The 226,953-nt window shown below is 51.7% G+C and carries 233 protein-coding genes, 2 tRNA genes, 2 pseudogenes and 1 riboswitch (1 of these 238 only partly in view); of the genes and pseudogenes, 105 read left to right on the top strand and 132 right to left on the bottom strand.

The features are described from left to right. The 8 genes from ACP15Y_RS13050 to ACP15Y_RS13015 form a co-directional block, all read right to left on the bottom strand. A partial coding sequence (locus ACP15Y_RS13050; RefSeq protein ID WP_424983529.1) for a methyl-accepting chemotaxis protein occupies positions 1-2,021 on the bottom strand: 2,021 nt, incomplete at its 3' end. Positions 2,022-2,361: 340 nt separating this feature from the next. Continuing rightward, positions 2,362-4,893 (bottom strand): methyl-accepting chemotaxis protein, encoded by a 2,532-nt coding sequence (locus ACP15Y_RS13045; RefSeq protein ID WP_424983528.1) that lies wholly within the window; start codon positions 4,891-4,893, stop codon positions 2,362-2,364. Between the two features lie 235 nt (positions 4,894-5,128). Continuing rightward, positions 5,129-5,548, bottom strand: a complete 420-nt coding sequence (locus ACP15Y_RS13040; protein WP_424983527.1) for a F0F1 ATP synthase subunit epsilon — start codon at positions 5,546-5,548, stop codon at positions 5,129-5,131. A gap of 15 nt (positions 5,549-5,563) precedes the next feature. Beyond that, positions 5,564-6,994, bottom strand: a complete 1,431-nt coding sequence (gene atpD / locus ACP15Y_RS13035) for a F0F1 ATP synthase subunit beta (RefSeq protein WP_424983526.1) — start codon at positions 6,992-6,994, stop codon at positions 5,564-5,566. An 18-nt stretch (positions 6,995-7,012) separates the two neighbouring features. After that, the gene (locus ACP15Y_RS13030; RefSeq protein ID WP_424983525.1) at positions 7,013-7,894 is read right to left on the bottom strand and encodes a F0F1 ATP synthase subunit gamma; all 882 of its coding nucleotides are present in this window, start codon (positions 7,892-7,894) and stop codon (positions 7,013-7,015) included. Positions 7,895-7,925: 31 nt separating this feature from the next. After that, positions 7,926-9,458, bottom strand: a complete 1,533-nt coding sequence (gene atpA, locus ACP15Y_RS13025; protein WP_424983524.1) for a F0F1 ATP synthase subunit alpha — start codon at positions 9,456-9,458, stop codon at positions 7,926-7,928. Beyond that, positions 9,458-10,018: a F0F1 ATP synthase subunit delta gene (locus ACP15Y_RS13020; RefSeq protein ID WP_424983523.1), complete on the bottom strand. Its 561-nt coding sequence runs from the start codon at positions 10,016-10,018 to the stop codon at positions 9,458-9,460. Before ACP15Y_RS13020 ends, atpA begins: the two co-directional genes overlap by 1 nt. A gap of 272 nt (positions 10,019-10,290) precedes the next feature. Continuing rightward, positions 10,291-12,471 (bottom strand): primosomal protein N', encoded by a 2,181-nt coding sequence (locus tag ACP15Y_RS13015; RefSeq protein WP_424983522.1) that lies wholly within the window; start codon positions 12,469-12,471, stop codon positions 10,291-10,293. Positions 12,472-12,596: 125 nt separating this feature from the next. On the opposite strand from ACP15Y_RS13015, the gene ACP15Y_RS13010 reads away from it, so the two are divergent. From ACP15Y_RS13010 to ACP15Y_RS13000, 3 genes are all read left to right on the top strand, one after another. Then, positions 12,597-13,526 (top strand): tyrosine recombinase XerC, encoded by a 930-nt coding sequence (locus ACP15Y_RS13010; RefSeq protein WP_424983520.1) that lies wholly within the window; start codon positions 12,597-12,599, stop codon positions 13,524-13,526. 124 nt (positions 13,527-13,650) lie between these two features. Beyond that, a complete protein-coding gene (locus ACP15Y_RS13005) occupies positions 13,651-14,616 on the top strand; it encodes a DMT family transporter (protein ID WP_424983519.1) in 966 nt (321 codons plus the stop codon). 45 nt (positions 14,617-14,661) lie between these two features. Further along, positions 14,662-15,669 (top strand): TraB/GumN family protein, encoded by a 1,008-nt coding sequence (locus tag ACP15Y_RS13000; protein WP_424983518.1) that lies wholly within the window; start codon positions 14,662-14,664, stop codon positions 15,667-15,669. Between the two features lie 421 nt (positions 15,670-16,090). Here ACP15Y_RS13000 and lpdA read toward each other — a convergent pair whose 3' ends face one another. From lpdA to ACP15Y_RS12910, 18 genes are all read right to left on the bottom strand, one after another. Next, positions 16,091-17,497: a dihydrolipoyl dehydrogenase gene (lpdA, locus tag ACP15Y_RS12995; protein WP_424983517.1), complete on the bottom strand. Its 1,407-nt coding sequence runs from the start codon at positions 17,495-17,497 to the stop codon at positions 16,091-16,093. A 57-nt stretch (positions 17,498-17,554) separates the two neighbouring features. Then, positions 17,555-18,187, bottom strand: coding sequence for a LysE family translocator (locus ACP15Y_RS12990; RefSeq protein WP_424983516.1), 633 nt, complete (start codon positions 18,185-18,187; stop codon positions 17,555-17,557). After that, entirely contained in the window at positions 18,187-18,594 is a 408-nt protein-coding gene (locus ACP15Y_RS12985) for an MAPEG family protein (RefSeq protein ID WP_424983515.1), read from the bottom strand. Before ACP15Y_RS12985 ends, ACP15Y_RS12990 begins: the two co-directional genes overlap by 1 nt. A 31-nt stretch (positions 18,595-18,625) precedes the next feature. Beyond that, the gene (gene odhB, locus ACP15Y_RS12980; protein ID WP_424983514.1) at positions 18,626-20,149 is read right to left on the bottom strand and encodes a 2-oxoglutarate dehydrogenase complex dihydrolipoyllysine-residue succinyltransferase; all 1,524 of its coding nucleotides are present in this window, start codon (positions 20,147-20,149) and stop codon (positions 18,626-18,628) included. Between the two features lie 22 nt (positions 20,150-20,171). Continuing rightward, the gene (locus ACP15Y_RS12975; RefSeq protein WP_424983513.1) at positions 20,172-23,153 is read right to left on the bottom strand and encodes a 2-oxoglutarate dehydrogenase E1 component; all 2,982 of its coding nucleotides are present in this window, start codon (positions 23,151-23,153) and stop codon (positions 20,172-20,174) included. A 137-nt stretch (positions 23,154-23,290) separates the two neighbouring features. Beyond that, positions 23,291-24,202, bottom strand: a complete 912-nt coding sequence (gene sucD, locus ACP15Y_RS12970; RefSeq protein ID WP_424983512.1) for a succinate--CoA ligase subunit alpha — start codon at positions 24,200-24,202, stop codon at positions 23,291-23,293. Between the two features lie 3 nt (positions 24,203-24,205). Next, entirely contained in the window at positions 24,206-25,402 is a 1,197-nt protein-coding gene (sucC, locus tag ACP15Y_RS12965; protein WP_424983511.1) for an ADP-forming succinate--CoA ligase subunit beta, read from the bottom strand. A gap of 42 nt (positions 25,403-25,444) precedes the next feature. Continuing rightward, complete coding sequence (gene mdh, locus ACP15Y_RS12960; RefSeq protein WP_424983510.1) at positions 25,445-26,407, bottom strand: malate dehydrogenase; 963 nt, start codon at positions 26,405-26,407, stop codon at positions 25,445-25,447. 121 nt (positions 26,408-26,528) lie between these two features. After that, the gene (zapE, locus tag ACP15Y_RS12955; RefSeq protein WP_424983509.1) at positions 26,529-27,683 is read right to left on the bottom strand and encodes a cell division protein ZapE; all 1,155 of its coding nucleotides are present in this window, start codon (positions 27,681-27,683) and stop codon (positions 26,529-26,531) included. A gap of 28 nt (positions 27,684-27,711) precedes the next feature. Continuing rightward, a complete protein-coding gene (locus ACP15Y_RS12950) occupies positions 27,712-28,329 on the bottom strand; it encodes an AprI/Inh family metalloprotease inhibitor (protein WP_424983508.1) in 618 nt (205 codons plus the stop codon). A gap of 150 nt (positions 28,330-28,479) precedes the next feature. Continuing rightward, positions 28,480-28,737: a hypothetical protein gene (locus ACP15Y_RS12945; RefSeq protein ID WP_424983507.1), complete on the bottom strand. Its 258-nt coding sequence runs from the start codon at positions 28,735-28,737 to the stop codon at positions 28,480-28,482. Positions 28,738-28,790: 53 nt separating this feature from the next. Continuing rightward, entirely contained in the window at positions 28,791-29,567 is a 777-nt protein-coding gene (locus ACP15Y_RS12940) for a succinate dehydrogenase iron-sulfur subunit (protein ID WP_424983506.1), read from the bottom strand. A gap of 13 nt (positions 29,568-29,580) precedes the next feature. Further along, a complete protein-coding gene (locus tag ACP15Y_RS12935; protein WP_424983547.1) occupies positions 29,581-30,087 on the bottom strand; it encodes a DUF3052 domain-containing protein in 507 nt (168 codons plus the stop codon). Further along, positions 30,023-30,484, bottom strand: coding sequence for an AprI/Inh family metalloprotease inhibitor (locus ACP15Y_RS12930; RefSeq protein ID WP_424983505.1), 462 nt, complete (start codon positions 30,482-30,484; stop codon positions 30,023-30,025). The genes ACP15Y_RS12935 and ACP15Y_RS12930 overlap by 65 nt, the downstream gene beginning before the upstream one ends. Position 30,485: 1 nt before the next feature. Next, the gene (gene sdhA / locus ACP15Y_RS12925) at positions 30,486-32,291 is read right to left on the bottom strand and encodes a succinate dehydrogenase flavoprotein subunit (protein WP_424983504.1); all 1,806 of its coding nucleotides are present in this window, start codon (positions 32,289-32,291) and stop codon (positions 30,486-30,488) included. Positions 32,292-32,297: 6 nt separating this feature from the next. After that, positions 32,298-32,678 carry a succinate dehydrogenase, hydrophobic membrane anchor protein gene (sdhD, locus tag ACP15Y_RS12920; RefSeq protein ID WP_424983503.1) on the bottom strand — a complete coding sequence of 127 codons (381 nt, stop codon included), beginning with the start codon at positions 32,676-32,678 and terminating at the stop codon, positions 32,298-32,300. An 18-nt stretch (positions 32,679-32,696) separates the two neighbouring features. Further along, positions 32,697-33,071, bottom strand: a complete 375-nt coding sequence (sdhC, locus tag ACP15Y_RS12915) for a succinate dehydrogenase, cytochrome b556 subunit (protein ID WP_424983502.1) — start codon at positions 33,069-33,071, stop codon at positions 32,697-32,699. A gap of 174 nt (positions 33,072-33,245) precedes the next feature. After that, positions 33,246-33,455: a DUF1737 domain-containing protein gene (locus ACP15Y_RS12910; RefSeq protein ID WP_133573356.1), complete on the bottom strand. Its 210-nt coding sequence runs from the start codon at positions 33,453-33,455 to the stop codon at positions 33,246-33,248. A gap of 148 nt (positions 33,456-33,603) precedes the next feature. Between ACP15Y_RS12910 and ACP15Y_RS12905 the strand changes: the two genes are divergently transcribed. Next, positions 33,604-34,248: a carbonic anhydrase gene (locus ACP15Y_RS12905; RefSeq protein WP_424983501.1), complete on the top strand. Its 645-nt coding sequence runs from the start codon at positions 33,604-33,606 to the stop codon at positions 34,246-34,248. 7 nt (positions 34,249-34,255) lie between these two features. Here the strand turns inward: ACP15Y_RS12905 and ACP15Y_RS12900 are convergent, their stop codons facing one another. From ACP15Y_RS12900 to leuD, 8 genes are all read right to left on the bottom strand, one after another. After that, positions 34,256-34,693, bottom strand: a complete 438-nt coding sequence (locus tag ACP15Y_RS12900; protein ID WP_424983500.1) for an N-acetyltransferase family protein — start codon at positions 34,691-34,693, stop codon at positions 34,256-34,258. Positions 34,694-34,767: 74 nt separating this feature from the next. Further along, positions 34,768-35,805 carry an aspartate-semialdehyde dehydrogenase gene (locus tag ACP15Y_RS12895; RefSeq protein WP_424983499.1) on the bottom strand — a complete coding sequence of 346 codons (1,038 nt, stop codon included), beginning with the start codon at positions 35,803-35,805 and terminating at the stop codon, positions 34,768-34,770. Between the two features lie 342 nt (positions 35,806-36,147). Continuing rightward, positions 36,148-37,242, bottom strand: a complete 1,095-nt coding sequence (gene leuB / locus ACP15Y_RS12890) for a 3-isopropylmalate dehydrogenase (protein ID WP_424983498.1) — start codon at positions 37,240-37,242, stop codon at positions 36,148-36,150. 96 nt (positions 37,243-37,338) lie between these two features. Then, positions 37,339-37,776 carry a hypothetical protein gene (locus ACP15Y_RS12885; protein ID WP_424983497.1) on the bottom strand — a complete coding sequence of 146 codons (438 nt, stop codon included), beginning with the start codon at positions 37,774-37,776 and terminating at the stop codon, positions 37,339-37,341. A 77-nt stretch (positions 37,777-37,853) separates the two neighbouring features. Beyond that, positions 37,854-38,264 carry a hypothetical protein gene (locus tag ACP15Y_RS12880; RefSeq protein WP_424983496.1) on the bottom strand — a complete coding sequence of 137 codons (411 nt, stop codon included), beginning with the start codon at positions 38,262-38,264 and terminating at the stop codon, positions 37,854-37,856. 85 nt (positions 38,265-38,349) lie between these two features. After that, the gene (locus tag ACP15Y_RS12875) at positions 38,350-38,781 is read right to left on the bottom strand and encodes a GNAT family N-acetyltransferase (protein ID WP_424983495.1); all 432 of its coding nucleotides are present in this window, start codon (positions 38,779-38,781) and stop codon (positions 38,350-38,352) included. Beyond that, positions 38,782-39,174, bottom strand: a complete 393-nt coding sequence (locus ACP15Y_RS12870) for a RidA family protein (protein ID WP_424983494.1) — start codon at positions 39,172-39,174, stop codon at positions 38,782-38,784. It lies immediately after the preceding gene. Between the two features lie 3 nt (positions 39,175-39,177). Continuing rightward, positions 39,178-39,786, bottom strand: coding sequence for a 3-isopropylmalate dehydratase small subunit (leuD, locus tag ACP15Y_RS12865; RefSeq protein ID WP_424983493.1), 609 nt, complete (start codon positions 39,784-39,786; stop codon positions 39,178-39,180). A 137-nt stretch (positions 39,787-39,923) separates the two neighbouring features. Here leuD and deoD point away from each other — a divergent pair, with 137 nt between their 5' ends. The 3 genes from deoD to ACP15Y_RS12850 all read left to right on the top strand — a co-directional run bounded on the left by deoD (position 39,924) and on the right by ACP15Y_RS12850 (position 42,897). Then, the gene (gene deoD, locus ACP15Y_RS12860) at positions 39,924-40,634 is read left to right on the top strand and encodes a purine-nucleoside phosphorylase (protein ID WP_424983492.1); all 711 of its coding nucleotides are present in this window, start codon (positions 39,924-39,926) and stop codon (positions 40,632-40,634) included. A gap of 124 nt (positions 40,635-40,758) precedes the next feature. Continuing rightward, a complete protein-coding gene (locus ACP15Y_RS12855) occupies positions 40,759-42,111 on the top strand; it encodes a hypothetical protein (protein ID WP_424983491.1) in 1,353 nt (450 codons plus the stop codon). A 3-nt stretch (positions 42,112-42,114) separates the two neighbouring features. Beyond that, positions 42,115-42,897: an ATP-dependent Clp protease proteolytic subunit gene (locus ACP15Y_RS12850; protein WP_424983490.1), complete on the top strand. Its 783-nt coding sequence runs from the start codon at positions 42,115-42,117 to the stop codon at positions 42,895-42,897. Positions 42,898-42,951: 54 nt separating this feature from the next. On the opposite strand, the gene leuC is transcribed toward ACP15Y_RS12850, so the two are convergent. Next, positions 42,952-44,355, bottom strand: coding sequence for a 3-isopropylmalate dehydratase large subunit (gene leuC, locus ACP15Y_RS12845; protein WP_424983489.1), 1,404 nt, complete (start codon positions 44,353-44,355; stop codon positions 42,952-42,954). Positions 44,356-44,577: 222 nt separating this feature from the next. Between leuC and ACP15Y_RS12840 the strand changes: the two genes are divergently transcribed. Beyond that, positions 44,578-49,335, top strand: coding sequence for an NAD-glutamate dehydrogenase (locus tag ACP15Y_RS12840; RefSeq protein WP_424983488.1), 4,758 nt, complete (start codon positions 44,578-44,580; stop codon positions 49,333-49,335). After that, positions 49,335-50,687 (top strand): MFS transporter, encoded by a 1,353-nt coding sequence (locus tag ACP15Y_RS12835; RefSeq protein WP_424983487.1) that lies wholly within the window; start codon positions 49,335-49,337, stop codon positions 50,685-50,687. Before ACP15Y_RS12840 ends, ACP15Y_RS12835 begins: the two co-directional genes overlap by 1 nt. Positions 50,688-51,110: 423 nt before the next feature. Here ACP15Y_RS12835 and ppa read toward each other — a convergent pair whose 3' ends face one another. Further along, positions 51,111-51,644 carry an inorganic diphosphatase gene (gene ppa / locus ACP15Y_RS12830; protein ID WP_424983486.1) on the bottom strand — a complete coding sequence of 178 codons (534 nt, stop codon included), beginning with the start codon at positions 51,642-51,644 and terminating at the stop codon, positions 51,111-51,113. A gap of 114 nt (positions 51,645-51,758) precedes the next feature. On the opposite strand from ppa, the gene ACP15Y_RS12825 reads away from it, so the two are divergent. Continuing rightward, positions 51,759-52,307, top strand: coding sequence for a hypothetical protein (locus ACP15Y_RS12825; protein WP_424983485.1), 549 nt, complete (start codon positions 51,759-51,761; stop codon positions 52,305-52,307). Positions 52,308-52,592: 285 nt separating this feature from the next. Here the strand turns inward: ACP15Y_RS12825 and purH are convergent, their stop codons facing one another. The 4 genes from purH to htpX all read right to left on the bottom strand — a co-directional run bounded on the left by purH (position 52,593) and on the right by htpX (position 58,395). Next, a complete protein-coding gene (gene purH / locus ACP15Y_RS12820) occupies positions 52,593-54,161 on the bottom strand; it encodes a bifunctional phosphoribosylaminoimidazolecarboxamide formyltransferase/IMP cyclohydrolase (RefSeq protein WP_424983546.1) in 1,569 nt (522 codons plus the stop codon). A 156-nt stretch (positions 54,162-54,317) separates the two neighbouring features. Beyond that, positions 54,318-55,925: a heparinase II/III family protein gene (locus ACP15Y_RS12815; protein ID WP_424983484.1), complete on the bottom strand. Its 1,608-nt coding sequence runs from the start codon at positions 55,923-55,925 to the stop codon at positions 54,318-54,320. A gap of 154 nt (positions 55,926-56,079) precedes the next feature. After that, positions 56,080-57,390 (bottom strand): RsmB/NOP family class I SAM-dependent RNA methyltransferase, encoded by a 1,311-nt coding sequence (locus ACP15Y_RS12810; protein ID WP_424983483.1) that lies wholly within the window; start codon positions 57,388-57,390, stop codon positions 56,080-56,082. A gap of 6 nt (positions 57,391-57,396) precedes the next feature. After that, positions 57,397-58,395 carry a zinc metalloprotease HtpX gene (gene htpX / locus ACP15Y_RS12805; protein WP_424983545.1) on the bottom strand — a complete coding sequence of 333 codons (999 nt, stop codon included), beginning with the start codon at positions 58,393-58,395 and terminating at the stop codon, positions 57,397-57,399. 143 nt (positions 58,396-58,538) lie between these two features. Here htpX and ACP15Y_RS12800 point away from each other — a divergent pair, with 143 nt between their 5' ends. Both ACP15Y_RS12800 and ACP15Y_RS12795 read left to right on the top strand, forming a co-directional pair. Continuing rightward, positions 58,539-59,171 (top strand): 5-formyltetrahydrofolate cyclo-ligase, encoded by a 633-nt coding sequence (locus ACP15Y_RS12800; protein ID WP_424983482.1) that lies wholly within the window; start codon positions 58,539-58,541, stop codon positions 59,169-59,171. Positions 59,172-59,213: 42 nt separating this feature from the next. Beyond that, positions 59,214-59,390, top strand: coding sequence for a DUF1674 domain-containing protein (locus ACP15Y_RS12795; RefSeq protein WP_424983481.1), 177 nt, complete (start codon positions 59,214-59,216; stop codon positions 59,388-59,390). Here the strand turns inward: ACP15Y_RS12795 and ACP15Y_RS12790 are convergent. The 9 genes from ACP15Y_RS12790 to tsaD all read right to left on the bottom strand — a co-directional run bounded on the left by ACP15Y_RS12790 (position 59,379) and on the right by tsaD (position 67,405). Beyond that, positions 59,379-60,836 carry a cryptochrome/photolyase family protein gene (locus ACP15Y_RS12790; protein WP_424983480.1) on the bottom strand — a complete coding sequence of 486 codons (1,458 nt, stop codon included), beginning with the start codon at positions 60,834-60,836 and terminating at the stop codon, positions 59,379-59,381. The genes ACP15Y_RS12795 and ACP15Y_RS12790 overlap by 12 nt on opposite strands. Positions 60,837-60,918: 82 nt before the next feature. After that, the gene (locus ACP15Y_RS12785; protein WP_424983479.1) at positions 60,919-62,505 is read right to left on the bottom strand and encodes a methyl-accepting chemotaxis protein; all 1,587 of its coding nucleotides are present in this window, start codon (positions 62,503-62,505) and stop codon (positions 60,919-60,921) included. Next, entirely contained in the window at positions 62,480-62,992 is a 513-nt protein-coding gene (locus ACP15Y_RS12780; protein ID WP_424983478.1) for a PAS domain-containing protein, read from the bottom strand. Before ACP15Y_RS12780 ends, ACP15Y_RS12785 begins: the two co-directional genes overlap by 26 nt. Before the next feature lie 301 nt (positions 62,993-63,293). Further along, positions 63,294-63,722 carry a DUF1761 domain-containing protein gene (locus tag ACP15Y_RS12775; RefSeq protein WP_424983477.1) on the bottom strand — a complete coding sequence of 143 codons (429 nt, stop codon included), beginning with the start codon at positions 63,720-63,722 and terminating at the stop codon, positions 63,294-63,296. 54 nt (positions 63,723-63,776) lie between these two features. Next, entirely contained in the window at positions 63,777-64,193 is a 417-nt protein-coding gene (locus ACP15Y_RS12770) for an EVE domain-containing protein (RefSeq protein ID WP_424983476.1), read from the bottom strand. Further along, positions 64,193-64,486, bottom strand: coding sequence for a YciI family protein (locus ACP15Y_RS12765; RefSeq protein WP_424983475.1), 294 nt, complete (start codon positions 64,484-64,486; stop codon positions 64,193-64,195). Before ACP15Y_RS12765 ends, ACP15Y_RS12770 begins: the two co-directional genes overlap by 1 nt. Before the next feature lie 103 nt (positions 64,487-64,589). Then, positions 64,590-65,144, bottom strand: a complete 555-nt coding sequence (locus ACP15Y_RS12760) for a hypothetical protein (RefSeq protein WP_424983474.1) — start codon at positions 65,142-65,144, stop codon at positions 64,590-64,592. A gap of 189 nt (positions 65,145-65,333) precedes the next feature. Beyond that, positions 65,334-66,326, bottom strand: coding sequence for an NAD(P)H-dependent glycerol-3-phosphate dehydrogenase (locus ACP15Y_RS12755; RefSeq protein WP_424983473.1), 993 nt, complete (start codon positions 66,324-66,326; stop codon positions 65,334-65,336). Next, positions 66,323-67,405 carry a tRNA (adenosine(37)-N6)-threonylcarbamoyltransferase complex transferase subunit TsaD gene (tsaD, locus tag ACP15Y_RS12750; protein WP_424983472.1) on the bottom strand — a complete coding sequence of 361 codons (1,083 nt, stop codon included), beginning with the start codon at positions 67,403-67,405 and terminating at the stop codon, positions 66,323-66,325. Before tsaD ends, ACP15Y_RS12755 begins: the two co-directional genes overlap by 4 nt. Before the next feature lie 65 nt (positions 67,406-67,470). Between tsaD and hemC the strand changes: the two genes are divergently transcribed. Genes hemC through ACP15Y_RS12730 form a run of 4 tightly spaced genes read left to right on the top strand, consistent with a single transcriptional unit; the run spans position 67,471 to position 71,978 of the window. Further along, positions 67,471-68,427, top strand: coding sequence for a hydroxymethylbilane synthase (gene hemC, locus ACP15Y_RS12745; RefSeq protein ID WP_424983471.1), 957 nt, complete (start codon positions 67,471-67,473; stop codon positions 68,425-68,427). Between the two features lie 9 nt (positions 68,428-68,436). Beyond that, positions 68,437-69,150, top strand: a complete 714-nt coding sequence (locus ACP15Y_RS12740) for a uroporphyrinogen-III synthase (protein ID WP_424983470.1) — start codon at positions 68,437-68,439, stop codon at positions 69,148-69,150. Positions 69,151-69,204: 54 nt separating this feature from the next. Then, on the top strand, positions 69,205-70,590 hold the full coding sequence (locus tag ACP15Y_RS12735) for a COG4223 family protein (protein ID WP_424983469.1): 1,386 nt from the start codon (positions 69,205-69,207) through the stop codon (positions 70,588-70,590). Then, on the top strand, positions 70,587-71,978 hold the full coding sequence (locus ACP15Y_RS12730) for a heme biosynthesis protein HemY (protein WP_424983468.1): 1,392 nt from the start codon (positions 70,587-70,589) through the stop codon (positions 71,976-71,978). Before ACP15Y_RS12735 ends, ACP15Y_RS12730 begins: the two co-directional genes overlap by 4 nt. 1 nt (position 71,979) lies before the next feature. Here ACP15Y_RS12730 and ACP15Y_RS12725 read toward each other — a convergent pair whose 3' ends face one another. Together ACP15Y_RS12725 and ACP15Y_RS12720 are read right to left on the bottom strand one after the other, a co-directional pair. Then, positions 71,980-72,696: a deiodinase-like protein gene (locus tag ACP15Y_RS12725; RefSeq protein ID WP_424983467.1), complete on the bottom strand. Its 717-nt coding sequence runs from the start codon at positions 72,694-72,696 to the stop codon at positions 71,980-71,982. Positions 72,697-72,713: 17 nt separating this feature from the next. After that, positions 72,714-73,157, bottom strand: a complete 444-nt coding sequence (locus ACP15Y_RS12720) for a MarR family winged helix-turn-helix transcriptional regulator (protein ID WP_424983466.1) — start codon at positions 73,155-73,157, stop codon at positions 72,714-72,716. A 363-nt stretch (positions 73,158-73,520) separates the two neighbouring features. Here ACP15Y_RS12720 and ACP15Y_RS12715 point away from each other — a divergent pair. Then, a tRNA-Thr gene (locus tag ACP15Y_RS12715) sits at positions 73,521-73,596 on the top strand. Positions 73,597-73,622: 26 nt separating this feature from the next. Here the strand turns inward: ACP15Y_RS12715 and ACP15Y_RS12710 are convergent. Together ACP15Y_RS12710 and ACP15Y_RS12705 are read right to left on the bottom strand one after the other, a co-directional pair. After that, positions 73,623-74,807, bottom strand: coding sequence for an MFS transporter (locus tag ACP15Y_RS12710; protein ID WP_424983465.1), 1,185 nt, complete (start codon positions 74,805-74,807; stop codon positions 73,623-73,625). 95 nt (positions 74,808-74,902) lie between these two features. Then, the gene (locus ACP15Y_RS12705) at positions 74,903-75,775 is read right to left on the bottom strand and encodes an alpha/beta hydrolase (protein WP_424983464.1); all 873 of its coding nucleotides are present in this window, start codon (positions 75,773-75,775) and stop codon (positions 74,903-74,905) included. Between the two features lie 118 nt (positions 75,776-75,893). On the opposite strand from ACP15Y_RS12705, the gene ACP15Y_RS12700 reads away from it, so the two are divergent. Then, positions 75,894-76,364, top strand: a complete 471-nt coding sequence (locus ACP15Y_RS12700) for an N-acetyltransferase family protein (RefSeq protein WP_424983463.1) — start codon at positions 75,894-75,896, stop codon at positions 76,362-76,364. Here the strand turns inward: ACP15Y_RS12700 and ACP15Y_RS12695 are convergent. The 4 genes from ACP15Y_RS12695 to ACP15Y_RS12680 form a co-directional block, all read right to left on the bottom strand. Beyond that, on the bottom strand, positions 76,353-77,138 hold the full coding sequence (locus ACP15Y_RS12695; RefSeq protein WP_424983462.1) for a DUF2189 domain-containing protein: 786 nt from the start codon (positions 77,136-77,138) through the stop codon (positions 76,353-76,355). The genes ACP15Y_RS12700 and ACP15Y_RS12695 overlap by 12 nt on opposite strands. 126 nt (positions 77,139-77,264) lie before the next feature. After that, a complete protein-coding gene (locus tag ACP15Y_RS12690; RefSeq protein WP_424983461.1) occupies positions 77,265-78,461 on the bottom strand; it encodes an NAD(P)/FAD-dependent oxidoreductase in 1,197 nt (398 codons plus the stop codon). A 39-nt stretch (positions 78,462-78,500) separates the two neighbouring features. Beyond that, complete coding sequence (locus ACP15Y_RS12685) at positions 78,501-79,298, bottom strand: hypothetical protein (RefSeq protein WP_424983460.1); 798 nt, start codon at positions 79,296-79,298, stop codon at positions 78,501-78,503. Positions 79,299-79,438: 140 nt separating this feature from the next. After that, complete coding sequence (locus tag ACP15Y_RS12680; protein WP_424983459.1) at positions 79,439-80,245, bottom strand: hypothetical protein; 807 nt, start codon at positions 80,243-80,245, stop codon at positions 79,439-79,441. Between the two features lie 175 nt (positions 80,246-80,420). Next, a riboswitch (FMN riboswitch) is annotated at positions 80,421-80,573 on the top strand. A gap of 105 nt (positions 80,574-80,678) precedes the next feature. On the opposite strand from ACP15Y_RS12680, the gene ACP15Y_RS12675 reads away from it, so the two are divergent. From ACP15Y_RS12675 to ACP15Y_RS12665, 3 genes are all read left to right on the top strand, one after another. Further along, entirely contained in the window at positions 80,679-81,605 is a 927-nt protein-coding gene (locus ACP15Y_RS12675) for a DMT family transporter (protein WP_424983458.1), read from the top strand. Positions 81,606-81,802: 197 nt separating this feature from the next. After that, the gene (gene nirK / locus ACP15Y_RS12670) at positions 81,803-82,909 is read left to right on the top strand and encodes a copper-containing nitrite reductase (RefSeq protein ID WP_424983457.1); all 1,107 of its coding nucleotides are present in this window, start codon (positions 81,803-81,805) and stop codon (positions 82,907-82,909) included. 74 nt (positions 82,910-82,983) lie between these two features. Then, positions 82,984-83,901, top strand: a complete 918-nt coding sequence (locus ACP15Y_RS12665; protein WP_424983456.1) for a formylglycine-generating enzyme family protein — start codon at positions 82,984-82,986, stop codon at positions 83,899-83,901. Between the two features lie 11 nt (positions 83,902-83,912). Here ACP15Y_RS12665 and ACP15Y_RS12660 read toward each other — a convergent pair whose 3' ends face one another. Continuing rightward, positions 83,913-85,118, bottom strand: a complete 1,206-nt coding sequence (locus ACP15Y_RS12660) for an NnrS family protein (RefSeq protein ID WP_424983455.1) — start codon at positions 85,116-85,118, stop codon at positions 83,913-83,915. A gap of 68 nt (positions 85,119-85,186) precedes the next feature. After that, positions 85,187-85,636 (bottom strand): pseudoazurin, encoded by a 450-nt coding sequence (locus tag ACP15Y_RS12655; protein WP_424983454.1) that lies wholly within the window; start codon positions 85,634-85,636, stop codon positions 85,187-85,189. A 97-nt stretch (positions 85,637-85,733) separates the two neighbouring features. Between ACP15Y_RS12655 and ACP15Y_RS12650 the strand changes: the two genes are divergently transcribed. Next, entirely contained in the window at positions 85,734-86,438 is a 705-nt protein-coding gene (locus ACP15Y_RS12650; RefSeq protein WP_424983453.1) for a Crp/Fnr family transcriptional regulator, read from the top strand. 9 nt (positions 86,439-86,447) lie between these two features. Here the strand turns inward: ACP15Y_RS12650 and ACP15Y_RS12645 are convergent, their stop codons facing one another. From ACP15Y_RS12645 to ACP15Y_RS12625, 5 genes are all read right to left on the bottom strand, one after another. Then, positions 86,448-86,684: a DUF1858 domain-containing protein gene (locus ACP15Y_RS12645; RefSeq protein ID WP_424983452.1), complete on the bottom strand. Its 237-nt coding sequence runs from the start codon at positions 86,682-86,684 to the stop codon at positions 86,448-86,450. A gap of 77 nt (positions 86,685-86,761) precedes the next feature. Next, positions 86,762-87,508 (bottom strand): SDR family oxidoreductase, encoded by a 747-nt coding sequence (locus tag ACP15Y_RS12640; protein ID WP_424983451.1) that lies wholly within the window; start codon positions 87,506-87,508, stop codon positions 86,762-86,764. Positions 87,509-87,532: 24 nt separating this feature from the next. Then, positions 87,533-88,561 (bottom strand): L-threonine 3-dehydrogenase, encoded by a 1,029-nt coding sequence (tdh, locus tag ACP15Y_RS12635; protein WP_424983450.1) that lies wholly within the window; start codon positions 88,559-88,561, stop codon positions 87,533-87,535. Beyond that, positions 88,561-89,760 carry a glycine C-acetyltransferase gene (locus ACP15Y_RS12630; RefSeq protein ID WP_424983449.1) on the bottom strand — a complete coding sequence of 400 codons (1,200 nt, stop codon included), beginning with the start codon at positions 89,758-89,760 and terminating at the stop codon, positions 88,561-88,563. The genes tdh and ACP15Y_RS12630 overlap by 1 nt, the downstream gene beginning before the upstream one ends. Positions 89,761-89,882: 122 nt before the next feature. Further along, on the bottom strand, positions 89,883-90,455 hold the full coding sequence (locus ACP15Y_RS12625) for a helix-turn-helix domain-containing protein (protein ID WP_424983448.1): 573 nt from the start codon (positions 90,453-90,455) through the stop codon (positions 89,883-89,885). A gap of 300 nt (positions 90,456-90,755) precedes the next feature. Between ACP15Y_RS12625 and ACP15Y_RS12620 the strand changes: the two genes are divergently transcribed. Next, positions 90,756-91,484, top strand: coding sequence for a Crp/Fnr family transcriptional regulator (locus tag ACP15Y_RS12620; RefSeq protein WP_424983447.1), 729 nt, complete (start codon positions 90,756-90,758; stop codon positions 91,482-91,484). Here the strand turns inward: ACP15Y_RS12620 and ACP15Y_RS12615 are convergent. The 3 genes from ACP15Y_RS12615 to ACP15Y_RS12605 all read right to left on the bottom strand — a co-directional run bounded on the left by ACP15Y_RS12615 (position 91,481) and on the right by ACP15Y_RS12605 (position 92,913). Further along, positions 91,481-91,786, bottom strand: a complete 306-nt coding sequence (locus ACP15Y_RS12615; RefSeq protein ID WP_424983446.1) for a DUF167 domain-containing protein — start codon at positions 91,784-91,786, stop codon at positions 91,481-91,483. The two genes, ACP15Y_RS12620 and ACP15Y_RS12615, sit on opposite strands and share 4 nt — an antisense overlap. Before the next feature lie 17 nt (positions 91,787-91,803). Beyond that, a complete protein-coding gene (locus tag ACP15Y_RS12610; RefSeq protein WP_424983445.1) occupies positions 91,804-92,094 on the bottom strand; it encodes a YggT family protein in 291 nt (96 codons plus the stop codon). A gap of 372 nt (positions 92,095-92,466) precedes the next feature. Continuing rightward, positions 92,467-92,913: a TerB family tellurite resistance protein gene (locus tag ACP15Y_RS12605; protein ID WP_424983444.1), complete on the bottom strand. Its 447-nt coding sequence runs from the start codon at positions 92,911-92,913 to the stop codon at positions 92,467-92,469. A 153-nt stretch (positions 92,914-93,066) separates the two neighbouring features. Between ACP15Y_RS12605 and ACP15Y_RS12600 the strand changes: the two genes are divergently transcribed. Further along, positions 93,067-93,549: a hypothetical protein gene (locus ACP15Y_RS12600; protein WP_424983443.1), complete on the top strand. Its 483-nt coding sequence runs from the start codon at positions 93,067-93,069 to the stop codon at positions 93,547-93,549. A gap of 9 nt (positions 93,550-93,558) precedes the next feature. Here ACP15Y_RS12600 and ACP15Y_RS12595 read toward each other — a convergent pair whose 3' ends face one another. Genes ACP15Y_RS12595 through ccoG form a run of 5 tightly spaced genes read right to left on the bottom strand, consistent with a single transcriptional unit; the run spans position 93,559 to position 98,382 of the window. Beyond that, complete coding sequence (locus ACP15Y_RS12595; protein ID WP_424983442.1) at positions 93,559-93,846, bottom strand: 4a-hydroxytetrahydrobiopterin dehydratase; 288 nt, start codon at positions 93,844-93,846, stop codon at positions 93,559-93,561. 8 nt (positions 93,847-93,854) lie between these two features. After that, positions 93,855-94,025 (bottom strand): cbb3-type cytochrome oxidase assembly protein CcoS, encoded by a 171-nt coding sequence (gene ccoS / locus ACP15Y_RS12590; protein ID WP_424983441.1) that lies wholly within the window; start codon positions 94,023-94,025, stop codon positions 93,855-93,857. After that, positions 94,022-96,310, bottom strand: a complete 2,289-nt coding sequence (locus tag ACP15Y_RS12585) for a heavy metal translocating P-type ATPase (protein ID WP_424983440.1) — start codon at positions 96,308-96,310, stop codon at positions 94,022-94,024. The genes ccoS and ACP15Y_RS12585 overlap by 4 nt, the downstream gene beginning before the upstream one ends. 6 nt (positions 96,311-96,316) lie before the next feature. Continuing rightward, positions 96,317-96,811, bottom strand: coding sequence for a FixH family protein (locus ACP15Y_RS12580; RefSeq protein ID WP_424983439.1), 495 nt, complete (start codon positions 96,809-96,811; stop codon positions 96,317-96,319). Between the two features lie 2 nt (positions 96,812-96,813). After that, entirely contained in the window at positions 96,814-98,382 is a 1,569-nt protein-coding gene (gene ccoG / locus ACP15Y_RS12575; protein WP_424983438.1) for a cytochrome c oxidase accessory protein CcoG, read from the bottom strand. A gap of 197 nt (positions 98,383-98,579) precedes the next feature. Between ccoG and msrB (ACP15Y_RS12570) the strand changes: the two genes are divergently transcribed. The 4 genes from msrB (ACP15Y_RS12570) (at position 98,580) to ACP15Y_RS12555 (ending at position 101,286) form a co-directional block, all read left to right on the top strand. Then, positions 98,580-99,032: a peptide-methionine (R)-S-oxide reductase MsrB gene (gene msrB, locus ACP15Y_RS12570; RefSeq protein ID WP_424983437.1), complete on the top strand. Its 453-nt coding sequence runs from the start codon at positions 98,580-98,582 to the stop codon at positions 99,030-99,032. Positions 99,033-99,041: 9 nt separating this feature from the next. Then, positions 99,042-99,398, top strand: coding sequence for a cupin domain-containing protein (locus ACP15Y_RS12565; RefSeq protein ID WP_424983436.1), 357 nt, complete (start codon positions 99,042-99,044; stop codon positions 99,396-99,398). A gap of 68 nt (positions 99,399-99,466) precedes the next feature. Further along, positions 99,467-100,690: a cation:proton antiporter gene (locus ACP15Y_RS12560; protein WP_424983435.1), complete on the top strand. Its 1,224-nt coding sequence runs from the start codon at positions 99,467-99,469 to the stop codon at positions 100,688-100,690. After that, complete coding sequence (locus ACP15Y_RS12555) at positions 100,687-101,286, top strand: GNAT family N-acetyltransferase (RefSeq protein WP_424983434.1); 600 nt, start codon at positions 100,687-100,689, stop codon at positions 101,284-101,286. The genes ACP15Y_RS12560 and ACP15Y_RS12555 overlap by 4 nt, the downstream gene beginning before the upstream one ends. Before the next feature lie 17 nt (positions 101,287-101,303). Here the strand turns inward: ACP15Y_RS12555 and ACP15Y_RS12550 are convergent, their stop codons facing one another. Further along, the gene (locus ACP15Y_RS12550; protein ID WP_424983433.1) at positions 101,304-102,068 is read right to left on the bottom strand and encodes an SDR family oxidoreductase; all 765 of its coding nucleotides are present in this window, start codon (positions 102,066-102,068) and stop codon (positions 101,304-101,306) included. A gap of 90 nt (positions 102,069-102,158) precedes the next feature. Here ACP15Y_RS12550 and ACP15Y_RS12545 point away from each other — a divergent pair, with 90 nt between their 5' ends. Then, complete coding sequence (locus tag ACP15Y_RS12545) at positions 102,159-103,052, top strand: LysR family transcriptional regulator (protein WP_424983432.1); 894 nt, start codon at positions 102,159-102,161, stop codon at positions 103,050-103,052. Between the two features lie 7 nt (positions 103,053-103,059). Here ACP15Y_RS12545 and ACP15Y_RS12540 read toward each other — a convergent pair whose 3' ends face one another. After that, complete coding sequence (locus tag ACP15Y_RS12540; RefSeq protein ID WP_424983544.1) at positions 103,060-103,398, bottom strand: winged helix-turn-helix transcriptional regulator; 339 nt, start codon at positions 103,396-103,398, stop codon at positions 103,060-103,062. 259 nt (positions 103,399-103,657) lie between these two features. Between ACP15Y_RS12540 and ACP15Y_RS12535 the strand changes: the two genes are divergently transcribed. Continuing rightward, positions 103,658-104,239: a flavodoxin family protein gene (locus tag ACP15Y_RS12535; protein ID WP_424983431.1), complete on the top strand. Its 582-nt coding sequence runs from the start codon at positions 103,658-103,660 to the stop codon at positions 104,237-104,239. Positions 104,240-104,325: 86 nt separating this feature from the next. On the opposite strand, the gene ccoP is transcribed toward ACP15Y_RS12535, so the two are convergent. From ccoP to ccoN, 4 genes are read right to left on the bottom strand one after another with little or no spacing between them, the layout of a single operon-like run. Then, complete coding sequence (gene ccoP / locus ACP15Y_RS12530) at positions 104,326-105,189, bottom strand: cytochrome-c oxidase, cbb3-type subunit III (protein WP_424983430.1); 864 nt, start codon at positions 105,187-105,189, stop codon at positions 104,326-104,328. Between the two features lie 4 nt (positions 105,190-105,193). After that, positions 105,194-105,364 (bottom strand): cbb3-type cytochrome c oxidase subunit 3, encoded by a 171-nt coding sequence (locus ACP15Y_RS12525; RefSeq protein ID WP_424983429.1) that lies wholly within the window; start codon positions 105,362-105,364, stop codon positions 105,194-105,196. Positions 105,365-105,377: 13 nt separating this feature from the next. Further along, positions 105,378-106,109, bottom strand: coding sequence for a cytochrome-c oxidase, cbb3-type subunit II (gene ccoO, locus ACP15Y_RS12520; protein ID WP_424983428.1), 732 nt, complete (start codon positions 106,107-106,109; stop codon positions 105,378-105,380). A gap of 11 nt (positions 106,110-106,120) precedes the next feature. Beyond that, positions 106,121-107,737 carry a cytochrome-c oxidase, cbb3-type subunit I gene (gene ccoN / locus ACP15Y_RS12515; protein ID WP_424983427.1) on the bottom strand — a complete coding sequence of 539 codons (1,617 nt, stop codon included), beginning with the start codon at positions 107,735-107,737 and terminating at the stop codon, positions 106,121-106,123. A gap of 180 nt (positions 107,738-107,917) precedes the next feature. Between ccoN and ACP15Y_RS12510 the strand changes: the two genes are divergently transcribed. Beyond that, positions 107,918-108,412, top strand: a complete 495-nt coding sequence (locus ACP15Y_RS12510) for a hemerythrin domain-containing protein (protein WP_424983426.1) — start codon at positions 107,918-107,920, stop codon at positions 108,410-108,412. A gap of 20 nt (positions 108,413-108,432) precedes the next feature. On the opposite strand, the gene typA is transcribed toward ACP15Y_RS12510, so the two are convergent. Further along, complete coding sequence (typA, locus tag ACP15Y_RS12505) at positions 108,433-110,250, bottom strand: translational GTPase TypA (RefSeq protein ID WP_424983425.1); 1,818 nt, start codon at positions 110,248-110,250, stop codon at positions 108,433-108,435. 288 nt (positions 110,251-110,538) lie between these two features. Here typA and ACP15Y_RS12500 point away from each other — a divergent pair, with 288 nt between their 5' ends. Beyond that, the gene (locus ACP15Y_RS12500) at positions 110,539-111,738 is read left to right on the top strand and encodes a benzoate/H(+) symporter BenE family transporter (RefSeq protein ID WP_424983424.1); all 1,200 of its coding nucleotides are present in this window, start codon (positions 110,539-110,541) and stop codon (positions 111,736-111,738) included. 178 nt (positions 111,739-111,916) lie between these two features. On the opposite strand, the gene ACP15Y_RS12495 is transcribed toward ACP15Y_RS12500, so the two are convergent. Both ACP15Y_RS12495 and ACP15Y_RS12490 read right to left on the bottom strand, forming a co-directional pair. Then, entirely contained in the window at positions 111,917-112,519 is a 603-nt protein-coding gene (locus ACP15Y_RS12495; RefSeq protein WP_424983423.1) for a VOC family protein, read from the bottom strand. Continuing rightward, positions 112,516-113,736: an argininosuccinate synthase gene (locus tag ACP15Y_RS12490; RefSeq protein WP_424983421.1), complete on the bottom strand. Its 1,221-nt coding sequence runs from the start codon at positions 113,734-113,736 to the stop codon at positions 112,516-112,518. Before ACP15Y_RS12490 ends, ACP15Y_RS12495 begins: the two co-directional genes overlap by 4 nt. Positions 113,737-113,903: 167 nt before the next feature. Here ACP15Y_RS12490 and ACP15Y_RS12485 point away from each other — a divergent pair, with 167 nt between their 5' ends. From ACP15Y_RS12485 to ACP15Y_RS12475, 3 genes and pseudogenes are all read left to right on the top strand, one after another. After that, positions 113,904-114,575 carry a LysE family translocator gene (locus tag ACP15Y_RS12485; RefSeq protein ID WP_424983543.1) on the top strand — a complete coding sequence of 224 codons (672 nt, stop codon included), beginning with the start codon at positions 113,904-113,906 and terminating at the stop codon, positions 114,573-114,575. Positions 114,576-114,701: 126 nt separating this feature from the next. Beyond that, positions 114,702-115,256, top strand: a pseudogene (locus tag ACP15Y_RS12480) (isochorismatase family protein). Between the two features lie 65 nt (positions 115,257-115,321). Beyond that, the gene (locus tag ACP15Y_RS12475; protein ID WP_424983419.1) at positions 115,322-116,272 is read left to right on the top strand and encodes a GlxA family transcriptional regulator; all 951 of its coding nucleotides are present in this window, start codon (positions 115,322-115,324) and stop codon (positions 116,270-116,272) included. A 1-nt stretch (position 116,273) separates the two neighbouring features. Here the strand turns inward: ACP15Y_RS12475 and rlmN are convergent, their stop codons facing one another. The 3 genes from rlmN to ACP15Y_RS12460 form a co-directional block, all read right to left on the bottom strand. Beyond that, positions 116,274-117,470, bottom strand: coding sequence for a 23S rRNA (adenine(2503)-C(2))-methyltransferase RlmN (gene rlmN / locus ACP15Y_RS12470; protein WP_424983418.1), 1,197 nt, complete (start codon positions 117,468-117,470; stop codon positions 116,274-116,276). Positions 117,471-117,548: 78 nt separating this feature from the next. Continuing rightward, the gene (locus ACP15Y_RS12465; RefSeq protein WP_424983417.1) at positions 117,549-118,088 is read right to left on the bottom strand and encodes an invasion associated locus B family protein; all 540 of its coding nucleotides are present in this window, start codon (positions 118,086-118,088) and stop codon (positions 117,549-117,551) included. Positions 118,089-118,218: 130 nt separating this feature from the next. Beyond that, positions 118,219-118,752, bottom strand: coding sequence for an invasion associated locus B family protein (locus tag ACP15Y_RS12460; protein ID WP_424983416.1), 534 nt, complete (start codon positions 118,750-118,752; stop codon positions 118,219-118,221). Between the two features lie 206 nt (positions 118,753-118,958). Between ACP15Y_RS12460 and ACP15Y_RS12455 the strand changes: the two genes are divergently transcribed. Continuing rightward, positions 118,959-119,426, top strand: a complete 468-nt coding sequence (locus ACP15Y_RS12455) for a low molecular weight protein-tyrosine-phosphatase (protein WP_424983415.1) — start codon at positions 118,959-118,961, stop codon at positions 119,424-119,426. Positions 119,427-119,590: 164 nt separating this feature from the next. Here the strand turns inward: ACP15Y_RS12455 and thpR are convergent, their stop codons facing one another. Further along, positions 119,591-120,130 (bottom strand): RNA 2',3'-cyclic phosphodiesterase, encoded by a 540-nt coding sequence (gene thpR, locus ACP15Y_RS12450; protein ID WP_424983414.1) that lies wholly within the window; start codon positions 120,128-120,130, stop codon positions 119,591-119,593. Positions 120,131-120,349: 219 nt separating this feature from the next. Here thpR and ACP15Y_RS12445 point away from each other — a divergent pair, with 219 nt between their 5' ends. After that, positions 120,350-121,117 carry a Bax inhibitor-1/YccA family protein gene (locus ACP15Y_RS12445; RefSeq protein WP_424983412.1) on the top strand — a complete coding sequence of 256 codons (768 nt, stop codon included), beginning with the start codon at positions 120,350-120,352 and terminating at the stop codon, positions 121,115-121,117. Positions 121,118-121,640: 523 nt separating this feature from the next. Here the strand turns inward: ACP15Y_RS12445 and ACP15Y_RS12440 are convergent. The 3 genes from ACP15Y_RS12440 to ACP15Y_RS12430 form a co-directional block, all read right to left on the bottom strand. After that, entirely contained in the window at positions 121,641-121,988 is a 348-nt protein-coding gene (locus ACP15Y_RS12440) for a DUF2794 domain-containing protein (RefSeq protein ID WP_424983542.1), read from the bottom strand. 293 nt (positions 121,989-122,281) lie between these two features. Beyond that, positions 122,282-123,016 (bottom strand): DUF1223 domain-containing protein, encoded by a 735-nt coding sequence (locus ACP15Y_RS12435; protein ID WP_424983411.1) that lies wholly within the window; start codon positions 123,014-123,016, stop codon positions 122,282-122,284. Further along, a complete protein-coding gene (locus tag ACP15Y_RS12430) occupies positions 123,013-123,636 on the bottom strand; it encodes a TetR/AcrR family transcriptional regulator (RefSeq protein ID WP_424983410.1) in 624 nt (207 codons plus the stop codon). Before ACP15Y_RS12430 ends, ACP15Y_RS12435 begins: the two co-directional genes overlap by 4 nt. Before the next feature lie 76 nt (positions 123,637-123,712). Between ACP15Y_RS12430 and ACP15Y_RS12425 the strand changes: the two genes are divergently transcribed. Continuing rightward, on the top strand, positions 123,713-124,309 hold the full coding sequence (locus ACP15Y_RS12425) for an NAD(P)H-dependent oxidoreductase (RefSeq protein WP_424983409.1): 597 nt from the start codon (positions 123,713-123,715) through the stop codon (positions 124,307-124,309). A 55-nt stretch (positions 124,310-124,364) separates the two neighbouring features. Here ACP15Y_RS12425 and acnA read toward each other — a convergent pair whose 3' ends face one another. Continuing rightward, on the bottom strand, positions 124,365-127,046 hold the full coding sequence (acnA, locus tag ACP15Y_RS12420; protein ID WP_424983541.1) for an aconitate hydratase AcnA: 2,682 nt from the start codon (positions 127,044-127,046) through the stop codon (positions 124,365-124,367). A 173-nt stretch (positions 127,047-127,219) separates the two neighbouring features. On the opposite strand from acnA, the gene ccmA reads away from it, so the two are divergent. Genes ccmA through ACP15Y_RS12395 form a run of 5 tightly spaced genes read left to right on the top strand, consistent with a single transcriptional unit; the run spans position 127,220 to position 130,063 of the window. Next, on the top strand, positions 127,220-127,876 hold the full coding sequence (ccmA, locus tag ACP15Y_RS12415) for a heme ABC exporter ATP-binding protein CcmA (protein WP_424983408.1): 657 nt from the start codon (positions 127,220-127,222) through the stop codon (positions 127,874-127,876). Further along, positions 127,873-128,538, top strand: a complete 666-nt coding sequence (gene ccmB / locus ACP15Y_RS12410) for a heme exporter protein CcmB (RefSeq protein ID WP_424983407.1) — start codon at positions 127,873-127,875, stop codon at positions 128,536-128,538. The genes ccmA and ccmB overlap by 4 nt, the downstream gene beginning before the upstream one ends. A 3-nt stretch (positions 128,539-128,541) precedes the next feature. After that, positions 128,542-129,327: a heme ABC transporter permease gene (locus ACP15Y_RS12405; protein ID WP_424983406.1), complete on the top strand. Its 786-nt coding sequence runs from the start codon at positions 128,542-128,544 to the stop codon at positions 129,325-129,327. Next, positions 129,324-129,506, top strand: a complete 183-nt coding sequence (ccmD, locus tag ACP15Y_RS12400; RefSeq protein WP_424983405.1) for a heme exporter protein CcmD — start codon at positions 129,324-129,326, stop codon at positions 129,504-129,506. Before ACP15Y_RS12405 ends, ccmD begins: the two co-directional genes overlap by 4 nt. 5 nt (positions 129,507-129,511) lie before the next feature. Continuing rightward, positions 129,512-130,063: a DsbE family thiol:disulfide interchange protein gene (locus ACP15Y_RS12395; protein WP_424983404.1), complete on the top strand. Its 552-nt coding sequence runs from the start codon at positions 129,512-129,514 to the stop codon at positions 130,061-130,063. Here the strand turns inward: ACP15Y_RS12395 and ACP15Y_RS12390 are convergent. From ACP15Y_RS12390 to dapF, 5 genes are read right to left on the bottom strand one after another with little or no spacing between them, the layout of a single operon-like run. Then, positions 130,060-130,659 carry a septation protein A gene (locus ACP15Y_RS12390; RefSeq protein WP_424983403.1) on the bottom strand — a complete coding sequence of 200 codons (600 nt, stop codon included), beginning with the start codon at positions 130,657-130,659 and terminating at the stop codon, positions 130,060-130,062. The genes ACP15Y_RS12395 and ACP15Y_RS12390 overlap by 4 nt on opposite strands. Continuing rightward, positions 130,660-131,754: a threonine aldolase family protein gene (locus tag ACP15Y_RS12385; RefSeq protein WP_424983402.1), complete on the bottom strand. Its 1,095-nt coding sequence runs from the start codon at positions 131,752-131,754 to the stop codon at positions 130,660-130,662. Next, positions 131,754-133,190 carry a signal recognition particle-docking protein FtsY gene (gene ftsY / locus ACP15Y_RS12380; protein WP_424983401.1) on the bottom strand — a complete coding sequence of 479 codons (1,437 nt, stop codon included), beginning with the start codon at positions 133,188-133,190 and terminating at the stop codon, positions 131,754-131,756. Before ftsY ends, ACP15Y_RS12385 begins: the two co-directional genes overlap by 1 nt. A gap of 9 nt (positions 133,191-133,199) precedes the next feature. After that, the gene (gene mtaB, locus ACP15Y_RS12375; RefSeq protein ID WP_424983400.1) at positions 133,200-134,462 is read right to left on the bottom strand and encodes a tRNA (N(6)-L-threonylcarbamoyladenosine(37)-C(2))-methylthiotransferase MtaB; all 1,263 of its coding nucleotides are present in this window, start codon (positions 134,460-134,462) and stop codon (positions 133,200-133,202) included. After that, the gene (gene dapF, locus ACP15Y_RS12370) at positions 134,459-135,325 is read right to left on the bottom strand and encodes a diaminopimelate epimerase (RefSeq protein ID WP_424983399.1); all 867 of its coding nucleotides are present in this window, start codon (positions 135,323-135,325) and stop codon (positions 134,459-134,461) included. Before dapF ends, mtaB begins: the two co-directional genes overlap by 4 nt. Before the next feature lie 313 nt (positions 135,326-135,638). Here dapF and ffh point away from each other — a divergent pair, with 313 nt between their 5' ends. From ffh to rplS, 8 genes are all read left to right on the top strand, one after another. Further along, a complete protein-coding gene (gene ffh / locus ACP15Y_RS12365; protein WP_424983398.1) occupies positions 135,639-137,210 on the top strand; it encodes a signal recognition particle protein in 1,572 nt (523 codons plus the stop codon). Then, the gene (locus tag ACP15Y_RS12360; protein WP_424983397.1) at positions 137,210-137,722 is read left to right on the top strand and encodes a GNAT family N-acetyltransferase; all 513 of its coding nucleotides are present in this window, start codon (positions 137,210-137,212) and stop codon (positions 137,720-137,722) included. Before ffh ends, ACP15Y_RS12360 begins: the two co-directional genes overlap by 1 nt. 53 nt (positions 137,723-137,775) lie before the next feature. Beyond that, positions 137,776-138,174 carry a 30S ribosomal protein S16 gene (gene rpsP, locus ACP15Y_RS12355; protein ID WP_424983396.1) on the top strand — a complete coding sequence of 133 codons (399 nt, stop codon included), beginning with the start codon at positions 137,776-137,778 and terminating at the stop codon, positions 138,172-138,174. 44 nt (positions 138,175-138,218) lie between these two features. Next, positions 138,219-138,761: a ribosome maturation factor RimM gene (gene rimM / locus ACP15Y_RS12350; protein WP_424983395.1), complete on the top strand. Its 543-nt coding sequence runs from the start codon at positions 138,219-138,221 to the stop codon at positions 138,759-138,761. Continuing rightward, the gene (trmD, locus tag ACP15Y_RS12345; RefSeq protein WP_424983394.1) at positions 138,761-139,468 is read left to right on the top strand and encodes a tRNA (guanosine(37)-N1)-methyltransferase TrmD; all 708 of its coding nucleotides are present in this window, start codon (positions 138,761-138,763) and stop codon (positions 139,466-139,468) included. Before rimM ends, trmD begins: the two co-directional genes overlap by 1 nt. 520 nt (positions 139,469-139,988) lie before the next feature. Next, positions 139,989-140,324, top strand: coding sequence for a helix-turn-helix domain-containing protein (locus tag ACP15Y_RS12340; RefSeq protein ID WP_424983393.1), 336 nt, complete (start codon positions 139,989-139,991; stop codon positions 140,322-140,324). Between the two features lie 7 nt (positions 140,325-140,331). Further along, positions 140,332-140,889: an ImmA/IrrE family metallo-endopeptidase gene (locus tag ACP15Y_RS12335; protein WP_424983392.1), complete on the top strand. Its 558-nt coding sequence runs from the start codon at positions 140,332-140,334 to the stop codon at positions 140,887-140,889. A gap of 161 nt (positions 140,890-141,050) precedes the next feature. Beyond that, positions 141,051-141,563, top strand: a complete 513-nt coding sequence (gene rplS, locus ACP15Y_RS12330) for a 50S ribosomal protein L19 (protein WP_424983391.1) — start codon at positions 141,051-141,053, stop codon at positions 141,561-141,563. 650 nt (positions 141,564-142,213) lie between these two features. On the opposite strand, the gene putA is transcribed toward rplS, so the two are convergent. Beyond that, positions 142,214-145,777, bottom strand: coding sequence for a bifunctional proline dehydrogenase/L-glutamate gamma-semialdehyde dehydrogenase PutA (gene putA, locus ACP15Y_RS12325; RefSeq protein WP_424983390.1), 3,564 nt, complete (start codon positions 145,775-145,777; stop codon positions 142,214-142,216). 149 nt (positions 145,778-145,926) lie between these two features. Between putA and ACP15Y_RS12320 the strand changes: the two genes are divergently transcribed. After that, complete coding sequence (locus ACP15Y_RS12320; protein WP_424983389.1) at positions 145,927-146,364, top strand: Lrp/AsnC family transcriptional regulator; 438 nt, start codon at positions 145,927-145,929, stop codon at positions 146,362-146,364. A 48-nt stretch (positions 146,365-146,412) separates the two neighbouring features. On the opposite strand, the gene rocF is transcribed toward ACP15Y_RS12320, so the two are convergent. Further along, positions 146,413-147,339 carry an arginase gene (gene rocF / locus ACP15Y_RS12315; protein WP_424983388.1) on the bottom strand — a complete coding sequence of 309 codons (927 nt, stop codon included), beginning with the start codon at positions 147,337-147,339 and terminating at the stop codon, positions 146,413-146,415. Between the two features lie 150 nt (positions 147,340-147,489). Between rocF and ACP15Y_RS12310 the strand changes: the two genes are divergently transcribed. The 4 genes from ACP15Y_RS12310 (at position 147,490) to ACP15Y_RS12295 (ending at position 150,921) form a co-directional block, all read left to right on the top strand. Further along, on the top strand, positions 147,490-147,921 hold the full coding sequence (locus tag ACP15Y_RS12310; protein WP_424983387.1) for an Lrp/AsnC family transcriptional regulator: 432 nt from the start codon (positions 147,490-147,492) through the stop codon (positions 147,919-147,921). Positions 147,922-148,129: 208 nt separating this feature from the next. Further along, a complete protein-coding gene (locus ACP15Y_RS12305; RefSeq protein ID WP_424983386.1) occupies positions 148,130-149,080 on the top strand; it encodes an MBL fold metallo-hydrolase in 951 nt (316 codons plus the stop codon). A 26-nt stretch (positions 149,081-149,106) separates the two neighbouring features. Beyond that, complete coding sequence (locus ACP15Y_RS12300; protein WP_424983385.1) at positions 149,107-150,720, top strand: FAD-dependent oxidoreductase; 1,614 nt, start codon at positions 149,107-149,109, stop codon at positions 150,718-150,720. Positions 150,721-150,729: 9 nt separating this feature from the next. Further along, positions 150,730-150,921, top strand: coding sequence for a DUF2783 domain-containing protein (locus ACP15Y_RS12295; protein WP_424983384.1), 192 nt, complete (start codon positions 150,730-150,732; stop codon positions 150,919-150,921). An 82-nt stretch (positions 150,922-151,003) separates the two neighbouring features. Here ACP15Y_RS12295 and ACP15Y_RS12290 read toward each other — a convergent pair. Next, positions 151,004-151,078 (bottom strand) — tRNA-Gly (locus ACP15Y_RS12290). A 243-nt stretch (positions 151,079-151,321) separates the two neighbouring features. On the opposite strand from ACP15Y_RS12290, the gene trxA reads away from it, so the two are divergent. Genes trxA through ACP15Y_RS12275 form a run of 3 tightly spaced genes read left to right on the top strand, consistent with a single transcriptional unit; the run spans position 151,322 to position 153,079 of the window. Beyond that, the gene (gene trxA, locus ACP15Y_RS12285) at positions 151,322-152,251 is read left to right on the top strand and encodes a thioredoxin (protein ID WP_424983383.1); all 930 of its coding nucleotides are present in this window, start codon (positions 151,322-151,324) and stop codon (positions 152,249-152,251) included. Positions 152,252-152,261: 10 nt separating this feature from the next. Further along, positions 152,262-152,885 (top strand): LON peptidase substrate-binding domain-containing protein, encoded by a 624-nt coding sequence (locus tag ACP15Y_RS12280; protein ID WP_424983382.1) that lies wholly within the window; start codon positions 152,262-152,264, stop codon positions 152,883-152,885. Continuing rightward, positions 152,885-153,079, top strand: coding sequence for a Trm112 family protein (locus tag ACP15Y_RS12275; RefSeq protein ID WP_424983381.1), 195 nt, complete (start codon positions 152,885-152,887; stop codon positions 153,077-153,079). The genes ACP15Y_RS12280 and ACP15Y_RS12275 overlap by 1 nt, the downstream gene beginning before the upstream one ends. On the opposite strand, the gene ACP15Y_RS12270 is transcribed toward ACP15Y_RS12275, so the two are convergent. Continuing rightward, positions 153,076-154,311, bottom strand: a complete 1,236-nt coding sequence (locus tag ACP15Y_RS12270) for an FAD-dependent monooxygenase (protein WP_424983380.1) — start codon at positions 154,309-154,311, stop codon at positions 153,076-153,078. The genes ACP15Y_RS12275 and ACP15Y_RS12270 overlap by 4 nt on opposite strands. A 274-nt stretch (positions 154,312-154,585) precedes the next feature. Here ACP15Y_RS12270 and ACP15Y_RS12265 point away from each other — a divergent pair, with 274 nt between their 5' ends. The 5 genes from ACP15Y_RS12265 to ACP15Y_RS12245 all read left to right on the top strand — a co-directional run bounded on the left by ACP15Y_RS12265 (position 154,586) and on the right by ACP15Y_RS12245 (position 160,665). Further along, positions 154,586-154,924: a P-II family nitrogen regulator gene (locus ACP15Y_RS12265; protein ID WP_424983379.1), complete on the top strand. Its 339-nt coding sequence runs from the start codon at positions 154,586-154,588 to the stop codon at positions 154,922-154,924. A 28-nt stretch (positions 154,925-154,952) separates the two neighbouring features. Then, positions 154,953-156,257, top strand: a complete 1,305-nt coding sequence (locus ACP15Y_RS12260; RefSeq protein ID WP_424983378.1) for an ammonium transporter — start codon at positions 154,953-154,955, stop codon at positions 156,255-156,257. Positions 156,258-156,419: 162 nt separating this feature from the next. After that, a complete protein-coding gene (locus ACP15Y_RS12255; RefSeq protein WP_424983377.1) occupies positions 156,420-159,056 on the top strand; it encodes a DNA translocase FtsK 4TM domain-containing protein in 2,637 nt (878 codons plus the stop codon). Positions 159,057-159,146: 90 nt separating this feature from the next. Next, on the top strand, positions 159,147-159,770 hold the full coding sequence (locus ACP15Y_RS12250; RefSeq protein WP_424983376.1) for a LolA family protein: 624 nt from the start codon (positions 159,147-159,149) through the stop codon (positions 159,768-159,770). A 91-nt stretch (positions 159,771-159,861) separates the two neighbouring features. Next, positions 159,862-160,665 (top strand): exodeoxyribonuclease III, encoded by an 804-nt coding sequence (locus tag ACP15Y_RS12245; protein WP_424983375.1) that lies wholly within the window; start codon positions 159,862-159,864, stop codon positions 160,663-160,665. Positions 160,666-160,671: 6 nt separating this feature from the next. On the opposite strand, the gene ACP15Y_RS12240 is transcribed toward ACP15Y_RS12245, so the two are convergent. The 3 genes from ACP15Y_RS12240 to ACP15Y_RS12230 all read right to left on the bottom strand — a co-directional run bounded on the left by ACP15Y_RS12240 (position 160,672) and on the right by ACP15Y_RS12230 (position 162,643). Further along, positions 160,672-161,127, bottom strand: a complete 456-nt coding sequence (locus ACP15Y_RS12240) for a cyclic nucleotide-binding domain-containing protein (RefSeq protein ID WP_424983374.1) — start codon at positions 161,125-161,127, stop codon at positions 160,672-160,674. Positions 161,128-161,157: 30 nt separating this feature from the next. Then, positions 161,158-161,841, bottom strand: a complete 684-nt coding sequence (locus ACP15Y_RS12235) for a response regulator transcription factor (protein WP_424983372.1) — start codon at positions 161,839-161,841, stop codon at positions 161,158-161,160. 133 nt (positions 161,842-161,974) lie between these two features. Continuing rightward, a complete protein-coding gene (locus ACP15Y_RS12230) occupies positions 161,975-162,643 on the bottom strand; it encodes a YggS family pyridoxal phosphate-dependent enzyme (protein ID WP_424983371.1) in 669 nt (222 codons plus the stop codon). A gap of 159 nt (positions 162,644-162,802) precedes the next feature. Between ACP15Y_RS12230 and leuS the strand changes: the two genes are divergently transcribed. From leuS to holA, 3 genes are read left to right on the top strand one after another with little or no spacing between them, the layout of a single operon-like run. After that, positions 162,803-165,421 (top strand): leucine--tRNA ligase, encoded by a 2,619-nt coding sequence (leuS, locus tag ACP15Y_RS12225; protein ID WP_424983370.1) that lies wholly within the window; start codon positions 162,803-162,805, stop codon positions 165,419-165,421. Then, on the top strand, positions 165,408-165,914 hold the full coding sequence (locus ACP15Y_RS12220) for a hypothetical protein (RefSeq protein WP_424983369.1): 507 nt from the start codon (positions 165,408-165,410) through the stop codon (positions 165,912-165,914). Before leuS ends, ACP15Y_RS12220 begins: the two co-directional genes overlap by 14 nt. Then, positions 165,911-166,933 (top strand): DNA polymerase III subunit delta, encoded by a 1,023-nt coding sequence (holA, locus tag ACP15Y_RS12215; protein ID WP_424983368.1) that lies wholly within the window; start codon positions 165,911-165,913, stop codon positions 166,931-166,933. Before ACP15Y_RS12220 ends, holA begins: the two co-directional genes overlap by 4 nt. Before the next feature lie 136 nt (positions 166,934-167,069). Here holA and ACP15Y_RS12210 read toward each other — a convergent pair whose 3' ends face one another. Beyond that, entirely contained in the window at positions 167,070-167,207 is a 138-nt protein-coding gene (locus ACP15Y_RS12210) for a DUF1127 domain-containing protein (protein WP_424983540.1), read from the bottom strand. Positions 167,208-167,369: 162 nt separating this feature from the next. Here ACP15Y_RS12210 and ACP15Y_RS12205 point away from each other — a divergent pair, with 162 nt between their 5' ends. Continuing rightward, positions 167,370-168,260, top strand: a complete 891-nt coding sequence (locus ACP15Y_RS12205; protein ID WP_424983367.1) for a LysR family transcriptional regulator — start codon at positions 167,370-167,372, stop codon at positions 168,258-168,260. 13 nt (positions 168,261-168,273) lie between these two features. Here ACP15Y_RS12205 and ACP15Y_RS12200 read toward each other — a convergent pair whose 3' ends face one another. The 8 genes from ACP15Y_RS12200 to hemE form a co-directional block, all read right to left on the bottom strand. Then, on the bottom strand, positions 168,274-169,167 hold the full coding sequence (locus ACP15Y_RS12200; protein ID WP_424983366.1) for a ParB/RepB/Spo0J family partition protein: 894 nt from the start codon (positions 169,165-169,167) through the stop codon (positions 168,274-168,276). Positions 169,168-169,178: 11 nt separating this feature from the next. Beyond that, positions 169,179-169,979, bottom strand: coding sequence for a ParA family protein (locus ACP15Y_RS12195; RefSeq protein WP_424983365.1), 801 nt, complete (start codon positions 169,977-169,979; stop codon positions 169,179-169,181). Between the two features lie 25 nt (positions 169,980-170,004). Further along, a complete protein-coding gene (gene rsmG, locus ACP15Y_RS12190) occupies positions 170,005-170,664 on the bottom strand; it encodes a 16S rRNA (guanine(527)-N(7))-methyltransferase RsmG (RefSeq protein WP_424983364.1) in 660 nt (219 codons plus the stop codon). Continuing rightward, a complete protein-coding gene (mnmG, locus tag ACP15Y_RS12185; RefSeq protein WP_424983363.1) occupies positions 170,664-172,550 on the bottom strand; it encodes a tRNA uridine-5-carboxymethylaminomethyl(34) synthesis enzyme MnmG in 1,887 nt (628 codons plus the stop codon). Before mnmG ends, rsmG begins: the two co-directional genes overlap by 1 nt. A gap of 45 nt (positions 172,551-172,595) precedes the next feature. Continuing rightward, positions 172,596-173,897: a tRNA uridine-5-carboxymethylaminomethyl(34) synthesis GTPase MnmE gene (gene mnmE, locus ACP15Y_RS12180; protein ID WP_424983362.1), complete on the bottom strand. Its 1,302-nt coding sequence runs from the start codon at positions 173,895-173,897 to the stop codon at positions 172,596-172,598. A gap of 18 nt (positions 173,898-173,915) precedes the next feature. Beyond that, positions 173,916-175,181: a transcription termination factor Rho gene (gene rho / locus ACP15Y_RS12175; RefSeq protein WP_424983361.1), complete on the bottom strand. Its 1,266-nt coding sequence runs from the start codon at positions 175,179-175,181 to the stop codon at positions 173,916-173,918. A gap of 150 nt (positions 175,182-175,331) precedes the next feature. After that, on the bottom strand, positions 175,332-175,757 hold the full coding sequence (gene hemJ / locus ACP15Y_RS12170) for a protoporphyrinogen oxidase HemJ (RefSeq protein WP_424983359.1): 426 nt from the start codon (positions 175,755-175,757) through the stop codon (positions 175,332-175,334). Positions 175,758-175,761: 4 nt separating this feature from the next. Next, the gene (gene hemE / locus ACP15Y_RS12165) at positions 175,762-176,796 is read right to left on the bottom strand and encodes a uroporphyrinogen decarboxylase (RefSeq protein ID WP_424983358.1); all 1,035 of its coding nucleotides are present in this window, start codon (positions 176,794-176,796) and stop codon (positions 175,762-175,764) included. A gap of 438 nt (positions 176,797-177,234) precedes the next feature. On the opposite strand from hemE, the gene ACP15Y_RS12160 reads away from it, so the two are divergent. From ACP15Y_RS12160 to dnaQ, 4 genes are read left to right on the top strand one after another with little or no spacing between them, the layout of a single operon-like run. After that, entirely contained in the window at positions 177,235-177,831 is a 597-nt protein-coding gene (locus ACP15Y_RS12160) for a Maf family protein (RefSeq protein WP_424983357.1), read from the top strand. Continuing rightward, positions 177,828-178,667 (top strand): shikimate dehydrogenase, encoded by an 840-nt coding sequence (locus ACP15Y_RS12155; RefSeq protein ID WP_424983356.1) that lies wholly within the window; start codon positions 177,828-177,830, stop codon positions 178,665-178,667. Before ACP15Y_RS12160 ends, ACP15Y_RS12155 begins: the two co-directional genes overlap by 4 nt. Next, the gene (gene coaE / locus ACP15Y_RS12150) at positions 178,660-179,274 is read left to right on the top strand and encodes a dephospho-CoA kinase (RefSeq protein ID WP_424983355.1); all 615 of its coding nucleotides are present in this window, start codon (positions 178,660-178,662) and stop codon (positions 179,272-179,274) included. Before ACP15Y_RS12155 ends, coaE begins: the two co-directional genes overlap by 8 nt. A gap of 38 nt (positions 179,275-179,312) precedes the next feature. Next, positions 179,313-180,008, top strand: a complete 696-nt coding sequence (gene dnaQ / locus ACP15Y_RS12145) for a DNA polymerase III subunit epsilon (protein WP_424983354.1) — start codon at positions 179,313-179,315, stop codon at positions 180,006-180,008. 3 nt (positions 180,009-180,011) lie between these two features. Here dnaQ and secB read toward each other — a convergent pair whose 3' ends face one another. After that, positions 180,012-180,506: a protein-export chaperone SecB gene (secB, locus tag ACP15Y_RS12140; protein ID WP_424983353.1), complete on the bottom strand. Its 495-nt coding sequence runs from the start codon at positions 180,504-180,506 to the stop codon at positions 180,012-180,014. A gap of 84 nt (positions 180,507-180,590) precedes the next feature. Beyond that, positions 180,591-181,064, bottom strand: a complete 474-nt coding sequence (locus ACP15Y_RS12135) for an FxsA family protein (protein WP_424983352.1) — start codon at positions 181,062-181,064, stop codon at positions 180,591-180,593. Positions 181,065-181,210: 146 nt separating this feature from the next. Here ACP15Y_RS12135 and ACP15Y_RS12130 point away from each other — a divergent pair, with 146 nt between their 5' ends. The 9 genes from ACP15Y_RS12130 (at position 181,211) to ACP15Y_RS12090 (ending at position 187,227) form a co-directional block, all read left to right on the top strand. Beyond that, positions 181,211-181,963, top strand: coding sequence for a Tim44/TimA family putative adaptor protein (locus tag ACP15Y_RS12130; protein WP_424983351.1), 753 nt, complete (start codon positions 181,211-181,213; stop codon positions 181,961-181,963). 3 nt (positions 181,964-181,966) lie between these two features. Beyond that, positions 181,967-182,611, top strand: coding sequence for a Smr/MutS family protein (locus ACP15Y_RS12125; protein ID WP_424983350.1), 645 nt, complete (start codon positions 181,967-181,969; stop codon positions 182,609-182,611). Then, positions 182,608-182,985, top strand: a complete 378-nt coding sequence (locus ACP15Y_RS12120) for a helix-turn-helix domain-containing protein (protein WP_424983349.1) — start codon at positions 182,608-182,610, stop codon at positions 182,983-182,985. Before ACP15Y_RS12125 ends, ACP15Y_RS12120 begins: the two co-directional genes overlap by 4 nt. 85 nt (positions 182,986-183,070) lie before the next feature. Beyond that, positions 183,071-183,637 (top strand): sigma-70 family RNA polymerase sigma factor, encoded by a 567-nt coding sequence (locus ACP15Y_RS12115; protein ID WP_424983348.1) that lies wholly within the window; start codon positions 183,071-183,073, stop codon positions 183,635-183,637. After that, positions 183,627-184,364, top strand: a complete 738-nt coding sequence (locus tag ACP15Y_RS12110; protein WP_424983347.1) for an anti-sigma factor — start codon at positions 183,627-183,629, stop codon at positions 184,362-184,364. Before ACP15Y_RS12115 ends, ACP15Y_RS12110 begins: the two co-directional genes overlap by 11 nt. Before the next feature lie 383 nt (positions 184,365-184,747). Further along, on the top strand, positions 184,748-185,056 hold the full coding sequence (locus ACP15Y_RS12105; protein WP_424983346.1) for an RNHCP domain-containing protein: 309 nt from the start codon (positions 184,748-184,750) through the stop codon (positions 185,054-185,056). A 162-nt stretch (positions 185,057-185,218) separates the two neighbouring features. Further along, the gene (locus ACP15Y_RS12100) at positions 185,219-185,791 is read left to right on the top strand and encodes a fasciclin domain-containing protein (protein ID WP_424983345.1); all 573 of its coding nucleotides are present in this window, start codon (positions 185,219-185,221) and stop codon (positions 185,789-185,791) included. Between the two features lie 63 nt (positions 185,792-185,854). After that, the gene (msrB, locus tag ACP15Y_RS12095) at positions 185,855-186,400 is read left to right on the top strand and encodes a peptide-methionine (R)-S-oxide reductase MsrB (protein ID WP_424983344.1); all 546 of its coding nucleotides are present in this window, start codon (positions 185,855-185,857) and stop codon (positions 186,398-186,400) included. A gap of 284 nt (positions 186,401-186,684) precedes the next feature. Beyond that, positions 186,685-187,227, top strand: coding sequence for a fasciclin domain-containing protein (locus tag ACP15Y_RS12090; protein WP_424983343.1), 543 nt, complete (start codon positions 186,685-186,687; stop codon positions 187,225-187,227). Positions 187,228-187,357: 130 nt separating this feature from the next. Here ACP15Y_RS12090 and hslU read toward each other — a convergent pair whose 3' ends face one another. Genes hslU through hslV form a run of 3 tightly spaced genes read right to left on the bottom strand, consistent with a single transcriptional unit; the run spans position 187,358 to position 189,742 of the window. After that, entirely contained in the window at positions 187,358-188,668 is a 1,311-nt protein-coding gene (gene hslU / locus ACP15Y_RS12085; RefSeq protein WP_424983342.1) for an ATP-dependent protease ATPase subunit HslU, read from the bottom strand. Between the two features lie 19 nt (positions 188,669-188,687). Further along, positions 188,688-189,179, bottom strand: a complete 492-nt coding sequence (locus tag ACP15Y_RS12080; RefSeq protein WP_424983340.1) for an N-acetyltransferase family protein — start codon at positions 189,177-189,179, stop codon at positions 188,688-188,690. Continuing rightward, a complete protein-coding gene (gene hslV, locus ACP15Y_RS12075) occupies positions 189,176-189,742 on the bottom strand; it encodes an ATP-dependent protease subunit HslV (protein WP_424983339.1) in 567 nt (188 codons plus the stop codon). The genes ACP15Y_RS12080 and hslV overlap by 4 nt, the downstream gene beginning before the upstream one ends. 197 nt (positions 189,743-189,939) lie before the next feature. Here hslV and hisB point away from each other — a divergent pair, with 197 nt between their 5' ends. From hisB to coaA, 7 genes are read left to right on the top strand one after another with little or no spacing between them, the layout of a single operon-like run. After that, complete coding sequence (hisB, locus tag ACP15Y_RS12070) at positions 189,940-190,527, top strand: imidazoleglycerol-phosphate dehydratase HisB (protein ID WP_424983338.1); 588 nt, start codon at positions 189,940-189,942, stop codon at positions 190,525-190,527. Between the two features lie 9 nt (positions 190,528-190,536). Beyond that, positions 190,537-190,980: a DUF2628 domain-containing protein gene (locus ACP15Y_RS12065; protein WP_424983337.1), complete on the top strand. Its 444-nt coding sequence runs from the start codon at positions 190,537-190,539 to the stop codon at positions 190,978-190,980. After that, complete coding sequence (gene hisH / locus ACP15Y_RS12060; protein ID WP_424983336.1) at positions 190,977-191,624, top strand: imidazole glycerol phosphate synthase subunit HisH; 648 nt, start codon at positions 190,977-190,979, stop codon at positions 191,622-191,624. Before ACP15Y_RS12065 ends, hisH begins: the two co-directional genes overlap by 4 nt. Positions 191,625-191,636: 12 nt before the next feature. Continuing rightward, complete coding sequence (hisA, locus tag ACP15Y_RS12055) at positions 191,637-192,368, top strand: 1-(5-phosphoribosyl)-5-[(5-phosphoribosylamino)methylideneamino]imidazole-4-carboxamide isomerase (RefSeq protein WP_424983335.1); 732 nt, start codon at positions 191,637-191,639, stop codon at positions 192,366-192,368. After that, positions 192,365-193,150: an imidazole glycerol phosphate synthase subunit HisF gene (hisF, locus tag ACP15Y_RS12050; protein ID WP_424983334.1), complete on the top strand. Its 786-nt coding sequence runs from the start codon at positions 192,365-192,367 to the stop codon at positions 193,148-193,150. The genes hisA and hisF overlap by 4 nt, the downstream gene beginning before the upstream one ends. Continuing rightward, positions 193,151-193,468 carry a phosphoribosyl-ATP diphosphatase gene (locus ACP15Y_RS12045; protein ID WP_424983333.1) on the top strand — a complete coding sequence of 106 codons (318 nt, stop codon included), beginning with the start codon at positions 193,151-193,153 and terminating at the stop codon, positions 193,466-193,468. Between the two features lie 9 nt (positions 193,469-193,477). Then, complete coding sequence (gene coaA / locus ACP15Y_RS12040; protein WP_133573514.1) at positions 193,478-194,434, top strand: type I pantothenate kinase; 957 nt, start codon at positions 193,478-193,480, stop codon at positions 194,432-194,434. Between the two features lie 389 nt (positions 194,435-194,823). Here the strand turns inward: coaA and nth are convergent, their stop codons facing one another. Beyond that, positions 194,824-195,489 (bottom strand): endonuclease III, encoded by a 666-nt coding sequence (gene nth / locus ACP15Y_RS12035; protein WP_424983332.1) that lies wholly within the window; start codon positions 195,487-195,489, stop codon positions 194,824-194,826. Between the two features lie 267 nt (positions 195,490-195,756). On the opposite strand from nth, the gene ACP15Y_RS12030 reads away from it, so the two are divergent. Beyond that, positions 195,757-196,251 carry a DUF2244 domain-containing protein gene (locus tag ACP15Y_RS12030; RefSeq protein ID WP_424983331.1) on the top strand — a complete coding sequence of 165 codons (495 nt, stop codon included), beginning with the start codon at positions 195,757-195,759 and terminating at the stop codon, positions 196,249-196,251. A 467-nt stretch (positions 196,252-196,718) separates the two neighbouring features. Then, a complete protein-coding gene (locus ACP15Y_RS12025) occupies positions 196,719-197,582 on the top strand; it encodes a methylated-DNA--[protein]-cysteine S-methyltransferase (RefSeq protein WP_424983330.1) in 864 nt (287 codons plus the stop codon). A 198-nt stretch (positions 197,583-197,780) separates the two neighbouring features. Here the strand turns inward: ACP15Y_RS12025 and ACP15Y_RS12020 are convergent, their stop codons facing one another. From ACP15Y_RS12020 to dnaK, 9 genes and pseudogenes are all read right to left on the bottom strand, one after another. After that, positions 197,781-198,404: a LysE family translocator gene (locus ACP15Y_RS12020; protein ID WP_424983329.1), complete on the bottom strand. Its 624-nt coding sequence runs from the start codon at positions 198,402-198,404 to the stop codon at positions 197,781-197,783. 44 nt (positions 198,405-198,448) lie between these two features. Further along, complete coding sequence (locus tag ACP15Y_RS12015; RefSeq protein ID WP_424983328.1) at positions 198,449-199,063, bottom strand: 2,3-bisphosphoglycerate-dependent phosphoglycerate mutase; 615 nt, start codon at positions 199,061-199,063, stop codon at positions 198,449-198,451. 3 nt (positions 199,064-199,066) lie between these two features. Continuing rightward, the gene (gene dapB, locus ACP15Y_RS12010) at positions 199,067-199,873 is read right to left on the bottom strand and encodes a 4-hydroxy-tetrahydrodipicolinate reductase (protein WP_424983327.1); all 807 of its coding nucleotides are present in this window, start codon (positions 199,871-199,873) and stop codon (positions 199,067-199,069) included. A 66-nt stretch (positions 199,874-199,939) separates the two neighbouring features. Then, positions 199,940-200,371, bottom strand: a complete 432-nt coding sequence (locus tag ACP15Y_RS12005) for a GNAT family N-acetyltransferase (protein ID WP_424983539.1) — start codon at positions 200,369-200,371, stop codon at positions 199,940-199,942. 90 nt (positions 200,372-200,461) lie between these two features. Beyond that, positions 200,462-201,157 (bottom strand): annotated as a pseudogene (pyrF, locus tag ACP15Y_RS12000) (orotidine-5'-phosphate decarboxylase); the annotation flags it as partial. Positions 201,158-201,821: 664 nt separating this feature from the next. After that, the gene (locus ACP15Y_RS11995) at positions 201,822-202,409 is read right to left on the bottom strand and encodes a histidine phosphatase family protein (protein WP_424983326.1); all 588 of its coding nucleotides are present in this window, start codon (positions 202,407-202,409) and stop codon (positions 201,822-201,824) included. Positions 202,410-202,412: 3 nt separating this feature from the next. Beyond that, on the bottom strand, positions 202,413-202,958 hold the full coding sequence (locus tag ACP15Y_RS11990) for an NADPH-dependent FMN reductase (RefSeq protein WP_424983325.1): 546 nt from the start codon (positions 202,956-202,958) through the stop codon (positions 202,413-202,415). 78 nt (positions 202,959-203,036) lie between these two features. After that, positions 203,037-204,185 carry a molecular chaperone DnaJ gene (dnaJ, locus tag ACP15Y_RS11985; RefSeq protein WP_424983324.1) on the bottom strand — a complete coding sequence of 383 codons (1,149 nt, stop codon included), beginning with the start codon at positions 204,183-204,185 and terminating at the stop codon, positions 203,037-203,039. Between the two features lie 70 nt (positions 204,186-204,255). Continuing rightward, positions 204,256-206,169 (bottom strand): molecular chaperone DnaK, encoded by a 1,914-nt coding sequence (gene dnaK, locus ACP15Y_RS11980; RefSeq protein ID WP_424983323.1) that lies wholly within the window; start codon positions 206,167-206,169, stop codon positions 204,256-204,258. 294 nt (positions 206,170-206,463) lie between these two features. On the opposite strand from dnaK, the gene ACP15Y_RS11975 reads away from it, so the two are divergent. Then, positions 206,464-207,090 (top strand): alpha-ketoglutarate-dependent dioxygenase AlkB family protein, encoded by a 627-nt coding sequence (locus ACP15Y_RS11975; protein ID WP_424983322.1) that lies wholly within the window; start codon positions 206,464-206,466, stop codon positions 207,088-207,090. Here the strand turns inward: ACP15Y_RS11975 and ACP15Y_RS11970 are convergent. Next, entirely contained in the window at positions 207,044-209,119 is a 2,076-nt protein-coding gene (locus ACP15Y_RS11970; RefSeq protein ID WP_424983321.1) for a putative bifunctional diguanylate cyclase/phosphodiesterase, read from the bottom strand. The two genes, ACP15Y_RS11975 and ACP15Y_RS11970, sit on opposite strands and share 47 nt — an antisense overlap. A 130-nt stretch (positions 209,120-209,249) precedes the next feature. Here ACP15Y_RS11970 and ACP15Y_RS11965 point away from each other — a divergent pair, with 130 nt between their 5' ends. Then, positions 209,250-209,669 (top strand): GFA family protein, encoded by a 420-nt coding sequence (locus ACP15Y_RS11965; protein WP_424983320.1) that lies wholly within the window; start codon positions 209,250-209,252, stop codon positions 209,667-209,669. 48 nt (positions 209,670-209,717) lie between these two features. Here the strand turns inward: ACP15Y_RS11965 and grpE are convergent, their stop codons facing one another. Next, positions 209,718-210,344: a nucleotide exchange factor GrpE gene (gene grpE, locus ACP15Y_RS11960; protein WP_424983319.1), complete on the bottom strand. Its 627-nt coding sequence runs from the start codon at positions 210,342-210,344 to the stop codon at positions 209,718-209,720. A gap of 87 nt (positions 210,345-210,431) precedes the next feature. Continuing rightward, positions 210,432-211,505, bottom strand: a complete 1,074-nt coding sequence (gene hrcA, locus ACP15Y_RS11955; protein WP_424983318.1) for a heat-inducible transcriptional repressor HrcA — start codon at positions 211,503-211,505, stop codon at positions 210,432-210,434. Positions 211,506-211,787: 282 nt separating this feature from the next. Here hrcA and rph point away from each other — a divergent pair, with 282 nt between their 5' ends. Genes rph through hemW form a run of 3 tightly spaced genes read left to right on the top strand, consistent with a single transcriptional unit; the run spans position 211,788 to position 214,308 of the window. Further along, positions 211,788-212,513, top strand: a complete 726-nt coding sequence (rph, locus tag ACP15Y_RS11950; protein ID WP_424983317.1) for a ribonuclease PH — start codon at positions 211,788-211,790, stop codon at positions 212,511-212,513. Then, positions 212,514-213,152: an RdgB/HAM1 family non-canonical purine NTP pyrophosphatase gene (gene rdgB / locus ACP15Y_RS11945; protein ID WP_424983316.1), complete on the top strand. Its 639-nt coding sequence runs from the start codon at positions 212,514-212,516 to the stop codon at positions 213,150-213,152. Beyond that, entirely contained in the window at positions 213,145-214,308 is a 1,164-nt protein-coding gene (hemW, locus tag ACP15Y_RS11940; RefSeq protein ID WP_424983315.1) for a radical SAM family heme chaperone HemW, read from the top strand. Before rdgB ends, hemW begins: the two co-directional genes overlap by 8 nt. A 524-nt stretch (positions 214,309-214,832) precedes the next feature. On the opposite strand, the gene ACP15Y_RS11935 is transcribed toward hemW, so the two are convergent. Both ACP15Y_RS11935 and ACP15Y_RS11930 read right to left on the bottom strand, forming a co-directional pair. After that, entirely contained in the window at positions 214,833-215,345 is a 513-nt protein-coding gene (locus tag ACP15Y_RS11935; protein WP_424983314.1) for a flagellar protein FlaR, read from the bottom strand. Positions 215,346-215,351: 6 nt separating this feature from the next. After that, entirely contained in the window at positions 215,352-216,626 is a 1,275-nt protein-coding gene (locus tag ACP15Y_RS11930) for a penicillin-binding protein activator (protein WP_424983313.1), read from the bottom strand. Between the two features lie 175 nt (positions 216,627-216,801). Here ACP15Y_RS11930 and rsmI point away from each other — a divergent pair, with 175 nt between their 5' ends. The 4 genes from rsmI to ACP15Y_RS11910 are packed head-to-tail and all read left to right on the top strand — an operon-like array spanning position 216,802 to position 219,715. Then, positions 216,802-217,692, top strand: a complete 891-nt coding sequence (rsmI, locus tag ACP15Y_RS11925; protein WP_424983312.1) for a 16S rRNA (cytidine(1402)-2'-O)-methyltransferase — start codon at positions 216,802-216,804, stop codon at positions 217,690-217,692. After that, positions 217,689-218,066, top strand: coding sequence for a YraN family protein (locus ACP15Y_RS11920; protein ID WP_424983311.1), 378 nt, complete (start codon positions 217,689-217,691; stop codon positions 218,064-218,066). Before rsmI ends, ACP15Y_RS11920 begins: the two co-directional genes overlap by 4 nt. 10 nt (positions 218,067-218,076) lie before the next feature. Then, positions 218,077-219,024 carry a glutathione synthase gene (gene gshB, locus ACP15Y_RS11915; RefSeq protein WP_424983310.1) on the top strand — a complete coding sequence of 316 codons (948 nt, stop codon included), beginning with the start codon at positions 218,077-218,079 and terminating at the stop codon, positions 219,022-219,024. 46 nt (positions 219,025-219,070) lie between these two features. Then, positions 219,071-219,715 carry a MarC family protein gene (locus ACP15Y_RS11910; RefSeq protein ID WP_424983309.1) on the top strand — a complete coding sequence of 215 codons (645 nt, stop codon included), beginning with the start codon at positions 219,071-219,073 and terminating at the stop codon, positions 219,713-219,715. An 18-nt stretch (positions 219,716-219,733) separates the two neighbouring features. Here the strand turns inward: ACP15Y_RS11910 and blaOXA are convergent, their stop codons facing one another. Next, entirely contained in the window at positions 219,734-220,534 is an 801-nt protein-coding gene (gene blaOXA / locus ACP15Y_RS11905) for a class D beta-lactamase (RefSeq protein ID WP_424983308.1), read from the bottom strand. Between the two features lie 201 nt (positions 220,535-220,735). Between blaOXA and ACP15Y_RS11900 the strand changes: the two genes are divergently transcribed. From ACP15Y_RS11900 to ACP15Y_RS11885, 4 genes are all read left to right on the top strand, one after another. After that, on the top strand, positions 220,736-221,845 hold the full coding sequence (locus tag ACP15Y_RS11900) for an S-(hydroxymethyl)glutathione dehydrogenase/class III alcohol dehydrogenase (protein ID WP_424983307.1): 1,110 nt from the start codon (positions 220,736-220,738) through the stop codon (positions 221,843-221,845). A gap of 280 nt (positions 221,846-222,125) precedes the next feature. Beyond that, positions 222,126-222,965: an S-formylglutathione hydrolase gene (gene fghA, locus ACP15Y_RS11895; RefSeq protein WP_424983306.1), complete on the top strand. Its 840-nt coding sequence runs from the start codon at positions 222,126-222,128 to the stop codon at positions 222,963-222,965. 6 nt (positions 222,966-222,971) lie between these two features. Continuing rightward, the gene (locus ACP15Y_RS11890; protein ID WP_424983305.1) at positions 222,972-223,682 is read left to right on the top strand and encodes an alpha/beta hydrolase; all 711 of its coding nucleotides are present in this window, start codon (positions 222,972-222,974) and stop codon (positions 223,680-223,682) included. Positions 223,683-223,881: 199 nt separating this feature from the next. After that, positions 223,882-224,463: a hypothetical protein gene (locus ACP15Y_RS11885; protein WP_424983304.1), complete on the top strand. Its 582-nt coding sequence runs from the start codon at positions 223,882-223,884 to the stop codon at positions 224,461-224,463. On the opposite strand, the gene ACP15Y_RS11880 is transcribed toward ACP15Y_RS11885, so the two are convergent. Further along, entirely contained in the window at positions 224,460-225,368 is a 909-nt protein-coding gene (locus ACP15Y_RS11880) for a LysR family transcriptional regulator (RefSeq protein WP_424983303.1), read from the bottom strand. The genes ACP15Y_RS11885 and ACP15Y_RS11880 overlap by 4 nt on opposite strands. A 449-nt stretch (positions 225,369-225,817) precedes the next feature. Here ACP15Y_RS11880 and ACP15Y_RS11875 point away from each other — a divergent pair, with 449 nt between their 5' ends. Both ACP15Y_RS11875 and ACP15Y_RS11870 read left to right on the top strand, forming a co-directional pair. Beyond that, complete coding sequence (locus ACP15Y_RS11875; RefSeq protein ID WP_424983302.1) at positions 225,818-226,015, top strand: hypothetical protein; 198 nt, start codon at positions 225,818-225,820, stop codon at positions 226,013-226,015. A 68-nt stretch (positions 226,016-226,083) separates the two neighbouring features. Beyond that, positions 226,084-226,953: the 5' portion of a YifB family Mg chelatase-like AAA ATPase gene (locus tag ACP15Y_RS11870; protein ID WP_424983301.1), read on the top strand. The gene runs 651 nt beyond the window's last position; only the first 870 of its 1,521 coding nucleotides appear in the window; its start codon is at positions 226,084-226,086; its stop codon lies beyond the right edge, outside the window.

The raw sequence follows: 226,953 nt of genomic DNA, 5'->3' as shown, positions 1-226,953 counted from the left end.
GCAGCAGCGAGCTGCCGTGATTGACCACCCTCTTCTGTCACAAACACTTCAACAATATTGTCGAGCTCATTAGCCTGGTTTTCAGTCTGCTCAATCGCCGCGTTGGTTTCTTCCACCAAAGCCGCATTGTGCTGGGTGGTTTCATCCATGTCGCGCACCGCAGTGTTGATCTGCTCAATCGCAGACGCTTGCGATTTGCTCTTATCCGCAATCGAAACCATGATTGTGTTGTTAGACCGTGCTGCCTCCAGCATTGCTTCCAAGCTCTTGGCTGCTTGCGCCACCAATTGTGAACCACCATCAACTTCGGTTACAGACTGCTCAATCAAAGCCTTCACTTCGTTTGACGCTTCTGCCGCTGATTGCGCCAGACGCCGCACTTCAACAGCAACCACCGCAAAGCCTTTACCGGCTTCACCTGCCCGCGCCGCTTCAACAGAGGCGTTCAAGGCCAACAAGTTGGTTTGGAAAGCAATATCGTCAATCATGCCGATAATGTTCGAGATCTTATTCGAAGAGGTTGTAATCCGTTCCATCGCCTCATTGGCCTGACGCATCACATCGCCACCTTCTTCCGCAGTTGAGCGGACCCGCTCGGCAATGTTTGAGGCTTCTTCAGCTTCTTTTGCATTTTCCAACACTGTGTTGGCCAATTGCTCCATGGCTGCAGAGGTTTCTTCAATTGTCGCGGCCTGACGGGTCGTACGATCAGAAAGATCGTTGGCACCAGAAAGGATCTCGCCTGTTGCTGTTTTAAGGGCACGAGATGTCGTGCGCAGCTGGCCAACCACGTCGGTCAACCGATCACCAACCCGGTTGGTATCGTTCTTCAACTGCAAGAACGCACCTTCATAGTCGCCTTCCATCCGCACAGTCAGATTGGTGTTCGCCAAGGCTGACAGCACTTCGCCAGTTTCTTTCAAACCACGGTCCACAGTCGAAACAAGACCATTTACGCTGTTCGCGATTTTGCGCAGACCATCATCATTTAGATCCAACTCAATCCGATGGGAGAAGTCACCCGCCGCGGCAGAACCCACAACTTGTCCCATTGAGTCTTGTAAGGCTTGCATCGCTTTGTTGCGATCCGCCAGTTCAGCAGCGCGTTCACGCTCTTCTGCATCAAGGGCGGCAACTTTCTCGGCATTATCGCGGAACACTTCAACAGTTTGCGCCATATCGCCTAGCTCGTCTTTGCGGTCCAAACCTTCAACTTGAACATTGAGGTCATTTGAAGCCAATTGGCGCATAATTTCGGCCAAGCGTTTCAGACGTGGGGTTACGTCGAAAACGATCAAATAGGCGGTCACCGCTGAGATGAGCAAGGTCAGCAATGCAGATGCCCACATCGCGATTGTTGCAATCGTCACATATTGTTGAGCAGATGCCACACGGTCGGCAATGCGCTGCTCAAGCATCACATAAAACTCATCCACCGGCCCCATAATGTTGCCCTTGAATTCGTGATAATCATTTGAGTGCACCAATTCGATCGCACGGTCACGGTCAACAACACCCGTGTCATTGCCATCCTTGTCTTTGCCTTCAACCAAATTCATGGCTTCAACTTCAAGGCCAACAAGTCCATCTGAATTCGCTGCGGCTTCCGCAAGTTTTGCCAACTCGGCTTCTGTCATGCCCGCTTGTTTCATCAAGTCAAGCAGTGGCACTTTTTGATCCGTATTGGGGCGCGGCACGCCAACTGATGATGCAACAAAATCCCAGTAAATGCGGTGATAATCTTCCGGCCGGGCTTTCACACCATTCCGGATATCAAGAATATCCATATATTGCTGTTTGTAGCTCTCATCACCAGTCACCACATAGGTGCGGCCCAAGCGCGTCAAGTCGTCAGAACTCTGGCGCAGCTCATCTGCCAAAAGATAAGAATGATATTGCTGCTCAAGCGCGGCTTCTAGTTCGTAATTTGCAGAATTGTTGACCGCAATCATTGCCAACAATAGGGCGACTGATGCAATCAAAGTTGCACCGGCAATTTTAAAGATTTTCTCGATGGACATAATGCACCCCAAATAGTGAATTTATTCACCTTCATTTATTTCACTAAATGTTTAAAAAACTCTCCACAAAGAACGATCCAATTTTAAAAAAGCCAGCAATTAGCATCACTTAAGAGAATACAGCCCCTCGCGCAAAAAATATTTGAATATATTCAATGACTTATGTAGATGCGATTTTTATCCATTTTTGTTAATAAGTAGAATTTTTCGAAAACGTTTTGAAAATCCATATTCAAACGGCGTTTTCCAACCCAATTTTGAAGCCCTAAACCAAAAATCCACTCAAAGCATCTTTGAGTGGTTTTCGGTTCTGAACGCATATTATGTGCGGCAAGGAATTTTAAAACTCTTCCCATTCCTGATCGACAGCAACAGCATTGTTGCCGCGGGTGACCATAGACTTTGCCGCAGACATGGCCTTGGCCTGCATTTGCTTTACGCCACTGAGAGGTTTGGCAGCAGGGGCACTGGCTGCGGGCCGGCTTGCAGCAGCGAGCTGCCGTGATTGACCACCCTCTTCTGTCACAAACACTTCAACAATATTGTCGAGCTCATTAGCCTGGTTTTCAGTCTGCTCAATCGCCGCGTTGGTTTCTTCCACCAAAGCCGCATTGTGCTGGGTGGTTTCATCCATGTCGCGCACCGCAGTGTTGATCTGCTCAATCGCAGACGCTTGCGATTTGCTCTTATCCGCAATCGAAACCATGATTGTGTTGTTAGACCGTGCTGCCTCCAGCATTGCTTCCAAGCTCTTGGCTGCTTGCGCCACCAATTGTGAACCACCATCAACTTCGGTTACAGACTGCTCAATCAAAGCCTTCACTTCGTTTGACGCTTCTGCCGCTGATTGCGCCAGACGCCGCACTTCAACAGCAACCACCGCAAAGCCTTTACCGGCTTCACCTGCCCGCGCCGCTTCAACAGAGGCGTTCAAGGCCAACAAGTTGGTTTGGAAAGCAATATCGTCAATCATGCCGATAATGTTCGAGATCTTATTCGAAGAGGTTGTAATCCGTTCCATCGCCTCATTGGCCTGACGCATCACATCGCCACCTTCTTCCGCAGTTGAGCGGACCCGCTCGGCAATGTTTGAGGCTTCTTCAGCTTCTTTTGCATTTTCCAACACTGTGTTGGCCAATTGCTCCATGGCTGCAGAGGTTTCTTCAATTGTCGCGGCCTGACGGGTCGTACGATCAGAAAGATCGTTGGCACCAGAAAGGATCTCGCCTGTTGCTGTTTTAAGGGCACGAGATGTCGTGCGCAGCTGGCCAACCACTTCGGTCAACCGATCACCAACCCGGTTGGTATCGTTCTTCAACTGCAAGAACGCACCTTCATAGTCGCCTTCCATCCGCACAGTCAGATTGGTGTTCGCCAAAGCTGACAGCACTTCGCCGGTTTCTTTCAAACCACGGTCCACAGTCGAAACAAGACCGTTTACGCTGTTCGCGATCTTCTTCAATCCCTCGTCGCGCAATTCCAGATTAATGCGTTGAGAGAAATCACCTGCTGCTGCAGAGCCCACAACTTGCCCCATGGAATCCTGGAGAGCCTGCATGGCTTTGTTACGGTCCGCCAGTTGGGCGGCACGTTCCCGCTCTTCAGCATCCAACGCAGCAATCTTTTCTGCATTATCGCGAAACACCTCAACGGCCCGCGCCATTTCACCCACCTCGTCAGAGCGATCTTGGTTTTCTACAACCAAGTCCAGCTCATTGTTTGAAATGCGAGACATCGCATCCGAGATTTTTGCCATCGGGGTGGTGATGGTTTTTGAGAATACAAAACCGAGAAAGGCGATTACAGCACTCACTAGAAGCCCAATGCCCATCATCATCATGGACATAAAGCCAATGGCGCTCAACGCCTCTTCTTTATCCTGCAGTGCAACCACCGCCCAGTCCGCACCGTCAAACTTCACATGTGCTGCATAAAATAGCGAGGTGATATCGCGGTAGCCAACTTCTTCACCTGAAACCGCCACATTATCGAATACTTTTGCCAGAGCATCCGATTCATATGTGGTGTTCAGAATGTCGTTTTCTTCACTAAAGGTAGAATCATTGCGCAACTTATAGTCTGCGCCAACCAGGATGGTTTCCCCAGTCGCGCCCAAACCTGCTTCTGAAGCCATGACCTGATTGATTTTATCGATTGGCATTTGGTAGGCGATTACGCCAATGCGTTGGTTGCCATCAAACACCGGCGCAGAAATGAACGCTGCTGGCGCATCATAGCTCGGCGCGTAAGGCTTGAAGTCAAAGAATTGCTGCTCGCCTTTGTTCAACGCAATACCCGCGCGGAACGCATTGCCGAGATCGGTATCTGCCCATTGGCCACCACCAGACTTGAAGTTTGTGGCGTAATCCAACTCTTTAAAAACACTGTAGACGAGATCGCCATTGGTGTTGAACATGAAGATGTCGTAGTAGCCGCGTTCTTCCAGTAGGTCACGATAGACGGGGTGGAACTTGGCGTGAGCTTGGTTATAGCTATTGTCACCCGGAGCGGCATCCAGCAGATGCTTTTCACCCAACTGATTTGGATTTTCCTCAATATAGGCATTTTGCAGGGTCTTAGCCTTGTCGCCTTCAACTTCGTCAAAGCCAACGGCAAAGGCATTCAACGCATCCACCGTATAAGGGTGCGTTGCCTGCAATTCGAGGTCGCCCTCAATTTCTTGCAAATATCGCTCGAGCTCGCGTTCAAGATTGGTCGCAGCGGTTTCAAGCTTCTTCGTTGCCGCTTCGGTAACAACGTTAGAGCCGATAATTACACTCACCACGCCCAGCGACAGCCCCACGGTCAGTGTTGCGGCGATCACTAGTCCGGGAATTTTATGGACGATCTTCATGCGCTCAAGCAATTTCATATTTGTCTCCAATCTTGTCCGCAGCCCCACGGACAAAAAAATAGAGCAATAGCCGACCCCTAATATGGGAAAAGTCGATTATTGCTCTAAATATCAGATAGTAATTATATTCTTCTCAAAACATTTTGGGCGCATTTAATTAAAGCATGGTTACATTTTCTAAGGAGTTTTAAGAAATATCAAAAAAAAGGGCCCGCAAAACTGCGAGCCCTTAAAACTTTGAAGCGTAGGACGCTTAGTGGACCATGCCACCAGCATCCACTTCAAGAAGCAAGTTTTTCCAACCGTCTAGGTTGTTTTGTGCTTCTTGTTTGGCGTGATCATCACCTGCTTTGTCCAATGCCTCTTGTGCAGAGACAATGGCCGCATCTACTTCAGAGCGGTCAAAGTCTTCACCTGTTTTGGCTTCTTCCGCCAAAATGGTTAGACCTGCATTTGATACATCGGCAAAACCGCCACGCACATAAAATGAGCGCACATCGCCATTTTCAGCTTTAACGGTCACAAAGCCAGCCTTGAGGGTTGTCATCATCGCGGCATGGTCGCCCATCACCGTGAAATAACCGTCGGTACCAGGCACGGTGACCGAAGCCACATCGTCGCTCAGCACCAAGTTCTCTGGTGAAACCACTTCGATTTTAATGCCTTCGGCCATACTTACCTCTTAACCTTACGCAGCTTCCGCAGCCAGTTTCTGTGCCTTTTTCACGGCGTCATCAATGGTACCAACCATGTAGAACGCAGCTTCTGGCAAGTGGTCATAATCACCAGCAACCAGACCTTTAAAGGCTTTAACAGTTTCTTCCAATGGAACGAAGATACCAGATGTACCAGTAAATACTTCCGCCACGTGGAATGGCTGAGACATAAAGCGCTCAATCTTACGCGCACGGGCCACAGTCATTTTGTCTTCTTCAGACAATTCGTCCATACCCAAAATCGCGATAATGTCTTGAAGTGCTTTATAGCGCTGCAAAATTTCTTGAACTTCACGAGCAACTGCATAGTGCTCTTCGCCAACCACTTGAGGGTCCAACAAACGTGAGTTTGAATCCAACGGGTCAACCGCAGGGTAAATACCCTTTTCAGAAATCGCACGGTTCAAAACTGTTTGCGCATCCAAGTGAGCAAATGTTGTTGCAGGTGCAGGGTCAGTCAAGTCATCGGCAGGCACGTAAACCGCTTGCACAGAGGTAATAGACCCCTTTGAAGTGGTTGTAATCCGCTCCTGCATGTCACCCATGTCAGTCGCCAATGTTGGCTGATAACCCACAGCTGAAGGAATACGACCCAACAGCGCTGACACTTCTGAACCAGCCTGTGTAAAGCGGAAGATGTTATCCACGAAGAACAACACGTCCTGACCTTCATCACGGAACTGTTCCGCAATGGTCAAACCTGTCAACGCCACACGGGCACGAGCACCTGGAGGCTCGTTCATCTGACCGAACACCAATGAACATTTAGAGCCTTCGCCGCCCTTTTCTTGGTTCACGCCAGATTCAATCATTTCCCAGTAAAGGTCGTTACCTTCACGTGTACGCTCGCCAACGCCCGCAAACACAGAATAACCACCGTGATTGTTCGCAACGTTGTTGATCAATTCCTGAATAAGAACTGTTTTACCAACACCAGCACCACCGAATAGGCCGATCTTACCGCCCTTCGCATATGGCGCCAAAAGGTCAACAACCTTAATGCCGGTTACCAGAATTTCAGCTTCTGGAGACTGTTCAACAAATTCAGGTGCCTCAGCGTGAATTGGACGCCGTGCTTTTGATTTGATTTCGCCTGCTTCGTCGATTGGCTGACCAATCACGTTCATGATGCGGCCAAGAGTACCTTCGCCCACTGGAACCGTGATTGATTCACCTGTGCTGGCTACTTCTTGTCCACGAACAAGACCTTCGGTCGTGTCCATCGCGATGGTACGTACAGTGTTTTCGCCCAAGTGCTGAGCCACTTCCAGTACCAACCGGTTGCCATTATTGTCTGTTTCAAGCGCATCCAAAATTGCCGGGAGGTCGCCGTCAAACTCAACGTCCACCACCGCGCCAATAACCTGCGCAATGCGTCCGACCTGTTTCGCTTTTGCTGCCATGGTCTGTCCTCGTTTGCCTTAGAGCGCTTCCGCGCCTGAGATAATTTCAATCAATTCTTTTGTAATCTGCGCTTGGCGCTGACGGTTATAGCTGATGTTCAATTTCTTGATCATATCACCAGCATTGCGGGTCGCGTTGTCCATAGCGGTCATTTTCGCGCCCATTTCACCGGCACCATTTTCCAACAATGCGTGGAAAATTTGCACAGAGATATTGCGGGGAAGCAAGTCCTCAAGAATTGCTTCTTCGCTCGGCTCATATTCATAGTTGGCTGAATCTGCGCCGGCGTCTTCCTCTGTCTCATCAAACACAGCAGGGATCAGTTGGTGCGCCGTTGGCACCTGAGCGATCACAGACTGGAATTTCGAATAGAACAAGGTTGCAACGTCAAATTCGTCTTTTTCAAACATGTCGAGCACACGTTCGCCAATGCTTTGAGCGTCAGTGTAACCAACTTGCTTGACTTCGCGCAGGGTAATCAAATCCAAGATTTGATCTGGGAACAAACGCTTCAACACGTCATGTCCCTTTTTGCCTACGCACAAAATTTTAACCGTTTTACCTTCAGCCAAAAGCTTATTGGCATGATCACGCGCCAACTTAGCAATATTGGAGTTGAAGCCACCACAAAGGCCACGCTCCGCTGTTGCAACAACAAGCAGGTGCGTTTGGTCTTTGCCATTACCACCCAGCAATTGAGGGGCGTCTTCACGCCCCTTATAGGCTGTGGCCAATGAAGAGAGCACATCATTCATGCGTTCGGCATAAGGCCGAGCATTTTCAGCATTCTCTTGCGCACGACGCAACTTTGCTGCTGCCACCATCTGCATGGCTTTGGTGATCTTCTGGGTCGACTTGACCGAAGAGATCCGGTTTTTAAGGTCCTTCAATGAGGGCATAGCACCTCAGCTCCTTAGTTAAACCACTCAGTTATGCAGCGAATGTCTTGGCGTAATCGCCAATCGCGGCGTCGAGTTTGGCTTTCAGATCATCTGAAAGGGCTTTTTCTTTTGCAATTGTTGTCAAAAGATCTTGGTGCTTAGAGCGCAGGGCTGAAAGCAAGCCAGCTTCGAACTTTTGAACATCGCGAACTTCGACTTTGTCGATATAGCCGTTCACGCCAGCAAAAATCACCGCAACCTGTTCTTCGGTTTTCAAAGGTGAGAATTGTGGCTGCTTAAGCAACTCAACAAGACGGGCACCGCGGTTAAGCAATTGCTGTGTTGCAGCATCAAGGTCTGAACCGAACTGCGCAAAGGCCGCCATTTCGCGGTACTGCGCCAATTCACCCTTAATAGAGCCGGCAACCTGCTTCATCGCTTTAATTTGCGCTGATGAACCCACACGTGACACAGACAAACCAACGTTAACCGCAGGACGGATACCTTGGAAGAACAAGTCAGTTTCCAAGAAGATCTGACCGTCTGTAATCGAAATCACGTTTGTTGGAATATAAGCAGAAACGTCGTTCGCTTGTGTCTCAATGATCGGCAAAGCGGTCAATGAGCCTGAACCATGATCTTCGTTCAATTTCGCAGCACGTTCCAAAAGACGTGAGTGAAGATAGAACACGTCACCAGGATAAGCTTCACGCCCAGGTGGACGACGAAGAAGAAGTGACATTTGACGATAAGCCACAGCTTGCTTTGACAAATCGTCATAACCGATCACAGCGTGCATGCCGTTATCACGGAAATATTCGCCCATGGCACATGCTGTAAATGGTGCCAAGAACTGCATCGGCGCAGGGTCAGACGCTGTAGCGGCAACAACAATAGAATATTCCATTGCGCCAGCATCTTCCAAAGTCTTCACGAACTGCGCCACAGTTGACCGCTTTTGGCCAATCGCAACATAGATACAGTAAAGTTTGTCATCCTCATTGCCAGCTTCGTGAGCAGGCTTTTGGTTGAGGAATGTATCCAAAATGATCGCTGTTTTACCAGTCTGACGGTCACCAATGATCAACTCACGCTGGCCACGGCCAATCGGGATCATCGCGTCAACCGCTTTCAAACCTGTAGACATTGGCTCATGCACAGACTTACGTGGCAAAATGCCAGGCGCCTTCACATCCGCCAAAGCACGGTTTGCAGATTTGATTGGACCTTTACCATCGATTGGGTTGCCCAAGCCGTCAACAACACGGCCCAACAACTCTTTACCGACAGGCACGTCAACAATCGCGCCAGTACGCTTAACCGTGTCACCTTCTTTAATGCCCCGGTCAGAGCCAAAGATAACAACACCGACATTGTCGGCTTCAAGGTTAAGAGCCATCCCTTTAATGCCACCTGGGAACTCAACAAGTTCACCAGCTTGCACATTATCAAGCCCATATACACGAGCAATACCGTCACCTACTGACAATACTTGCCCAACTTCTGAGACTTGCGCCTCTTTCCCAAAGTCCTTGATCTGGTCTTTTAGGATGGCGGAAATTTCCGCAGCTTTAATGTCCATTAGCCGACCTCTTTCATGGCGATCTTCATGGCAGTCAATTTCGTCTTAAGCGAGGAATCGATCATTTGTGAACCGACCTTAACGATCAAGCCCCCAATAAGATCAGCATCCACATGTTGCTCAAGCGTGACATCCTTGCCGATTTTCTTTTTCAGAGCAGCAGCAAGGCTGTCCTGGTGTGCTTTCGAAAGCGGTTGAGCAGAGGTGACCTCGGCGTGAACTTCGCCACGGTCTTCCGCTGCAAGCGCTTTGAACTGGTTAATCATGGCGGTCAAAGCGAACAATCGTCCGTTCTTGGCCACCAAGGAAACAAAATTGGCTACAAGGCCCTTTGCCTTTGCCTTCGCCAAAAGCGCAGCAACAACTTGCTCTTTTTGCTCGCCGCTGATGACAGGGCTCTTCAAAAAGTCAGCAAATTCTGCACTTTCATTGATCATTTTAGAAAGGCCATCGAGCCCCTTTTCAACACCGGCGACGTCTTTCGCGTCACGCGCAAGGTCAAAAAGTGCTGACGCATATGGCCGTGCGATCTGAGTTAGAACTGAGTTTTGTGCGCTCAACGCCTCTATTCCCCAATCTTCTCGAACTTTGCTCAAACCCGTTTTGTAAAGTTAGAACAACTTTCCAATCCGAAACAAAATTCAATGGTGTTTATAGTTGGACCTGTCGATCCCCCTCAAATATCGCGCACCGTCTATCACATGGCTTTCGGGTGCGCAATATGCAGGGACCATTTTCATGCCTAACTTTGGGCGGATTCGTGAGATTCCCACACGGAATCATAAAAGATTGACAAATTGTCGCACTTCAGGGTCATTTTTGCCCGACAATTCTAGTAAAAGCTCATCGGGTCAATATCGACCTGAACCCGCAAATTTCCCGTTGGTTTTGGCCCTTCAGCCAGCCAAAAGCGCACATATCCGGAAAGATCAAACTGCTTTTCGCTTTGCACCAGCAACCGCACACGATGCCGTCCGCGCACCATCGCTACAGGTGCATCTGCTGGGCCGAACAATTTCAGCTTAGCCTCGTCCGGCGCCTTTGGCGAAAGAACCGCCAACTGCCGCGCATAGTTAAAAGCCACATCATGTTCATTGGCAGAAATAATCAGTGCCGCCAATCGGCCAAAGGGTGGCAAGCCAACCATGCCCCGCGCTTTGATCTCATGGGCATAAAATGCTTCCCGATCACCACGCACCAACGCCTGCATCACCGCATGCTCGGGCACATAAGTTTGCAAGAAGGCACGGCCAGACTTGCCTGTACGTCCTGCGCGTCCTGTAACCTGCGTCAGAAGCTGAAAGGTTTTTTCGGCCGCGCGCGGGTCGCCATGCGCCAACCCCAAATCCGCATCCAGCACGCCCACCAAATTCAATTTGGGGAAATGGTGCCCTTTGGCCACCAATTGGGTGCCGATGATCAAATCATAATCGCCCTGTGCAATTTCTTCGAATCGGGCCTTGGTTTGCGCCATAGTGCCCATGTCTGACGAGAGGATTACCCGTCTTGCATCGGGGAAACGTTTTGCGGCCTCTTCCGCAATACGTTCAATACCAGGACCAATCGGCACCAGCGAATCGTCCGCCCCGCATTTATGGCATTCTTTCGGCACACCAATTTCATGACCACAATGGTGACAGGTCAGCACGCCGCGAAACCGATGCTCAACCAACCAGGCTGAACAGTCCGGGCATTGATATTGATGGCCGCAAGAACGGCACAAGGTCAGCGGCGCATAGCCCCGGCGATTGAGGAACAGCAAAGCCTGCTCACCCCGATCCAAAACTGAAAAGATTTCCCGCGCCAGTTTCGGGGCGATCCATTCGCCCTTCTCTGGACCATCCGCCCGCATATCGATAGCGGTAATATCCGGCATTGCCGCTTCAGCAAAGCGACCCAGCATTTTCACATGTTGGTATCTGCCTTGGTCGGCATTGTTGCGACTTTCCACCGATGGTGTGGCCGAAGATAGAATCACATGTCCTTTGGTGAGATTGGCGCGCACCACCGCCATATCCCGTGCATGATAATTCACGCGGTCAGATTGCTTAAACGCCCCATCATGTTCTTCATCGATCACGATAAGGCCCAGATCTGGAAACGGCAAAAACAATGCCGAGCGTGCGCCAACAACCGCAGGCACTTTGCCCCGCGCCACAGCGCGCCACATGCGTGCCCGTTGCACAGGGGTCATATCGGAGTGCCACTCTCCGGGTCTCGCGCCAAACCGCTGTTCAAACCGATCGAGGAAAGTATGGGTCAACGCAATCTCGGGCAGCAAAATCACAGCTTGCCGGCCAGCTTTGAGACAGGCCGCCACCGCTTCAAAAAACACTTCCGTTTTGCCCGAGCCAGTCACCCCATCCAGCAGCGAAACACCAAATTGATGAAACCCATTGCTGGTAATGGCATCAACAGCAGCCTGCTGCTCATCATTCAGAGAAAGCGGATTATGGTCTGCATCCGGTGCAGTAACAATTGGCGGCGGTGGTACAAAATGTTGCTCCAGCACCCCTTGCTTCACCAACCCCTCGATCACCGATGGCGAAACACCGCTGGCGCCCACCAGCGCCGTCTTGCCCCAGGAAAAACCATCTTCCATGGTCTCGATAACCCGCTGCCGCGCTGACGTGAGCCGTTCGGGCCGCAAATCCGTCAACTGATAAACTGTCACCGGCTTATCTGGCTCAAAGGCTTCTGGCGACCGCAGCACCCCGCGCAACACCATGCCGGGCTGCGCCAAAGTATATTTCGCCACCCAATCCACTAGCTTCATCAGCTCATCTGTCAGTGGCGGTGTGTCAAAAAGTGTTTCTATGTCGCGCAAGCGATTGTGGGCCACCTTATCCTTTGGCTCGCCCCATACAACGCCTGTCACTTTGCGCGGGCCCAACGGCACCTGCACAATCGATCCACGCGCCACCTGCATATCGTGCGGTACCCGATAAGAATAGGGACCGTCCACGGCCACACTCACCATCACCGCCACAATGTCAGATGCAATTTGGTTCACACGTACTCCAAGAGATTCGTTTTGACCAAGGCTAGAAAGAATTGGACCAATTGTCAGCCACATTTGCGCTTTGGTAAGCTCGACATTGTATTTTAAAGTCAGTGAAACCCAACTGAGCAATATTCATGGCATTCGACAACATCCACTCAAAACAGGTCGGCCAATGGCGTACCATGTGGCTAGACGAGCTAAGTTCCCTGCGCCGCCTGTCGGAGCAAACCTTGATTGCCTATGATCGAGATTTGGATCAATTGCTGCATTTTCTGGTTGGACATTTGGGTGAGCCGGTGCAAACCAAGCATTTGCAAAATCTCACGCCAACAGATTGGCGTGCCTTTTTAGCCCATAAGCGCAGCAACGGCGCCAAAAATCGCTCAATCGCCCGCAGCCTATCGGCCCTCAAGAGCTTTTATAAGTTTTTGGCAAAAGAAGGCTGGGCCACGCCAGACAGTTTAAATGCCATCCGCGCGCCCAAAAAAGATCAATCTCTGCCTAAGGCTCTGACGGCCATTGACGCGAAACGCCTAATTGATGATGGCGACATCTTAGATGAAGAGCCCTGGATCGCCGCGCGAGACATTGCAGTGATGGCCCTTTGCTATGGCGGCGGGCTGCGGATCGCCGAAGCCTTGTCGCTCACCCCGTCAGATATTGAGGGCAAGGACAGTCTGCGCATCACCGGCAAGGGCGGCAAAGTCCGCATGGTGCCAATGATCAAAGCCATCCACGACGCCATTGAAGACTATCGCAGCAAATGCCCATTTCAACCTGGGCCGAAAGATGCACTGTTTCGCGGCGCGCGGGGCGGCCCCTTGCGGGCCCGTTTGGTGCAATTGAAAATGCAAAAATTGCGCGCGGCATTCGGCTTACCCGCCAGCGCAACACCCCATGCTTTGCGCCACTCCTTTGCCACCCACCTATTGGGTGCAGGTGGCGATCTTCGCGCCATTCAAGAACTGCTGGGCCACGCATCCCTATCCACCACCCAAATCTACACCAAGGTGGATAGTGCCCATTTGATGGATGCCTATTTGAAAGCCCATCCGCGATCCTAGCAAACCGCACTTAACTGGACGCTGCACCAAAAACCCGACTTGCCACGCCGCCGTTCGAGGCATTTACTTCACGGGTTAAATCTGTTGTGATCGCAACAGCACATCCAGCCAAGGTTTGTCCCCCATGTCGTCATCTGCCGCGCCCAATCGTTTGTTGGGCTATTTTATTGGTGCTTTAGGCGCCAGCTTTTTTTCCACCAAAGGCATCGTGATCAAGCTCGCCCTCTTGGAAAATGTGGATGCGGTAACCACCCTCACTTGGCGGATGATCATCGCAGTGCCGTTTTTTGCCGTGATTGGCTATTTCGGCTATCGCAAGCAAAAGGCCGCCAATGGCGGCCAGTCGGTCCTAAACTGGCGCATCACGGCTAAAATCTGCGCCGTCGGCATTATCGGCTATTATGTCGCCTCTTATCTGGATTTCGCAGGTCTCAATTACATCTCCGCCCAATTTGATCGGCTGATTCTGCTCACCTACCCCATTTTTGTGGTGGTCATTGGTGCCCTTTGGCAGCGCCGCAAAATCAGCGCCGCCGCCATGATCGCCTTGGGCGTTTCTTATGGTGGCCTGGCGATCATCTTTGCGCATGATATCCAGCTTGAAGGGCAAAACACCGTGATCGGCGCATTGCTGGTGCTGGGCGCTGCGTTGGCCTTTGCTATTTATCAGTTACTGGCCAAGCCATTGATTGACCAAGTGGGCGCACGCCTCTTCACGTCCATCGCCATGAGCGCCGCTGGCGGCATGGTTATCCTGCATTTTCTGGCCACTCACGAATTTGCTGATCTCATCTTGTCGCAAAAGGCCATGTGGCTGATGCTGGCCATCGGCACCATCTCAACCGTCGCGCCGGCCTATTTGATTGCCATTTCAATCGGCATGGTGGGGCCGGAACCCACTGCGGTGCTGGGCAATGTGTCGACCATCGTCACCATTGTGCTTGCCATCACCATTTTGGGCGAACCCTTTTCGCTTTATCACGGCTTTGGCGCGGCGCTTGTTTTGTGTGGTGTGCTGCTGTTCACCCATATGGATCATCGCGCACAAAAACTGCCCGCAGGCGCCGCTCAACTCAAAAAACAGCCATAATGTAACGGCATTCTGCCCGTTCACTGCTCAAACAAAGTTGAATTTATGAAAAAGATTATTCTTTCCAGCCTTTTGCTCAGCCTCTCCGCCAGCGTCAGCTATGCCGCGTGCGACACCAGAAATCTAGTCGCCGAACTGCAGCAAAACGATCCTGCAACCTATGAAGAGTTGAAAGCGGAAGCCGCACAATATGCCAACCCGGAAGGTGTGTTCTGGGAAGTCTATCACGAAGATATGGACTTCAAATCATATGTGTTTGGCACCCTGCACAAAGCCGACCCTCGTGTTTTGGATCTGCCCGCAAATGTGCAAGCCGCGTTAGAAAGCGCAGACGTGGTCGCGGTTGAAATTGAAAGTGCTGACGACCCGAGCGCCGTCGGCGCCGTAATTGGCAAAAGCCCGCAACTGATCCTGCAACCTCAAGGCGAAAGCTTGGCTGACGATCTATCGTCAGAAACAGTTGCCGCTGTTGATGCTTATTTGAACGAGTTGGGCATGGACTTTGATATGCTCGCGCCACTCCAACCTTGGATTGGGGCGTCCAGTCTTTCTTTCACCAAATGCGATATGGAATGGGGCGGCCCCACCGCACAGGTTTTAGATGCACGTTTGATCGAATTGGCCAAGTCAAAAGACATTCCCGTCGTCAGCTTGGAAACCATTGAGAGCCAACTTGAAGCCATCTCATCCATCAATGAGCAAATGTTTATTCGTTCCATCGAAGATGTTGCCCGCCTTTATGAGGAAGGCATTTATGATGCGGTGCTGCAAACCATGAATGAGCTTTATCTCAAAGAACAGATCGGCATGATCATCCCGGTGCAGTTGCATTATACCAGTCAATATGAAGGCCGAGATGATGATTGGGCGGAGTTCCAAGAAGCCTTGCTGGACGCCCGCAATGAACTAATGGTCGAAAATGCCGGTCAGCTGATGGACGAACAATCCACCTTCGTCGCCGTTGGCGCCCTGCACCTCATCGGCGACACGGGCCTAATTGAAGGCCTCCGCAATTACGGCTTCGGCGTCCGTCGCATTCCATTGGAACGCTGATTAATGCCAGCCACCGAAGTGATGGACCTGCGATGCTCTTAGTTGTTCTATGTGTTTATGCTGCTATAGCGGCCACAATCGGAGCCATTATTGTGCGCATAGGTCTCTTATTTGCCCCGAGTTCAACTCTGTTCAGAAGCGTATCCTCAGTGGTTTTGTTGCAGGTGCTTCTTGGCACGGCCTACATGCTATTCATCAATTTCGACGCACCACCGAACGCAAAAATGGATTGGTCGATTGTTGTAATTTGCGGCGTGGTTGGTGGCCTTTTGTCGACTATTCCAGCAATCCCGATCCTTCGGTTTCGCAGATAGCCAAAGAACGGGCCGGAACTTGCGTCCAAATAAAAACCGCCGAACCATTAAGGTCCGGCGGTAAATTTTTATCGATTTGCACCAAAGGCACAATCCGATTCAAAAGCTTACATATGAATCGTACCATCACCACAGCCAAGGGCGGCTTCGCGCACGGCTTCTGACATGGTGGGGTGAGCGTGGCAGGTGCGCGCCAAATCTTCAGCAGAACCACCAAATTCCATCAAAACAGCAAGCTCGTGGATCATCTCGCCTGCGCCTTTGCCCACAATATGAGCGCCCAACACGCGGTCGGTGTTTTTGTCAGCAATGATTTTTACAAAACCATCAGTCGACAACATGGCTTTCGCCCGGCCATTGGCGGTGAATTGGAATTTGCCGATCTTATAGTCGATGCCCGCATCTTTCACTTCTTCTTCGGTCTTGCCGACAGAAGCCACTTCTGGGCTGGTATACACAACGCCAGGGATCACATCATAATTCACATGACCAGCTTGGCCTGCCAAAATTTCAGCAATGGCCACGCCTTCATCTTCCGCTTTGTGCGCCAACATTGGGCCAACAACTACATCACCAATGGCATAAATGCCATCAACATTGGTTTTGTAATGGTTGTCGATTTTCACGCGGCGGCGTTCATCCAGCTCAACACCTGCTTCTTCAAGGCCAAGGCCTTTAGTGTATGGCGTACGGCCAATTGCCACCAACACAACGTCGGCATCCAGCTCTTCAGCATCGCCGCCAGCAGCTGGCTCAACGGTCACTTTCAAGCTGTCACCTGAATTGTCCACATTGGTCACTTTGGTGGAAAGCTTGAATTTGAAGCCCTGCTTTTTCAGCGTGCGTTGGAAGTTTTTCGCCACTTCCCCGTCCATGCCCGGCAAAATGCGGTCCAAAAATTCAACCACAGTGACTTCTGCGCCCAAACGTGACCAAACAGAGCCAAGCTCAAGGCCAATCACGCCCGCGCCCACAACGATCATTTTTTCTGGTACAGTTTCAAGATCAAGTGCACCCGTTGAGGTCACGACGCGCTTTTCATCAATCTCAATGCCCGGCAAGTTTGCTGAATCTGAACCGGTCGCAATAACGATGTTTTTGCTTTCGATTGTTTGGGTAGCCCCATCGTCTGCAGTCACTTTCACCTTGCCCGGCGCTTCAATGCTGCCCCAGCCATGGAATGCAGTGATTTTGTTTTTCTTAAACAAAAATTCGATGCCAGAAGTGTTGCTGTTCACCGTGTCATCTTTGTGCTTCAGCATCCCTGCCAAATCAACATTCAACCCTTCCACTGCAATGCCCAATTTCGAGAAATTGTGGCCAGCTTCTTCATAAAGCTCCGAGGCGTGCAACAAAGCTTTTGAAGGGATACAACCGATGTTCAAGCATGTGCCGCCATGGGTTTTGCGTTTTTCAACAACCGCAACTTTCAGCCCCAATTGCGCTGCGCGAATGGCACAAACATAGCCGCCAGGGCCGGTGCCGATGATAGTGAGATCAAATTGTTCTGACATAAATGCCTCTCTTATATTAAACCCTTTTGGAGACGATCTTGCTCGTCTTCTTCATTTCTATCGTTGGGTCAGGGCCACTTTTGCGGCCATGCCAATCAATACAGCACCCGTGGCGCGGTTAAACCATTTGCCCATGGCGTAAAACCCTGCACGCACCCTCGGGGTCGTGAAAAAAATCGCCACCAGCGAAAACCAGCTGAACAATACAAAGGCCATCGCCCCCACATAGCTAAATTGAATGTGGATCGGTGTAGATAGGCTCACCAAAGTGGTGAACACGGATACGAAAAAGATCGTGGCCTTGGGGTTCAGCAGATTGGTCAAAAACCCGATGCCAAAACTCTTAAAGATGCTTTGGCTGGTATCAATATGAGATACATCCATTTTGGCTGGCTCTGGCGCGGGCGCACGCAAAGACTGAATGCCCAAGTAAAGCAAATAGGCCGCGCCCAAGAACCGGATAATGTTGAAGGCCAAAATAGATTGGGAAATGATCAAGCCGACACCCAGAATAGTGTAGGTCGCATGCACAAACACAGCCGATGCAATACCAAGACTGGTGAAGATGCCTGCCTTGCGACCATTGGCGATGGATTGGCGCAAAACCATGGTGAAATCGATGCCCGGCATAATCGCCGCCAAGCCGAAAACCGCCATAAGTCCCAAAAATTCGATCCAATAGGCGTCCATTAGTTTCCCCAGAACATGGCAACAAACAAAGGTTGCATCATCAATACCAATCCAAGTGCACTGAATTTCCAGATAAAGGTCCGCACATATGGCGTGCCAATCAAATAGGCTGGCAAAAACAAAACCCGTGCCCAGAAATAAATATGTGCACCCACCACCGAAAACCCATTGCTGGCAGAGAGCAACTCGATCGCCAAAACCAGCGCGATAAAAATCGGGTAGGTTTCAACAAAGTTTCTCAGCGCGCGGTTGGCCCGGCCAGCCAAACCGGTCGGGACAATTTCTTCGTCCCGCGCGGTGATTGTATAGCGGTTGCCAACCTGCGCTTTGAATAGAAAGCTTTGGGTGGTGACATAGATGATGGCCACCACCGTGCTCCAAATCAACAATGTCAATTCAACTGACATGTTGGGCTATCCTTTGGGTTGGCACAAAGCCTTAAAGATCAAGCACCAAACGCTGTGGATCTTCCAAGCTTTCTTTCAAACGTACCAAGAAGGTTACGGCTTCTTTGCCATCAACAATCCGGTGGTCATAAGATAGCGCCAGATACATCATTGGCTTAATGACGATTTGACCATTTTCCACAACAGGCCGTTCCTGAATTTTGTGCATCCCCAAAATGCCAGATTGTGGTGCGTTCAAAATTGGGGTCGACATCAAGGAGCCATAAACACCACCATTTGAGATGGTGAATGTACCGCCCTGCATGTCCGCCATTGAAAGGTCGCCATCACGTGCAGCAACACCCAAGCGGCCAATTTCTTGCTCAATCTCAGCAATCGACATCTGGTCTGCATCGCGCACAACAGGCACAACCAAGCCCTTGTCTGTGCCCACAGCAACGCCAATATGTGCGAAGTTTTTATAGATGATGTCAGTGCCATCAATCTCCGCATTCACGGCAGGAATTTCTTTCAACGCATGGCAAACCGCTTTGGTGAAAAAGCCCATAAAGCCAAGCTTAACGCCGTGCTTTTTCTCAAACAATTCCTTGTAAGATTTGCGCAGATCCATCACCGGCTTCATGTCCACCTCGTTAAAGGTGGTCAACATGGCAGCTGTGTTTTGCGCATCTTTCAAGCGGCGTGCAATGGTTTGGCGCAACCGGGTCATTTTCACCCGCTCCTCGCCTTCACCCGCTTCACGCGAAGCAGCAACAGCTGCCTTTTTCGGCGCGCTTTCTTGCTTTGCACCCAAATTAGACACGGCAGACATCACATCTTCTTTCAAGATTTGGCCACGCTTGCCAGAGCCATCAACATCGCCAGCATCAATGCCTTTTTCCGTCATCATCTTTTGTGCAGATGGTGCGGGAGGCATATCGCCCGTTCCGCTGGTGCTAGGTGCCGCTGGGGCTGCCGCAGGTGCAGGCGCTGCCGCTGCCGCGCCTTCGCCAACCGCGATCCGCGCCAACACAGCACCGACCTCAACGGTTTCGCCGCTTTCCGCAACAATCTCAACGATTTTGCCAGCCTGTGGTGCGGGCACATCCATGGCAGCTTTATCGGTTTCCAATTCAACCACAGCTTCGTCAGCGTCTACACTGTCGCCAACTTTTTTGAACCATTCGCCCACATCGGCTTCCACAACGGATTCGCCGGAGCTTGGTACCAAAAGTTCAATAATTTCAGCGTCACCGCTAGATTTGTTTTCGTCCGCCATCGAAGCCTCGCTTGTCTCGGCATTATCATCATTATCTTGCGCTTGAGGTGCGGCGCCATCACTTGCGCCAATGGCGCCAATCAATGCACCAACCTCAACAGTTTCTCCCACTTCGGCGCTAATTGCTTCCAAAACACCATCGCTTGGTGCGGGCACTTCAATGGTCACCTTATCGGTTTCCAACTCAACAATTGGCTCATCAGTTTTGACGTGATCGCCGACTTTTTTGAACCATTGGCCGATTGTGGCCTCTGTTACGCTTTCGCCCAAAGTGGGCACTTTAATTTCTTGGGACATTTTATTTTCCAATCAATTCGCACTATTCGGCAAAAGCTTCATCCAAGAAGGCCTGCAACTGCGCCAAATGGTTGCGCATCAAACCTGTCGCAGTGGATGCAGATGCGGCGCGACCCACATAACGCGGACGTTCACCAGCACGATCCATTTGCTCAAGCACCCATTCAACATAAGGCTGAATGAACGCCCAGGCGCCCATATTTTTCGGCTCTTCCTGACACCATACAATTTCAGCATTTTTGAAGCGTGACAACTCATCATGCAATGCTTTTGCTGGGAACGGATAAAGCTGCTCCAACCGCATCAGATAAACATCGTCGATGCCGCGCTTTTCACGATCTTCCAGCAAGTCGTAATAGACTTTGCCTGAACACAGCACCACGCGACGGATCTTATCGTCTGATTGCAGTTTAATTTCTGTTTGACCGCCCGGTGTCTCCGCATCATCCCACAGCAAACGGTGGAAAGTGGAGTTCGGGCCCATTTCTTCCAAAGAAGAGACGCAACGCTTATGGCGCAACAGGCTCTTTGGTGTCATCAAAATCAACGGCTTCCGGAATTCGCGGGTCAATTGACGGCGCAAAATATGGAAGTAGTTGGCCGGAGTTGTACAGTTCGCCACTTGCATATTGTCTTCCGCACAAAGCTGTAAAAAGCGCTCCAAACGAGCAGAAGAGTGCTCTGGCCCTTGGCCCTCATAACCATGCGGCAACATCATCACCAAGCCAGACATCCGCAGCCATTTGCGCTCGCCGGACGAAATGAATTGGTCGATCACGACTTGAGCGCCGTTCACAAAGTCACCAAACTGCGCTTCCCAGATGGTCAGGGCGTTTGGCTCAGCCAATGAATAGCCATATTCAAAACCAAGCACCGCCTCTTCAGACAGCATGGAGTTGATCACTTCATAGCGAGCTTGACCGTCTTTGATATTGTTCAACGGCGTATACATGCGCCCATCTGCCTGATCATGCAGCACAGTGTGCCGTTGCGAAAACGTACCGCGCTCGCAATCCTGACCAGACAAGCGAACCGGGTGGCCTTCGGTCACCAACGAGCCAAAAGCCAAGGCTTCGCCAAGGGCCCAATCAATGCCCTCGCCTGAATCAATCACTTTCTTCCGGTTGTTCATGAAACGCTTAATGGTCTTATGCGCTTCAAACCCTTCTGGGATATCGGTGATCTTGGTGCCGATTTCGCGCAAGCGGTCCACATCCACGCCAGAATTGCCGCGACGCGCGCCATCTTCGGCGTGCTTGATGTTTTTCCAAGCGCCATCCAGCCAGTCGGCCTTGTTGGGTTTATATTCATCGCCAGCGGAAAACTCTTCTTCCAAATGGCTGCGCCAATCAGAAATGAATCGATCCACTTCCTTCTCGCTCAACACCCCTTCGCTCACCAGCTTATCAGCATAGATTTGCAGCGTGGTCTTGTGCGAGCGGATCGCCTTATACATTTGCGGCTGGGTAAATGACGGCTCATCGCCCTCATTGTGGCCAAAGCGACGGTAGCAGATCATGTCGATCACCACTGGCTTCTTAAATTTCTGGCGATATTCAATCGCGATCTTGGCCGCAAACGTCACCGCTTCCGGATCGTCGCCATTCACATGGAACACCGGCGCTTCAATCATTTTCGCCACATCGGTTGGATAAGGCGAAGAGCGCGAATACATTGGTGCGGTTGTAAAGCCGATTTGGTTGTTGATCACAAAGTGGATCGAACCGCCCGTACGGTGGCCTTTAAGACCAGACAACCCAAAACATTCTGCGACAACACCCTGGCCCGCAAAGGCCGCATCACCATGCAACAGCAATGGCAATACAGATGAGCGATCGGTTTTCTTTGGCGGTACAAAAATGCCATCTTCAGCATTGTGCTGATCTTGCTTGGCACGAGATTTGCCCAACACAACTGGGTTCACAATTTCCAAGTGAGATGGGTTCGCTGTCAGCGACAAGTGCACATTGTTGCCATCAAACTCACGGTCGGATGACGCCCCAAGGTGATATTTCACATCGCCCGAGCCTTCCACATCATCAGGATGCGGCGCGCCGCCCTTAAATTCGTGGAACAAAGCGCGGTGTGTTTTGCCCATCACTTGGGTCAAAACGTTCAAACGACCGCGGTGGGCCATGCCCAACACAATGTCTTTCACGCCCAAAGCACCACCACGCTTGATGATTTGCTCAAGCGCTGGGATCAGCGCTTCGCCGCCATCAAGGCCGAACCGCTTGGTCCCAGTATATTTCACGTCCAAAAACTTCTCAAAGCCTTCCGCTTCGATCAGTTTTTTCAAAATCGCCACTTTACCTTCCTTGGTAAAAGCAATCTCTTTGTCCGGACCTTCAATCCGCTCCTGCAGCCAGCCTTTGGCTTCTGGATCGGAGATATGCATAAATTCAATGCCGAAAGTCGAACAATAGGTCCGCTTCAAAATCTCCAGCATTTCCGGGATGGTGGCATATTCCAGCCCCAGATAGTAATCGATGAAGATCTTGCGATCATAATCTTTTTCGCTGAAGCCATAATTGGCGGGGTCAAGTTCAGGTGCATCTGCACGATCTGTCAGATTCAGCGGGTCCAAATCTGCATGCAAATGACCACGCATCCGATAAGCGCGGATCATCATAATGGCATGGATTGAATCGCGTGTGGCTTGCTGCACTTGACTGGGGTCAATCGCCACCCCATTTGCCTTGGCCGTGGCCTTCGCCGCTTTTGCCGCTTTGGCTTCAAACTGGCTCCAGTCGCCATCCAGCGCTGCCACCAATTCGCCGCCCTCAGCGCGCGGCCAGTCGGTGCGCTCCCATGAAGGACCAGAGGCGCTTTTCTTCACATCCTCTGCATTATCTTTCAGCTCGGCAAAAAAAGACCGCCATGTCTCGTCAACACTGGCGGGATTCTCCTGATATTTTGCGTAAAGCTCTTCAATATAGTCGGCATTGCCGCCATAGAGAAAAGAAGTGAGCAGAAACGCTGAGTTCTGTTCTTGTCGTGTCATTGACCTGCCTGGCGAGGAGTGGCCTCGTCGTCCCCTATTCCGATGTTTTACAGCTGTCACGAGCTGCGTGCCATTTGAGTATCGCGCGGGAGGCGTTAGGTTTCAATTAACGCTAACCCCGCGCAATATTTTGTTTTTTAGCCTTTGAGCACTTCCAAAAGCGTTTCGCCAATTTTCGCTGGAGAACGAGACACTTTAATGCCTGCATCTTCCATGGCTGCAATCTTGTCTTCAGCGCCGCCTTTGCCGCCTGAAATCACAGCACCCGCGTGGCCCATTGTGCGGCCTGGAGGCGCTGTCAAACCTGCAATAAAGCCCGCCATTGGCTTCGAACGGCCTTTTTTGGCTTCTTGCTTGATGAATTCGGCTGCTTCTTCTTCCGCAGAACCACCAATCTCACCGATCATGATGATGCTTTCGGTTTCATCATCATCCAAGAACATGTCGAGCATGTCGATAAATTCAGTGCCCTTCACGGGGTCACCGCCAATGCCCACAGCAGTGGATTGGCCAAGGCCCGCATTGGTGGTTTGGAACACAGCTTCATATGTCAATGTGCCTGAACGTGACACAATGCCCACTGAACCTTTGGAGAAAATGTTACCGGGCATAATGCCGATTTTACATTCGTTGGGTGTCAAAACGCCTGGGCAGTTTGGACCGATCAAACGTGAGTTTGATTTCTCAAGTGCAGCTTTCACCTTCACCATGTCCATCACCGGCACGCCTTCGGTGATACAAACGATCAGTTCAATCTCAGCTTCAATCGCTTCCATGATCGCTGCTGCGGCACCTGCAGGTGGCACATAGACAACTGACGCATTGGCACCAGTTGCGGCTTTGCCTTCTGCAACTGTTGCAAAAACAGGCAGATCAACGGTGCCACCGTCAACATTGCCCGTCCATGTCTCGCCACCCTTTTTCGGGTGAATGCCACCAACCATTTGGGTGCCGTGATAAGCAAGTGCTTGCTCGGTGTGGAACGTACCTGTTTTACCCGTCAGGCCCTGAACCAACACTTTCGTCTCTTTGTTGATCAAAATTGACATGGGTTACGCTCCTTTAACTGCAGCTACAATTTTCTGCGCTGCATCATCTAGGTCATCTGCGGGGATCACGTTCAAGCCGCTCTCTTCGATGAGCTTCTTGCCTTCCGCCACTTTGGTGCCCTCAAGGCGCACAACCAAAGGCACGTCCAAGCCAACTTCTTTCACTGCGGTCAAAACACCTTCCGCGATCACATCACAACGCATAATGCCACCAAAGATGTTGACCAAAATGCCTTTTACATTCGGATCAGCGGTGATGATCTTAAAGGCGGCTGTCACTTTTTCCGCGTTCGCACCGCCACCAACGTCAAGGAAGTTGGCAGGCTCTTCGCCATAAAGCTTGATGATGTCCATGGTCGACATGGCCAAGCCAGCGCCGTTCACCATGCAACCGATCGTGCCGTCCAAAGCGATGTAAGCCAAATCATACTTGCTGGCTTCGATCTCTTTGTCGTCTTCTTCGGTCAAATCGCGTAGTTCAACAATGTCAGGGTGACGGAACAGCGCATTGCCATCGAAAGAGACTTTGGCATCCAACACACGCAAATGACCGTCTTTCATCACGATCAGCGGGTTGATTTCCAAAAGGCTCATATCTTTTTCGGTGAAGGCTTTATAAAGGATTGGGAACAAGTTCATGCCATCGGCACGCGCGTCGCCATCCAATTTCAACGCATCACAAATCGCAGACGCGTTGGCTTCAGTTACGCCAGCATCTGGATCGATTGAAATATTGTGGATTTTCTCAGGGGTTTCTTCGGCAACCGCTTCAATGTCCATGCCGCCTTCAGTGGAGACCACAAAGGCAACTTGGCCTGTTACACGATCAACCAACAATGAAAGATAAAGTTCGCGTTCAATGTCCGCGCCATCTTCCAAATAAAGTTGGTTCACTTGCTTGCCAGCTGGACCTGTCTGCTTGGTCACCAATGTGTTGCCCAGCATCTCGTCCACATGGGCTTGCATTTCGTCCATATCAAAAGCAAGACGCACACCGCCTTTGGCATCTTCAGGCAATTCTTTGAATTTGCCTTTGCCGCGGCCACCTGCGTGAATTTGGCTTTTGACTACCCACAATGGGCCGCCCAATTCTTCCGCTGCTTTGCGCGCTTCGTCTTTTGAAAAGATTGGAATACCTTTGGCCACTGGCGCGCCATAGGAGGCCAAGAGCTTCTTGGCCTGATATTCATGAATGTTCATCGCATCACTCCGTTGGTTTCGCGATTCAGGTTTAAGCGCGCGTTACGCCAATTTCGGTGCAATTTTCTTGCACGCCTCAACAAGGCCATCGACAGATGCAACAGACTTATCGAATTGAGTTTGCTCAGATTTGCTCAAAGAAATCTCGACAACACGCTCAACGCCGTCAGCACCAATCACTGTTGGTACGCCAACATACATGCCCTTCACGCCGAACTCGCCTTTCAGGTAAGCGGCACAAGGCAATACGCGTTTTTTGTCTTTCAAATAGCTTTCAGCCATCGCAATGGCAGACGTTGCTGGCGCATAAAAAGCGGAACCTGTTTTCAACAAGCCCACGATCTCCGCACCGCCATCACGTGTGCGCTGAACGATTTCTTCCAAACGCTCTTTCGTGATCCAGCCCATTTTGACCAAATCAGTCAATGGAATGCCGGCAACTGTTGAATAGCGGGTCAACGGCACCATTGTGTCGCCGTGGCCGCCCAAAACAAATGCGGTAACGTCTTGCACAGATACGTCAAATTCGTCAGCGAGGAAGTGACGGAAGCGTGAGCTGTCCAAAACGCCAGCCATGCCCACAACTTTATTGGCAGGCAAACCAGAGAAACGCTGCAATGCCCAAACCATAGCATCAAGCGGGTTGGTGATGCAGATCACAAAGGCGTCCGGCGCATATTTAGCGATGCCGGCACCAACCTGCTCCATCACCTTTAAGTTGATTTCAAGCAAATCATCGCGGCTCATGCCCGGCTTGCGCGGCACGCCGGCGGTTACGATCACAACGTCCGCACCTGCGATGTCTTTATATTCTGAGGTGCCTTTCAAACGGCTGTCATAACCGTCTACCGGCGCAGATTGTGCCAAATCAAGCGCTTTGCCCTGCGGCACACCATCAACAATATCAAACAAGGTTACGTCACCAAGTTCTTTCGCAGCAGCCAAGTGAGCCAAGGTGCCACCGATCTGTCCGGCGCCGATCAGAGCGATTTTTTTACGAGCCATTTCCCAAGTTTCCCTATAGGTAAAGTAAGTTGTTTCCAGTCCCTCAATAACGCTAAGTGACTAGTTGTGCAAGTGAACCCTTCGTATTAGTTGCACCCTAAACCCAGCGTTTCCGGACTTGTCACACGTCGACAGAATTTTCCTCTGTCTCTTCAACATCATTAAGCGGCGCCCCCAAATATTCAAGAGAGCGCATCTCCACCAGCCTCGACAAGGTGCGTTGAAATTCAAAAGCCGTTTGATCATCGCCACTTAACTCATCAAGCGGCGCCGCAAAGGAGGCGGACAATTTGCACCCGCGATCATAAAGCGTATCCACAAGCAAGATGAACCGTTTCGCGGCATCGCTACGCGCTCGATCAAGATAAGGGATCTCATCAATAATAAAGGTGTGGTAATGGTGGGACAGGCGCAAGTAATCGCGCGAACCTAACGGCGCTTCGCACAATTGCTTAAAGCCGATTCGCATCACCCCAAGCGCCTGTTGTGGCACGCTAAACGTGCGCCCTTGCAGATCAATGTTCTCGCGCTCGCCAGTTTGCCCGCCCGTGAGATTGTTCCACACACGATCCAACCCCGCTTGCGCTTTGTCGTCGTGGCCGAAGAAATAGATCGGCTGTTCTTCCAGCTTCTCCCGTCGATAATCGTGATCAACATCTAAGCGAAGAACTTTTGTCTTTTGCTGCAACAGCTCAATGAACGGCACAAAGAGCTGGCGATTGAGCCCGTTCTTGTAAAGCCCCTCTGGCGGCACATTGGACGTTGCCACCACAACCAGCCCAGCCTCAAACAACTGGCCGAACAGGCGCGACAGCAACATGGCGTCAGTTATGTCGTTCACGTGAAATTCGTCAAAGCAAAGCAGCTTGACCTTTTCAATAATCGGCGCGGTCACATAGGGAATGGGGTCGCGCCGTCCGTTTTCCTTGCCACGCTCGCTTTTTCGAAAGGCTGCAATGCCTTCATGCACTTCCGCCATAAATTCGTGAAAATGTACCCGACGTTTTTTTTCAACCTCAATATGGTTGAAAAACAAGTCCATCAACATGGTTTTGCCGCGGCCAACATCACCCCAAATATATAGCCCTTGCGGAGCATCTTCGGCATGATCTTGCCCCAGTATCCGCTGAAAGAAATTGGGCTTTTGCGATTGGTGATGTTGAAGCTTCTGCGCCAGCTCATCAAATTGACGCACAATATCTGCCTGCGCCGGATCAGGTTTAAGCACCTGATCATCGACCAGCTTTTGATAATGCGCGAAAAATGAATGCCCCATAAAAGGCCTTTGTTCGGCTAGAAAATGATTATCCGACCATGGATACGCCTTGGCCGCCTGCCATGGTGCCCACGAAGCGCTCACCATTTTTCAGCAGATTGCCAATCATTTGACCTTGCTCATTAAACAATTGCACTTGGTTGCCTGCCAACTGCCAAGAGCTCACGGCCGCGATTGATGGCACAGCGCAGTTTGGCGCGGACGCCCGATAGCGCCCTGTAGAGCCTTTGGCCGATTGGGTGAGGTTGAGGCGACACGTCTCTTCGCCCGCCTGCATGGTCCAAACGCCCAATAGCTTCAATACAGTCAAATTCCCGGTCAGATCACGGCCAGCAACATTGGTGTTTTCATTCACATCATTTAGCGACACAAACGAACCATCACTTTCACCAAACAAGGATTCAGCCTGTCCATCTGTGGTCTGGTTGCTTGCCAATTGCGGATCTTGTGATTGCGGCTGGCTGCCATCAACAGGCGGCAATTCAGATTGATTGACAGTGCCTGTATTGACCGGGCTCAACTGCTCCGGTGGCGCGGAATTGCGTGAGGAGGATGAGAATGGCGAACGCGTAGTTGTGCACCCGGCCAGTGCGAAAACACCTGCAACGCACCCCAGTTGTACAAGTTTCACAAAATTTTTCGCCATGCACGAGTCTCCTTTGTGCGGAATGTTCTTAGCCTGCTTGAAAAAGGTTAAAAGGCTATCAACCATAATCAGTCAAGCCCCTGCATGCTCAACACGCCGCAATTCAAGGCAATCGGCCTATCTTTTGTTCTAGTCAGGAATGTGGCGAGTTTACGTCTCTTCGCCCGATGGATCAGATTCACTGTCTTTTTTGAAGTCCTCACGCAAACTATCCAACAATAATTTGGCATCCTCGGCTTCGCCAGAGGGCAACATGATGGGTACGCCCGTTGGACCTATGGCCCCGGCAAAGCCCGCTAGGCCAACCTCATTTCCTTCAATGGGATGAAAGCCGTGCGACTTGAGCGCAAGGATCAACAAGCGCGCTTCGCCCAAATCATCAATTTTTGCAATGGTCGTGAGGCTCATTATCGCCCTTTCAAAAGAAAACCGCCTCTTAAAGGCGGCTTTCAGTGTAACAGCTAGATGGCGCGCTCAACCATCATTTTCTTGATCTCACCAATCGCCTTGGCCGGGTTCAACCCTTTCGGACACGTATTGGCGCAATTCATGATGGTGTGACAACGATAAAGCCGGAACGGATCTTCCAGATCGTCCAAGCGCTCACCGGTTGCTTCATCGCGGCTATCGATTAACCAGCGATAGGCTTGTAGCAAAACAGCTGGCCCCAAATAACGATCGCCATTCCACCAATAGCTCGGGCACGAGGTTGAGCAACAAGCACAAAGAATACACTCATAAAGCCCATCAAGCTTTTCGCGATCTTCCCGCGCTTGCAGCCATTCGGTGCGTGGCTCCGGTGTCTTGGTTTGCAACCAAGGCTTGATCGAACGGTGCTGAGCGTAAAAATTGGTCAAATCTGGCACCAAATCCTTCACCACAGGCATGTGCGGCAATGGATATACATTGATTGGGCCTTTAAACTCATCAATACCTTTGGTGCAGGCCAACGTGTTCAACCCGCCAATATTCATGGCGCAAGACCCGCAAATACCCTCACGGCACGACCGGCGCAAAGTCAAAGTGGGGTCCACCTTGTCTTTGATGTACAAAAGTGCGTCCAGCACCATGGGGCCGCAATCATCCAAATCGACAAAGTAGGTGTCGATACGCGGATTGTCGCCACCATCCGGATCATAGCGATAAATATGAAATTCTCGCACATTGCTGCCCGAAGGTTTCGGCCAGGTCTTGCCCTTTTTGGGCTGCGAGTTCTTAGGCAGGGTCAATTGAACCATTGCTATCGGCTCCCTAATGCAAATGCCGTTGTTCTTTGCGAATGACGAGCTTTAGCCCCGACCATATCGCATCAACAGCACAGACTTTGACATCAACAAGATCGGTTTGAAGCGCAAGCGCCCGCACCACATCTTCGGTGACATCTGTTTCAACTTTTGCGGCCTTCTTCGGCCATGAAATCCAGATCATGCCATCTGGCACAATCACCCGTTGCAACAACGGAATATTCTGTTCAAGCTGGCTTTTCTGCTTGGTAAAGCCGTGCACCACATCAAATCGGGTTGTTTGATCTGCCAATTCCGGCCAATCGCTTTCCACAATCAGCCCAAATTCACGCGCGCTGACGAGTTCATGCTGGCTTTCAGGCAAATCCACAAAAAGCACGTTCTGGCCGTCCTTTAGCCCCAGCTTTTTGGGCAATGGTGTGCCTGAATAACCCGCCTGAGCCGCCATCTTAGGCACCCCGCACAAAAGTTGCGGGCAAGCTTGCCCCAGTGGAGATCGTGAGTTCGCCCTGATAACGATATCGTTTGGCGGCCTCAAATGAACCGATCTGACGGCTATTTTTGTCAAACAGCACAATCTTGCCTTCAGCCAAATTCCAGCCAGCCACATGCTGCATCACACTCATGCAGTCGTTTGTGGGCATAGCCTTGAGCATTGATGCGTTGCTTGCCCCATCGGTCCGCAATTCAATCTTGCAATCGCGATCTGCATTGTCAGCCAAAATCCACAATCCGACCAAATCTTGTTCAGCTTGCGCTTTGGTGGTCACTGCTTGGCCATCTTCGTTCCAGCTGGTGCCGTTGCTCCAAGCGTCAACGCCACGCGCGGAGGGGTCAGCAGTAACTGCACACCCCGCCAACAGCATCGCCGCAATGCCTGCCATAGCAACCAACCCGGAACGAAAGCGCATCTTAGTAAACCCGAGCTTTCGGTGCGATTTTCGCCAAATCCACTTCTTCTGAGATGGGGTCCACATGCACATCACGCAAAGATAGATCCACCTTGCCATCTTCTGACAAACGAGAAATAGAGTGCTGACGCCAGTTTGTATCATCCCGATCCGGATAATCTTCACGCGCATGGGCACCGCGGCTTTCCTTGCGGGCCTCCGCCGAAACAACCGTCGCAATCGCATTGGCCATCAAGTTTTCAAGCTCAAGCGTTTCCACCAAATCAGTGTTCCAGATCATTGAGCGGTCATGCACCTTCACATCGGCCATTTCGCCCCAAATCTCTGTCATGCGCTTCACGCCAGATTGCAGAGTTTCTTCGGTGCGGAACACCGCAGCATCCTCTTGCATGGCCCGCTGCATCTTATCGCGCAACTGCGCGGTGGAGATTGAACCATCCGCATAACGCAAGCGATCAAAGCGCTCCATAGACTTGTCGAAGCTGGCTTCGTTCACGTCTGGCACCGGAGCTTCTTTGTCCACCACTTTGCCTGCACGGATCGCAGCCGCCCGGCCAAACACCACCAAGTCAATCAGTGAGTTTGAACCCAAACGGTTGGCCCCATGCACAGAAGCACAGCCCGCTTCACCCACAGCCATTAGGCCCGGTACAATCGCATCCGGATCATCTGCTGTTGGGTTCAACACTTCACCCCAATAATTGGTCGGCACGCCGCCCATATTGTAGTGAACCGTTGGGATCACGGGGATCGGCTCGCGGGTCAAATCAACACCAGCAAACACTTTCGCGCTTTCGGTAATGCCCGGCAAACGCTCTGCCAACACATCTGGATCAAGGTGATCAAGATGCAAGAAGATGTGGTCTTTGTTCGGGCCAACGCCACGGCCTTCACGAATTTCCATGGTCATGCAGCGCGAAACCACGTCACGTGACGCCAAATCTTTGGCGTTCGGCGCATAACGCTCCATAAAGCGTTCGCCTTCAGAGTTGGTCAAATAACCACCCTCGCCGCGCGCACCTTCTGTGATCAACACGCCCGCGCCATAAATACCTGTTGGGTGGAATTGCACAAATTCCATATCTTGCAACGGCAGGCCCGCGCGCGCCACCATGCCGCCGCCATCGCCGGTACAAGTGTGGGCAGAAGTCGCGGAGAAATAGGCACGGCCATAACCACCAGTCGCCAAAACGGTTTGCTTGGCGCGGAAACGGTGAATGGTGCCATCGTCCAATTTCCAAGCGATCACGCCCTGGCATTCACCATCTTCGCTCATCAACAAATCTGTGGCGAAATATTCAATGAAGAACTGCGCATTGTTGCGCAAAGACTGGCCATAAAGCGTATGCAAAATTGCGTGGCCTGTCCGGTCAGCTGCCGCACATGTGCGCTGCACTGGGGGGCCTTCACCATAATTTTGCATGTGGCCGCCAAATGGGCGCTGATAGATTTTGCCTTCTTCAGTCCGCGAGAAAGGCACGCCATAGTGCTCAAGCTCATAAACGGCTTTTGGCGCTTCGCGTGCGAGATATTCCATCGCATCATTATCGCCCAACCAATCAGAACCCTTTACGGTGTCATACATATGCCACTGCCAGCTATCCGGGCCCATATTGCCCAACGAAGCCGCAATGCCGCCCTGCGCCGCAACGGTGTGCGAACGTGTAGGAAACACTTTTGAGATACAAGCAGTGCGCAAGCCTTGTTCGGCCATGCCAAGCGTCGCGCGCAATCCCGCGCCGCCAGCGCCAACAACCACAACGTCAAATTCGTGGTCGACAATTTTATAATCGCCTTTGAGTGCCATGCCGGCCTATCCTCCAAAACTCAATTTCAATAGAGACACAATGGCGATGATCGCCACGCCGAAGGCAAAAAAGCTATTGAGCATCATCAACAGCCATTTGGTGCTTTCCGTGTGCACATAATCTTCAATCACCACTTGCAGCCCCAAGCGCATGTGAATGCTGGCCGACAAAATGGTGAGGATGGCAAAGCCGGTAATGAACGGATTGGCGAATGTGGCCACCATTTGCGCGCGATCCGCGCCAACCAGTGTGATCACCAGCCAAACCGAAAACAACATAAGCGGCAAATTGGCCAAAGCCGTCATGCGCTGGTTCCAGAAATGCTCAGTGCCGCTTTTGGCGGACCCAAGCCCGGTCACCCGTGATAAAGGTGTACGAAAACTCATTTTTAGCCCCCCAAAGCGCTAAATCAAAAATAGCCAAACAATGCCCGTGAGAATGATGGATCCACCAATGGTTGCCCAAGCCATGGTGTAACGCTCAGGCCCATAGCCCTTGCCAAGGTCCCAAACAAAGTGGCGCAAACCGCCCAGCATGTGGTGGAACAATGCCCATGTGTAACCAATCAGGATCAGCTTGCCGAACCAATGGCCAAAAAAGCCCTGCGCAACGGCAAATGCACCGTCGCCAATGGCGGCGGCAGCCAGCCACCACACGAGAAAGGCCGTGCCTGTATAAAGTCCCACACCCGTGATCCGATGCACGATCGACATCACCATGGTGATTTCTTCTTTATAGATCAAAATGTGAGGTGATAAGGGTCGGTTGGGTTCAGCCATGGCGTCAAATGCCCCTTTATAATTGCCCTCGCCGTGCAAACGGCTTTATTTGAGTGTGGTCAATGATTACCCTTTGACCGTCAGTTCGTCAAAGAAAACCATCTCCACCTTAAGTCGGATACCAACGCTTACCTATAGGTAAAGCGTAAATCAAGCTCTCATTTGACGCATCAGTTACTCATAATCCGTTAATTTCTTGTCGGGATCATAAGGCTGATCTGCCACTGGCTTGATCACGGCTTGGCCACAACGCATTTTGCCTGCCGCTTGATCAAAGCAATATTTTGGCTCGCCATAAAGCACCCAGCCTTCGCTCAAAGCCTTGGTCACCTTGTGGCAGAAGCTGGAATCATCATCAGCGCTTAGAAATCGATAAACATCCATTTTGGCCTCTTTCTTTGGGTCAATTGATCAATCTGGCAGATTGATCACATGGTTTTTGAAATTAAACAAACTGTTTAGCGATTTTTATGCTTGTTTTGGCCATCGCAATCAATAAATTGAGCGCAGGGCAATGAAATGAAAGAGATTGATGGCAAATTTTCCAGAGCGACTCATTAAGGGATATAAAGAATTCACTTCCTCGGCGCTGATCAATGAGCGCGAGAAATATAAAGAACTCGCGGAAAAGGGCCAAAAACCAACCGTATTGATCATTGCATGTTGCGACAGCCGTGCTGCGCCGGAAACAATTTTTTCCGCAGGCCCCGGCGAACTATTTGTTGTGCGCAATGTGGCCAATTTGGTGCCACCCTACGCGCCAGATGGCAACCACCACTCCACCTCCGCCGCCATTGAATTTGCGGTCAAAGGTTTGGGCGTTAAAGACATTGTGGTGATGGGTCATGGCCGTTGTGGCGGCATCCAAGCTGCCCTTTCAAATGATGGCACCAAATTGGATGACGGTGATTTTATCGGCAAATGGATGAGCATGCTCGCACCGGTGGCAGAGCAAGTTGCGGCGACCGATCAAGTGATGACGCCTGCTGAACGGCAAAACGCGCTCGAACGCGTCTCCATTCGACGCTCTGTGCAAAATTTGCGCAATTTCCCCTATATCAACCAAATGGAAAAAGACGGCGCTGTTAATCTACATGGCGCGTGGTTCGATATTTCCACGGCTGAATTGTGGGTTATGAATGGCGAAACTGGCGATTTCAGCCGCGCCGAAAACTAGGCAAAATCTAGTCACGCACCCAGCGATAAAGCCGATCTGGCAAGCCTTCTTCATTGTCGCCCTCGGTGGTCCGCACCAATTTAAAGCCCTGCGCCTCATAAAAAGCGCGGGCGCGTTGGTTTTCTTCAAAACACCACAGCTCCAGCTTAGAACTCTTAGTCTTTGCATGGCCCAACAGCGCTTGGCCAACACCTTGGGCAATCATATCAGGGTGCACATAAAGGTGCGCCACCCAATGATCAATCCGCACCAAAAAGCCAACAAGCTTCTCCGCCAAAACACCGGCATAAACTTCGCCGCGCCCCATCAAATCTTTCAAATGGGCAAAATCCTGCTCGCGCGTGTAAAGGATCGGCAAAAAGGGCAAAAGCTGCTGCCGTGACACGCGGAAAATCTCCACCAAGCGCGGCAAATCTTTTTCAACAGCCTTGCGGATTTGAACCATGGCTACACCTCAAACAAAACACCCGCCAGATCAAATCCGGCGGGTGCCAACATTACCATCAAAATGGCAAAGAGTTACGCGACTTTTTTCAAAAGACCGCGATTGATGATTGCTTCAGCAATTTGCACTGTGTTCAGCGCAGCGCCTTTGCGCAAATTGTCTGAAACCACCCACATGTTCAGGCCATTTTCAACGGTCGCATCTTCACGGATACGCGACACGAAAGTGGCATCTTCACCAGCCGCATCAACTGGGGTGATATAGCCGCCATCTTCGCGCTTATCCACCACCATAATGCCTGGAGATTCACGCAAAATATCGCGCGCTTCGTCCGGTGTGATTTCATTTTCAAATTCAATGTTCACCGCTTCGGAGTGGCTGATAAACACAGGCACACGCACCGCTGTGCAAGTCACTTTGATTTTCGGGTCGAGCATTTTTTTGGTCTCGGCCAAAACTTTCCACTCTTCCTTGGTATACCCATCTTCCATGAACACATCGATATGCGGGATCGCATTGAAAGCGATCTGTTTTGGGTAAACTTCAGGCTCAGGAATGTCGGTGACAAAAATGCCTTTGGTTTGGTTCCAAAGCTCGTCCATCGCCGCTTTGCCGGAACCAGAAACAGACTGGTAAGTGGACACAACGATCCGCTTGATTTTCGCATGGTCATGCAAAGGCTTCAGCGCCACAACCAACTGTGCAGTTGAACAGTTTGGGTTGGCGATAATGTTCATCCGCTCTTCTTGTGCCATATAGGCTTCAAGGTGATGCGGGTTCACTTCCGGCACAATCAAAGGCACATCCTGATGATAACGCCAGAAAGAGGAATTATCGATCACGATACAGCCGGTTTCGCCGATTTTCTCAGCCCACTTTTTGGAGATCTCTGACCCAGCAGACATCAGGCAAAAATCAACGCCAGTGAAATCAAATGTTTCAAGGTCTTTGCATTTCAGCGTTTTGTCGCCAAACGAAACTTCGCGACCAATTGAGCGTGAAGAGGCCAATGCAAAAACCTCATCGGCGGGAAAGCCGCGCTCAGCTAGAATGCCCAACATTTCTTGGCCAACATTCCCTGTTGCGCCAACAATTGCAACCTTATAACCCATCTTGATTTTTCCTGTCTCACCCCCGCTTTTGACGTTACGTTAGCCGGACCGTCCCCCTGGCGGGGGCGCTCAGGGAAACTTAGCAGGTTTTGGTGGTTTTCTTCTCGGCCATCTTGCCAACGCCAAGCGCCACGCCTCTGGAAAGAGACATGGTTTTCACAGTCATCATTGTTGTGTGCATCAAATGCATCATGATCGTTGCGTTAGCCGAGTTAATTAAACAAGCGCCGTTGTTGTATCTCATTACCGAGATTAGTCAATAAAGCTTGCCGAAATATTATTTCAACCAGTTACCTCGCGCCAACAACGCAGCGCGAGGCATTTTGTTCCAATAAATCGAAACTAAATCTTGGCGATAATCGCATCGCCCATTTCGGTGGTAGAAACCTTTTTGCAGCCGTCCTGCATAATGTCGCCTGTGCGCAAACCTTCATCCAAAACAGATGAGATTGCAGCCTCAAGCTTGTCAGCCAATTCAATCATTTCAAATGAATAGCGCAATGCCATAGCAAAGCTGGCCAACATCGCGATTGGGTTGGCCATACCTTGGCCCGCAATATCTGGCGCAGAACCATGTACCGGTTCATAAAGAGCTTTGCGCTTGCCCGTGTTCGCATCTGGCGCCCCCAAAGAAGCAGAGGGCAACATGCCCAAAGAACCAGTCAACATCGCCGCCGAATCCGACAAGATGTCACCAAACAAATTGTCGGTCACGATCACATCAAATTGCTTTGGATTGCGCACCAATTGCATGGCGCAATTGTCCGCCAAGATATGATCCAACTTCACGTCAGCATAATCTTTGTGCACTTCGGTCACAACCTCGTGCCACAATACGCCAGATTTCATCACATTGCGTTTTTCTGAAGAGTGAACGCGATTGTCACGGGTGCGGGCCAAATCAAATGCCACGCGTGCAATCCGGTCAATTTCATAAGTGTCATAAACTTGCGTGTCGATGCCGCGTTTCTGGCCATCGCCCAATTCGATGATTTCTTTTGGCTCGCCAAAATACACACCGCCGGTCAGCTCACGCACGATGAGAATATCGAGGCCTTCAACCAGCTCTTTTTTCAAAGAAGACGCATCCGCCAGGGCGCTATAGCAAATGGCTGGGCGCAAGTTGGCGAACAAGCCCAAATCTTTGCGCAGACGCAAAAGACCAGCTTCCGGGCGCACGTCATAAGGCACATCGTCCCATTTCGGGCCGCCTACTGCACCAAAAATCACCGCATCCGCTTTCAGCGCTTTTTCCATATCCTCTTCGGAAATGGCCTGGCCATGCGCGTCATAAGCGGAACCGCCCACAAGGCCGGTATCATAAGAGAAATCGGCAAGGCCTTTATCTGTCAGGTGCGCAATAAGCTTTTCCACCTCAGCCATAATTTCAGTGCCAATTCCATCGCCGGGCAACAGCAAAAGATGATTTTGTGCCATAATCACATCCTGAATTTGAATAGAAACTGCCGCTTTGCTAGCGCTCCCAAGCGCAAATAGCAAGGCGTTGCAGCCAGAATGCGTCCTGCCGCAACTTTAGGATGAGGCGATCATACGCTGGTTTCTCACCACGGCATAAAGATGCAGCGCACCGATCACCAAGGCGAGTGCAGAAAATGCAAAGTCGCGAAAGACGGGACTTTCCCCATCCGAAAACAAGGTGAGCTCAAAAAACTCGAAAAATAGCGCCGAACCGCGCAACACAAAAACGCCACCAATCAAAGCCACCAGTACACGCAGGGCCCTGCCATATTTATCCTTGAAGGCTGTCCAAAAACAGATCAGGCTCCACGCTAGAAATATCGTGGCAATCACAAGCGTTAAGAGTGCGGGCCATATCTCCCCCGCAACATCTGCCGCCGCCATCACCTTGCCAGCCCGCAAGAAGATATAGGCTTCACCACCAAGCACCGCCACAAGCACATGCAACAGTGCCAAAATCAAATCCGCCAATCCGGCCAACAAATAAAGCATTTTGTCTCCCCACCATACGCTAACGTATGGAACGTAGCTGAACGCTTTGACTTTGGCGAGAGGTGTTTTGACACAGGCTAAATCCAACCGGTGACCAGCAATATGATCACATAGGCCGCGGCCAGTAGATCGACCACAATGCACATGGGCGGATACCAGCTCACCACCTTGGCGCCACGCCCGGTATTGTGCTTGATGAAATCCCAAGCCGCGTGCGCGCCCAAACCCATTGGCACAGCCCAGGGCCAAATCAACAGCCCAGCCACTGCCAACCCATAGGTCACCAACGCCGCCAAAAATTCATCCCGTTGCTGCTGGGCGTCATGGCGATGGCTCAACAGCAAAACCGGGTACACAAGGCCGATCACCATCAAGGCCCCAGCGGCCACTTGCAGCGGATATTGCGGAAAAATCAGGTGCAGCGCGACCAAAAAGGCCACCATCACCCCAATGCCAAAATAGATTGCGTCTTTTGAAAAGGAAAACATCTCTTCACTCCAAATTATGGAGCGATCATAAAGCGGTTTCCACCTAGTGTAAGGTCAACCTTTTTTGATGCCCTGCGACATAGAGTCAAAATATCTTTTTTAAGAAATACCGAGTTCCGCCGATAGGAAAATCGTCAAGCTGTCCAAACACTTCAAACCCATGCCGTTCATAAAATGGACGCGCTTGGAACGAATAAGTGTCCAGCCACATGCCCACCAGACCCAAAGATTTGGCATGGTCTTCCGCCTGCATTAAAAGCTGCGTGCCAAATGCCTGGCCGCGCAAATGCTCAGGCACAAATAACAACTCCACAAACATCCAATCAGCATAGATATTTGCCCAAAGGCCGCCAAGAACCGGCTCGTTATCCGATTTCAACACAACGGCGAACGCTTTCGCTCCCTTTGTGCCAGCCTGCGGTGGCCGATGCTCCCGATTGAACGCAGTGAGCAATTCATCCAGCTGATCCCGAATTTCGTGGTCCGGTTCAAAGCTTACATCTAGGTAGGCCACCACCTAGCGGTCTCCTGCGCCAATTCGCGCCGTGACTTCAATTTCCACTTTCATTTCCGACTTAATCAAGCCACACACCACCATTGTGGCGGCGGGCCGCACCTCGGCGAAATATTTGCCAGTCACTTCAAACACCGCTTCGGCATAATCGGCATCAGTGATGTAATAATGCGCACGCACCACATCGTTCAGCGATGCGCCCGCTTCTTTCAGCGCTTTTCCAATCGTCAAAAAGCAGTTTTCAGCCTGTGCCTGCACATCCTCTGGCATTTGCATGGTCGCATAATCATAGCCGGTTGTCCCCGCCACATAAACCATGCCGCCATCCACAATTGCCCGCGAATAGCCAGCCTTTTTCTCAAATGGAGAACCTGTGGAGATGCGCGTCACACCCATGGATTAGATCCAAGGCCGCTCTTCTGAAACCTTATCTTCAAAGGTAGAAATGGCTTCACCCTTTTCCATGGTCAGGCCCACATCGTCCAAACCTTGCAGCAACGCATTTTTGCGTGATGGATCGATCTCAAACTCAACCGTGCCGCCATCTGGGCCCTGAATGGTTTGCGCTTCCAAATCCACGGTCAATGTCGCGTTTGACCCGTGAGACGCATCGTCCAGCAATTCTTTCAATTGCTCTTCGGTCACCACGATCGGCAAAATGCCGTTCTTAAAGCAGTTATTGTAGAAAATATCTGCGAAGCTGGTGGAGATGATGCAGCGAATGCCAAAATCTTTCAGCGCCCATGGAGCGTGCTCACGGCTGGAGCCACAGCCGAAATTATCGCCCGCCACCAAAATGGACGCATTGCGATAGGCTGGCTTGTTCAGCACAAAATCTGGCTTTTCCGTTTTTCCATCTTCTTCATAGCGCATTTCGGCAAAAGCGGCCACGCCAAGGCCCGTGCGCTTGATGGTTTTGAGATATTGTTTCGGGATAATCATATCCGTATCGATATTGATCAACGGCAATGGGGCAGCAACCCCGGTCAATGTTGTGAACTTATCCATGTGTCGCAATATCCTTTCGTTCCCCTTCAAATGCCCCAGCCTCAAAAGCGCGTCAAGTCGCACTTGCGCCTCAACGTTGAATTTGATCGTAAAAAATGGATAGATACGCGCAGATATTTTGACCAATAGGAAAAATCATGACGCCTCATAACCATGCCCCCAAAGATGCCTACGCCGAAACCGTGCTGCTACCGGGCGATCCGCTACGCGCAAAATGGGTGGCAGAAACATTTTTGGAAGATGCAAAGCTCGTCAATTCCGTCCGCAACTGCTTGGGCTATACCGGCACTTATAAGGGCAAAAAAGTCTCTGTGCAGGCCACAGGCATGGGCCAGCCTTCCCTCGCCATTTATGTGCATGAATTGATCAATATTTATGGCGCGAAAAACTTTATCCGCATCGGCACCTGCGGCGGTTTGAACGAAAAGGTCAAAGTGCGCGATGTGGTGCTGGGCGTTGCCGCCTCTACAGACAGCGCTATGAATGTGGGCACCTTCGGTCGCTATCATTATGCGCCCCACGCCGATTTTGACCTGTTGCGCAAAGCGGCAGACCTTGCCGACAATCGCGAGATGAAATTCCACGCTGGCGGCATCGTTTCCTCCGATGTGTTTTATGTTGAAGGCGGCGCCAAAGGTTATCAGCCTTTGCTCGATCACGACATTCTGGCCGTGGAAATGGAAGCCGCCGCGCTTTACACCTTGGCCGCAAAATATAACCGCAAAGCCATCGCCATCTGCACCATGACAGATTGCCTGATCACCGGCGACGAGATCGACGCAGACGCCCGCCAAAGCTCGCTGGAAGACATGGCGACGCTTTCACTGGATTTGGCGGCATCGCTATAAGTGCGGCCAGCGCTTAGGCGCTGGTCAACCGCATTAACCGCGTCTTAACTTTTGCAGACTTTGCCCTTTTATGGCCGCGATTTTCCCGTTCTAATGAGCCAACAGGGAAATTAAAGGCTTTTTGATGCTCGACCATAATAATGCTGCACGCCTGAAAGAGGGCGTTAAGTCACTTGAAATGATGACGCGGTTTGCACTGGCCACGCTGGCACTTGCCAGCGGGGTCTACACCTATCTTGGCGTGCGCAGCCTCATTGATGGCTCTGCAGATATGGTGTTCTTCGCCGCCATCATTTATTCCGCCGCCGTATCCGTGGGCATTTATGCCTTCTGGACCTATATGATGCGCTTTTTGCCGCTCATGCGCGACAGTGCGCGCCGCGGCGCATTGATCGCCGTAATGGGGTTGGGCAGCTTGATGATTGTGGCCATGTCTTCATGGCTCAACGCCGCTGCGTTGGCAGGTTCGGCTGCGCTTGAACAGCATTTGGCCGTTACCCTTGAAGATTATGTAGCCGATCTCGACAAAGCCCACGGCAATGCCCTATCCGCTCAAAGCCTATTGCCAGATGTGCAGCGCGCCTCGGTCCGCTTTTCTCGCCTAGCAGATGATGAACGCCAATCCGGCGCGCTCACCGGCACCTCTGGTTCCGGCTCAGTGGTGCAATTGCTCACTCAAATGTCACAGCAATTGGACGAAGTTGGCGCGTCCATCATCGCTTCGCGCGAAACCGTGGCCACTCAGTTTGAGCAAGGCTCACAACATTTGGCCAATATGCGTGCGCTTGTTTCTGGCGATGGCGAAGTGCAGCCCCGCGCCGATCAATTTGCCGCTGAAGCGCTTGCCCTCACCGGGGTTATCGCCTCTTTGCAAGAAACATCCATCGCCGCTTCAGTTGACCGCGCAGCGGAAGACCTTTCATTAGGCTTTATCGCGCCCGTAGCCGATGGCGGCACCCAAGATTTGGCCAATCGTCAGGACCGCGTGATGCGTTCAATTATGGACGCTGTGGCAGCACAATCAAAAGCACTGCAAACTGCGGCGCAGGATATTCTCAATCAGCCCGCTGTGCCTACACGCCGTTTTGTACCGCTCTCAACGCCAGAAGCCGTGTTGCTGTATGCCCGCGACTTCCTGCCATCATGGGCGGGCGCCATCTCCATCGACTTGCTGCCAATGGTGTTGGTCTTGATCCTTTCCGTCGTGCATTCCGCTTCCCGTCGCGAAGCCCGCACCTTGGACGTGGCAGATAAAATCACCGCCGCTGAAATGATGCGCGCCGTGGCCCTGTTCCGCGACATGAATGCAGATCTGCCACCTGAGCAGGTGCAAAAAGCCATCGAGCATGCCGCGAAAGAAAAGCAGCCTGACGATGAAAAGCCCACCGCAGCCAAAGAGGATGCACCCAAAGACGAGCCAACTGACACAGAACCGCGGGACGACAACATCACGCCCCTGCGCGACAATAAGAAATAATCGATGAACAGCAGCACCAAAATGCGGATTTGGCTTGATGATGGCCGCTTAATGCGGGTGGTCTTTTTCGTGTTATTGTTCGCAACGGCAATCATTCTGTGGCTCGACTTTGATCAGCTTTACAACCAGCAATCTGACGCACCCTACAATCCGCAGCAGGGCGACACGCCTATTTTGCCTTCGGTGGATCGGCCTGAAATTAACCCAAATGCCCCGCAATTTGCCCCTAATGAGCGGGTGGAACTTCCCCGCGAAACCCTACAACAGCCACTGACCGCCACATTGGAATCTGGCAAAATGCTCTCGCTTGAAGGTGCCATTGATGTTGGCTCTTTTGCCCGGCTAGGGCCTGAACTCAAACGCATTGCTGAATATGTGGAATGGGTTGAAATCAACTCCCCCGGCGGGTCCGTTGATGATGCTTTGGCCTTAGCAAAACTGGTGCGCGAGCTTGACCTTAATGTGCGTGTGCCAGCAGGCGGCTATTGCGCCTCCTCCTGCCCGCTCATCTTTGCGGCTGGGGTTAAGCGCGACATGCACCAACGCGCCAATGTCGGTGTGCATCAAATCTACGTCCCTGCCAACGATCCAAACGCCAATCGCAATTCGGCGCAAGCCATGTCCGATGCTCAGTCCATCACCGCGCGGATCACAAAGCATTTTGATGATATGGGCGTCGATGGCGCAATGTGGGTGCACGCACTCGAAACACCGCCTCAGCGGCTCTATTACTTCACCGCGGACGAAGCCAAATCCTACAAATTGGCCACCCTCATCTCAAAATAAAAGCCCCTCGCAAATGCAAGGGGCTTCCATCAAATCTTTGCTGAAGTGGCGCGCTTAGATATCACGCACATCCACAAAACGACCAGCGACCGCAGCGGCTGCAGCCATAGAGGGTGACACAAGGTGCGTCCTGCCTTTAAAGCCCTGACGGCCTTCAAAGTTGCGGTTTGAAGTTGAAGCGCAACGCTCTTCCGGCTTCAACTTATCCGCATTCATCGCCAAGCACATGGAGCAGCCCGGCTCACGCCACTCACAACCCGCTTCGATGAAGATTTTGTCCAAACCTTCTTCTTCCGCCTGTGCTTTCACCAAGCCAGAACCCGGCACGATCATCACATTCACGCCGTCTGCAACTTTCTTGCCTTTCAGCACGTCCGCCGCTGCGCGGAAATCTTCAATCCGGCCATTGGTGCAAGACCCGATAAACACGCGATCAATCGTAATGTCAGTGATTTTGGTGCCTGGCTTCAGGCCCATATATTCCAACGCACGCCATTTTGAAGCGCGTGTGTTTTCATTTTCAATATCGTCAGGGTTTGGCACCAAGCCATTGACCGAAACCACATCTTCAGGGCTTGAGCCCCACGTCACGATTGGTGGTAAGTCAGACGCATCAAGGGTGATTTCCTTGTCAAACTTTGCGCCTTCATCCGTGTGCAATGTTTGCCAATAGGCTTTCGCCATATCAAACGCTTCGCCTTTCGGCGCACGAGGACGACCTTCAATATAATCAAATGTCTTTTGGTCAGGCGCAATCAAGCCAGCGCGTGCACCCGCTTCGATGGACATGTTACAAACCGTCATCCGGCCTTCCATGGAAAGCTCTTGAATGGCTTCGCCTGCATATTCAATCACATGGCCGGTGCCCCCGGCTGTGCCAATTTCGCCGATAATCGCCAAAACGATATCTTTCGCGGTCACGCCTTCTGGCAGTTTGCCATTCACAGTCACGCGCATATTTTTGGCTTTAGACTGGATCAAAGTTTGCGTTGCCAACACATGCTCAACTTCTGATGTGCCGATGCCGTGCGCCAATGCGCCAAATGCACCATGGGTTGACGTGTGGCTGTCGCCGCACACAATGGTCATGCCCGGCAGGGTGAAGCCTTGCTCTGGGCCAACAATATGCACAACGCCTTGGCGTTTATCCAACTCATCGAAATATTCAACTTCGAAGTCAGCAGCGTTTTTCGCCAATGTATCTACTTGGATTTTGCTGTCTGGGTCATCAATGCCCTGCGAGCGATCGGTGGTGGGCACATTGTGGTCCACAACCGCCAATGTACGTTGCGGCGCCCGCACTTTGCGGCCAGCCAAACGCAGGCCTTCAAACGCTTGTGGGCTTGTCACCTCATGCACAAGGTGACGATCAATATAAAGAAGGCTTGTGCCATCTTCATTATTGGTCACCAAGTGATCGTCCCAAATCTTGTCATAAAGCGTACGTGGATTGCCCATTTTATGCAGTCTTCCATTCAAAATTGCCTGATTAAAGTCGTTCTAAAACCAGCGCAAAGCGCGGTCAAGTCACGATCAGGGCATAATCGTCCACCAGAGACGGGCTAAAGGTATGGAATTGGCGTGAAAATTTAACGTGGAACCCACCCAAAAAGACTACTGACTTTCTTTACTATCCCTGTTTAAACTCAACATAATTAAAATCAAAAAGGGGATACCCAAATGGCGCAGGCCACGAGCGCTTACAAGTCTCAGCTCATCGAACTTGCAAAATCCAGAAGTCTCAGCGATCAAAGCTTTTTGAACTTTCTTGGCCACCTGGTGAACTCGATCGACGATGGCGATCTAAAGAACAAAGATTTGTCTGAACTCCTAGACGCCGCCATCCGCGCCTATGACCATTTGGGACAACGCACCACAAACGGACACCACATCTCCAATTGGGCCCCTGAGGATGCACATCGCGACCACATCGTTGATGTGTTTAATGAAGATATGCCCTTTATCGTCGATAGCGGCCTTGCCGCCATTCGCGCATCCGGTGCCGACATCATCCTTTTTGCCCACCCGATTTTGCCTGTGCGCAAAACTGATGAGGGCATCGAAGTTCTCGAAAATTTTGAAGATGGCGTGCAAAAGGAAAGCCTTTTGCATGTGCATTATCGCCCAGGTCTCAGCGCCAACAATCAGCAAGTGTTGGTGGAAGAGCTAGATAGCGCCCTCACCCAAGCGCGCCATGCCGTAAATGGTTGGCGGCCCATGCTGGAAAAACTTGGCGAAACCGTGCGCCGCTATCGCGACCATCCGCCAAAAATCGAAGAAGCCGTGCTGGCCGAAAGCATGCATTTTTTGGGCTGGCTCGCAGACCATAACTTTACCTTTTTGGGGATGCGGGAATATCGCCTGCAAGATCAAAATGGCACGCCACATCTAGAACCGTTGCCTGAAAGCGGTTTGGGCATTTTGAAAGACCCAGACTTATATTTTCTGCGTCACGGGTCAGACTATGTGGAAATGACCGATCAGCACGTGGCGTTTTTGCAAATGTCCGATCCTTTGATGGTCACCAAAGCCAACATCAAATCTGTGGTGCACCGTCGGGTGCATATGGATTATGTCGGCGTCAAACTGTTTGATGAAGATGGCAACCTATCTGGCGAACTTCGGATTTTGGGCCTGTTCACCTCCATGTCTTTGGCCACGCCACACACATCCGTGCCGCTTTTGCGCCGCAAGGTGATGCATGTGATGCAGCGCTCTGGCCACTCGCCAAATTCCCACTCAGGCAAAGCCTTGATGAACGCTTTGGACAATTATCCGCGTGAGGAATTGTTCCAAATCGACGAAAAGCTGCTCTATGAGTTTGCCACCACCATTTCAGAACTGGCAGACCGGCCGCGCGTGCGGGTTTTGCCGCGCATCGACCCGTTCGACAACTTTGTGTCGGTACTGCTGTTTATGGCGCGGGATAAATATAACTCGCATATCCGTAAGCAGGTAGGCGAATATCTGGCCGAAAAATACGATGCTCGAGTTTCTGCCTTCTATCCAAATTTCCCTGAAGGCGAACTGGCATCTGTTCACTTTATCCTTGGCCGCAATGGCGGGAAAACCCCGCAGCCAGATCGGGATGAGTTGGAAGAGCACATCACCAATCTCACCCGGTCTTACGGGGATTGGTTGGCCTCAATGGCGGATGACCCACGGTCGATCGCCAACTATGTGAATGCTTTCACCAATGCCTATCAAGAAAAATATCCGCATGCTGAAGCGCTGGTGGATATTGAGCATTTCAAACAGCTTGATGATGACATCAAAGTTGGCGTGCGGTTGGACAAACACGCCCGCCGCGAAAATGCCTATTCACTCAAGCTTTATCACCGCTCCACCGCCATTCCATTGAGCGCCCGTGTTCCTTTGCTGGAGAATTTTGGGTTCAGCGTTGTCAATGAACGGACATATACCGTAACGCCTGAGGACGAAGATGAGCGCGTGCTCCACGATATGACCCTCAAGGTTCACGATTTTGAGGGCGACCTCACCGAAATCTCCGACGTGATCGAGCGCGCCATCAAGGCCGTTTGGTACAAAGAGGCGGAGAATGATGGTTATAACCGGTTGGCGCTTTTCGCGGCCATGTCATGGGACAATATCGCCATCATCCGAGCCTTATCGCGCTATTTGAAACAGGCCGACATCACCTACTCCCAGCGCTATATGTGGGAAACACTGTCCAAGCATCCGCTAACAGCCAAGGCGATTGTTGATCTGTTCCACGCACGCCACAACCCGAACTTCAATGGCGACGCGCAACTTGTCGAACAAAACGCCCGCGAAACCATCAAGCAGACGTTAGATCAAATCACCAGCTTGGATGATGACACCATCTTCCGCCGCTTCGTGAACTTGGTGGACTCAAGCTTGCGCACCAATTTCTTCCAACGCCCAAATGGGCAACGGCGTCCGGCACTCGCCATCAAATTTGACGCATCCAAAGTCAAAGGCCTACCTGATCCACGTCCATTCCGCGAAATCTTCGTCTATAGCCCACGGGTTGAAGGCGTGCATTTGCGCGGCGGCATGATCGCCCGGGGCGGCCTGCGTTGGTCCGACCGACCAGAAGATTTCCGCACCGAAGTGTTGGGCTTAGTCAAAGCGCAAATGGTGAAAAACGCGGTGATCGTGCCGGTGGGCGCGAAAGGCGGCTTTGTACCAAAGCAAATGCCGGCCAACCCAACACGGGAAGAATTTATGGCCGAAGGCACTGCCAGCTATAAAATCTTTATCGGCTCATTGCTCGACATCACGGACAATCTGGACGTGGATGAAATCATCCCACCAGAAAATGTGAACCGGCTCGATGGCGACGATCCATATTTGGTGGTGGCTGCCGACAAGGGCACAGCAACCTTCTCAGATACGGCCAACGCCATTTCTGACGAGCGCAATTTCTGGCTCAGCGATGCCTTCGCGTCTGGCGGCTCGGTGGGGTATGACCACAAGAAAATGGGCATCACAGCTCGCGGCGGTTGGGAAGCGGTGAAACGCCATTTCCGCGAAATGGACCATGACATTCAGTCTGTCCCGTTCACCGCTGTGGGCGTGGGTGATATGTCCGGCGACGTTTTCGGCAACGGTATGCTTTTGTCGCGCCAAACCAAATTGATCGCCGCCTTCGATCACCGCGATATCTTTATCGATCCAAACCCAGATCCTGCCACGTCTTTTGAGGAACGTAAGCGCCTGTTTGAAATGGGTCGATCCTCTTGGCAAGATTATGATCAGACCAAACTCTCGGCTGGTGGCGGCATTTATCCGCGTTCATCAAAATCCATCGCACTTTCTGCAGAAGCAAAAGGGGCTTTGGGCATTGAAGAAGATCAACTCAGCCCGAATGAGTTGATGCTGGCCATCCTGAAAGCCAAAGCAGATCTTTTATGGTTTGGCGGCATTGGCACTTATGTCCGCGCCTCCACAGAAAGCAATGCCCACGCAGGTGACCGCGCCAATGATGCAATCCGCATCACCGGCAGTGAAGTTGGCGCCAAAGTGATTGGCGAAGGGGCCAATTTGGGCATCACCCAACTGGGCCGGGTCGAATTCGCCCAACATGGTGGCCGCATCAACACAGATGCCATCGACAACTCGGCTGGCGTAAACTCATCTGACTTGGAAGTGAACATTAAAATTGCTTTGGGCAGCTTGGTGCGCGATGGGCAAATGGATATGCCGCAACGCAACAGCTTCTTGGCGGAGATGACTGACGAAGTGGCTGAATTGTGCTTGCGCAACAACTATTTGCAGACCTTGGCCATCTCATTGGCCGAACGGCGCAATGTGGCAGATTTGCCTTACCATGCTGACTTCATCAAATCGCTCGAAGCGGCAGGCCAATTGAACCGTAAGGTTGAATATTTGCCCAAGCATGTGGATTTGATGGAGCGTGAAACCCATAATCGCGGCATGACACGTCCGGAATTGGCGGTGATTTTGGCCTACGCCAAAAACACGCTTTACGCCAAATTGTTGGAATCTGATGTGCCCGATGATCCATATTTGGGCAAAGAACTGTTCCGTTATTTCCCAGAACAGCTCACGACAGTTCACCCGGACACGATCACCAACCACCGCCTGCGGCGCGAGGTGATTGCCACTGTGCTATCAAACGCCATGATCAACCGTGGCGGGCCAGATTTTGTGCACCGCATCGCATCTTCCACAGGTGCCGATCCGGCACAAGTGGCTGCTGCCTATGCTGCTGCGCGCGACAGCTTTGGCCTAACCGATATGAATGCCGCCATCGATGAGTTGGACAACAAGATGTCCGGCCAAACTCAATTGGCACTTTATGACGAATTGCGGGCGCTCTTGCTGCAGCAATCGGCATGGTTCATCCGAAACGTCAATTTGGATGATGGCATCTCAAAAGTGGTCGAACGTTATGGCACTGGCATCAACACAATCCGGGGTATGCTGGATGAAATTCTGCCAGCGTTCGTAAAGCAAAGCGTTGAGGAGCAAACCGAAAGCTTCGTCAAAGGCGGCGCTCCGCAAACTTTGGCCAAGCGTGTGGCACAACTTTCCGCGCTTACCCTTTCGACCGAAATTGTCTTGATTGCCGAACGGGCCGAAACCAGCGTTGAAAACGCAACCCGCGCCTATTTCGCCATTTTGGAAAACTTCAAACTGGGGCGCATCACAGAGCAGGTTAACACCATCGAAGTGCACGATTATTATGACCGGATGGCGCTTGACCGGGCCATGACCAACCTGATCCGCGCCCAGCGCGACATCACATTGGACGTGCTGGCCTTCGATGCAAATGATGTGCAAAAGGCCTTTGCCGATTGGAACAATGCCCGTTCTGCTGATATTTCGCGCACCCGCGAAATGGTGGAAAACATCACCGACACCACCTTGGGCGTCTCCAAGCTCTCGGTGGCCGCGGGCCTCTTGTCCGATTTAGCAAAGGGCAATTAATGGCCACCCAAACCGAAACATCCAGCCCGGCGCATCATCGCGTCGGGCAATTTTCTTGGATGCTGTTCGACTTTGCGGCACAACCCTTCCACACGCTTATTCTAACCTTTATTTTCGCCCCCTATTTCGCGGCCTATCTCAGCCCAAACGCTGTAGATGGTCAGGCCATGTGGGGCTATGCCATTGGCCTTGGCGGCTTTGTTATCGCCATTCTCGCCCCCATTTTGGGCGCCATGTCTGACACAACAGGCCCGCGCAAACCCTATATTGCCTTCTTTTCCATTTTTGCCGTGCTCGGCTCAGTGCTGATGTATTTCGCCGCCCCAGGCACCGAAAATGGCGTGCTGTTCGCCGTCGTCGGCGTATTCCTCGCCATTATCGGTTTTGAATTCGCCACCATCTTCAACAATGCCATGATGCCCAATCTGGTAAAGGATGAAGATTTGGGCCTGCTCTCTGGCTTTGGCTGGGCCTTAGGTTATGTCGGCGGCATTCTCACGCTGATTGTCATGCTGACCTTTATGTCAGCGTCCGCTGACACGGGCAAAACGCTGATTGGTCTTGACCCTATCTTAGAGCTAAACCCAACCCTACATGAAGGGGATCGCGCCTCCGGCCCGTTTACGGCACTTTGGTATGTGATTTTCATTATTCCGCTGTTTCTGTTCACCCCAGACACGCCGAAAATCGAACGCACCAAAAATGCGGTTCAGCAAGGCCTGCGCAAATTGCTGACAACCCTAAAAAGCCTTCCCCGGCGCAAAAGCTATTTCGCCTATCTGCTGTCCTCTATGTTTTACCGTGATGGCCTAAACGGGCTTTACGCCTTTGGCGGCATTTATGCAGGCGGCGTGTTGGGCCTATCCATCATTCAAATTGGCGTCTTCGGCATTATCGCTGCATTGGCAGGCGCCATCGGCGCCACCATCGGCGCCTTCGCTGATCGAAATTTCGGTCCCAAAACCGTAGTCACCACATGTTGCATCCTGCTGATTTTAGCCTGCCTAATCGTGGTCTCAACAACCCAGCAATATGCCCTGTTTGTGATCCCGCTTGAGGCAGAAAGTACGCTACCTCTGATCATCTTCTATATTGCTGGCGCAATCATCGGTGCCGCAGGCGGTTCAGTTCAAGCCGCATCGCGCACGCTGCTGGTGCGGCAAGTGCCAAAAGAAGAAGTGGCCGAAGCCTTCGGCCTCTTCGCCCTAACCGGCCGCGCCACCAGTTTCATTGCCCCGCTTAGCGTTGGCCTGATGACCAGCTGGAGCCAATCCCAACAAATCGGCATCACCCCAATCATCGTGCTGTTTGCGCTGGGGGCGTTAGGATTGCTGTTCGTGACAAAGAAGTAGATTTTTTGTCTCACCGTCCGCCGTCACCCCGGACTTGATCCGGGGTCCAAACAACGTGGGCGAATGTGCGCAACATGCATAGCGCCGCGCCAAACAAAACCGCTACATGGATTACCGGATCAAGTCCGGTAATGACGTGAGAGGGTATTGCGGCACCCTGCACAGCATAAAATCAAGGCACCAATCGGCGGGGATGCCGGGGTAGCGAGCACCGCGAGCGACGGCGGCGCGTAAAAAACCGGGGGTGCCGGGGACGGGAGCCAGCCTGCGCAGCGTGAGCGCTGCAAAAGAGCGACCGGTGGCGGCAAAAAAGAATCTGGATGCCGGGGTAGCGAGCACCGCGAACGACGGCGGCGCATAAAAAACCACAACAAAAAAGGCGAGCCCAAAGCCCGCCTTTCCAAAAACCATATCCGCGAAAAATTAGCCTTCTTTTTTCGCCAACTCAACTGAGTCCATGATCACTTTGCGAGCTTCTTCGATGCCCTTAATGCCTTCGATCTTAGCCCATTTGCCAGGCTCAAGGTCTTTATAGTGCGTGAAGAAGTGTTCAACCTTGTTCACTTCAATTTCAGGCATATCCGAAATGTCTTTGATGTTTTCGTATGATTTTGTCAGCTTAGAAATGGGCAAAGCCAGCAGCTTCTCATCCATGCCGCCATCATCTTCCATAATCAACACGCCGATGGGACGACATTTGATCACAGCACCTGGCATAATCGGACGTGAATTCATCACAACCACATCCAACGGGTCGCCATCACCGCAAAGTGTGTTTGGCACAAAACCATAATTGCCTGGATAGCGCATCGGGGTGTGCAAGAAGCGATCAACAAAAATCGCGCCGCTATCTTTATCAAATTCATATTTGATTGGCTCACCGCCAACAGGCACTTCAATCACCACATTGATTTCTTCAGGTGGGTTTTTACCCGCGCCAATTGCGTTCAAATCCATCATGGTCTCCATCGGTCATATTGAACAATTGCCTGCACTAATGCCTAGCCCTCGCCCTGATTGCAAGTCATAATCAGCGCCAACAGATGCTTTGATTTAATTTTGGAGGAGATTATGGCGCAAAAACAGGCACTGCGCGTGGCGCTTTCAACTTTTATGGGCCTGGCCTTAGGCGCAAGCGCATTCGCAGCTGATATAGACGTAGCGTATACGGACACAGATCTAAACAATTGCACTGTCATCAACGCAGATGATTTTGGTGCCACCTTTGCCTGCCCTGGCTGGCGCGGCATACCGGTGATGATTGCTGAAGGCGATCTTCGCTTTTTCGTTAGCTACGGCCTCAACGCTGTGAACGAACGGGCCGCCCACCAAACCCTGCCTCAATTCAACACCATTGGCGCAAAAATCGAATGGCGGATCACCAACCGCACAGGCGATTGGCGCCCCTACGCCACCATCTTACGCTATTACACAGACAATGAAGGCGGCCCCGAAGGCCAGACCCTTGTTGTGACCAAAATTGAACAAGGCAACACCTGCCAAATCGCCCGCGTTGATGCCCGCAAATACAAAAACGCCAACGAAATCGCCAGCCAATTGGCGGACGATATGGCCTTTGATTTTAGCTGTGAAAACGAGCCGATTGACTATCAGCCTTAATTTGCGCAGGGCTGAACCACGGTTCAGCCCTCCACCCGCTAATCGGCACATCATTCATGAAGGGCATCAATCGGCGGGGATGCCGGGGTAGTGAGCATAGCGAACGACGGCGGCACGTAAAAAAACCGGAGGTGCCGGGGCCAGCCTGTCCGGCGCGAGGACAAAAAATGCGAGCGAAGCGACCGGTGGCGGCAAAAAACAAGAATGCCAAGCAAACTTTGCCCCCCACAAATAAAAATGGCGGCGCAAAAACGCACCGCCATTCACTTAAAACTCAAATCACATTTAGTGCCGGAAGTGACGCATTCCGGTAAAGACCATCGCGATGCCGGCCTCATCGGCTGCCGCAATCACTTCATCATCACGGATAGAACCACCCGGCTGAATCACCGCAGTCGCGCCCGCTTCGATGGCTGAAAGCAAACCGTCAGCAAACGGGAAGAACGCATCAGAAGCCACCACAGATTCAGCGGTCAATGCGCCTTTGATCTTTTGTGCCTTGGCCGCATCTTTAGATTTGCGGTGTGCAATGCGGGCCGAATCGACACGGCTCATTTGCCCTGCACCAATGCCAACCGTTGCACCTTCTTTGGCGTAGATAATCGCATTTGATTTGACGTGTTTCGCCACAATCGCGGCAATTTTCAAATCTGCCATTTCCTTCTCGGTCGGCTGACGTTTGGTCACCACTTTCAGCTCACAATCATGCACGCTCTTATTGTCGCGTGATTGCACCAACATGCCGCCAGACACTGATTTAACGGTAAGCCCATCTGCCTTCACATCGGCCAATCCACCGGTCAGCAACAAGCGCAAATTCTTTTTCTTTTCGAAAATGGCCAAAGCCTGCGGCGTTGCAGAAGGTGCGATAATCACTTCGGTAAACACCTCGATGATTTTTTTCGCCACATCTTCATCAATCTCTTTGTTCAGCGCCACAATGCCGCCAAAGGCTGACACTGGATCACAAGCTAAAGCCTTGTCATAAGCTTCTGCCAAATCAGCGCCCAAACCAACACCGCACGGGTTCGCATGTTTGATGATCGCAACAGCTGCGCTATCTTTCGGATCAAATTCCGAAACCAATTCAAATGCTGCATCCGTATCATTGATATTGTTATAGGAAAGCGCTTTGCCTTGCACCTGCTCTGCGCTGGCCACGCCGCAACGCTCCGAGCCATCTTTATAAAAAGCGGCCCATTGGTGCGGGTTTTCGCCATAGCGCATCACCTGGTCCAACTTGCCAGCAAAACTACGATAGGCCATATCGCCATTTTCCAGCACTTTGGCGAACCAGTTGGAAATCGCGGAATCATAAGCTGCAGTGCGGGCATAGGCTTTCGCCGCCAGCTTTTTGCGTGTCGCAAGATTGATCCCCTCTTCAGAGGCGATCTGCTCCAGCACATTGTCATAATCGGAAGGGTCAACCACAACGGTGACGAACGCATGGTTTTTCGCGGCAGAGCGGATCATCGCTGGGCCACCAATGTCGATATTCTCGATCACCGTGTCGTAATCAGCACCGGATTTCACGGTCTCCGCAAATGGGTAAAGATTGACCACCACCAGATCGATTGGCGAAATCTGATGAATCCGCATCGCGCTCTTGTGATTTTCATTGTCGCGAACGCCCAAAAGCCCGCCATGCACTTTCGGGTGAAGTGTTTTCACCCGTCCATCCATCATCTCAGGAAAGCCGGTCAGTTCGGCAATATCAATCACCGGGATTTGCTCTTCTTCCAACAATTTGCGTGTGCCGCCAGTGGAAACCAGCTCAATCCCTTGAGCCACCAACCCACGTGCGAAATCAGCAATGCCGGATTTGTCGGATACAGAAAGTAAGGCGCGTTTCATGGTCACGTTTCGACCCCCAATCTAGTGCGCTTGGTCAGAATTTGCATCGCAGCCTGAAACCACAACGCATAAAATTCGCGGTCTCGCTAGCACGGACTGGACAATTTTGGAACCACTTTCGGCCATTTTTGCCCAAAGCTAACGGAAACAGACCGTTTATCGCCCTTCCGGCACAAAAGACCATGCCACATCAATATGCGGCTGCACGGTGCCATAAAGCACAATTTGCTGAATAGGGGTTAAGCCTGTGCGCAGATTTTGGCGGGCGCTCGCTTCGATCATCACATTCGCCCCCTCAAAAAGGAACCGCCATTTCATGCCAGACCGCAGCGTCAACTCAACCATATTTGCGGATTCGTTGAGCTCCGCATATACGCCCAAGCCCAAATGGAAGCGCAGCAAAAAGTGGTCCGGCGCATTATTATGCGCCAAATCACAGGCCAAAATATCTTGCCCAACAAGCGCGTCGCCTTGGTTGGGGATCACAGTCAGCACTCTTTTATGCTGCACGCCCGTCAGTTCTTCATAGCCACGATTTTCAAAGATCAGGCTATTTTCTTCAGAATCCAGCCACATGGGGCCATCGCCATTTGCCGCGATATAATGCTCGATCAGCTTCTTATTGGAGAATGGCGCCTCGGCTTGATAATCCAACTCCAATGCTGAATGTGCGGCCGGCAGGCTGAACAAAAGTGCGTCCTCGCCCATATCCGCATTGCCGGGGCCGCAATTGCCCACAATCAAATCATTGCGGTGCGAAAATTCAAAACTTCCCGCACCCGCCATCATAAATTCATCAATGCCGGGCTCTGGCTTATGCCCACTGTCCGCAATCAGCTTCGACTCTTCACCCAGCAAAACGCCAAATCCCGCCAACATTCGCGATTCGCCAAAAACAGTTTTGGTGGCGCTGCGGGCGGCAAGCGCCAAACTGTCTTCATGTGAAATCTGACCCGTCGTGTTGAAATAGGCCAAATCGCCATTGCTCAGGGTCAAGCCACCAAGCGCCGCATACATTTTGCGGGTGATCGCCATGAATTTTTTCGCCCCTTCAGGCGAAAAAGTGGCCAGTCCCTGCCTTAAGCTTACCAGATTCAAAAGCAAGTCGAAATGCACCGCGCCCGACCGGGAAAGGTGCATCCCGAAGTCACTCAATTGCGCTTCCAGCGTCCGGTTGAGCCGATCAATCATTTGGCTGATATCTTCGGTGTCCCGACCCAGTGAAACGGCAGCGCCCAACAAGGCCACTTCGATAGAGGCCTGCACATGGGGTTGTGTTTCAAAATTCTTGCGCACTTCAAGCGATTGAATTTGCCGCGACAGCGACGACACAATCGCTTCCCGCTGATTTTCATTCGCACCATAGGTCAGCACTTCGAAATGCTTGATCCAATTGATCACGCGCTGTGCGGTGGTGGCGCGGCTCCAAACTGTTGGATCGTAATTGTCATAACGGGCAATCCAATCAAGCGCCAACGTCATCGCAAAACGCTTTTCACCCTCATCACGGGCCGCAGCAAAGTGATAAAGCCAGGAGAAACAGTGCAGTTCATGCAGCCATTGTGGCGACGCATGTTGCACAGCAAACGGGCTGATGCCCTGCGTATCCACATGCCGACTGCCCAGCACATAGCGGCCCGCCATCATATCAATGATGCTGAAATGATCTGCTGCACGTACTTCGACAAATTTAGGCGCAACAACGCCAATATGCACGTTGGACCATGTCCAACGGAACAGTGGACTCGTTACGAACGAATCCATCACAGCCGCAAATGTACGCTTTGAAATTTGCCCCGCCGCAAAGACCAAGACGAAACCCCCGAATTCTGTTTTCAACCAGTAGGATAGCATTTGCGGGCCCAACTATGGACCCCCAAAATGCGTTTCGAACAGATTTTAGGAAAAACCGCCGTGATTATGCCACGCGTTGCAAGCGTGCCGCAAAAAAACCGTCCGTACCCCCGGCACATCCATTGGGCAATTCTAGGCAGGGCAAGGCCCGCACATAACCGTTTACATCAATTGGACCGGTCCAGCCATCCAACTCTTTCGCTTGCACGGGCGAAAGCTCGAAATCACCATTCTTATCTAAGAATTGTTTGATTTGGTTTTCGCCCTCTTCAGGCTCCAAAGAACAGGTGCAATAGATAAGCTGTCCACCATTAGCCACCTTCTTGGCTGCCGCCGCCAACATTTGCGATTGCAGCTCTGCCCGTTGGGTAAAATCGCGCTCCTTGCGATGCCACAACACTTCGGGGTGCCGTCGATAAGTGCCCGTTGCGCTGCAAGGCGCGTCAAGCAACACCACATCATATTCATCCGCACCGTCGAGCTGAGTTGCGTCTGCTTCCACCATCTTGGCGTGAAAATTCAGCCGTTCAAGATTGCTGCGCAGGCGAACCAAGCGGTCTTTTTCAATTTCGACCGCGGTCACCAACCCGCCCAAATCACAAAGCTGGGCCGTTTTACCACCCGGCGCAGCGCACAAATCGAGCACATTTTTTCCCACCAAAGACCCGACCAGACGGGCCGGCAAAGTGGAGCTCAAATCCTGCACCCACCACTGCCCCTCTTCATAGGCTGGCAGATCGGCCACGGTCACGTCACGCGTGGCCAGCCGATAGCTTTGCGGCAAAAGCGCTGCTAAACCATCAAAGCCATCCGCGCCTTCTTGTGGGATCACGCCATTTTTGAACACCAAATCGAGTGGCGGTTGTTCCAACAACAATTCCGCCATCTTAAGTGCCTGGGTCTCGCCATACCGTTTGGTCCAGCGTTTAAACATCCATTCGGGCAGCAAATCTTGCGCCCGTAGCGGCCAGCTGGCCGCATCTCGCTGCACAGTGCGCAATGCAGCGTTGGCCAGTTTGGCAAAACGCGATGCGCGACGATCTCGTTTGATGGTTTCAACGGCCAAATGTAGCGCCGCATGGGCACCCAATTCAGGCATAAACAAAAGTTGGGCGATGCCGATACGCATGGCCGGTTCAAACAAACCGGCGCGTTTCGGCGTGCCTTTTTCAAGCACCTGATCCAACACCTTGTTGATTTGCCCATGGCGACGCAACGCAACGGTCACGAGCCGATTGGCTAGGCCGCGTTCGCGGCCATCTTCAAAATCACCCAACCCAAAAGGAATAAAGGGGGCGCCGGTCAACACCAATTGCAGGCGCTGCGCCGCAGCCCGCCGAACATCTAATCCGGCGGTATTGCTTCTTGCTGACATATTGTTTTAACCCCAGGGCCCTTTAGAAGTGTTTTTCGTCTCGCGTCTATCGCGCGAAGTTTGCGGCACCCGCCATCCGCTGGATGAAACGTTGCCATTTGTGTTGGCCGTTTGTTGCCGTTCAATATGGCGAGAACGGGGCCATTGATCATTTTGTTCAGATGGTTGTTTTTTTGCCATATCCATCAGCGCCGCTATCCGGTTTTTCACATTTGGGTGCGTGGAAAACCAATTGTCACCGCGCTGCCCCACCAATGGATTGATGATGTACATATGCGCCATGCCCGGAGAGCGACGCGCCTGTGTGTTGGCGATCTGTTTGGCATGATTGGCAATCTTATCCAGCGCTCTCGCCAACGCTTCCGGATTGCCACAAATTTCTGCGCCATCACGGTCAGCTTCATACTCACGCACGCGGCTCACGGCCATTTGCACCAGCAATGCCGCCAGCGGCGCTACAATCACCATCAAGATGGAGCCAATGGGGCCAATAGGCGAGTTGTTGTTTCGCGCACCGAAAAACAAACCAAACTGGGCCAACATGGAAATGGCACCAGCCAATGTGGCCGTAATCGTCATGGTCAATGTGTCCCGCGAACGAATATGCGCCAATTCGTGCGCCACCACACCTTCAATCTCATCATAGCTGAGGCGTTTGATCAGGCCCGTCGAAACAGCCACTGCCGCATTTTCCGGGTTACGCCCTGTCGCAAACGCATTGGGCTGATCGCTTTGAATCAAATAGATTTGCGGTGCGGGAATACCTGCATTTTCTGAAAGTCGCCCCACCATTTCGTGAAGGTCCGGCGATTGCTTATAGCTAATGGCTTGCGCGTTTTGCATCCGCAAAACGATCTTATCGGAATTCCAAAATGAGAATAAATTCATCATCAAGGCCATCAAAAGTGCCAGCATCATGCCGCCCTTGCCGCCGATGACGAAACCAATCGCCATAAACAACCCGGTTAAAACCGCCAGCAAAAATGTGGTTCTGATCGCATTCAACATTTGAAATTCCTTTCAGACCTTTAAATGGGCATGTTTACGCCCTGTGGCAAGTGCACGCAGGCGGAAAATTTGCCTCACTATATTTCACCCTCTATTGTGCCCAAACTGCGGCACCCATCGCAAAGGACTGCGCCTTTCACATGACGGATACGCCTTCTAACTCAGATTCAAATAGCTGCATGAGCCATCAATTGGTGGATGGACATGTGGTTGACCCGGATACGGTGCGCGATGTTACGCGGTTTCGAAAAGCCGCCCGCCAAGAGCTCTATGCCAAACGCAAATCCATTTCGCTCGACGCACGCCGAACCACTGCCGCAACAATCGGCCAGATGCTGGATCAAACAATCGGCGACCCGAAAGACAAAACCATCGCCGCCTACTGGCCGATTCGCGGCGAGCTTGACCTGCGCGATTGGATGAGCGCGATGCATGCGCGCGGCGCGACCCTTGCGCTCCCCGTAATGCCCGCCAAACATCAGCCGCTTGAATTTCATCATTGGACGCCACAATCTGAAATGCAGATGGGCCATTTCAACATTCCCATCCCCACCGCGACGACCCCGCTCGACCCTGACATTATTGTCGTGCCGCTCTTAGGCGTGGATGCAGCGCAATATCGCTTGGGCAATGGCGGCGGTTATTATGACCGCACCTTGGCGCGCCGCCCACAAGCGCGCACCATCGGGATTGGCGCTGATTTTTGCCAAGTCCAAACCATATATCCGCAGCCTTGGGACATAAAGTTACACACAATTTTGCTTGCGCCCTAAATGGGGCTTGATAAACTCCGCGCACATTGAAGGGGATCGAAAATGGATAAAAAACCTGACCCAAAAATCGCTGAACAAGCTTTGGCCGAAGCGCAAGCACGCCGGGCAGAGATTGATCAGAAGCAAAAGCAGGCCCCGAAAGAAATCAACGGCAAAAAGGGTCCAGACCCTGCGCGCTATGGCGATTGGGAAAATAAGGGTATTGCCTCAGATTTCTGATTCTTTTGCGCCCGCGCGAGCATTTTTGTGCGCCTCATAGGCAGCCAACGCTTCTTGACGTGATTGCTTTAAATCCACCATCGGTTCTGGATATTTTGATCCATCCAACCCATATTTTTCGCGCATATCCTTCGGCGCCTCCCACGGCGCAAATAAATAGCGCGTTGGCACATCCTGCAATTCAGGCACATGGGCACGAATATAGTCCCCTTCGGGATCAAACTTTTCGCCCTGTAAAACCGGATTAAACACACGGAAATAAGGCGCTGCATCGGCCCCGGTGCCCGCAACCCACTGCCAAGACGCACTGTTGCTGGCCAAATCCGCATCAAACAAGCAATCCTCGAACCACGCCAAACCGTCGCGCCAATCTTGCCGCAAATTTTTGGTGAGATAAGACGCCACAATCATGCGCACGCGATTGTGCATATAGCCCGTGGTCCAAAGTTCGCGCATGCCCGCATCCACAATTGGAATGCCCGTTTTGCCTTGCTGCCATCTTTGAACACGGCGCGCATCCTTCGCCCATGTGAACCCTTCAAATTGCGGTTGAAAGTTGGATTCCGGCAAGCTTGGAAAATGATAAAGCAGATAGGCCGAAAACTCCCGCCATCCAAGTTCGGACCGGAAGTGTCCTACATTTCGATCCTGATCATAATGGTCCAACGCGGCCCACAATTGATGCGGCGAAATTTGACCAAAATGCAAATAAGGCGACAAGCGCGATACAAACGGCTTACTCGGCCGATCGCGCCCCTCTTTATAATTATAGAGCCCTTCTTCGACAAAGCGATCCCAGCGCTCGCGCGCGCCTTTCTCGCTAATGTCCCAGCCATCAACTATCATGTCGCCCCAATCCCGGGTTGGCAGTAAGTCCAAATCGCTAAGCGACGTCGCATCGGCAACTTTGTCCGCATATAGATTTAGCTCATCAGGGGCCGGTAATGGCGCACGCGGAGGCGCCGCGTTCAAACAGCCCTTTTTGTAAAAGGGCGTGAACACTTTATAGGGGCCACCATCTTTTTTCTCGATGGTCCAAGGCTCAAACAGCAAAGTGCCATTATGGCTATGCACTTCAATATTTTGATCCGCCAACCATTGTTTGAGCGCTTTGTCCCGCGTGATCGCAGCAGGCTCGTACATGCGATTCCAATGCACCGCAACAATCTCATATGTTGCCTTCAGATGTTCAAAAACATCTTGCGCCGGCCCCTGAAAAAGCGTCAGTTTGCCGCCGAGATCTTTGTCCAGCGCAGCCAAACTATGGTGCAACCACACATTGGATGCCCCGCCCTGTTTAGGTTGGTCACCCTTGCCCTGATCATCGATGAAAAGCGGCACAATTGGCACACCATGATCAAGCGCCGCACAAAGCGCCGGATTGTCCGCCAATCGTAAGTCACGCCGAAACCAACAAATTGCGATTTTTTCCATACGATCAGTCAAAATAAACCCTCATGCATCTGTTCATAAAACAAACGCATGAGGGCACCATTTAGATCAGAAATATCATCGGTTTTTTAAGGCACTAGGCCACTTGGCTCGCCACAACTTGTGTGGCCCCCATTTCATCTTGCGAAACTTCAAACTCAACAACATCACCGCTGTCGGTTTTAAACCGTTTCACAACCCGATCGAGATCGCTAGCCCGCCCTTCGGTCTGCTCAATGGCCGCATTGGTTTCTTCCACCAAGGCCGCATTGTGCTGGGTGGTTTCATCCATTTCGCGCACCGACGCGTGCAGTGTTTCGATCTTATCAGCCTGCACCCGACTATCTTGGGCAAAGCCTTTCACCAGCTCGGAGAAGCTGCCAACGGCTTCCACAATCTCTTCCAAAGATTGCCCCGCACGAGCCACCAAATCGGTGCCACCATCCACTTCGGACGTGCTTTTTTCGATCAATTCTTTCACTTCGTTTGACGCTTCAGCAGCAGATTGGGCCAACCGCCGCACTTCCACCGCAACAACCGCAAAACCTTTGCCCGCCTCACCAGCCCGCGCCGCTTCAACCGAAGCATTCAACGCCAGCAAATTGGTTTGGAAGGCAATATTGTCGATCATTTCGATCACGGTCGAAATTTGCTTGGAGCTTTCATTGATCCGCGACATAGCATCATTGGCTTGCCGCATCACATCGCCACCGCGCGCCGCAATTTCTTGCGCCCGTTGAGAACCCGCATGACCTTCTTGCGCACGCTGAGCATTGGCTTCAACCATCTCCGCAATCTCTTGCATTGCGGCTGATGTATGTTCCAGCGTTGCAGCCTGACGCATGGTGCGCTCGGCCAAATCGTCGGAGCCAGACAAGATCTCACCAGTGGCTGATTTTAACGCGCCAGAAGTAGTCCGCAAACCGCCAATAATATTGGTCAATTCTTCAGCCACCATGTTGGTGTCATCGCGCAACCATGCAAACGCACCATGATAGTTGCCCTTCACCCGCTTCGACAAATCTGCCTTGGCCAAATGTGAAAGCACATTGCCCGTATCTGTGATGCCATTGTCGATGGTTTCCATCAGCAAATTGATGCTTTGTCCCAATTGGTTGAGGCCCTCATCACCAAAATCGGCATTTACCCGCTTGCTCAAATCGCCCATCACCGCAGAATTCACCACGTCGCCAATTTCACTGCGTAGGCCTTCCAACATGTTGGCAAATTCGCCCATGCGATCGATCCCCGCATTCACACCATCCACGGCGTGAGCATAGGACCCCAACATGCCCTCCTTCCGAATCTTCCGGTAATAGCGCCCTTCACTGGCAGCCTGCATCGACAAATAGCTTTCCCGCACAAAGGCATCGGCCACATCGATCATGTCGTTAAACGTATCTTTAACGTCACAACATTCGCCTTGGGCACCAGGCGCCACCAATCGCACATCGAAATCGCCTTGGCGCAGCAATTCGCCAGTAGATTTCAATCGGCGAATAAATCCGCGCAACTGCAAAAACTGTTTCACCAGATAGAGTGTGGTGAGAAATGGCACCAACGCGCCAGCGACCAACACAATGATCGGGGCATCAAAAAAGGCCAACCCAAACTCAAACACTGAAGATATCGCGAGTATGGCACCTGCAATCGCAACCTTAGAGAGTGAATACGAATTCGTCATAATCCATACCTTTTTCAGCCAGCAATTCGTCTAATCTATCTGAAGAGGCCTGCAGGCCTTCCTTCCGATTGTTGTAGCTTTTTTCCACGTCCAACAATTCTTCATAAAGCGCGCTAATCTGCTCAATTGCTTCTGGTCGAGCATATCGCCGATTGGAATGAAAAGAGGTCACCTCACCCTTGCCATTGCGGCTTGGCGTGACATGGGCAAACACCCAATAATGATTGCCATTTTTTGTGCCATTCACGACATAGGCAAACACTTCACGCCCCGCCAACAACCTGTCCCACAACAGTTTGAACACGCAACGCGGCATGGCCTTTGAGCGAATGAGATTATGGGGTTTACCCAATACATCGCGCTCATCAAACTCAGCAAGTTCGAGGAAAACACGGTTCGCATATTGGATATGACCTTTAAGATTTGTCTTGGAAACAACAATTCGGTCCGGATCGAATGGACGCTGAACACCTTCAACAGCCAGCATAAACACCTCAAAGTGAGCTATAAATAATGATCTTTAAGTAACAAAATTACTTCACAAGATCATTATTTAGATTGCATGCTTAAAATTAAATGAATGAAATTCAACTTTAAGTCAATTAACAGAATTAGCGAACTAGTTACGCCTAAATTCTATGATTTGGAGAAATGGTTACGCACAACCACAGGTTTATTTGCGCTGGTTACAACTGTAACATTTAACAAAGCATTAAAAAACCGCTGCGCGAAAAACGCGCAGCGGTAAGCCATTCAAAATAGTAACTAATTTATTTCAGATTTTCAGCTTACGCCAATAGGCCCAAAATTACGCCTTGCACAAGCACAACGCCAAGTAGATATCCGCCATCAATAATTGTCAGGCTAACCTTCTGTCCTTGATAGGCATGGTTGAGCACCATCGAGGTCAAAATAAATCCGAACCACATATGCGCGCCAACCATAACAGCGTCCCAAATCTGAATGTCAGTGGCGCTTGTGTCCAAAATTGCGCGTGTCAACAACAGCAAGAAATAGGCGATGATCAATTGGCACACAGCGGCAATAACAAACGGCATTGGCGACGATTTGCCATCGGGCATCAATTCCTCTTTGGTCTTGCCCAAAGCGTCCATCCATTGCTTGCCCAAACTGGTATACCAACCCATGCCCAAAACCATGCTGCCCACGGTCGCCAACAAAACGGCAAGCCAATTCACATCTGCAAAGTGATTCATCTTTTAATCCTCCCCGAAAAGATGAGACGGGCACAATCAAGCACCCTGCAATAACTATGGCTTGACGCCACCCAGTTTGCAAATAATTTCCCATTCCTTTTCAGTAACGGGCTGAACAGATAGACGCGAATTATTGACCAATACCATATCTTGAAGGTCTGGATGCTGCTTTACATCTTCCAACGTGATCGGCGTGACAAAACTTTCCACGGCTTCGATGTCCACACATTCCCAGCGTTCATCGTCAGTTGTGCTGTCTGGGTGCGCTTCCGCCGCCACTCTCACAACGCCAACGATCCGTTTTTCATTCACCGAGTGATAAAAGAAGCCCTTATCGCCCACTTTCATCTCACGCATATTGTTGCGCGCTTGATAGTTGCGTACGCCATCCCATTCTTCAGGTGCGCCCTTGTTCAGCTGATCTTCCCAACCCCATGTGTTGGGTTCGCTCTTAAACAACCAATAGGCCATTATTTCGTCTCCTCTGGCGGATTGATCGCCCAAGCCCACTCGGTTACGCCAACTGATTCGAAAACCCCTTGAGTGACATAAGGATCTGCTTCCGCATAAGTACGCGCCGCCGTTAGGGATGGCACATCAATAATGATCAGGCTGCCCGTGGGGTTACCCTCTTCATCAAGATAAGGGCCAGCCAATTTCAAATTGTCGCCAAGCTCCTGCCAATACGCCAAATGCGCAGCGCGCGTTTCTTTGCGCTTCTCCAACGCCTCTGGGCGATCCCGCCCGGAAATCACAAAATACACTATGCTTGCCTCTTTATTTACGGCCTAGTGGCCACACCAATCTTGGCTCGGAATATTCCAGCTTCCACGATAAGAAACAAGGTGACTCGAGGCGAAATTGCACTTAATCCAAAACGCGCACATCAACTGGCGCAAGCGAATGCAAGTCATATTTGCACGCAATGCGGATCACCTGTTCAACCAATTCTTTGGCAGTACGCGCTTCTTTATACAGCGCTTCAGCAGCGCCTAACCCAAACTTGGTGCCGGAGCCAACGGCCCAAAAACGGCAATATTCTTCAACACCGCGCTCACCATCAACGGAATATAGTTTTGAATTCACGCCAATCAGCAAGTTTAACCCGCTGCCCGCAAAATCATCCCCCTGCGCCATCAAGCCATATTCGCCAGCCAACAGCTTTTGCATCCGGTTGATGGACTGATGAATACTGACCCGATCCGAAAAATCAAATATATCACTGTGGTTCTGCGCCAAATTCTCCAAAACCGTATGATACATTGAGTTGCCCACATGCCCCACAAGGGCGGGCCCGATCTTATGTATCTTATGCCATGTTAGTTTTTCTTCCGCCGGGTAAAGCAGATTTTCCTCTGACGATTTTGAGTCAGACCCGATTGCCAGCTCACCATTAATTATTGCGCCAAATACAATGGACATTATCGACCTCCAAAAAAGGGAATTGTCGGCCGCGAGCGACCAACCAAATGAGTAACTTTTGAAAAAATTAAGACAGAATTGTCAGGCAATCAGAATTTAGCAAGTCAACATCATTTAACGCAAGACGTAAATTGCCCTCACTTAATCAGCCCATTTCCACGCGGGACGCCTAGAAGCAAAAAGCAAGATTTATTCAGACCGCAAGGGCCGCGCCATCAATTGCGCCACCAAACCTTCAATCGGCGCCTGCCCCGCCAGCAAAGCATTCACGGCTTTGATAATCGGCGCATCCACTTGATATTTGTCAGCCAGCGCCAAACCCACCGGGCTGGAATGCACGCCCTCTGCCAATTTCGCGCCGGAATCAACAATCTGCGCCACGCTTTCGCCCGCACCCAACCGATAGCCAAAATCGAAATTGCGCGATTCCCGCGCGGTGCAGCTCAGGGTCAAATCCCCAAGACCCGCAAGGCTATTCAGACTTTCTTTCGCGCCACCCATGGCCTCAACCAAGGGCCCCATTTCCGCAAAGGCCCGCGCCATAATGGAGGAACGGGCCGAAAGCCCAAGCTCAGCGCCATCCACGGCACCACAGGCCAGCGCATAAATATTCTTCAGCGCACCGGCCAGTTCCACGCCCACAATATCGTCGCTTGAATAGGGACGGAAAGTTGGCCCGGCCAGCAAATCAACAATCTTGCGCGCCGCTTCAATGCTTTCTCCGGCAAGGGTCACCGCCGTTGGCTTGCCCTGCGCCACGTCCACAGCGAAGCTCGGTCCTGAGAGCACAAAGGCATGCGCCTTCGGGCTGGCCTCGGCCAAAATCTCGCTTTGGCGCTTCAATGTGTCTTTTTCCAACCCCTTGGCACACAAAACGATGCTTTTGCCGGCCAAACGCGCTGCGCCAATCTCGGTTAAAACCGCACGGCTGGCCTGAGCAGGCACCACCAGCAAAATCGCCTGCGCCTGTTCAATGCCTGCATAGCCCAATTGCGCCGTCACATGGGCATCCATCTCAACCATTTTGAGATAATGCGGGTTGCGCCGTTCTTCATTGATGGTGCGAATGGCCACTTCATCGCGGCCACACAACATGACCTTGCGTCCAGCCAAGCCCAACGTGTGCGCCAATGCGCTACCCCACGCGCCTGCGCCGACCACATAAATGGGTTGTTCACTCACACTGCGTCCCCTTTTGCTGCCAGCGCCATATCGGCATCATCCAACGGCCATCTTGGGCGCGCTTGAAAATCAGGCCCGTCGCGTTCCCCAAGATTAAACCGTTCAATGCCCGCCCATGCAATCATGGCACCATTGTCCGTACACAGTTTAATCGGCGGCACAACCATTTCAGCGTAATATTCAGCCGCCAAATCTTTCAGCAATTGGCCAATGGCCTTGTTTGCCGCAACACCACCCGCCACCACGAAGCGCGGGTGATGTTCTGGAAATTCTTCTTGAAACCGCGCCAACGCCAAGCGGCAACGATTGTCTAAAATCTTCAAAATGGTCTGCTGAAAGCTGGCACAAATATCGGCCACATCTTGGTCATTCAAAGGCGCCGCTTTTTCCGCCGCCAGCCGCACGGCCGTTTTCAAACCCGAAAATGAAAAATCGAGACGTTTCTCTTTCAACAAAGGTTTGGGAAAAGCAAATCTGCTCGCATCCCCGCGCTTGGCCCATTCCTCAACCAATGGCCCGCCCGGCATACCCAAATCCAGCATTTTGGCGACCTTATCAAAGGCTTCGCCCAGTGCATCGTCGATGGTGGTGCCCCAGCGCTCATATTGGCCAACGCCTTTCACCAGCACAAATTGGCTGTGTCCACCCGAAACCAATAAAAGGAGATAGGGAAATGCCATACCGTCCGTTAAACGCGGCGTCAGCGCATGGCCTTCCAAATGATTGATGGCCAAAAGCGGTAGATTATGGGCATAGGCCATTGCCTTCGCGCTCGTCAGCCCTACCAACACGCCACCGATCAGTCCTGGCCCGGCGGTGGCGGCAACGCCGTCCAAATCTTCAAAACCCAATTGCGCTGTATCAAGTGCCTGCGCGACAATATGATCCATATATTGCACATGGGAGCGCGCGGCAATTTCCGGTACAACGCCCCCAAAGGCTTTATGCTCGTCAAATTGGGAGCGCACCATATTGGCCAAAATCTCGGCGCGGCCATCTGCATGGCGACGCACAATCGCTGCCGCGGTTTCGTCGCAACTGGTCTCAATGCCCAGAATGGTGGTTGCTGCTTGCCCCATAGCTTTGATTTCGCTAAGCCTTCACTGAATTGTTGATTTAAGCCCTATATCAAGTGGATTGAACATTGCAAACAGAACAAGCATCCAAACCGCGCATCACCTTCGGCACACGCGGCTCATTGCTCGCCCTGGCTCAAGCCAAACAGGTGCGGCGCGAGCTCGCCCAAAAAACCGAGTTGCGCGAAGAAGATATCGCCATCGAGGTGATTAAAACCAGCGGCGATATTATTTTGGATCGGCCCCTTTCCGAAGTGGGCGGCAAAGGCTTGTTCACCAAAGAGATTGAAGTTGCCTTGTTTGAAAAACGCATCGATCTGGCGGTGCACTCCGCCAAAGATGTAGCGACTTTGTTGCCAGATGGCATGTTGTTGCCTGCCTTTTTGGAGCGTGAAGACACGCGAGACGCCTTTGTGTCCCTCAAATATAAAAGCCTAGACGAACTTCCAGAAGGCGCGAAATTCGGCACATCATCCATCCGTCGCGGCGCGCAAATTTTGCGCCAACGGCCAGACCTGCAAATTGTTGAATTTCGCGGCAATGTGCAAACCCGCATGAAAAAGCTGGAAGATGGCGTGGCGGAGGCAACCCTCTTGGCCTATGCAGGGTTGCGCCGCCTGGAAATGAGCCATATCGCCAAACAGCTTATTGATCCCACCATCATGCCCCCCGCGCCGGGGCAAGGTGCACTGGCCATCGAAACACGGGCAGATGATGATCAAGTGAATGAATGGGTGCGCACACTTAACCACGCCCCAACCGCCGCCAAAATGGTGGCGGAGCGCCATTATCTTCATGGGCTGGACGGCTCTTGCCGCACCCCGATTGCCGCCTATTCCACATTGGAAAATGATCAGTTGCATATCTTTGGTCAGGTTCTATCCTTGGATGGGCAAACTGTTTACGAGGCCGAAGTTTCGGGCCACGCAGCAGATGCGGAAGAAATTGGCAAAGAACTGGCCAAGATCATTAAAAGCGCAGCGGGCGAAAAGTTCTTCGAAACTTTTGAAAAGCGCGCCGATTAAAGGTGAGATATGAGCGAAACCGGTAAATCTCTTTTGGTCACCCGCCCCTTTCCCGGGGGCCAAAAAACAGTTGCCGGTTTAATGGGTTTGGGCCACCGCCCTATGGCTGTTCCGCTGTTTTCCAAGCGCATCTTGCCAGTGGATTTACCCTCGCCCTTTCAAATCACGGCCACCTTGTTCACCTCTGCAAATGGTGTGCAGGCCCTCTCGCGGGATGAAATAGAAATCGGCCATAAACTGTTGCCATGTTTCACCGTGGGCGACACCACGGCCCAAGCCGCAACCCATGCCGGCTTTTCCAATCTGTTATCTGCCAAAGGCGATGTGCAAGATCTCATTGCCTTGATCGAAAAAATGGAGCTAACGGGCAATTACTTTTATCCGTGCGCCATTGATCGCAAACCCGAATTGGAAGATCATTTCCGTGATACTGGCGTGCATATTCACGCCACCCCAGCCTATGAAATGGTGCCGAATAAAGATTTGCCCCCTGCGGTGATCACCCAATTGCAGCAAGGTGAAATTGATGGGATTTTGATTTATTCCCCCCGCGCCGCAACACAATTTGCAAATCTGTGCACCAAGCATAATATAGAACTAAGTGGTCTGCCCTTTTATTGTTTATCGCCCAATATTTGGGCCACACTCAGCGCCCTCGGTGCCACCAACGGCTTTGTCGCAAAAGCGCCAAATGAAAACGCTTTATTTGAACTCTTAGAATAAAGTCCGGGCATCCAAAGGTCCAAATACCCAAATGCTGGCTAAAAAGGTTTTTTAATGGTCGACGAAAACAAAAAGGGTCCTGTGCGTCCCCCCATTCTTGATGCAGAAGCGAAAAAAACATCTTCCGCCGCTGAAGGCTCGACCTCATCAACCTCAAAAAGTGATGCCAAGCCGTCCAGCACGTCGTCAGGCACGGCCAAGCCCACAGACAAAAAACCAAATGACGCCCCCAAAGCCCAGCCAACCAGCAGCAATGATGAAGGCGGCGGCACAGGCACTTTTATTACCGCGATTTTGCTCAGCGCAGCGCTTGGCATGGCGGGCACAGCCGGGCTAGCCTATTTCAAGGTTTTCCCATTCAACCAATGGGCGGTACAATCCAACCTGACGCCTGAAATCGCGAAACTGCAAAAACGCATCTTTGATCTGGAAAATGCGCAGCCGGATTTGGCACCCTATGCCACCAACGATGATCTGAGCGCATTGCAATCAGATATCGCGGCCATCGACACCACACCGATTGAAAGCGCCATCGCCAGCATTGAGGCACAATTGGCGACGCTCGACACGCCAGCAGAAGCACCTGCTGCGGTTGATCTAAACCCAATTGAAAGCGCCTTGGCCACGCTGGAACAGGATGTGGCCGACCTCAAAACCACCCAGCAACAACTGACCAACAATGCAGCGTCGCAAGCCAGCGACACTGGCGAATTGCCCGCCGCAGCACCCGCAATTGATCTCACGCCGATCAACTCTCAGTTGGACGCCCAGTCTGAAAATCTTGCTGGCCTTCAGGCCCGTTTAGAAACGCAAAGCGAAGCCGTAGCAAATTTGCAAGCTGATTTGGCCAAGCTCCAATCCCAAATTGCCGCAATGGAACAAGATCAATCGGCACGGCAAGCCGCCAATAGCGCCATTGCCGCTGCACGGGTCCCAATTTTGTTGAGCGAAATTGACGCCGCCATTCAAAAAGGCCAACCTTTCGCAGCACGACTTGAAGAATTGAGCAATTCCCTCAAAGTCACGCCGGAAGTTGAAGTTATGAATATCGCCCAAAAGGGCATCACCCCAGCGTCCAGCCTTCCTGCACAATTTGAGGATCTGCGTCCCACTTTGTTGGCCGCGCGTCCTGGCGTGGACCAAGATGCGCCTTGGCAAGATAAGCTGATGGGTACCCTAAAGGATGCGGTCAATTTGCGTCCGTTAGATGCCGATGGAAGCGATCCACTTGCAATTCTAGATCAAATTGAAGATGCGTTGGCCGCACAGCGCCTTGTAGACGCACAGCAATTGGTCACCCAATTGCCCGCGTCAATGCAGGAAGCGGCGACCCCGCTCTCTAGTGCACTTCTTGAGCATCTCACCATTGAGCAATGGCAAACCGATATGCGCACCACATTGCTCAGTCAAGACCATCAAGCTGAAGGAGAAGGCCAATGATTCGTATCTTTATCATCGTCGCCTTCTCGCTTTTGATCGCATGGGGCGCCAGCATCATCATGTCTGTCCCCGGCGAAGTGGTGATCACCGGTTTTGGCTACCAAATGCAACCAAGCCTCGGCATTGTTCTGTTTGGGCTTGTCCTGCTCATGCTGATCACCATTTTCGTGTGGGCGATCATTCGTCGTATTTTTGGCATTCCAGCCTTGTTCTCCCGCGCCAATGAAAAGCGCAAACAACGCAAAGGCGTGGACGCCCTTTCCAATGCCATCATTGCGCTACAAACTGGCGATCCCAGCAAGGCACGCCAATTGGCCCGCGAAGCGCGACTAAAATTAGAAGGCAACACGGCCGCACAATTGTTGGAAGCGCAAGCCAATATGCAACTGGGTGAGCTAAAACAGGCCCGCCTGCAATATCGGGAGATGATTGAAGATCCCAAAACCGCCATCGCGGCCCTTTCTGGTCTCTACGAACAAGCCCGCCAGCAAAATCGCGAAGATGCAGCGCTTCAATTCGCCCAGAAAGCAGCCAGCTTGTCGCCCAAACTGGCATGGGCGCAAAAGGCCATCTTTGCTCATATGGCCAAGCAGGGTGACTATGAGGATGCGCTGGCGCAATTGGACCAGATTCCCTTTGAACGCGCCGACCGCGACAATCAAAAACGACTGGATGCTGTGTTGCGCACAGCCTTGGCCAAAGAATTGGAAGAAACCGAACCGCAGCGGGCCATCACCTTTGCCAATGAGGCCTTGAAGAAACAGCCTGAATTTGTTCCAGCAGCGCTAATTGCCGCCCGCCTGTTCATTTCGTCTGGTGAAGTACGTAAAGCGTCTGGCTTATTGCGTCGGGTCTGGCGCGCCAGTGCCCATCCGCATATTGGCGAGCTTTACATCCACGCCCAGTCCGGCGCATCAGCGGTCGAGCGGCTGAAACGCGCCAAAACCATGGTGGTGGAACACCCCGATCATTTGGAAAGCGCCATCTTGCTGGCCACAGCGGCCATTGCCGCCCACGAATGGTCAGACGCCCGCGCCGCGCTGCAACCCTTCACTGACCAGCAAGCCACACAAAAAGTGTGCACCCTTATGGCAGAAATCGAACAGGGCGACACAGGCGATCAAGGCAAAGCCCGCGCATGGTTGTCGCGCGCCGTTGCCGCAAAACCGGATGCGACATGGATTGCGGATGGCATCAGCGCTGATGAGTGGGAACCCACCTCACCGCTGACCGGCAAACTCGACCAATTTGAATGGAAAGTGCCTTCACGCGCAGTAGCCAAACCAAATGGGGCCGCCAAGCCTGCATTCTCTCCAGTGCCGACAGAGCCCAAACAAGAGGCGGCACCAGCACCATTGCCCGCACCGCCTAATCCCACAGGGATATGATTTAACAATCGGCGTCCGGTCCTATTGCTGGGCGTCGATTGATCAACAGCAAAAAGTTGCGGCGGATCAGATTTTTCCAAATCAATACCGGCAAGCCTTTGAGAAAATCGAGAAATGAGCCCTTGCCGCTCCGACCCATTGTTCGTGCCACCATTGGCGGTGGCACAGGTTTAAAATAGCTTTTCACATTGGCGGGCTTGCCCTTGAGCAACAGCTTCAGGGCTTTAGCCGTCGCCTCCGGATTGTTCCAATCCGCATTGAACACCACGCAGCCTTTTTTATTGATGATAAACACCGCGTTGGGATAACCACCAAACGCGCTATGGGCCGTGCCCTCAATATCATCGACCAAGATGGTGCGTTGTTCGCCATCTTCCGTGCGCAAGCGCTGCGCAACCGTTTGCTTTTCAGCATAGCTTTTGTGAGCGCCAATGCTTTTGCCCGGATGCGCCTCCCGCACATAAAGAATGGCGAAATCCACATTTGGAAAATGCTGTTTCAAACTGCCCATGCTCTTGCGTCGACCTTGAAACAACGGACAAGTGATTGAGCCCAGTTCTAAAACCAGAAACTCACCATCAAAATCCAGTAAACGGCGCGCCGCACCATTCACATCCTGCAATTCAAAGTCGGGCGCCTTTTGGCCAACTCGGGGTCCGCGGAAGTTATCCAAATCATAATCGCCCGTTGAAAACTCATCATAATTATAATCACTCATTTGACTGTTTCCTTTCATTATTGAGCCGAATTGGGCAGGAGATTTTTAGTCATTTTGCGCAGCAATAAGGTGAGCTGTGCCACCTCATCCACACTCAATCCAGCAAGACATTGTGAGATCAATTCTTGGGCAATTGGCTTGAGCACACTTTCCAACTGCTGACCATGTGATGTCAGGAAAACTCTGGTCCGCCGACGGTCTTGCGCATCCGTACGGCGCTCAATCAACTGCTTTTTTTCCATGCCATCGAGCAAACGCGTCACTGTGGTACGGTCTCGAAAAGTGAGGTCTGCAATTTTGCTGGGCAACCGCCCATCCTCTTGCCAAAGCATCAGCAACACGGCCCATTCCTCAGCCGATATTTTATGTCCCGCCAAGGCAAATTTTTGCCCCAACTCACGTCGCGTCAAAAAGCTTAATCTGTTCACCCAGTGCAGGGGGATTTCTTCAAAATTCATCATAATACGTGTATATTACAATAATTGTAGTATACAATCAATAGTGCATTTTGCGCTTGACCGATTCAAATTTGAAGCGCAGAATCTGAGATAGTTTCAACAATTCGGAAGGAGGTGATCCATTGTCTATTCGATATCAAGATCAGAAAAAGGGCTTTGGAAGTGAGGTGCTGTTAGAGGGGCCAACGCACCGCTAACATCTCTTTCCAAGCAGCCAAAAGGCGCAAAAGTTCCTTTATGCTGATATATATCGACGAAGGGTTGCCGGGACATTCCCGCGCAACCCTTTTTCATTTCTGCCGCCCGCGCCGCCCCCCCCACAAACAACTTGTTCAGCACACACGAATAAATGTAAATTGCCATCAGGCCGCTGTAGCTCAGTTGGTAGAGCACGTCATTCGTAATGATGGGGTCGTAGGTTCAAATCCTATCAGCGGCACCATGGTCTGCCTGCACCTTTACCGGTACCTAAATTTTTGCCCGCTTCGCCGTGCGCACCAGAACCAGCCAAAACAATAATCCAATCCCGGCATAAACAGCCAGAATCAACTGCATATCCGAATAAGGCATGGCCGCATCGCCAGAGGTTTGCCCGGCCGCAATGCTGAGGGTGATGGCAAATAATAGTCGACCTGCGAGGCTTTGCACCGAGAGATAAGTCGCCCGCGTCCCATCCTGCAAAAGCGGTTGAATTCGCGCTTGGATAAAGGGCCGCGACAGCGAATCTGGCACCATGCGAAAGAATAAAAGCGCGATAACAAACCAATTATTGGACGTGGCGAGCGCAACGGTAAGCCCAATTTGCAGCCCAAATGCCAACAACAAAATACCACCTAAGCCAAACCTGTTGCGCAAGGGCATGGCCAAATGTGAAAACCCAACAGATATCACCATCATCAACCCGGTCACCGCACCAGAAACCAGCGGCGTTTGCTCGGCATACCCCATGGCGGCCAATGATTCTCGAATAAAGGGCTGACCGAACACAAAGGGAAGATGGCTGAACACATACATGAGCAACGTCAGCCCAAGCAGCCAAATCAAAGTTGGGTGCACGAAACTGCGGCGCAGCGCGTTAAAACTCTCGCGATAGGAAACTGATTTGCCGTGCGGCGGCTCGCGGAAAAATAAAGTTATTCCCAACAGCACGACCCCGGCCAATGCCGTGGCGATCCAAGGAAACGCATCATCAAAAAGGGCCAGCGCCCCGCCCATCACGGCCGATAGCGCCAGAGCCGTAAACCCGAAGCGCCACGCCTTCAATTCCGCTTGTTCGATTTCGGCGGCACGCCCTTCGGCACTCAAACTCTCATAGAGTAATGAGCTATCCGTGCCCGAGGCAAAGGCTGCACTCGCGCCCAACAGCACATTGGCCAACATGAACTGGGAGAAGCCTTCCCCAAAAACCAAAATCAATATAGCGGCGAGCCCGCTAAGCGCCGCGGCAATCAATGTCAAACGCCGCCCCAGCCGGTCCGACATATAGCCCGACGGCACTTCAAGCACCGTCGTGGCAATATCATAGATCACATAAAGGAAAATCGCTTCCGCAGCCGAAAGATTGCGCTCAAAGTAGAGAAACCACGTCGCCTGCCAAAAAATCAACGATTGAGCAAATTTGAACCAAGGGAACAAGTTGATATTGCGAACCATTCGCAAGAAATATCATGATTCTAAATGGTCGACGAGCAAATAAAGCCCATCATTTTCTTGGCAGACAGGGCGCGCCGGACGTCTCACCGCATGTTTTAAAGACCTTGAGAGTCCAAAAACGCATCTACCCGATTCACAACGCCCATTTGATCCAACAGAGGACGCGCGAAGGAGAATAGGATCTTATAGTGCCCCGTGTCAGGCAAAATCAATGTTTCATGCGGCACTTGGTTGGCCTCAAGCGCTTTTGCAAGCTCCTCTTGATTCCACAATTTCACCAGATCATCGCGATCACCATGAAACAACATGGAAGGTGGGCTGTTCTCATCCACAAAATGCACAGGTCGCGCCAAATCAGCATCTGGCACATCAGCAAATATCTCTTTTGTACTCGGCCATTCTTTTGGATTGAACGAATAAGGCCCCGCCAGCCCCACAAGCGCTGCGGGTGCAAGTGCACCATCAGGTCGATATTGCGACCCATAAGCCAACAATGCGGACATATGCGCGCCCGCCGAATGGCCCATCACCACAATGTCTCGATCCTTTTCGCGCGCCATGTTTTGCCACACCCAAGCGTAGGCCATGGCGGCATCTTCCATAAAACCAGCAAATTGCACCTCAGGGAAAAAGCGATAGTCGGGGATCACAACATCATAGCCACGCGCTGCCAAAGCCGACCCGACAAAGTGATAAAACGCCTTTTCGCCAGCCCGCCAGCCACCGCCATAATAGAAAATGATGATCGGCTTTTCAGAACTGTCCTCAGCGGCACCCGGATAAACATCAAGGCGGTGACGCGCCAATGGTCCAAACCGCTCCTCCCGAGCCGTGCCGCTATAGGCTGGTGCCATCACATGGCTCAACCCGATGAGCGCACGATCACGCGCGGGTGGATAAAGGGCCACCCAAGCGAGCACACCGCCCATCAATGCCAAAACCACCAAAGTCCAAATCACAATGCGCACAAAGCCTCCAAGCGTCTCTCTATAAAGATACGCCCCAAACAGGCAATTAGTTTCGTCCCGTCACCATCAATCTTTCAAATGCTTGACGAAGAAGACGAAAATCATATTCAATTCAAAAATGGAGAAGGACATCACCGTTCGCAATTATCGGGATTCGGACTGGCCAATCGTCTGCGCCATACATGATGCAGCGCGCCAAATCGAACTCAGTGCAGCGCAGGTGTCTGACGCTGCTTTTGCACCTTTGCAAAAGTGCCATATGGCAGAAGGTTTCTTTTCAAATCGCATCATCTTGGCAGAATGCCTCGAGAGCCGAACCGTCAAGGGATTTGCCGCCTTTAGGCCCCGTCAGCTCACCTGGCTCTATGTTTCGCCAGACTATTTTGGCGAGGGTATCGGGCAATGTCTTATAAGATATGTGATGGACAACACTGAACGCCCACTAGACGTACAGATGCTGGACGGCAACAAACCTGCCCAGCGGCTTTATGAATTTATGGGCTTCAAACCGTTTAAACGCACCAAAGGCAAGATCCATGGCAAAAGGCCCGTCAATGCGTCGGGCCTAACCCTGCGCTTAAACCACTAGCTTTTTATAAAGATGCCAAGTGGCGTGCCCCAAAACTGGCAGCGCCAACACCAGCCCCAAGAAGGCAGGCACCATCGCCACAAAAGTGAACACCACAATCACCGCAGCAAATCCCAGCATCGGCACAAAATTCATCGTCACCGCCTTAAAGCTGGTGATGATGGCCGAGACAAAATCCAGCTCCCGCTCCAACAAAAGCGGCATCGCCACCACAGTTGAGGCATAGAGCACAAAGGCAATGCCTGCCCCCACCAAAGTGCCAACGGCCAAAAAGCCCAAGCCTTCAGACGTGGTGGTGATCACGGTGAGAAACATACCGATGGACGAAAAGCTCTTAAAGCCCAAAAACAACGCCAACAAAAGGCGCACTTGATAGACCCATATCCAAAAAATAAACAGGATCACAAAGGCCATCCAACCCAATTGACGATCTTTCTGCCGAAACATAATGGCAAAGATTTCGCCCATATTCAGCGGCTCACCTGCTTGCAACCGTCGCGACACTTCATAAAGCCCAACGGCAACAAATGGCCCAATAAGCGGAAAGCCGATAGCAACGGGAATGATCATCCATGGCATGTCATAAACCGTAAGCGCGGCCAAAATGGCCAACCCGCCCACAGCATAAAATCCGCCAAAGATAAGGCCATAAAGCGGCGCACGCATAAAATCGTGCCAGCCCTGGCCCAAGGCTTGTCCAATATCAGAAAATCCAATTTTATTAATTTGCGGCAACCCGCCCGGACGCGTTGCAGCTTGTGTGTTTTCGGTCATGTCTCCCCCTAACCGAACAGATGAAAATAGTCTCCAATCGCAATGCATGATGCCTCCACATCAAACACGGATTGATCATCCCCTTTGCGCATCAAAGCAAGGTTTGTTGCCGCTGGCAATTTGTTTTTAAACGGCTTGTCCCGCCACCCAGGCGGAAGACCAAGCCCACTGGAAATTATAGCCCCCGAGCCAACCGGTCATGTCCACCACTTCGCCCGCAAAATAAAGTCCCGGCACTTTTTTTGATTCCATGGTGCGGTTGTCCAACTCGTCAGTTGCAACGCCGCCCAAAGTCACTTCCGCCGTGCGATAACCTTCAGAGCCGGTGGGCTTAAGCGCCCAACGCGCCACGCTGTCCGCAAGAGTTTTCAGCTTCTTGTCGCTCATGTCAGCCAGATTGCCAGCGATCTTATGTTCATCCATCACAAATTCTACAACCCGCTTTGGCAACCATTGGCTTAGAACAGTTTGCACGGCCCGCTTGCCATTTTCCTGCCTCGCGGCCCGCAATTGGCCAAACACATCCTGTCCTGGCAACATATTGACCTTGACCTGATCGCCCTCGCGCCAAAAAGAAGAAATCTGCAAAATTGCTGGTCCACTTAAACCACGATGGGTAAATAACAGCGCTTCATCAAACCGCGTCTTGCCATGGCTCACCTGCACCGGATCAAGCGCAACACCGGCCAGCGCTTTGATCGGGGCCAAAGTGGATTGATCAAATGTTAAGGGCACAAGCGCCGGCCTTGTTTCCACCACCCGCAAGCCAAATTGCTGCGCCAGATCGTAGCCCAAACTGGTCGCACCCATCTTCGGGATTGATTTGCCGCCCGTCGCCACAACCAGTTTTTCTGCCTGCACCCGCTCGTCGCCCAGATCGATCAGAAATCCATTTTCGGTCTTTTCAACCCCATGCACCTGCGTGCGCAACCGAAGTTCCACACCTGCTTCGTGCAAATCGTCCAACAACATATCAATAATCTGCTGCGCGCTTTCATCGCAAAAGAGCTGCCCAAGTGTCTTTTCGTGAAAGGCGATGCCTCGGGCCCGTACACGACCAATAAAGTCTTGCGCCGAAAAACGCTTAAGCGGCGAAATAGCAAAGCGTGGATTTTCGCTCAAAAACTGTTTGAAACTTGTGTTTATATTGGTGAAATTGCAGCGCCCACCACCAGAAATGCGGATTTTGTCGCCCGCCTTTTTCGCATGATCCACCAGCAAAACACGGCGCCCACGCTTCCCAGCCTCCGCCGCCGCCATCATGCCCGCAGCACCGGCGCCAATAATCAACACATCCACTTTACGCAAAAGGCTCGCCTCCATTTGCGACGAGCCTTACGCGGAAATCAAACCCTTGGCAATCTAGGTTGATGGTTCTAGCTTTGCATCGGTTTCTTCTTCGAGCACGAACGTGCGATACAGCTCGGAGAGATAGCCAATGCTAAACAATATAAAAAACCAAGTGCTGATCACCACAAATGCAAGCATCGTGACAAGTCCAAGGTCCAACGGTCCGGGCGTTTTCATCACCTCAGCATTATCTAAGGCAAGGTCATACAAAAATGATATGAGGGAGTAGCCGATAGAGAAAACGATCAAAGTACTTAAATTTTTCTTTGCTGCAGCATAGGCGTCGGCCAACGAATAATCATGGCGCAGTGCCGCAGCCGGCAAAACAATAGCAAGCCCTGTAAACAGGACACCCGAGACAAAAGTGACTGCAGTTCCAGCAATCTGCATGAAAAATGGCGGCACCGTTTCCATTAAAAGAATAAGTCGAGCAACAAGCCCACACGCGAAAAAAATTATCTGAACGATTAGCAAGAAAGCCAAAAACACAAGACAAAACTTAAACAACGTTATGAAGTATGCCTTCAACTCTTTCTTTCCTGGACGATAAAACCAACCTTCTGGAACTTCTGCCAACAAAGAATATCGGTGCCAACCAATTGCAATACAACTCAAGGCGCCTAACAAAGTCGCAAAACTCAGCACGATGCCGATAAAAGTCATGGCTGAGCCCATCATCGGAAACCCAAAGGCAAACACCGCTAAGCAAACACATGCTATGCCGAGCCACGGTGCACTAATTTTAAAGGCAATGCCCATATGAGCAAAAATTCGCCAAGCGGCAACATATAGGATTTTTAAACCCTTCATAAAAACTCTTTCAAACATCAGTTTAGAAATGAAAATGAACCTACCCCGAAAACCAGAGCCGATCTAAAGCCATACATCTTAATCAACGGGCTCGCTCTTAATCCAAAGCGAACCCCACATAAAATCAAGCTATTGGTAGTCTAGAATGATGGCTTAACTTGCTCTGTGGAAACTACATTATTCAAAACAATGCTACGATAAAGCTCCGTCACATAGCTCAACCCGAACATCACCGAGATCCAGCGAAATGCGGTTTGCACCAACCAAACAAGTATCAGTACAACAGCATTTGACGTCTGCAGGTAGTTATTTTCAGCAAAATTCAAAACAAAATTCATACCTAGTGAAAACAGGACATAAATAGTGCTTAGTACCAGTAGAAACCCGAAGTTTTGCCGAACAATGTCGACCATTCTAGCAATACCCAGCTGTTGATCTATCGAAGCCGCAGGCAGCAACATTGCCGGCCCAACCAAAACAACACCATAAAGAATTGAAATTACGAACGACAAAACCGGCTGAAACTCGCCAACCAATGCCCCTAACTGAGTTGAAAATATAGCAACAACTATCAACAACAGAACAATCGCAAGCCAGAATTTAAACGCAGCCCAAAGACAAGACTTCATTTTTCCGGTCGGTAGATCAATTACAAAGCCGTTTGGATTCTCATTTAACAACGAAAATCTGTGCCACCCTACTGCAACCACTGTCAAACCGAAAAAAGCACAAAGAAGTTGTACTCCCACTAGAATCGGTGCGATTTGGATCGCAAGTTGCACATGCTGTTCCTTGTTCCACATATCTAGCGCAAACTCGCTGACGTACCATGTGGCGCTACTAATCAGTATTATTGCACCAAACCAGAACGCACTTATCCGAAACGCCACATTTAGATTCGCAAAAACACGCCAGACGGCCACATAAAATATATTCAAACCATTCATAAAATATCTCTCAAAATTACCGATAGATGTACGAAATGATCATGCTATCTTCAACAGCACTGTCAAGTCTAAGTCCCTGCATAATCGCAATTATTCTTCCCTTACCGCATATCTGCTTGCCACATTTCAAAGCCACATGCTAAAAGCAATTCGCTTTTGGAATAGTCTAAAAGCATAACCTTCTCAGGGCGGGGCGAAATTCCCCACCGGCGGTGATTGGCGCAATCCATCAGCCCGCGAGCGCCTTTTAGCATTGGTTAAAAGGGTCAAGCAGATTTCGGTGCAATTCCGAAGCCGACGGTCATAGTCCGGATGAAAGAGAAGAGGCCGGACTGTCTGATTTGTGCGCCAGTGGTGCGTTTCACAAGTCAAGTCTGTTCGGTTCTCCCTTATCACGCCCTGATTCATATCGGTTCGGAGAGGAACTCGACACATGGATCAGTCTGCAAATCTTTCTTTGCGTCACCCGGCCATCTTGGCGGGGCTTTATATGGTCGGCGCAGGCATCGCTTTCGCTGCCGTCAATTCACTCACTCAATTGGCCACACTTACCCATGGCACGCCATCAACAGCCGCTGCTTTTTGGGAATATCTATTGGCCTTCATCATCATGCTCCCACTGGTGATGAAAATGGGATCTGGTGCGCTGAAAACAGAGCGCCCTATCATGCACATTTTGCGGGTCGTGGCCGCCTCCATCGGTGTCCAACTTTGGGTGTTGGGTCTCGCAAAAGGAGTCCCCATTTGGCAGGCCATCGCCTTGATTATGACCTCAACATTTTTCGTCACCATCGGCGCAGCGCTTATCCTCAGAGAAAAAGTTGGTCCCGCCCGCTGGGCTGCCACTTTGGTGGGCTTTATCGGCGGCATGGTGATTTTGGAGCCATGGGCCGAAGGCTTCACAGTTAATTCTCTGTTGCCCGTAGGGGCAGCCCTTTTTTGGGCCATCACTTCTTTGTTCACCAAGGAGCTGACCAAAACCGAGCAAGCCGATTCAATCACGCTCTATTTGCTGCTGCTCACCACCCCCGCCAATGCCCTTTTCGCCATCATGGCAACGCAAGGCAATGCAGAAATGAACTTGTTGGATGGCTTTATGATCTCCAACAATAGCGCACTGGTCTATATCATTGCCGCTGGTCTTCTGGTGGCGATCGCGCAATTTTTGATCACCAAGGCCTATGCCACTGCTGATGCAGCATATGTGCAACCCTTTGATCACCTCAAATTGCCCTTCAATGTGTTAGGTGGCCTTTTGGTGTTTGGCTGGGTGCCCACAGGCAATTTGTGGGTTGGTGCGGCGCTTATCATCGTAGCCTCACTTTATATTGCGCAGCGTGAAGCAAAGCAAAAGCCATAAATAAATACATGAGATCAAGGGGGCGAAGCGCCCCCTTTATTGATCCAGATCAATAAAACACATGTTATCTATTTGAATTGACAATATTTTTCGACAAATTGGCGATTTTTATTTGATATAGAACAAAGAAACCGACAGCTTCAAAAGCTAACTTCTCCTCATCAAGACCAACGAATGAGATCTTAAAGGAGAACGTCATGGTTACCCGTCGTCAAACAATTTTTGGAGCTCTCGGCACAGCCGCAGCCCTCACAGCAGTGGCCAACTTGTCACCACAAGCTCTCGCCGCTGACAATATCGACGATATGCCACGCAAAAAAGTGAAACTGGCACCACCGCCATTCGTTCACGAGCATGAGCAAGTCGCATCAGGCCCTCCAAAGGTCGTTGAATTCGAAATGACCATTCAGGAGAAAATCTGGGAAGTTGATGATGAAGGCACAACAACTCATGCCATGACTTATGATGGCACTGTGCCTGGCCCGATGATGGTTGTGCATGAAGGCGACTATGTTGAGCTGACCCTCATCAACCCAGAAAGCAACGAGCTGCTGCACAATATCGACTTCCACGCCTCAACAGGTGCATTGGGCGGCGGTGCATTGACCGAAGTTGCCCCCGGCGAACAAGTTGTCTTGCGCTTTAAAGCCACACGCCCTGGCACCTTTGTTTATCACTGTGCCCCCGGCGGTTCTATGATCCCATGGCACGTTGTGTCAGGCATGAACGGCACCATTATGGTGTTGCCACGTGATGGCCTGAAGGATGAAAAAGGCAATCCACTGCGCTATGACAAAGTCTTCATCATCGGCGAGCAGGATTTCTACATCCCACGCGACGAAAATGGTGAATACAAAACATACGAAACCGTCTCTGAGAGCTTCTCAGACCAAATTGAAACCATGCGCGGCTTGATCCCAACCCATGTGGTGTTCAACGGCAAAAAAGGTGCCCTTACAGGCGACAATGCGCTGAAGGCCAATGTTGGCGACAAAGTATTGATTGTGCACTCACAAGCCAACCGCGACACACGTCCACACTTGATTGGTGGCCATGGCGACTATGTTTGGGAAACAGGCAAGTTCAACAACCCACCTGAAAAAGACCTTGAAACATGGTTCATCCGCGGTGGTTCAGCTGGTGCTGCATTCTACGAGTTCTTGCAGCCCGGTGTTTATGCCTATGTGAACCACAACCTCATCGAGGCGGTTGAACTTGGCGCCACAGCCCACTTCCTCGTGGATGGCGATTGGGACGATGACCTGATGAAACAGGTGAAAGCCCCCGGCCCAATCACCAAATAGGGCGATTGACCAATTAAGCGATAATTGCCCGGCCGGTTTCTCATCGGCCGGGCTTTTTCTCAGGAGTGGTAAGGATGACCGCTGATCATTTCAAAAATACAGCTTCAATTTTGCTGCCCATGGCCTTGTTGGCCGGGGCAAGCCTTTGGCTGGTGCACACCTTGACCACGCCACAGGCTGATCTTGCGCCCAAAGCCAGCATCAGCATTGACCCACATATTGATGCGCCAGATTTGATCACCATTCCGCCCCGCACATTCGATTATAGAGACCCTGCCCGCTACATTGAAAATGAATTGCCACAGGTTTCCCCTTTGGTGCACGCCAATGTGCAAACCCCACTGCAGGTGGCTAAAGATCTGGTGACCAACAAGCAATACCGTGCCTGCGTGGTCGAAGGCCATTGCGCGCCGGCCATCATCGTCAAAACCCCAATCGACGATCATCCCGTGGTTGGCGTCAATTATGAAATGGCAGCCAATTACGCAGAATGGCTCAGCGCCAAAACAGGCGATAATTGGCGCTTGCCCACCGCTCTCGAATGGGCCCAATTTGCTGGTGAAAAATATGACGATCCTGAAAAGGATATAAAATCTGATCCCACAAATCCTGCCGTGGCCTGGTTGTCTGAATATCGCGCGAAATCACAAAGCAAAAGCGATGCGCCCCGCCAAAGCCTGCGCCCCGCAGGACTATTTGGCGCCAACAGCCTTGGCGTCAATGATGTGGCCGAAAATATCTGGGTGTGGACCTCAACCTGCTATGAACGCATCAATGTGGACGCCACAAATAGCCAATCAAAAGCCGTAAGCTGCGGTGCCCGTGTGGTGGAAGGCGCACACCGCACCTATCTTTCTGTGTTCATCTCAAACCCGCAAGGCGGGGGCTGTACTGTAGGCGACCCACCAGACCATTTGGGCATCCGCCTGGTCAAAGGCAGCGAACGCTCTAGTCTTTGGAGCCTTATCCGGCAGCTCCTGCCAGTTGGATAGACATCCAAAATTTAGCGTCTCGGCTCAGCTCTGGGGCGCATAAGCTTGCCGCCATAAAGCGCCACAAATCCCCAAAAACCGATCACCCAAAATAGGTGAGAAGCGCGCATCAAGCCCATGCTGATCTCAAGATCAAACGCGGCGACAATCCGCAAAATGGCTGCCGAAAACACCGCTGCGAACAACACCAATGTGCCTCGTGTCGCCACCAATGGATAGCCCGTATGCCCCAAAGTAGCGCGGCACATCACGCCGACGATCATCAAGCCAACGGCACCAGTGCTCAGCGCATGTATGGGCGCCACAAGCGGCACCACCCCATCATTGAGGAAGCTGAACCCCATCAGGGCGAAGCCAATTGGCAAAAAGCCATAACCCATATGCAGCACCAACAGCAGGCCATCGCGCCATATCAATTCCGGGTGCCACCGCAGCAAGCGCACCAAGTGCAGCCCAGCCAGCACCATAAACCCAACAGCAAACACCAGCGGGAGACTAAACGCGCCCGTGCTTTGCACGATAAAGCCCAACAGCACCAGCGCACTTACCGCCACGGTCAGCTTGTCAAAACTGCCAAATGGTTGTGGCAAGATTTCACTTTTGCGCTTCACCAAATAATTGCGTGTAAAGCTGGGAATAATCCGCCCGCCGATCAGCATGATCAACATCAGCACCACCCCAAGGGCCAAATAGGCAGCAGGTTTCACATCTAACCCATTCGCCCAGGCAAAATAGAACCAACATTGCGCCAGCACCAACATGCTGAACATCACCAACACTTTGAGATTCCGCCAATTTTTACCGGCGATAATTTCGCGGCACACCGCAGCGGCAAACAAAATAGGAAAGGAAAGATTGAACAACACGACCGCCCACAAGGGCAAAAGCGCCGACATATTGATGGCAATGCGCCCGAGCCCCCACGCCAGCACCAAACTGATAAGTGCTGTGCCGTTCACGGGCAATCGCCCGGTCCAATTGGGCACCGCAGTCAACAAAAAGCCAGCGATCACCGCTGGCACAAATCCAAACAAGGTCTCATGCATGTGCCAATCGGCTGGCCCCATCGCCAGCGGCAAATCAATATCGCCAAAATAAAACGGCACCCACATTAAAATGGTCAGCCCAGCGTAAAAGGCCCCAAACAAAAAGAAGGGGCGAAAACCATAGCTAAACAAGGTCGGGCCATCAAAAGGCTGCGTACGTGCAATAGCCATTTTCCAAATTCCTTCAAGTAGATACAAAAAGGGCGGGCACAATCTTTGCCCGCCCCCAAAATCTAGATTTACTGAACTTGTTCGAACAATTCAGCGAAGACCTTTTTGGCTTTGCCTTTGTGCTTGGCTTCTTTGGCTTCATCCAAATTGCCGAGCTCGCCAACGGTGATCAGCGCCACCATGCCCATGGCATAGTGTGGTGTGCATTTCACGCCATAGACACCTTCTTCATCTACAGTCAGCACATATTCTTTGTTGAACTTGCTTTTGAACGCTTCAACGCCTGCAGGCAACATGCCTTTGATGCTTTCGACATTGTGGCCCTTATCTGTAGGCACAAATTTGATGGTGTCACCAGGTTGAGCCGCAACGAAATCAGGTTCAAAAACCATTGTGCCCTTTTCGCCCTTGTTCAGCATTTTCACTTCAAATTCTTCAGCCAAGGCTGGGCTAAGCACCATGCCAGTTGCAGCGACAAGCCCGAAAACCGCGATTGCTTTTTTGAAACCGTTTTTCATTTTGATTTCCTTTCAAAAAAATCCTTTGTGCGTTGACCAACCTTGTAACTGATCTGGAAAACTGGTTATTTGCGTTAGATCAAACAAACGAACGACCATGCAAAAAAAAGCACCTAAGATCGACCCGAGCCTTGTGGCCGACTTTCCTCTCTTCCTCGATATGGAGAAAGAGGCGATTGCCGACATTTTGGAAAAGGGCACAGCCAAGCACTATAAAAAGGGCGATCATTTTTTTGATCAGTTCGAGCCAGCGACCCATTTCTTCTTGATGCTCGATGGCTATTTGGAGGTCAGCAAAACCACCGAGGATGGATCGCAAGTGATCATGCGCCATTTTGGCGTGGGGGAAATTTTTGGCGTAGCCCCGGCCATTGCCCAAAAACACTATCCGGCCACGTCCCGCGCGTTGGTCGATTGTGTTGCGATTTTGTGGGACAACAAATGCTGGGACACATTTTTGGTGGAGCAACCCCGCTTTATCCAAAATGCGTACAAGTCCATCGGCGAACGCTTGGCGCAATCACAAGAGCGCATTGTTGAAATGTCCACCGAGCAGGTGGAACGTCGCGTAGCCCATGCCGTGATGCGCCTCACCCATCAATGTGGGGTGAAAACTGAACAGGGCATTTTGATTGATTTCCCGGTTTCCCGGCAAGACATTGCGGAAATGACAGGCACCACCTTGCACACCGTTTCACGCTTGTTCAGCGCTTGGAGCGGCAAGGGCTTGATGCAAGTGGGACGGCAAAAAATCGAAGTGCTCGAAGCCCACAAATTGGCGCTCCTAGCCCAAGGTCATTAGGCCTTTGGCTTAATATCGTTTAGCCGAACCGTCGCGGGCCAAGGCCAACTCCTCCGCGAACTGGCCTTCGTCCAGATGATATTCTTCCGCCGCATCCACAATCGTGTGAAAGCTCGCAATGGGACATCCCACACAAGACATGCGGTTTTTCATAAACACAGAAACTGTAGCAGGCCAACGACGCATAATTTCGTCAAGGCTCATATCTGGATCAATTGCGCGTGGCGACTGCGATGAAAACATCATGAGACAAATCCCTTCATCTCATCACATTAAACATTGATTGCCGATACAACTTTGCGCCAGCGCAAATAACAATTAATCTAACCGCCGCCATGTACGGGCAAAATTGCGCCATTCACATAAGCCGCTTCCGGTTGTGCCAACCACCAGACCGCTTCGGCAATATCCATTGGCGTGGCCACACGACCCAGCGGATTGTTTTGCGCAATCATCGCCGGGCGCTCTGGGTTGCCCTGCGTCTGGTGAATTGGTGTATCGACCGTTCCTGCACGGACAGCATTTACGCGAATGCCATCTGGCCCAAGTTCCTTGGCCAACCCAATCGTCAAGCTCTCAAGCGCGCCTTTCGAAGCGGCGTAATGCACATATTCATTTGGGCTCCCCAAAAGTGCAGCAATCGAACTGATATTGACGATGGAGCCGCCGCTCCCTCCGAAAGATTGCCCCATGCTTCGTGCCGCCTGCTGCGCACAATAGGTCGCGCCATAAAAGTTGGTCTCGATCACTTTGTGCAATTGGTTTGGGGCAAGATCAACAAATTTGCTAGCACCACCGATAATGCCCGCATTATTGACCAGCACGTCAATCGCGCCAAATTGGCTTTTAACCGCGTCAAAAAGAGTGGAAACTTGTGCGGGATCGGCAATATCACATTGGTGGGCAACACAATGTGCACCCTCGGCTTCGCACAAGCGCACCAGTTCTTCAGCGCGCGCTTTGTCGCGCTGAAAACAGAAGACAATATTGAAACCGCGTGCAGCAAAAAGGGTGCAAAGTGCGGCACCGATTCCACCGGTGCCGCCTGTAATTAAAACTGTTTTATCCATCCACCATTTGTGTGGTGGCCGAACCTATTTGTCTAGGTCCAAAATCACCTTATTGGCCTCGCCTTTACCAACGGCTTCGAAGCCTTGGGCAAAATCTTCAAACGGCAAATGGTGCGAAATCACAGGGGTCACATCCAAGCCAGATTCCAGCATGGCCAACATTTTGTGCCAGGTTTCAAACATTTTGCGCCCATAAATTCCTTCAAGCGTGAGGCCTTTAAAGATCGCCTTGTTCAAATCCATTTCCACCTTGCCGGGGAAGAGGCCGAGCAGCGCCACACGGCCACCAGTGATCATGTGTTCAATCATCGAATCCATGGCAGGCGCCGCACCAGACATTTCAAGGCCAATATCAAAGCCTTCACGCATGCCCAATTCGCCCATCACGTCGCGTAGATTTTCTTTATCCGCACGCACGCCACGGGTTGCGCCCATCTTTTTCGCCAGAGCGAGCCGATCATCGTTCAAATCGGTCACAATGATATGCCGTGCCCCCACATGGCGGCACACCGCCGCAGCCATGCAGCCGATCGGCCCGGCACCAGTGATCAGCACATCTTCGCCCGACACATCAAAGGTCAGCGCCGTATTTACGGCATTGCCCAGTGGGTCGAGGATAGAGGCCACTTCGTCGCTGACACTGTCCGGCAAAGGCCGCACATTGGCTTCGGGAATGGCCACATAATCAGCAAATGCGCCGGGACGGTTGACCCCGATACCCTTGGTTTCCGCACAAATATGCGCCCGACCAGATTGGCAGTTCCGACATTTGCCACAAGGAATATGCCCTTCGCCCGACACGCGCTGCCCCACTTTGAGGCCCTGCACTTCATCGCCAACTTCTTCGATCAGGCCCATATATTCATGGCCGACCACCATGGGCACAGGCACCGTGTTTTGCGCCCATTGATCCCATTTCCAGATATGCATGTCCGTGCCGCAAATCGAGGCTTTCTTCACCTTGATCAACACATCATGCGGCCCCACCTCAGGTTTTTCCACCTCATGCAGTTCAAGGCCCGGTGCATCCTTTGCTTTCACCAATGCACGCATCAGATCACTCCCAATTCTTTGCCAGTTTGCTCGAAGGCGGCAATCGCCCGGTCCAAATCTTCCGTGGTGTGTGCGGCAGACATCTGGGTGCGGATCCGCGCCAACTCTTTCGGCACCACGGGGAAGGAAAATGCGGTCACATAAACGCCCAGCTCCAACATGCGCTTGGCGAATTTTTGCGCCAACACCGCATCATGCAGCATCACCGGGATAATCGCATGTTCGCCCGGCACAAGTTCAAAGCCCAATCCGGCCATTTTCTCGCGGAAATATTTCGCATTGTCGAACAGCTTTTCACGCAGCGCGGGGGATTGCTCCACAATATCCAACGCTTCCAAGGTCGCCGCCGCAATCATCGGTGGCAACGCATTAGAGAACAAATAAGGCCGTGCTTTTTGCCGCAACATGGTCACCAGCGGCTTCGCCCCGGCAATATAACCGCCCGCCGCACCGCCAAGTGCTTTGCCGAAGGTGCCTGAATACAGGTGCACGCGGTCTTCCACCCCATGATGGTGCGGGGTGCCTTGGCCGTTTGGTCCCATAAAGCCAACGGCGTGGCTATCGTCCACCATCACCAATGCATCATATTTTTCTGCCAAATCACAAATGCCCGGCAAATTGGCGATAATCCCGTCCATTGAGAACACCCCATCAGTCACGATCAAGCGGTGGCGGGCATCCTGCGCTGCCTTCAACTGTTCTTCCAGCGCGTCCATATCATTATTGGCATAGCGGAACCGCTGGGCCTTGCACAGCCGCACGCCATCAATAATTGAGGCATGGTTCAACGCATCAGAAATGATTGCATCTTCCGGCCCCAACAGCGCTTCAAAAACGCCCGCATTGGCATCAAAGCAGGCGATAAACAGGATCGCATCTTCGGTGCCCAAAAAGTTCGAGAGCCGCGCTTCCAGCTGTTGATGGATCGCCTGTGTGCCGCAGATAAAGCGCACCGACGCCATGCCAAAGCCTTCGCTCTCAATCGTCTCAATCGCCCGCTTTTCAAGGCGTTTATCATCGGCCAGGCCGAGATAATTATTGGCGCACATATTGAGCAATGGCACATCTTTGCCATCTTCACCACGCACGGTGATGTTGGCCGATTGTGGGCTGGTGATTCCATATTCGGATTTGAACAGCCCTTCTTCCCGCAATTGGGCCAGCGCCTGTTCGGTGTGTTGGATCAGCTTTTTCGACATAGTAGACAAATCTCTATATATTGGACTAAATCCAATATAGTGGAATTCGCATTCGCTGCCAACATCACGAAAGCAAGATTTTTCAAATTGTGATTGAGAGGTTTTTACGCCTCAACGCCAGACTAATGCTGCGGTTGCGCCACCACCAAGATCGCTTTGGCCGCGCCTTCGCCAATATTGCGAATCGTATGCGGCTGGTCAGCGCGATAACGCACCGTATCGCCCTCTTCAGCCTTAGCGCGCTGATCACCCGCCTCAATTTCCAACGTGCCCGCAAGGCAGGTAAGGTGTTCAAAAGTCCCAGAAGCATGAGGCTGAGATCGCAGTTCGCCGCCCGGTGCGGCGCCAAAATCATACCACTCAATCGGCATTGGCGTACGCGGCGGGTTCAACAAACGCACGGTACACAGCCCATCAGCGCTACCCTTTGATGGTGTAGAATATGCAGGGATATGCGTGATCATATGGTCGCTTGCGGTCTGCTCCCCGAGGGTCGACAAATCCAGCCCAAGCGATTGCGCCAAGTTCCACACCAAGGTGAAGGTGGGGTTCACCGCCCCGCGCTCAATCTGGCTCAGCATGGACTTTGAAACCCCGCACCGTTCCGCCAGCATTTCTAAGGTCAGCCCCTGCTCTTTTCGCGCTTTACGAACCATCTCTCCCAAATGTGGTGGTGGCATCAATGAACGCGACATGGGCAACCCTTTTTACTGTTTGAAACAAAAATACAATATAGCGGAAATTTGTTGGAAACAATGGTTCACCGGATTGGAGTTTTGTAAAATATCTATAAAACTCGCCTAGAATTATGGTGAAACTTTACAAAGTTACACTTTCTTATGGCGCCCGTGAAAAAGATTTGCCCGCAAACCGCTTCATTTCTAGGCCTTGCATCAGATTGAGAAAAGTTACACCTGCGACCTTTCGTCAAATGGGTCGAAATTCAAATTAATTATGTTATGATTCACATTGAGGTTTGCCCTCAGGGGATGAAAATGAGTTCGCGTAAAGACATACATAATTCGGACATACCTATTCTGTGTAAGTCCTGTGAGGCCCGGCACAAAGGCATTTGCGGTGCGCTTGAGCCTGACCAATTGGTCGAGCTGGCGCGACACACAAGGCAAGTACGCGCGAAATCAGGCGAAGAGCTGATTGGCGACACCGAAGAAGTCAAATCTTACGCCAATGTGATCTCTGGAGTGGTGAAGCTCACCAAGATGCTGGCCGATGGTCGGCAACAGGTGATCGGCCTGCAATTTGCGCCTGATTTTCTAGGTCGCCCTTTTGCTGAGGAAAGCCGACTAAGCGCTGAAGCGGCCTCCGGCGTCAACCTGTGCAAAATCCCCAAATCCGCCCTCGAGAGCATGATCAAGGCTTCCCCAGAATTGGAGCATCGATTGCTGATGCAAACGCTCAAGGAGCTTGACGAAGCGCGGGATTGGATGGTGACACTGGGCCGCAAAACCGCCTCTGAAAAAGTGGCGAGCTTTCTTTATCTGATCGCCAGCAATATTGATCCGTCAAAGGATATTGACGAGATCGACAGCATCAAGTTCGACCTGCCGCTCACCCGGGTGGACATTGCAGACTTTTTGGGACTGACCGTGGAAACAATTTCGCGTCAGCTCACCAAATTGCGCAAAGATGGGGTGATCGAAATTGAGAATAACCGCACGTTCTTTGTGCCCAATATCGAACGGCTGGAGGATCGCTGCGGCTAAAATAGCCGCGCCATCAATTCTTCTTCAGACAGGTCAGCAATGCAGATTTGCTTTTGCCGACTGGTATCCCCTTTCAGCACCTCAACAGCACTCGCGCGACACCCCAGTTTTTTCGCAATTAGTTTAACCACGGCCTTGTTGGCCTTGCCTTTTTCTGGCACGGCGCGCACCCGCACCACCAACTGCCCCTGCCCGTCCACATCGGCCACCACCTCGCCGATCTCATCGCGACTGGCATTTGGCGTGACCTTCAAAAACAATAAAAGCCCGGCGCGTGTTTCGCGCCAGGCTTTCAAATCCATCTCGGACATCGCGCTAACTAGAACGCGTATGGATAGAGATAAAGCACGATGACGCGTTGCAGCGCATAAATGCCAATAAACAGCACGATAGGTGAAATATCCAACCCACCGAAACTTGGCACCACACGCCGGATCGGGTCCAAAACAGGCTTGGTAAGCCCATCAACAATCCGCCAGATCGTGGCCACAAACTGGTTTGAATAGTTGATCACATTAAACTGCAACAACCAGCTCATCACGATCATAATGATCGCTACCCACCAATAAAGGTTGAGCACGAGCATAATAATTTCCAACAAAACCCGCATAGATGTCTCCGCTTTGCGCTTATTCTCTTCTTATGTAGCCATTTGCATCGCACATCACAAGAGTTTGCGCTTTTCTGCTCCAATTCAAGGTAAACAGCGCCAGAAAATAATAAAACCCGCGCCGCCGATGGAGCGGTGACGCGGGTTTGAACTTCAAATACCTAGACGGAATACGCAAAACCAAATTCCCGTCATACCAACTAGATTGCACAATCCGTGCCAAACTGGCGCGGACAAGACTACATCAACATATAGGGGTAACGCGCCAATTTAACCCACTAAAGCAGGCGATTTTATGAATGGCGGTTAAGGTTTAGGCGCAATGAGTTCGCGAAATGAATTGCAAAATGCAAACTTGCTTTGCAATCTGCGCTACTTGATTTTAGCGGCATGGCGCACTTCAGCCCGCAACATGGTGCGCTCCCGCGCAGAAACGCCAATCAATTCGGCCACGCGCCAAACCATATTATCTTCCAGCTCATGATTGTGCTGATCAACAAAAACAACCTGCCACATCATATTGATGATGGCGTGTTTCTCTTCCACTTCCAGCTGGTTCAAAACCGAGGTGAAAGCATAAAGATCAACGGCATCATTGCTTTGCTCAATGGCCATTTGCATCAAGCTTTTCACCTCTTGCGGGCTCAACCCATAATAGGATTGCAACGTGTTTTTGATGGCCTGCTTCTCGTCGTCGCTGCTTTCGCCATCGACTGCAGATAAATGCACCAGCAATGCCGCAACGCAAAGCTTGGGTTCCATTGTGGACATGTCTGCTTGCTTCTTCGCAGAGAACAATTTTGTGATGGCATCAAACATAGTCTTGCGTCTTCCTTCCATGCGAGTCACTAAAAGGGTAAAATATTTCGGCAGGAAAGGGAATTCCCCTTTCGCGCCAATCCATTTACCCCCAATGCGGATCGGGCCAATATGTTACGCATAACCCTCGCTATCGGTGCATTTCTTTTTTTAATGTCAGAAATCATGCGCTTTGTCGCCCATGAATTTGATTCGGCCAATGCAGGGGTGCAACTGCTGGCGGCGCTGTTGCTGTCGGTTGGATTTTTGGCCGTGGCGTTTGGGCCGGAAAACAGCAAACTCAAACGCAATGCCGGATTCATGTGGGTATTGAGCTGTTTCCTGCTGGCCTTTTTTGCATTTGATCTGTTGGGCTATGGTCGCACCAGCTTATTTCTACACCATGATAATGCGCTATTTTGGGCCACCCACATCGGACTCATGCTGAGCGCAACAGCATTAGCCGTGGCCCATTGGCAGACCCGCGAAATGCAGGGTTGGCACTATGCGCCGCTGATTTTAGCGGTGGGTACGGCCCTCTTTTCAGTGAGCCGCATGTTGGGCCTGCCGCTCAACTGGCAATTTGCAACAAGTGTTTTGTGGAGCCTGAGCCTTCTTTATGTCGCGTTCAATCGCTTGAATGATCGCGCCCGCTAGAAACCAGAGCTAAACCAACTTTTCGATCGCGTTGGCCAACTCTATGTCTTTTTCGGACAGGCCATTGGCGTCATGAGTCGTCAATAGGATCGACACTTTGTTGTAAACGTTAAACCATTCAGGATGGTGATTGTGCTTCTCCGCCAAAATGGCCACTGAGCTCATAAAGCCAAAGGCCTGCACAAAATCGTCAAATTTGAATTCGCGCTCAATGCCGTTTTTCACTGGGTTAAACACCCAATCTGGCAATTGGCTTAAGGCCTTTTCCCGACCTTCAATATCTAATGGCTCAACCATAAAACTCCCTATTCTTTATCCTGCGCTGGGCGCGGCCTATCCTCCTCATCTTCTAGGATACGCATCGCCGCTCCATCCAGATCCTCATATTGGCCGCTTTTTAAAGACCACAAAAATGCGCCTAAGGCCAGCATGCCAATAACAAGAACAACCGGGATAAGGATGAGAAGAGGAGTCATTCAGCAGCCACCGCTTTGATTTGAGGCGCATTTGTAGAATGCGTCGGAAGGGATTTGGTTCCATCTTGCTGCCCCAAACGCAGGCGCAGCGCATTTAAGGTTACAATAACCGAGGAAGAGGACATCGCCAAGGAGGCCAATAAGGGTGTGGCATAGCCCATCACCGCCAGCGGAATCGCCACCGCATTATAACATAGCGCCAAGCCGAAATTTTGCTTCACAGCCCGCGCCGCGCGCTTCGACATTTGCAAAGCAAAATTCACATCGGCCAAGCGATTGTGCGTGAAAATAAAGTCCGCCGCATTGCGGCCAACATCAGCAGCGCTCGACGGCGCCATAGACACATGCGCTGCGCGGAGGGCCGGCGCATCATTGATGCCGTCGCCAACCATCAGCACTTTCTCATCGCCTTCGCCTGCCGCTTTAATGGCTTCAACCTTTTGGTCCGGTGTTAGTGCACCATGGGCATTGTCCACATTCAATGTGCGAGCAACGCTGGCGACCACTTGTTTCCGATCACCAGAGAAGATCGCCAAATCATACCCGTTTGATTTGAGTTGGGCCAAAGCCGCCTGCGCATCAGGGCGCAGCATATCTTCAAACCCAAACCCGGCAACCATTTTGCCGTCACAGGAGAGATAAACTTCGCTTTGCGCCGCATCCGACCCTTCATAAGTAGGATCACAAAAATCAGCCCGACCCCAGCGCCATTCCTGCCCATCAATTTTGGCTTTCACGCCTGCACCCGGCACTTCCTCCGCATCTGCCAAGGGCAAAACATTGCGCCCGTTATAGGCCCGTGCAAAGGCTTTGGAAAAAGGATGCCGCGACAATTGCGCCAACTGCAAGGCGCGATCAATTTGCGTGCCATCACCAAAGATTTGCCCATTTAAGATTGGCGTGCCCATGGTCAATGTGCCCGTTTTATCAAAGGCCACTTTGCTGATCTGCGCCAACCGCTCCAGCGCAGCGCCATCCTTCATCATCACCCCGCGCTCAAACAAGCGCCCCGCTGCAACCACATGCACAATGGGCACCGCCAACGCCAAGGCGCAAGGGCAAGTGATGATCAACACCGCTATCGCGGTCACTGTGGCATGGTACCAATCACCATCATAAAGCCCCCACCCAATAAAGGTGAACAAGGCCAACAAATGCACAAACGGCGCATAGATTTCGGCGGCCCGGTCGGCAATGCGCTTATAGCCTGCGCGGCTGCCTTCAGCTGAATCCATCAACTCAATCATCCGCGCCAAAAAGCTTTGATGCGCTGCTTTTTCAACTTCGATTTTCAGCACACCAGATAGGTTGGTCGCACCGCCCAAAACGGCTGAGTCTTTGCCGCATAATTCTGGCACGGTTTCACCCGTAACCAGCGACATATCCAACTCGCTTTTGCCCTCAATCACGCGGCCATCGACCGGTATGCGCTCACCCGCTGCAACCTCCAGCACCATGCCAACCTGAATATCGTTGAGCTTGATAAATTCTCGCTGCCCGTCGGGCAAAATCTGCACTGCACCTTTGGGTGCCAAAGAGGCCAATGAACGCACGGCCGAACGCGCACGCTCCCGCATCACATGGTCCAAAGTGCGGCCAATCAACAAAAAGAACAACAAGGTCACAGAGGCATCAAAATAGGCATATTCGCCTGAATTGACGGTTTCAAACAGGCTAAGCCCCAGCGCCAACAGCACCGCCAGTGAAATCGGCACATCCATATTCAGCCGACCATGCCGCAATGCGCCCCATGCCGATTTGAAAAACACCTGACCGGAGAAAAATACCGTCGGCACCGCAATAAGCGCCGAAACCCAATGGAACAGATCGCGCGTGCTTTCATTGGCGCCTGACCAAATCGACACCGAAAACAGCATGATGTTCATGGCAGCAAAGCCTGCCACCGCCAACGCCAAGATCAGCCTGGAAAGGCTTTTATCTTTACGCGCTTCATCCACATCGAGCAGAAAGCTACGATAGCCCGCGCGGCCAATCGCGGTCACCAAATCCATAGGCGGCGTTTCGCGGCTGGCATTGAAAATGACCTTCACCCGCTTGGTCGACATGTTCACCCGGGCAGACTTGACCATTTCAAGTCCGTTCAGCTCGGTCTCGATGGATTTGATGCAGGCCGCGCAGTGCATGTCGGGCACACCAAATTCCACCTGAAATTGCCCATCGCCCAAATCTGCCGCCGCGGCAATAATCGCTTCGTTGCTTATATTGTGGTCGCCTTCATCGATCATTTGAGATCCGGCTTCCACACCCGGTGCACAACAGGTCATTTGCGTCTATTCCACTATAAACCGTTCGCGATAAACAAACGGAATATCGTTGCTGGTGGTCAGTTGCACTTCAATGTCCCAAGCGCCAGAGGCCAGCGCATGATCCACAACAAAGTCGCCATTCGCATCTGGCAGCAAGGTCACCATATGGTCGTCGCGCTCATGACTTGGGCGGCGCAACATGGCTTCAGCCTGTGTTGCATCCACCGGCGCGCCTTTTGCGTCCAACAAGCGATAACGCAACACATCGCCACCCACGTCCAAGCTGGGCGACCAGCCCAATGCGTCCTGCGCCCGATTGGCCGCAAGTTTTTCATTGTAGTGCTGGCTGGCGACATATGAGTTTTTCACCACAAGACCAGTCCAGCTGCTCGTGGCAAAATAGGCCATGATCAAATTCACGGTGATGATGGTGCCGAAAAACAGCCCAATCACCATCAACATGTGCTTGCCCGTAAATTCTTTCGGCTTTTGCGGGTTGGACATTGATTGCTCCATCATCTCTACTCCTGCGGCATTTCAAATTTGACAGTTTCGCGAGAGCTCTCCTCGCCAAACACATCCGTCACCACGAAATCAAACCGTACAGGATTCCCATCCAATTGTTGAGGCATTGCCCGCACATAAACCCGCAAAGGCAGCACCCGATCTGGCTCCACATCCAAAACAATGGATTTTTGTGGCTCATCCACCGAGCTGGCAAGAATCATCTCGCCGCCGGGCAAATTCTCAAGCGACAAGCGGATAGTGCGCGGCTCTGGTGTCATGTTCAAGACTTTCACATCATAGCCATTGCGCACCGCACCGTCTGACAGCATCACATAAAGTGGGTTCCGGTCATGCTGGACATTCACGTCCAACCGATCCCGCAGGGACAAGGCCACCAACATCGCCACGCCAATCGCTGCCCAGAAGCAGAAATATACCAGCGTGCGCCAACGAACAATCGAACGCCAATTGGTGCGCCGCACCCGGTCCAGCAAATTGCCCTTATCGTCCCGCACCTTTGTGGGGTCAATTGTGGCGGACCCGCTGGTCGCCAACTGCATATTCTCATTATAATCATTGAGCGTGGTGTAAGAGATCAAGCCTTGCTCGCGCCCCAGCTTGTCCATCACATTGTCACACGCATCAATGCACAAAGCGCAGGTGATACATTCAAGCTGCTGCCCATCGCGAATATCAATCCCCATGGGGCACACGGCCACACAGGCATTGCAATCCACGCAATCGCCAATCGGAATGCCTTCCTTAATCGCTTTTTTGGAATGCTTGGTGCGGGGTTCACCGCGCCAATCATTATAGGTCACGGTCAGCGAATGTTCGTCCAACATCGCGCCCTGAATCCGCGGCCATGGGCACATATAAGTGCAGACTTGCTCGCGCATCAGACCACCAAAAGTGTAAGTGGTGGCGGTCAGGATCAAAATGGTGAAATAAGCCACCATCGGCGCGTCAAAATGGATCACATCCATAAACAAGGTCGGCGCATCAGCAAAATAGAATATCCAAGCGCCGCCTGTGGCCACGCCGATCAGCAGCCAGGTGCCATGTTTCGCCACCCGCCGCCAAATCTTATTGAACGACCAAGGGGCGCTATCCAACTTCATGCGTTGGTTGCGGTCGCCTTCAAAAAAGCGCTCCACCACCAAAAACAAATCCACCCACACGGTTTGCGGGCAGGTATAGCCACACCAGGCACGGCCCACCGTGGAGGTGATCAAAAACAGCCCTACCCCGGCCATCACCAACAGGCCAGCCACATAATAAAATTCCTGCGGCCAAATCTCGATAAAGAAGAAATAGAATCGGCGATTGGCCAAATCCACCAGCACCGCTTGGTCTGGCGCATATTCGCCACGGTCAAACCGCAGCCATGGGGTGATGTAATAAATCCCCAAAGTCACGATCATGATCAGCCATTTCAAACGGCGGAAATTGCCGCTGGCGCGCTTTGGAAAAATCTTCTTCCGCGCAGCATAAAGCGGCGGGCGTTTGCCCGCTCGGTTGACCGCTTCTACGTCAAAATCTTCGACGTGGGTGTCCCCTTGGGAGGAGCTAATATCTGTCATGCTAAATGATCCCTATCCATCGCATTGGATCTAAGACTAGATTATTCCAACCAACCAATTGTTGATATGGGTCAATTCCCCTCGCGACAATTTGTCAGCCTCGGAACAAACATGGCGCTCACCAAATTATGATTGTGAGCCCCAGCGACCGCCCGCTATAGTTTCAATCAATTCCTTGCAAAAATATGGTGACCATCATGGCAGATCCGAAAACCTATAAAAAGACCCAAGACGCACTGGAAAAACTGAACGAAGAACAGTTTTACGTGACGCAGAAAAATGGCACCGAACGCCCATTCCAAAATGAATATTGGGACCATAATGAAAAAGGCATCTATGTGGACATTGTCTCCGGCGAGCCTTTGTTCGTATCAGCCGACAAATTTGATTCTGGCTGTGGTTGGCCCAGCTTCTCCCGCCCCATCAACCCCGATTGGGTGAAAGAACATACCGACACCAGCCACGGCATGGTGCGCACCGAGGTTCGCTCCCACCATGGCGACAGTCATTTGGGCCATGTGTTCAATGATGGCCCGGCCGAAATGGGCGGCCTGCGCTACTGCATCAACTCCGCCTCCCTCCGCTTCATCCCCTCTTCCCAAATGGAAGAAGAAGGCTATGGTGAATATTTAGAACTCATCGAGGGATAGGGAAACATTATGAGCAATAAGGCGATCAGTCTTACTGAAAAATTCGCGACATTTTCTGAACATTGGTCGCCCAAAATTGTGGCGCAGCTTAATGATTATGATGTGCTGATCGCCAAGGTGGAAGGCGAGTTTAACTGGCACAACCATCCTGATACCGACGAAATGTTTATGGTGATCGAAGGGGAAATCACCATTGAAATGAAGGATGGGGACGTCACGCTCGGCCCCGGCGAAATGTATGTGGTGCCCAAAGGCAAAGACCATCGCCCAGTGGCCAAAAAAGAGGCCAAGATTATGCTGATTGAGCCACAAGGCGTGCCGAACACGGGCGACCCAGCCACCGCCAAAACAAAAGAATGGCGCTAACCCTCTTGTCTTAAAACAGTGGCCGATCATAATAGGCTCAAGACCCGTCCGTCAGCCAAGGCTTTTCCATGCCCCATAGCTTTCAATTTGCCCTGATCTTATTTGGCATTATGGGATTTGCCCTGTTTGTGCGCCCCATCCAAAAATCGTGGATCACCCTGCCGATCTTTTTCGCAGGGCTGGGGCTAGGCTTAGGGCCAGCGGGCTTGGGCGTGATTGACCTTAATATTGATGACAGTACCATCCACACGGTGGCAGAAATCACGCTGATTCTCACCCTGTTTCTCGATGCCTCCAAAATCCGGCTGCGCAACCTCAAGGCGCATTATGCGCTGCCAACACGTATGTTGCTGATCGGGATGCCGTTGACCATTTTGATGGGCGCAGCCATGATCTTGCTGCTGGCGCCAGATTTGCCGTGGGCAATGGCGCTGCTGACGGCGGCCATCCTCACCCCAACCGATGCAGCGCTAGCGCAACCAATTCTTGCGGATAAGGACGTGCCCACCCGCATTTCAGAAGCGATCAATGTGGAAAGCGGCTTGAATGACGGGCTGGCCCTGCCCGTGGTGGTGTTTGCCGCCCTGCTGATGGCCAATGAGGCCACCAGCAATATCAGCCTCACGCCCCTCGCCATCGGCCAATTTGTAGGTGCGCAAATCATATTTGGCCCCTTGGCTGGCATCGCAATTGGCTTTGTCGGCGCAAAATTGCTCGATATGGCCACCCACCATAAATTCACCCAGCCCATATATGAAGGCATCTTCTTCCTCAGTGTCGGGCTGGCGGCCTTTTTCGGTGCGGAAAGCATTGGCGGCAATGGCTTTATCGCGGCCTTTGTGGCGGGCCTGACATTCGGCAATGCCAAGAAAACTAACCACAAATTCATCACCGAATTTTTGGAAGGCGAAAGCACCTTTTTGTCTATCCTCACCTTTATGATCTTTGGCGCAGTGCTCGCACCCGTTGGCTTGGCCCATGCCAATTGGACCACAGTGCTGATCGCCGTCGGCTTTTTGACCATTGTGCGCATGATCCCAATCGCCATCAGCCTATTTGGTGAAAAACTGCACTTTTATGAGCGCTTTATTTTGGGCTGGTTTGGCCCAAAGGGATTGGCCTCCATCCTATTCGCCCTGTTCGTGGCGGAGCAATATGAACTGCCCCACATTGATGAAATGCTGGCCTGCACCGTGCTGACGGTTGGCCTATCCATTCTGGTCCATGGGCTAAGCGCCAAGCCCCTAGCCCACCATTTTGAAAAAACCATGCAGAAAGTCAAAAATAAATGAACAAATGGTTCGCCCCCATCACCCTTGAAGCCGACACCGCAAAATTGGTGCCGCTAAGCCCTGATCATTTGGCCGAGTTGCAAGAAGCCTCTGCCGAGGGCGAGCTTTATAAGCTTTGGTACACAGGCGTTGCCGCGCCGGACAAGATGGAAGCGGAGATTGAACGCCGCCTAAAGATGCAGGAAGAAGGGCAAATTATTGCCTTCAGCGTGGTCGACAAGCGGGTGAACAAGGTGATTGGGCAAACCACCTATTTCCGGCTGGATAAGCCAAATCACCGCGCCGAAATCGGCGCCACCTGGTATGCCAAATCGGCCCAGCGTTCGCCCATCAACACCGAATGTAAAATGCTGCTGCTTGGCCATGCGTTTGAGGACATTAAAGTGAATGCGGTTGAATTCCGCACCCACCATTTGAACCATCAAAGTCGCCGCGCCATTGAACGGTTGGGCGCGCGCTTGGACGGGATTTTGCGCAACCATGTAGTGATGCCAAATGGCACGCTGCGCGATAGCGTGATCTATTCCATTTTGCCCCATGAATGGCCCGCCATTAAAACCAATTTGCAATGGCAATTGGATAAGCCGCGCTACTAGGCGCGGCTTTTCGTCAACTAGCTGGCCAAGGACATGCCCAACGCGGCGCGGCCTTCATCTGTGCTTAAAGAAAAATCCTGCCCCAGATGATCGTCGCCCGCTGGCCCGCATAAATAGGCGATGGCTTTGGCCACCCAATCCGGTGAAATGTGCACCGATGGGTCCAATTGGCTAACCGGATTGATGCCAGATGCTTTGATCTCCACCTGCATCTGCGTGGCGACAGTGCCCGGGCTTAAGCCGATAGAACGAATGTTCTGCGCCCCATATTCTTTGTGCAAAGTGCGGGTGAGCTGCAGCAATCCTGCCTTGGTGGCGCAATAATGGCTCCAGCCTTCAAGGGCACTATAGGCCGCGCCAGAACTGATATTGATGATGGTGCCGCCTTGCTTTGCCAGCATCTGCGGCAACACCGCATGCATCACATAATAAGGCCCTTTTAAATTCACATCGACCATTTGCGACCAGGCCGCAGGATCGCTGTCACCAATGCGCGCAATCGGGTCGATCATGCCCGCATTATTGACGACAATATCCACGCCACCAAAACGCTCGGCCTGTCCCATCACCGCTTTCACCGCGTCATAATCGGCAACATCCATTGCCGCCACTTCAACGCGTTCCCGCTGCGGGCCCAGCTCTTGCGCCAGTGCCTCCAGCTTCTCTTTTGACCGCGCGGCCAAAATCAAATTGGCACCCAACCCATAAAAATGCCGTGCTGCCGCTTCACCAATGCCCCGGCTGGCACCCGTGATCAATATGGTCTGATCTTTAAAATCCATAACATTCTCCTTGGTTGAGGCGACGCTAGCAAAGCAAGATGCTGGAATAAATAGCTTCACTTACAAGATTTTATTGCACATTATGCAATAATGCAGATTGAAGATTTAGACATCGCCTTAGACGTGGCCCGCAGCAAAAGCTTTGCCCAAACGGCGCGCGACCGGAATTTGGACTCCAGCAATGTCACCCGGGCGGTGGCAAGGCTTGAGGATCGCTTGGGCTTTCAATTGTTCCAACGCTCAACGCGGCAGGTCAACCTCACCGATCGCGGCCAGCAATATCTGGATCAAATTGCGCCCTTGCTTTCAGGACTAAAAGAAGCGGAACGGGAAGCTAAAGCCCATATTTTGGAGCCAGAGGGCCAAGTGCGCCTCACCTGCTCATCCGCTTTTGGCCATGAGATTTTGCTGCCCTTACTGACCAAATTTCAAGGTGAATATCCGCGCATCGAGCTGAAAATCTTCATGACCGACGACAATATGGCACTGTTGGAACGACAGATTGATATTGCCTTACGCTTTGCGCCAACACCCCAAGGCAAAGTGCACGCAACCAAGCTGCTGTCGCCTCAATATTATTGCGTGGGTAGCCCAGAATGGCAGCATAAAATCAGCATACCAGCGGATTTAGAAGAGGTCGATTGCCTGTTGTTGGATTTGCCACCTGCGCTAACCAAATGGCACCTCAATCACTTGCGCACTGGAGAAAAATGCACCATCCGCGCGAAAGGACATTTATCGCTTTCAGCCCCGCTTGCGTTGCTGAAAGCTGCGCAACTGGGCCACGGCCCCACCTTGCTGCCGGATTGGCTGGCCAAATCGTCGATAGAAGCCGGCACGCTGGTCAATTTACTGCCAGAATGGCAAGGGCAAATCCGCGATGACGCCACCCATCTCTGGTTGTTGCATCATCCGCACCGCCACATGCCGCTCAATATTCGGATCGTAAAAGATTTTCTGATCGATCAGATCAGCAACAAGTAGGAAATTGCTACGCCACCGCATTACGCTGTTGTGCGAAGTTTGCGCGGCCCCAATCGCCGAGCGAGCTCATGACATTTTCAAGGTCCTGCCCAATCGCGGTCAATGAATATTCCACATGCGGTGGCACTACCTCAAAAACCTGACGGTTCACAATGCCATCTTCTTCCAACTCACGCAGAGTCAGCGTCAACATACGCTGAGTAATATCCGGAATGGCGCGACGCAATTCGCCGAAGCGCATTGGCCCTTCGATCAGATTATGCACAACGATCAATTTCCATTTGCCGCCAAGTTTTGACACCGCATAAACCACCGGGCAAAGCTGGCTTCTTGTGGCCGGATCCATCGATTCCGGCAATTTCAGCCCATGCACCTTCATATCATCGCACATTTTTTTCTCCGCACATTTTGCGCCATTTCAGGCGCAATGCCCCAACTTTCCTTTGGGCACATTTTTGTTAGTATACTTTATGTACCTACATATCAAAATAGTGCCTTCTTGCAGTTTTTATCCCAATGCCCCCATTTAGGTCAAGCGCCGCCACCAAATGATGGATAATCCCCCATCAGGCGACAAGGATTTTTGACCAATTAGGAATGTTCAAATGACTAAAGTTGCAATTGTTTTTCACTCTGGCTACGGCCACACCGCCAAACAGGCAGAAGCCGTCCGCAATGGCGTTGCCCGCACCAGCGCCAGCCCGATTTTGATCCCCGTGGAAGAGGCAGACAATCATTGGGATGATTTGAAAGCCGCAGATGCCATCATTTTCGGCAGCCCAACCTATATGGGCAGTGTATCCGGCGAGTTTAAAGCCTTCGCTGACAAAAGCTCGAAAGTTTGGTTTGAGCAGGGCTGGAAAGATAAGATCGCCGCTGGCTTCACCAACTCATCCAGTCTAAATGGCGACAAACACTCAACCTTGCAGCAACTCTCTTTGCTGGCCGCTCAACATGGTATGCATTGGGTGAGCCTTGGCCTGATGCCCGGCAACAATTCATCAACTGGCTCAAATGAAGATTTGAACCGCTTGGGCGCGTCCCTCGGCGCCATGGCCCAGTCGAATGCGGACCAAGGACCTGAACATGGCCCGATCCCATCCGATTTAGAAACCGCTGCCCATTTGGGCGAGCGCGTGGCCACCATCGCCACACAATTCGCCGCCGCGAAAAAAGTCGCCGCCTAATTCAAATTGGCTTCGACCTCTTTACCCAAAAGAAAAGGGCCCCAAAGCGGGGCCCTTTTTATAACTTTGCTCGATTGAGGAAAAGCCTATTGGCCGCCACCCAATGAGTGAACATAAACGGCCAATTGCTTCACAGTGGCATCGCCCAAACGGTCCTGCCAAGCGGGCATCACGCCATGCTGCGGATTACGGATTTGAGCAGAGATAGCCTCTACGCTACCGCCATAAAGCCAAATGGCATCGTTCAAGCTTGGCGCACCCAACTCAGGTGTACCGCCAGCATTCTCGCCGTGACATGCCGCGCAGTTTTCCTCAAACAAAGCCTTGCCATCTTCCAGATAGGCTTCATCATGCTCGAGGCCTGACAGGCTGGCCACATAATTGGCTGCCGCACTGACCTGATCACGCTCCCAGAATTCGCCATATGCTGGCATCTCACCAAAGCGTGTATCTTCATCGGCCTCGTACCGAATGCCGTGGGCAATTGTGGTGTAGATCTCATCAATAGAGCCGCCCCACAACCATTCATCATCGTTCAAGTTCGGATAGCCTGACGCACCAGATGCGCCTGCACCGTGACACTGCGAACAATAGACTTTGTAAGCAGATTCACCGCCAGCAACCGCGAAGCGGGTCAGCTCTGCATTGTCGAGAACCGCACCAACTTCCATCTCATTGATCTGGCTCACAAACTCAGCTTTCGCCTCATCCGCTGCCGCCACATTTTGCGCCAACTCAGCTCGGCTCGAATAGCCAAGAATGCCTGGTGTTGCGCCATTGATCAAAGGAATGGCAGGGTAAAGAATACAGTAAATTACCGCCCATACGATGGTGCCGTAGAAGGTCCACAACCACCAACGTGGCATAGGGGTGTTGAGTTCTTTAATCCCGTCCCATTCGTGACCGGTGGTTTCAACGCCGCTGATTTCATCAATTTCTTTTTTACTCATCGGCCTATTCCTCTCCTTGAGGCGAACGATCGTCTTTTAAAGGGATTTGGGCTGCCGTTTCGGCGTGCTTTCTTGCGCCTGGGCGGAACATAAACAGCACCACCAAGACGAAGATGACGAACAAATAGAGAAGCCCCCAACTATCGGCAAAGTGTCGAAAAGCATTGTAATCCATAATCTTTTCTCCCTTAGCGATAGTTTGCTTGCGCGTCGTAGGAGCTGAAATCAACCAGCGTACCCAACATTTGCATGTAAGCCACCAACGCATCCATTTCGGTCAAGCGGGTTGGGTCACCATCAAAATCACCCAACACAACTTTTGGATAGCGCGCTTCCAAGCCTTCCCAATCCGCATCCGGATCAGCCTGCGCATTCAAATCAGCTTCGGCATTTTCAACCATCTCATCAGTGTAAGGTACACCGACGCGCTGATTGGCCACCAAGTGATCCTTCACATTATCGAAGCCAAGATCGGCTTCAGCCAAGAAGTTATAGCTTGGCATAATGCTCTCAGGCACAACCGACTGCGGATCCTTCAAATGTTGAACGTGCCATTCGTTTGAATAGCGATCGCCCACCCGCGCCAAATCTGGCCCGGTCCGCTTGGAACCCCATTGGAATGGATGGTCATACATTGACTCTGCAGCCAATGAATAGTGACCATAACGTTCCACTTCGTCGCGGAAGGGGCGGATCATTTGTGAGTGACAGTTATAGCAACCCTCACGAATATAAATGTTCCGACCAGCCAGTTCGAGCGGGGTGTAGGGCCGCATGCCCTCCACCTCTTCAATGGTGTTCTCCAAGTAGAACAAAGGCGCAATCTCAACGATACCACCAATGGACACTGTCACCAGACCTGCGACCAGCAATAGGGTTGCGTTACGTTCAATAACACCGTGTTTGTCTAACAATCCCATGGTTCAACCCCTTATTCTGCTGGTTGCGCTGTGGCGACGTGTGCAACAGCGATTGGTTTTTCATTGCGGGTTTTGCCTTTGATGGTCATGTACACATTATAGGCCATCACCAAACCGCCCACGAGATACATAGCCCCGCCAACAGCCCGAAGGATGTAGTATGGCTTCAACGCAGCCACAGTTTCCGCAAAGGAATAAACCAGGAAGCCTTCAGCGTCATATTCGCGCCACATCAGGCCTTGGGTGATCCCTGAAACCCACATCACAGCCGCATAAACAACAATGCCGAGTGTGGCGAGCCAGAAGTGCCAGTTGACCATGCGCAGCGAATATAAACGCTCGCGACCCCAAAGACGTGGCACCAAGAAGTAGACCATGCCGAAGCTGATCATACCCACCCAGCCCAACGCACCTGAGTGCACGTGACCAATGGTCCAGTCAGTGTAGTGAGACAAGCCGTTCACCGCTTTGATGGACATCATCGGCCCTTCAAATGTGGACATGCCGTAGAAGGCAACCGCAATCACCATCATCCGGATAATCGGGTCGGTCCGCAATTTGTCCCATGCGCCAGAAAGCGTCATCAAACCATTGATCATGCCGCCCCATGAAGGCATCCAAAGCATAATAGAGAACACCATGCCTAAAGTCTGTGCCCAGTCTGGCAACGCTGTGTAGTGCAAGTGGTGTGGCCCGGCCCAGATATACATAAAGATCAAAGACCAGAAGTGAATGATGGACAAGCGATAGGAATAAACCGGACGCTCAGCTTGCTTTGGCATAAAGTAATACATCATGCCCAAGAAGCCCGCTGTAAGGAAGAAGCCCACCGCATTGTGGCCATACCACCACTGGGTCAACGCATCTTGCACACCGGCAAACGCTGAATAGCTCTTGATCGAGAACGGAGATACAGGCATCGCCAGATTGTTCACCACATGCAACATGGCAATGGTGAAGATAAAGGCCAGATAGAACCAGTTCGCCACATAAATGTGTGGCTCTTTGCGTTTAAACAAAGTCCCTAGGAACAGGATCAAATAACCTACCCAAACGATGGTGATCCAAATGTCGACATACCATTCAGGCTCTGCATATTCACGCCCCTGAGTAATGCCGAGCAAATAACCTGTCGCTGCCATCAAAATGAAAAGCTGGTAGCCCCAGAACACAAACTGCGCCAAACCATCTGACAAGAGACGGGCGTTCGTTGTGCGCTGAACCACATAAAAGCTGGAGGTGATCAAAGCTGTGCCGCCAAATGCAAAAATCACCGCCGAGGTGTGCAATGGGCGCAAGCGACCAAAATTCAAAAAGGGCTCAATATTCAAGACGGGGAAAGCCAATTGCAGCGCGGCCACAACCCCAACCAAAAAGCCAACAACGCCCCAAAATGTCGTCAGGATCACACCTGCTCGAATTGGGTCGTCAAAATAGCCCGATTTATCAATCGGTGCTGCGTCACCCGCAAAATCAACTTTGCGAAGGACAAAAATTGTGCCCAGCGCGAGAGCGAAAAACACTATCCACGCATGTGTTTGAAATAATACGTCTTGTGCAAAGCCAGCTGCCAAAAGCGACAGCGCGGCTCCAATTGCCAGCAAGATCGTCCAGCCTAAATTTCTCATATTTCCCCGCAGAAAATAATCTCGGTTTAAGTTTAACCGGAAAGTCTTCCCGGTTTGCCCCATCCGCAACTTATCGAGGTGCGGTCGTTGCCTCGTTGATCTAGGTCAAGGCCAATCGCAATTTTCAGCGCCATCATGCCGAGTGAATGGCGCAACCTTTAAAGAACAAATCAAAGCAACATGAAAACTGATAGCACATCCGTTTTGGAAAGAAATAGAGTACAATCCATGTTGGACGGATTTGACGCACATCAGCGCCAAATGGAGTCGCTGTGTTCGCGGTTGGAATTGATCGCCGATTTGCTGCCAGATCAGGCCGATCCAACGCTTTGCAAATTCACCAGCGACAGCATGATGTCCACCTTGTCAGACGCGCAATCATTTGAAGAAAATGAGCTTTTTCCAATGCTGGAAGTGCTGGGGCATCTTGAACCGGAGATGGACCGGCTCGTTGAGCAATTGCGCGATGAGCATTATGAAGATCTGTGCTTTGCCGAGGAAGTGCGCGACAATTTGGCGTCGATGATCCAAGGCGAACCAACCCAAACCGCCAATGCGACCGGCTATATGTTGCGCGGATTTTTTGAAAAGCTGCGCCGCCATATGGCCTATGAACGCCATTTGACCGCACCGCTGAGACAAAAAAAAGCGCCGGGCACACCCGACGCTTCTTAATTGTTGCTGATCAAAACCTTCTAAGAGGCTTTAGCCGCTGCGCGTGAGGCGCGTTTACGGTCGTTTGGATCAAGCATGATCTTGCGCAAGCGGATGCTCTTTGGCGTCACTTCCACATATTCATCATCAGCGATGTAAGACAGGGCCTGCTCCAAAGACATTTTCTTTGGTGGTGTCAATTTCACCGCATCATCCTTGCCCGATGCCCGCACGTTGGTCAGCTGCTTGCCTTTAAGCACGTTTACTTCCAAATCATTGCCGCGCGAATGCTCGCCAACAATCATGCCTTCATAAACATCAACGCCTGGCTCGATGATCATCGGCCCACGATCTTCAAGGTTGAACATCGCGAAAGGTACCGCTTTACCGTTGCCATTGGAGATCAACACCCCTGTGCGGCGGCTCTGCATTTTACCCCGGAACGGCGCATATTCATGGAACACGCGGTTGAAGATCGCCGTGCCGCGTGTATCAGAAAGCAATTCAGGCTGATAACCGATCAAGCCACGTGTTGGCACATGAAGCACCAAACGTGTGCGACCGCCACCAGAAGGCTTCATTTCAATCAAATCGCCTTTGCGCTCAGAAAGCTTTTGCACAACCGGACCAGAAAATTCTTCATCCACATCGATAATCACTTCTTCGATGGGCTCAAGCTTCTGGCCATTTTCTTCCCGGAACACCACTTTTGGACGCCCAAGACAAAGTTCAAAACCTTCACGCCGCATAGTCTCGATCAAAACAGACAACAGCAATTCGCCACGGCCCGCCACGTCATAGCTGTCGCCATCGATACCATCGGTCACTTGCAGGGCCACATTACCCTCAGCTTCGGCATGCAAACGGTCGCGAATAACGCGAGATTGCACTTTGTCGCCTTCGGTGCCCGCCAACGGACCATCATTCACGCGGAATGACATGGAAAGGGTTGGGGGATCGATCGGCTGTGCTTGCAACGCCTCTTTCACGCTTGGTGCGGCAATCGTGTCCGCAACGGTGGTGGTCAAAAGCCCAGACAGCGCAACAATGTCGCCCGCCTTTGCTTCTTCCACAGGCACGCGCTCCAGCCCTTTAAAGGTCAACACTTTAGACACACGGCCGCGTTCGATCACGGTGCCGTCGCTTGAAAGCCCATGCACCTGATCATTTGGCTTGATGGAACCTGACACCACACGACCGGTCAAAATGCGGCCCAAAAATGGGTTGGATTCAATCGTTGTGGCCAACATGCGAAATTCGCCTGTTTCCACTTTTGGCTCTGGTACATGGTCAATCACCATATCCAATAGCGGCGTCATGCTATCTTGCGGGCCTGAAGGATCGGCGGCCATCCAACCTTGCTTGGCTGAACCATAGAGCACTTGGAAATCAAGCTGTTCTTCATTGGCATCCAGCGCCACGAACAAATCAAAGATTTCGTCCAGAACTTCTTCAGCCCGTTGGTCTGGCTTATCAATCTTGTTGATTGCCACAATCGGCTTAAGGCCAATTTTCAACGCTTTCGACAATACGAACTTGGTTTGTGGCATTGGGCCTTCGGCCGCATCCACCAAAACAATCGCACCATCCACCATATTGAGGATCCGCTCAACTTCGCCACCAAAGTCGGCGTGACCCGGCGTATCCACGATATTGATGTGCGTGTCTTTCCAATCCACAGACGTAACTTTGGCCAAAATGGTGATGCCGCGTTCTCGCTCTAGATCATTGCTGTCCATAGCCCGTTCTTCAACGCGTTGGTTTTCGCGGAAGGAGCCGGATTGTTTCAAAAGCACGTCAATCAAGGTCGTTTTACCATGGTCAACGTGCGCGATGATGGCGATATTGCGCAAAGCCATTTTAAAGGTCCAATCTATTGGGGGTTCTATCTGCCGCTGCTTTACTTGTGATCCGGCTTTGGAGCAAGTAATATTTGCCCAAACAGCCGAAAAACCGGGTCTTTGGCGCCATATTCTCAGTTTTGGGTAAATATGTGTGCCGCTTGCCACAGCCAAACCTTGGCCCAATCCAAGAAATCCGCCGACATTATCGATCGATTCAGCCGCACAACCTCGCACTTTTCGCCTAGGCACTCTCGCGAAATCATGTAGAGTACCCAAAAGTACGCCAGCAACAATTGATCCATTATGCTCAAGCAACTTTCCCCTCAAGCCCTATTTATGGGCCTTCTGGTCGCCTTTGTCGGTTCCGCCAGCTCCTTTGCCGTTGTGCTGCAGGGCTTGCGCGCGGTCGGCGCAACCGAAGATCAAGCCTCCACCGGCCTCATGGCACTGTTCATCGCCATGGGCTTGGCAGGCATCTATCTCGCACAAAAATATCGAATGCCCATTTCTGTGGCATGGTCGACACCCGGGGCCGCTTTGCTCATCAATTCTGGCCCCATCGAGGGCGGGTTCAGCGTCGCCGTTGGCGCCTTTATCATCAGCGCCTTGCTGGTGATCTTGGCAGGACAAATCAAACCCTTCGGGACGCTGATCAACAAAATACCTCCGGCCATCGCCAATGCCATGCTGGCAGGCATTTTGGTCATTCTGTGTTTCGCGCCATTCAAAGCCATCGTCTTCAACCCAGCACTGGGCCTGCCCATTGTTCTCGCTTGGCTGATTGTAGGTCGATTTAACAAAATCTTGGCCGTGCCCGCCGCGCTGATCGCTTTTATCATCGTCGTGGTCTTGGCCATCGAGTTGCCTGCCGATAGCGGCGCGCAACTCGCCGCCGCTTTTCCACCAAAGTTGGATTGGGTAGTGCCCGAATTCAGCTTACCGGCCCTGTTCGGGCTGGCCCTGCCCCTGTTCTTTGTGAACATGGCCAGCCAAAACATTCCCGGCCTCACCGTGCTACGGGTGCACAATTACGATGCCCCGGCCGGCAACCTGTTCACCACAACTGGCATCTTCAGCCTATTTGCGACGCCTTTTGGCGCCCATGGGGTCACGTTGGCTGCCATCACTGCCGCCATGTGCGCCAGCGACGAAGCGCATCCTGATCCGCAAAAACGCTATTGGGCCGCCATTATCGCAGGCATCGCCTATGTGCTGCTTGGCCTTGCCGCAGGCGTGGCGGCAACCTTCATCACCCTTGCGCCAAGCATCTTAATTGAGGCTGTCGCCGGGCTTGCCTTGATCGGCGCTTTCGCTGGATCAGCCAAAGGCGCATTTGAACATGAAGATCATCGCGAAGCTGCCGCAGTGACCTTTTTGATCAGCGCCTCCGGCGTCAGCTTTTTCGGCGTGGCTGGGGCATTTTGGGGCCTATTGGCAGGCATCTTTATCGTAACCGCCAACAACCTAATACGCCAATATAAAACGGGCACAAAAAGCAAATAGGCCCCCCATCTGGCGCTGGGAGGCCCTTGTTCGATTTAAGCTGCAAAAAGGAGTTCACATTGCCTTAAAATCAAAGGCATATTGCCCGAACTCGCCCCTTTTGCTCAAGATGACCTGATTGATACCAGCATCTGCACCGATCAAAATGTCCACAGCGCCTAACCATTCGAATTTTGATTTAAAATTGAATGGTTTGACCAATGGCATTGGTCAAGGTCACCCCAAATATTCCATTGCCCCCCAACTGGGTAGGGCAAGGCCAATCTAAGGCCAACGATAAGTTCTGAGGCCAAATCACTTGCTCAAGCGTCAACCCCTGCGACGCAACATCGTCCAGCGGATGGCCGCCATCCCATTCGATCAAATTCGGATATTGGCTGGGGAAGCAATAATCGCTGCGCTCCGCTGCAAATTTCCAGTTCAGATCGCCACGCGACAAGGCCAACACATCATAATGCGTGGGGCCAAATTGCTCCACCGCTGCAACAATGTCCACACACCGCGCCACCATACCAACGGGCAGAATGGACGCGGTGGAAAAATCACATTCATCCAACCCAAACCAGCGCATACGCTTTGGCTTTGCAGCCGGATTAATGGCGATAAGCTCCAGATAGATGGGATAGTTCGGCGCATCAAGCCGCCACAGCTTATTGTGGGTGGCAAACAAATCATGTTCACCACCACCAAAAGGAGCAATGCCGAACCACTCGGTCAGCTGCGCCGCGCTTTTTTCAAGATCAGCGGTGCCCAACACCAAATGGTCTAGGGTAAGCCTCATTTATTCTGATCTCGGCGCGCCGCATAGGTTTTCAACCGCAACCCATTGAGCTGGATAAAGCCTTGCGCATCATGATGATCATAGGTGCCTGAACCTTCTTCAAAGGTCACCAGATCTTCAGAATAAAGTGAGAATGGCGACGAACGGCCAACCACGGTTGCGCTGCCTTTATATAGCTTCAGGCGCACTTCACCAGCCACCATCTCCTGGCTCTTATCGATCAACGCCTGAAGCATTTCACGCTCTGGCGAATACCAGAAGCCATTATAGATCAGCTCCGCATAGCGCGGCATGATCTCATCTTTAAGATGCGCAGCGCCACGATCCAGCGTCAGCGATTCCATGCCGCGGTGCGCTTCAAGCAAAACAGTACCGCCCGGCGTTTCATAAATGCCGCGGGACTTCATGCCGACAAAGCGGTTTTCCACTAGGTCCAGCCGACCAATGCCATGCTTGCCGCCCAACTCGTTCAGCTTGGTCAGCAAAGCAGCTGGCGTCAGTTTCTCACCATTAATGGCAATCGGATCGCCTTTTTCAAATTCTATGGTGATATATTCCGGGGTTTCCGGCGCATCTTCTGGGTTTACGGTGCGCTGATAGACATAATCCGGCGCTTCCACGGCGGGATCTTCCAGCACCTTGCCCTCAGATGAGGTGTGCAGCAGGTTCGCGTCCACAGAGAATGGCGCTTCACCGCGCTTATCTTTCGGCACAGGAATTTGGTGCTGTTCAGCAAATTCAAGCAAACGGGTCCGTGATTGCAGATCCCACTCACGCCACGGCGCGATCACCTTGATGTTCGGGTCAAGCGCATAGGCTGCCAATTCAAACCGCACCTGGTCATTGCCTTTACCGGTCGCACCATGCGAAATCGCGTCTGCGCCCACTTCATGGGCAATCTCCACCAAGCGCTTTGAAATCAACGGGCGGGCGATAGAGGTGCCGAGCAAATAGACGCCCTCATAAAGGGCATTGGCACGGAACATTGGAAACACAAAGTCGCGCACAAATTCTTCGCGCACATCTTCGATATAGATTTCCTCTATGCCCATCATTTCAGCTTTTTTGCGGGCAGGCTCCAGCTCTTCACCTTGGCCCAAATCGGCTGTGAAGGTCACCACTTCACAATCATAGGCCACTTTCAGCCATTTCAAAATGATCGAGGTGTCCAATCCGCCAGAATAGGCCAACACCACCTTATTGATTTTCTTGCTCATCGGCTCAAACTCTTTGCTTTTGTGCTATCTCGCGCCCCTTATAGATTTGCGCGCTGCAAATGAAAAGCCATTCCACGCAAATTCGGCCCTTTCAATCCAATGGACAAGCAATCAAAAGCAAGGCATATGATTAAAGAACCGGTATAAAGGGGAGATCATTCGACATGATGTCATATCTGGCTGATTTAAGCACCATGCTGCTGCCCAATCCAGCATTGCTGACCGCGTTCGCCCTTGCCACCATCGTTTTGGCCATCACCCCCGGGCCGGACATGGCACTTTTTCTGTCCCGCGCCCTTAATTTTGGCCGCGCCCATGGCTTCGCTGCTCTGGCAGGCGCGTGCTCGGGCATTTTGATCCACACCCTGCTGGTTGCCCTCGGCATTTCCGTGCTGATCGCCACTGCTCCAACAGCATTTTTGGTGCTGAAAATCGTCGGCGCGCTTTACCTGATTTGGCTGGCCATCGGCGCGTTGCGCGCGGGCAATAATGTGCAGTTCAGCTTTGGCAAAAGCACCAAACAACCCAGCCTGAAAAAATCCTATCTGACCGGTGTGGGCATCAATCTGTTGAACCCCAAGATCGTCTTGTTTTTCATGACCTTCTTGCCGCAATTTGTGGTGGCTGGCGATCCTTATGCCCCACATAAATTATTCACGCTGGGCATCTTGTTCATCGTGATTTCCTTGCCGCTCACCGTCGCCATGATCGCGGGAGCAGACTGGCTGTCAAAAGCGCTGCAAAAATCAAAATGGATTGGCCGCGCGCTCAATTATTCATTTGCGGCTGTGTTCACCGCCTTCGCGGCAACTATCCTGACCGCGCAAGCGCGTCACTAACGCATAGCGCCCTTCGTCCAGCATTTATTTTTGGCGCAAATTGTCCTATTCTTGTCGCGCGAGCGCATGTAATACCCCGTTATAAGCGCATATGGTTTGATTCACATTCAAACTGAAAGGCGTAAAATGTCAGAAAAATCTCATGCATTGCTCATCATCGATGTGCAGGAAAGCTTTCGCCACCGCGACTATTATCAAGAACATTATGTCCCTGACTTTGTTGAACACACCCAAAAGCTAATTGATGCCGCCCAACAAGGTGGCCTCAAGCTGGTGCAGATCTTTCATATCGAACCAGAAGGGGCTTTTGCTAAATCCTCTGGCAACATCAAAACATTTGCGCCCCTCGCCTTCACCCCCGATTTGGTGATCGAAAAAACACGCCACAGCGCCTTTATCGGCACCACACTGGATATCTGGTAGAAGGAAAATAACATTAATGAGCTCACCATTTGCGGCATCCGCACCGAACAATGCTGCGAAACCACCACACGAAATGCCAGTGATATGGGCTATAAGGTGAACTTTGTCACCGACGCCACACTCACTTTCGATATGCAACACCCGGATGGCTCGACGCTTGCCGCCGACCAGATCAAACACCGCACGGAAACCGTATTGTCCAAACGTTTCGCCACAATCCGCAGCGTGGATGACGCCATCGCCCATTTCGGAGATTAATATGGATAGAGGGCCAGCACCCATCCCCATCAAAACCTATTTTGTCTTAGGTCCTAACGCCGCTGATGCTTGATGTTGCTGGCCCTTGTGAGGTGCTGCGCGGCGCCAATATGGTGCAAAATCAATGGCGTTATGACGTGCAATTTATCGGCACCATGCCCAATGCCCCCACGTCGTTGGGCTACGCGCTGGCCAATGTAGCGCCGCTGCCAGTAGAAATTGAGCCGGATGCCATGGTGGTGGTGTGCGGCAACGCCAGCGAAATGCCCGGCTTTGTGGAAACGCTAGACCCACAAGACATCAAACGCGCGAATGCGCGATTGCAGGCCTGGCTGCGCAAAACCATCACACCCAACCACCAGCTCGTCACCGTATGTAGCGGCGCCTTGGATGCTGCACGCTCCGGCTTATTTGACGGTCGGCGCTGCACCACGCACCATAAATGCCTAGATGAGCTGCGCGCCATTTCCCCCAAAATCAAAGTGGAGGAAAACCGGCTCTATATTGAAGATGGCAATTGCTTTTCCAGCGCGGGCATCACCTCCGGCATCGATTTGATGCTGCATATTGTAAGCAAGCGGCTGGGATTGGCGGCGGCAGCGCAAATCGCGCAGCACATGGTGGTGTTTAACCGGCGCAATGGGAGCGAACCGCAACTCTCGCCCTTTTTGCAGGGCCGCAGCCATTTGCACCCCACCATTCACCGCATTCAAGATCAAGTCACCACCAACCCAACAGCGGATTGGACGGTGGAGCGCCTGGCCAAAGAGGCGCATATGAGCGCGCGCCATTTCTCCCGCCTCTTCAACAAAGAAACAGGCGTAACCGTGCCGGACTATATCAATGGATTACGCATCGCCATGGCGGAGAACATGCTGAAAGCACAGCATTTGAGCATTGAAAATCTGGTGGATCGGCTGGGCTATAACTCAACGCGACAATTTCACCGCGCGTGGAAGCAGCGGCATGGAAAATCACCCCGCCAGTGGCAGCGAGAACACGCGGTTGACGCTTAGCCTATTCCGCCGCCGCAATGGCATCGCGTTCTTTTTTGCTCATGCGCTCAGTTTCAGATTTCAACTGACCACACGCGGCAAAAATATCGCGGCCGCGCGGCGTGCGCACGGGGCTGGCATATCCGGCCATATTGACAATGTCGGCAAATTTCTCGATCTGTGCCCAGCTTGAACATTCATACTGTGAGCCTGGCCACGGGTTGAACGGGATCAAATTGATCTTGGCGGGGATGCCATCCAACATACGCACCAATTTCTTAGCATCCTGCACGCTGTCATTCACATCTTTGAGCATCACATATTCAAAGGTGATGCGCTTGGCATTGGACAGGCCCGGATAGTTGCGGCATGCCTCAAGTAGCTCTTCAAGCGGCCACTTTTTGTTGATCGGCACCAACTCGTTGCGCAGCTCATCATTCACCGCGTGCAGTGAAATGGCCAGCATCACGCCGGTTTCTTCGCCAATTTTCGGAATTGACGGCACCACGCCGGAGGTCGACAAGGTAATGCGGCGACGCGACAGGGAAATGCCCTCCCCGTCCGACATCAGCAGCATCGCCTTTTTCACATTGTCATAATTATAAAGCGGCTCGCCCATGCCCATCATCACCACATTGGTGACCGAGCGGATGCCAGCGCGCGGCACAATCCCGTCCGTCGGGCGCTCGCCCCCTGGATAATCGCCCAAACGCTCCCGCGCCATCAACACTTGCGACACAATTTCACCAGCGGTCAGATTGCGCACCAGCTTTTGTGTGCCCGTATGGCAGAAGGTGCAGGTGAGCGTACAGCCCACTTGCGAGGATACACACAAAGTGCCGCGATCTTCTTCAGGAATATAAACTGTCTCAACATCAACCGGCGGCATATTGGGTTGCATCGGGTCCGTAAACCGGAACAACCATTTGCGCGTGCCATCTGTCGAAACCTGCTCGGACACAATTTCCGGGCGCGACAAATCAAACTTGTCGGCCAATTGCTGCCGCAGTCCCTTGGCGATGTTGGTCATTTGATCAAAATCGCTCACGCCATTGACATAAAGCCAGTTCCACAGCTGCGAAACGCGCATTTTGCGCTGCTTTTCAGGTAGGCCCAACTCTTCCAGCGCCGCCATCAGATCATCACGATCCATCCCCACCAAAGATGGTTTGGTGGCGGTTTTCACATTGGCATTGGCAATATCTAGGCTGATCGACATCTTATAACCTCATCAATTCAGAGGCGAGCCAATACCAGACCCTAGGCCAAAAGGCAAAGAATTTAGAGTAAGGGCTCGCTAGCCACAGGCATTATCAATCGCGCGCATGGAAGCGGTTGCACCCGAAAGTGAAAACACCAGCCGCACTTTGGTGCCGCGCTCATCAATGCCTTCAACAACCATGGTCGAACCACGCCGCATGGCCGCTGCCATATCGGCGCTTTGGCTCACATCTTCCAGCCAAGCTGAATCCCCTTGCGTAAACAAAGAATAAGACTGACCGCCAATCTGCGCCGCAGCCAAGCTGTCCGTCTGAAAATTAAAGCCCGCCACAATATTGATCTCATAGCGCACGCCCTCATTTGGGCGGTGCGTGACATAAAAATAGGGATCACCCATATTTTCCAATTGCGGATCAACTTCCACCGGCTTGGAATGCACAAAACACAAATTGGTCGCCGATTTCACTGTGGAATAGGCCGACCAGGCCTTAAAATCACCCAATGACTGCACTGACTGCGCAAAACCCGCTTGGCCCAGGGCCAAAACCATGATCATGGCCAGAAAACCGATTTTGACCAGCGCGCACTGAGAGAACCAAATTTTGCTGATGCGCATAAACCTGCCTTAAGCTTTTCATTCTCGACTTATGTGGGGTTAAACCACAGCTCGGTGGAAAATGCACCCCAAAACGCACGAAAGCGCGGTTCTCGCCCGCGCTTTGCATGACATTTAATCCCCAAAGGGATTAATTACATTCTTTATCGATTGCGTTCATCGCCGCCGTGACACCAGACAATGAATAAGTGTCGGTGGTGCGTGTACCGCGCGTTGAAATACCGCGAACAACCATTTCAGACCCACGCTTCATCGCCGCAACGAAACTAGGTTCGTCGGCAGTTGAAGCCAACCAGCCTGCCTCTTGCTCGCTGTCGGTCACCATGGGATAGGCTTTGCCATCCACAGTGGCGCTTGCTTCTGCGCCCGGCTTGAACGGATAACCGATCAAGGTCGCGACCTCATTGCGTTTGCCAGTGCCCATACGGTGAGTCACCAGAAAATGGATCGGGCTGCGCTTCACATTTGTTGGCTGCGCATCTTGCGGCTGCGAGGAGATATAGCAAATCTTGCCCTTGCTATCCTGATCAGTCCACGCGGTCCATAAATTGAAGGTGCCAATCTTGGTGGCTGCCGCTTGTGCTGTACCTGCTGAGAGCAAGCCGACCATCAATGCAACACCCGCTTTAAGCGCAAATCTTTTCATCTTTGTTGCTTCAATCATTCCTTTGGGTCCTTTATCCAATTACCCACGTTCCCGCTTATTATCCGCCAATGAGGGTTACCAAGCTGCAAAGATTTGCAGCATTTTAATCAAATCCTCAAAATAAGCAGAAATTTGACCTTATTTTGGCATATGTCTAATCCATACACCCTGTTTCACAAGTCAAGGTGAATGAAGCGTTAAAACTGATCGGCAAAGGAGCCAAAATGTCCACTTTTCCGCAATCAATTCTGCTTGTGTGCCTTGGAAATATTTGTCGTTCACCTACGGCGCACGCTGTGTTGCAGCAGATGGCGCAAAATAACGGCCAAAGCTTGACCATCGATAGCGCCGGCACAGGCGATTGGCATATTGGCCACCCACCAGATGAACGCGCAACCCAAACAGCATTGCAGCGCGGCTATGATCTTTCGCCCCTAAGAGCGCGTCAGGTTCAGCCCGACGATTTCTATACATTTGATCTAATCTTGGCGATGGATCGCTCTAATCTGCGCAATCTGAAAAATCTTGCCCCCGCTGACGCCACCGCACAAATCGAATTGTTTCTGCCTTACGGTAATTCAAGCACCCAAGAAGTGCCCGATCCCTATTTTGGTGGTGAAGATGGTTTCACACATGTGCTCGACCTGATTGAAGATGCCAGCGAGAATATCTTGGCGCGATATAAGGGGTAGTTATTTTGTCTCACGGCTGTTCGATGCTCGCTGTGCTCGTCCGCTCTTTTCCCTCGTTTGCACTGAGTTTTTTGCGTTGCACCAGTCGGCGGGGGTGCCGGGGACGGACACGCAGTGTCCGGTGGCGGCGCGCAAAGCGAGCATCGAACGGCCGTGAGACAAATCTATGCCGCCAGCGGATAGGTCTCTTCCACCAAATAAGGCCCGCCTCCGATGGAATCCCGCGCTGAATAGAGCACAAATCGCGCAACCCGGAATCGCAAAGGATAAAAGGCGCCCGACGTTTGCAAATGATGCGCCATATCTTGCGGCGGAACATCATTTAAGCGCGCCAGTGTTACATGCGGAGAATATTTGCGCCCAGAAGGCTTTAAACCCAATTGTTGCATCACCCGCTCCTGCTTGTCGTGCAATTGCTGCAATTCGGACGCGGGATCTACCCCAGCAAACAGAGCGCGGGGTCTTTTACCGCCAAAAACCCCAAGATGCGACAAAGTGACATCGAACGGTTCCTCAATCGACAATCGATCCAGCTCGTGCACAATTTCATGTGCCGTATGGTGATCAACATCACCAATATAGCGCAAAGTTATGTGATAATTTGAGGGATCGATCCAACGCGCGCCGTGCAGGCCGCCTCGTTTTAAGGAAAGCGCGAAACCAACATCGCCTGGGATTTCCAGACCAGTGAAGAGACGGGGCATAATACCTCCCTTCCAGATGCATGACATAATCGCCTATGTCTCAGACTACCATGATTCGTGTGACAATTTAGCGAAAATTTTATTTGTTGCCTCAAGGACTAAACCGTATTCAACAGTTGCACGTACATCTTGAAATTGTCGGAATTCATCTCCATATTAGCCGCAAGATTATATCCACTTGGCATAACGCCAAGAGAATTGCTGAAAGGGAACTCATCTATGGCACAATATGATCGTCAAACAATGGCCTCACGAGGCGGCGCTCAGGCCGCGATCGATGAGGGCCTGCGCACCTATATGCTGGGTGTTTACAACTATATGGGCATTGCCTTGGGCATCACCGGTGTGGTGGCCTATTTCCTGACCATGCTCACAACCACAAACAATCCTGATGCGGCTGTGGCGCAAATGGGTTCACATTACCTCACCTCTTTGGGCGCTACCCTTTATGGGTCTCCATTGCAGTGGGTTGTGGCTTTGGCTCCTTTGGGCTTTGTTCTGGCCCTAAGCTTTGGCATCAATAAAATGAAATTCGCCACCGCCCAATTGGTGTTCTGGGGCTTTTCAGTTGCCATGGGTCTTTCGCTGTCATCGATCTTCTTGGTCTATACAGGTGAAAGCATTGCCCGCGTGTTCTTCATCACCGCCGGTACATTTGGCGCGATGAGCCTTTATGGTTACACCACCAAGCGTGACCTGACCGCAATGGGTTCATTCTTGATGATGGGCTTGATCGGCATCATCTTGGCTTCTGTTGTAAACATCTTCTTGCAATCAGGCGCCTTGGCCTTTGCCATCTCCATCATTGGTGTGTTGGTGTTTGTTGGCCTCACCGCCTATGACACGCAAAAGATCAAAGAGAACTATTATGAGGGCGACGGCTCAGAAACCATGGGCAAGAAAATGCTTATGGGTGCTTTGGCCCTCTATCTCGACTTCATCAACCTGTTCTTGATGTTGCTACGCTTGTTCGGCAATCGCGAATAGCGACCCAACAGCTAAGCGCTGAAATTAAGATCCCCGCTTCGTTTGAGGCGGGGATTTTTTTTGGGGGAATATTATTTTCACTCACGGTTGAGCAGCGCCTTTCGGCGCCTAACCTGCGCGGGCGCGGGCCAAAAGTGGCCCGAGGTCCTCGCTAGGCTCGTCCACTCTTTTTCCTTGCTAATATACTCCGAAACACATCTGCACACGCGACCGGCACCCTGGACTTGATCCAGGGTCCAAGCAACTTCAGTGAAGGTGCAAATCATGCATGTTTTGACCCAGCTACCAACGCTACATGGATTACCGGATCAAGTCCGGTAATGACGTGGGAGGGTGCCGGTGCGCCTTGCACAACATTAGAGCGGGGCACCCATAGGCGGGGATGCCGGGGTAGTGAGCATAGCGAACGACGGCGGCGCGCAAAAAACCGGGGGTGCCAGGGACGGAGTGTCCGGCGGTGGCGTGCAAAAATGCTAGGGTAGCGAACGCGGTTAGCGACGGCAGTGCAATGGCCAAGTGCCCACTACCGCACCAGGCTGATATCGCCGTCCAAAACCTTAAGCAATTGCGCCAGCTCATGCCCACGCTTGAGCACCTGGCCATTTTGACCCACAACGCGATATTGCCCCTGCTTGCGTCTAAGGCTGGGGTCTTTTTCCACCCGGAAAACCGGCATTTCGCTGGCGCGTTTGAAGATTGAAAATACCGCACGGTCCTTCAGCATATCTATGGCATAGTCGCGCCAATCGCCGCTGGCGACTTTGCGCCCATATACATTTAAAATGGTGGAAAGCTCTCGCCGATCAAAGCTCACATTCATAGGAGCGGGCGACGATTTGGAAGAAGATTCGTTGGAATGTACCAACCGAATATGCTGGCTTTCGCCTTTGCTTTGAGATGACGCCAAATTTCACACCCTATGGTTCAAATCACTTTGGAAATGATTGCGCCAATTCGCAAATGTGACAAGCCCCAAAATTGGCCCCAATTTAATCACAATTCCGGCAAACTGTTGCCGAAATACATCGTTAAAAAGAAATCATAGCCTCCAGTACCCAGCCCCTGAGCGGTTTGCCCCCAAATGAACTTGCTCAGGGCGCTGGACCTCCAAAATCAGTTTGGATGGCCTCCAGATACCCTTTACGCCCCCTTCTTGGGGGCGTTTTATTTTTGAATTGAAGCTGCGCCCAAAATGCGGCCAGGGCCGCCCGCGCCTTTGGTTTGAACCAGAACTGCCATGCCGTCCGCCTGATCAGTCAAAATATCCTGCAGTGGCAATTCCATTTGATGAGATTCCTCACCATGCCACATGCCAACAGGCATACGACCCCGCGCAATATGGCTATAGGCAAGGGTTTTACCGCGATTTTCGCCACGGCTAATCTTGGTTTGCGCGGTGGAAATAAAAGGGATAACCCAGATAGTCGCGTCCACTTGTGTAGCGCCATCGCTGGTCAAATCAATTGTCAGATTGCCATCTTGAAGCTTCAGATCCACACCGACATGCAAATCCGCTGCGGCCACAAGCTTCTGCACGTCACCGCGGCGCGATCCCACAGCATCTTTCTCGCCGTTCACAATGAGCTGTGGCGTATAGACCCGCTCCGAACCAAAGCTTTTTGCGTAAGCACGCTGTAGTTTGGAATATTTCGGGGCAGAGAACACATCTTCCCAGCCGATATAATTCCAATAATCCACGTGATAAGCGATGGTGATCAAATCATCTTGCTCGCTCCATTCGCGCAATGCTGCATCTGCCGGAGGGCAAGACGAACAGCCTTGGGAGGTGAACAGCTCCAACACCGCTTTCGGATTGGTTTTCATGTCCATGGCCTGCGCGGCGGGCAAAAATAGCGCGCCTTGAAGCGCAATCATCAATGTGAAGACAAATTTTTTCATGGCATTTTATTACGCCAGTCGTGCGTAACAGGCCAGTCACATTGGAGTGAGCTTGCCAAATTTTGAAACAGATAATGCGCGAGCAGGGATTCGAACTCTTCAATCACGGCCTCACCCGCATCACACGCACGATACATCACCGCTGCATGGACCAAAAAACCGCGCACAGCAATCACATCCAGCTCCTGTGCTGGCCGTCCCACATCGAGCCGTCGCGCAAGGCTGTCGAACAATCGCGCCTCTGCGGGCTCAATCATTTGGCGGCATAGATTTTGCCCTTCCCCAACGATCAGCCGAACATAAACATCATCCCGCATAATCAAGTTGAAGAAGGGAGTAAAAATCGACCGCAACTTTGCCGCACTACTTATTTGCGCGGACGCCTCGATTTGCTGCTGGCATTTTTCCAGCTCCTGCGCAAACAAGGTTGCGGCCAGCGCCAATTTTTCGCTGAAATGAGCCAAAACGGTTCCCTTGCCCACTTCCGCCGAAGCGGCAATTTGGGCAATCGAAATCTCATCAAAGCTCTGACTTTGCATCAGAACCTCAAAGCAATCCAAGATATGAGCGCGGGTGGCATGGGCCCGCTTTTGTTTGCCTTCAACGCGAACATTCATCATTTTCCAATAGCACAATTGACCGTGGTCAAAAAGTAAAATATACAAATTGACCATGGTCAATTATTGAGAGTATCCCATGAAGATTGTTATTATTTCCGGCCATCCCCGCGCCGACAGTTTCACCCAAGCCCTTGCCGAAGCCTATCAACAAGGCGCTCAGGCTAATGCAGATGTGAGCCTTTTTGCTTTGTCACAAATGGAACTGGACCCCACGCCGATTGAAGCAAAACCCACACAAGAAAGCTGGAATGAGGACATTCAAGCCCTTTGGGATGCGATTAGCGCCGCAGATCATGTGGTGATTACGCATCCGCTTTGGTGGGGCACCATGCCCAGCGAATTAAAGCATCTGCTTGACCGGCTGCTGCTGCCTGGATTGGCCTATAGCTATGTAAAGGGAAAGCCATTGCCCATTGGTCACCTCAAAGGCAAAACCGCCGAAGTGATTATGACATCCGATACGCCGGACTGGTTCTATCGCCTCGCCTATGGCAGCGCGCAAACTAAATTGATGAAAAATCAGATTCTGAAATTTGTCGGGCTGAAGCTTGTGCAGTTCACCCACATCTCGCCAATCCGCAATATGCCCGCAGAGCAGCGGCAAACCCATCTCGCAAAGATTGCCGAACGGGCGCGTGTTTTCACATCAAACCATAAAAAAAGCGCGGCCTAAACCGCGCTTCTTCATTCAATAAATCCTCGGCCATATTTGGCCGAGGTGCATTTTCTTAGGCAACTAGATTGCGCAAAACGTAATGCAAGATGCCGCCATTGCGGTAATATTCCAGCTCATCTTCTGTGTCGATGCGGCACAGCGCGGTGAACTCTTTGTCTGATCCATCAGGAGACTTCACTTTCACGGTCACATCGCAACGTGGGCTGATCTGATCCAAACCTTCAATGGTGATTTCTTCATCACCTTGCAGGCCAAGGCTTTCCCAGCTGGCGCCATCTTTAAACTGCAATGGCAATACGCCCATGCCTACGAGGTTTGAACGGTGAATACGCTCAAAGCTTTCAACGATAACCGCGCGCACGCCGAGCAAACGAGTGCCCTTCGCCGCCCAGTCTCGTGAAGAGCCTGTGCCATATTCCTTGCCGCCAAACACAACCAATGGCTTGCCTTTTTCAGCATATTCCATGGCCGCATCATACATGGCTTGCACTTCGCCATCCGGACCTTTGGTGAAGCCGCCTTCAACGCCCGGCACCATTTGGTTCTTGATGCGGATATTGGCAAAAGTGCCGCGCATCATGATCTCGTGGTTACCCCGGCGAGAACCATATGAGTTGAAGTCTTTTGGTGCCACCTGACGATCTTTCAAATACTTGCCAGCAGGCGTGTCACCCTTAAATGAGCCAGCAGGTGAAATGTGGTCAGTGGTGATGCTGTCGCCAAACAAGCTCAAAATCCGTGCGCCATGCACATCTTCTATCGGCTTGATGTCTTTGGTGAGGCCCTCAAAATATGGTGGGTTCTGCACATAGGTTGAAGAAGAATTCCACCCGTAGGTTTCGCCGCCTTCAACCTTAATGGCTTGCCAGCCTTCATCGCCTTTAAACACGTCTGAATAGCGGCCCTTGAACATTTCAGGGGTCACTGTTTCACGCACGATTTCGGCGATTTCGTGTGAGCTTGGCCACACATCTTTCAAGTAAACAGGCTGCCCATCTTTACCTGTGCCCAAAGGCTCAGAGGTAATGTCAGTGGTCATTTTACCTGCCAACGCATAAGCCACAACCAATGGCGGTGACGCCAAATAGTTTGCTTTCACATCTGGGTTCACCCGGCCTTCAAAGTTCCGGTTGCCGGAAAGCACAGAACACGCCACCAAATCTTCTGCCTGAACAGCAGCAGAAATAGGCTCAGGCAAGGGGCCAGAGTTACCGATACATGTGGTACAGCCATAACCCACAAGGTTAAAGCCAAGCTTGTCCAAATCATCTTGCAAGCCAGACGCTGTAAGATAATCGGTGACCACTTGTGAACCGGGGGCCAACGAAGTTTTCACCCAAGGTTGAACTTCCAACCCAAGCTCAAGCGCTTTGCGGGCCACAAGGCCAGCCGCCACCAAAACCGCGGGGTTTGATGTGTTGGTACAAGACGTGATCGCGGCAATCACCACATCACCATGGGTGATGGAGTAATCAGTGCCGTCAACTTTAGCTTCAGGTGCATCTGTCTTCGCAAACTCACCAGCCAACGCTTTGGCAAACTTTTCTTTAGCTTCAGAAAGAATCACACGGTCTTGCGGACGTTTTGGACCAGAAATCGCTGGCACAACGTCTTTCAGATCAAGATAAAGCACATCGGTGAATTCTGGATCTGCGCTATCGCTTGTGCGGAACATGCCTTGCGCTTTTGAATATTCTTCAACCAACGCCACGCGATCATCTTCGCGACCTGTGGTGCGCAAATAAGCCAATGTTTCATTATCCACTGGGAAGAAGCCGCATGTCGCGCCATATTCTGGCGCCATGTTGGCGATGGTGGCTTGGTCTTCCAAGGTCAGATTGTCGAGGCCCGGGCCGAAAAATTCAACAAATTTGCCCACAACGCCGCGCTCGCGCAACATTTCCACCACGCGCAACACCAAGTCAGTGGCGGTGATGCCGTCTTGCATTTCGCCTTCAAGCTTGAAGCCAATCACTTCTGGCAACAACATAGAGATCGGCTGGCCCAACATGGCCGCTTCCGCCTCAATGCCGCCAACACCCCAACCCAAAACGGCCAAACCGTTGACCATGGTGGTGTGGCTATCTGTGCCCACAAGCGTATCTGGGTAAGCCACCGTTTCACCATTTTCTTCTTTGGTCCAAACAGTTTGGGCCAAATATTCAAGGTTCACTTGGTGACAAATGCCAGTGCCGGGAGGCACAACGCGGAAATTATCAAATGCCTCTTGGCCCCAACGCAAAAATTCATAACGCTCGCCATTGCGCTCATATTCGCGGGCAACGTTTTGTGTGAACGCAGAACCTGTGCCGAAAAAGTCCACCATCACAGAGTGGTCGATCACCAGATCAACAGGCACTTGCGGGTTAATTTTTTGCGGATCGGCGCCCAAATTTGCAGTGGCATCGCGCATAGCGGCCAAATCAACAACGGCTGGAACGCCGGTAAAGTCCTGCATCAACACCCGTGCTGGACGGTATGAGATTTCATGGGAGGAGGATTTGTCTTTCAACCATGCTGCGCAGGCTTCAATGTCTGCTTTGGTGACCGTGCGGCCATCTTCAAAACGCAAAAGGTTTTCGAGCACCACTTTCAAAGAATGCGGCAGGCGCGAAATGCCTTCAAGGCCGTTTTTCTCTGCTTCAATTAAGGAATAATATGTATAGGATTTATCGCCGACCTTAAGGGTCTGTTTGGCGTTAAAACTGTTCAATGAGGTCTGTGTCACGTGCATTGCCTGTATGTTCGGAGTTTCAACATGAGCTCTGGTCATTTTGCCCAAATCAATCGGCAAAAACCAACAAGCGTGAAACGAGTTACCATTGTCCCCATAATGGCGCTCGCGCGCTTTATAAAGAATAACACCGCCTCTTGCCAGCCTCAACTTAATGCCATTATGTGCTTCTCATGAGAAAAAACGGCAAAAACCCTGAAAATATTGCATTAAATGTGATGAATTTGGCCTGCGAGCGGGGCGGATTCGAGATTTTTTCCGGCGTTTCCTTCACAGCACAGCCCGGTGAAGTGATTCTTTTGCGCGGCCCGAACGGCGCCGGCAAGTCCACATGCCTCGCCACGCTATATGGGGTTTTGCCCAAATCATTTGGCACCATCAGCTTTGAAAATATCGATCCAGAGTGCGAACCTCGGGAATATTTGCACATTGTGGGGCATGTGCCAGGGGTTAAAACCACCCTCACCGTGAAAGAAAATCTCAATTTCTGGGCGCAGCTTTATGGCGGCACTGAAAATGTGCTCCCCGCCATTGAAGCCGCTGGGCTGGAGGCAATTCAGGATTCTGAAGCCTCAATTCTGTCCGCTGGCCAAACGAGACGGTTGGGCCTGGCCCGCTTGCTCGTGGCCAATCGCCCCATCTGGATTTTGGATGAACCCACCTCCGCCCTTGATAAGCAAGGCGACCAATGGGTGGGGCAATTGATCGCCGACCATTGCGCCGAAGGCGGCATTGTGATCGCCGCGACCCATTTGGACATTCCTCATCTTGCGCCAGAAGCGGTGAAAACCGTTATGATCGGGCATACAGCTATGGACCATGCCTCATGAAACCATTTCTCGCTGTTTTGACCCGCGACATGAAACTGGCCACCCGCATTGGCGGCGATAGCCTGACCGTGCTGCTATTTTACATTATGACCGGGGCCATCATGCCCTTTGCCATCGGCCCGGATAAGGACCAATTGGCGCAGCTCGGCCCGGCCATCATCTGGATCAGCGCTTTGCTTTCCCTTTTGCTGGCACTCGACCGCCTGTTCCGTATGGATCATGAGGACGGTTCGCTGCTGGCCATGCGCCAGGCCAGCTTGCCGCTTGAAATGATTGTGGTGGCCAAAATCTGCGCCCATTGGGTCACAACTGCGTTACCCCTGATTGTCGCCACCCCCATTTTGGCGATATTGCTCAATCTTGAGATAGATCAAACCCTTCGGGTGATTTTCACCCTATTGGTGGGCACACCGGCGCTCATTTGCTTTGGGGCCATTGGCGCGGCGGTGACCGTATCCATCAAGCGCGGGGGGCTGATTGCACCGATCTTAATCTTGCCGCTCTCGATCCCTACATTGATTTTCGGGGTCAGCGCGGTCTCCAGCGGCGCAATCGCCAACGCTCAGGATGCGGCACTTTTGTTCCTTGCAGGGTTTACCTTGCTCAGTTTAGTGTTCACCCCGTTTGCGGCGGCACTCGCATTAAAAATGGCAGCAGAATAGTCTATGACAGAGTCAAAACCTCAAGAACCAACGCCACAAGATTTGGGCTTTTTCTCGCGGATCGCCCATCCCGGCTATTTCCTTGAATGGTCCCGCTATTTCATTTGGCCGCTTGTGGGCATCACCACGATTTTGATGGCCTATGGGCTTTATCTGGCTTTCTTCAATTCACCTGCCGATTATCAGCAAGGCGAAACCGTGCGCATTATGTATGTGCATGTGCCCAGTGCTTGGCTATCCCAATTCTGCTATGCCGTGATGGCAATTGCCGCCATTGGCTCACTGGTGTGGCGACACCCCTTGGCCGACGTTTCCGCCAAAGCTGCCGCGCCCTTGGGCGCCACCTTCACCGCTATCGCGCTGATCACCGGCGCCCTTTGGGGCGCGCCCACATGGGGCACCTTTTGGGAGTGGGATGGGCGCATGACCTCCACCCTCATCATGCTCTTTATCTATTTGGGCATTATCGCCCTGTGGCGCACCTTTGAAGATCAAGTGCGTGCAGGCCGCATCATCGCGGTGATCACTTTGGTTGGCGCCATCAATGTGCCGATCATTAAATTTTCAGTGGATTGGTGGAACACGCTGCACCAGCCAGCTTCTGTGTTCCGTTTGGATGGGCCAACCATGCCGCCTTCCATTTTGCTGCCGCTATTTGTGATGTTCTTTGCCTTCTCCTTCCTGTTTTTGCTGCTGCATTTCATTTCCATGCGCACAGAAATTTTGCGCCGCCGCGCCCGCGCCATTGAACGGCAATATGCGCAACAATTAAGGACCCAAAAGCCATGATCGAATCCGGCGAACATTTCGAATTTATCTTCGGGGCCTATGGCCTATCTGCGTTTTTGATCGCCGCGCTCTGCATTTGGGTGGTCTTTTCGTACAAAAAACAGGAAAGCCGCTTGGCAGCGCTGAAAGCGATGGGGCTAAAACGTCGGTCTGAACGCACGCCGATCAAGCCGGAGTAGCCGCCATGAAACGCACGCTGATTTTTGCCCTGCCCTTGGTGCTGACCGTTGCGCTGTTTGCGCTTTTTGCCAGCCAGATCAATCGTGATCCAGACCTGCTGCCCTCAGCCTTGATGAACAAGCCCGCACCTGAATTCACCCTTGATGCGGTTGAGGGCCATGATCAGCCGGGCTTTTCCAGCGCCGACCTCAAAGGCCAATTGAGCCTTGTAAATGTTTGGGCCAGTTGGTGCGTGCCCTGCCGGGAAGAACATGAATTTTTGATGCGCTTGGCCGAACGCGGCGACGTAAAGATTTTTGGCATCAATTACAATGACCAGCCCGAAAATGCCCGCGACTTTTTGCGCAAGCTAGGCAACCCGTTTGATGCAGTGGGCGCGGACCGGAACCGCCGCGTCAGCCTAGAATGGGGCGTTTATGGCGTGCCGGAAAGCTATCTCATCAATAAGGACGGGGTGATTGTGTACAAACACACCGGTCCGATGAGCGAAGATAGCTTCCAAAATCAAGTGCTGCCCGCCATCGCCAAAGCCTTAGAGGCGCAAGAGGCGTCTTAAGCCTCTTCGCCACTTGGCGCATATTTATTCAAAACTGGCACCACCAATACGAATGAGAAAATCAAGGTGAGTGGCATAATGCCCCACACTTTGAACGCGACCCAAAAATCGGTCGAGAAATTGCGCCACACAATCTCATTAATCAGCGCCAAAACGAAAAAGAAAATTGTCCAGCGCCAAGTGAGAATGCGCCAGCCTTCATTGCGCAATTTATACACATCGCCAAACACATAGCGCAGCAACGAGTGGCCAAACAATAAGCCCCCCAGCAAAACGCCACCAAACAGCATGTTGACGATTGTTGGCTTGAGTTTGATGAAGGTATCATCCTGCAAATAAAGCGTCAGCCCGCCAAAAATCAACACCACCACGCCCGTCACCAACGGCATCACGGCAATACGCTTCAAAATCAACCAGCTCAAAACAAGCGAAACCACCATGGCGCCCATAAACCAGGCGGTGGCGACAAAAATGCCCGCACGTCCGTTCAAAATGAAGAACAGCACCAAAGGCCCAAGCTCTAAACCAAGCTTGATCAGCTGCGGTTTAAGCTCGTCCCAGTTCAGCTCTTCTGCGGGATTTTTCTCTTCGCTCATTTAAACCTCAATCTCGTTTCGGGCCATGCCCACACTTTGCGATAGGTAAGCGGCCCATTCTTCAACGCTCAGCGACATGCTGCCTGCGCCAATCGCCACTTCAATCGCCTGCACTTCATCATAGATAGTAGGCAAAGTGTGGCCAGACAACCAAACTTTATCCGCTTCAATCTGCTTTTCAAAGGCCGCTTCCAGCGCCGCTTTTGATGCTTCGATATGGACTTGAAAATTGGGCGTCTCCGGCACCATTGGCACGGTGCGCACCCCGTCAATTTTGTTGAACTCAACAGCCAACGCCTTGGCGAAAGCCGTAAATTCACCCACGCGCGGCAAAAATTCGTCCAACCCAATCAGGGCTGTAATCGCCTGCGGAAACTCAAACGGCACATTGCCGCCATGCCGGGTGAACCACACATCGCTCTCGGCCAGAAATTCTTCATCCGCCAACAAACCACAGCCGCCAATATTGGCCAGTTCTTTATAAAAGCTGCAGTATAGGCTGTCGCAAAGCGCCATAATCTCCGAACAGCTTTTGCCATAGGCTTCGGCCACGCCAAAAACCCGCGCCCCATCAATATGGAAATGCACGCCACGCGCGCGGCACCATTCAGAGATTTTCACCAATTCCTCAAAGGGGGTCAGCTTATAGCCCGCTCGCCGCACGGGAAGCTCCACACTCACCACGCCGGGCACTTCGCCCATTTTGTCCAAATCATCGACCGTAAAGGGCTGATAGGCTGTGCCCAACCGCCGGAACTGGATTGGGTGCAAAATCTCCACCGCTTCCATTTCATCAATATCGAAATGGGTCATCCGGTGAATGGCAACTATATTATTGCCCTGCCGCTCCACAGCAGCGCGCAAGGCAGCCATCTGCGCGATCATGCCCTTAATGCAAAAGCGCGCGCCGCTGGTGCCAAACAGCTCCTTCAGCCGTTCCACCACCACATCGCTGGCACCGCCATCCCCATAGACATCGCTGGGCAATTGCGCATAGTCAGACTGCGCCAATTTCGCGAACAAATCAGCCGGTTTAAATGGAACAAAAGCGTGCAACACATGGGTGCACGCCAACATTTTTTCCCGCGCCACCATTATTGCGCCCCCGCAATCGCTGCTGCAAAATCATCTGCCTCAAACGGCTCTAAATCCTCAATGGTCTCGCCCACGCCAATAAAATGCACCGGCAATTTGTGCTTTTGCGCAATCGCTACCAAAATACCGCCGCGCGCGGTGCCATCCAATTTGGTCATTACCAGACCAGACACCCCGGCTCGTTTGCCAAAAATCTCCACCTGATTAAGCGCATTCTGCCCTGTGGTCGCATCCAGCGTCAGCAACGTAGTGTGCGGCGCTTCGGGATCAAGCTTTTTGATCACCCGAATAATCTTTTCAAGCTCCGCCATCAACTCATCACGGTTTTGCAAACGGCCCGCCGTATCAATAATCAACAGATCGCAATCCTGTTCTTGCGCTTCTTTCACCGCGTCGTAAGCCAAACCTGAAGCATCCGCTCCTGTTGGCCGCGTGATCACCGGCACATTGGAACGCTCACCCCAAACCGAAAGCTGCTCAACCGCCGCCGCGCGGAACGTATCGCCCGCCGCCAACATCACCTTTTTGCCCTCACGACTATATTTCGCTGCCAGCTTACCGATTGTGGTGGTTTTGCCGGACCCGTTCACGCCCACCATCAACAAAATATGTGGCTTATGCGCTGTGCCCAGCTCGAACGGCACTGCCACGCGCGCCAAAACCTTGCTGACCTCATCGCGCAAAACAGAGCGGATTTCCTCAACGCTGATTTCTTTATCAAAGCGATCTTTGGCCAGCTTTTCAGTGATCTGGATAGCAGTTTCAACGCCCAAATCCGCCTGGATCAGTGTATCTTCCAACTCTTCCAGCGCTTCATCATCCAGCTTACGCTTGGTAAAGATTGACGAAATATTGTCAGTGAGTTGATCGGAGGAGCGTTTCAGCCCATCACGCAACCGCGCGAACCAGCCTTTTTTCTTCTCGCCGGAGTCTTTTTGCGCGCCGCCGTCGCTCACTTCGTTCGCTACCCCGGCACCCCCGCCGGATTTATCTTCGCCACCTGCCGTCGTTTGTTCGCTATAAACGTCAGGCTCAGGCTCAGAAGTAGCTTCCGCAGCATGTTCCAGCTCGGAAATCTCTTTTAGCTCGTCTTCGACCGTCACCACAGCTTCAGCCGCTGCCTCTTCCGGCGCAGGTGTGGCTGGTTCGGCGTCTGGCGCTTCTTTCAGATCTTCTTCGGTCTGATCCAGCGCATTCTCAATGGACTGATCAATGCTGTCTTCCGGCTCTTGCCAAGGCTGCTCTTTTTCAAGCGCAGCGGCGTCCTCTGGCGTCACATCAGCAGAAGTTTGCTCTTCACTTTGGTCTTTCGGCGTCTCTTTGGGTTGCGGCTCATCCTTGCCCCCCAAAAGCCGCGACCAAAATCCTCTTTTTTTGCCGCCGTCGGCTCCTTTGGAGCCGTCCCCGGCACCCCCGCCTGATTTCTTCTCCGCCATAAAGCCCTCTTACGCCACAGCCAATTGCTTTTCGCCGATCAGCCCGTGCTGATCCTGGCCCGTCACTTTCACATCCAAAATCTCGCCGGGTGCGCCTTCAACTTTGATCGGCACAAATTGTTCGGTGCGCCCCACATTGTCGCGCTCAATCAGCACGGATTTAGTATCACCGATTTGGCTGGCGCAAAACGCGTCGAACTGCTGTTCGCCCAAAGCACGCAATTTTGCCGCCCGGTCTTTGGCCACCTTTTTGTCCACTTGCGGCATTTTTGCCGCCGGGGTGCCTGGCCGTGGCGAATAGGGGAACACATGCAAATAGGTAAGATCACATTCTTTCACGATCGCCATGGAATTGGCGAACATCTCATCGGTTTCCGTAGGGAACCCGGCAATAATATCGGCGCCAAACACCATATCGGGGCGCATCGCTTTTGCGTCATTCACGAACTGGATCGTGTCCTCGCGCAAATGCCGCCGCTTCATGCGCTTCAAAATCATATTATCGCCCGACTGCAGCGACAAATGCAGATGCGGCATCAAGCGATGTTCAGATTTGATGGCTTCCATCAAGGCCTCGTCAGCTTCAATGGAATCGATGGACGAAATGCGCAGGCGCGGCAATTGCGGTACATGTTTCAAGATCGCTTGGGTCAGCGCGCCAAGGCTCGGCTTGCCGGGCAAATCCGGACCGTAGGAGGTGATGTCCACCCCGGTCAGTACAACTTCGCCAATGCCATTATCCGCCAGCTTTTTGATCTGATCGACGACCACACCCATGGGCACGGAACGCGACGGCCCCCGGCCATAAGGAATGATGCAGAAAGTGCAGCGATGGTCACAACCATTTTGTACCTGCACAAAGGCACGGGCGCGCCCATCCATACCCTCGATCAAATGACCTGCGGTTTCCCGCACGCTCATAATATCATCGACAAGAATTTTTGAATTGCCACCAATACCGAATTTGAGACCTTCATAAGTCTCACGCTTCATCTTTTCGCCATTGCCGACCACAAGGTCCACTTCGCCCATTTCGGCAAAGCTTTCCGCGTCGGTTTGCGCCGCGCAGCCTGTTACCACAATTTTGACGTCCGGATTTTCCCGCCGTGCCTTGCGAATAGCCTGACGGGTTTGGCGCACAGCTTCCTGCGTCACCGCACAGCTGTTGACGATGAGAATATTGTCGAGCCCCGCCGATCCGGCATGATCTTTCATCACTTCAGATTCAAAAGCGTTGAGCCGACACCCGAAGGTGAGGGTTTCAATACTCATGCAGCACTTTCCTCAAAAAGTTCGGCCGGTAATGTCCCCTCCCCGTCCAATTCATACGGGCCTGTCATGATAATATGATGGTCGCTCGCGCGCCACTCTAGGTATAAATCTCCACCCGGCAAGCTGATCGTCACCTCGCGGTCGGTCAAGTCTTTGCGCACCGCTGCCACGGCCACAGCACAAGCTGCAGTGCCACAAGCCTCGGTTAGCCCTGCCCCGCGCTCCCAAACGCGAACTTTAATATGGTCTCGCCCCATCACCTGCGCCAATGAAATATTGGCCCGTTCCGGAAACATGGGGTGATATTCAAGCATTGGGCCAAGCCGCGCCAGATCGTGGGCGTCCAAATCCATCACCCAAAAGATTGCATGGGGGTTGCCCACATTCACCACGCTCGGCGTATGCAACACAGGCGCATCAATCGGCCCGATCTGCAATTCAATCCCGGTCGTATCTTCAAACTCTTCCGCCAGCGGGATTTGATCCCACGCCAAGCGCGGCGTGCCCATATCCACGCTCACCACATCGCCCTTCAGCTCGGCATTCAGCAAGCCAGCATTGGTGTGAATGGTCACTGCTTTCTTGCCCAACTCTTCGGCCACCAAATAGCCAACGCAGCGGGTGGCGTTGCCACAAGCATCCACTTCACCGCCTTCGGCATTATAGATGCGCATAAACACATCCACGCAATCCAGTGGGCTATGTTCCAAAATGATCAGCTGATCGCAGCCAATGCCTTGCTCCCGATCGGCAATCCAACGCACCTGATCATGAGACAGCTTGAGCGGTTTCTGCCGCGCATCAAGCACCACAAAATCATTCCCCAAACCGTTCATTTTCAAATATTGGACTGTATCAGCCATGGATTTTGCGAGACCTTTGATCAGGATTTACAACATTTCATCGCTCTATATGGCGCAGATTGGGTTAAATTACTACCCTTAGTGGCCGCGGTGAATTGACTCTTTGCCACGATTGCCTTAAAGCAACACCCGATATTTACCGTGTCGAGTTGTGCTCGAGTCACTACCCAAAGCGAATTTACCGATTTTGGGGGTCAACATCCATCAGCGCGTTGCGCCCATGGATGCTCTTTTTGTTTGCAAAATTTGATTTTGCGGAACGGAAGCCCCACTTTGGAGACCAAAGCACAAAACGACATATAAAGAGGTGACCATGTTTCAAAGTCTGGGTGATCGGTTAAGCGGCATTTTTGATGGGCTAACACGGCGCGGCAATCTGTCTGAAAGCGACGTGAATGCAGCCCTCCGCGAAGTGCGCCGGGCCCTGATTGAAGCTGACGTATCTTTGGAAGTGGTGCGCGGCTTTGTTGAACAAGTGCGCGACCGCGCTGTTGGCGCCGAAGTCACCAAATCGGTCACCCCCGGCCAGCAAGTGGTCAAAATCGTCAATGACGAATTGGTCGCCGTGCTGGGCAATGAGGCGGTGCCGCTTGATCTGAACGCCCCAGCTCCCGTCGCCATTATGATGGTCGGCCTGCAGGGCGCGGGTAAAACCACCGCCACAGGTAAGATCGCCAAGCGCCTGAAAGAAAAGCAAAACAAGAAAGTTTTGCTGGCCTCTCTCGATACACGGCGCCCCGCCGCGATGGAACAATTGCGGGTGTTGGGCGAGCAAATCCAAGTTGACACGCTCGAGATCATTCAGGGCCAAAGCCCTGTTGAGATTGCCAAGCGGGCCCAAAAAGAGGCCAAATTGGGTGGCTATGACGTTCTGTTCCTCGATACAGCAGGCCGCACCCACATTGACGAAGAGTTGATGGCGGAAACCGCTGAAATTAAATCGGCCACCAACCCTCACGAAATTTTGCTCGTAGCGGACGCGCTGACAGGTCAAGACGCAGTGAACCTTGCCCGCTCCTTTGATGAACGTGTGAGCGTGACCGGCATTATGCTGACCCGTATCGATGGCGATGGCCGCGGCGGTGCCGCCCTGTCCATGCGCGCGGTGACCGGCAAACCGATCAAGTTTCTCGGCACCGGTGAAAAACTCACCGACCTAGAAGATTTCTACCCATCACGCGTCGCTGACCGGATTTTGGGCATGGGCGATATTGTGTCGCTGGTGGAAAAAGCCGCCGACACAGTGTCGCAAGAAGAAGCGGCCAAAATGGCCAAGAAAATGAAGAAGGGGGTTTTCGATCTCGATGATTTGAAAAACCAACTGCTTCAGATGAAAAAAATGGGCGGCATGGGCGGCCTGATGGGCATGATGCCCGGCATGGGCAAAATGAAAAAGCAGCTTGATGGCGCAAACTTTGATGAAAAAGTTTTCGACCGCCAAGTCGCCATCATCCAGTCCATGACCAAAAAAGAGCGGGCAACCCCGGCCTTGCTGAACGCCTCGCGCCGCAAGCGGATTGCCGCTGGCTCTGGCACCTCCGTGCAAGACATCAATAAGCTGATCAAAATGCACCGCCAAATGGCCGACATGATGAAAAAAATGTCCAAAGGCAAAGGCGGTTTGGCCGGTATGCTCGGCGGCATGATGCCCGGCGGTATAGGTGGCATGCCCAATATCGACCCGTCAAAGCTTGACCCGAAAATGCTGGAAGAAATGCAGAAGCAAATGGGCGCAGGCGGCGAAATGCCTGATCTGCAAGAGCTTCAAAGCCAGGCAGCCCCGAAAAAAGAATTGCCCAAAAGCGTTGATGATCTGCTGAAAGGCGGCGCAGCACCGCGTTTCCCTGGCTTGCCCGGTTTGGGCCCCAGAGGGGGTAAGAAATAGTGGTCAACATTCCAACGCTTGAAACAGAACGTCTTGTTCTTCGCGCCCTTAAGCCCGAAGATTTTGACACCTACGCGGAAATCGCTGCTGATGGGGAATGGTCTCAATTCGTTGGCGGCCCGATGGACAATAGCAAAGCTTGGCGCGCCATGGCCACACTGATTGGCCACTGGACATTGCGCGGTCACGGCATGTTTGCAGTGGAAGAAAAATCAAGCGGCAAGTTTATCGGCATCATCGGCCACTGGAATCCGATCAATTGGCCCGAACCTGAAATTGCATACACCTTGGCGCAAGACGCTGCAGGCAAAGGCTACGCCACCGAAGCTGTGCGCAAGATGATTGACTACACCTTCAATGAGCTCAAATGGGACACCGTGGTGAGCTATATTGATAACAACAATATTCCATCCCAAAAAGTTGCCCATCGGGTGGGCGCTATTGCGGAGGATTTGATCGATTTGGGGGGTAGCCCCGCGCGGGTTTACCGCCACCCCAATCCTAACAAGTAAATCAACGAAATTACCGCCAAAAGCGGTTACATAGCCAAATTAGGAGAATATCAATGGCCATTAAAATTCGTTTGTCACGCGGCGGTTCTAAAAAGCGCCCTTACTACCACGTTGTTGTTGCTGACGTTCGCGCACCACGCGACGGCCGCTTTATTGAGCGCATCGGGTCTTACAACCCAATGTTGCCAAAAGATTCAGAAGACCGCGTGAAGTTGGACAAAGAGCGCGTTGAGCATTGGTTGAGCGTTGGCGCCAAGCCAACTGACCGTGTGCACCGTTTCTTGGACGCTGAAGGTTTGTTGAAGCGCGAAGCACGCAACAACCCGAAAAAAGCTGAGCCAGGCAAAAAAGCGCAAGAGCGTTTGGAAGAAAAGCGTCAAGCTGAAGAAGATGCGAAGGCTGCTGCAGAAGCTGAAGCAGAAGCACCAGCAGAAGAAAACGCAGCAGAGTAAGTTTTCTGAACCTGTTCAGAAATTGACTGCATAAGGAACACGCTATGGGCCGCACTCAAAAAGACAATCTGGTTTTAATGGGCCAGATCGGGGCGGCCCACGGCATTAAAGGCGAAGTCCGGATCAAGAGCTTTACCCAAAACCCACTTGATCTCGCCGACTATTCCCCGCTGTTGACCAACAAAGCGGGACAAACCATCACCATCAAAAAAGCACGTTTGCAAAAAAACATGCTCGTCGCGATTTTGGCGGAATCCAAAAGCCGCAACGATGCCGAAGCACTAAACGGCACCAAGCTTTTTGTGCCACGCGAGAGCCTGCCGCAAACCGAAGATGATGATGAGTTTTATTATACAGATTTGATCGGCCTAAAGGCCCGCACACCGGAAGGCGAAGAGCTCGGCTCCGTTGCTGCGGTGCAAAATTATGGCGCCGGCGACGTGCTGGAAATCCGCCCAGCCAAAGGCCCAACCGATCTTTATCCCTTCACCAAGCAAAGCGTGCCCACCATCAATTTGGCCGAAGGCTATTTGATCATCGTGCCCGCTGTTGAAGTGATTGTGGATGATGATGAGGCGTTTGAGTGATGTCGTTTAAAGCCGACATTATCACCCTGTTTCCTGATCTTTTTCCCGGCCCGTTGGGCGCCTCCATCATTGGTCGCGCGGCGGAAAAAGGCACATGGGCGCTCAACGCTACCCAGTTGCGCGATTTTGCCACCGATAAACACAAAAAGGTGGACGACACCCCGGCTGGCGGCGGCCCCGGCCTGGTTCTCAAACCAGATATTTTGGCCAAAGCCATTGACCTCATCTCGCCAGAAGACGACCTACGCCCCCGCATTTTGATGAGCCCACGCGGCAAACCATTCGACCAGCAAATGGCCCGCGATTGGGCCAACGGCCCCGGCGTGGTGATTGTATGCGGCCGTTTCGAAGGCGTCGACCAGCGCGTGATCGACAGCCGCAACCTCACCGAAGTCTCCATTGGCGATTTTGTGCTGTGCGGCGGCGAAGTGGCGGCCATGACCATGCTGGAAGCCACCGTGCGCCTGCTCCCCGGCGTCATGGGCTCCGCCGAAAGCGAAGCCGACGAAAGTTTTGAAAACGGCCTGCTGGAATATCCGCAATATACCCGCCCTGCAGAGTTCGAAGGCGAACCCATCCCTGAAGTGGTCACTTCCGGCAACCACAAAAAGGTCAACCAATGGCGGCAGGAACAATCTGAAGAACTAACCAAGCAGAACCGCCCAGATTTATGGGATCGGTATAAGCGGAAAATAACCAAAATATAGCTAAATAGTCGATAGACTTAGCTAATCCACATAGGATTTCAGCAAACAGCGATAGACCGCAATAACCTAGGTTTCGCGATCTATCTCTCGTTTGAACTAGCTATCACGCATTGTAGTGTTTGGATGCCGCTTTCCGTGGCTCTTAGAAACAAACTTGCCAGTAATGGCACTTCTATAGGCACCACCCGTTGATCCACCGCCAACTTTTTCTGTCACGGTTGTCCGAGGACTACGCCTAGTTGCTGCCTTCGTAACAAACCGCCCTGAAATAGTACTACGTGAGCGTGTTAATTTTGTTTTTTTAGTCATTGATGTTTTCCTAAATTGGTAATTATATTCGGTTTTTTGCATAAGAAACCGTCGTTACAACCTAATCGGCTCTTGACCTACGAAAGCACACATGATTCACTGTTTCTTAAGTAAGACGCCTTACAATTGAGACACAAACTGTCTTATACATGAAACACTCTGCTTTGATTCTTTCTTTGAGTCAAAGCTTTTTCACGTCTGGTGGGTAAAGATGACACTCAACATAGATCAGTTGGGAAAAATGATCCTAAAAAAACGGGGACCAACTGGCATCCGTGCTACAGCAAAAGAGGTTGGGGTTAGCCCTGCAACGCTATCACGTGTGGAAAATGGGCACCTTCCCGACCTTGAAACCTTTGCTTCAATTTGCGAATGGCTTGGAGAAGACCCTTCTCAATTCCTTGGCTTCACACATCGCGCCAACGACCAAACTGCGGTCAGCGTTCATATGCGAAAAAAGAAGACCACCAGCGTAGCGACCGCTACAGCGCTAGGCGAAATGATCATCGCAGCTCAAGCCGCAATCCGAGATAGAGAAAGTCTTTAAAGTCATTATGCGCCGTGGATTTAAGGCACACGCAGAAAGAGTCGCTCTCGCTGCTCGTTCAGAGGTAGATCTCGCTCCAAATCAGAGAATTGATCCAATACACTTCCTAACTCAGAAAGGAATTACTGTATGGACACCCGAACAGATTCCCAATTTAAGTCAGGATTGCCTCGAACAACTCACAGTAAATGATCCTAATTCATGGTCAGGCATGACGATTAGGGAAGCAGGCCAACTCCTAATCATATATAATTCTACGCATTCAGAAGAAAGAAACGCCAACACGCTAATGCATGAATGGGCGCATCTAGAACTCGATCACAAACCAAACCGAGTGGATCGTTCAGCTGGAAATATCCTTCTTTTAAGCGATTATCCTTCGGAATTTGAAGATGAAGCAGACTGGCTAGCAGCTTCGATCTTGCTCCCGCGCGATGGATTGCTTTATCATGGAAAAAGAGGACTAAATAGCGAGCAGATAGCCGCCCATTTTGGAGTGAGCAAAGCGTTGGCAAATTGGCGAATCCGAATGACGGGTATCGGCAAACAGCTTTCGATCAAGTAATTCACCAGAAACCCATAGACTCTGTCCGTTTTTTACGCTATAGCCCGCCAGACTAATTTTGTCTTTAAACACCAAGACCGGTGTATCCGTCCCTTTTTTCGGCTTTCGGGCAATGAGAATTGTGGACGCTCTGACTGGCATGAAAACAATCGGACGAAAAAATGAACATTATTCAGCAGCTCGAAAAAGAGCAGCGCGAAGAGCTTGAAGCAAAGCGCGCAATTCCAGATTTTTCTCACGGCGATACCGTAAAAGTATGGGTACGTGTACGTGAAGGCGACAAAGAACGTTTGCAGGCCTATGAAGGCGTTGTGATTGCTCGTTCAGGTTCAGGCCTGCATGAAAGCTTCACCGTACGTAAGATTTCTTACGGCGAAGGCGTTGAGCGTGTATTCCCGATCTACTCACCCATCGTCGACAGCATTGAAGTGCTGCGTCGCGGTAAAGTCCGTCGCGCGAAACTTTACTATTTGCGTGAGCGTCGCGGTAAATCTGCACGTATTTTCGAAGCAACAAACGCCCGTACCAAGCGCATTCAAGACGGTGAGCGTCAAGCCGCTGCTGATGCCCGCGCCCAACGCGAAGCAGATAAAATTGCTGCGAAAGAAGCACAAGAAGCTGCTGCAAAGGCTGAAGCCGAAGCAAGCGCTGCAGAGGAAGCCAAATCAGAATAGTCTGATTGCCTTCTCTAGATTTTCGAAAAACCCGGCCATTGTGCCGGGTTTTTTGTTTTAGAGCGATAAATGGCAACTTTGAGTGTCTAAACGCGGTTTGTCTTGTCTCACGGCTATTCGATGCTCTTTTTGCGCGCCGCCGTCGTTCGCTACGCTCACTACCCCGGCACCCCCGCCATGCATCTGCCTGCGACGGTGCGAAACCTAAAGGTTTCGGGGTCCTCGCTGCGCTCGTCCACTCTTTTCCCTCGCTGACATACTCCGAAGCATCTCCCACCCACCGCCGTCACCCCGGACTTGTTCCGGGGTCCAAGCAACATGGGCGAAGATACGCACCATAAATGTTTTCGCCCAAACACCACAGCTACATGGATTACCGGATCAAGTCCGGTAATGACGGGAGGGGGTGGGGTTACGCCCTGCACAGCATAAAAGCGAGGCACCAATCGGCGGGGGTGCCGGGGTAGTGAGCGTAGCGAACGACGGCGGCGCGTAAAAGACTCGGGGGTGCCGGGGACGGACACGCAGTGTCCGGTGGCGGCAAAAAAGACTCTGGAGCGTGCCGGGGTAGTGAGCGCAGCGAACGGACGGCGGCGCGAAAAAAAGGCGGCCCAAGAGCCGCCTTCTTCAATTCAAAAAACCAAACGAACTTAGCTCGTTTGCGCCAACAAAGAAGCGTTGCCGCCGGCAGCGGTGGTGTCGATACAAATTGCACGTTCATGTACAAAGCCTGCCACATCGTGGGGGCTGGTGATGAACGGCACAATGGGGCCATCCAGCGCGGCCATAGCGGCACGTAATTTTTGGACGCCCTCGCCTTGCCCCGCCAGGGCCACCGCATCGATGGCCAACCCGTCAAGTTTTTCGGGGTCAACAGCGCCTTCAATCAAGCTGATTGGTGCGCCTGCGGCTTTCAGCCGTGCCAATTCTGATGGCAGCGGGCTGCCCACAATCACCAATCTGTTGCCCCAAAGCAGGGCTGCTTTTGCCAGTTCTAGCAAATCATTGCCCCCACCAACAGCCAAAATTCGGCCGCGCGGTGTATAGCTGATGCGGTTAAACTCGCCCGTTGGGCCAGGCAGTTCTTTCGCCATTTTCGGTTCATCATCACCCAAAATTTGCGCACGATCATCGCGATCTGCCCATTCAATGGAGGAAATTTCTTCAAAGGCAGTGGCAATATCAATCGCACCAATTTGGCCGGTTTCGGCGGTCTCATGTGCACGCTTAGCAACCCGGAAACGTGGCAGATAGTTTGGTCCGCCTGCTTTCGGACCCGTGCCAGAAAGCCCCTCACCACCAAAGGGTTGCGAGCCAACAATCGCCCCAATCTGATTGCGGTTGACGTAGAAATTGCCCACTTTAATGCGCTTGCCGATGGCATCAACGCGGCTATCCATGCGGGTGTGCAAACCAAATGTGAGGCCGAAACCTTTGGCGTTCACCGCATCGACAACCTTATTGATATCGCGCGCTTTAAAGGTCGCCACATGCAACACAGGGCCAAACACTTCGCGTTCCAGCTCTTCAATGCCACTGACCTTGAAGATATGCGGCTCAACAAAGTGTCCTTCGCTTGGCACTTTGATCTTTTTCAACAAACGCCCTTCATTGGTCAGCTTGGCACAATAGTCAGAGATGTCTTTTTGTGCTTCCGCATCAATCACAGGGCCAACATCGGTTGCCAAATCCCACGGATTGCCGACTTGCATCGCATCCAACCCGCCATAAAGCATTTCAAGCACATGATCAGCCACATCTTCTTGCACATATAGCATGCGCAAAGCTGAACAACGCTGTCCCGCACTTTGGAACGATGACGCCAGAATATCACGGATCGCTTGCTCTGGCAGCGCGGTGCTGTCAACGATCATGGCGTTCAAGCCACCTGTTTCCGCGATCAACATCGCATCGCTATCTGCAGTTTTGGCCAATTGCTTATCGATCAATTTCGCCACTTCGGTCGAGCCGGTAAAGCACACACCGCCCAAATTTGGCTGTGACGTAAGTGCGGCACCGATATCGCCAGCACCCGGCACCAAAACCAATGCATCTTTGGGCACGCCCGCTTCGTGCAGCAACTCAACGGCACGCGCACCCATCAAAGGGCTTTGCTCCGCAGGCTTGGCCACAACCGTATTGCCTGCAACCAATGCCGCAGCCACCTGCCCGGTGAAAATGGCCAGTGGGAAATTCCACGGCGAAATACACGCGATCACGCCGCGCGCATCATCTTGCTCGCCCAAACGTTCAGCTTCATTGGCGTAATAACGCAAGAAATCAACGGCTTCGCGCACTTCGGCAATGCCATCCAACAGGCTTTTGCCCGCTTCCCGCGATGCCAAAGCAAACAATTCAGCTGCGTGATCTTCATATAGATCCGCTGCTTTGCGCAATGCGGCAGCCCGATTGCTCGGCGCTTTGCTGCCCCATGCTTTTTGACCATTTGCCGCCACCTCAACAGCTTTGGTAACCGCCGCTGGAGTTGCATTGGCAATCTCACCCACATCATCTTGCAGATTGGCCGGGTTCACCAGCTTTTGCACCTTGCCCTTTTCGCCCAATGCCGCATCCAGCGCGAACGTCCATTTATGGTCGCCCGCAAATTTGCAGCGTGCTGCATCCAGTGCCGCAAATTCGATGGGATCTGTGATGTCCCAGCCTTTGGCATTCAAACGTTGTTCGCCAAACAAATCCTTGGGCATGGGAATCTTATCATTGGCGATATGATCCAATTCCATCACTTCTGAAATCGGGTCTGCTACAATCATGCTTGGTGGAATTTTTTTGTCGTAAACCTGGTTCACAAAGCTGGAGTTCGCACCATTTTCCAACAAGCGCCGCACCAAATAGGCCAGCAAATCGCGGTGCGCACCCACTGGCGCATAAATCCGGCATCGCGTGTCATTTTGCTGCCGCAACGCTTCATGCAAGCCTTCGCCCATGCCGTGCAACCGTTGGAATTCAAAACCTTCCCGATCATTGCCCGCCAAATGCAATACAGCAGACGCACTGTGCGCATTGTGCGTGGCGAATTGCGGATAAATGCGGTCGCGCATATCCAGCAATTTCCGGGCACAGGCCAGATAGGACACATCGGTATTCACCTTGCGGGTAAACACGGGATAGCCAGAAAGCCCCATCACTTGCGCGCGTTTAATCTCTGTGTCCCAATAAGCACCTTTTACAAGGCGGATCATGATTTTGCGGTCGAGCTTTTCCGCCAACGTATAAAGCCAATCAATCGCATATGAGGCGCGCGGACCATAGGCCTGGACCACAATGCCAAACCCATCCCAGCCATCCAGCGCCGGATCGGACAAAACCTTCTCAATAATATCGAGCGAGAGATCGAGGCGATCCGCCTCTTCCGCATCAATATTGAGGCCCATTTGCGCTTTGGCTGCTGGCTTCACCAGCTCAAGCACCCGCGCCACCATCTCATCGACCATGGTCTCGCGTTTGCCAAATTCATAACGCGGATGCAGCGCCGACAATTTGATAGAAATGCCGGGGTTCTTCCGCACATCTCCATGCACCGCGTCCTTGGCCAAACGATGGATCGCATCCAAATAAGCAGCGTGATAGCGTTGCGCGTCGTTTTCAGTACGCGCCGCTTCGCCCAACATATCGAATGAGTACGTATAGCCTTTCGCCATCGGCTTGGAGCCGTTTGACAATGCTTCCTCAATTGAACGGCCCAATACAAATTGCGACCCCATAATGCGCATGGCTTGGCCCACCGCGGTGCGGATCACAGGCTCCGACATGCGACGACCCAAAAGGCTCAGTGGCTTAAACACACCGCCAGCTTTTTTGTCGCTCAACAGGGTTTTTGACACCACCAACCCAAGGGTAGAGGCTTCCACCAAAAGGCTTTCCGCCGCGCCCAAATGCTGTGACCAATCTTCATCAACAATCTTATCTTTGATCAGATCGTCGATTGTTGGACCATCGGGCACCCGCAACATGGCCTCAGCCAAACACATCAAGGCAATGCCTTCATCGGTGGAAAGGCCATATTCGGCCAAAAAGGTTTCCATCAACCCTTGTTGCGCTTCATCACGCAATTGCTGCACCAGACGAGCAGATTCCTCGCTGATTTTCTCCCGATCACCAGCGCTAAGCGCCACCATGTCGAGCAAATATTTGACGGCATCAGCCTCGTTGGGCAAGTGATTTGCCCGCATTTTTTCGCGAATTTGGTCCAGCATGAGACCTCCCAGAACCGATATAATTTTCCTCATTTTACCCGACATTAAATAGATCATTGGTCTATTGAATTGAATTTGTCAGGACTTTCATCTATTGATAACGCACAATTTAGCCGATTAAGCAGGCATAAAAGCAAAAGGCAGTCCAAATGGATAGTATCGACCGCAAGATCATCACCGCGTTGGCCAAAAATGCCCGCATGTCGATGGCCAATTTGGCCGACAGGATCGGCCTTTCCAAAACGCCCACCCAAATGCGGGTGAAAAAACTTGAGCGCGACCGCGTAATTTTAGGCTACCACACAAGGGTCAATCATGAAAAATTGGGCAATGGCCACATCGCCTTTGTGCAGGTGACCCTTTCAGATACCCGCGCGCGCGCATTAGACGATTTTAATGAGGCGGTGCGCAACACGCCCGAGATTGAGCAGTGCCACATGATCGCGGCCAGCTTTGACTATTTAATGAAAGTGCGCACCAAAGATATTTCGGCCTATCGCCGTATATTGGGGGAGGTCATTTCTGCCCTCCCCCATGTTGCACAAACCTCCACCTTTGTGGCGATGGAGACGGTGAAAGATATTTAAGCGCTGCACCCCACGCACAGCACTTAAAGCACTCACCGGCACAACAAATTAATATGCGCTTGTAGGACGATCGAAGACACGGCGACCAAAGCCACTTTCGGTGAGATTCACCAACATACGTGTGCTTTTGCCACGCTCGTCCAAATAAGGATTAAGCTCGACCAGGTCCAATGAAGTCATCAGGCCACTGTCGCAAATCATTTCCATCGCCAAATGCGCTTCGCGATAGGTCGCTCCACCCGGCACGGTGGTGCCGACGCCGGGAGCATAAACAGGATCGAGAAAATCCACGTCCAAACTGACATGCAACATGGCATCATCACGTTTCACAGCTTCAAGCACTGAGCGAATTAAGCTGGCGACGCCTTTTTCATCAATATGACGCATATCCATCACATCGACCCCGCGCTCGCGCAGCAATTCACCTTCTTGTTGATCGATAGAGCGTACGCCAAACACATGAAAATCGCGCGGATCAACAGGATCAATCGGTTGCTCTAAGATGCCATTAAATCCGGGCTCGCCGCAAAAGAAGGCTGCCGACATGCCGTGCATATTGCCGGAATGCGACGTATCTGGTCGGTTAAAATCTGGGTGCGCGTCCAACCACAACACATGAAGCTTTTTGCCTTTTGCCGCCGCATGACGCGCAGCCGCGGTCACCGTCCCCATGGAAAGAGAATGATCTCCGCCCAAGAAAATTGGCAAAAAGCTTGCAGAAAAAGCTTTAACCCCTGTCTCGTAAAGGGACCGGGCGAAGCCCGCAACTTCATTTTCATGGTGGGTGGCACCATCCAACTTCAGCTTTACATCTTGCGGCGTCACATCGCCCCAATCTTCCACTGTAAAGCCCAGATCTTGCAAAGCACCGCCAATATTGGCCACCCGTAACGCCGCGGGGCCCATTATGCAGCCAGACATGCCTGCGCCACCATCAACTGGTGCACCAATCAACGCAATGGAGCCTTTTCCCATAAAACTACCTTAAATCTATACCCTAGCTCTCGCCATTTTCTGGCGTTTTTTGCAGTATGGCCTCGTGGGCGATCAACGAAAAGATAGATATATGTGCAAAATTGCGATATGCTTTCGCAAATCGAAACCAATTAATGTGCATTTTGATCAATGGACGAACTTGATACCCGCCTCATCGCCTTGTTGCGCCACGATGCGCGCACCCCGGTTGCCAGTTTGGCCCAATCGCTCAACGTATCACGCGCCACCATTAAGGCCCGCATTGATCGGCTCACTAAAAATGGGGTCATCAAGGGCTTCACCATCATCACTGGCTCACCCCGTGACGATAAGAGCATCCATGCTATCACGTTGGTGGAAATTGAGGGTCGCTCAGCAGAAGCGGTGATTAAAACCATGCTGGGCTTGCCGCAAGTGCGCACCTTGCACACCACAAATGGCAAATGGGACATCATCGCGCAGCTCGAAACAGAAGATTTGATCGAGTTTGACGATGTGCTGCGCCGTATTCGTTTAATTGAGGGTGTTAGCCTCACTGAAACCAACATTTTGCTGGCCCCGCGCAAATCCCGCCTCGACTAAGGCCTTAGCCGAATTGAAGATAATTTGACGCATACTTTTTTAATTCTACCGAACGCGGTACGCCGCACGCGATCTTGTTAGTTACAAAAACAACTATTAATGCTTAACGCGATAAGCATATGGTTTAACATGCCATCCCTGCAATGCTATTCTCGCGCACCTTGCAACGCGCAATAACTATCATCGCATCACGTCAAAGGAGTTTATGATGGCCAAAGCATTCGCTTCCCAAGGGGACACAACTGAAAAGAAAATCTCCTTTACCGAAGTCGGCGACGGTCTTTATGCCTTCACCGCAGAAGGTGATCCAAACTCCGGCGTGATCATCGGCGATGACTCCGTCATGATCGTTGAAGCACAAGCCACGCCACGTTTGGCCAATAAGGTGATCGAGTGCGTACGCTCTGTAACCGATAAGCCAATCTCTCATGTGGTGCTTACCCACTATCACGCGGTGCGTGTGCTCGGCGCATCAGCCTATGGCGCACAACAAATCATCATGTCCGACAAAGCCCGCTCGATGGTGGTTGAACGCGGGCAAGAAGATTGGGACAGCGAGTTTCAGCGCTTCCCACGCCTTTTTGAAGGCCATGAGAGCATTCCGGGCCTCACTTGGCCCACCACAACGTTCAACGATAAAATGACTGTTTATCTGGGCAATCGCAAAGTTGAAATCATGCATTTGGGCCGCGCCCACACGGCCGGCGACGCGGTGATTTATGTGCCAGATCAAAATGTGATGTTCACAGGCGATATCGTTGAATATCACTCAGCCTGCTATTGCGGCGATGGGCACTTTGCCGATTGGGGCAACACGCTTGATGCCATTAAAGCCTATAATGTCGACGCCATTGCCCCCGGTCGTGGCGATGCGCTGATGGGCCAAAAGATGGTCAATGCCGCCATTGAAAACACCCGCGATTTTGTCGCCTCCACCTATAAGCCGGTGCAACAGATTGCGGCGCGCGGTGGCAGCTTGAAAGAAGCGTGGGACGCCGTACGCGCGGAATGCGATCCGAAATTTGCAGACTATGCCATTTACGAACATTGCCTGCCCTTCAATGTCGCCCGCGCTTATGACGAAGCTCGCGGCATAGACACACCGCGCATTTGGACCGCAGAGCGGGACATGGACATGTGGAACCAATTGCAAGCATAGGCATCGATGCTTTGGGGGGAGACCAAATGACAAAGATATTTGAAACACCGCTCTATCCATATACGCGGAACCAAGATCAATCCGCACCAAGCCCGGCCCGCCGCAAAGTGGTGATCATCGGTGCTGGGCCAGTTGGCCTGGCCGCGGCCATCGATTTGGCACAACAGGGCATCGAAGCCATCATTGTCGATGAAAATGACAAGGTAAGCTTTGGCTCCCGTGCCATCTGCTTTGCCAAACGCCCTCTCGAAATTCTTGATCGTCTGGGCTGTGGTGACCCAATGGTGGATAAAGGGGTGATCTGGAACCTGGGCAAGATCTTCTTCGATGACCGTCAGGTCTATGAATTTAACCTATTGCCTGAAACAGGCCATAGGCGTCCGGCTTTCATCAATCTGCAGCAATATTATTTCGAAGAATATTTGGTCAACCGTGCCCGCGAACTGGAACAACAGGGCGCGCCGATTGAAATTCGCGGTGGCAATAAAGTCATCGACATTAAGTCTCATGCCGATCATGTGGACCTCACCATCGATACGCCGAACGGCACTTATCAATTGGAAGCGGATTGGGTGATTGCGTGCGATGGCGCCGCGTCTCCCACACGGCAAATGATGGGCCTCGACTTTGTTGGCCGCATTTTTGAAGACAATTTCTTGATTGCCGATGTGATCATGGATGCCCCCTTCCCCACCGAGCGGTGGTTCTGGTTTGATCCCCCGTTCAATAAGGGTCAATCCGCCCTACTGCACAAGCAGCCAGATGGCGTGTGGCGCATTGATTTGCAGCTGGGCTGGGATATCGACAAGGAAGAAGAGAAAAAGCCGGAAAATGTCATCCCGCGCCTCAAAGCTATGTTGGGCGATGATGTAAATTTCGAACTGGAATGGGTGTCCATTTACACATTCCAATGCCGTCGCATGGAAAAATTCCGTCACGGCCGTGTGCTGTTTGCGGGCGATTCGGCACACCAAGTGTCGCCCTTTGGCGCGCGGGGTGCCAATTCCGGCCTGCAAGATACAGACAATTTGTGTTGGAAGCTCAAACTGGTGATTGAGGACAAGGCCCCCGAAAGCCTTTTGGACAGCTATGATGATGAACGAATCTACGGTGCCGATGAGAACATTCTTAACTCGTCGCGCTCAACCGATTTCATCACCCCAAAATCCGACATGTCGCGCCTGTTGCGGGATGCAGTTTTGGATTTGTCTGAACATTATGAGTTTGCCCGGCCATTGGTGAATTCGGGTCGGCTTTCTGTGCCCTGCACCTATGATCAGTCGCAACTGAACAGTGCCGACAAGCTGGACGGACCCGCGCGCACACGACCTGGCTCACCTTGCCCGGATGCACCGGTGGGCGATGATTTTCTGCTCAATCATTTGGGCGATCAATTCACCCTGCTCACCATCAACGCCGACGCGCCAGACGAACTGGACGTGGATGGAATCAAGATCAAGCGCTTGGCCCTTTCCAGCGCTGATGACAAGAGCAATGCCATCAAAGAGCGCTATTTGGGTGACCAACAACAAGCGGTCTATTTGATCCGTCCTGACCAACATGTCACAGCTCGACATGAGACATTTGATCGGCAATATTTTACTGACGCGCTGCGCCGCGCTGTTGGAAAATCTGCTTAGGAGGCAAGAATGAGCGAGAAACTGAATTTAAAGCCCAATATTGCCAATGCAGATGATTTTTATGCCGATTTATTGGCGGCACATGAGGGATTGAGCAGCGAAGAAAGCAATGCTTACAATGCGCGACTTTTGCTGATTCTTGCCAATCATATTGGCGATCGTGAACTGTTGGCGGAAGCGCTGAACGCCGCCAAGGCTTAGCCGCAAGTCACATTCAACAAGACATAAAAAAAGCGCCCGAGTGGCGCTTATTTTTTATCGGCTGGGGTAAGTGCCGAATATTTGGAGCGGGCGATGAGATTCGAACTCACGACCCCAACCTTGGCAAGGTTGTGCTCTACCCCTGAGCTACGCCCGCCTCCGGAACAATGATCTAACGATCAGCGTTCGGCGCTTATATGCCTAATGAAGCGAGCAATTGCAAGTCAAAAATTGGCATCTGTGAAACTTTTATGTTATCCGCTGATTTAACGTTAAATTTCGCTGACGAATTTTGCGGCTTATCGGGCGGTATTTAGCGCTTCTCACTTGTTTTTAGATGCTGCCCGCGCCACATTCATGCCAATGCGATCAACCCATCAGGTGTTCTATGGAATTCTCAATGCAAGCCAATCTGACCCCACAAAACGGTCAAACTCCAGCAAATGATCTGATCAAGGATTCAGATACGGCGAATTTTGCAAAGGATGTGATGGAAGCCTCCCAAACCGTCCCCGTGCTGGTGGATTTTTGGGCGCCATGGTGCGGCCCCTGCAAACAGCTTGGCCCGATGATCGAAAAAGCCGTGACTGAAGCTGGTGGCAAAGTGAAATTGGTCAAGATCGATATTGACCAGAATCAGGGCATTGCCGGGCAATTGGGCATTCAATCTATCCCTGCCGTGATCGCCTTTGTCGGCGGCCAACCCATTGATGGTTTTATGGGCGCGGTGCCTGAAAGCGAAATCAAAGCCTTTATTGAAAAGATAACCTCCCAAGCGCCAAAGAATCCCAACGATCCAGCCGCTCAAATTGAAGCGGCGTTGGAGCAAGCCCAAACAGCTTTGGATGCAGAAGATTTTGGCACGGCCTCACAAATTTACGCTCAGATTTTGCAGTTTGACCCACAAAATGATGCATCCATGATCGGCATTGCTACCATCCACCACAAGATGGGTAATGATGAAACAGCACGCGACACCATGGCTAAAGTGTCAAAGGAAGGGCAAGAAAGCCCAGCCTATAAAAGCTTGGACGCGGCCCTTAAACTGGGCGAGGAAGCATCTGATCTTGGCGGTTCCGCAAAGTTGGAAGCTGAATTGGAAAATGATCCGGAAAACCATCAATTGCGTTACGACCTTGCATTAGCGTTTAATGCAGAAGGTGAAAAATTGGAGGCTGCGGAGCAATTGTTGCACATCATGAAAGCCGACCGCGAGTGGAATGAAGACGGCGCGCGCGTCAAATTGCTTGAACTGTTTGACGCATGGGGCCCCGCTGATCCTGCCACCGCCAAAGCCCGCCGGATGCTATCTGGCCTATTATTTAGCTAGGAACCAATTGATGCCACTCGCCTCTCCCATACCGATTTTTCCGTTAGAGGGGTTATTGCTGTTCCCACGTGCGGTGCTGCCATTGCACATTTTTGAGCCACGCTATGTCGCCATGGTGGATGCCGCGCTAAAAGCGGATCGCCATATCGGCGTGATCCAGCCAGCACTCGAAAACAAAGATGCGCTTGAACGCGTGGGGACATTGGGCCGCATCACCCACTTTGAAGAACTGCCGCAAAACCGATATATGATCGGGCTGACGGGCATTTCTCGATTTAAACTGTCAAAAGAGATTGTTGATCTGGAAACCCCATACCGGATCGCCAAAGTCACTTACACGGACTTCAAGGCTGATCAACAAGACCCGGAAGATTTGAGCGAATTTGACCGCAAACGCTTTGAAAAAGTGCTGAAAAACTACGCCAAATTTGCTGAATTTGAGTTGGACTGGTCCGAGATCAAAGACACGGAAACCGAAGATCTGGTCAATAGCTGCGTGATGGCCAGCCCCTATCAGCCGCGCGAGCGCCAAGCTTTGCTGGAAGCCGCAACCTTAAAGGAGCGGGCCGAAATGTTGATGGCACTGGCCGAAGTGGAAATGTCCCGCAGCGACCCAAACCAGCATATGCAATAATGGAAAATCACAATATCGACCCTAAAATGCTGGAAATGCTGGTCTGCCCGTTCACCAAGACGCGGCTGGAACTTTCAGCCGATGGCAAGGAACTGCAATCCTTTGCCGCGCGCTTGGCCTTTCCCATCGAAAAGGGCGTCCCATTGCTGGTGCTGGATAGTGCCAGGCATCTTACCGAAGAAGAACTCCGCTAAAGCGGCAACCCCTTCAACAAGCGCAAATCATCATTGGCTGCGGCGGCGTGGCCGATAAAGGCTTTTTTCAAGAATGGCGCGCGATCAACCAAACCAAGGCCCACATCACGCATCACCCGCACCAAGGGCTGGTCATTTGAAAATAGAATATTGAGCGCATCGGTCGCCATCGCCATCAGACCTGTGTCGAACCGGCGCAATTTTTGGTAGCGATCCAAAACATCAATACCACCTAGATCTTCACCATGCCGCGCCGCTTCGACCAACACTTCGGCCAGCGCTGCAACGTCTTTAAGGCCCAAATTCATCCCCTGCCCCGCAATGGGGTGCACCACATGGGCTGCATCGCCAATCAGTGCCACACGCGGCCCCACAAATTCCTTGGCAATCTGCAATCGCAATGGAAAAGCTTGCGCGGGCGCGAGCACGTTGACCTTGCCAAGGCTAGAACCCATTTTGCGCTCAATCTCGCGGGCGAGGTCATCTTGTGACATTGCTAATATTTCAGGCACCAGCTTGGTCTTTTCCGACCAAACGAGGCTCGAACGCTTTTCCGGCAGCGGCAAACTGGCAAATGGGCCATGGGGCAGGAAATGCTCATAAGCCACATTTTTGTGGTCCAGCTCATGCTCAATTGTAGTCACAATGCCCGATTGACCATAATCATGACCTGTTGTGGCAATGCCCATCATTTGGCGCACCATGGAACGTGCACCATCTGCCGCCACCACCAAGCTGGCCTGCACTTCTTGGCCACTTTCAAAAATCACACTTGATCGCGCATCGCCCGACTCAATCGTGCTGATTTTATCTGGCGCAAAATGTCCAATTTCATACCGCTCAAGCTTTTTGAGCAAAGCGCCGATTGTAGAAATGTTGGGCACCATATGCGCAAAAGGTCGCCCCGGCTGAACGTCACCTTCAAACCGCAAGAATAGCGGCCGGGATAAATCCTGATCGGAACTGTCAGTTATATGCATGCCGTCAATCGGGCTCGCATCGGGCAACATATCAGCCCAAACACCTAGCGCTTCAAATACCGAAGTGACGCCAAGCGCCAAAGCAGACGCGCGACCATCTTTTTTCGGCACTTCAATTTTGTGCACATCATTCAGCCCTATCGCCAAATCTGGCATGGCTTGCTTGAGCGCCAATGCCAGCGTCAACCCGGCAGGCCCTGCCCCTACAATCAAAATATCCAGCTTTTTTGCTTTAGTTTTTGCTCGCGCCATGTCGCACCTATTGATTTGATTGAGCGCACTTTGAACCCAACCTAAAGGAAAAACAAGTTCCCCCTTGTCGCAGCAGATGAATCTTTAGGCACACATTCGATTCTGCACATTTATTGTGCACGTAAAATAAGCCAAGGGTAAATTGATCGTCAGACAATATTTTATTTTTCTAACAAAATCAGAAACTTAACCCAACATCCAAAACTGGCACGCATTTTGATTCCTAAGACGGTGACCATTGCCCCGCCGGGCAATCAAACAAGAGGAACCGATCATGAAACTGATAAGTGCCATAATCAAACCGTCCCGTCTTGAAGATGTGCGCAACGCTTTAAGCGACAAAGACATTCACGGCATGACCGTGGCCGAAGTGCGCGGCTATGGCCGACAAAAAGGCCATACAGAAATTTATCGCGGCGCCGAATATGCGGTGAATTTCATGCCCAAGCTCAAACTCGATATCGCCGTTTCTGATGAACAAAGCAGCGATGTGGTGGAGACCATCGCCACCGCCGCCCGTTCAGGCCGCATCGGCGACGGCAAAATCTTCGTGCTCAATCTGGAAGAAGCCATGCGCATTCGCACCAGCGAAACCGGCGTTGAAGCGCTTTAACTCAAGAATCAAAATGCTGGAGAAAAAAATGACACGCTTGTCTCTTAATCGCGCGCTAAAAGCTGCGCCGCTTGTTGCTCTGGGCCTGATGTTGCCCACCGCAGCTCAAGCACAAGAAGCGGCCCCTACCCCTGAATATGCCATGATCTTTAACACATTGCTGTTCTTGATCGGTGGTTTCTTGGTGATGTGGATGGCCGCAGGTTTCGCCATGTTGGAAATGGGTTTGGTGCGCTCCAAAAACGTTTCCATGCAAGGCCTGAAAAACATCTCACTCTACTCGATCGCTGGCATCATGTTTTGGCTAACAGGCTACAATCTGATGTATACTGGTGTTGATGGCGGCTTCATCGGCTCATTCGGCCCTTATGATTTCCCTGCACCCGGTGCAGATGATCATTCAGCTGGCTATTCTGTGGCCTCAGACTGGTTTTTCCAAATGGTTTTTTGTGCCACCACCGCATCCATCGTTTCCGGCACCATGGCCGAGCGGATTAAGTTTTGGCCATTCCTGATTTTCACCGCCATTTTGACCGGTATTCTCTACCCGATCACTGGCTCTTGGCAGTGGGGCGCTGGCTGGTTGGCCGGCATGGGCTTTGCCGATTTTGCAGGCTCAACCCTAGTTCATTCCGTGGGCGGCTGGGCGGCCTTGGCGGGCGCTATTATCCTCGGCGCACGCAAAGGCCGCTACGGTCCAAATGGCCACATCACCCCAATGCCTGGTTCATCGATTCCTTTGGCGACCTTGGGGATGTTTATCCTGTGGCTTGGTTGGTTCGGCTTTAATGGCGCCTCACAACTGGCGATGGGCACCATTGCAGATGCGGGCGACGTTTCACGTATCTTTGTGAACACAAACCTCGCCGCCGCCGCTGGCGCAATTGCAACCATCGTCCTGATGCAGCTGATCTATAAAAAGATCGACGTGACCATGGTCATCAACGGCGCATTAGCTGGCCTTGTGTCCATCACCGCCGAACCTTTGGCGCCAAGTGTACCATTGGCTCTATTCATCGGTGCTGCCGGTGGCGTGATTGTGGTGTTCGCTGTGCCATTGCTCGACAAACTCAAAATTGACGATGTGGTCGGTGCGATCCCTGTTCACTTGCTTGCGGGCATTTGGGGCACAATGGTCACTCCATTGAGCGGTTCAGGCAATTTCGGTGTGCAACTTGTTGGCGTCTTGGCCATTGGTGCTTTCACCCTCGTTGCTTCATCACTGGTGTGGATGGCCCTCAAAGTGACCATGGGCATTCGAGTGACCGAAGAGAATGAATCTTTGGGATTGGATAAAGCTGAAGTTGGGGTCGAGGCTTACCCTGAATTCTAACAAAACAACAAATGACCAATTCCCACCGCCCGGCCATTTTGGCCGGGCTTTTTCATGACCATAACCTTACCGTTTTTTTGCTTATTATTAGGGGCAAATTAACTATAGCTAATTAGCCTAAGAGGCTGAGTAACTGCGTCAAAAGAGATCTGTTGAGCCCGCATGCCATCGTCAACTGCAATTGAAAAACAAGAAAAACGCGACGCGGCTATTGCCGTGAAAATCCCCTTGCGCCTTATGGGGATCCTGTCGCTATGCGCCATCGCGCTTGTCTTTTTGGCGCTGATGTCTTGGTCAGTCAACGATCCAAGCCTTAGCTTCGCGAGCGATTCGCCCGTGTCCAATTGGCTCGGCTTCCCCGGCGCAGTCGTTGCAGATATCGGGTTTCAGTTTTTTGGTTTGGGCATTCTTACCCTTATGATTCCACCTGTGTTGTGGTCCATGAAAATGATCAAACGCAATTTGCCAACTCATATGGCGTTGCGCAGCCTATTGTGGATCATCGCCTCAATGTTGATTTGCGGCATGTTGGCCTTTTTCAGCGCGCCTGAAACCTGGCCTCTGCCCTCTGGCCTTGGCGGTATTGTGGGTCTTGGCTTTTCGGCATTGGCTACCTTTGTTGCGGGCGACCTTGTGGTGCAACAAGCGGGTTGGTTGTTCGCACTGATTTTGTTCACACCAGCGGCAGTATCCTTTTGGCTCGCCGTGCGCTCCATTGATCCTTTCGCGATCCATGAGCCCAAAAAGAACAAACAAAAAGAATCACCAAAATCCGTGAGCATGGCCATCTTGTCCGCCTTGGGCAATTTGGGCGCCATCACCCTTGGCGCGATCACCCATTCGATTTTTTCCGCCAGCATTGCGCTTAAAAAAGCGCGAGCGCGGCAACAGGAAAAACGCGCACATCACAATGATTCACGTGAAAACATAGAACCAATGTTAGATAGTGGAGCGGCACCTCAGTCACAGCCTTACACGGCGCAAACCCATGCTGCCCCCGCGAACGCCCCACGCATTGAACCACGATTTGCAGATGACATGGCCCGCACAGCGCAAAGCCATGTGGAAGGCAATGCCGCGCCTGATTTTGCAGAAGACTACATTGATTATCCAGATTTCGACGACGAACCAATCGAGCCGCAAATCGTTCAAGCTCCAGTGCAGCAAGCAGCGCCACAACCTCAACCAACTGTCGCTCAAACGGCCAAGCCGCGCGTAACCGCACCTGCGCCACGTCCCGCACCCGGCCGTCGCGTCACGCAAGAAGCTCAAACATCTCTGCTTCAAGATGAAGGCTTTGAATTGCCCGAATTGTCCTATTTGGCAGACGCGCCAAATACCGGCACCGCCAAAGAACATATGCCCGAAACATTGGAGGAAAACGCTCGCCGCTTGGAAGGCGTGCTGGAAGATTTCGGCGTCAAAGGCGACATCATCAATGTGCGGCCCGGCCCTGTGGTCACACTTTACGAATTGGAGCCCGCACCCGGTATTAAATCGTCCCGCGTGATTGGTTTGGCTGACGACATCGCCCGGTCCATGAGTGCCATTTCCGCACGTGTTGCCGTTGTGCCTGGCCGCAATGCCATCGGCATTGAACTGCCAAACGACAATCGCGAAACAGTTTACCTGCGTGAATTGCTCGCCTCACAGGACTTTGAAAAAGTCAAAGGCAAGCTTCCCCTATGTTTGGGTAAGACCATTGGTGGCGAATCCATCATCGCTGATCTTGCGCGCATGCCCCACCTCCTGATTGCAGGTACAACTGGCTCCGGTAAATCTGTTGCGGTAAACACCTTCATCCTGTCGCTGCTTTATCGTTGGACTCCTGAGCAATGTCGCTTGATCATGATCGATCCGAAAATGCTCGAACTTTCGATCTATGATGGCATTCCACATTTGCTGACCCCAGTGGTGACCGATCCAGCCAAAGCCGTTACAGCCCTAAAATGGGCGGTTCGGGAGATGGAAGATCGCTACAAAAAAATGTCTAAAGTCGGCGTTCGGAATATTGACGGCTTTAACCAGCGTGTGGCCGAAGCCAAGAAAAAAGGCGAAGTCATCACCCGCACGGTTCAAACCGGATTTGACCGTGAAACCGGCGAAGCAATTTTTGAGAGTGAAGAGTTTGATCTTGAACCGCTCCCCTTCATTGTGGTGATCGTCGACGAGATGGCCGACTTGATGATGGTGGCGGGTAAAGACATTGAAGGTGCCATCCAGCGCTTGGCCCAGATGGCCCGTGCCGCTGGTATCCACTTGATCATGGCAACGCAACGCCCGTCCGTTGATGTGATCACTGGGACCATCAAGGCCAACTTCCCCACCCGGATTTCATTCCAAGTGACTTCGAAAATCGACAGCCGCACCATTTTGGGCGAGCAAGGTGCGGAGCAATTGCTCGGTATGGGCGACATGCTCTATATGGCTGGCGGTGGTCGCACCCGTCGTTTGCACGGTCCGTTCGTTGCCGATGGCGAAGTGGAAGCTGTGGTGCAGCATTTAAAATCACAAGGTGCGCCTGAATATTTGGAAAATGTCACTGAAGAAGTGGAAGAAGAAGGCGGCGCGGGCAATTCAAATCTTGGGAATTCTGGCGACGAACTATATGACAAGGCCGTCAATATCGTGTTGAACGACCGCAAAGCATCCACCAGCTATATCCAGCGTCGACTATCCATTGGCTATAACAGAGCCGCAACATTGATTGAACGGATGGAAGAAGAAGGTGTCATCTCACCCGCCAACCATGCGGGCAAACGCGAAGTGTTGGTCGGTGATGACGAATCTGCCCTTTAAAGGCTATACTATCACCACCATATGCTCATGTGATTGCCACAATGTTTGCTCATGATACGCACAAACAAATGTGCGACAAAGGACGACTTTATGCGTTTTTTCCAGCTTAGCATCGCCGCGCTGATCATTTCCATCAGCGGTGTATTTTCAGCTCACGCGCTCAACCGCCAATTGAGCGAAGAAGAAGTATCGATCATCAATGAGATCAGTGCGCACCATTCCGCCATTGAGCAAATGGCCGGGCGATTCATTCAATTGGACAGTGCGGGTACACGCGCTGAAGGTATCTTCTATATCAAGCGCCCTGAAAAAGTGCGCTTCAAATATGCCCCGCCATCACGTGAAGAAGTGGTTTCCGTTGGCCGCGGGTTTTATGTTTTGGACCGCAAAGAAAAAACAAAATTTGCCTATCCACAGCATCGGGTGCCCTTGCGCCAATTCCTGTCCGACCAAATCAATTTGTTTGAAACCAACATCACAGACGTCACCAAGACCGAAGAGATGATTGCAATTTCCATCTCAGATGACACGCCTATTGGTTTGGTATCGGTCACAATGATTTTTGACATTGCTACAAAAGAGCTCAATCAGTGGACCTTAACTGAGCCAAATGGCAGCGAAGTCACATTTTCGATTTACGATACCACTACAGATATCGATATCCCGCGAGCCTATTTTTCTATTCCAGCGAATTACAAATCACGCAGCGAATAAGATTTGGCCCTTATAAAAACCGGGTTGCCCCCTCGCCTTGATCGTTCATTATGGTCATTCATGATTCGAACGGTCAGGCGAGGGATTTTTTATGGCGCTTTCAATTGCAACCTGGAACATCAATTCGGTGCGATTGCGCCTGCCTATGGTGCTGGAATTTTTGGAAAAGCATCAGCCAGATATTTTATGCCTGCAAGAAATCAAATGTCAGGACGAGCAATTTCCCGCTAAAGCACTCGCCAAAGCTGGCTATGAACATCAAGCCGTGAATGGACAAAAGAGTTATCATGGTGTTGCCACCATTTCGCGCCTGCCAATTATCAATCAGAACAAACGCGAATTTTGCCAAATGGGTGACGCACGACATGTGTCAGCAACATTCGAAGCATCCTTTGGCCCGCTCAACGTACACAATTTCTACATTCCCGCTGGCGGTGACGAACCCGATCCACTCGTAAATCCAAAGTTCAAACACAAGTTAGATTTCTTGGATGAAATGGAAAATTGGTTTGATGGTCCAGACTTTGACAAGGGGCATGTGATTGTGGGTGACTTCAATATCGCCCCCCACGAAAATGATGTGTGGTCACACAAGCAGCTGCTAAAAGTGGTCAGCCATACACCCATCGAAACGGAAAAGCTGAACGCGATTCAGGCCAAACGTGCTTGGGCCGATTTGGTGCGTAAACATATTCCACACGATCAACGTCTTTATTCTTGGTGGAGCTATCGCTCTAAAGATTGGTCAGCATCAGATCGCGGACGGCGTCTCGATCATATTTGGGCCACGCAAGATGTTGCACCACATGCGCACAAAACCGAAGTGCTGCGCGATGCGCGCGGTTGGGCACCAAAGCCGTCCGACCATGTCCCCATCATCACGCACTTTAAATAAGAAAGACTACCCGCTCTTCAGCTTGGGGTGGACAGTGGAAAGAGCGTCCACATAGTTGGACAGCGCACGCCGGATGTGGACAGACATCATCTCCCCAAGTTCAGGGTAAGTCTGAATAAGTTTTTTGAAATGTGTGCGCGGCACGAAAACCACCTCACAAGCTGTAAGGGCCCGAATGCTAGCCGCGCGTGGAGTTGCTGCCAACAGCGCCATATCGCCAATCAACGCACCGGGCTGATCAAAAACAGCGCTTTGATGTTTGCCGCCTTTTTGCTCCCTGATCAATTCGCCCGACACCAGAATGAAAGCACCCTCAGCCACATCGCCTTCTTGCACCAACAGCTCACCTGCGGGCACCTGACGAAAATCAGCCACAAAAGCCACCAACTTAATCTGATCTTGTGAGAAGCTTTGGAAGAATTCAACTTGCCCCAAAACTTCAATCATTTTTTCCAGCGCCATTAACAACGTTCCCCAAAACGTTTTTTCACCCTATGGGACCAAACGATAGCCCCCTTCTTCGGTGACAAGCAAGCGCGCATGCGTTGGATCCCGCTCTATTTTTTGCCGCAAGCGATAAATATGGGTTTCCAAAGTGTGCGTTGTAACGCGATTATTGTAGCCCCAAACCTCTTGCAGCAGCACATCGCGCGACACAGTTTTTGCACCCTGGCGGTAGAGGAATTTCAAAATTGAGGTCTCTTTATCGGTCAAACGGATCTTTTGACTGTCGTCCGTTTCCAATGTTTTGGTCGACGGGTGGAAGCGGTAGGGTCCGATTGAAAACACCACATCTTCGCTTTGATCATGTTGCCGCAGCAAAGCACGCACGCGCGCCAACAAAACAGAAAACCGGAACGGTTTGGTCACGTAATCATTGGCACCACTTTCCAATCCCAAAATCTGATCCGCATCGCTATCGTGACCTGTCAGCATCAAGATGGGTGACTTCACGCCGTCCTGCCGCAAAATCTTCACGGCCTCACGACCGTCCATATCCGGCAAACCGACATCCAAAATCAACAAATCGAAATGACCATCCTTGGCCAGCTGCAAAGCACTATTGGCATTTTCAGCTTCAACAATTTCAAATTCACGGTAATGAGCCAACTGCTCCAACAGGCTTTGGCGCAAATCCGCCTCATCATCAACGATCAACAAACGACGCTTATTCATATATTCAGTCCAAAATTGTTCGAGGCCAAATGGCAAATCATCTTTAGGATCTATCTAACATCATGCGTGTTTCACATGCTCATCACAAGGGCGTTAGCATTTTGTGTAGTTAACAGGCACGATCATTGTTGATTTAGTGATAATCCCGTGCGCCAAAAATAGCGGACCCTACCCGCACATAGCTCGCGCCCATTTCGATGGCCGTTTCATAATCGGCGCTCATTCCCATGGAGTATTTTTCGAGACCAACTGATTTCCCGAGCTTCACCAGCCGCGCAAAAAATGGCGCGGGCGGCTCGCCAACTGGTGGAATGGCCATCAATCCTTGAATGTCCAAACCAAGATCATTTTGACAATAGCGTACAAAATCTGCTGTTTGGTTTGGAGCAATGCCACTCTTTTGCTCTTCCTCTCCAATATTGACTTGAATGAAAAGCGGGATGTTTTTGCCCTGCGCTTCCATTTCCTTTTTGAGATGACGAGCCAGCTTTTCACGATCAAGCGAATGGATCACGTCAAACAGCTCCACCGCATCTTTAGCCTTATTGGTTTGCAGCGGCCCGATCAAATGTAACACCAGATCAGGATATTGCGCGCGCAAATCTGGCCATTTGCTTTGTGCTTCCTGCACGCGATTTTCTCCAAAGTCGCGCTGTCCCGCTTCAAGGATCGGCGCAATATCTTCCGGCCCATAGGTTTTAGATACGGCGATCAGCTTCGGCGCTTCCCGCTCTGCGCCATCAAACCGCTTCGCCGCCCGTGCCATATTTGCCCAAACTTGATCCAATTCTTTTGCGCCCATCTTTTACCTCTTTTTCAATATCCCTGCCCTATCATCAGCTCACGCCACATCGGACCGTTGAACCTGATGAAAGCTTGACCGACAGGGCAAATTCTGGTGAAGGTCAACGTCAAGGTTTGAACCACAGATCAATAATATTCAAGGACAAAAGAAACCGGTATGACTTCGGAACGTTACAACCCGCGTGAAAGCGAACCGCATTGGCAAAAAGTTTGGAACGAAAACCAAAGCTTTGCCCTCAATGAGGAAAGCGATAAGCCGAAATATTACGTCCTTGAGATGTTCCCCTACCCGTCTGGCCGCTGCCATGTTGGCCACGCGCGGAACTACACAATGGGCGATGTGATCGCACGTTTCAAGCGCGCCAAAGGCTTTAATGTTTTGCACCCGATGGGTTGGGATGCATTTGGCATGCCGGCCGAAAATGCGGCGATGCAAAACAACGCCCACCCAAAGGAATGGACTTACAAAAACATTGAGTCCATGAAAGAGCAATTGGTGGCATTGGGCTTGAGCTTGGATTGGTCACGCGAATTCGCCACCTGCGATCCTGAATATTACCACCAACAGCAAAAATTGTTCTTGGACTTTTTGAGCGATGGCTTGGTCTACCGCAAAAGTTCAAAGGTAAATTGGGACCCTGTGGACCACACCGTTTTGGCCAATGAACAAGTGATTGATGGCCGCGGCTGGCGCTCTGGCGCTTTGGTGGAACAAAAAGAGCTAACCCAATGGTTTTTCAAAATCACCGACTTCGCCGAAGATTTGCTCGATGAAATTGACAATCTGAATGGCTGGCCAGAAAAAGTGCGCTTGATGCAAGCCAATTGGATTGGCAAATCTGAAGGCTTGTTGGTGCGCTGGGCACTGGATGAAAAAACTGCACCAGATGGTCATTCGGAACTTGAGGTTTACACCACCCGTCCGGACACAATCTTTGGCGCATCCTTTATGGCCGTGGCGGCAGATCATCCGCTGGCCCAAGCCGCTGCGCAAGACAATCCAGAATTGCAGGCGTTTATCGAAGAATGTCGCCGCATGGGCACTTCGGTGGCTGCATTGGAAACGGCTGAGAAAAAAGGCTTCGACACCGGGATTCACGTGAAACACCCGTTTGACGACAGCTGGACGTTGCCCGTCTATGTCGCAAACTTCGTCTTGATGGACTATGGCACTGGCGCCATTTTCGGCTGCCCGTCTGGTGACCAACGCGATTTGGATTTCGCCCGCAAATATGATCTGCCGGTTGTGCCAGTAGTGATGCCAAAAGATGCCGACGCCGCCAGTTTTGAAATCGGCGATGAGGCCTTCACTGATGATGGCGTGATGATCAATTCTCAATTCTTGGACGGCATGGCACCGCAAGAAGCATTTGACGAAGTTGCCCGCCGGTTGGAAAACAGCTCCATCAATAATCGCGAGCAAGGCGAGCGCAAGGTAAACTATCGTTTGCGCGATTGGGGCGTTTCACGCCAGCGCTATTGGGGTTGCCCAATTCCGATTATTCACTGCGACAATTGTGGCGTGGTGCATGTGCCGGATGATCAATTGCCTGTTGAACTGCCAGATGATGTGACCTTCGACAAGCCGGGCAATCCATTAGATCGTCACCCGACTTGGAAGCATGTAAACTGCCCTAATTGCGACAGCCCTGCCCGCCGTGAAACCGACACGATGGACACATTTGTGGATTCATCATGGTATTTCGCGCGCTTCACTGCACCACGGGCCAAAACCCCAACAGTGCGTGAATTGGCTGACCATTGGTTGCCTGTCGACCAATATATTGGCGGCGTTGAACACGCGATCCTCCACTTGCTCTATTCGCGCTTTTTTGCCCGCGCTATGAAAGCGACAGGTCATTTGTCTGTCACCGAACCGTTCAAAGGGCTGTTCACCCAAGGCATGGTGACACACGAAACCTATAAATCTGAAGCAGGTGAATGGGTCGCGCCGACTGAAATTGACCTGACCGAAGATGAGGGCAAACGCGAAGCTGTCCATAAAGAAACGGGCAAGCCAGTTAAGATCGGCTCAATCGAGAAGATGTCCAAGTCGAAAAAGAACGTGATCGATTTGTCATCAATGGCTGAAAGCTTTGGCGCCGATGCGACACGTTGGTTTGTCTTGTCAGATTCACCGCCAGAGCGTGACGTGCAATGGACCGAGTCTGGCATTGAAGGCGTGTGGCGGTTCATTCAACGCGTTTGGCGTTTGGTCGACGACACAAAGACTATTTTGGACAATGAAGACATTGGCTCAAAAGCCCAAACAGATGCCGAAGATTTGCTAAAATCCGCGCACCGCGCCATCGATCAAGTGACCGATGCTTACGACAATTTGCGGTTTAACCGCGCCATCGCCCAAATCTATGAGTTGGCGAACGCCTTGTCGAAAACCATCGCCAAGGTAAAATCGGATGCTACCAGCGATGAACGCAAGGCGCTCAAATTGGCCGTCGAGACATTGGTTAAATTGTCCAACCCGATCGTGCCGCATTTGACAGAAACATGTTGGGCACATCTTGGTCATGACACAATGTTGGTGGATGAATCTTGGCCAGAAGCCGACAAAAAATATTTGACCGACGATACGATCATGTTGCCCATTCAAGTAAATGGCAAAAAACGGGGCGAGCTAACCATAGCTAAAGATGCAACCAAAGCACAGATTGAACAGGCTGCCTTGTCAGCCGATCCAATTGCGCGCATGTTAGATGGCAACGCACCGAAAAAGGTGATCGTGGTACCAGGTAGAATTGTAAATGTTGTTATCTAAACCATTTAAACTTGCCGCGATGGCAGCCCTATCTGCAGCTTTGTTGGCTGGATGCACCTTGCGTCCGGCTTATCAGGGCACAAACAATTTAGCGCAAAAAGATTTCAATCTGACTTACGCCGAGGCAGATAGTCGCTTGGAGCAAATCATTTTCCAAAAAATCCGATTTGATTTGGGCGAAAATAAAGCTGCACCCTATAAGCTAGATCTCAATGTCAGCGCATCTGCACGGAGCCTTTTTAAGGCAGGTTCACAATTCGCGCGCAACGAAAAGGAAATGAAAGCAACCATTTCCTTTAAACTGATCCAAGTGGATACCGAAGAAACAGTGCTGTCTGGGTCACGTTTTGCGGCGGCGACCTACCAAACTTCTGGTCAATTGGTGGCAGATAAAGCTGCAGCAAAAGACGCGGAAAAACGTGCAGGCGAAGCCGCAGCCAAGCTGGTTGAAATCGATCTGTTGCATTTTTTCAATGAGGCCAACACACAGTGACCGCCCTAAAAGCGCGTGACGTCTCTGGTTTTTTGAACAAACCCGATCTCAGATCGGGCATCATTTTGATATATGGGCCAGATGCTGGACGCGTACGCGAAACAACAGATCAATTGCAAAAGCACTTTCAGGGCAAAGATGCAGACCCGATGAACCTCATCAGCCTGCAATATGCCGATCTGGACAATGCCGACGCCACCATTGAAACCGAAGCCAACACCACATCCATGTTTGGTGGGCAACGCATTGTGCGGGTGCGGAGCGCCACAAACGCGCTAGCCCCAACTTTGGAAAGGTTGGCGGCTGAAGACGTACCTGCGATCATTCTCATAGAGGCAGGCAATCTCACCCCAAAAGACAATCTGCGCAAGGTGATGGAAAAAGCAAAATCAGCCCGTGCCCTTCCCTGCTTTGCTGATGATGCCCGTAGCTTGGACCAATTAATGCGAGAGATGTTTCGCGAAAATCAGGTGCAAATCGACAATGACGCGCTGCAAGCCCTAAAAGATCAACTGGGGAATGACCGTCAAATCACACGATCAGAAGTTGAAAAGCTCATTCTTTTTGCCGCGCAAAGCAAAAAGATCACATTGGAAGATGTAATCAATCTCTGCGGCGACAACGCCATGTTGGCACTGGATGAAATTATTGATAGCGCGGGCACCGGCCATGTCCAAAAGCTCGATCAGGCCCTGTCCCGCGCATTTGACAGTGGCATTCATTCTTCTGCCATTCTCACACGGTCCCTTATGCATTTCACGTGGCTTCGAACCCAACGTGCAAAAATGGAAGAAGGCACCTCGCTTGATCAATTGGTGAACAGCGCAAGGCCGCCAATTCACTTTTCACGCAAAGCAAAAGTGCAAACACAAATTCGCACTTGGTCATCCGGCAACCTCGCCACGGCCTGCACACGCATTTATGATGCGATTGCCCAGACACGAAAAAACGCATCACTGGATATCGCCCATACCCGCCAAGCCCTTCTGGCCATTGCAACAATAGCGGCTCGACACTAAATATCTAAATGATTCACGTGAAATCATAGAAAATCGATGTTTTCGGTGCGTTTCTCTCGCGCCCTACAGTGTGCATTGGCCCGACTTTTCTTGCTGAAGGCGACCACAGAAACGCACTAAAAACACTCTTTCAGCGCTATTTTTTGCCCCACAACACATTTGACTGAGCAGACCTAATCCAAATTTTCGACATCCGCCCAATGTCATTTCGGCACAAGCCAATATCTGCCAATTGTCGATCACTCATGCGGCGCAATTCATGGGCAAGGCGCATGACGCGAATCGGCCGGATGAGCCAAAGAAGAGGACGAATAAGTTTACGACTGTAACGCATGACTAAATTCCATTTTTCAATTATGATTGAATATGCGATCATAAAATCCGTATTTGCGCCAAAACAGCGCCATAAATGCATATGGCTTTTCAAGGATGAAAAATGAAATTTGGATGGGACGAAATACGACTCTTCACCGCAGTTGCTGAAGCGGGTGGCCTCACCGGCGCGTCGACAAACACCGGCATGAGCCCAGCAACTCTTGGGCGTCACATTGCGTCGCTGGAGAATAATTTAGGCAGTTCGTTATTTCTTCGATCTCCACGTGGCTATCAGCTCACCGAATTGGGTGAAGATCTACTCGCCCATGCGCAAAATGTTTCAAACTCCATGTCGGCGCTTCAACACTGGAGCGACCAGCTAAATGTGAAACCAACAGTGCGCATTTCAGCCGGCCCATGGACCTCTTCTTTTTTGTCGCAACACATGGCTGAACTCTGGCAAGGTGAAACCGATCTAATGATCGAACTGGTTACCGGACTGGAACGTGTAGATATCGGCCATCGCCATGCGGAGATTGGCATACGCAATGCCCGCCCCCATGAACAATGGTTGGCGGGACGCAAGCTTGGTGAAGTCGCATACGCTCTCTATGCTCGCGCTGATGGTGATATCGATCACAAACCGTGCTATATCGGCGTTACTGACACGCTATCGGGTGCCCGTTCTGCACAATGGTTAAACCAAAACCACAGCGAAAACATAGTGTTACGCGCTAGTGATTCAATGAGTGTACGCGAAATGGCAGCATCCGGTGTCGGCCAGGCGGTTTTGCCCTGCTTTATAGGCGACCAGGACTCTCGATTACAGCGGTCCAGTCCACCAATTGATGCGCTACGAACCGAGCAATGGCTGGTCATGCATCATGAGGAACGGCATCGGCCTGTGATCCGCAGGGTGGCTGACCGCCTTGCTCATTTGCTGCAAAATCATCAATCCTTGTTTGAAGCCACAAAAAAGGCGGACCCAAATAGCCCGCCTAATTCACTGTAATTTATATTGAATTCTATCCGTTGCGCTGCAAACGCGAACACACATCGTCCAATTGATCCAGCGTGCGGTATTTGATTTCAATCTTGCCGCCACGCTCTTTATGGTCGATGGAAACTTTCAGTCCCAACCGGTCAGAAAGCTCTTTTTCGAGCGCCAATGTGTCAGAATCTTTTTGCTTCTTTTTCGCACCAGCGGGCGTGTCGCCAGCTTCTTCATCGGCACGCAATTGCTTTTGCACCATATTCTCAGCTTCACGAACGCTTAAACCGCCTTCGACAATGCGTTGTGCCAGAGCTGATGGATCTTTTGCCGTGATCAATGCCCGCGCATGACCTGCCGAAAGCGCACCATCAGCAACATAGCCCTGCACACTTTCTGGCAATTTCATCAACCGCAAAGTGTTCGCCACATGCGAACGGCTTTTACCGATAACCTGTGCCAAATCTGCCTGTGTGTAGCCAAACTGCTGCATCAGCTGATCATAACCTCTTGATTCTTCAAGTGGATTAAGATCAGACCGCTGTACGTTTTCAATGATCGCCAGCTCAAGCGCTTCACGATCATCCAACTCACGAATAATGACAGGCACTTCATGCAGGCCTGCACGCTGCGCTGCACGCCAGCGGCGCTCACCAGCCACCAATTCATACTGATCGGGCTCTACCTGGCTTGGACGCACCAGAATCGGCTGCATGATGCCTTTCTCTTTGATTGAATTGGTAAGATCTTCCAATTCTTCGACAGAGAAATGACGACGCGGGTTGTTTGGGCTGGCAACGATAAATTCCACGGGCAGACGGCGAATGCCTGAACTATCGGCATGACGAGGTGCATCCATGGGCGGTGTGTCGCCAATCAAAGCGGCCAATCCGCGTCCCAACCGATTATTTGGATTTTTCTCATTCATCGCTTTAACCCTTATGCCGCCTTCAACCGACGTTCACGCTTAATCACTTCGGTGGCCAACCGCAAATAGGCCTGCGAACCAGCACATCGCAAATCATAGAGCAATGCTGGCTTGCCGTAAGATGGTGCTTCCGAAAGGCGCACATTACGGGGAATCACAGTGTCATACACCAGCTCACCCAAATGGCTGCGCACATCGTCCAAAACCTGCATCGACAAATTATTGCGCTTATCAAACATGGTCATAATGACCCCCTGAACATAAAGCCCAGGATTCAGATTTGTCTTAATTTGTTCAATAGTTTGAAGCAGTTGGCTCAAACCTTCCAAGGCGAAAAATTCGCACTGCATTGGCACCAAAACCGCGTCTGCCGCTGCCAGCGCGTTAATCGTCAATAGGTTAAGCGAAGGCGGACAATCAACCAAAATGTAGGTAATCGGCTTACCCTCATGATAGAGGCTACCTGCATTATCCAATGCATTGCGCAACCGGAAGGCCCGATCACCTTCCTCTGCAATTGCCAACTCCAAACCAAGAAGGTCCATGGTCGAGGGCACAATCGCAACATTTGGCACATTGGTGTGCAAAATCGCCTTTTCCAGCTCAACCTCGCCGGTCATCAAATCATAAGCAGAGTACTGACGGGTACTGCGCTCAACACCGATCCCGGTACTGGCGTTCCCTTGGGGGTCAATATCCACAATCAGCACACGCTCGCCAATTGCGGCCAAAGCCGTCGCCAAATTGATAGCTGTAGTGGTTTTACCCACACCACCTTTTTGGTTTGCCAAAGTCAGAATACGCGGCCGCATCGACGCCTCCTGTGCCAAAATTGCCCTATTTCTGCATCAAATCGGTCATTTTGACGATCGCAGCATCACCTAGGGTCTCGCTTTCCACTGTGGAATAACTATAGCGCCATTTTTGCAAAGATTCTTCTATTTCTTTGCTATATCCCCGGCCTTTTTGGAATAATCCCACAGAATTTTGTTGCCATAAGGGATAAATATAGCCGCAAACATCCGTTAATGATGCAAATGCTCGTGCTGTAAACACGTCTATATGCCCGATTTCCTGGGGTTTCAGCGATTCCACACGCTCTGTATGTACCGACGCGTTCAATCCCAAATCGCGCACAATTTGTCGCAAAAAAGATCCTTTTCGACCATTGGATTCGACCAAATGCACAGCAATTGACTGATTTTTGAGTACAATTGCCAATGGAATCGCCGGAAATCCACCGCCGCTTCCCATATCAAGAATCACCTTGGATTCTTCCGGAATCATTGGGATAAGTTGCAGACTATCGAGAAAATGCCTTGACCAAATTTCAGAGAGTGTTTCACGTGAAACAAGGTTCTTAATTTTTTGCCATTTTATCAGCTGGTTTTCATAGCCAGACAAATCTGACATAATTTGGTCCACGTCCAGATCTTCATCAGAGGAAAAATTTAGACCCTCAAGATAGATCCCAACCGCTTGCTTTGCTGGCTGCATTAATGCGTACCTGTCTTCTTCACCAAGTAGCCGCGCTTAATCACAGCTAGAATCAACGTGATGGCGGCCGGTGTAATACCCTCAATCTTCTGCGCATGTGCAATGGTTTTTGGTTGTGCTTGCTCTAGCTTTTGGCGCATTTCGCCAGATAGACCTGACAATTGATTGTAATCCATCCAGTCAGGAATTGCCCGCCTCTCATCGCGCTGCATCGCCTCAACGTCAGCCTTCTGTCGATCCAAGTAAACAGCATATTGCGCGTCAACACTCACTTGCTCAATCACCTTTGAGTCGAGATTGGCAAGTTCTGGCCAAATCCGTGTTAGATCTTCCAACTCAATATTCGGATAGGACAGCAATTCAAATGCAGAGCGGCGGACGCCATCTGCATTAACTTTCAAGCCCTGCTTTTCTGCCTCATTTGGCGTGATAGACAAAGATTTCAACAGATCGCTTGCGTGATTTAAGGCATCCATCTTATTGAGGAAAGCGGCCTCACGAACTTCACCAACCAAACCATATTGCAGCCCAATTGGGGTTAGTCGTTGATCTGCATTGTCGGCCCGCAGATGTAATCTAAACTCTGCTCTTGACGTAAACATACGATAAGGTTCGGTCACTCCGCGCGTGACCAAATCATCAATCATCACAGCGAGATAGCTTTGCGTACGAGATAAATGTAAACCGTCATTGCCTAAGGCAGCAAGTGCGGCGTTGGCCCCAGCTAGAAGACCTTGCGCGCCTGCTTCCTCATATCCTGTCGTGCCGTTGATCTGACCTGCTAGATAGAGCCCAGGCTGCTTTTGCAACTCCAGCTCATGGGTCAGCTCGCGCGGGTCAACATAATCATATTCGATGGCATAGCCAGGTTGAATAATTTCTGCATTTTCAAGCCCCGGCAATGCACGGATAAATTCATATTGCACATCTTCGGGCAGGCTCGTCGAAAGTCCATTTGGATAGATCGTATGATCATCCAAGCCTTCAGGTTCCAAAAAGATTTGGTGGCTCTCGCGATCATTAAAGCGTACAATTTTGTCCTCGATAGACGGACAATAGCGCGGACCTTTGCTGTCTATCTGACCGGAATACATAGCAGAAAGATGCAGATTGTCTTCGATAATTTGATGCATCTTTTTGTCAGTGCGCGTGATATAACATGGCACTTGTGGCACTGTAATTTCATCGGTCAGCATGGAGAAGGCTTCCTTCTCCGCGTCCCCGTGTTGGACTTCAAGAACATCCCAATTGACAGTGCGCCCATCAAGACGTGGCGGTGTCCCCGTCTTCAACCGACCCAGCAGCAGGCCCAACTGTTCCAAGCGTTCTGAAAGTCCAAGCACTGGCGCCTCACCCACCCGACCCGCGGGGATTTTCTTTTCACCAAGGTGGATAAGACCCCTTAGAAAAGTTCCTGTCGCCAACACCACTTTCGTACACTCAATGTGTGTACCATCGCCGAGTTTCACACCTGTCACGTCACCATTTTGTGTAATGATATCATCGACTTCGCCCTCAAGAACCATTAAGTTCACTTGAGCATCGATTGCCGTTTGCATGGCTTGCTTGTAAAGCTTACGATCAGCTTGCGCACGGGGGCCGCGCACCGCTGGCCCTTTTCGCCGGTTCAATAACCGATATTGAATGCCCGCCTGATCAGCAACGCGACCCATTAGCCCATCTAGTGCATCAATCTCTCGCACCAAATGACCTTTACCCAATCCACCAATGGCAGGATTACATGACATTTCGCCAATTTTTGCATATTGATGGGTGATGAGAGCGGTTTTGGCACCCACGCGTGCAGATGCAGCAGCCGCTTCGCAGCCTGCGTGGCCGCCGCCGACAATAACGACATCAAATTGATTGTTTTGAGTCATGTGCACATTTCCCTGTTTCACGTGAATCCAGTTCGCACTGTTTCACGTGAATCATTTGCCAATGCAAAATCCAGCAAATAGTCGATCTAAAATCTGCTCCGCATCAACAAGGCCAATAAGACGCGAGAGCGGTAAAGTCGCCTGTCTTAAATCCTCGGCGATAAACTCAAGTGGTTTATTCAAATCCGCGGCAGCATTCAAGTGCAAAAGTGCATCATCTAATGCTGTTCGATCCCGTTGGTGTGAAATCAACATGGTTTCACGTGAATCTTTAACTTCAGCGGCAGCTTCTACCAAACGCTTCATCAAGTCGGAAATCCCTGCACCGGTTTTGGCTGAGACCTTCAGTGTTTCACGTGAATCCACTTCGTCGGAATCTTGCAAGTCTTGCTTGGTGTATAATTGCCAATCTGCATGTGGATATACGGCTTCACTTGTTTTACTTGCATCGATAAGCTCGATAACAAGGTTGGCCTGTTCAATTGCCCGATAGGACCGACTAATTCCCTCCAACTCGACAACATCATCAGTCTGCCTTATGCCGGCTGTGTCAAAGAGCCGAAAAAGCTGGCCTTCAACATCGATCTCCACGTCAATTACATCACGCGTTGTCCCTGGAATGTCCGTAACAATCGCACGGTCGGATTTTGCCAAGGTGTTCAATAATGTTGACTTACCCACATTTGGACGGCCAACTAGGGCGACGTTAAATCCATCTTTGATGATTTGGCCGCTATTATAACCGCTTAACGCAGATTGGATGCTTTCGACGAGTTTGTTGATATCCTGTTGAAATCCAGTGGGTAAACTGTCTTCAACATCGCCTTCATCGCTGAAGTCCAAACGTGCTTCAATCTCAGCAAGGAGATCAATAATTTGCGTGCGCCAATGCTGAACTTTATCGGAGATACCGCCCTGCATTCGGCTTAAGGCCAATTGACGCTGGTTTTCAGTCTTGGCATCCAAAAGATCCCCAAGGCCCTCAACTTCAACCAGATCCATCTTGCCATTTTCGAATGCGCGTTGGGAAAACTCTCCAGCCTCCGCCAGCCGCACATTTGGATGCGCAATCGCTTGTGTCAAAAGCCTCTGCACAACGGCTTGGCTGCCATGACATTGCAATTCAACAATGTCCTCACCTGTGAAACTGTGTGGTGCAGGAAAATACAAAACGAGCGCCTCATCAATGGGCTGTCCGTTTTCATCCTCAAGGGTGCTAAATTGAGCAAAACGAGCTTGGGGGCATGTTACCCCCAAACCTTCAAGAACTTCAGTGGCTGCTGGGCCCGAAAGCCGCAACACTGCAACACCTGATGGCAGACTTCCACTGGACAACGCAATAATGGTATCCATGCGCAGCCTCACCCATCACTAAGTGTTCATAGAATCGAAGAATTCTGCATTTGACTTGGTCTGACGCAGCTTATCCAACAAGAATTCGATCGAATCGACAGTGCCCATTGGGTTGAGAATACGACGCAAGACATACATCTTTTTAAGCGTATCCTTGTCGACCAATAGATCTTCCTTACGGGTACCAGACTTGGTAATGTCGATGGCTGGGAAGACGCGCTTATCAGCAACTTTACGATCAAGAATAAGCTCAGAGTTACCTGTGCCTTTAAATTCTTCAAAGATCACTTCATCCATGCGGCTGCCGGTATCGATCAGGGCGGTTGAGATAATGGTCAAAGAGCCACCATCTTCAATGTTCCGTGCGGCACCGAAAAAGCGCTTCGGCCGTTGCAACGCGTTGGCATCCACACCACCGGTCAAAACTTTACCAGAGGATGGCACCACAGTGTTGTAAGCGCGGCCCAAACGGGTAATCGAATCGAGCAAAATCACAACATCGCGCTTATGCTCAACCAAACGTTTGGCTTTTTCGATCACCATTTCTGCCACTTGTACGTGACGAGAGGCAGGCTCATCAAAGGTCGAAGAAATCACTTCGCCGCGTACAGAACGCTGCATATCAGTCACTTCTTCAGGTCGTTCATCGATCAACAATACGATCAAATAACATTCTGGATGATTGGTTGCGATCGATTGGGCGATATTTTGCAGCAACACGGTTTTACCGGTGCGCGGCGGCGCCACAATCAGCGCGCGCTGGCCTTTACCCAAAGGCGCAACCAAATCAATGATCCGGGCGCTTTTATCTTTGGTGGTGGGGTCTGCCACCTCCATATTGAAGCGCTCATCAGGATAAAGCGGTGTTAAATTGTCAAAATTGACTTTGTGGCGCGCACGATCAGGTTCTTCAAAATTAATCGAATTGACCTTGAGCAGCGCAAAATAGCGTTCGCCATCTTTTGGAGAGCGAATTTGACCCTCGACCGTATCACCGGTGCGCAAGGAAAATCGCCGAATTTGAGATGGGCTGACATAAATATCATCAGGGCCGGGCAAATAATTGGCATCTGGGCTTCTTAAAAACCCAAAACCGTCAGGCAAAACTTCAACAACGCCTTCCCCGGTAATGTCGACGTCATTTTCCGCCAATTGTTTAAGTATCGCAAACATTAATTCCTGCTTGCGCAAGGTGCTTGCATTTTCGACTTCAACTTCTTCGGCAAATGCCAAAAGTTCGGCTGGTGTTTTAGCCTTAAGCTCTCGGAGCTTCATATTCTGCATGAAGGACGTATCCTAGTGTGGGCAGATAAAACTAAGGGTGGGATTTTCGAGGTGAGGAACTGAATGAAACAAATCAGTTCGCCTCAAGTGGGACAGCTATAACGCAATTCTTTTGGCGGTTCAAGAAAACTATTGGCTCAACCAATTTAACTAAAACGGCTTCACAACCACCATTATAACAATAATGATCATCAATAGAGTTGGCACTTCATTGATCATTCGAAAGAACTTCGCACTATTTTGGTTTTGATCCTTGGCAAAGTCTTTAACTTGTCGCGACAAGAAACCATGCATGCCAGACAGCGCCAAAACACTGGCAAACTTAATCAAAAACCAAATGTCAGTGAAACTGGCCATTTGAAACCCAAACACCAACCACAAGCCAAACACCCAACTGGCAATCATGGCCGGCGTCATAATCGCTTTCAGCAGCCGACGCTCCATAATTTTAAAGGTTACACTTTGGGTGGAGCCCTTCTCCGCATCTGCATGATAAACCATCAACCGCGGCAAATAGAGCATACCCGCCATCCAGGCGATGATGGAAATAATGTGTAATGACTTCACCCAAAGCATAATTTTAGCCCTTCACCCGGCGGACCAATTGTTCCACGTGCGCAATCGGCGTCTGCGGCACAATACCATGGCCCAAATTGAAGATGTGCGGCGTATCGCTAAAAGCCTCTAGGATGGCATCTACAGCGCGATTCATCTGATCGCCACCAGCCACCAGCCGCAAGGGGTCCAAATTGCCCTGTACGGTCGCCAGAGGCGCTATATGGTCCTTTGCATAGTGAAGCGGCGTCGCATAATCCACGCCAACCGTATTTACACCTGTCGCTTTGATATATTTCGGCACATTTGCAGCCGCGCCGCGTGGAAAGCCAATAATTGGCGCATTTGGAATCTCTGCACGCACCTTATTGATCAATTTAACTGTGGGGGCGATCACATAGGAATCAAAGGCGACCTCATCCAGATTCAAAGCCCAGCTTTCAAAAATCTGCACCACATCGGCACCCGCTTTGAATTGAGCAATCAAATATCTCGCGCTCGCCTCAACCAACACATCCATCAAAGCTGCAAAAGCTTCTGGCTGTTGCAACGCAAATAAACGTGCCGCAGCTTGGTCAGGTGAACCTTTGCCCCCGATCATATAGGTCGCCACAGTCCAAGGTGCACCACAAAAGCCAATGAGCGTTTTGTGGTCATCAATCGTTGAACGCAATCCAGAAACTGTCTCCAGCACAGGGTTGAGATGATCCAACACCTTGTCCACCGACAAGGCCTTCACATCATCCATACCTTCCAAAGGCTCTAGCAACGGTCCCTCGCCTGGCTGAAATTGCACTGACTGTCCCAAAGCGTCTGGAATAACCAAAATATCTGAAAACAAAATAGCTGCGTCCAGATCAAAACGTCTTAGAGGCTGTAAGGTGACTTCAATCGCCTTTTCAGGCGTATAGCAAAGATCCAAAAATCCCTTTGTTGATGCCCTAACCTCACGATATTCAGGCAAATATCGACCAGCTTGCCGCATGATCCACATGGGGGGCACATCAAATTTCTGTCCTAATACGCATTGAAGCAATTTGCGGTCGGTCAATCGGTCCACCTTTTCCCTATAAATCCAATAGATAAGATATTTATATCTTTCTTCTTTTTCTTCTTATCTGTGTTTTGCAGGAATTCTTTCTTTCCCACAACCCTAATCCACATGCGGCACATAGACCCTTCTATGTTGATCAAAAATCTGTATCCAACGGCAAAAAGTTAACGAAACGTAAATTTTGCCCGTTAACAAAGGATTAACGGTTAAAAAAGCGTTACTGCATAACAGGTGGAAAAGCTGTACACAAATCGGGTACAGTTTTGGATAAGGAGTCTTATGCCCGAAATCCACATTTTCCTTAATCAATTTTTAACCATGGCAAAAGCTGTGCATGAAATTTGAGCCAACGGTGAAAAAGACGCGGAAAAATGATCAAGAAGGACCAGCAGCTGCTCATTCACACATTTGCCCACAGTTCATCGGGGATAACTAGGTAAGTATATGAAAAACAATATTATTTTGGCTTCAAAAAGTGTCTTTCGTGCACAATTATTAACCCGCGCAGCTGTGGATTTTGATGTTGTTGCGGCGCATGTGGATGAACGCGCAATAGAGCGTGATAACCAGCTGTCAAAACTCGATCAGAAGGCCCGTACGGCACATTTGGCCGCTGCAAAAGCGTTCGCAGTGGCCCAGCAACATAATGATCGCTTTGTGATTGGCGCCGACCAAACGATCATGTTGGGCCAAATGCCGCTGCATAAACCTCGAGATGGAGATCATTTGCGCGAGCAGCTTAAGATGATGCGTGGCAAAACCCATAGCCTGATAAGTGCGGCGGTCATTGCAAAAAATAACCAAATTTTGGCTGAAACCAGCCAAACGGTAAAACTCACCATGCGCAATTTCAAAGATGAAGAGATGGAAAAGGTAATCGCCGCGTCGGGTGATGAGCTTTTACAATGCGCAGGCGGTTATCAACTGGAAGGACCGAGCGTGCAATTGTTCGAAAAGGTCGATGGCGATTATTTCACTGTTTTGGGCCTGCCGCTTCTGCCTTTGCTGAAGGCCTTGCGTGAAGTGGGGGCGCTTTCATGAGTGGTCCACTGCAAGCCTTTGTCACAGGCAACCCGATCAAACATTCCAAATCACCCTTGCTGCATGGCTACTGGCTTAAAAAGTACAATATTTCAGGTACTTATTCCGCTATTGAGACAGATGAGCAAACCTTGCCGAAATTGATCGAGCAAGTCCGAAATGGTGAATTGCGCGGCGGCAATGTGACCATTCCGCATAAGCAATTGGCATTTGATCTATGTGATCAACACACCGATACGGCCAAAAAAATCGGTGCGGTGAACACAATTTGGGCTGAAAACGGTAAAATCATGGGCGATAATAGTGATGAATATGGCTTTCTGGCCAATCTCACTCACCAATTGCCACATTGGGATCTACATAAAGAATGTGCCATCATTTTAGGTGCGGGCGGCGCAGCGCGAGCAATCCTGGCCGCGCTTGTGGATAAAGGCTTTAAAACCATCTATTTGCTCAATCGTACGTTCGCCCGTGCCGAACAATTGGCCAGTGAATTTGACGGACCCATTGTACCGCAAACCCTTGATCAATTTGATCAATTGGCGCCTCAAGCAGATTTTGTAGTCAACACCAGCTCAATCGGCATGCACGGCTCAAGGTTTGACCAACTGGATGTGCATAAACTACCAGAGAACGCAATTGTCACAGACATTGTCTACACTCCACTAATGACACCGTTGCTCCAAGATGCAGAGGCGCGAGGGCTTAAAATTGCAACGGGTCTGGGCATGTTGTTGCACCAAGCGGTACCAGGGTTTGAAATTTGGTTCGGTCAAAAGCCCGAAGTTGATGAAGACCTGATCCAATATATGCTGGCGGAGATCAAAAATGGCTAATTCCAGTCGCAAGCCTATCGTCTTGGGCCTCACAGGTTCCATCGCCACAGGTAAATCCACCGTGGCAGGCATGTTCGCCAAGCGGGATATCCCGATATATGATGCGGATCAGGCTGTGCACGATCTTTACAAACATGAAGCGATTGAACCGATGCGCAGGCTGTTTCCTGATGCCATCATCGATGGACAAATAGACCGTGCCGCCCTCTCGAAACATGTATTGGGAAATCCAGAAAATCTGGCCAAACTTGAAGCACTAATCCATCCAATGGTGCAACAAAAAATGCACAAATTTTTGGAACAAGCCGCTGGAAATAATGAGAAATTAGCAATTTTGGAGATCCCATTATTGTTTGAAACCGGCAAAAATTACCCGACAGATTTCATTGCCGTTACCTTCTGCGCACCAGAGATACAAAAGCAACGGGCTTTGGCGCGTGCGGGGATGAACGAGGATAAATTCACCGCCATCGTCGCGCGGCAAATGCCACAAGATGAGAAGCGATCTCGCGCCGATTTTGAAATTGATACCGGCACTGACCTCGCCAAAACACAATCGGCTGTGGATGAGATCATCAAAGCTTGTTTGGCCGCCAAAGCCCACTAAAATAGCCGCAGCGAAATTGCGGCGCGGGGACCAAAACTTTGAAACGCGAAATTGTGTTGGATACGGAAACAACGGGTCTCAATCCGGCAACGGGCGATCGTCTGGTGGAAATTGGCTGTGTTGAGCTCATCAACCACATTCCCACGGGCAATAATTATCACGTTTATTGCAATCCAGAGCGCGATATGCCGGAAGAAGCCTTTAAGGTTCACGGCTTGGGCAATGAGTTTTTGGCCGACAAACCCTTATTCAAAGACATAGCGGACGATTTCCTCGATTTTGTCGCTGATTCGGTACTGGTGATCCACAACGCGCCCTTTGATATGGGCTTCTTGCAGGCTGAATTGGAATGGGCCAGCAAACGCCGGCTTGACAATGAAGTGATCGACACCGTGATGCTGGCGCGCAAGAAGCACCCTGGTGCACGCGTAAATCTGGATGCTCTATGCCGCCACTATGGTATCGACAATACCCGCCGCACCCTTCACGGCGCCTTGCTCGATAGTGAAATTTTGGCAGAAGTCTATCTTGAGCTTTTGGGCGGTCGCCAAGTTGGCCTGTCGCTCGCAGCGCAAACCGAAAATCAAAATGAAGGCGTGACCATAAAAAAAGAGGCCGCGCGTCAGCGTCCGGCCCCTTTAAATTCACGTTTGACCCAAGATCAAATAGAGCGCCACAAACAATTTGTGCTTCAAATGAATGAAGAGGCGCTTTGGGCCAAATATTGGTCGTAAACCTTAATTTGGTTTAGCATCGCCATTGGCTTGCTGTTGCGCGGCAGCAGCTTCCAAATTCTGACGATAGATTGAAGAGAAGTCTACTGGTTCCATCAACAATGGAGGGAAACCACCAGTTTGCGTCACTGTTGCCAGCAATTGGCGTGCAAATGGGAAGATCAAGCGCGGACACTCAATCATCACCAAGGGGTGCAATTGATTTTCTGGGAAATTCTTAATCGCGAACAGGCCGCCATAAACCAACTCAACGCTGAACAAAACTTTATTGTCGCGCTCGGCTTTGGCATTGATGGTCAATTCTACCGCATATAGCTCTTCTTGCTGTTTTTGCGCGCCCACATTGATAGAGATCGCAATCTGTGGGGCTTCACCCGCACTCAAAGACGCTGGTGCGTTCGGGTTTTCGAAGCTCAAATCCTTGATATATTGACCAACAATGTTGAGTGATGGTGCGGGTTGATCCGCAGCGGCTGCTTTGTTTTCTTCTTCGGCCATGTTCCTGCCCAGTTTGTTTAGAATTCTTCGCCCATGTGGCTATCACTTTTAGGCGAGCACGACAAGAAGCCAAAAGCCCTTCAATTAGTTCCGGTCTTCTCGCCAGTGATCTTCGTCCAAATCAATCACGCCATCCTCGTCGCGGCGGGTGTAATCATCGCCGCGCGGGTCTTGCCGATAAGATTGATAAGAGGTGGCCGAAACCACTTTCGCGCGTTTGCGCAACTCTTGGAACAATGTTTGGCGCACCATTGGCACAAACAAAGAAAAGCCAACAGCATCAGTGAAGAAACCTGGCGTCAGCAATAACGCGCCAGCAATGGCCAACATGACCCCATCAACAATCTCTTGCGCAGGAAACCCGCCCGCATTGAGCTTGTTTTGAATAGAAAACAGAACCGACATGCCCTGTTGCCGCAACAGGAACGAGCCCAAAATTGCGGTAAACACAATGCCGCCCATGGTCCACCAGAAGCCGATCAGGCCGCCAAGTGCCACGAAAATGGCAATTTCAATAATGGGCACAACCACAAACAGGGCAAACAGAATTCGGGACAAATTCACTCCTTTTCAGCGTTCATGTGACAAAATGACATTTCTTTGACCAATCATTGGTCTCAAAGCTGGCCATAAGCGTATCTTGACATATATATAGGAAGAAATAATGAAATTGCGAGCGCGCATTCGCGCATGATGAGGCAAATATGCAAGACTTTTTAGATCCAACCACCCTTATCTTCTTGATTATTGCTGTGGTTGTGCTTTTCCGGCTGCGCTCTGTTTTGGGCACACGTACCGGTGAAGAGCGCCCGCCTTACCAGCAAGACAATAATAATGACCGCGATAAGGCGCCAGAATCTGAAAGCGCCAAGGAAAAAGACGCGGGCAATGTCATCGATTTGGGCAAGCGTGATAATATCGCCAATTCGCGGCCGCAATTGGATGCGCAAAAACGTCGCCTAAAAATTGAAGCGGAGATCGATCGGGTTGCAGGCGAGCGCAGCAATGTGGCCAAAGGCCTGCAGGAATTGGCTGACTTGGATCGCGATTTTTCACCAAAGCAGTTTTTGGATGGCGCAATTTCCGCTTACGAAATGATCGTTGTGGCGTTCGCTCAAGGCGACAAGAAGACATTGAAAATGCTGCTTGATCGCTCGATCTATGAAGAGTTTGAGCAGGCGATCAACGAACGCGAGGCCCAGGGTCAAACCAATCAATTCACTTTTGTTGGCTTCAATAATGTTGAGGTTGTTGATGTTGAATTTGAAGGCAAAGATGCCTTGGTTACCATCGATTATCGGGCCCAAGTGGTCAGCGCTGTGCGCGATAAATCTGGCGAAGTGGTTGAAGGCGACGTGGACGCAATTGTTGATATTGCTGACGAATGGACTTTTGCCCGTCCGGTGAAATCACGCGATCCGAACTGGAAATTGGTCCGCACTGATCAGCTGGACTGATAAATGGCGCGGCGGGGCAAAAAACAGGCGCAGGATTTGGGCGATTGGCATTTATGGACGGAAGTGACTCGGTCTGTTTCGCCATTAAAACCCGAAAACCTTCAATCTTTGCGCCGAATTACCCCGCCTGAAAAAGGTGAAACGCCGCTTGAAAGCCAAAAGCAAAAGCTAAAATCCAGCACCGCGAAATCCACTGCTGGCGGTAAGCGCCAATGGGCGCCTTTATTGCCGCATACCCCGCATCAGCAATCAACCGTGCAGCCGCACATCAATTCGGTGTTGCGCCACAAGGTCAGCGAAAAACGCATCGACCCGAAAACCAAGCGCAGATTGACCCGCGGACGGGTGCCGATTGATGCGACTCTGGACCTGCACGGCCTTAGACAACACGAAGCGCACGGGGCGCTAAGCCACTTTGTTGCCAGTGCTTTTTCTCGCGGTCATCGCAATTTGTTGGTGATTACAGGCAAAGGGGTTCGGCGTACGGATTTCGCGCATTTTGAGCAAAAGGGCGTGTTGCGCTATCGTGTACCTCAGTGGTTGGAAGAGCCACATTTGCGGGGCATGATTGCTGGCATTGAGGGCGCGGGCCAATCCCATGGTGGGGAAGGGGCGCTCTATATTAGGTTAAAACGGAATCCGAAATGACCCCATTAGGTGCCAAAATGCGCCAAATGCGGCGTGAACGGAAAATCACGCTAAAGCAAATGGCGGGAGATCTAAACGTATCTAGTGCCTATTTGTCGGCGTTGGAGCATGGTCATCGCGGCAAGCCCACCTGGTATATGCTGCAGCGTATTATCGCCTATTTTAATGTGATTTGGGACGAAGCTGAAGAACTGCAACGACTTGCCGAATTGTCCGACCCAAAAATCACCATCGACACGGCTGGATTGGACCCAAAAGCAACTGAGCTGACCAATAAGTTGGCGCATAATATTAGTTCTTTGGAACCAGACGACTTAGAATTCTTTATCCAAGAGGTTGAGCAGCGCGGGGCGCGGGCGCGGGCGAAAAAATAAGAGTCATCCGCAAAGCAAAACGCTGCGTAAACTAAAATAAGCCCTTTTTTACATCCATGGCCGATATTGGCCAAAGGTAAGTTAAATGACTGAAGCACAACGCAATATCAGTGCCGATACACTCGAGTTTTTGATTGGTCGCACAGCTCTTGGCGACAAAAAATCCTTTTCAGAACTATATTCTTTGATGGCGCCGAAACTTTTCGGTGTTTGCTATCGTATCTTAAGGGACAAGCAAGAGGCAGAAGATGTGCTTCAGGATGCGTTTGTGAAGATTTGGCAAAAGTCCGATCGTTATGCGATGGGACGGGCAACACCGGTAGCATGGCTGTCCACCATTGTGCGCAATCAGGCGATTGACCGGGTGCGTGCGCGGGGTAAGCCAACGGAGCAGATTGACGAGCATTTTGAGATGGCGGACGCGAGTCCAACGCCAGAACAGCAAACAATGTCCGGCCAAGTGGCCAAGCAAATTGATTTGTGCCTCGAGCAACTGAAACAAGATCATGCCCAATGTGTGCGCCGCACCTATCTCGGCGGGTGGTCTTATCAGCAGGCTGCGGATGAACTAAAAGTGCCGATCAATACGGTGAAAACATGGATAAGACGCTCTCTGCTGTCGCTAAAGGAATGTTTGGGAAATGAGCAATAGCGTGAACAATTCTGATTTAACTGAAAAAGAGCGATGGCTTGCCGCTGAGTTTGCCATGGGCGTTTTGGAAAAAGACGAACATGATCAGGCCGCTATCCTTTACGACCAAAGCATCAGTTTTCAGCATGAGGTAGATGGGTGGACCTCGCGTCTCACTCCCATGCTGGACGATGTGGAGCCTCAAATGCCTTCACCAGCCGTATGGTCTCAAATTGAAAACCGTTTGGGCTTGGTGGATACGCCAAGCACGGCTCCGAAGGGGCTTGCCGCATGGTGGCAAAGCGTCAATCTCTGGCGAGGCCTTAGCGTGGGCACCAGCGCGGTTGCTGCAATTGCCCTGGCCATGTTGATTTATGGCGGTCCTTTGGCGCCGACACAGCCGAGCCTCACCACGCAAGAGTTGGTAGCCACATTGACCAGCGAGGGCACAAGCCCGGCCATGGTTGCGCGGTTGGACCGGGCCAAACGTCAAATGACAATTGTAACCGCAATGCAGTCTAGTGCTGAACATGATCATGAATTGTGGTTGGTGCCTGCTGAAGGCAACCCCATTTCCATCGCGCTTGTTGCTGCCGAAGGTACAGCCACACTGGATTTAGATGACGCTTTGTTGGCGCAATTGGATGAAGGGGCAACCTTTGCCATTTCTGTTGAACCGCTGGGCGGCTCCCCAACGGGACTGCCCACCGGGCCCGTTATCGCGTCGGGTCAGTTGCGAACGATTTGAGGTTCCTCAATCCATGAATTTTTTAAGCCGGGGCGGCCTATACCGCCCCGGTTTTTTATTGCATGATTTTTCGGCTTAACCGAACCACCACAAAGCAGGAGAGATGATGAGATCTATTTTTAAAGACGTACGCTAACAGGGGACGATGCCTTAACAGCTAGTGAGTTGAGATCGACACATATCAGTGGCACTTGCCAAATGCGGGTGACTTCGAGTGGGAAACGAAAAGTGCAAGAATCCCACAAGCAGGAATTGAAAGTAGCTGCGATGGCCAAGCAGCGAATTGGTCCCTCCCTCAACAAGCCTAGAGCCGCTTTCCAAGAGCGGTAAAAACAAACGGAACCCTGCTCCTTGATTTCGAAATTCGAAACAAGGAGTCAGAAGTGGCGAGAAAATCTGAAAATTCACGCTTTCAATGTCAGCATTGTCAGCAAAACGTAGCCCCGCTCACCAATGGGAGCTACCGCAATCATTGTCCATATTGTTTGTTCTCTAAACATGTGGACGTCCAACCCGGTGATCGAGGCAATCTATGCCAAGGCTTGATGCAGCCAACTGCAATTATGAGGCACAAGAAAAAAGGGTGGCAGCTAAAACATGTCTGTTTGCGATGTGGACATGTGCAAATGAACAAAATTGCGGAAAATACAGATCAACCAGACCGGGTTGAATCACTCATAAAACTGATGTGACATTTATTGGCCGATATTTTTTCGGCCAATAAATATATGAAATAAAAGGACAATTCAAAAAAGTTCAGAAAAAAATGCACTTTTTGAAACAAAGCTGAATAGGCCCCCGTATCTGCAGTAACCCTTTCAATGAGGGTGTTCATAACAACGGAGAGGTACATCATGCTTAAATCAATTTTGAAAACATCATCAGCAGTTTTTGTTGCAGCATCAATCGGCTTTGCGTCAGCTGGCGCAGCTGTTGCAATGGACGAAAACCCAATGGTGGGTGGCGCGCCAATGTTTGCTGACAAGAACATTGTTGAGAATGCTGTAAATTCAAAAGACCACACCACATTGGTTGCTGCTGTGAAAGCTGCGGGTCTTGTTGAAACATTGCAAAGCGAAGGCCCATTCACAGTGTTTGCCCCAACAAATGCGGCATTTGAAGCACTGCCAGCAGGTACAGTTGAAACTTTGCTGGAGCCTGAAAACAAAGACATGCTGACTAAAGTGTTGACCGCCCACGTTGTGGCCGGTGACGTGAAAGCCGCTGACTTGATCAAGATGATCGAAGACAATGGTGGTGCATATAATATCACCACAGTGAGCGGTGATACAATTACAGCCCAACTGGACGGTGATAGCGTTTATATCTTTGATGAAAGTGGTAATGCCGGGAAGGTAACCATCGCCGATGTGAACCAATCAAATGGCGTGATCCACGTTGTGAACTCAGTATTGGTACCTAAATAAGCTTATCGTGAGCTTTGGGCTGGCCTTTGGGCCAGCCCATTTATCCCGAAAGGAGTTATGCAAATGTCTGAGAAATCCAACAATGAACATCAAAATGGCCGCCGCGGCTTTTTGAAAAAGATCGGGCTGGGTGTGGGGGCATTTGCGGTCGCTGGTGTAGGCACTGGCACCTATTTCTGGCGCGCTGGCGATCAGGCAACCGCCAATGATCAAGGTGAATTTGAAATCACCCGTACGCCGGAAGAATGGAAAAGCATTCTAACTGATAATGAATATGCGGTGCTTCGCGAAGAGAAAACCGAGCGTGCTTATTCATCTGATTTGCTTGAAGAAAAGCGGGACGGCATTTTTCACTGCGCCGGTTGCGATCAAGCGCTTTATCCGTCCGATACCAAATATGACAGCAAAACAGGCTGGCCAAGCTTTTGGGCCCCCATAGATGAGGCGGCCATTGGCACCAAGCCAGACAATTCCCTGTTTGCGACACGCACAGAAGTGCATTGCAGTCGCTGTGGCGGGCATTTGGGCCACATTTTTGATGATGGACCGCAACCCACTGGCAAGCGCCATTGCCTCAACGGCATCGCGCTTAACTTTAAAGCCGCCTAAACCGAGATTGGGGGCAGTGGTCATCCTCCAAAATCGAGAAGTTTCCAACTTTCTTCTCTGACCCCCAATGAACCGGTTCACGCCCCGAACAGGTTCGAATCAAACGTCTCTGACTAAAGTCAGGGACGTCTTTTATTGCGACAGCCTCAACATGTTCTCACCTAACGCATTGAAAAATAAGGCTCACAAAAACGTTATCAAACCACATTGATCGAGTCTGACATCTGCGCCGTTCCCTTTGCGACCGTTGGCCAACGGATAGTTTTATAATTGGAGAGAACATCATGCTAAAATCTATCCTAAAAACGTCTTCTGCCCTTTTTGTTGCCGCTTCAATCGGCTTCGCCGCCGCCCCTGCATTGGCAGATGGGCATGGCGCCAAAATGAATATCGTTGAAACAGCGATCGCATCTGAAGCGCACACCACTTTGGTGGCCGCAGTGCAGGCAGCCGGCTTGGTTGAAACTTTGCAAGGCGATGGCCCGTTCACCGTGTTTGCCCCAACAAATGACGCCTTTGCGGCCTTGCCAGACGGCACTGTTGACACATTGCTGATGCCAGAAAACAAAGATCAGCTGACCAAAGTGTTGACCGCCCATGTTGTGGCTGGCGATGTGCGCGCTGCAGACTTGTTGAAAGCGATTGAAGACAATGGCGGCGCATATGAATTTGAAACCGTAAGCGGCGACATGCTGAAAGCTGAAGTGCGGGACGGCAATGTGTTCATTATTGATGAGAACGGCAATGCTGGTCAGGTCACTGCAGCGGACCTTGCGCAAACAAACGGCGTAATTCACGTGGTGAACGCTGTTTTGGTGCCGAAATAAGCTCGGATATGCGATTGTCAGTTTTGGTTTGGCCGGGTTAGGCCAAGCCATCTTCTTCCCCATCCAAAGTCCATACTGACAATGGCAAACGAAGCGCCCTGATCGTCCATCAGGGCGCTTTTATTTTGGATTAAAGGATAAACCGGCTCAGATCGGTATCTTGTGCCAGCTCGCCCACCGCTTTGCGGACATAGGCACCATCAATCACAATGGTTTCGCCGCTCTTATCTGGGGCTTCAAAGGAAATATCTTCCAGCAGTTTTTCCATCACGGTTTGCAAACGCCGTGCACCAATATTTTCAACTGTGGAGTTGATCGCCACGGCCACTTCGGCAATAGCGTCAATCGCGTCAGATTTGAAATCAAGTGTCACGCCTTCGGTCTGCATCAAGGCCACATATTGCTTGATCAAGCTCGCATCCGTGTCATTCAAAATGCGCACAAAATCCTCATGGGTGAGGGCACGCAGCTCAACGCGAATGGGCAAGCGGCCTTGCAATTCCGGCAACAAATCAGATGGCTTGGCCACGTGAAACGCGCCAGAAGCGATAAACAGAATATGGTCAGTTTTCACCGGACCATGCTTGGTCGAAACGGTGGTGCCTTCAATCAGCGGCAGCAAATCGCGCTGCACGCCTTCACGGCTCACTTCGCCGCCGGAACGGCCATCTTTCACGCAAATCTTGTCGATTTCATCCAGGAAAACAATGCCGTGATTTTCCACTAGATCGACCGCTTCGGCCACCAGTTTGTCTTGATCCAACAGCTTGTCAGCTTCCTCATTCACCAGCAATTCATAGCTATCAACCACTTTAACCGTGCGCTTCACGCCCTTTTGGTTGAACGCTTTGCCCAACATATCGCTGAGATCGATCATGCCCATTTGTGCGCCGGGCATGCCCGGAATATCAAAGGTAGGTGCGCCGGATTGGGCTGAAACTTCAATCTCAATCTCTTTGTCATCCAGTTCATTGTCGCGCAGTTTCCGCCGATAGCTGTCGCGGGTTGAAGGGCTGGCAGATTTGCCTACCAACGCATCCAGCACGCGCTCTTCCGCCTGCAAATGCGCTTTGGCTTGCACTTCTTTGCGCTTCTTTTCTTTCAAAAGGCCAATCCCGGCTTCCACCAGATCGCGGATGATTTGCTCAACATCGCGCCCCACATAGCCCACCTCAGTGAACTTTGTGGCCTCCACCTTGGCAAAGGGGGCTTGCGCCAGCCGCGCCAAGCGCCGAGAAATCTCTGTTTTGCCGACACCGGTTGGCCCGATCATCAAAATGTTTTTGGGGTTCACTTCCTGCCGCATTTCTGCGTCCAGCTGCTGCCGCCGCCAACGATTGCGCAGGGCCACGGCCACGGCGCGTTTGGCATCTTTTTGGCCCACAATATAGCGGTCCAATTCAGAAACGATCTCACGAGGAGAAAAACTCAATTCACTCATCATTCTTCCTTCCGGTGCCTTACAAAAAGCGCACCATCAAATCTTCATCATAATATTGGCCATCATATTTGATGGCCTTGCGGGCCAAGCCGTAATGCTCAAAACCAAGTTTGAGATAGGTCTTTATCGCCGCTTGATTATCGGTCACCACACACAGAGACATCTGCTCAACGCCCTCTTGTTTGGCATCTTGGCACATCATTTCCACCATGCGCCCCATAATGCCCTTGCCCCGCGCTTGCGGGCGGGCATAAACCGCAATCAAATTTGCCGTGTGGCGCACATTGGCACCTTTGCCTTGGGCAAAAGCCGCCACCGCCACCAACTCATTGTCTTCAAACGCCCCATAGGCATTCAAATCAGCAAGCCAGCCCTCAAAAAAGCTCAGCGGTTGGTCAATCACATTGACCAAACCTGACCCGAAGGCCGTAGGGTGGTTGCGAAAGCCCTCAATGCGAATCTCACGAAAGATTTCCGCATCCACATGCGTTAAGCGGCGAATTTGGCTCATTCCGCGTCCAAATCAATGGTTTCGACGGTCAAGCTCTCATTGGTATAAACGCAAATCTCAGCCGCAATTTTCATGGCCCGACGGGCAATCTCTTCCGCGTCATAATCGGTGTCCATCAGCGCACTAGCAGCCGCCAAAGCATAATTGCCGCCCGAGCCAATGCCCATTACCCCGCTGTCGGGGGAAAGCACGTCGCCCGTGCCGGTCAAAACCAAGCTGTCCTTTTTGTCGGCCACAATCATCATGGCTTCCAAACGGCGCAAATAGCGGTCGGTCCGCCAATCTTTGGCCAATTCCACGCAGGCGCGCATCAATTGGTCTGGATATTGCTCTAATTTGGCTTCCAGGCGCTCAAATAGCGTGAAGGCGTCTGCGGTCGCGCCCGCAAATCCTGTGATCACTTTACCACCTGCCAAGCGCCGTACTTTACGCGCGCCGTGCTTAATAACAGTCGGGCCGAGTGAGACTTGACCGTCACCAGCAACAACAATCTTGTTGCCTTTGCGCACGGTCAAAATGGTGGTTCCCCGCCAACCGGCAGAACCTTGTTGTTGATTTTGCATATATCGTCTCCGTTATCGCAGCCTCATATTTAAGAACTTCGCTGATGATTACAATCATAGCGGGGCAACCTTTTGGCCCTTTGTCGACCTTTCCCATTTCGATTCAACCTGATAAGAGGAAAGGGAAAATCGGCATTTCGGCCCGAATGGACGGGCTTTCAAGCGATGGCGATATAGATGATCTGAGGGGCATTTTTATGCGCAGTGCAAAAATTTCTCGCAAAACCAACGAAACCGATATTCAGGTTGAAGTGAATTTGGACGGTGAGGGCACCGCCAACATTGAAACTGGAATCGGCTTTTTGGATCATATGCTGGATCAAATTGCCCGCCATGGTTTGATGGACATCACCATCAAAGCCAAAGGCGATTTGCACATTGATATGCACCATACGGCAGAGGATGTGGGCATTGCTATGGGCCAAGCGGTGAAAGACGCGCTGGGCGACAAAAAAGGCATCCGCCGCTATGCCTCGTGCGATTTGCCGATGGATGAAGCCTTGTCCCGCGTGGCGCTGGATATTTCTGGCCGCCCCTTTTTGGTGTGGCAGGTTGAATTTTCGCGCGACAAGGTGGGCGATATGGATACCGAATTGTTTCAAGAATGGTTCCAGGCCTTTGCCATGAATGCCGGGATCACCCTGCATGTGCGCAATGAATATGGCAGCAACAATCACCACATCGCTGAATGCTGTTTTAAAGCCTTGGCCCGCGCTTTGCGCGAGGCGGTAGAAATTGATCCCAAGCTTGAAGGGCGCATTCCCTCAACCAAGGGCGCGCTATAGGATTGTCATATGCGGCTATATTCTATCTATGAAAAAGCAGTCGATGGTGACGAAGATGAAATGGTGGTGGTGGCCGACAAATTCCACTGGCTTGCGGCGCTACTCACACCCATTTGGTGCATCGTGCATTTGATGTGGCTAGAATTGCTTGCCTATGTGGGCGTGGCCTTCATATTGGGTTTTGTCACCTTCTTTGTTGGCGAAGACGCATCTTGGTGGATCGGTATTATGGTCGCCATCCTCATTGGCTTGGAAGCAAGTTCAATTCGCGGTCGCTTTTTGGAGCGCAAGGGCTATGTGTTGAAGGCAATTGTGCCTTCCAGTTCAAATGATGATGCGGCATACCGCTATTTGGCGACACGGGTTTTTGCACAAAAGCATAAACCAGCACCTGCGCCCCAGCCCAGCGCGCCTTTCTTAAGCGCTGAACGCCCGGAGACTTCTGTTCTATGAGCGAAAAATTTGTGATTGTCGATTATGGCGCAGGCAATTTGAAGTCCGCCCATAAGGCAGTGGAACGCGCGGCAAAATCAGCCAATAACAGCTTTGATGTTCTCGTGTCTAACAAGGTGGAAGATGTGCAAGCGGCTGACCGGATTTTGCTGCCCGGTGTGGGCGCATTCGCTGATTGCCGCAACGCATTGTTTGCGCTGGACGGCATGGTGGACGCGCTGGATGAGCACGCCAACAAAAAAGCAAAGCCCTTTTTGGGCATTTGCGTTGGCATGCAGCTTTTGGCCACCAAGGGCTTGGAAAAGCAAACCAGTGAAGGTCTGGGCTGGATTCCCGGCACCGTAGAGTTTTTGGCGCCAAATGATGAAACGCTGAAAGTGCCACATATGGGGTGGAACAACCTCAATCTTGTGCGCCCGCATCCTGTGTTTGACCATATGGCTGGCCATCCACACGCCTATTTTGTGCACTCCTATCACTATTTGACCGAAGATCCGTCCCATGTGATCGCCACTTTTGATTATGGCGGGACCCATGTGGCCGCCATTGGCCGGGACAATATTGTCGCCAGCCAGTTCCACCCGGAAAAATCGCAAGCGGTGGGCCTGACCATGATCGAAAATTTCCTCAATTGGAAAATCTAGAAAGACGAATTGATGATCCTTTTTCCCGCCATTGATTTGAAAGACGGCAAATGTGTACGCCTGCAAAAAGGCGATATGGATAAGGCCACCATCTTTAATGATGACCCGGTGGACCAAGCCCAGCAATTCCATGCGCAAGGCTTTAAATATCTGCATATGGTCGATCTCAATGGCGCCTTTGCAGGTGAAAGCGTCAATGGCGATCCGGTGGAAAAAATCATTCAACAAGTCGATATGCCCGTGCAATTGGGCGGCGGCATTCGCACACTCGATCACATCAAAGCCTGGCTTGATCGCGGCCTCAGCCGCGTCATTCTCGGCACCATCGCCGTGCGCGACCCAGATTTGGTCCATAAGGCGTGCGAGCTTTATCCGGGCAAAATTGCTGTGGGTATTGATGCGCGCGGCGGCAAAGTCGCCGTGGAAGGTTGGGCCGAAACGTCTGAATTGGATGTCATCGAGCTGGCGCAAAAATTTGAAGGCGCAGGCGTTGCCGCGATCATCTTCACCGATATTGACCGCGACGGCATTCTCACCGGCATCAATTGGGACGCGACATTGGAATTGGCCAAAGCCACAACCATTCCGGTGATCGCCTCTGGCGGCTTAGCTTCCATGGACGATATTGAGATGATGACCAAGCCTGAAATGCAGGTGCTCGAAGGCGCCATTTCTGGCCGCGCGCTCTATGATGGCCGCATTGATGTGCCCGCAGCACTAGAAAAGCTAGCGAGGGTAGAATGACCCTTAAAACCCGTCTCATTCCCTGTCTTGATGTCAAAGACGGCCGTGTCGTTAAAGGCGTCAATTTTGTTGACTTGGTAGACGCTGGTGATCCCGTTGAAGCCGCCATCGCCTATGATGCTGCCGGGGCCGACGAATTGTGCTTTTTGGATATTACCGCCAGCCATGAAGAACGCGACACGATTTTTGACGTGGTAGCCCGCACCGCCGAACATTGCTTTATGCCCGTCACCGTGGGCGGCGGCATCCGTGCGGTAGAAGATATTCGCAAGCTGCTGCTTTCAGGTGCCGATAAAGTCTCCATCAATTCTGCCGCGGTGCGCGACCCGGATTTTATCAACCGCGCTGCAGATAAATTTGGCGACCAGTGCATTGTCGTCTCGGTAGACGCAAAGGCGGCGCATAAAGAGGGTGAAACCCCACGCTGGGAAATCTTCACCCATGGTGGCCGCAATGCCACGGGCATTGACGCGGTAGAATTTGCCACCGATATGGTCAAGCGCGGCGCGGGCGAATTGCTGGTCACCTCCATGGACCGCGATGGCACCAAAATTGGCTTCGATCTTGAATTGACCCGCACCATTGCTGATGCGGTGAGTGTGCCCGTTGTCGCCTCTGGTGGCGTGGGCAATTTGGACCATTTGGTGGAGGGCGTGAAAATCGGCCATGCCAGCGCAGTGTTGGCCGCCTCGATCTTCCATTTTGGCACCTATTCCATCGGCGAAGCCAAACGCTATATGGCGGAGCAGGGCGTGCCGGTGCGGTTGGACGAGGAGGCGTAAATGAGCTTTGACCTGAAGGCGCTGGAAGCGATCATCGCGCAAAAGGCCTCTGCCTCGGCGGAAAAATCCTATACCGCCCAGCTTTTGGCCAATGGGGGCGAGCGCGCTGCCAAAAAAATGGGCGAAGAGGCGGTGGAAACTGTCATCGCGGCCATTCAAGGTGACCGCGACGAGCTGAAGGCCGAAAGTGCTGACCTTTTGTATCATTTACTTGTGGTGCTCAAAGCCCACAATATCAGCCTTGACGAGGTCGAATCGGTTCTGGCTGAACGCACCGGGCAATCTGGGCTAGATGAAAAGGCCAGTCGCGCCGAATAGGGGGGAAACATGAATCCGCTATCTTTGGGGCCAGAACTGTCCCCCTATCATGAATTTACCACCGAACAATGGGCCGCTCTGCGCCATGGCGAACCCATGACCTTGGATTTGGACGATCTGAAACGCCTGCGCGCGCTCAATGATCCGATCTCGCTGGAAGAAGCCCAACAAGTCTATCTGCCGATGACCCGGCTACTGGCCTATTATGTGGAAGCGGTACAGGGCTTGCACAGCGCTGCAGGCAAATTTTTGCAGCAAAATGGCGATAAAACGCCCTTTATTATCGGGGTTGCCGGGTCAGTTTCCGTTGGCAAATCCACCACCGCCCGTATTCTACACGCCTTGATGCAGCGCTGGCCGTCCTCTCCAAAGGTTGATTTGGTCACCACCGATGGCTTTTTGCTGCCCAATGCGGAATTGGAAAAGCGCGGCCTGATGGAAAAAAAGGGGTTCCCCGAAAGCTATGATCGCCCAGCCTTCCTGAAATTTCTTGCCTCAATCAAAGCGGGCAAGCCCAACGTCAAAGCCCCCACCTATTCGCACCTTGTTTATGATGTGGTGAAAGGCGAAGAAATCGTGGTCGATCGCCCCAATATTTTGATCGTTGAAGGCCTGAATATCTTGCAGCCAGGCGATTTGCCCCGCGATGGCCGCCCCATCCTGTTCGCGTCTGATTTCATTGATTTTTCCATCTATATCGATGCGGAAGAACCCCATTTGCGCCAATGGTATGTGGAACGCTTTCTGCAATTGCGCGAAACAGCCTTTAAAGACCCGCAAAGCTTCTTCCACCAATTCTCTAAGCTGAGCATCGAAGAAGCCAAAAAACTCGCCGCCTCAATTTGGGAACAGATCAACTTGCCCAATTTGCAAGAAAACATCCTCCCCACCCGCGGCCGCGCCGACCTCGTCCTCACCAAAGGCGCCGACCACGCGATCAACAAGGTGCAATTGCGGAAATTGTAAAGATATTTTCTTGCCGCCACCGGTCGCTCTTTTATAGCGCTCGCGCCACGCAGGCTGGCGCCCGTCCCCGGCACCCCCGCCGATGGGTGCCCCCATTTAAGTTTGTGCACGACCTATTACCCGCCGCTGTCACCCCGGACCTGATCCGGGGTCCAAGCAGCATGTATGCAGCTGCACGGCATAAGTGGCGTTATGCCAAACCTCAACCGCTACATAGATTACCGGATCAAGTCCGGCAATGACGTGAGTGGGTGGGGCGATCCCCTGCACAACACCAAAGTGAGGCACCCATCGGCGGGGGTGCCGGGGTAGCGAACGGAGTGAGCGACGGTGGCGCGAAAAAAGAGCCGGGGGTGCCGGGGACGCAGCGACCGGTGGCAGAGTAAAAACTACTTCTTCCCCGCCTCCATCACCTTGTCCTTGAACTTGCATTCATCGACAATAATGCAGTGATAACACTCAGGCTTGCGCGCCTTGCAGATATAGCGACCATGCAAAATCAGCCAGTGGTGGGCGTGCAGCAAATAGTCTTTTGGGATAACTTTCAGCAACAGTTTTTCAACCGCCAGCACATTTTTGCCCGGGGCTAGCCCGGTGCGGTTGGCGATGCGGAAAAGGTGGGTATCTACGGCAATGGTCGGGTGGCCAAACCCAATATTCAGCACCACATTTGCAGTTTTCCGCCCCACGCCCGGCAGCGCTTCAAGCGCCTCGCGGTCTTCCGGCACTTCGCTATTATGCTGCTCAATCAAGGCCTTACAAAGGGCATAAACATTCTTCGCCTTGTTGCGATAAAGCCCGATGGTCTTGATATAGTCGCGGATTTTGTCCTCGCCCAAGGCGTACATTTTCTCTGGCGTATCGGCGACTTCAAACAGGGCCTTTGTGGCTTTGTTCACCCCGGCATCCGTTGCCTGCGCGGAGAGGACCACCGCCACCAACAGGGTGAAGATATTGACATAATCCAATTCCCCTTCAGGATGCGGATTGTTCGCCTCAAATTTGGCAAACATGTCATTTATCGTTTGTTTTGTCAGTCGTGTCCGTTGAGCCATTGGGTCCTCTTGCGCGTGGTCGGGTCAAGTCTGCCCAATTTAGTCCAATTCTGTTGGTTAGAAAGGCTAAAGATGCAAATAATACAACCGCAGGACATGCGCGGCCTTTTCAAGGTTGGATTATGCAGCAGATTTTGGCTTTCTGGCCAACCCGAAGGGCATCCAATGGCCGCACTTCAACCGTTGCATAAATATGCGATGCAGAATGGACAAAATTGGGCAGATTTGGCCCAATAGGCCATGATCAAAAAGGAATGAAAAGCGCAAATGTCTGCCGATCACCAATTTGATGACCAGTTAGACCCGCCCCTGTTTCGGGCGATCCTGCGGCCACACCGCTCTCTAAGCGAGCGCGGCATTCTGGTAGTGACCATCATTGCGGGTGTACTGGCGCTCATTCCTGGCCTCACCTTCTTTCTGATGGGCGCTTGGCCGATTGTCGGCTTTATGGGCCTCGATATTTTGCTGCTCTATTGGGCGCTCACGCGATCAAAGCAGGGCGAAAAACAATATGAAGAAGTCGGTCTTTGGCCCGATGCCATTCGCATCCGCAAAGTGGATGTTAAGGGCCGGGTCAAAGAGATCGAACTTAATCCTTTTTGGGCGCGCTTGGTCACCAAACTGAATGCGGAAGATGAGGTTGATAGCCTCCACCTGATTGCCAAACAACAGCGCATCGCCCTAGGTGAATTCCTCAACCCCGCCGACAAAACCAGCTTCGCCCGCACCTTCGGGCAAGAGCTTTCGCGCGCGAAACGGTAGGGGTTTTTGGGCGTGGAAGTGTTGGTGTTCCATACCGCGTCACCCCGGACCTGATAAGGGGGCCAAGCAGCATTGGTGTAGGTGCACAACAAGAGTGTTTTGCCTAACCCGCCACCGCTACATGGATTACCGGATCAAGTCCGGTAATGACGTGAGAGGGTGTTGTTACGCCTTGTACAGCATAAAAGCGAGGCACACCAATCGGCGGGGGTGCCGGGGTAGTGAGCATAGAGAACGACGGCGGCACGCAAAAAATGGGGTGCCGGGGACGGGCGCCAGCCCGCGCGGCGTGAGCGCTGCAAAATTGCGCCCGGTGGCGGCGAGAAAAGCGGCGGGGGTGCCGGGGTAGTGAGCGCAGCGAACGACGGCGGCGCGTAATAACGTCAAAATCGGGTCGATCCACAAATCCGCCTTGCACTATATTGAGCTTCACGTTCAAATGCAGGGGCTTGAAAATGGATCAAAACATGCATCAGCTAGAAATTTGCGCTTCTGATTATGAAATTGTGCGGCAGGTGGTGGAACAGCTGCACGAAACCCCGGCTGATGAGCACCAGATTGACCGTATCGCTGCCGATCTGGGCATGACGCAGCGGCAGCTGACAGACCTATTTCGTCGCTGGGCCGGCCTAACGCCAAAAGCCTTTTCCCATTGCATCACGCTCGACCGTGCGCGCCAAATGCTCAAAGCAGACTTGCCGATTTTTGATGCCTCTCTGGAGTTGGGCCTGTCCTCACCTGCGCGGCTTTATGATTTGTTCGTAACCCATGAAGCGATGCCGCCGGGCTTTTACAAAGCCAAGGGCGAGGGGCTGGAAATCCGCTACGGCTTTCATCCATCGCCTTTCGGCCAAGCGCTGTTGATGGTCACCGATTATGGGCTGGCTGGCCTTGCCTTTGCCGACGCTGGCAAGGAGCAGGCTGCGCTGGACGACATGCAGTCGCGCTGGCCCGAAGCCACCTATATTCATAACCAAGCTGAAACCGCACATTGGGCTGACCGGGTGTTTTTGCCCCATCAATGGCAGAAAGATCAGCCCATTCGCGTGGCGATGATCGGGACAGACTTTGAAGTGCGTGTGTGGCAAACCCTTTTGAAAATTAAGCCGGGGGAAGCCAATTCATATGGTGCAATCGCTGAAGAGGTTGGATCCCCAAAAGCCGCTCGCGCCGTTGGCGCTGCAGTCGGCCGCAATCCCATCTCCTTCGTGGTGCCCTGCCACCGCGTGATCGGCAAAAACGCTGCCCTCACAGGCTATCATTGGGGCTTGACCCGCAAAAAAGCCATGCTGGGCTGGGAAGCCGGGCAATTGGAAAAGAGTTCTGCTTGATCACGCGGCTATTCGATCCTGCGTTCGACCATTCCTATTCCTCAATTATATTGTTGTTGGCTTGTCTACACCCAACGAGCCGCCCCGGACGTGATCCAGGGCCAACTCTCTTGCGCGATATCTTGGTCCCGGCTCAAGGCCGGGAAGGCCACAGTGGGGAAGATTATCAGCTAAACACCGCCTAACCGTGAGCAAAATCTAACGCGTAACCGAAACCCAAATGCTACCGCCAAGCATTGCTGTGCCTGATGCATAGCCGAGGCGACGTCGCGCTTTTATGCTTTGGAAAAACCGTTGCGCTTGCACCGCGAGCAGGGCGTAGCCGCCCAAAACAACGCCAACAATCACCGTTGACGTGGCGATGAGAATAAAAAATTGGGTGGTCGTATTGCCGGTCGGGTCCAAAAACTGCGCCAGAAATGACACGTAAAACATGATCGCTTTCGGGTTCAGCACGCCAACAAAAAATCCGGCCCGCAGGCTTTCAAACAGGCTTTGTTGGTTGGCCTGTGGCTGAATATCCATTGGGGCCAGCTGCCGTGCGGCGCGAATTTGTTGAATGCCCAGATAAGCGAGATAGAAAACGCCGCACCATTTCACGATTTGAAATAGGAATGCAGAAGTGGCCAGCAAGGCGCCAACGCCTAAAAGTGCCAGCGCGATGATAACAAAACCGCCAAAAATGTCTCCTGCGACGCAATAAAGCGCAGCACGACGTCCATTATTAAGCGCCTGCGACACCACCATAAGTACGCTAGGGCCGGGCACGATGGATATCAGGCTATAAGTGGCGATAAATGCCAACCAAAGCTCCAAGCTCATTGGCCAACTCCTAAAAAAAGAGCCCCGTGCGGGGCTCTCTTACATTAGATATTTTCCACCTTCAGCACTTTGCCACTTTCATCCAGATCATAGATGATCGGCTTGCCGGTGGCGATTTCGCGCTTCAAAATTTCTTCTGGCGACAGGCCCTCAAGTGCCATTACCAAAGCCCGTAGCGAGTTGCCGTGCGCGGCGACCAAGATGGTACCACCATCCAAAACGCGCGGCTCAATCTCGCGCTTATAATAGGGCAACACCCGGTCCGCTGTGTCCTTGAGGCTTTCGCCACCCGGAGGTGGGGTGTCATATGAACGGCGCCAAATATGCACTTGCTCGTCGCCCCATTTTTCCCGCGCGTCATCTTTATTCAGCCCGGCCAAATCGCCATAATCGCGCTCGTTCAAATCCTGATTGCGGATAATGGTCATATTGGTGATGCCCATTTCTTCGAGCATCAAATCAAGCGTATGCTGCGCGCGTTTCAGGGCTGACGTGTAGCAAAGTTCGATCTCATAGCCGCGCGATTTCAGCAATTCGCCTGCGGCTTTGGCTTCTTCAATGCCTTTGTCGGTGAGGCCTGGGTTTTTCCAGCCGGTGAACAGGTTTTTCAAGTTCCATTCGCTTTGGCCGTGACGCACCAAAATCAATCTACGATCCATGATTTATTCCTCTAATCCCAAAACATCTATCATTGAATAAAGCCCAGCAGGCTTGTCTTTTGCCCAAAGGGCGGCGTGAATAGCACCTTGCGCAAAAACCGAACGGTCTTCGGCAATATGCCCCAATTTGATCCGCTCTTTTTCGCCCGCAAAAATCACATCATGCTCGCCAGTCACCGTGCCACCGCGCAGTGTAGCAAAGCCGATTGTGCCTTCTTCGCGTTCCCCGGTGATACCATCGCGGGTGCGCACGGCCTGCTCAGCCAAATCAACATCGCGACCCTTGGCAGCGGCTTCGCCCAACAGCAAAGCGGTGCCGGAAGGCGCATCCACCTTCATGCGGTGGTGCATTTCTAAAACTTCAATATCAAAGCTTTTAGGCAAGGCCCGCGCGGCCTTTTCCACCAGCGCCGCCAGCAAATTCACACCCAATGACATATTGCCTGATTTCACCAAGGTGAGATGGCCAGCCTGCGCTTCAATTTCAGCATCCTGTTCAGCCGTCCAGCCGGTGGTGCCCACCACATGAATTTTACCTTTGGCCCGCTTGGCCACATCAATCGAAACTTGCGGGGCGGTAAAATCGATAATTGCATCGCTATTGGCCAGTGCCTTATCGAGATCATCGCCGATCAAAATGCCCTGCGGTTCCAACCCGGCCAATTGCGCCGCATCCTTGCCCAAATGTGGGCTGCCTGCGCGCTCCACCGCGGCGCTCAGCACGGCGCCTTTGGTGGCATAAATGGCGCGAATATTGGCACCTCCCATGCGGCCGCCAGCCCCCAAAATCAATATTTTAAGATCGCTCATGAAAGACCTTCTCCATTGCTGGCCCTTTGATAGCCAGAAAATGGGGTGGTGGAAAGGGGAAGAGGCCTAAAACCGTTCGCCAAAAATCATCCGCTCGCCAATAGCGTTCAATTTTTGCTCATCTTCGCTAGTAGCGATGGCGCGCATATCCGGACCCGCTTCACCAAGTGACCACTCTTCAAAACCGTTATGGAGATAATAAGGTCCATTGAAGGGCACAAATTTCCAAGTGAGACCTGCCAAACCCTTAAATTCATTTTCTCGCGCATATTGGCGCATATGGGCGAGCAGACGACGGCCCAGCCCTTTGCCTTGATGGGCGCGGGCAACACAAATTTCCGCGATATAGAGCAAATCATCTACTGGTCTAGCGCGGACAAAGCCAACAGGCAGATCGCGATGCTCAATCAGCCAGAACAGTTCATTCTTGCGCAGATTTTCGGCATAAATTTCTGCCGACAATCCCGTCAAATTCGCTGCGGCATAAGCGCCGCCCATATTGTCGAAACGCTTGGTGGCGTCATGATCGATATCAGATAAAATGGCCGCATCTTCCGGGTCCGCCGGGCGGATATGGGTCACCGCATCATTGGCCGCATGAATTTCATCATTAATGGCACCCGCTGCGGCAAACGGATCATCGGCCTTATAAACGGGACGTCCCACCACAAGGTGCGCCGCGCCTGCTTCAATGGCTTGATAGGGCGTGAAAATACGTTTCTGGTCGTCTGCCGCGCTACCCTTCGGGCGAATGCCTGGCGTTACCGCCATCAGCTTGCCGCCCGACAAATCGCGCACCATTTCAATTTCCTGGGCCGAGCAAATCACCCCGTCAATGCCAAGTTCAGTCGCCTGCTTGGCCCGCCGCGCCACCAAATCGCTCACGCCATAAGCATAGCCAGAGGCTTTTAAATCTTCATCATCCAGCGAAGTCATCACCGTTACGCCAAGCAGTTTGGTGTCGGTGCCTTCCACCGCGCGTTTCGCGGCCGCCATGCAATGGGGTTCGGCGTGGATGGTCACAAAGTCCGCGCCCAGCTCGGCGAGGCCTGCTACGCCCTTTTCCACCGTGTTGGGAATATCGAGCAGCTTCACATCCATAAAGATCTTTTTGCCCGCACGTTTCAGTTCCCGCGCAAGGCCCAGCCCGTCACCGCCATAAATCAACTGATAGCCAATTTTAAAAAACACCCCACGATCATCCATTCGCTCCACCAGCGCCTCCGCTTCCTTACGGGTCGGCACATCAAGGGCGGTGATCAATTGGGGGGTCGCATTGCTCATTTTGGGGGCTCCGGCGGCTAGTGGCGTCGGAGTTGTTGCATCGCACAGTTCGGGAAAAACGGCAAGGATTAATGGTGTTTTATGTTTTTGCCGCCACCGGACACTGCGTGCTCGTCCCCAGCACCCCTGCCCATAGGTGCCGCACGCCAGAGTTTTGCCTATCCTGTCCTCCTCACCAGCGTCACCCCAAGACTTGATCTTGGGGTCCATTTCACACTGGACACAAGGTAGGGTGGCTTTGTTGCGATCGGAAGGGGCGGTATTGCATCACTATTTAGGTGCTTCGCTGTTGCCCTCAAATGGATTGCAAGATCAAGTCTTGCAATGACGGGGGAGGTTGTTCGGGGGACTTTGGCTTCTCTCTCACTCAGCATAGATCTGGGGCGGTTTGGTGGGTGGGGATGCGATGTGACCAGTGTTAGCGAGAGGCAAAAAGGTGGACGAGCGCAGCGAGGCGCCTGAATTTTTTTAGGTATTGCGTCGCCGTTGTTCGCTGCGCTCACTACCTCGGCACCACCGGCAATTTTACGCGCCGCCACCGGACACTGTGTGTCCGTCCCCGGCACCCCCGCCGATGGGTGTCCCACTCCTCAATTGTGTCGGGCATCGCAACACCTTTCACGTCATTACCGGACTTGATCCGGTAATCCATGTAGCGGTTGCGTTAGGTCCAATATTCCAGAGCGACCCAATCAGAGACCAAGCGCTGTTCCGCCCAGTCAAAAGCAAACAAATTGCCACCGCCGGGGGCGCCGAGATGGTGTTGATCTTCGTCGCGTGAAATGGGGCGTTGGGCCAATTGGCATTTGAGCAAAGTGCCAACGGCCCCATGCCCGACAAACAGAACATGCTGGTCAGCCGCCATCTTCATATGATCGTTTACGGCGTAAACTATTCGCCGTTGCGCGTCAATGGCGCGTTCCCAGCCACGAATGGACTGGGTTGGATGCGCGAAAAACTGGGTAGCGACGGCCTCAAACTCATCTTTTGGTAAAAAGCCTGTGGCTGACCGATCATTTTCGCCACAGCGCGGATCGGTTTGAAATTGCAGGCTGTGATGGTCGCCAATAAGCGTTGCCGCATCGATGGCTTTTTGCTCGTCGCTCGAAATGATCTTCTTGATTTGATCGAATATGCCCCGATCGATGGCAGCTTCAATCCGCGTGCGCCCAGTAAAAGAAAGCCCCCATTTGGTCACGTCCAAATGAGGGTCAATCACAACTTCAGGGTGGGTGAGATATAAGGAAGCCAACCTCTATCCTCGCTTAATGCTGGTCAGTTCATCCACCAATTTGTCAGCCCGGGCCTTGATCCGCGGGTCGGCGATTTCGCCTTCTTCATTAAAGGCCGTTGCGCCCATGCCGATGCCTAATGGAGTGGGCGCCATCAAAGCGCTGAGTTTCGACAAAATATCACGCATATGCGAAAGCGCCATCACGCCGGCCAACGCGCCGGAGGAGACGGAGCCAATGCCAAAAATCGCATGAGAAAATGCGCCTTGGCCCTGGCGGGTCAGCCAATCAATGGTGTTTTTAAGAATGGGCGTCACAGAGCCATTATATTCAGGCGAGGCCAGAAAAACGGCATCTGCTTCGGCAAAGCGTTTGGCCAAAGCCAATGCGCATTCTGGTTTTTCGCCTTGCTCCAGATCTTCATTGAACAGAGGCATCGGATAGTCATGCAGATCAATATATTCTGCATCCCATCCCTTTTCCTGTGCGCGGCGCACCATATAGTGCGCCAGCTCCACATTATATGAACCTTGCCGAATGGACCCGGAAACCGCCAAAAACTTAGCCATAATGATCTCTCTTCCTAATTGGCGGCAAACAAACCCATCAGAACGCCCGCGTCAAGCCTTTTAATAAGTTTTTTCTTATTATTTGCTATCAGCGAGGCCTTCGAACAGGCTTTTGATTTTAGAAAAGAACCCATTTGACGAGGGGTTGTTCTCCTTGGTCGACAGATCATCGAACTCTTGCAGCAGCTCTTTTTGACGCTTGGTCAGATTTTGCGGTGTTTCCACATCCATCTGAATATACATGTCACCGACCTGCGAAGAGCGCAGCACAGGCATCCCTTTGCTCTTAAGGCGCACACGCTGGCCCGCTTGAGTGCCCTGAGGCACTTTCACGCGGGCGCGGCTGCCATCGAGTCCGGGCACTTCAAATTCACCCCCAAGCGCCGCTGTGGTCATGGAGATGGGCACACGGCAGAACAGGTCCGCGCCATCGCGCTGGAACAGTTCGTGCGGGCGAATGGAGATGAAAATATATAGATCGCCCGATGGACCACCGCGCATCCCGGCTTCCCCTTCGCCAGAAAGGCGAATGCGGGTGCCGTCTTCAATGCCTTGCGGCACATCTACGCTAAGGTTGCGGTTTTCTTGCCGCCGCCCTTGGCCAGAACAATCTGTACAAGGTTGATCCATGGTTTCGCCCCGGCCGTGACATTGCGGGCAAGTGCGTTCGATGGTGAAAAAACCTTGCGCCGCGCGCACTTTGCCGTGGCCCGAACAGGTGCCACAGGTTGAAAAACCTGTGCCCGGTTTCGCCCCAGTGCCGGTGCAGGTGTCGCATTCTGCCATGGTCGGCACGTCAATTTCGACGGTGCGTCCCTCATAGGCTTCTTCCAGATCAATTTCGAGATTGTAGCGCAGGTCTGAGCCGCGCAATTGCGAATTACGACCGCGACGTTGGCCGCCACCGCCCATAAAATCGCCGAAAATATCTTCGAAAATATCGGACATGGAGGAGGAGAAATCGGCGCCAAATCCGTGGGCACCACCTCCGCCGCCGCCATTTTGAAACGCTGCATGGCCGAATCGGTCATAAGCTGCACGTTTTTGCGCATCTTTCAGCGTGTCATAGGCTTCAGAAACTTCTTTGAATTTGGCCTCAGCTTCATCGTCCCCGGGGTTGCGGTCCGGGTGATATTTCATGGCCAATTTGCGATAAGCTGACTTGAGAGCCTTGTCATCGACAGATTTGTCGACGCCCAAAACCTCGTAAAAGTCACGTTTTTCCATGGCGCTTAAGCTCCAAGATTGATGGCGGGCCCAGCCTTAAACTGACCCCGCCATTTGTGCGCGAGAGGTTTTATGAAGACTTCTTGTCGTCTTCGTCGTCTTTGACCTCTTCAAAATCTGCGTCAACAACGTCATCTGCATTGTCGTCGCCAGCATCTTCTTGGTCGCCATTTTCCTCATCTTGTGAGGCTTGATACATAGCTTCGCCAAGTTTCATGGAGCTTTGAGCAAGCGCTGCGGTTTTCTCTTTGATCACTTCCGCATCGTCGCCTTCAAGCGCTGATTTCAAGTCAGCCAAAGCATCTTCAATGGCTGATTTGGTTTCGTCATCAAGCTTGTCGCCATGTTCTGAAAGCGAGTTCTCGGTTGAGTGCACCAAAGCTTCCGCTTGGTTTTTCGCTTCCACAGATTCGCGACGCTTTTTATCCGCATCCGCGTTGGCTTCCGCATCTTTGACCATATTTTCGATCTCATCATCTGAGAGACCGCCAGAGGCCTGAATGCGGATTTGCTGTTCTTTGCCAGTGCCTTTGTCTTTGGCAGACACATTCACAATGCCGTTGGCATCGATATCGAAGGTCACCTCAACTTGCGGCACACCGCGTGGCGCGGGGGGAATACCCACCAAATCAAATTGGCCGAGCAGCTTGTTGTCTGCCGCCATTTCGCGCTCACCTTGTGAAACCCGAATGGTCACAGCTGACTGATTGTCTTCTGCTGTTGAGAACACTTGGCTTTTCTTAGTCGGAATGGTTGTGTTCCGATCAATCAAGCGTGTGAACACGCCGCCCAATGTTTCGATGCCCAAAGACAATGGTGTCACGTCAAGCAACAGAACGTCTTTCACGTCACCTTGCAACACGCCAGCCTGAATAGCAGCACCCATGGCCACAACTTCGTCAGGGTTCACACCCTTATGTGGCTCTTTGCCGAAGAATTCTTTCACAGTTTCCTGGATTTTCGGCATACGGGTCATCCCGCCAACCAAAACAACTTCGTCAATTTCGGCTGCTGAAATGCCAGCATCTTTCAATGCAGCTTTACAAGGGTCGATGGTGCGCTTCACCAATTCAGCAACCAATTGTTCCAGCTTCGCACGTGTCAGCTTTAACTGAAGGTGTTTCGGGCCAGATTGGTCAGCCGTGATAAATGGCAAGTTCACTTCGGTCTGTGTGGCAGAAGAAAGCTCGATTTTTGCCTTTTCAGCAGCTTCTTTCAAGCGCTGTAGGGCCAGCTTGTCGCCACGCAAATCAATGCCGTTCTCGTTTTTGAACTCGTCGGCCAAATAATCGACCATACGCATGTCAAAGTCTTCACCACCCAAGAAGGTGTCACCATTGGTGGACTTCACTTCAAAAACGCCGTCGCCAATTTCAAGGATCGAGATATCGAAAGTACCGCCACCAAGGTCATAAACCGCGATGGTGCCTGCTTCTTTCTTGTCCAAACCATAAGCAAGCGCAGCTGCTGTTGGCTCATTGATGATCCGCAACACTTCCAAACCGGCAATTTTACCGGCATCTTTAGTGGCTTGGCGCTGGCTATCGTTAAAGTAAGCCGGCACAGTGATCACAGCTTGGGTTACATCTTCACCCAAATAGCTTTCCGCTGTTTCCTTCATTTTCTGAAGGATCATGGCAGAAACTTGTGATGGAGAGTGCTTTTCGCCGCGGGCTTCAACCCAGGCGTCACCATTGTCAGCTTTGACAATTTTGTAAGGCACAAGCTTTTTGTCTTTTTCCACCATTGGGTCTTCGAAACGACGACCAATAAGGCGTTTAATCGCAAAAAGTGTGTCTTCAGGGTTGGTTACCGCCTGGCGTTTTGCCGGCTGACCAACAAGGCGCTCATCTTCTGTGAAAGCCACCATGGATGGGGTGGTGCGGGCGCCTTCCGCATTTTCAACAACTTTTGGCTCGGAACCATCCATCACAGCGATACATGAGTTGGTGGTCCCAAGGTCAATCCCAATTACTTTACCCATTTATTCAACCTCTTTGTTGGCAGACCCACGTCTGACCCCGTTTCCAGCAGTCTTAAATCGGCCCCTTTGGCCGCTCGGGTCCCTTAAGATTTGGAATGCGCCGCCGCACATCCCTTGGTATTGATCGACATATAAGAAGGCCCTTGGCCTGCTTCAAGCGCATAGCCAAGAAATTTTAAAAAAATCTAAGCGCGCTTTTATCTCGATTCAATGACAGGAAAACCTGTCCCCGACTTATCAAACGGGGCTATATAACGACAATCAGACTGAAAAGCGATGGTGGGAGCGATAAAAATGAAATTTTTTCCGGGTCACTTGGAGCAAGGTGAGCAAAAAGAGATTCTATCTCAATTGGTTAGCGCCATTGATCAGGCCCCATTTTTTGTGCCTCGCATGCCCAAAACCGGCAAATCCTTTTCTGTACGCATGACAAATCTGGGCCCATTGGGTTGGGTCGCTGATAAGGAGGGAGGCTATCGCTATCAATCCACCCACCCCGAAACCGGGCAAAGCTGGCCGGAAATGCCGCAAAAATTGCTGCAAATTTGGGATGAATTGACCGGGTGCCCCGTGCCGCCAGAGGCATGTTTGGTCAATTATTATGCCACCACAGCCAAAATGGGCCTGCATCAGGATCGGGATGAAGAAACGTTTGATGCGCCAGTATTGTCAATCTCACTAGGTGACCGGGCACGGTTCAGGCTGGGCGGCAAAACCCGCAAGGACAAAACATCCAGCTTTGAATTATCTTCTGGCGATATTGTTATGCTCGATGGGGAAACCCGGCTGGCCTACCACGGCATAGACCGGGTTTTGCCCCATTCTTCGCAATTGCTCTCGGGCTATCCAGAGCATTTCCCTGATGGAGGGCGCATCAATCTGACCCTGCGGCGCGTAACCGCCTATTCGCCAACGAGGTGATTGTTGTTATGGCCTCGTCTTCTTCCAGCCAATATTTCGACAATTCAGCTTCAGGTGTCGGGCGGCCGAGGTAAAACCCTTGCAACTGGTCGCACTGCAATTCGTGCAACATGTCCACTTGGCTTTCGGTTTCCACGCCTTCTGCCGTCACGCGCATTTCCAACGAATGGCCGAGCGCGATGATGGTAGAGATGACCTGCATCGCTTTTTCATTGCTGGTTTCATCGCCGCCCAAAAACGACCGATCGATTTTGATCTTGTCGAAAGGGAATTGCCACAAATAGCCCAATGATGAGTAGCCTGTGCCAAAATCGTCCATCGCGATGGAGACGCCCAGCTCTTTTAGCTTGTTCAACTGGCTAATATTGCGCTTTGTATTTTGCATCAACAAGCTTTCAGTGATCTCAAGCTCAAGGCGTTTTGGGGGTAAGCCCGTTGTTTTCAGCACTTGCTCCACTTGGGCAACCAAATTGCCGCTTTCAAATTGCATTGCCGACAAATTTACCGCCAGGCGCAAATAATCTGGCCATTTCATTGCGGCTTCGGCAGCCTTAAGCAAAATCGCGAGCCCCAATTCTTCCATAATGCCCATCTCTTCGGCCACCGGGATGAACTTGTCGGGCGAAACAAAATCACCTGAATGATCACGAAGCCGCATCAGGGCCTCAAATCCACAGGCCGACTTGCGCTCGCTGCAATAAAGAGGCTGGAAAAATAAATCAAATGAATGATGTTGCGCGGCGTGGCGCAACAAGGCTTCAAGTTCGCGCCGAGATGCAATTTCAGCTTCCATTGCGCTATTGAAAATCGCATAGCCATTGCGCCCGTCAGTCTTGGCGGCGTAAAGGGCAATGTCCGCCTTCTTCATCAAATCTGTCACATCTTTGGCGTCGTCAGGATAAAAGGCAGCGCCAATGCTGACGGTGGAAATCAAATTATGGTCCTTGATCTCGTAAGGATGCGACATTGATTTTTGAAGATTATCGATGAATTGGCGCATTTCTTCATCATCGGTAAACCGCGTAAAACACGCGAACTCATCGCCACCAATGCGGGCAATCGATTGGAAATTTTGACATTCATATTTCAGCTGCGCCGCAAATTGGATCAGCAACTCATCACCAACATCATGACCATAACTGTCATTGACTTCTTTGAAACCATCAACGTCGATGGCGACAAACGCGATCTTGTCTTGTCCAGCTTTAACCTTGTTAGCGTGCCGCTCCAGCTTGTCTAAAAAGTAGTTGCGGTTGGCAAGGCCCGTCATGGAATCATGCTTGGACAGATAATGAGCACGTTGATCCGCCAAATCGGCCTCTTTGCGGGACCGCACGCTCAAATAGGCTGGGATGCCCACCACAAAAAGGGCTGTTGCCCCCAAGAGAAGTGAAATCTCCCAAATCGCCGTCTGAAACAGAGTAAACCGTTCGGTTTGGTCCACGCGCACCCGCAAAGCATATTGCAGAACGCCATCTTTCAAAACGGGATGGTTCACCTCAGCGTAGTGTAAGGGTTCGTGATGGCCGTCCCCAGCTCCCAACCGCACCGTGTGGCTGGCAAGGTCCACTGCAAGCGTGTGCGTCAAGTTTGCGTGGAATGTGCCGTCAACATGCATGTGAGGCCCAACCATTGCCTCAGCAATGCGTGGTTCACCTTCAACGTCATGTTCATCATGATCATGGTTGGCGGCAAGCCCAGACGTCTCCTCAGGATGAAACTGGTTGGCCTCAAACCGGACCTCGCCGTTTGGTGCCAAAAATTGAACAGAGTAAATATTTCCCACGTCACGCAATTGGCGCAAAATCCGCTCTGTGAGGGAAAAATTGGCCTCGCCCTCAAGCAAGCGCTCAATATTGTGTGTTTGTGTTGCCGCGTTTTCGGCCCACCCAACTCCATCAGCTCGCGCATCTTGCAAGAGCATGTGATTGAGAATGGCCATCATGGCATAAATGCAAGCGGCGATGGCCGAAATTGCCAATAATCCTGCTGCGAAATAAAGTTTTTTGCTTTTCCAGTTAACCGTCATGGAATGCCCCAAATTATAAGTGTAGACATATTAAAAGACGGCTGGGCAAATTGGGTTAACATCGCCTTCAAAGGCAATATAAATTAAAAATAGAGTTAAACGTAAATGAATCGGGGGGTTAAAAGGACCTATGCAACAGGGTAAATGCCAGTGTGGCGCGGTGCAAATTGAGGTGGCTGACCTGCCTCATGAAATAGGTGCATGCTTTTGCGCCGCATGTCGCAAAATCAATGGTGGCGGGCCTTTGCTTGGCGTGCATGGCAACAGTGAATTAAAGGCCAGCGGGCAAGAATTCATTGAAACCTATGTCTCGTCAGACTGGGCGGAACGCGGCTTTTGCAAGAAGTGTGGCACAACGCTTTTTTACCACCTCACCGTGGGCAGCAAAGATTATATTTATTCTGCAGGCCTGTTTGATGATGCTGAATTTGAAATCGCCAGCGAAATATTTGTCGATGCCAAGCCCGCCTATATGGGCTTCTTGAGCGAGAACAGCGTCAAAAAGACAGCGCAGCAAGTCTTTGAGGACGTTAATAAAAACGACGCTTAAGGGAGCCCTTAAGCGTCGTTTCGCACTTCTTTAATGGATAATCGGGCTTTAGACCGATTTATCGATATTGTCGCCCTGGTCAGCCGTGGCGGCTGGCGCCGTTTTCGGACCACCTTTGGCCACGCCCACCATAGCCGGGCGCAACACACGCTCGCCAATCACATAACCGGCTTGCACCACTTCCGTCACGGTGCCTTCCACGGCGTCAGGGTTTGGCACTTCAAACATGGCTTGGTGGAAATGCGGATCGAACTTTTCGCCTTTCGGCTCAATTTTCTTAATCCCATTCTTTTCCAACAGGCGGATCATTTCGCGCTCTGTCATTTCCACGCCTTCGATCAAAGATTTGAAGGTGCCTTCAGCTTCGTCCCGCGCCTCTTGTGGCATGGTCAACAATGCACGAGACAAATTGTCCGTTGCCGTCAACATATCACGGGCGAAATTGGCAATGGCATATTGCCGTGCATCTTTCACGTCACGTTCAGAGCGCTTGCGCAGATTTTCCATTTCGGCAACCGCACGCAACAAGCGATCCTTCAGCTTGGCATTTTCGCTTTCCAAAGCAGAAGTCGGATCCGCAGCTTCAGGCGCATCGGCTTCACCTTGCGCTTGTTCTGCGTCTTGGGTCCCATCCTGAAGTTCGGTTTCGTCTAGCTTTTTATCGTCGTCGCTCATCATTTGGCTTCTAACTCTACATGTTAAAATTCGCTGTTGCCCCGCATATCGACCATTGGGCGATCAATTTCAAGCTTTGTCTTGGCATCAGCCCCGCTTATGGATCAATTTTGACACCACATGGGCCGTATAATCCACTGCAGGCACGATGCGGGCATAGTTCAGTCGCGTGGGGCCAATCACCCCGACAACCCCAACAACCTTGTCATTATGGTCGGTAAAAGGCGACAAAATGACCGACGAGCCAGAAAGAGAGAACAGTTTATTCTCAGAGCCGATAAAAATCCGCACCCCGTCCGCATCGCGGGTGTCCGAGAGCAAATCAATAATTGCCTTCTTGCTTTCCAACTCATCAAACAATTGCCGCACCTTGTCCAATTCCTCATTGGCCATGGTGTCATTGATCAAATTGGCCCGTCCACGCACAATCAAAGTTGGGCTTGCGTCATTATTGTCCTTCGACAAGGTGGCCAGCCCGGCTTCAACCAACGCATTGGTCAAATCATCTAATTCGGTTTGCTGCCGTTGCTGGGCCTTTTCCATTTGCTGCAGCGCTTCTTTCAGCGTGTGACCCACCACAAAGCTCGACAAATAATTGGAAGCTTGCGCCAGCTCACTCATGGTGAGGCCGGGCGGAATGGGGAACACACGGTTCTCCACATGTCCGTCTTCACCAACCATCACTGCCATGGCGAGGTTTTTCTCAAGCTGCACAAATTCAATATGTTTCAGCACGATATCGGCTTTGGGTGCCATCACTAGCCCCGCGCCGCGTGACAAGCCAGAAAGCACTTGGCTGGCTTGGGTCAAAACATCTTCGACCTTTTCATGCTGCGCCACATCGGCAAAATTTTGCGAGATCGCACGGCGCTCCTCTTCATTCACTGCGCCCACTTCCAGCATGGCATCCACAAAAAAGCGCAGTCCCGATTGGGTTGGCGCACGCCCGGCAGAGGTGTGCGGTGCGGCGATCAATCCCAAATCCTCCAGGTCCGCCATCACATTGCGCACAGAGGCAGGGGACAATGAAATATCCAGCGCGCGCGACAATTGCCGCGATCCAACCGGCTCGCCGGTTTCCAGATAGCGCTCAACCAGTCGCCGAAAAATATCCTGCGAACGCGCATTCAGCACAGATAGAAAATCTTGGTTGTTGGTCATATCTCTTTTGCGTTTGATGATCACTGATCTACTATTTAAGCGCTGTTTGCGCCAAGGCCAAGCCCTTGATCAAAACCATGCACCTTGGCCACTGTCCACAAGCCAACGTCGCTAAGTAAAATTCAGCTAAAATTATGCCGAAATTGAGCTGAACTCTTGTAAAATTTCACAAAATTACAGTTTGAGCTCTAGTTCCGCCGGGTTCGGCCTTAACGATCCCTTTACCTTAAGCCGTGAAGCCGCTAAGAGCAGGTTGAAACGCTTAAAGCACAAGGAAAAATCATGCGACCCTCCAAACGCGCGCCCGATGAAATGCGCACCGTCAAAATTGAACGTAATGTGTCCAATCATGCCGAAGGGTCATGCATGATCAGCTTTGGCAACACCAAAGTGTTGTGCACCGCCAGTGTGGAAACCAATTTGCCGCCTTGGCGTCGCGGCCAAGGTTTGGGCTGGGTCACGGGCGAATATGGCATGTTGCCACGCTCAACGGGCCAGCGTATGCGCCGCGAAGCCACAGCGGGCAAGCAATCTGGCCGCACCCAAGAGATTCAAAGGCTTATCGGCCGTTCCCTGCGCGCCGTTGTGGACATGCAGGCGCTGGGTGAAAACCAAATCACTGTTGACTGCGACGTGATTGAAGCCGATGGCGGCACCCGCACCGCCTCCATCACAGGCGCCTTCATCGCCATGTGTGACGCGGTGGCGTGGATGAAAGAGCGTGAGATCGTGGGCGACAATGTAATCCGCGAACATCTCGCCGCCATCTCATGCGGTGTTTATCAAGGCACACCTGTGCTCGATCTTGATTATGATGAAGACAGCGCGGCTGAAACAGACGCCAACTTCGTGATGACAGGCGATGGCAAATTCGTTGAAATCCAAGGCACGGCTGAAGAACAACCCTTTAGCGCTGATGAGCTACAAAGCCTCATCGGCTTGGCCCAAAAGGGCGTGAGCGAATTGGTTGAGCTGCAAAAACGCGCCTTGAACGGGGAAACAATCTAAATGGCACTCACCTTAGAGCGCGGGCAAAAATTGGTGGTCGCAAGCCACAATGAAGGCAAGGTGCGCGAATTGCGCACATTGCTTTCTTCCTTTGGGTTAGAGCTTATTTCCGCCGCAGAGCTGGATTTGCCAGAACCCGAAGAAACCGGCACCACCTATCAAGAAAATGCCGAACTCAAAGCATTGGCCGCCGCCAAAGGCGCAAATCTTTGGGCCTTGGCCGATGATTCAGGCTTAAGCGTTGACGCGCTGGATGGCGCGCCAGGCATTTATTCTGCCCGTTGGGGTGGCCCAGAACGCGACTTTGGCAATGCCATGGTGAAGGTGCACACTGAATTGATGCAAAAGGGCGCAATGGGCCCGGGCCAGCGCACAGCGGACTTTGTGGCCGTGCTGTGCTTGGCGACGCCCGAAGGCGAAACCGAATGTTTTGAAGGGCGTGTTTCCGGCAGCTTGGTATGGCCGCCCCGCGGCGACAAAGGCTTCGGCTATGACCCCATGTTCCTGCCCGAGGGACACACCCGCACTTTTGGCGAAATGACTGAAGATGAGAAACACGCTTGGGCGCCAGATAAAATTGGCTTGTCGCACCGTTCGCGCGCCTTCTCCAAATTTGTAGAGGCCTGCTGCATTGGCTGATTTTGCCACCGATCCCGAACTCTTCGGCGTTTATGTCCATTGGCCCTTTTGCGCTGCCAAATGCCCCTATTGCGACTTCAATTCGCATGTGCATCGCGGCCCGTTTGATGAAGTGGCCTATGTGGATCGCTACATCAAAGAGATAGAGCATCAGGCACAATTGGTACCAGACCAAGTGGTCAGCTCCATCTTTTTTGGCGGCGGCACCCCGTCCTTGATGGACCCGCGCAGTGTTGAGCGGATCATTTCGGCAATCAACCAAAATTGGCGCTTGGCCAACAATGTGGAAATCACGCTTGAGGCAAACCCCACCAGCGTCGAGCAAGACAAGTTTCAAAACTACCGTCTTGCCGGGGTCAACCGCGTGTCGCTTGGTGTGCAAAGCCTACGGGCGGAACCATTGGCGGCGCTGGGGCGCATGCATTCAGTGGATGAGGCCAAAAAGGCGCTGGATCTTGCGCGCACCACGTTTGATCGTTTCTCGTATGACTTGATCTATGCAAGGCCGCACCAAACGCTGAAGGAGTGGGAAGAAGAGCTGTTGGAAGCACTCTCCATCGCTGACCGTCACATCTCGCTCTATCAACTGACCATCGAAGAAGGCACCCGCTATTTTGACCTGTTTCAGGCTGGAAAATTGCAAATGCCTGACAGCGATCTCGGCGCCCATTTTTATGAGCTCACGCAAGAAATTTGCGAAGATCACGGGCTGCCAGCCTATGAAATTTCCAACCATGCGCAGCCGGGTGAAGAAAGCCGCCACAATCTGATTTATTGGCATTATGGCCAATATGCAGGCATTGGCCCCGGCGCCCATGGCCGCTTGGTTGTGGCCAACAAACGCATCGCGACTTCAACTGAACGCATGCCCTTTAAATGGGCTGAGCGGGTGGATGAAAATGACATAGGCTTTGTTGAATATGATGCGCTGTCGCGCAGCGAACAGGGCGACGAATATTTGCTGATGGGCCTGCGGCTTAAAACCGGCATTGACCCACTCCGCTTCCAAAAATTGGCGGGCCATCCGCTGAAGTCAGAGCAAATCGAACATTTGATGGGCATCGGCTTTATCGAATATCTCGACAATGGCAACTTGCGTGTCACCGATAAAGGCTTTCCGGTACTCGATGCGGTTGTGGCAGATCTGGCGGCATAGGGGATTTTTTGCCGCCACTGTGCACCATGCGCCCGTTCCCGGCACCCCGGCTCTTTTTATGTTGCCGCCACCGCACGCCACGCTCCAGTCCCCGGCGCACTTGGTATTTTTTCCTGCCGCCGTCGTTCGCTTCGCTCACTACCACGGCACCCCCGCCGATTGGTGTCTTTCAACGATTTTGTGCAGGTGAGAGAAAAGGGGGAGGAGTAAAGGCCACCTGTTGCCCGCGTGCCCGTGCAGACAAGGCGACAACGCCGCCGACGGGCGCACCTGCTGGTATTGTGCAAGGCGTAGCAACCCCTTCTCACGTCATTACCGGACTTGATCCGGTAATCCATGTAGCAGTTGAGATTTGGCATTAAAGCATGTCAGCGGTGCCACTTCGCATGTTCTGCTTGGATCCCGGATCAAGCCCGGGGTGACGAGATGCTGTGCCGCCGATGACGAGACTTACAAAAAGGGTGGACGAGCAGGGCGAGGATCCCGGCCCACCGTTTGGGCCCGCCAAACCCCACAAAATACATCTAAATCGGATTGCGTTTGAACGTGTTGAGCTCTCTGGGCGAGCGAATGTGGATGATGCGGCAGGTTTTTGCACGTTCGCTTAGTTCCGCCAAAAGCTTTGGCCGAAGTACGCGGTGCACGTGCCACATCATTTTATAAAGTCGAAACGTGACAGGCAGCATGGGGCATCCGTTGGGACCATCGGGGCGACCAACGAAAATCGACTTGATCTGGCGTTTGGTGGTCCACCAATAATGTAGCCAGAGGGGATGATCGACAAAAATAATGGTGTCAGAAGCCTTCAAGCGCTCAACAACGCTGTCCCATGGGCCGAAACCATCAATCAACCAGCGATCTTGCGATAGCGCACTTTGATGCGCGCAGTTGAACGTGGCTTTAGGCGTTGGCACCCAACCGGGTTGCCATTGCAAATGGTCAATCGAAATGTTGGGAAGGTCATGTGCTGCGCAAATGGCGGCGCAAAGTGTAGACTTTCCGCCACCCGCATTTCCAATCACGCTAACCCGAGTCATCGCAAATTACTGCGAAGCCACAACGTTTGCGCTTGGCATTTTGGCGCTGTCCACCACGCGGCTGCCGCCCAGTTCTACCTGTTTGATCACCAAGGCATGTTCGTTGGTGCCATCATTGCCAAAGCGGAACACGCCATCTTGGCCAGAAAAGCCGCTGGCGCGGGTTAGCTGATTGCGGTCATATGGTGGCGTTGAGGTGGCCAGGCTGGAAGAGTTGGCCAACAACACGGACGTGTAGGCAAATGTGACCATTGGGTGCGGTGTTGTGCCATAAAGCGCTTCATATTCAGGCTTAAGTTTATCATATCCTGCGCCATCGACAGCAGGGAAGAATGCGCCAGCCAAAAATGGTGTTTGGCTGATTCTGTCGTCCCCATCCCAATCGGCAGAGCCGAGGAATGTGAGGCTGTTTTTGTCGATCTGAGCTGATTCAAGCAGCACGGCGATAGAGGGGGCAGTGGCCCGATCTGGAATAAACAAGGCATCAATTTGCCCGGAGAGCAAAAATGGCACCACTTGTTCAACGGCGGTGCGCGCCTCAGTTTCGTTTGAGAACTGATAGATGCCTTGAATGTTGGCCCCGCTTTGAGATGCAGCCACACGGAAGGCACCTTCTTGAATTTGACCAAAGGCCGTACGCGGCACGATGGCAGCAAAGCTTTTGCGGCCAAAGCGTTGTGCATATTGAATGGAGCGTTTCACTTCGGTTTCAGGCAACACATTGAGCAAATAAATGCCAGATGCAGCGGCACCCGAATTGTTGGAATAGCCGATCAGCGGCACACCGGACGAACGCGCCACAGCGCCAGCAGCCCGCACACTGTCAGACCGCAGCGGCCCCAGAATGAGGCTTGCGCCTTCGGTGATCGCCTCTGCAGTGGCCGAGCGAGCGGTGACGGCGCTGCCGCCAGTATCTTTAATCACAATTTGCACGTTGCGGGGGAAACCGGCAGAACTGTTGATCTTATCAATTGCCATTTTGGCGCCATTGCGCATGGAGGTGCCCACTGTGGCCAAGCCTTCATTACCTGAAAGCGGCAACAACATCGCCACGCGAACATTGCCTTCGCCGATGATCTCGCCTTTGGCAGGCGGCAAATTCGATTGGTTGCTCAAATCCGGGCGGTTCAAACCCCGGTCAAGACCAGAGGACGGGCCAAAATTGAAATCAGGTGTACAACCCAGCATGGCGACGCCCGCCCCAATGCTGGCCAGATATTTCAGGCCCCGTTTCAATGATGTACCTGTGATTTTATCGGCTGCAGCGCGAATAAATGCCATGCCCAAACTCCTATTTGGTTTATGCCACCGCCTTTGTGCACAAACCTTATTTCAACATCGTTCCAAAATGTGCCAAATGACACTGATGACGATGCTTGTCCCCGATGCGCGATACACTATAGTGTGAGCGCTTAACAGCTGAAATCAACATATATTTAGGAATTGAGCAAATTCTATGGCGCAATTATCCCCGGATCGACGCTATTTTATCGGCGAACATGGCATGAATGCGTCGAAAACCCCGCCGGGCCTTTATATTGTGGCCACACCCATCGGCAATCTTAAGGACATTACGCTGCGGGCGCTTGAAATTTTGGCAGGCGCAGATTTGATTCTGTGCGAGGACACACGCACCTCAGCAAAGCTACTTTCTGCCTTTGGCATCAAAACCCCACGCAAAGCCTTGCATGAACATAATGAGAGCCAGATGGCGCAACATATTGTTCAACAGGTGCAAAATGGCCAGGCTGTAGCCCTGATTTCAGACGCAGGCACGCCGCTCTTGTCCGACCCCGGGTTTCCGCTGGTGCGCGAGGCGGCAAAGTCTGACATTGATGTGATTGCATTGCCGGGGGCGTCAGCTTTGTTGGCGGGGTTGGCTGTGGCCGGTTTGCCCACGGACCAGTTTTCGTTTTTAGGGTTTTTGCCGACAAAACAAATGGCGCGCAAGGACAGGTTAAAAGAACTGGTCGCCCGACCGGAAACCTTGGTGTTTTATGAATCGCCCAAACGGGTGGCCGCCAGTTTGGCCGCAATGGCGGTGGTTTTTGGGGAGCACCGCCCAGCGGTGGTGGCACGGGAAATCACCAAAAAATTTGAGACCATATATCGCGGCAGTTTGGCTGAACTGGCCGCCGAGTTTGAGGGACAGAATGTCAAAGGCGAATTGGTGATCTTGCTCGACGGGGCCAGCATGGACGCCCCACCCAATGAGGATGAATGGCAAAAAATATTGGCGGATCGGCTTGAAGAAATACCCTTGCGTAGCGCCGTTGATGAAGTGGCCCAAGGCTTTGGGCTGAAGCGCAAACAGGTCTATCAAGCGGCGTTGGACCTAAAGAAATGACACAGCGCCGCCAAAAAGCTGAGCGTTTTGGACGCAAAAGTGAACGGGTGGCGGAGATATTTTTGCGCTTAAAGGGCTATCGAATTTTGGCGCGTCGGGTAAAAACCCCTTTGGGCGAGCTGGATCTGGTGGCGAAACGCGGCAAATCCCTTGTTTTCATGGAAGTGAAAGCCCGGCGCGGCCCGGGCGCATTGATGATGGCGATCGAGCAAATCAAGCCGCATCGCTATCGCCGGGCGGCGCAATATTGGTTGGCCAAAAATGAGCAATATGCTAGCCATCAACAACAATTTGATGTGATCGGGCTTGCGCCGTGGCGTTGGCCCGTCCATATCCAAAATGCCTTTGTGGCAGAAGATTCATATGAAGGGTGAGACGCGCCTTATGACCGATAAAAAATTGAAAATTGCCGTGCAAATGGACCCCATTGCCGCCATTGATCCCGCAGGCGATTCCAGCTTTGCCATGATGCTTGAAGCACAGCAGCGCGGTCATGAGGTTTATTATTACACCCCGGCCACATTGAGCTTGGAAAGCGGTGTGGTGAAAGCCGAAGTGGCGCCCGTCAAACTCTTTGACGATCAGGATCATTGGTTTGAGCTTGACCCGTCAGCATTGCAGGATTTGAGCATTTTCGACGTCATCTTGCTGCGCCAAGACCCGCCATTTGACATGCATTACATTACCACCACCCATTTGCTGGAGCGGTTGCATCCAAAAACACTGGTGGTGAACCATCCAGATCACGTGCGCAACGCGCCGGAAAAGATCTTGGTGACCGATTTTCCTGAGCTAATGCCGCCCACGCTGGTAACGCGCGATCGCAAGCAAATCCAAGATTTCCGTGCGCGCCACGGCGATATCATCATCAAGCCGCTTTATGGCAATGGCGGCGCTGGCGTGTTCTTGCTGCGCCAAGACGACCACAATCTGGTGTCATTGTTGGAAATGTTCGAAATGAGTTTCCGCGAACCCTTTATGATCCAGCAATATCTGCCGGATGTGCGCAAGGGCGACAAGCGCATCATCATTATCGATGGCGAGCCTGTGGCTGGCCTCAACCGCATTCCAGCGGAAGGTGAAAGCCGCTCCAACATGCATGTAGGCGGTCGCCCTGAATTGAGCGAACTCACCGCGCGTGAAAAAGAGATCTGCGCTGCCATCGCCCCGGCATTGAAAGAGCGCGACTTTATCTTTGTGGGCATTGATGTGATCGGCGACTATCTCACCGAAATCAATGTGACCTCGCCCACGGGCATTCGAGAAATCAAACGCTTCGGCGGCCCCGATATAGCCGCGCTGATTTGGGATGCGATTGAAAAACGCCGCTAAGCGTGCCAGACTTCATTTGTTTGGGGCGTTTAAGGGCTGATCGCGTATGCCAATTGAGACATTTCTGGTGTCATTCACCACATATTTTGCCACCATTGGGCCGGCAGATATTGTGGTGTTATTTGCAGCGCTAACAGCGGGTGCAACTGCCGCTGAACGCCGGGCCATGGTGTTTAAAGGCGTGGTCATTGGCGGCGCGGTGCTTCTATTTTTCGTATTTTTTGGCGAACCCTTATTGGCCATCTTCGGCATCAGCCTGCCTGCCTTGCGCACGGCGGGCGGCATCCTGTTGCTGCTCATCTCCATCGATATGGTGTTTGCGCGCTCATCGGGCGGCACCTCCACCACAGATGAAGAAAATGCCGAAGCTGCATCATCATCAGATATTTCGGTTTTCCCATTGGCAACGCCGCTGATCGCAGGGCCGGGGGCAATTGGGGCCACAATTCTTTTGATGGCCGACGCCAGCGGCGACCCGCCACGGCAAGTGGCCGTTGTTGCGGGGTTGCTGCTGATCCTGATGCTCACCTATTTGTTTTTGCTGGGCGCAACGCAATTGCAGCGCATTCTCGGCTTCACCGTGTTGCATGTGATTTCGCGCATTGTGGGCGTGTTGCTCGCGGCGCTGTCGGTCCAATTTATCTTTGATGGCTTGATGACCAGTGGCCTTTTGGGCCGTATGAGCCTTTAGATAATCCCAACCTATCGCTTAGTCGGGCAGATAGGGGATCAAATCTGTCATCACGCCGGACTTTGCGCGGGTGCTGGCGGAGCCTTCCATTTTCTGATCATCTTGGCGCAGGCGCACAAATATTCGGCGCTGATTGCCTTTTTCTGCCCAGCCCACATACCAGCCATAGGGATGTGCCCGGTCCAGCGCACCATTTTTCAAGCGTGGATAGGCCATGCCGGTTTTGCCAAAAACCTGCCAGCCATTGACCATTTGGGTCGGCATGGCGGCGCGGCTATGGGCATAGGCGGCCTCGGAAACGGGCAAGTTGCGATTGATGTAGCGGGCAATGAATTGCAATTGTTCGCGCGGCGAGATGGCAAGTGACGAGGCAATCCACGCACGCTCCAGCCCGTTATTTTTGCCGGGATCTCCCGAAAAGTCGCCATTGCCATAGCGAAAATCATGAGCGTAATTTGTCAGCTTTTCGGCGCCCATTTCTTTGGCGATCAATTGCGAGTACCAAACCACGGAATAGGTCAGCCAATCTGTGGGGTCCGTCTCGCGCTGCCAGTTTTTGCCGCCCCACGCGGCATAGCCTTGCTTGAAGGCCCATTTGGGCGTGTGCGGATCTTTCAAAATGCCGTGATCAAACGCCATGATCGCCAGCGCCAGTTTGAAGGTGGAAGCCGGGGTAACGCGGTCATCGCATTTGCCCTTTTCGGTCAAAATCACATTTTTAACCGGATCAGCAATCAGGGTGCATATATGCCCTGCATAAGCCGAAGGTGCCCAAAAACTTGTCGCTAAAATGAATAAAGTGGCACGTTTAAAACGCATGAAAGAATACCCCAAATACAAGGCCCAAATCAGACTGACTAATTTTGGCCTAGCCATTATGGCGGGATTATGGACAGGGCGGCGTTCGCCTGATTGCAAAGTGAAATTGTGCTTTGCGGGCCACATCAAATTTGCTGAAATTCCCCACTCGCCATCTGGCTGATTCTCAGATAGCGTTTAACAAAAGAACGGGAGGCCATTATGGACGTAAGAGCAGCAATCGCCACCAAAGCGGGCGCACCATTGGAAGTAACAACTGTACAGTTGGAAGGCCCGCGTGACGGGGAAGTGCTGGTGGAAATCAAAGCCACGGGCATTTGTCATACGGATGAGTTCACCTTATCCGGTGCTGACCCTGAGGGCATTTTCCCGGCCATTTTGGGCCATGAGGGCGCGGGCATTGTGGTGGAAGTGGGCAAAGGTGTCACCTCGCTCAAGCCGGGCGACCATGTGATCCCACTCTATACGCCCGAATGCCGCGAGTGCGAATATTGCCTCAACCCGAAAACCAATTTGTGCCAAAAGATTCGCTCCACCCAAGGGGCAGGCTTGATGCCGGATGGCAGCTCGCGCTTCTCGATCAATGGCGAGAAAATTTTCCATTATATGGGCACCTCGACCTTCGCCAACTTCACCGTGGTGCCCGAAATCGCCTTAGCCAAAATCAACCCGGACGCCCCGTTCGATAAGGTTTGCTATATTGGCTGTGGCGTGACAACGGGCATTGGCGCAGTGATCAACACGGCCAAGGTGGAGCCGGGCGCAAACGCGGTCGTGTTTGGCTTGGGCGGTATTGGCTTGAACGTGATCCAGGGCCTGCGTTTGGCCGGGGCCAATATGATTATTGGCGTGGACACCAACCCAGAAAAGAAAGCTTGGGGCGAGCGTTTTGGCATGACCCACTTTGTCAATCCAAAGGAAGTGGAAGGCGATATGGTGCCTTACCTTGTGGATTTGACGGGCGGCGGCGCGGATTACACATTTGAGTGTATCGGCAATGTCAATTTGATGCGGCAAGCGCTGGAATGTGCCCATAAAGGCTGGGGCGAAAGCGTCATTATCGGCGTGGCACCTGCTGGCGCTGAAATCTCAACGCGCCCGTTCCAATTGGTCACAGGCCGTACCTGGAAAGGCACTGCTTTTGGCGGCGCGCGTGGCCGCACCGATGTACCAAAAATCGTAGATTGGTACATGCAGGGTAAAATCGAAATTGACCCCATGATCACCCATACGCTGAGCCTTGATGAGATCAATAAGGGCTTTGATTTGATGCATAGCGGCGAAAGTATCCGCTCCGTAGTGGTGTATTAGAAGACGATTTGGGCCGCCTTCTCATATCGTTCGCGGTTGAGCGGTGCTTTCAGCACCTAAACTGCGCGGGCGCGGGCCAAAAGTGGCCCGAGGTCCTCGCGATGCTCGTCCGTCATTTCACATACCCTGCTCAGTGTCTTTGCTGGGTACCAATAGGCGGGGATGCCGGGGTAGTGAGCGAAGCGAACGACGGCGGCGCGTAAAAAACTGGGGTGCCGGGGACGGGCGCAGAGCTCCGACAGTGCGCATTACATCCTGCGGCAAATAAAGGAACATAAACATGACGCTAGAAACCATCTCCGAAGCCAGAGTCTTTGAAGGCACCCAAGGGGTTTATCGCCATCAGGCTGTATCGACCAATTGTGAGATGACATTCGCCGTGTTTGTGCCACCACAGGCCAAAACTCAAAAATGTCCCGCGCTATTCTATCTGTCTGGCCTGACCTGCACCCACCAAAATGTGTTGGATAAGGGCGAATATCGGCGTATGGCGGCGGAATTGGGGATCATCATTGTGTGCCCAGATACCTCACCCCGCGGCGAGGATGTGGCGGACGATCCAGAGGATTGGCAATTGGGCAAAGGCGCGGGCTTTTATCTGGATGCCACCGAAGCGCCATGGGCCAGCCATTATCAAATGCAATCCTATGTGCGCGACGAGCTTTATGATCTGGTGCTGGCCGATTTCCCGATTGATCCAGCGCGTATTGGTGTTTCTGGCCATTCCATGGGCGGCCACGGGGCACTGACCTTGGCATTGAAAAATCCAGACAAGTTTAAAAGCTGCTCCGCCTTCGCGCCCATCGTCAACCCTTCCAGCTGTGACTGGTCCACCAAAGGGCTTTCGGCCTATTTGGGTGACAATCCGCAGGCATGGCGGCAATATGATGCGGTGCAACTGATCGAAGATGGCGCGCGCTATGATGCGCTGTTGGTGGATCAAGGCGAAGCTGATGGATTTTTGGAAGACGGGCTGAAGCCATGGTTGCTGCGCGATGCCTGCGAAAAAGCGGGTATTGGCCTCACGCTGAATATGCGCGATGGCTATGACCATTCCTATTATTTCATTTCCAGTTTTATGGACGACCATTTGCGCTGGCATGCCGCGCGATTGGGGTAGACCTTCGTGAGTAGCGCCGAAATTTGCACGTTAACCGGGGCCAATGGGCCTTTTGAGGTGGGGCACTTTGCTGGAGATGCTGGCGCACCAACATTATTGTTTGCGGCCGGGCGGGGCGGTAGCCCAGACCGGCATCAAAATCTGTTGCAGGGGTTTCATGCGGCAGGATTTAACGTGATTGCCCCCCATTTCGACATGCTGCCAGATCCTGTGCCCACGCGTGCAGAATTGCTGGATCGATTAGATCGGCTTTCGACCGCTGTGGAGCAGCTTGCCTCGAAACATGCACCGCTCTTTGGTATCGGCCACTCCATTGGTGCATCCATGTTGCTGGTTTTGGCAGGGGCAACCGCTTACACAATTAAGCGCGAACTGATCGCGCACAAATTGCCGCGCGACATTGCGCATCTCGCCCTGCTTGCCCCGGCCATTGATTTCTTCCGTGGCCCCAACGCGCTGGACACGCTCACCACGCCTCTTTCCGTGATTGGGGGCACACAGGACAACATCATCCCACCCAAGGCCCTCCAGCTGTTCGCTGCACTGTGCCCACCCCAGCTTGATTTCACCGTCCAGATGGTGAACGGCGCGCACCATTTTAGTTTTATGGACCAAATGCCACCACATATTAAGGACGAAAGTCCTCAACAGCGGGCCGAAGAATTGCGCACGCTATATGCGAGCATCCAACGCATTTTTTCGAGAAAGTGTAATTAAAACGACACGATGGAACCATATCCATACTCATCCGTTTCTGATATGAAGCCTTAACAAAGGCGCGCTTTGCAAATGAGTTTTGGCAAGGCCGCAAACAACGAAGTAATTGGGTGCTGTCTTGTTAAAATCGACCTCCAAATCAGTTTTGCTAGCGTTATCGCTGTGCGTTCCCGCCCTTCAGGGCGCGGGCGCACAATCTATGCCGAACGATGCTTCATCATCCGCTATGGCTGAACCTCCTCAAGTGATGTCTAGCTATGATTTTGATGAATCGGTTTTTATCTTCGGTGGTCGTTATCACAAGGGCTATTTTGGGCACACCTTTACCCCCAACCCCATTCCTGAAGATTTCTATGGCCTTGCTGTTGGCTACCAAAAATTCTTCATAACTGATCCTGAAGGCTGGAATTGGGGCCTTGAGACGGGTGTTGCTGGTCGCTTTGGTGATGGTCCTGCAACAGCCGAAATCTGGGCTGGCGGCGTGGGCCGCTATAATGGCTGGGTGCTCGGCGATACGGTGCGCGTATCCCCATCACTCACCCTTGGTCTTAGCGCGGTGACCGACACATTTGGCATCGCCAAAGAGCGAGAAGAAGCGCAGGACAAGTCTGCAAAGCTACTATTTTATGTGGGCCCAGAAATTAGCTTCTCGCATGTCGACAATCCAGAGCTTGAAGTGTTCTGGCGGGCGCAGCACCGCTCTGGCGCGTGGGGCACCACAGGGCTTGCGGCAATTGATGGCGCAAATGCTGGCATGGTCGGGGTGCGGTTTAAGTTCTAAACCCGCCGATTGGGCATGGTTTCATCAAGCTTTGTGAAAAGCCATTCTTCAAACCGTTTGATCTTTGACCAGTTTTCGCGCCCTTTGGGATAACACAGCCAAAGAGCCTTTTCCTCGCGATGCACATAGTCAAATGGCTGTACCAGGCTGCCATTTGTCAGCTCTGTGTAAAATAGTGCGGGGGTGAGCAACGCCAAGGCATGGCCGGACATGGCGGCGATGCCGTTAATATATTGCACGTCCAGTACCGGGCCACGCGCTCTTTCCAACCCTTTGGCATCTATGCCTTGTTTTTCCAGCCAAATGCGCCACCAAGGGTCGTGTGGGCTGGCCATGGAAAGGCCCATAACATCCTCGGGCTTCTCAAGCACATTTTCTTCCAAAAAACATGGCGCTGCCATCACTGTATAATCAAAATGAAAGAGCTTCTTTGAGGCAAGGCCGGGCCAATCCCCATGGCCAGAGCGAATGGCAATATCCATGCCTGTGCTGTGAAAGTCCAAAATCACATCGCTTGAAATATCGACCTTCACCGCCACATCGCCATTATTGATGTGAAAGCCGCCAATATATCGCGCCAACCATGCGCTGGCGAAGGTTTGCACCATGGTGATGGTCAGCAAATCATCTCGTTGGCCTTTGGCTTCAGCAAAGCCGCGCCGAATAATGTCAAATGCCTCCGTGACCGAAGGCGCAAGCCGCGCGCCTGCCTCACTCAGATGCACCTGACGGGCACTGCGAATAAAAAGTGGCTCGCCAAACCGATCTTCCAATTGGCGGATTTGATAGCTCACGGCTGCCTGGCTCATATTCAGCTCTTCGGCAGCTTTGGTGAAACTATTGTGCCGTGCCGCGGCATCAAACGCCCGCAATGCCGTCAGCGGGGGCAATGGGTCCAGCGCCATAGATAAAATCTCCTTATGCTAGAAGCCATAGCTTTTGTTGGTCATCAGCATGACCATAATTCATAGTTGGCGCAACATTTTTCTTTAAGGAGTCGAAATATGACCTGCCAAGTTGCGTCAACACCCGGTAACCACCCCCTTTTGCGCAAAATAATTCGTTTCTTGCGTATTGGGGTAAATGTGGGCTCGAAAAAGCCAAGCCCCAAAAAATCTAAATATAGCCAATATCATTTGTCGCCCCATTTGCGACGCGATCTCGGCATTGAGCCGTTCGAATATATCAGGCGGCGGTGCTAAGCCGAGGCAAAATGGATGGACACAATTCAGCTGATCTGCCCGCTTGCCCGCAAATACATAAGCTCACCTTATGTTAGAGGTCATAGCTTTTGTTGGTCAAAACCGCAGATCAGCTTCATGATTAACCCAACACTGCAACAAAGGAGCAGAAAATGACTGATCGCACAGCACACAACCAAGGTTTTTTTGCCCGTTGGCACAAAAACACACCAGCAACCAAAAATGCTATCGAAGCCGGCATGGCCGAGAAAAAGCCATATCATGAAGACAATCCACTATCGCCGCGCATGCAGCGCGACATTGGCCTGATGGGCGGAATGTTCTCAACCGCTATGGGTCGGCGTTCCTGAAACGTTCTTGCGCGTGACCATTTCCCCTGCTAGGTTTCGTAAGAATACTTAGAGCAATTTGGAAATTTATGGTCACGCGCATACAAACGGTGGCGTTTCAGGGCATCAATACTGTGCCCATCGACGTTCAAGTGCAGGTCGCTAATGGCTTGCCTGCTTTCAACATAGTTGGCTTGGCGGATAAAGCCGTCGCGGAAAGCAAAGAGCGGGTGCGCGCCGCCCTCAACGCGTCTGGCCTGTCGCTGCCCCCAAAGCGAATTGTGGTCAATCTTGCTCCCGCCGATCTCCCCAAAGAAGGCAGCCATTACGATCTGCCCATCGCTCTTGGCCTGATGGCCGCGATCGGCGCGATTTCCCCCGACATGGCAAATGGATATTTGGTGCTGGGCGAGCTGGCGCTCGATGGTCGCATTTCCCCCGTTGCCGGCGTGCTGCCCACCGCCATCGCCGCCCAAACGCTAGATTTGGGCCTTATCTGTCCGAAAGCGGCAGGGCCAGAAGCAGCTTGGGCCAGCGCCGAACTTGATATTGTTGCGCCCGAAAGCCTGTTGGCGTTGATCAATCATCTCAAAGGCGCGCAGATGTGTGCCAGGCCGCAACCCAAGCGCCAAGCGCAGGGGGCTGATCTGCCTGACCTCGCGGACATTAAGGGGCAGGAGGGGGCCAAACGGGCGTTGGAAGTGGCCGCCGCTGGTGGGCATAATTTTCTAATGGTGGGGCCACCCGGTGCGGGAAAATCTATGCTGGCCGCGCGTCTGCCCTCAATTTTGCCGCCGTTAAATCCGCGGGAACTTCTTGATGTATCCATGGTGCAATCGGTGGCGGGACAATTGGCCGGGGGGCAATTGTCTGATCGACGCCCTTTCCGTGCGCCGCATCATTCAGCCTCCATGGCGGCGCTAGTGGGCGGTGGTTTGAAAGTGAGGCCCGGCGAGGTC

Origin of the sequence: Maritalea sp. S77, assembly GCF_049801075.1 — a bacterium.
Classification (GTDB): Bacteria; Pseudomonadota; Alphaproteobacteria; order Rhizobiales; family Devosiaceae; genus Maritalea.
The sequence above is the reverse complement of the archived record's forward strand: the minus strand, read 5'-3'. Positions and strand labels throughout refer to the sequence as shown.

Bases quoted from the DNA above. Each gene is read 5' to 3' on its own strand.
- ACP15Y_RS13045 (WP_424983528.1), bottom strand. From the start codon at position 4,893: ATGAAATTGCTTGAGCGCATGAAGATCGTCCATAAAATTCCCGGACTA.
- ACP15Y_RS13040 (WP_424983527.1), bottom strand. From the start codon at position 5,548: ATGGCCGAAGGCATTAAAATCGAAGTGGTTTCACCAGAGAACTTGGTG.
- atpD (WP_424983526.1), bottom strand. From the start codon at position 6,994: ATGGCAGCAAAAGCGAAACAGGTCGGACGCATTGCGCAGGTTATTGGC.
- ACP15Y_RS13030 (WP_424983525.1), bottom strand. From the start codon at position 7,894: ATGCCCTCATTGAAGGACCTTAAAAACCGGATCTCTTCGGTCAAGTCG.
- atpA (WP_424983524.1), bottom strand. From the start codon at position 9,458: ATGGACATTAAAGCTGCGGAAATTTCCGCCATCCTAAAAGACCAGATC.
- ACP15Y_RS13010 (WP_424983520.1), top strand. From the start codon at position 12,597: ATGGCATTCGACAACATCCACTCAAAACAGGTCGGCCAATGGCGTACC.
- ACP15Y_RS13005 (WP_424983519.1), top strand. From the start codon at position 13,651: ATGTCGTCATCTGCCGCGCCCAATCGTTTGTTGGGCTATTTTATTGGT.
- ACP15Y_RS13000 (WP_424983518.1), top strand. From the start codon at position 14,662: ATGAAAAAGATTATTCTTTCCAGCCTTTTGCTCAGCCTCTCCGCCAGC.
- lpdA (WP_424983517.1), bottom strand. From the start codon at position 17,497: ATGTCAGAACAATTTGATCTCACTATCATCGGCACCGGCCCTGGCGGC.
- ACP15Y_RS12990 (WP_424983516.1), bottom strand. From the start codon at position 18,187: ATGGACGCCTATTGGATCGAATTTTTGGGACTTATGGCGGTTTTCGGC.
- ACP15Y_RS12985 (WP_424983515.1), bottom strand. From the start codon at position 18,594: ATGTCAGTTGAATTGACATTGTTGATTTGGAGCACGGTGGTGGCCATC.
- odhB (WP_424983514.1), bottom strand. From the start codon at position 20,149: ATGTCCCAAGAAATTAAAGTGCCCACTTTGGGCGAAAGCGTAACAGAG.
- ACP15Y_RS12975 (WP_424983513.1), bottom strand. From the start codon at position 23,153: ATGACACGACAAGAACAGAACTCAGCGTTTCTGCTCACTTCTTTTCTC.
- sucD (WP_424983512.1), bottom strand. From the start codon at position 24,202: ATGTCAATTTTGATCAACAAAGAGACGAAAGTGTTGGTTCAGGGCCTG.
- sucC (WP_424983511.1), bottom strand. From the start codon at position 25,402: ATGAACATTCATGAATATCAGGCCAAGAAGCTCTTGGCCTCCTATGGC.
- mdh (WP_424983510.1), bottom strand. From the start codon at position 26,407: ATGGCTCGTAAAAAAATCGCTCTGATCGGCGCCGGACAGATCGGTGGC.
- zapE (WP_424983509.1), bottom strand. From the start codon at position 27,683: ATGGGGCATTCATTTTTCGCGCATTATCAAAAGCTGGTCGATGATCAG.
- ACP15Y_RS12950 (WP_424983508.1), bottom strand. From the start codon at position 28,329: ATGGCGAAAAATTTTGTGAAACTTGTACAACTGGGGTGCGTTGCAGGT.
- ACP15Y_RS12945 (WP_424983507.1), bottom strand. From the start codon at position 28,737: ATGAGCCTCACGACCATTGCAAAAATTGATGATTTGGGCGAAGCGCGC.
- ACP15Y_RS12940 (WP_424983506.1), bottom strand. From the start codon at position 29,567: ATGGTTCAATTGACCCTGCCTAAGAACTCGCAGCCCAAAAAGGGCAAG.
- ACP15Y_RS12930 (WP_424983505.1), bottom strand. From the start codon at position 30,484: ATGCGCTTTCGTTCCGGGTTGGTTGCTATGGCAGGCATTGCGGCGATG.
- sdhA (WP_424983504.1), bottom strand. From the start codon at position 32,291: ATGGCACTCAAAGGCGATTATAAAATTGTCGACCACGAATTTGACGTT.
- sdhD (WP_424983503.1), bottom strand. From the start codon at position 32,678: ATGAGTTTTCGTACACCTTTATCACGGGTGACCGGGCTTGGGTCCGCC.
- sdhC (WP_424983502.1), bottom strand. From the start codon at position 33,071: ATGGCTGAACCCAACCGACCCTTATCACCTCACATTTTGATCTATAAA.
- ACP15Y_RS12910 (WP_133573356.1), bottom strand. From the start codon at position 33,455: ATGGATGTTTATCGATTTCTAAGCGCTGATGATGATTCCAGCTTCTGC.
- ACP15Y_RS12905 (WP_424983501.1), top strand. From the start codon at position 33,604: ATGGCAAATTTTCCAGAGCGACTCATTAAGGGATATAAAGAATTCACT.
- ACP15Y_RS12900 (WP_424983500.1), bottom strand. From the start codon at position 34,693: ATGGTTCAAATCCGCAAGGCTGTTGAAAAAGATTTGCCGCGCTTGGTG.
- ACP15Y_RS12895 (WP_424983499.1), bottom strand. From the start codon at position 35,805: ATGGGTTATAAGGTTGCAATTGTTGGCGCAACAGGGAATGTTGGCCAA.
- leuB (WP_424983498.1), bottom strand. From the start codon at position 37,242: ATGGCACAAAATCATCTTTTGCTGTTGCCCGGCGATGGAATTGGCACT.
- ACP15Y_RS12885 (WP_424983497.1), bottom strand. From the start codon at position 37,776: ATGCTTTATTTGTTGGCCGGATTGGCGGATTTGATTTTGGCACTGTTG.
- ACP15Y_RS12880 (WP_424983496.1), bottom strand. From the start codon at position 38,264: ATGTTTTCCTTTTCAAAAGACGCAATCTATTTTGGCATTGGGGTGATG.
- ACP15Y_RS12870 (WP_424983494.1), bottom strand. From the start codon at position 39,174: ATGGGTGTGACGCGCATCTCCACAGGTTCTCCATTTGAGAAAAAGGCT.
- leuD (WP_424983493.1), bottom strand. From the start codon at position 39,786: ATGGATAAGTTCACAACATTGACCGGGGTTGCTGCCCCATTGCCGTTG.
- deoD (WP_424983492.1), top strand. From the start codon at position 39,924: ATGACGCCTCATAACCATGCCCCCAAAGATGCCTACGCCGAAACCGTG.
- ACP15Y_RS12855 (WP_424983491.1), top strand. From the start codon at position 40,759: ATGCTCGACCATAATAATGCTGCACGCCTGAAAGAGGGCGTTAAGTCA.
- ACP15Y_RS12850 (WP_424983490.1), top strand. From the start codon at position 42,115: ATGAACAGCAGCACCAAAATGCGGATTTGGCTTGATGATGGCCGCTTA.
- leuC (WP_424983489.1), bottom strand. From the start codon at position 44,355: ATGGGCAATCCACGTACGCTTTATGACAAGATTTGGGACGATCACTTG.
- ACP15Y_RS12840 (WP_424983488.1), top strand. From the start codon at position 44,578: ATGGCGCAGGCCACGAGCGCTTACAAGTCTCAGCTCATCGAACTTGCA.
- ACP15Y_RS12835 (WP_424983487.1), top strand. From the start codon at position 49,335: ATGGCCACCCAAACCGAAACATCCAGCCCGGCGCATCATCGCGTCGGG.
- ppa (WP_424983486.1), bottom strand. From the start codon at position 51,644: ATGGATTTGAACGCAATTGGCGCGGGTAAAAACCCACCTGAAGAAATC.
- ACP15Y_RS12825 (WP_424983485.1), top strand. From the start codon at position 51,759: ATGGCGCAAAAACAGGCACTGCGCGTGGCGCTTTCAACTTTTATGGGC.
- purH (WP_424983546.1), bottom strand. From the start codon at position 54,161: ATGAAACGCGCCTTACTTTCTGTATCCGACAAATCCGGCATTGCTGAT.
- ACP15Y_RS12815 (WP_424983484.1), bottom strand. From the start codon at position 55,925: ATGGATTCGTTCGTAACGAGTCCACTGTTCCGTTGGACATGGTCCAAC.
- ACP15Y_RS12810 (WP_424983483.1), bottom strand. From the start codon at position 57,390: ATGTCAGCAAGAAGCAATACCGCCGGATTAGATGTTCGGCGGGCTGCG.
- ACP15Y_RS12800 (WP_424983482.1), top strand. From the start codon at position 58,539: ATGACGGATACGCCTTCTAACTCAGATTCAAATAGCTGCATGAGCCAT.
- ACP15Y_RS12795 (WP_424983481.1), top strand. From the start codon at position 59,214: ATGGATAAAAAACCTGACCCAAAAATCGCTGAACAAGCTTTGGCCGAA.
- ACP15Y_RS12785 (WP_424983479.1), bottom strand. From the start codon at position 62,505: ATGACGAATTCGTATTCACTCTCTAAGGTTGCGATTGCAGGTGCCATA.
- ACP15Y_RS12780 (WP_424983478.1), bottom strand. From the start codon at position 62,992: ATGCTGGCTGTTGAAGGTGTTCAGCGTCCATTCGATCCGGACCGAATT.
- ACP15Y_RS12775 (WP_424983477.1), bottom strand. From the start codon at position 63,722: ATGAATCACTTTGCAGATGTGAATTGGCTTGCCGTTTTGTTGGCGACC.
- ACP15Y_RS12770 (WP_424983476.1), bottom strand. From the start codon at position 64,193: ATGGCCTATTGGTTGTTTAAGAGCGAACCCAACACATGGGGTTGGGAA.
- ACP15Y_RS12760 (WP_424983474.1), bottom strand. From the start codon at position 65,144: ATGTCCATTGTATTTGGCGCAATAATTAATGGTGAGCTGGCAATCGGG.
- tsaD (WP_424983472.1), bottom strand. From the start codon at position 67,405: ATGGGGCAAGCAGCAACCACCATTCTGGGCATTGAGACCAGTTGCGAC.
- ACP15Y_RS12740 (WP_424983470.1), top strand. From the start codon at position 68,437: ATGAGCGAAACCGGTAAATCTCTTTTGGTCACCCGCCCCTTTCCCGGG.
- ACP15Y_RS12735 (WP_424983469.1), top strand. From the start codon at position 69,205: ATGGTCGACGAAAACAAAAAGGGTCCTGTGCGTCCCCCCATTCTTGAT.
- ACP15Y_RS12730 (WP_424983468.1), top strand. From the start codon at position 70,587: ATGATTCGTATCTTTATCATCGTCGCCTTCTCGCTTTTGATCGCATGG.
- ACP15Y_RS12725 (WP_424983467.1), bottom strand. From the start codon at position 72,696: ATGAGTGATTATAATTATGATGAGTTTTCAACGGGCGATTATGATTTG.
- ACP15Y_RS12720 (WP_424983466.1), bottom strand. From the start codon at position 73,157: ATGATGAATTTTGAAGAAATCCCCCTGCACTGGGTGAACAGATTAAGC.
- ACP15Y_RS12710 (WP_424983465.1), bottom strand. From the start codon at position 74,807: ATGGTTCGCAATATCAACTTGTTCCCTTGGTTCAAATTTGCTCAATCG.
- ACP15Y_RS12700 (WP_424983463.1), top strand. From the start codon at position 75,894: ATGGAGAAGGACATCACCGTTCGCAATTATCGGGATTCGGACTGGCCA.
- ACP15Y_RS12695 (WP_424983462.1), bottom strand. From the start codon at position 77,138: ATGACCGAAAACACACAAGCTGCAACGCGTCCGGGCGGGTTGCCGCAA.
- ACP15Y_RS12690 (WP_424983461.1), bottom strand. From the start codon at position 78,461: ATGGAGGCGAGCCTTTTGCGTAAAGTGGATGTGTTGATTATTGGCGCC.
- ACP15Y_RS12685 (WP_424983460.1), bottom strand. From the start codon at position 79,298: ATGAAGGGTTTAAAAATCCTATATGTTGCCGCTTGGCGAATTTTTGCT.
- ACP15Y_RS12680 (WP_424983459.1), bottom strand. From the start codon at position 80,245: ATGAATGGTTTGAATATATTTTATGTGGCCGTCTGGCGTGTTTTTGCG.
- ACP15Y_RS12675 (WP_424983458.1), top strand. From the start codon at position 80,679: ATGGATCAGTCTGCAAATCTTTCTTTGCGTCACCCGGCCATCTTGGCG.
- nirK (WP_424983457.1), top strand. From the start codon at position 81,803: ATGGTTACCCGTCGTCAAACAATTTTTGGAGCTCTCGGCACAGCCGCA.
- ACP15Y_RS12665 (WP_424983456.1), top strand. From the start codon at position 82,984: ATGACCGCTGATCATTTCAAAAATACAGCTTCAATTTTGCTGCCCATG.
- ACP15Y_RS12660 (WP_424983455.1), bottom strand. From the start codon at position 85,118: ATGGCTATTGCACGTACGCAGCCTTTTGATGGCCCGACCTTGTTTAGC.
- ACP15Y_RS12655 (WP_424983454.1), bottom strand. From the start codon at position 85,636: ATGAAAAACGGTTTCAAAAAAGCAATCGCGGTTTTCGGGCTTGTCGCT.
- ACP15Y_RS12650 (WP_424983453.1), top strand. From the start codon at position 85,734: ATGCAAAAAAAAGCACCTAAGATCGACCCGAGCCTTGTGGCCGACTTT.
- ACP15Y_RS12645 (WP_424983452.1), bottom strand. From the start codon at position 86,684: ATGATGTTTTCATCGCAGTCGCCACGCGCAATTGATCCAGATATGAGC.
- ACP15Y_RS12640 (WP_424983451.1), bottom strand. From the start codon at position 87,508: ATGGATAAAACAGTTTTAATTACAGGCGGCACCGGTGGAATCGGTGCC.
- tdh (WP_424983450.1), bottom strand. From the start codon at position 88,561: ATGCGTGCATTGGTGAAAGCAAAGGATGCACCGGGCCTTGAACTGCAT.
- ACP15Y_RS12630 (WP_424983449.1), bottom strand. From the start codon at position 89,760: ATGTCGAAAAAGCTGATCCAACACACCGAACAGGCGCTGGCCCAATTG.
- ACP15Y_RS12625 (WP_424983448.1), bottom strand. From the start codon at position 90,455: ATGTCGCGTTCATTGATGCCACCACCACATTTGGGAGAGATGGTTCGT.
- ACP15Y_RS12620 (WP_424983447.1), top strand. From the start codon at position 90,756: ATGAGTTCGCGTAAAGACATACATAATTCGGACATACCTATTCTGTGT.
- ACP15Y_RS12615 (WP_424983446.1), bottom strand. From the start codon at position 91,786: ATGGATTTGAAAGCCTGGCGCGAAACACGCGCCGGGCTTTTATTGTTT.
- ACP15Y_RS12610 (WP_424983445.1), bottom strand. From the start codon at position 92,094: ATGCGGGTTTTGTTGGAAATTATTATGCTCGTGCTCAACCTTTATTGG.
- ACP15Y_RS12605 (WP_424983444.1), bottom strand. From the start codon at position 92,913: ATGTTTGATGCCATCACAAAATTGTTCTCTGCGAAGAAGCAAGCAGAC.
- ACP15Y_RS12600 (WP_424983443.1), top strand. From the start codon at position 93,067: ATGTCAGAAATCATGCGCTTTGTCGCCCATGAATTTGATTCGGCCAAT.
- ACP15Y_RS12595 (WP_424983442.1), bottom strand. From the start codon at position 93,846: ATGGTTGAGCCATTAGATATTGAAGGTCGGGAAAAGGCCTTAAGCCAA.
- ccoS (WP_424983441.1), bottom strand. From the start codon at position 94,025: ATGACTCCTCTTCTCATCCTTATCCCGGTTGTTCTTGTTATTGGCATG.
- ACP15Y_RS12585 (WP_424983440.1), bottom strand. From the start codon at position 96,310: ATGACCTGTTGTGCACCGGGTGTGGAAGCCGGATCTCAAATGATCGAT.
- ACP15Y_RS12580 (WP_424983439.1), bottom strand. From the start codon at position 96,811: ATGATGGAGCAATCAATGTCCAACCCGCAAAAGCCGAAAGAATTTACG.
- ccoG (WP_424983438.1), bottom strand. From the start codon at position 98,382: ATGACAGATATTAGCTCCTCCCAAGGGGACACCCACGTCGAAGATTTT.
- msrB (WP_424983437.1), top strand. From the start codon at position 98,580: ATGGCAGATCCGAAAACCTATAAAAAGACCCAAGACGCACTGGAAAAA.
- ACP15Y_RS12565 (WP_424983436.1), top strand. From the start codon at position 99,042: ATGAGCAATAAGGCGATCAGTCTTACTGAAAAATTCGCGACATTTTCT.
- ACP15Y_RS12560 (WP_424983435.1), top strand. From the start codon at position 99,467: ATGCCCCATAGCTTTCAATTTGCCCTGATCTTATTTGGCATTATGGGA.
- ACP15Y_RS12555 (WP_424983434.1), top strand. From the start codon at position 100,687: ATGAACAAATGGTTCGCCCCCATCACCCTTGAAGCCGACACCGCAAAA.
- ACP15Y_RS12550 (WP_424983433.1), bottom strand. From the start codon at position 102,068: ATGGATTTTAAAGATCAGACCATATTGATCACGGGTGCCAGCCGGGGC.
- ACP15Y_RS12545 (WP_424983432.1), top strand. From the start codon at position 102,159: ATGCAGATTGAAGATTTAGACATCGCCTTAGACGTGGCCCGCAGCAAA.
- ACP15Y_RS12540 (WP_424983544.1), bottom strand. From the start codon at position 103,398: ATGGATCCGGCCACAAGAAGCCAGCTTTGCCCGGTGGTTTATGCGGTG.
- ACP15Y_RS12535 (WP_424983431.1), top strand. From the start codon at position 103,658: ATGACTAAAGTTGCAATTGTTTTTCACTCTGGCTACGGCCACACCGCC.
- ccoP (WP_424983430.1), bottom strand. From the start codon at position 105,189: ATGAGTAAAAAAGAAATTGATGAAATCAGCGGCGTTGAAACCACCGGT.
- ACP15Y_RS12525 (WP_424983429.1), bottom strand. From the start codon at position 105,364: ATGGATTACAATGCTTTTCGACACTTTGCCGATAGTTGGGGGCTTCTC.
- ccoO (WP_424983428.1), bottom strand. From the start codon at position 106,109: ATGGGATTGTTAGACAAACACGGTGTTATTGAACGTAACGCAACCCTA.
- ccoN (WP_424983427.1), bottom strand. From the start codon at position 107,737: ATGAGAAATTTAGGCTGGACGATCTTGCTGGCAATTGGAGCCGCGCTG.
- ACP15Y_RS12510 (WP_424983426.1), top strand. From the start codon at position 107,918: ATGAAAACTGATAGCACATCCGTTTTGGAAAGAAATAGAGTACAATCC.
- typA (WP_424983425.1), bottom strand. From the start codon at position 110,250: ATGGCTTTGCGCAATATCGCCATCATCGCGCACGTTGACCATGGTAAA.
- ACP15Y_RS12500 (WP_424983424.1), top strand. From the start codon at position 110,539: ATGCTCAAGCAACTTTCCCCTCAAGCCCTATTTATGGGCCTTCTGGTC.
- ACP15Y_RS12495 (WP_424983423.1), bottom strand. From the start codon at position 112,519: ATGAGGCTTACCCTAGACCATTTGGTGTTGGGCACCGCTGATCTTGAA.
- ACP15Y_RS12490 (WP_424983421.1), bottom strand. From the start codon at position 113,736: ATGAGCAAGAAAATCAATAAGGTGGTGTTGGCCTATTCTGGCGGATTG.
- ACP15Y_RS12485 (WP_424983543.1), top strand. From the start codon at position 113,904: ATGTCATATCTGGCTGATTTAAGCACCATGCTGCTGCCCAATCCAGCA.
- ACP15Y_RS12475 (WP_424983419.1), top strand. From the start codon at position 115,322: ATGCTTGATGTTGCTGGCCCTTGTGAGGTGCTGCGCGGCGCCAATATG.
- rlmN (WP_424983418.1), bottom strand. From the start codon at position 117,470: ATGTCGATCAGCCTAGATATTGCCAATGCCAATGTGAAAACCGCCACC.
- ACP15Y_RS12465 (WP_424983417.1), bottom strand. From the start codon at position 118,088: ATGCGCATCAGCAAAATTTGGTTCTCTCAGTGCGCGCTGGTCAAAATC.
- ACP15Y_RS12460 (WP_424983416.1), bottom strand. From the start codon at position 118,752: ATGATTGAAGCAACAAAGATGAAAAGATTTGCGCTTAAAGCGGGTGTT.
- ACP15Y_RS12455 (WP_424983415.1), top strand. From the start codon at position 118,959: ATGTCCACTTTTCCGCAATCAATTCTGCTTGTGTGCCTTGGAAATATT.
- thpR (WP_424983414.1), bottom strand. From the start codon at position 120,130: ATGCCCCGTCTCTTCACTGGTCTGGAAATCCCAGGCGATGTTGGTTTC.
- ACP15Y_RS12445 (WP_424983412.1), top strand. From the start codon at position 120,350: ATGGCACAATATGATCGTCAAACAATGGCCTCACGAGGCGGCGCTCAG.
- ACP15Y_RS12435 (WP_424983411.1), bottom strand. From the start codon at position 123,016: ATGAAAAAATTTGTCTTCACATTGATGATTGCGCTTCAAGGCGCGCTA.
- ACP15Y_RS12430 (WP_424983410.1), bottom strand. From the start codon at position 123,636: ATGATGAATGTTCGCGTTGAAGGCAAACAAAAGCGGGCCCATGCCACC.
- ACP15Y_RS12425 (WP_424983409.1), top strand. From the start codon at position 123,713: ATGAAGATTGTTATTATTTCCGGCCATCCCCGCGCCGACAGTTTCACC.
- acnA (WP_424983541.1), bottom strand. From the start codon at position 127,046: ATGCACGTGACACAGACCTCATTGAACAGTTTTAACGCCAAACAGACC.
- ccmA (WP_424983408.1), top strand. From the start codon at position 127,220: ATGAGAAAAAACGGCAAAAACCCTGAAAATATTGCATTAAATGTGATG.
- ccmB (WP_424983407.1), top strand. From the start codon at position 127,873: ATGAAACCATTTCTCGCTGTTTTGACCCGCGACATGAAACTGGCCACC.
- ACP15Y_RS12405 (WP_424983406.1), top strand. From the start codon at position 128,542: ATGACAGAGTCAAAACCTCAAGAACCAACGCCACAAGATTTGGGCTTT.
- ccmD (WP_424983405.1), top strand. From the start codon at position 129,324: ATGATCGAATCCGGCGAACATTTCGAATTTATCTTCGGGGCCTATGGC.
- ACP15Y_RS12395 (WP_424983404.1), top strand. From the start codon at position 129,512: ATGAAACGCACGCTGATTTTTGCCCTGCCCTTGGTGCTGACCGTTGCG.
- ACP15Y_RS12390 (WP_424983403.1), bottom strand. From the start codon at position 130,659: ATGAGCGAAGAGAAAAATCCCGCAGAAGAGCTGAACTGGGACGAGCTT.
- ACP15Y_RS12385 (WP_424983402.1), bottom strand. From the start codon at position 131,754: ATGGTGGCGCGGGAAAAAATGTTGGCGTGCACCCATGTGTTGCACGCT.
- ftsY (WP_424983401.1), bottom strand. From the start codon at position 133,190: ATGGCGGAGAAGAAATCAGGCGGGGGTGCCGGGGACGGCTCCAAAGGA.
- mtaB (WP_424983400.1), bottom strand. From the start codon at position 134,462: ATGAGTATTGAAACCCTCACCTTCGGGTGTCGGCTCAACGCTTTTGAA.
- dapF (WP_424983399.1), bottom strand. From the start codon at position 135,325: ATGGCTGATACAGTCCAATATTTGAAAATGAACGGTTTGGGGAATGAT.
- ffh (WP_424983398.1), top strand. From the start codon at position 135,639: ATGTTTCAAAGTCTGGGTGATCGGTTAAGCGGCATTTTTGATGGGCTA.
- rpsP (WP_424983396.1), top strand. From the start codon at position 137,776: ATGGCCATTAAAATTCGTTTGTCACGCGGCGGTTCTAAAAAGCGCCCT.
- rimM (WP_424983395.1), top strand. From the start codon at position 138,219: ATGGGCCGCACTCAAAAAGACAATCTGGTTTTAATGGGCCAGATCGGG.
- trmD (WP_424983394.1), top strand. From the start codon at position 138,761: ATGTCGTTTAAAGCCGACATTATCACCCTGTTTCCTGATCTTTTTCCC.
- ACP15Y_RS12340 (WP_424983393.1), top strand. From the start codon at position 139,989: ATGACACTCAACATAGATCAGTTGGGAAAAATGATCCTAAAAAAACGG.
- ACP15Y_RS12335 (WP_424983392.1), top strand. From the start codon at position 140,332: ATGCGCCGTGGATTTAAGGCACACGCAGAAAGAGTCGCTCTCGCTGCT.
- rplS (WP_424983391.1), top strand. From the start codon at position 141,051: ATGAACATTATTCAGCAGCTCGAAAAAGAGCAGCGCGAAGAGCTTGAA.
- putA (WP_424983390.1), bottom strand. From the start codon at position 145,777: ATGCTGGACCAAATTCGCGAAAAAATGCGGGCAAATCACTTGCCCAAC.
- ACP15Y_RS12320 (WP_424983389.1), top strand. From the start codon at position 145,927: ATGGATAGTATCGACCGCAAGATCATCACCGCGTTGGCCAAAAATGCC.
- rocF (WP_424983388.1), bottom strand. From the start codon at position 147,339: ATGGGAAAAGGCTCCATTGCGTTGATTGGTGCACCAGTTGATGGTGGC.
- ACP15Y_RS12310 (WP_424983387.1), top strand. From the start codon at position 147,490: ATGGACGAACTTGATACCCGCCTCATCGCCTTGTTGCGCCACGATGCG.
- ACP15Y_RS12305 (WP_424983386.1), top strand. From the start codon at position 148,130: ATGGCCAAAGCATTCGCTTCCCAAGGGGACACAACTGAAAAGAAAATC.
- ACP15Y_RS12300 (WP_424983385.1), top strand. From the start codon at position 149,107: ATGACAAAGATATTTGAAACACCGCTCTATCCATATACGCGGAACCAA.
- ACP15Y_RS12295 (WP_424983384.1), top strand. From the start codon at position 150,730: ATGAGCGAGAAACTGAATTTAAAGCCCAATATTGCCAATGCAGATGAT.
- trxA (WP_424983383.1), top strand. From the start codon at position 151,322: ATGCAAGCCAATCTGACCCCACAAAACGGTCAAACTCCAGCAAATGAT.
- ACP15Y_RS12280 (WP_424983382.1), top strand. From the start codon at position 152,262: ATGCCACTCGCCTCTCCCATACCGATTTTTCCGTTAGAGGGGTTATTG.
- ACP15Y_RS12275 (WP_424983381.1), top strand. From the start codon at position 152,885: ATGGAAAATCACAATATCGACCCTAAAATGCTGGAAATGCTGGTCTGC.
- ACP15Y_RS12270 (WP_424983380.1), bottom strand. From the start codon at position 154,311: ATGGCGCGAGCAAAAACTAAAGCAAAAAAGCTGGATATTTTGATTGTA.
- ACP15Y_RS12265 (WP_424983379.1), top strand. From the start codon at position 154,586: ATGAAACTGATAAGTGCCATAATCAAACCGTCCCGTCTTGAAGATGTG.
- ACP15Y_RS12260 (WP_424983378.1), top strand. From the start codon at position 154,953: ATGACACGCTTGTCTCTTAATCGCGCGCTAAAAGCTGCGCCGCTTGTT.
- ACP15Y_RS12255 (WP_424983377.1), top strand. From the start codon at position 156,420: ATGCCATCGTCAACTGCAATTGAAAAACAAGAAAAACGCGACGCGGCT.
- ACP15Y_RS12250 (WP_424983376.1), top strand. From the start codon at position 159,147: ATGCGTTTTTTCCAGCTTAGCATCGCCGCGCTGATCATTTCCATCAGC.
- ACP15Y_RS12245 (WP_424983375.1), top strand. From the start codon at position 159,862: ATGGCGCTTTCAATTGCAACCTGGAACATCAATTCGGTGCGATTGCGC.
- ACP15Y_RS12240 (WP_424983374.1), bottom strand. From the start codon at position 161,127: ATGGCGCTGGAAAAAATGATTGAAGTTTTGGGGCAAGTTGAATTCTTC.
- ACP15Y_RS12235 (WP_424983372.1), bottom strand. From the start codon at position 161,841: ATGAATAAGCGTCGTTTGTTGATCGTTGATGATGAGGCGGATTTGCGC.
- ACP15Y_RS12230 (WP_424983371.1), bottom strand. From the start codon at position 162,643: ATGGGCGCAAAAGAATTGGATCAAGTTTGGGCAAATATGGCACGGGCG.
- leuS (WP_424983370.1), top strand. From the start codon at position 162,803: ATGACTTCGGAACGTTACAACCCGCGTGAAAGCGAACCGCATTGGCAA.
- ACP15Y_RS12220 (WP_424983369.1), top strand. From the start codon at position 165,408: ATGTTGTTATCTAAACCATTTAAACTTGCCGCGATGGCAGCCCTATCT.
- ACP15Y_RS12210 (WP_424983540.1), bottom strand. From the start codon at position 167,207: ATGCGCCTTGCCCATGAATTGCGCCGCATGAGTGATCGACAATTGGCA.
- ACP15Y_RS12205 (WP_424983367.1), top strand. From the start codon at position 167,370: ATGAAATTTGGATGGGACGAAATACGACTCTTCACCGCAGTTGCTGAA.
- ACP15Y_RS12200 (WP_424983366.1), bottom strand. From the start codon at position 169,167: ATGAATGAGAAAAATCCAAATAATCGGTTGGGACGCGGATTGGCCGCT.
- ACP15Y_RS12195 (WP_424983365.1), bottom strand. From the start codon at position 169,979: ATGCGGCCGCGTATTCTGACTTTGGCAAACCAAAAAGGTGGTGTGGGT.
- rsmG (WP_424983364.1), bottom strand. From the start codon at position 170,664: ATGCAGCCAGCAAAGCAAGCGGTTGGGATCTATCTTGAGGGTCTAAAT.
- mnmE (WP_424983362.1), bottom strand. From the start codon at position 173,897: ATGGATACCATTATTGCGTTGTCCAGTGGAAGTCTGCCATCAGGTGTT.
- rho (WP_424983361.1), bottom strand. From the start codon at position 175,181: ATGCAGAATATGAAGCTCCGAGAGCTTAAGGCTAAAACACCAGCCGAA.
- hemJ (WP_424983359.1), bottom strand. From the start codon at position 175,757: ATGCTTTGGGTGAAGTCATTACACATTATTTCCATCATCGCCTGGATG.
- ACP15Y_RS12160 (WP_424983357.1), top strand. From the start codon at position 177,235: ATGAAAAACAATATTATTTTGGCTTCAAAAAGTGTCTTTCGTGCACAA.
- ACP15Y_RS12155 (WP_424983356.1), top strand. From the start codon at position 177,828: ATGAGTGGTCCACTGCAAGCCTTTGTCACAGGCAACCCGATCAAACAT.
- coaE (WP_424983355.1), top strand. From the start codon at position 178,660: ATGGCTAATTCCAGTCGCAAGCCTATCGTCTTGGGCCTCACAGGTTCC.
- secB (WP_424983353.1), bottom strand. From the start codon at position 180,506: ATGGCCGAAGAAGAAAACAAAGCAGCCGCTGCGGATCAACCCGCACCA.
- ACP15Y_RS12130 (WP_424983351.1), top strand. From the start codon at position 181,211: ATGCAAGACTTTTTAGATCCAACCACCCTTATCTTCTTGATTATTGCT.
- ACP15Y_RS12125 (WP_424983350.1), top strand. From the start codon at position 181,967: ATGGCGCGGCGGGGCAAAAAACAGGCGCAGGATTTGGGCGATTGGCAT.
- ACP15Y_RS12120 (WP_424983349.1), top strand. From the start codon at position 182,608: ATGACCCCATTAGGTGCCAAAATGCGCCAAATGCGGCGTGAACGGAAA.
- ACP15Y_RS12115 (WP_424983348.1), top strand. From the start codon at position 183,071: ATGACTGAAGCACAACGCAATATCAGTGCCGATACACTCGAGTTTTTG.
- ACP15Y_RS12110 (WP_424983347.1), top strand. From the start codon at position 183,627: ATGAGCAATAGCGTGAACAATTCTGATTTAACTGAAAAAGAGCGATGG.
- ACP15Y_RS12100 (WP_424983345.1), top strand. From the start codon at position 185,219: ATGCTTAAATCAATTTTGAAAACATCATCAGCAGTTTTTGTTGCAGCA.
- msrB (WP_424983344.1), top strand. From the start codon at position 185,855: ATGTCTGAGAAATCCAACAATGAACATCAAAATGGCCGCCGCGGCTTT.
- ACP15Y_RS12090 (WP_424983343.1), top strand. From the start codon at position 186,685: ATGCTAAAATCTATCCTAAAAACGTCTTCTGCCCTTTTTGTTGCCGCT.
- hslU (WP_424983342.1), bottom strand. From the start codon at position 188,668: ATGAGTGAATTGAGTTTTTCTCCTCGTGAGATCGTTTCTGAATTGGAC.
- ACP15Y_RS12080 (WP_424983340.1), bottom strand. From the start codon at position 189,179: ATGAGCCAAATTCGCCGCTTAACGCATGTGGATGCGGAAATCTTTCGT.
- hslV (WP_424983339.1), bottom strand. From the start codon at position 189,742: ATGCAAAATCAACAACAAGGTTCTGCCGGTTGGCGGGGAACCACCATT.
- hisB (WP_424983338.1), top strand. From the start codon at position 189,940: ATGCGCAGTGCAAAAATTTCTCGCAAAACCAACGAAACCGATATTCAG.
- ACP15Y_RS12065 (WP_424983337.1), top strand. From the start codon at position 190,537: ATGCGGCTATATTCTATCTATGAAAAAGCAGTCGATGGTGACGAAGAT.
- hisH (WP_424983336.1), top strand. From the start codon at position 190,977: ATGAGCGAAAAATTTGTGATTGTCGATTATGGCGCAGGCAATTTGAAG.
- hisA (WP_424983335.1), top strand. From the start codon at position 191,637: ATGATCCTTTTTCCCGCCATTGATTTGAAAGACGGCAAATGTGTACGC.
- hisF (WP_424983334.1), top strand. From the start codon at position 192,365: ATGACCCTTAAAACCCGTCTCATTCCCTGTCTTGATGTCAAAGACGGC.
- ACP15Y_RS12045 (WP_424983333.1), top strand. From the start codon at position 193,151: ATGAGCTTTGACCTGAAGGCGCTGGAAGCGATCATCGCGCAAAAGGCC.
- coaA (WP_133573514.1), top strand. From the start codon at position 193,478: ATGAATCCGCTATCTTTGGGGCCAGAACTGTCCCCCTATCATGAATTT.
- nth (WP_424983332.1), bottom strand. From the start codon at position 195,489: ATGGCTCAACGGACACGACTGACAAAACAAACGATAAATGACATGTTT.
- ACP15Y_RS12030 (WP_424983331.1), top strand. From the start codon at position 195,757: ATGTCTGCCGATCACCAATTTGATGACCAGTTAGACCCGCCCCTGTTT.
- ACP15Y_RS12025 (WP_424983330.1), top strand. From the start codon at position 196,719: ATGCATCAGCTAGAAATTTGCGCTTCTGATTATGAAATTGTGCGGCAG.
- ACP15Y_RS12020 (WP_424983329.1), bottom strand. From the start codon at position 198,404: ATGAGCTTGGAGCTTTGGTTGGCATTTATCGCCACTTATAGCCTGATA.
- ACP15Y_RS12015 (WP_424983328.1), bottom strand. From the start codon at position 199,063: ATGGATCGTAGATTGATTTTGGTGCGTCACGGCCAAAGCGAATGGAAC.
- dapB (WP_424983327.1), bottom strand. From the start codon at position 199,873: ATGAGCGATCTTAAAATATTGATTTTGGGGGCTGGCGGCCGCATGGGA.
- ACP15Y_RS12005 (WP_424983539.1), bottom strand. From the start codon at position 200,371: ATGGGCGGCGCTTATGCCGCAGCGAATTTGACGGGATTGTCGGCAGAA.
- ACP15Y_RS11990 (WP_424983325.1), bottom strand. From the start codon at position 202,958: ATGGCTAAGTTTTTGGCGGTTTCCGGGTCCATTCGGCAAGGTTCATAT.
- dnaJ (WP_424983324.1), bottom strand. From the start codon at position 204,185: ATGGAAAAACGTGACTTTTACGAGGTTTTGGGCGTCGACAAATCTGTC.
- dnaK (WP_424983323.1), bottom strand. From the start codon at position 206,169: ATGGGTAAAGTAATTGGGATTGACCTTGGGACCACCAACTCATGTATC.
- ACP15Y_RS11975 (WP_424983322.1), top strand. From the start codon at position 206,464: ATGAAATTTTTTCCGGGTCACTTGGAGCAAGGTGAGCAAAAAGAGATT.
- ACP15Y_RS11970 (WP_424983321.1), bottom strand. From the start codon at position 209,119: ATGACGGTTAACTGGAAAAGCAAAAAACTTTATTTCGCAGCAGGATTA.
- ACP15Y_RS11965 (WP_424983320.1), top strand. From the start codon at position 209,250: ATGCAACAGGGTAAATGCCAGTGTGGCGCGGTGCAAATTGAGGTGGCT.
- grpE (WP_424983319.1), bottom strand. From the start codon at position 210,344: ATGAGCGACGACGATAAAAAGCTAGACGAAACCGAACTTCAGGATGGG.
- hrcA (WP_424983318.1), bottom strand. From the start codon at position 211,505: ATGACCAACAACCAAGATTTTCTATCTGTGCTGAATGCGCGTTCGCAG.
- rph (WP_424983317.1), top strand. From the start codon at position 211,788: ATGCGACCCTCCAAACGCGCGCCCGATGAAATGCGCACCGTCAAAATT.
- rdgB (WP_424983316.1), top strand. From the start codon at position 212,514: ATGGCACTCACCTTAGAGCGCGGGCAAAAATTGGTGGTCGCAAGCCAC.
- ACP15Y_RS11935 (WP_424983314.1), bottom strand. From the start codon at position 215,345: ATGACTCGGGTTAGCGTGATTGGAAATGCGGGTGGCGGAAAGTCTACA.
- ACP15Y_RS11930 (WP_424983313.1), bottom strand. From the start codon at position 216,626: ATGGCATTTATTCGCGCTGCAGCCGATAAAATCACAGGTACATCATTG.
- rsmI (WP_424983312.1), top strand. From the start codon at position 216,802: ATGGCGCAATTATCCCCGGATCGACGCTATTTTATCGGCGAACATGGC.
- ACP15Y_RS11920 (WP_424983311.1), top strand. From the start codon at position 217,689: ATGACACAGCGCCGCCAAAAAGCTGAGCGTTTTGGACGCAAAAGTGAA.
- gshB (WP_424983310.1), top strand. From the start codon at position 218,077: ATGACCGATAAAAAATTGAAAATTGCCGTGCAAATGGACCCCATTGCC.
- ACP15Y_RS11910 (WP_424983309.1), top strand. From the start codon at position 219,071: ATGCCAATTGAGACATTTCTGGTGTCATTCACCACATATTTTGCCACC.
- blaOXA (WP_424983308.1), bottom strand. From the start codon at position 220,534: ATGCGTTTTAAACGTGCCACTTTATTCATTTTAGCGACAAGTTTTTGG.
- ACP15Y_RS11900 (WP_424983307.1), top strand. From the start codon at position 220,736: ATGGACGTAAGAGCAGCAATCGCCACCAAAGCGGGCGCACCATTGGAA.
- fghA (WP_424983306.1), top strand. From the start codon at position 222,126: ATGACGCTAGAAACCATCTCCGAAGCCAGAGTCTTTGAAGGCACCCAA.
- ACP15Y_RS11885 (WP_424983304.1), top strand. From the start codon at position 223,882: ATGCCGAACGATGCTTCATCATCCGCTATGGCTGAACCTCCTCAAGTG.
- ACP15Y_RS11880 (WP_424983303.1), bottom strand. From the start codon at position 225,368: ATGGCGCTGGACCCATTGCCCCCGCTGACGGCATTGCGGGCGTTTGAT.
- ACP15Y_RS11875 (WP_424983302.1), top strand. From the start codon at position 225,818: ATGACTGATCGCACAGCACACAACCAAGGTTTTTTTGCCCGTTGGCAC.